The sequence below is a fragment of the Sphaerimonospora cavernae genome (genome assembly GCF_042435035.1).
Taxonomy (GTDB): domain Bacteria; phylum Actinomycetota; class Actinomycetes; order Streptosporangiales; family Streptosporangiaceae; genus Sphaerimonospora; species Sphaerimonospora cavernae.
Genome location: NZ_JBHMQT010000059.1, coordinates 57672 through 239512 on the forward strand (window position 1 = coordinate 57672; position 181841 = coordinate 239512).

The 181841-nt window shown below is 70.2% G+C and carries 146 protein-coding genes, 3 pseudogenes and 1 riboswitch (1 of these 150 only partly in view); of the genes and pseudogenes, 69 read left to right on the forward strand and 80 right to left on the reverse strand.

Annotated elements, in window-relative coordinates:
• Window positions 1-77 carry the final stretch of a 4'-phosphopantetheinyl transferase family protein gene (locus tag ACFHYQ_RS26460; RefSeq protein WP_394303852.1) on the forward strand. 601 nt of this gene lie to the left of the window's left edge, so the window shows 77 of its 678 coding nt (coding positions 602-678); its start codon lies off the left edge, out of view; its stop codon occupies window positions 75-77.
• Between the two features lie 101 nt (window positions 78-178).
• Here the strand turns inward: ACFHYQ_RS26460 and ACFHYQ_RS26465 are convergent, their stop codons facing one another.
• The gene (locus ACFHYQ_RS26465) at window positions 179-1873 is read right to left on the reverse strand and encodes a class I adenylate-forming enzyme family protein (protein ID WP_394303853.1); all 1695 of its coding nucleotides are present in this window, start codon (window positions 1871-1873) and stop codon (window positions 179-181) included.
• An 80-nt stretch (window positions 1874-1953) separates the two neighbouring features.
• Between ACFHYQ_RS26465 and ACFHYQ_RS26470 the strand changes: the two genes are divergently transcribed.
• The gene (locus ACFHYQ_RS26470; protein WP_394303854.1) at window positions 1954-2352 is read left to right on the forward strand and encodes a thioesterase family protein; all 399 of its coding nucleotides are present in this window, start codon (window positions 1954-1956) and stop codon (window positions 2350-2352) included.
• A 69-nt stretch (window positions 2353-2421) separates the two neighbouring features.
• On the opposite strand, the gene ACFHYQ_RS26475 is transcribed toward ACFHYQ_RS26470, so the two are convergent.
• The 9 genes from ACFHYQ_RS26475 to ACFHYQ_RS26515 all read right to left on the reverse strand — a co-directional run bounded on the left by ACFHYQ_RS26475 (window position 2422) and on the right by ACFHYQ_RS26515 (window position 12556).
• Entirely contained in the window at window positions 2422-4014 is a 1593-nt protein-coding gene (locus ACFHYQ_RS26475; RefSeq protein ID WP_394303855.1) for a class I adenylate-forming enzyme family protein, read from the reverse strand.
• Complete coding sequence (locus ACFHYQ_RS26480; RefSeq protein ID WP_394303856.1) at window positions 4007-4912, reverse strand: SDR family NAD(P)-dependent oxidoreductase; 906 nt, start codon at window positions 4910-4912, stop codon at window positions 4007-4009. Before ACFHYQ_RS26480 ends, ACFHYQ_RS26475 begins: the two co-directional genes overlap by 8 nt.
• Before the next feature lie 59 nt (window positions 4913-4971).
• Window positions 4972-5706: an ABC transporter ATP-binding protein gene (locus ACFHYQ_RS26485; RefSeq protein ID WP_394303857.1), complete on the reverse strand. Its 735-nt coding sequence runs from the start codon at window positions 5704-5706 to the stop codon at window positions 4972-4974.
• Window positions 5693-6529, reverse strand: coding sequence for an ABC transporter ATP-binding protein (locus ACFHYQ_RS26490; RefSeq protein ID WP_394303858.1), 837 nt, complete (start codon window positions 6527-6529; stop codon window positions 5693-5695). The genes ACFHYQ_RS26485 and ACFHYQ_RS26490 overlap by 14 nt, the downstream gene beginning before the upstream one ends.
• Complete coding sequence (locus ACFHYQ_RS26495; RefSeq protein ID WP_394303859.1) at window positions 6522-7538, reverse strand: branched-chain amino acid ABC transporter permease; 1017 nt, start codon at window positions 7536-7538, stop codon at window positions 6522-6524. Before ACFHYQ_RS26495 ends, ACFHYQ_RS26490 begins: the two co-directional genes overlap by 8 nt.
• Window positions 7535-8407 carry a branched-chain amino acid ABC transporter permease gene (locus ACFHYQ_RS26500; protein ID WP_394303860.1) on the reverse strand — a complete coding sequence of 291 codons (873 nt, stop codon included), beginning with the start codon at window positions 8405-8407 and terminating at the stop codon, window positions 7535-7537. The genes ACFHYQ_RS26495 and ACFHYQ_RS26500 overlap by 4 nt, the downstream gene beginning before the upstream one ends.
• 80 nt (window positions 8408-8487) lie before the next feature.
• Window positions 8488-9693 carry an ABC transporter substrate-binding protein gene (locus tag ACFHYQ_RS26505; RefSeq protein WP_394303861.1) on the reverse strand — a complete coding sequence of 402 codons (1206 nt, stop codon included), beginning with the start codon at window positions 9691-9693 and terminating at the stop codon, window positions 8488-8490.
• Window positions 9694-9929: 236 nt separating this feature from the next.
• The gene (locus tag ACFHYQ_RS26510; protein ID WP_394303862.1) at window positions 9930-11438 is read right to left on the reverse strand and encodes a class I adenylate-forming enzyme family protein; all 1509 of its coding nucleotides are present in this window, start codon (window positions 11436-11438) and stop codon (window positions 9930-9932) included.
• A complete protein-coding gene (locus tag ACFHYQ_RS26515) occupies window positions 11426-12556 on the reverse strand; it encodes a zinc-dependent alcohol dehydrogenase (protein WP_394303863.1) in 1131 nt (376 codons plus the stop codon). The genes ACFHYQ_RS26510 and ACFHYQ_RS26515 overlap by 13 nt, the downstream gene beginning before the upstream one ends.
• An 86-nt stretch (window positions 12557-12642) precedes the next feature.
• Between ACFHYQ_RS26515 and ACFHYQ_RS26520 the strand changes: the two genes are divergently transcribed.
• Genes ACFHYQ_RS26520 through ACFHYQ_RS26540 form a run of 5 tightly spaced genes read left to right on the forward strand, consistent with a single transcriptional unit; the run spans window position 12643 to window position 16058 of the window.
• Window positions 12643-13239 (forward strand): 2-oxoacid:ferredoxin oxidoreductase family protein, encoded by a 597-nt coding sequence (locus ACFHYQ_RS26520; protein ID WP_204009812.1) that lies wholly within the window; start codon window positions 12643-12645, stop codon window positions 13237-13239.
• A complete protein-coding gene (locus ACFHYQ_RS26525) occupies window positions 13236-14315 on the forward strand; it encodes a hypothetical protein (protein ID WP_394303864.1) in 1080 nt (359 codons plus the stop codon). The genes ACFHYQ_RS26520 and ACFHYQ_RS26525 overlap by 4 nt, the downstream gene beginning before the upstream one ends.
• Window positions 14312-15082 carry a thiamine pyrophosphate-dependent enzyme gene (locus ACFHYQ_RS26530; protein WP_204009807.1) on the forward strand — a complete coding sequence of 257 codons (771 nt, stop codon included), beginning with the start codon at window positions 14312-14314 and terminating at the stop codon, window positions 15080-15082. Before ACFHYQ_RS26525 ends, ACFHYQ_RS26530 begins: the two co-directional genes overlap by 4 nt.
• A complete protein-coding gene (locus ACFHYQ_RS26535) occupies window positions 15079-15810 on the forward strand; it encodes a GntR family transcriptional regulator (RefSeq protein ID WP_394303865.1) in 732 nt (243 codons plus the stop codon). The genes ACFHYQ_RS26530 and ACFHYQ_RS26535 overlap by 4 nt, the downstream gene beginning before the upstream one ends.
• The gene (locus ACFHYQ_RS26540; protein WP_394303866.1) at window positions 15807-16058 is read left to right on the forward strand and encodes a 4Fe-4S dicluster domain-containing protein; all 252 of its coding nucleotides are present in this window, start codon (window positions 15807-15809) and stop codon (window positions 16056-16058) included. Before ACFHYQ_RS26535 ends, ACFHYQ_RS26540 begins: the two co-directional genes overlap by 4 nt.
• Here the strand turns inward: ACFHYQ_RS26540 and ACFHYQ_RS26545 are convergent.
• The 7 genes from ACFHYQ_RS26545 to ACFHYQ_RS26575 all read right to left on the reverse strand — a co-directional run bounded on the left by ACFHYQ_RS26545 (window position 16031) and on the right by ACFHYQ_RS26575 (window position 27090).
• Window positions 16031-16642, reverse strand: coding sequence for a TetR/AcrR family transcriptional regulator (locus ACFHYQ_RS26545; protein WP_394303867.1), 612 nt, complete (start codon window positions 16640-16642; stop codon window positions 16031-16033). The genes ACFHYQ_RS26540 and ACFHYQ_RS26545 overlap by 28 nt on opposite strands.
• Before the next feature lie 244 nt (window positions 16643-16886).
• Entirely contained in the window at window positions 16887-17624 is a 738-nt protein-coding gene (locus ACFHYQ_RS26550; protein ID WP_394303868.1) for an ABC transporter ATP-binding protein, read from the reverse strand.
• Window positions 17621-18592, reverse strand: coding sequence for an ABC transporter ATP-binding protein (locus tag ACFHYQ_RS26555; RefSeq protein ID WP_394303869.1), 972 nt, complete (start codon window positions 18590-18592; stop codon window positions 17621-17623). Before ACFHYQ_RS26555 ends, ACFHYQ_RS26550 begins: the two co-directional genes overlap by 4 nt.
• A gap of 1 nt (window position 18593) precedes the next feature.
• The gene (locus ACFHYQ_RS26560) at window positions 18594-21413 is read right to left on the reverse strand and encodes a permease-like cell division protein FtsX (protein WP_394303870.1); all 2820 of its coding nucleotides are present in this window, start codon (window positions 21411-21413) and stop codon (window positions 18594-18596) included.
• Window positions 21410-24850, reverse strand: coding sequence for an ABC transporter permease (locus ACFHYQ_RS26565; protein ID WP_394303871.1), 3441 nt, complete (start codon window positions 24848-24850; stop codon window positions 21410-21412). The genes ACFHYQ_RS26560 and ACFHYQ_RS26565 overlap by 4 nt, the downstream gene beginning before the upstream one ends.
• A gap of 137 nt (window positions 24851-24987) precedes the next feature.
• A complete protein-coding gene (locus ACFHYQ_RS26570) occupies window positions 24988-26061 on the reverse strand; it encodes a glycosyltransferase (RefSeq protein WP_394303872.1) in 1074 nt (357 codons plus the stop codon).
• An 81-nt stretch (window positions 26062-26142) separates the two neighbouring features.
• Window positions 26143-27090 carry a sigma-70 family RNA polymerase sigma factor gene (locus tag ACFHYQ_RS26575; protein ID WP_394303873.1) on the reverse strand — a complete coding sequence of 316 codons (948 nt, stop codon included), beginning with the start codon at window positions 27088-27090 and terminating at the stop codon, window positions 26143-26145.
• A 145-nt stretch (window positions 27091-27235) separates the two neighbouring features.
• On the opposite strand from ACFHYQ_RS26575, the gene ACFHYQ_RS26580 reads away from it, so the two are divergent.
• Window positions 27236-27493, forward strand: a complete 258-nt coding sequence (locus tag ACFHYQ_RS26580) for a hypothetical protein (RefSeq protein ID WP_394303874.1) — start codon at window positions 27236-27238, stop codon at window positions 27491-27493.
• Between the two features lie 31 nt (window positions 27494-27524).
• Here the strand turns inward: ACFHYQ_RS26580 and ACFHYQ_RS26585 are convergent, their stop codons facing one another.
• From ACFHYQ_RS26585 to ACFHYQ_RS26595, 3 genes are all read right to left on the reverse strand, one after another.
• Window positions 27525-28337 carry an enoyl-CoA hydratase/isomerase family protein gene (locus ACFHYQ_RS26585; RefSeq protein WP_394303875.1) on the reverse strand — a complete coding sequence of 271 codons (813 nt, stop codon included), beginning with the start codon at window positions 28335-28337 and terminating at the stop codon, window positions 27525-27527.
• A gap of 580 nt (window positions 28338-28917) precedes the next feature.
• Window positions 28918-29319: a hypothetical protein gene (locus ACFHYQ_RS26590; RefSeq protein ID WP_394303876.1), complete on the reverse strand. Its 402-nt coding sequence runs from the start codon at window positions 29317-29319 to the stop codon at window positions 28918-28920.
• Window positions 29320-29445: 126 nt separating this feature from the next.
• Window positions 29446-30315: a metallophosphoesterase family protein gene (locus ACFHYQ_RS26595; protein ID WP_394303877.1), complete on the reverse strand. Its 870-nt coding sequence runs from the start codon at window positions 30313-30315 to the stop codon at window positions 29446-29448.
• Window positions 30316-30950: 635 nt separating this feature from the next.
• Between ACFHYQ_RS26595 and ACFHYQ_RS26600 the strand changes: the two genes are divergently transcribed.
• From ACFHYQ_RS26600 to egtD, 5 genes are all read left to right on the forward strand, one after another.
• Entirely contained in the window at window positions 30951-31472 is a 522-nt protein-coding gene (locus tag ACFHYQ_RS26600; RefSeq protein ID WP_394303878.1) for a hypothetical protein, read from the forward strand.
• A 244-nt stretch (window positions 31473-31716) separates the two neighbouring features.
• Window positions 31717-32982 carry an ergothioneine biosynthesis glutamate--cysteine ligase EgtA gene (gene egtA, locus ACFHYQ_RS26605; protein ID WP_394303879.1) on the forward strand — a complete coding sequence of 422 codons (1266 nt, stop codon included), beginning with the start codon at window positions 31717-31719 and terminating at the stop codon, window positions 32980-32982.
• Complete coding sequence (gene egtB / locus ACFHYQ_RS26610) at window positions 32979-34310, forward strand: ergothioneine biosynthesis protein EgtB (protein ID WP_394303880.1); 1332 nt, start codon at window positions 32979-32981, stop codon at window positions 34308-34310. The genes egtA and egtB overlap by 4 nt, the downstream gene beginning before the upstream one ends.
• Window positions 34310-35068: an ergothioneine biosynthesis protein EgtC gene (gene egtC, locus ACFHYQ_RS26615; protein WP_394303881.1), complete on the forward strand. Its 759-nt coding sequence runs from the start codon at window positions 34310-34312 to the stop codon at window positions 35066-35068. The genes egtB and egtC overlap by 1 nt, the downstream gene beginning before the upstream one ends.
• On the forward strand, window positions 35065-36030 hold the full coding sequence (gene egtD / locus ACFHYQ_RS26620; protein ID WP_394303882.1) for an L-histidine N(alpha)-methyltransferase: 966 nt from the start codon (window positions 35065-35067) through the stop codon (window positions 36028-36030). The genes egtC and egtD overlap by 4 nt, the downstream gene beginning before the upstream one ends.
• 91 nt (window positions 36031-36121) lie before the next feature.
• Here egtD and ACFHYQ_RS26625 read toward each other — a convergent pair whose 3' ends face one another.
• Both ACFHYQ_RS26625 and ACFHYQ_RS26630 read right to left on the reverse strand, forming a co-directional pair.
• Window positions 36122-37126, reverse strand: a complete 1005-nt coding sequence (locus ACFHYQ_RS26625) for a LuxR C-terminal-related transcriptional regulator (RefSeq protein WP_394303883.1) — start codon at window positions 37124-37126, stop codon at window positions 36122-36124.
• 171 nt (window positions 37127-37297) lie between these two features.
• Window positions 37298-38350 (reverse strand): DUF5685 family protein, encoded by a 1053-nt coding sequence (locus ACFHYQ_RS26630; RefSeq protein WP_394303884.1) that lies wholly within the window; start codon window positions 38348-38350, stop codon window positions 37298-37300.
• A gap of 261 nt (window positions 38351-38611) precedes the next feature.
• On the opposite strand from ACFHYQ_RS26630, the gene ACFHYQ_RS26635 reads away from it, so the two are divergent.
• A complete protein-coding gene (locus ACFHYQ_RS26635; protein WP_394303885.1) occupies window positions 38612-39592 on the forward strand; it encodes an AraC family transcriptional regulator in 981 nt (326 codons plus the stop codon).
• 348 nt (window positions 39593-39940) lie between these two features.
• Here the strand turns inward: ACFHYQ_RS26635 and ACFHYQ_RS26640 are convergent, their stop codons facing one another.
• Entirely contained in the window at window positions 39941-40708 is a 768-nt protein-coding gene (locus ACFHYQ_RS26640) for a hypothetical protein (protein ID WP_394303886.1), read from the reverse strand.
• Between the two features lie 533 nt (window positions 40709-41241).
• On the opposite strand from ACFHYQ_RS26640, the gene ACFHYQ_RS26645 reads away from it, so the two are divergent.
• Window positions 41242-42156 carry a hypothetical protein gene (locus ACFHYQ_RS26645; RefSeq protein WP_394303887.1) on the forward strand — a complete coding sequence of 305 codons (915 nt, stop codon included), beginning with the start codon at window positions 41242-41244 and terminating at the stop codon, window positions 42154-42156.
• A gap of 166 nt (window positions 42157-42322) precedes the next feature.
• Here the strand turns inward: ACFHYQ_RS26645 and ACFHYQ_RS26650 are convergent, their stop codons facing one another.
• The 3 genes from ACFHYQ_RS26650 to ACFHYQ_RS26660 all read right to left on the reverse strand — a co-directional run bounded on the left by ACFHYQ_RS26650 (window position 42323) and on the right by ACFHYQ_RS26660 (window position 43799).
• A complete protein-coding gene (locus ACFHYQ_RS26650) occupies window positions 42323-42673 on the reverse strand; it encodes a 4a-hydroxytetrahydrobiopterin dehydratase (RefSeq protein WP_394303888.1) in 351 nt (116 codons plus the stop codon).
• Window positions 42674-42801: 128 nt separating this feature from the next.
• Window positions 42802-43293, reverse strand: coding sequence for a DUF3995 domain-containing protein (locus tag ACFHYQ_RS26655; RefSeq protein WP_394303889.1), 492 nt, complete (start codon window positions 43291-43293; stop codon window positions 42802-42804).
• A gap of 20 nt (window positions 43294-43313) precedes the next feature.
• Complete coding sequence (locus ACFHYQ_RS26660; protein WP_394303890.1) at window positions 43314-43799, reverse strand: hypothetical protein; 486 nt, start codon at window positions 43797-43799, stop codon at window positions 43314-43316.
• Window positions 43800-44368: 569 nt separating this feature from the next.
• Here ACFHYQ_RS26660 and ACFHYQ_RS26665 point away from each other — a divergent pair.
• Window positions 44369-46216 carry a choice-of-anchor P domain-containing protein gene (locus ACFHYQ_RS26665; RefSeq protein ID WP_394303990.1) on the forward strand — a complete coding sequence of 616 codons (1848 nt, stop codon included), beginning with the start codon at window positions 44369-44371 and terminating at the stop codon, window positions 46214-46216.
• 527 nt (window positions 46217-46743) lie between these two features.
• On the opposite strand, the gene ACFHYQ_RS26670 is transcribed toward ACFHYQ_RS26665, so the two are convergent.
• The 3 genes from ACFHYQ_RS26670 to ACFHYQ_RS26680 all read right to left on the reverse strand — a co-directional run bounded on the left by ACFHYQ_RS26670 (window position 46744) and on the right by ACFHYQ_RS26680 (window position 53113).
• The gene (locus ACFHYQ_RS26670) at window positions 46744-51081 is read right to left on the reverse strand and encodes an nSTAND1 domain-containing NTPase (RefSeq protein WP_394303891.1); all 4338 of its coding nucleotides are present in this window, start codon (window positions 51079-51081) and stop codon (window positions 46744-46746) included.
• A gap of 47 nt (window positions 51082-51128) precedes the next feature.
• Window positions 51129-51488, reverse strand: coding sequence for a CU044_2847 family protein (locus ACFHYQ_RS26675; RefSeq protein WP_394303892.1), 360 nt, complete (start codon window positions 51486-51488; stop codon window positions 51129-51131).
• A 227-nt stretch (window positions 51489-51715) separates the two neighbouring features.
• Window positions 51716-53113, reverse strand: a complete 1398-nt coding sequence (locus ACFHYQ_RS26680) for a glycoside hydrolase family 18 protein (RefSeq protein WP_394303893.1) — start codon at window positions 53111-53113, stop codon at window positions 51716-51718.
• A 217-nt stretch (window positions 53114-53330) separates the two neighbouring features.
• On the opposite strand from ACFHYQ_RS26680, the gene ACFHYQ_RS26685 reads away from it, so the two are divergent.
• The 5 genes from ACFHYQ_RS26685 (at window position 53331) to ACFHYQ_RS26705 (ending at window position 57513) form a co-directional block, all read left to right on the forward strand.
• Window positions 53331-54197 carry an alpha/beta fold hydrolase gene (locus ACFHYQ_RS26685; protein ID WP_394303894.1) on the forward strand — a complete coding sequence of 289 codons (867 nt, stop codon included), beginning with the start codon at window positions 53331-53333 and terminating at the stop codon, window positions 54195-54197.
• Between the two features lie 102 nt (window positions 54198-54299).
• Complete coding sequence (locus tag ACFHYQ_RS26690) at window positions 54300-55235, forward strand: hypothetical protein (RefSeq protein ID WP_394303895.1); 936 nt, start codon at window positions 54300-54302, stop codon at window positions 55233-55235.
• Between the two features lie 274 nt (window positions 55236-55509).
• A complete protein-coding gene (locus tag ACFHYQ_RS26695) occupies window positions 55510-55881 on the forward strand; it encodes a hypothetical protein (protein WP_394303896.1) in 372 nt (123 codons plus the stop codon).
• A gap of 222 nt (window positions 55882-56103) precedes the next feature.
• On the forward strand, window positions 56104-57084 hold the full coding sequence (locus ACFHYQ_RS26700) for an AraC family transcriptional regulator (RefSeq protein ID WP_394303897.1): 981 nt from the start codon (window positions 56104-56106) through the stop codon (window positions 57082-57084).
• Between the two features lie 84 nt (window positions 57085-57168).
• A complete protein-coding gene (locus ACFHYQ_RS26705; protein ID WP_394303898.1) occupies window positions 57169-57513 on the forward strand; it encodes a cupin domain-containing protein in 345 nt (114 codons plus the stop codon).
• A 272-nt stretch (window positions 57514-57785) separates the two neighbouring features.
• On the opposite strand, the gene ACFHYQ_RS26710 is transcribed toward ACFHYQ_RS26705, so the two are convergent.
• The 3 genes from ACFHYQ_RS26710 to ACFHYQ_RS26720 all read right to left on the reverse strand — a co-directional run bounded on the left by ACFHYQ_RS26710 (window position 57786) and on the right by ACFHYQ_RS26720 (window position 60463).
• Window positions 57786-58523 (reverse strand): class III extradiol ring-cleavage dioxygenase family protein, encoded by a 738-nt coding sequence (locus ACFHYQ_RS26710; protein WP_394303899.1) that lies wholly within the window; start codon window positions 58521-58523, stop codon window positions 57786-57788.
• On the reverse strand, window positions 58520-59377 hold the full coding sequence (folP, locus tag ACFHYQ_RS26715; protein ID WP_394303900.1) for a dihydropteroate synthase: 858 nt from the start codon (window positions 59375-59377) through the stop codon (window positions 58520-58522). Before folP ends, ACFHYQ_RS26710 begins: the two co-directional genes overlap by 4 nt.
• Window positions 59378-59488: 111 nt before the next feature.
• Window positions 59489-60463: a glucosyl-3-phosphoglycerate synthase gene (locus ACFHYQ_RS26720; RefSeq protein ID WP_394303901.1), complete on the reverse strand. Its 975-nt coding sequence runs from the start codon at window positions 60461-60463 to the stop codon at window positions 59489-59491.
• A 254-nt stretch (window positions 60464-60717) separates the two neighbouring features.
• On the opposite strand from ACFHYQ_RS26720, the gene ACFHYQ_RS26725 reads away from it, so the two are divergent.
• Window positions 60718-64761 carry a HAMP domain-containing protein gene (locus ACFHYQ_RS26725; protein ID WP_446746311.1) on the forward strand — a complete coding sequence of 1348 codons (4044 nt, stop codon included), beginning with the start codon at window positions 60718-60720 and terminating at the stop codon, window positions 64759-64761.
• A gap of 150 nt (window positions 64762-64911) precedes the next feature.
• Here the strand turns inward: ACFHYQ_RS26725 and ACFHYQ_RS26730 are convergent, their stop codons facing one another.
• A complete protein-coding gene (locus tag ACFHYQ_RS26730; RefSeq protein ID WP_394303902.1) occupies window positions 64912-66369 on the reverse strand; it encodes an FG-GAP-like repeat-containing protein in 1458 nt (485 codons plus the stop codon).
• Window positions 66370-66683: 314 nt separating this feature from the next.
• Between ACFHYQ_RS26730 and ACFHYQ_RS26735 the strand changes: the two genes are divergently transcribed.
• The 6 genes from ACFHYQ_RS26735 (at window position 66684) to ACFHYQ_RS26760 (ending at window position 73540) form a co-directional block, all read left to right on the forward strand.
• A complete protein-coding gene (locus ACFHYQ_RS26735) occupies window positions 66684-67040 on the forward strand; it encodes a bifunctional 3-phenylpropionate/cinnamic acid dioxygenase ferredoxin subunit (protein ID WP_394303903.1) in 357 nt (118 codons plus the stop codon).
• The gene (locus ACFHYQ_RS26740) at window positions 67037-68251 is read left to right on the forward strand and encodes an NAD(P)/FAD-dependent oxidoreductase (RefSeq protein WP_394303904.1); all 1215 of its coding nucleotides are present in this window, start codon (window positions 67037-67039) and stop codon (window positions 68249-68251) included. Before ACFHYQ_RS26735 ends, ACFHYQ_RS26740 begins: the two co-directional genes overlap by 4 nt.
• A 90-nt stretch (window positions 68252-68341) precedes the next feature.
• Entirely contained in the window at window positions 68342-69427 is a 1086-nt protein-coding gene (locus ACFHYQ_RS26745; RefSeq protein ID WP_394303905.1) for an S-(hydroxymethyl)mycothiol dehydrogenase, read from the forward strand.
• Window positions 69424-70062, forward strand: coding sequence for an MBL fold metallo-hydrolase (locus ACFHYQ_RS26750; protein WP_394303906.1), 639 nt, complete (start codon window positions 69424-69426; stop codon window positions 70060-70062). Before ACFHYQ_RS26745 ends, ACFHYQ_RS26750 begins: the two co-directional genes overlap by 4 nt.
• 70 nt (window positions 70063-70132) lie before the next feature.
• Complete coding sequence (locus ACFHYQ_RS26755) at window positions 70133-71224, forward strand: aromatic ring-hydroxylating oxygenase subunit alpha (protein ID WP_394303992.1); 1092 nt, start codon at window positions 70133-70135, stop codon at window positions 71222-71224.
• A gap of 27 nt (window positions 71225-71251) precedes the next feature.
• Window positions 71252-73540, forward strand: a complete 2289-nt coding sequence (locus ACFHYQ_RS26760; protein WP_394303907.1) for an FdhF/YdeP family oxidoreductase — start codon at window positions 71252-71254, stop codon at window positions 73538-73540.
• A 54-nt stretch (window positions 73541-73594) separates the two neighbouring features.
• On the opposite strand, the gene ACFHYQ_RS26765 is transcribed toward ACFHYQ_RS26760, so the two are convergent.
• Window positions 73595-73951 carry a MerR family transcriptional regulator gene (locus ACFHYQ_RS26765; protein WP_394303908.1) on the reverse strand — a complete coding sequence of 119 codons (357 nt, stop codon included), beginning with the start codon at window positions 73949-73951 and terminating at the stop codon, window positions 73595-73597.
• Window positions 73952-74123: 172 nt separating this feature from the next.
• Here ACFHYQ_RS26765 and ACFHYQ_RS26770 point away from each other — a divergent pair, with 172 nt between their 5' ends.
• The 3 genes from ACFHYQ_RS26770 to ACFHYQ_RS26780 all read left to right on the forward strand — a co-directional run bounded on the left by ACFHYQ_RS26770 (window position 74124) and on the right by ACFHYQ_RS26780 (window position 77478).
• Entirely contained in the window at window positions 74124-75002 is an 879-nt protein-coding gene (locus tag ACFHYQ_RS26770; RefSeq protein ID WP_394303909.1) for an NADP-dependent oxidoreductase, read from the forward strand.
• A gap of 539 nt (window positions 75003-75541) precedes the next feature.
• A complete protein-coding gene (locus ACFHYQ_RS26775) occupies window positions 75542-76876 on the forward strand; it encodes a sulfotransferase family protein (RefSeq protein WP_394303910.1) in 1335 nt (444 codons plus the stop codon).
• Between the two features lie 131 nt (window positions 76877-77007).
• A complete protein-coding gene (locus ACFHYQ_RS26780; RefSeq protein WP_394303911.1) occupies window positions 77008-77478 on the forward strand; it encodes a MarR family winged helix-turn-helix transcriptional regulator in 471 nt (156 codons plus the stop codon).
• A 141-nt stretch (window positions 77479-77619) separates the two neighbouring features.
• Here the strand turns inward: ACFHYQ_RS26780 and ACFHYQ_RS26785 are convergent, their stop codons facing one another.
• From ACFHYQ_RS26785 to ACFHYQ_RS26825, 9 genes are all read right to left on the reverse strand, one after another.
• Window positions 77620-78045, reverse strand: coding sequence for a hypothetical protein (locus ACFHYQ_RS26785; RefSeq protein WP_394303912.1), 426 nt, complete (start codon window positions 78043-78045; stop codon window positions 77620-77622).
• A 241-nt stretch (window positions 78046-78286) separates the two neighbouring features.
• A complete protein-coding gene (locus ACFHYQ_RS26790; protein WP_394303913.1) occupies window positions 78287-79261 on the reverse strand; it encodes a ketoacyl-ACP synthase III family protein in 975 nt (324 codons plus the stop codon).
• A gap of 62 nt (window positions 79262-79323) precedes the next feature.
• Entirely contained in the window at window positions 79324-80394 is a 1071-nt protein-coding gene (locus tag ACFHYQ_RS26795) for a ketoacyl-ACP synthase III family protein (protein ID WP_394303914.1), read from the reverse strand.
• Between the two features lie 54 nt (window positions 80395-80448).
• Window positions 80449-81567 carry a VOC family protein gene (locus ACFHYQ_RS26800; protein WP_394303915.1) on the reverse strand — a complete coding sequence of 373 codons (1119 nt, stop codon included), beginning with the start codon at window positions 81565-81567 and terminating at the stop codon, window positions 80449-80451.
• 30 nt (window positions 81568-81597) lie between these two features.
• Entirely contained in the window at window positions 81598-82383 is a 786-nt protein-coding gene (locus tag ACFHYQ_RS26805; protein ID WP_394303916.1) for an SDR family oxidoreductase, read from the reverse strand.
• A 34-nt stretch (window positions 82384-82417) separates the two neighbouring features.
• Window positions 82418-83524: a zinc-dependent alcohol dehydrogenase gene (locus ACFHYQ_RS26810; RefSeq protein WP_394303917.1), complete on the reverse strand. Its 1107-nt coding sequence runs from the start codon at window positions 83522-83524 to the stop codon at window positions 82418-82420.
• Window positions 83525-83866, reverse strand: a complete 342-nt coding sequence (locus ACFHYQ_RS26815; RefSeq protein WP_394303918.1) for a cupin domain-containing protein — start codon at window positions 83864-83866, stop codon at window positions 83525-83527. It lies immediately after the preceding gene.
• A gap of 83 nt (window positions 83867-83949) precedes the next feature.
• Complete coding sequence (locus ACFHYQ_RS26820) at window positions 83950-84708, reverse strand: cupin domain-containing protein (RefSeq protein ID WP_394303919.1); 759 nt, start codon at window positions 84706-84708, stop codon at window positions 83950-83952.
• Window positions 84705-85946 (reverse strand): sedoheptulose 7-phosphate cyclase, encoded by a 1242-nt coding sequence (locus tag ACFHYQ_RS26825; RefSeq protein ID WP_394303920.1) that lies wholly within the window; start codon window positions 85944-85946, stop codon window positions 84705-84707. The genes ACFHYQ_RS26820 and ACFHYQ_RS26825 overlap by 4 nt, the downstream gene beginning before the upstream one ends.
• 195 nt (window positions 85947-86141) lie before the next feature.
• On the opposite strand from ACFHYQ_RS26825, the gene ACFHYQ_RS26830 reads away from it, so the two are divergent.
• Window positions 86142-87323 carry an MFS transporter gene (locus ACFHYQ_RS26830; RefSeq protein WP_394303993.1) on the forward strand — a complete coding sequence of 394 codons (1182 nt, stop codon included), beginning with the start codon at window positions 86142-86144 and terminating at the stop codon, window positions 87321-87323.
• Between the two features lie 81 nt (window positions 87324-87404).
• Window positions 87405-88703: an acyltransferase family protein gene (locus tag ACFHYQ_RS26835; RefSeq protein ID WP_394303921.1), complete on the forward strand. Its 1299-nt coding sequence runs from the start codon at window positions 87405-87407 to the stop codon at window positions 88701-88703.
• Between the two features lie 183 nt (window positions 88704-88886).
• On the opposite strand, the gene ACFHYQ_RS26840 is transcribed toward ACFHYQ_RS26835, so the two are convergent.
• Entirely contained in the window at window positions 88887-89675 is a 789-nt protein-coding gene (locus ACFHYQ_RS26840; protein WP_394303922.1) for an IclR family transcriptional regulator, read from the reverse strand.
• 140 nt (window positions 89676-89815) lie between these two features.
• On the opposite strand from ACFHYQ_RS26840, the gene betA reads away from it, so the two are divergent.
• From betA to ACFHYQ_RS26880, 8 genes are all read left to right on the forward strand, one after another.
• Window positions 89816-91471, forward strand: a complete 1656-nt coding sequence (betA, locus tag ACFHYQ_RS26845) for a choline dehydrogenase (protein ID WP_394303923.1) — start codon at window positions 89816-89818, stop codon at window positions 91469-91471.
• Window positions 91472-91493: 22 nt separating this feature from the next.
• Window positions 91494-92294, forward strand: coding sequence for an IclR family transcriptional regulator (locus ACFHYQ_RS26850; protein ID WP_394303924.1), 801 nt, complete (start codon window positions 91494-91496; stop codon window positions 92292-92294).
• A 129-nt stretch (window positions 92295-92423) separates the two neighbouring features.
• Entirely contained in the window at window positions 92424-93902 is a 1479-nt protein-coding gene (locus ACFHYQ_RS26855) for an aldehyde dehydrogenase family protein (protein ID WP_394303925.1), read from the forward strand.
• Window positions 93903-93915: 13 nt separating this feature from the next.
• A complete protein-coding gene (locus ACFHYQ_RS26860; RefSeq protein WP_394303926.1) occupies window positions 93916-95031 on the forward strand; it encodes a quaternary amine ABC transporter ATP-binding protein in 1116 nt (371 codons plus the stop codon).
• Window positions 95028-97073, forward strand: coding sequence for an ABC transporter permease subunit (locus ACFHYQ_RS26865; RefSeq protein ID WP_394303927.1), 2046 nt, complete (start codon window positions 95028-95030; stop codon window positions 97071-97073). The genes ACFHYQ_RS26860 and ACFHYQ_RS26865 overlap by 4 nt, the downstream gene beginning before the upstream one ends.
• 27 nt (window positions 97074-97100) lie before the next feature.
• Window positions 97101-98090: an ABC transporter substrate-binding protein gene (locus tag ACFHYQ_RS26870; protein ID WP_394303928.1), complete on the forward strand. Its 990-nt coding sequence runs from the start codon at window positions 97101-97103 to the stop codon at window positions 98088-98090.
• Window positions 98091-98607: 517 nt separating this feature from the next.
• On the forward strand, window positions 98608-102510 hold the full coding sequence (locus tag ACFHYQ_RS26875; protein WP_394303929.1) for a LamG-like jellyroll fold domain-containing protein: 3903 nt from the start codon (window positions 98608-98610) through the stop codon (window positions 102508-102510).
• Between the two features lie 64 nt (window positions 102511-102574).
• Window positions 102575-103045 (forward strand): hypothetical protein, encoded by a 471-nt coding sequence (locus tag ACFHYQ_RS26880; RefSeq protein WP_394303930.1) that lies wholly within the window; start codon window positions 102575-102577, stop codon window positions 103043-103045.
• A gap of 361 nt (window positions 103046-103406) precedes the next feature.
• On the opposite strand, the pseudogene ACFHYQ_RS26885 reads toward ACFHYQ_RS26880, so the two are convergent.
• Window positions 103407-104247 (reverse strand): annotated as a pseudogene (locus tag ACFHYQ_RS26885) (IS256 family transposase).
• Window positions 104248-104426: 179 nt separating this feature from the next.
• On the opposite strand from ACFHYQ_RS26885, the gene ACFHYQ_RS26890 reads away from it, so the two are divergent.
• The 7 genes from ACFHYQ_RS26890 (at window position 104427) to ACFHYQ_RS26920 (ending at window position 113438) form a co-directional block, all read left to right on the forward strand.
• Window positions 104427-104591 (forward strand): hypothetical protein, encoded by a 165-nt coding sequence (locus ACFHYQ_RS26890; RefSeq protein WP_394303931.1) that lies wholly within the window; start codon window positions 104427-104429, stop codon window positions 104589-104591.
• 143 nt (window positions 104592-104734) lie between these two features.
• Entirely contained in the window at window positions 104735-107167 is a 2433-nt protein-coding gene (locus tag ACFHYQ_RS26895) for a GcvT family protein (protein WP_394303932.1), read from the forward strand.
• Between the two features lie 54 nt (window positions 107168-107221).
• Window positions 107222-108490, forward strand: coding sequence for a serine hydroxymethyltransferase (glyA, locus tag ACFHYQ_RS26900; RefSeq protein WP_394303933.1), 1269 nt, complete (start codon window positions 107222-107224; stop codon window positions 108488-108490).
• A complete protein-coding gene (locus ACFHYQ_RS26905; RefSeq protein ID WP_394303934.1) occupies window positions 108490-109707 on the forward strand; it encodes a sarcosine oxidase subunit beta family protein in 1218 nt (405 codons plus the stop codon). Before glyA ends, ACFHYQ_RS26905 begins: the two co-directional genes overlap by 1 nt.
• A gap of 35 nt (window positions 109708-109742) precedes the next feature.
• On the forward strand, window positions 109743-110021 hold the full coding sequence (locus tag ACFHYQ_RS26910) for a sarcosine oxidase subunit delta (protein ID WP_394303935.1): 279 nt from the start codon (window positions 109743-109745) through the stop codon (window positions 110019-110021).
• Entirely contained in the window at window positions 110018-112834 is a 2817-nt protein-coding gene (locus ACFHYQ_RS26915; RefSeq protein WP_394303936.1) for a 2Fe-2S iron-sulfur cluster-binding protein, read from the forward strand. Before ACFHYQ_RS26910 ends, ACFHYQ_RS26915 begins: the two co-directional genes overlap by 4 nt.
• On the forward strand, window positions 112827-113438 hold the full coding sequence (locus ACFHYQ_RS26920; RefSeq protein WP_394303937.1) for a sarcosine oxidase subunit gamma: 612 nt from the start codon (window positions 112827-112829) through the stop codon (window positions 113436-113438). The genes ACFHYQ_RS26915 and ACFHYQ_RS26920 overlap by 8 nt, the downstream gene beginning before the upstream one ends.
• Window positions 113439-113539: 101 nt before the next feature.
• On the opposite strand, the gene ACFHYQ_RS26925 is transcribed toward ACFHYQ_RS26920, so the two are convergent.
• The 3 genes and pseudogenes from ACFHYQ_RS26925 to ACFHYQ_RS26935 all read right to left on the reverse strand — a co-directional run bounded on the left by ACFHYQ_RS26925 (window position 113540) and on the right by ACFHYQ_RS26935 (window position 116439).
• Window positions 113540-114460 carry a glycine betaine ABC transporter substrate-binding protein gene (locus ACFHYQ_RS26925; RefSeq protein ID WP_394303938.1) on the reverse strand — a complete coding sequence of 307 codons (921 nt, stop codon included), beginning with the start codon at window positions 114458-114460 and terminating at the stop codon, window positions 113540-113542.
• Window positions 114461-114527: 67 nt separating this feature from the next.
• Window positions 114528-115250 (reverse strand): annotated as a pseudogene (locus ACFHYQ_RS26930) (ABC transporter permease); the annotation flags it as partial.
• Window positions 115251-115392: 142 nt separating this feature from the next.
• Window positions 115393-116439: a quaternary amine ABC transporter ATP-binding protein gene (locus tag ACFHYQ_RS26935; protein WP_394303939.1), complete on the reverse strand. Its 1047-nt coding sequence runs from the start codon at window positions 116437-116439 to the stop codon at window positions 115393-115395.
• Window positions 116440-116791: 352 nt separating this feature from the next.
• On the opposite strand from ACFHYQ_RS26935, the gene ACFHYQ_RS26940 reads away from it, so the two are divergent.
• Window positions 116792-117961, forward strand: a complete 1170-nt coding sequence (locus tag ACFHYQ_RS26940; RefSeq protein ID WP_394303940.1) for a lactate 2-monooxygenase — start codon at window positions 116792-116794, stop codon at window positions 117959-117961.
• A gap of 3 nt (window positions 117962-117964) precedes the next feature.
• On the opposite strand, the gene ACFHYQ_RS26945 is transcribed toward ACFHYQ_RS26940, so the two are convergent.
• A complete protein-coding gene (locus ACFHYQ_RS26945) occupies window positions 117965-118321 on the reverse strand; it encodes an ArsC/Spx/MgsR family protein (protein ID WP_394303941.1) in 357 nt (118 codons plus the stop codon).
• A gap of 350 nt (window positions 118322-118671) precedes the next feature.
• Here ACFHYQ_RS26945 and ACFHYQ_RS26950 point away from each other — a divergent pair, with 350 nt between their 5' ends.
• On the forward strand, window positions 118672-119235 hold the full coding sequence (locus ACFHYQ_RS26950; RefSeq protein ID WP_394303942.1) for a YceI family protein: 564 nt from the start codon (window positions 118672-118674) through the stop codon (window positions 119233-119235).
• Here the strand turns inward: ACFHYQ_RS26950 and ACFHYQ_RS26955 are convergent.
• The 3 genes from ACFHYQ_RS26955 to ACFHYQ_RS26965 all read right to left on the reverse strand — a co-directional run bounded on the left by ACFHYQ_RS26955 (window position 119230) and on the right by ACFHYQ_RS26965 (window position 121702).
• The gene (locus ACFHYQ_RS26955; protein WP_394303943.1) at window positions 119230-120012 is read right to left on the reverse strand and encodes a glucose 1-dehydrogenase; all 783 of its coding nucleotides are present in this window, start codon (window positions 120010-120012) and stop codon (window positions 119230-119232) included. The two genes, ACFHYQ_RS26950 and ACFHYQ_RS26955, sit on opposite strands and share 6 nt — an antisense overlap.
• Window positions 120013-120092: 80 nt before the next feature.
• Window positions 120093-121202: an acyl-CoA dehydrogenase family protein gene (locus tag ACFHYQ_RS26960; protein ID WP_394303994.1), complete on the reverse strand. Its 1110-nt coding sequence runs from the start codon at window positions 121200-121202 to the stop codon at window positions 120093-120095.
• Between the two features lie 59 nt (window positions 121203-121261).
• Window positions 121262-121702: an SgcJ/EcaC family oxidoreductase gene (locus ACFHYQ_RS26965; protein WP_394303944.1), complete on the reverse strand. Its 441-nt coding sequence runs from the start codon at window positions 121700-121702 to the stop codon at window positions 121262-121264.
• A 118-nt stretch (window positions 121703-121820) separates the two neighbouring features.
• Here ACFHYQ_RS26965 and ACFHYQ_RS26970 point away from each other — a divergent pair, with 118 nt between their 5' ends.
• The 3 genes from ACFHYQ_RS26970 to ACFHYQ_RS26980 all read left to right on the forward strand — a co-directional run bounded on the left by ACFHYQ_RS26970 (window position 121821) and on the right by ACFHYQ_RS26980 (window position 125303).
• On the forward strand, window positions 121821-122999 hold the full coding sequence (locus ACFHYQ_RS26970; RefSeq protein ID WP_394303945.1) for an acyl-CoA dehydrogenase family protein: 1179 nt from the start codon (window positions 121821-121823) through the stop codon (window positions 122997-122999).
• 217 nt (window positions 123000-123216) lie between these two features.
• Window positions 123217-124383, forward strand: coding sequence for a 3-hydroxy-9,10-secoandrosta-1,3,5(10)-triene-9,17-dione monooxygenase oxygenase subunit (hsaA, locus tag ACFHYQ_RS26975; RefSeq protein WP_394303946.1), 1167 nt, complete (start codon window positions 123217-123219; stop codon window positions 124381-124383).
• A gap of 35 nt (window positions 124384-124418) precedes the next feature.
• Window positions 124419-125303: a VOC family protein gene (locus ACFHYQ_RS26980; RefSeq protein ID WP_394303947.1), complete on the forward strand. Its 885-nt coding sequence runs from the start codon at window positions 124419-124421 to the stop codon at window positions 125301-125303.
• Here the strand turns inward: ACFHYQ_RS26980 and cobC are convergent.
• From cobC to ACFHYQ_RS27075, 19 genes are all read right to left on the reverse strand, one after another.
• Window positions 125291-126367: an Rv2231c family histidinol phosphate aminotransferase CobC gene (gene cobC / locus ACFHYQ_RS26985; protein WP_394303948.1), complete on the reverse strand. Its 1077-nt coding sequence runs from the start codon at window positions 126365-126367 to the stop codon at window positions 125291-125293. The two genes, ACFHYQ_RS26980 and cobC, sit on opposite strands and share 13 nt — an antisense overlap.
• An 8-nt stretch (window positions 126368-126375) precedes the next feature.
• On the reverse strand, window positions 126376-127311 hold the full coding sequence (locus ACFHYQ_RS26990) for a sirohydrochlorin chelatase (RefSeq protein WP_394303949.1): 936 nt from the start codon (window positions 127309-127311) through the stop codon (window positions 126376-126378).
• Window positions 127308-127958, reverse strand: a complete 651-nt coding sequence (locus ACFHYQ_RS26995) for a precorrin-8X methylmutase (protein ID WP_394303950.1) — start codon at window positions 127956-127958, stop codon at window positions 127308-127310. Before ACFHYQ_RS26995 ends, ACFHYQ_RS26990 begins: the two co-directional genes overlap by 4 nt.
• Window positions 127913-128200 (reverse strand): ATP-binding protein, encoded by a 288-nt coding sequence (locus tag ACFHYQ_RS27000; protein WP_394303951.1) that lies wholly within the window; start codon window positions 128198-128200, stop codon window positions 127913-127915. The genes ACFHYQ_RS26995 and ACFHYQ_RS27000 overlap by 46 nt, the downstream gene beginning before the upstream one ends.
• Complete coding sequence (gene cobJ / locus ACFHYQ_RS27005; protein ID WP_394303952.1) at window positions 128188-129906, reverse strand: precorrin-3B C(17)-methyltransferase; 1719 nt, start codon at window positions 129904-129906, stop codon at window positions 128188-128190. Before cobJ ends, ACFHYQ_RS27000 begins: the two co-directional genes overlap by 13 nt.
• Window positions 129903-131114 (reverse strand): precorrin-6y C5,15-methyltransferase (decarboxylating) subunit CbiE, encoded by a 1212-nt coding sequence (gene cbiE / locus ACFHYQ_RS27010; protein ID WP_394303953.1) that lies wholly within the window; start codon window positions 131112-131114, stop codon window positions 129903-129905. The genes cobJ and cbiE overlap by 4 nt, the downstream gene beginning before the upstream one ends.
• On the reverse strand, window positions 131111-132250 hold the full coding sequence (locus ACFHYQ_RS27015; protein ID WP_394303954.1) for a cobalt-precorrin-5B (C(1))-methyltransferase: 1140 nt from the start codon (window positions 132248-132250) through the stop codon (window positions 131111-131113). Before ACFHYQ_RS27015 ends, cbiE begins: the two co-directional genes overlap by 4 nt.
• 3 nt (window positions 132251-132253) lie before the next feature.
• Window positions 132254-133096 carry a precorrin-4 C(11)-methyltransferase gene (gene cobM, locus ACFHYQ_RS27020; RefSeq protein ID WP_394303955.1) on the reverse strand — a complete coding sequence of 281 codons (843 nt, stop codon included), beginning with the start codon at window positions 133094-133096 and terminating at the stop codon, window positions 132254-132256.
• A complete protein-coding gene (cobI, locus tag ACFHYQ_RS27025; protein ID WP_394303956.1) occupies window positions 133093-133881 on the reverse strand; it encodes a precorrin-2 C(20)-methyltransferase in 789 nt (262 codons plus the stop codon). The genes cobM and cobI overlap by 4 nt, the downstream gene beginning before the upstream one ends.
• Window positions 133878-135275 carry a cobyrinic acid a,c-diamide synthase CobB gene (locus ACFHYQ_RS27030; protein ID WP_394303957.1) on the reverse strand — a complete coding sequence of 466 codons (1398 nt, stop codon included), beginning with the start codon at window positions 135273-135275 and terminating at the stop codon, window positions 133878-133880. Before ACFHYQ_RS27030 ends, cobI begins: the two co-directional genes overlap by 4 nt.
• Window positions 135269-135883 carry a cob(I)yrinic acid a,c-diamide adenosyltransferase gene (gene cobO, locus ACFHYQ_RS27035; RefSeq protein WP_394303958.1) on the reverse strand — a complete coding sequence of 205 codons (615 nt, stop codon included), beginning with the start codon at window positions 135881-135883 and terminating at the stop codon, window positions 135269-135271. Before cobO ends, ACFHYQ_RS27030 begins: the two co-directional genes overlap by 7 nt.
• Entirely contained in the window at window positions 135884-137923 is a 2040-nt protein-coding gene (locus ACFHYQ_RS27040; RefSeq protein ID WP_394303959.1) for a VWA domain-containing protein, read from the reverse strand.
• The gene (gene cobN / locus ACFHYQ_RS27045) at window positions 137920-141501 is read right to left on the reverse strand and encodes a cobaltochelatase subunit CobN (protein ID WP_394303960.1); all 3582 of its coding nucleotides are present in this window, start codon (window positions 141499-141501) and stop codon (window positions 137920-137922) included. Before cobN ends, ACFHYQ_RS27040 begins: the two co-directional genes overlap by 4 nt.
• Window positions 141498-143072, reverse strand: a complete 1575-nt coding sequence (locus tag ACFHYQ_RS27050) for a cobyric acid synthase (RefSeq protein WP_394303961.1) — start codon at window positions 143070-143072, stop codon at window positions 141498-141500. The genes cobN and ACFHYQ_RS27050 overlap by 4 nt, the downstream gene beginning before the upstream one ends.
• A gap of 111 nt (window positions 143073-143183) precedes the next feature.
• A riboswitch (cobalamin riboswitch) is annotated at window positions 143184-143307 on the reverse strand.
• Between the two features lie 142 nt (window positions 143308-143449).
• Complete coding sequence (locus ACFHYQ_RS27055; RefSeq protein ID WP_394303962.1) at window positions 143450-144001, reverse strand: hypothetical protein; 552 nt, start codon at window positions 143999-144001, stop codon at window positions 143450-143452.
• Window positions 144002-144184: 183 nt separating this feature from the next.
• Entirely contained in the window at window positions 144185-144535 is a 351-nt protein-coding gene (locus ACFHYQ_RS27060; protein WP_394303963.1) for a hypothetical protein, read from the reverse strand.
• Between the two features lie 223 nt (window positions 144536-144758).
• Complete coding sequence (locus tag ACFHYQ_RS27065; protein WP_394303964.1) at window positions 144759-145079, reverse strand: hypothetical protein; 321 nt, start codon at window positions 145077-145079, stop codon at window positions 144759-144761.
• Between the two features lie 393 nt (window positions 145080-145472).
• Window positions 145473-148439 (reverse strand): FAD-binding and (Fe-S)-binding domain-containing protein, encoded by a 2967-nt coding sequence (locus tag ACFHYQ_RS27070; protein WP_394303965.1) that lies wholly within the window; start codon window positions 148437-148439, stop codon window positions 145473-145475.
• A gap of 6 nt (window positions 148440-148445) precedes the next feature.
• Entirely contained in the window at window positions 148446-150212 is a 1767-nt protein-coding gene (locus tag ACFHYQ_RS27075) for a thiamine pyrophosphate-dependent enzyme (RefSeq protein ID WP_394303966.1), read from the reverse strand.
• Window positions 150213-150311: 99 nt separating this feature from the next.
• Here ACFHYQ_RS27075 and ACFHYQ_RS27080 point away from each other — a divergent pair, with 99 nt between their 5' ends.
• Entirely contained in the window at window positions 150312-151460 is a 1149-nt protein-coding gene (locus ACFHYQ_RS27080) for an enolase C-terminal domain-like protein (protein WP_394303967.1), read from the forward strand.
• On the opposite strand, the gene ACFHYQ_RS27085 is transcribed toward ACFHYQ_RS27080, so the two are convergent.
• Together ACFHYQ_RS27085 and ACFHYQ_RS27090 are read right to left on the reverse strand one after the other, a co-directional pair.
• Entirely contained in the window at window positions 151445-154555 is a 3111-nt protein-coding gene (locus ACFHYQ_RS27085; protein ID WP_394303968.1) for an AfsR/SARP family transcriptional regulator, read from the reverse strand. The genes ACFHYQ_RS27080 and ACFHYQ_RS27085 overlap by 16 nt on opposite strands.
• Before the next feature lie 247 nt (window positions 154556-154802).
• On the reverse strand, window positions 154803-154997 hold the full coding sequence (locus tag ACFHYQ_RS27090) for a hypothetical protein (protein WP_394303969.1): 195 nt from the start codon (window positions 154995-154997) through the stop codon (window positions 154803-154805).
• 253 nt (window positions 154998-155250) lie between these two features.
• Here ACFHYQ_RS27090 and ACFHYQ_RS27095 point away from each other — a divergent pair, with 253 nt between their 5' ends.
• The 11 genes from ACFHYQ_RS27095 to ACFHYQ_RS27145 all read left to right on the forward strand — a co-directional run bounded on the left by ACFHYQ_RS27095 (window position 155251) and on the right by ACFHYQ_RS27145 (window position 172586).
• Entirely contained in the window at window positions 155251-155589 is a 339-nt protein-coding gene (locus ACFHYQ_RS27095; protein WP_394303970.1) for a hydroxyisourate hydrolase, read from the forward strand.
• A gap of 19 nt (window positions 155590-155608) precedes the next feature.
• On the forward strand, window positions 155609-158185 hold the full coding sequence (locus ACFHYQ_RS27100; RefSeq protein ID WP_394303971.1) for an AAA family ATPase: 2577 nt from the start codon (window positions 155609-155611) through the stop codon (window positions 158183-158185).
• Between the two features lie 138 nt (window positions 158186-158323).
• The gene (locus ACFHYQ_RS27105) at window positions 158324-159298 is read left to right on the forward strand and encodes a hypothetical protein (protein ID WP_394303972.1); all 975 of its coding nucleotides are present in this window, start codon (window positions 158324-158326) and stop codon (window positions 159296-159298) included.
• 173 nt (window positions 159299-159471) lie between these two features.
• On the forward strand, window positions 159472-160470 hold the full coding sequence (locus ACFHYQ_RS27110; protein WP_394303973.1) for a DUF1702 family protein: 999 nt from the start codon (window positions 159472-159474) through the stop codon (window positions 160468-160470).
• 75 nt (window positions 160471-160545) lie between these two features.
• The gene (locus ACFHYQ_RS27115) at window positions 160546-161544 is read left to right on the forward strand and encodes a DUF1702 family protein (RefSeq protein ID WP_394303974.1); all 999 of its coding nucleotides are present in this window, start codon (window positions 160546-160548) and stop codon (window positions 161542-161544) included.
• A complete protein-coding gene (locus ACFHYQ_RS27120) occupies window positions 161541-163478 on the forward strand; it encodes a CRTAC1 family protein (protein ID WP_394303975.1) in 1938 nt (645 codons plus the stop codon). Before ACFHYQ_RS27115 ends, ACFHYQ_RS27120 begins: the two co-directional genes overlap by 4 nt.
• 5 nt (window positions 163479-163483) lie before the next feature.
• Entirely contained in the window at window positions 163484-164500 is a 1017-nt protein-coding gene (locus ACFHYQ_RS27125) for an enediyne biosynthesis protein (protein WP_394303976.1), read from the forward strand.
• On the forward strand, window positions 164497-170211 hold the full coding sequence (locus ACFHYQ_RS27130; RefSeq protein ID WP_394303977.1) for a type I polyketide synthase: 5715 nt from the start codon (window positions 164497-164499) through the stop codon (window positions 170209-170211). Before ACFHYQ_RS27125 ends, ACFHYQ_RS27130 begins: the two co-directional genes overlap by 4 nt.
• 3 nt (window positions 170212-170214) lie before the next feature.
• A complete protein-coding gene (locus ACFHYQ_RS27135) occupies window positions 170215-170658 on the forward strand; it encodes an acyl-CoA thioesterase (protein WP_394303978.1) in 444 nt (147 codons plus the stop codon).
• A 33-nt stretch (window positions 170659-170691) separates the two neighbouring features.
• Entirely contained in the window at window positions 170692-171219 is a 528-nt protein-coding gene (locus ACFHYQ_RS27140; RefSeq protein WP_394303979.1) for a flavin reductase family protein, read from the forward strand.
• On the forward strand, window positions 171216-172586 hold the full coding sequence (locus ACFHYQ_RS27145; RefSeq protein ID WP_394303980.1) for a cytochrome P450: 1371 nt from the start codon (window positions 171216-171218) through the stop codon (window positions 172584-172586). Before ACFHYQ_RS27140 ends, ACFHYQ_RS27145 begins: the two co-directional genes overlap by 4 nt.
• A gap of 53 nt (window positions 172587-172639) precedes the next feature.
• Here the strand turns inward: ACFHYQ_RS27145 and ACFHYQ_RS27150 are convergent, their stop codons facing one another.
• A complete protein-coding gene (locus ACFHYQ_RS27150) occupies window positions 172640-173392 on the reverse strand; it encodes a helix-turn-helix domain-containing protein (protein WP_394303981.1) in 753 nt (250 codons plus the stop codon).
• A gap of 439 nt (window positions 173393-173831) precedes the next feature.
• Here ACFHYQ_RS27150 and ACFHYQ_RS27155 point away from each other — a divergent pair, with 439 nt between their 5' ends.
• Genes ACFHYQ_RS27155 through ACFHYQ_RS27165 form a run of 3 tightly spaced genes read left to right on the forward strand, consistent with a single transcriptional unit; the run spans window position 173832 to window position 176625 of the window.
• On the forward strand, window positions 173832-174389 hold the full coding sequence (locus ACFHYQ_RS27155; RefSeq protein ID WP_394303982.1) for a SigE family RNA polymerase sigma factor: 558 nt from the start codon (window positions 173832-173834) through the stop codon (window positions 174387-174389).
• 17 nt (window positions 174390-174406) lie between these two features.
• Complete coding sequence (locus ACFHYQ_RS27160; protein WP_394303983.1) at window positions 174407-174973, forward strand: DUF5987 family protein; 567 nt, start codon at window positions 174407-174409, stop codon at window positions 174971-174973.
• Window positions 174970-176625: an FAD-dependent oxidoreductase gene (locus ACFHYQ_RS27165; protein WP_394303984.1), complete on the forward strand. Its 1656-nt coding sequence runs from the start codon at window positions 174970-174972 to the stop codon at window positions 176623-176625. Before ACFHYQ_RS27160 ends, ACFHYQ_RS27165 begins: the two co-directional genes overlap by 4 nt.
• Before the next feature lie 9 nt (window positions 176626-176634).
• Here the strand turns inward: ACFHYQ_RS27165 and ACFHYQ_RS27170 are convergent, their stop codons facing one another.
• The 6 genes and pseudogenes from ACFHYQ_RS27170 to ACFHYQ_RS27195 all read right to left on the reverse strand — a co-directional run bounded on the left by ACFHYQ_RS27170 (window position 176635) and on the right by ACFHYQ_RS27195 (window position 181393).
• On the reverse strand, window positions 176635-177768 hold the full coding sequence (locus tag ACFHYQ_RS27170; protein WP_394303985.1) for a 2Fe-2S iron-sulfur cluster-binding protein: 1134 nt from the start codon (window positions 177766-177768) through the stop codon (window positions 176635-176637).
• A complete protein-coding gene (gene paaD / locus ACFHYQ_RS27175; protein ID WP_394303986.1) occupies window positions 177768-178265 on the reverse strand; it encodes a 1,2-phenylacetyl-CoA epoxidase subunit PaaD in 498 nt (165 codons plus the stop codon). The genes ACFHYQ_RS27170 and paaD overlap by 1 nt, the downstream gene beginning before the upstream one ends.
• Window positions 178262-179020 carry a 1,2-phenylacetyl-CoA epoxidase subunit PaaC gene (gene paaC / locus ACFHYQ_RS27180; protein WP_394303987.1) on the reverse strand — a complete coding sequence of 253 codons (759 nt, stop codon included), beginning with the start codon at window positions 179018-179020 and terminating at the stop codon, window positions 178262-178264. The genes paaD and paaC overlap by 4 nt, the downstream gene beginning before the upstream one ends.
• Window positions 179017-179325, reverse strand: coding sequence for a 1,2-phenylacetyl-CoA epoxidase subunit PaaB (paaB, locus tag ACFHYQ_RS27185; RefSeq protein ID WP_394303995.1), 309 nt, complete (start codon window positions 179323-179325; stop codon window positions 179017-179019). Before paaB ends, paaC begins: the two co-directional genes overlap by 4 nt.
• Window positions 179326-179376: 51 nt before the next feature.
• Window positions 179377-180279, reverse strand: a pseudogene (gene paaA / locus ACFHYQ_RS27190) (1,2-phenylacetyl-CoA epoxidase subunit PaaA); the annotation flags it as partial.
• 304 nt (window positions 180280-180583) lie between these two features.
• A complete protein-coding gene (locus ACFHYQ_RS27195; RefSeq protein WP_394303988.1) occupies window positions 180584-181393 on the reverse strand; it encodes a tryptophan 2,3-dioxygenase in 810 nt (269 codons plus the stop codon).
• Window positions 181394-181642: 249 nt separating this feature from the next.
• On the opposite strand from ACFHYQ_RS27195, the gene ACFHYQ_RS27200 reads away from it, so the two are divergent.
• Window positions 181643-181841: hypothetical protein (locus tag ACFHYQ_RS27200; RefSeq protein ID WP_394303989.1), on the forward strand; the 199-nt coding region annotated here is incomplete at its 3' end.

Consider the following 181841-nt stretch of genomic DNA (forward strand, 5'->3'; position numbering starts at 1 on the left):
GCCGATGGCTCGCCGAGGACGGGTTGGTCCTCACGGCCATTGTGGTGCCTTCCCGGGAATCGAACGTGGTCCGCTGATCCGCCGCCGACCGCGGTCACTTGCCGAAGCCGGCGGTCAGGCCGCTGAGCAACTGGCGGCGGCCCACCGTGACTGAGCGGATCCGCACGGCGCCGAGGGATCAACCCGTGCGCAGGCGGGTGCGCAGTTCGGCCTTGGCGACCTTGCCGCCGGAGCCCCGGGGCAGCTCGTCGACGATCTCCAGTCGTTCCGGCCAGTTCTCCGGGGAGACCCCGCGCTCGGCGAGATGCGCCCGCAGGCCGTCCAGGTCGACGGCGGCGCCGGGGCGGAGGACCACGACGGCGCAGACCCGCTCGCCGTACGTGGGATCGGGGACGGCCACGGCGGCGACCATGGCGACCGCCGGGTGAGTGCCGACCTGCTCCTCCACGGCGGCGGCGCTGACGTTCTTGCCGCCGCGGATGATGAAGTCCGACTTGCGGTCCACCACGTGCAGGTAGCCGTCCTCGTCGACGGTGCAGATGTCCCCGGTGAGCATCCAGCCGTCCGGGGTGAACAGTCGCTCGTTGGCCTCGGGGTCGTCGAAATACCCCAGACAGGTGGCCGGTCCGGCGCACGCGGCCTGTCCGGGACCGCCGGTGGCGGTGACGTCGGCGCCGTCCTCGGCGAACAGCCGGACGTGCATCTCGTCGATGACGCGCCCCGCCGTGCGCAGGCGCCGCTCCACGGTGTCGGTGGTCCGGGTCCGCGAAAGCGCCCCCGTCTCGTTGGAGCCGAAGAACTGCAGCACCTGGGCGCCGGTGCGCCGCTCGAACTCGGCGGCCCGCTCGTAGGGCACCGCCTCGCCGCCGGTGAACATACAGCGCAGCGAGCTCAGGTCGTACCGGCCGGGATCGGAGTTGAGCATCATGATGAACTGCGTGCTCACACAGCACACCACGGTCACCCGCTCCCGCTCGATCAGCTCCAGCGCCCCGGCGGCGGAGAACCGCGGCATCACCACGGTGGGCGAGCCGAGCAGCGTGGGCGTGAAGTTCGCGGTCCACTGCGCGAAGCCGTACGGCGCCGGGATGAGGGTGAGGAAGACGTCGTCGGGGGTGAGCGCCCCCGCCTCGACGGCGAGCTCGTGGTAGTACATCCACCGGTTCTGGTTGTGCACCACGCATTTGGGCATGCCGGTGGTGCCCGAGGTGCCGTTCAGCAGATGGATCTCGCCGAGGCCGAGGGCGCGGGACTCGAGCAGCCGGCGATCGTCCCGCGTCGGCTCGGGCCAGTCCGTGTCCGCGAGCCGGTGGGGCAGCACCAGCCGCGACCGCAGCGGCAGCCCGTCGACGAGCTCGCCGACGGGCGTCCCGCGGTGTTCCGCGTGGCTGATCAGTGCCGTGGCGCCGCCGACGGTGAGCAGGTGCCGGAGCTCCTGGCGGCCGGCCCGCGGCCCGATGCCCACGACCACGACGCCGGCCTTCAGCGCCGCCAGATAGGCGACGTGTACGGCCACGCCGTCCGGGAGCAGCACTCCGACCCGCTCACCGCGCGCGAGGCCGCCACCGCCAGGGACTGCGGAGCGCAGCAGCAGCACGGCGAGGCGGTCGGACAGCTCGTCGTACTGTCTCCAGCTGATCAGGTCCCCGTCTTCTCCTGAGCCCTCTCCCGAAGTCTTCCCCGGAGCCGGGGCGGCGATGAAGGCGGGGCGGTCGGGGATGAGCGCGGCGTGCCGGCGCACCCGGTCGACGAGCGTGTCCGTGCCCCACCGCCCCACCTCGGCGAGCCGCTGCGCGACGTAACGCTCGTGCGCGCTGCCGGCGGCCGGCGCCGTACCGGGCGGAAACAGAGCGGCGACATCAGCGAATCCCACGGTACCCTGCCCTAATCTATCTAACAAATGCTTGGTTGTGTCATTCTGTGTGGATCCAAAAAGGACGTCAAGGAGGCGGAATGGACATCTGGCAGACCCCGGCCGCGGACCAGCTGCTGGCCGATCCGGTGCAAGCGGGCGATCAGATGGAGCGCTCCTTCGAGGTGACCGAGTCCATGGTCACCGGGCACGTGCCCGGGGCGCCCTCGGTGCTCACCACTCCGTCGCTGATCGCTTTCCTGGAGGACACCGCCGCCGACATCCTGCGCCCGCGTTTCGCGCCGGGCGCCGCCGCCGTCGGCACCTGGATCGGGGTGCGGCACCGGGCCCCCGCCCTGGCCGGCCAGCGCGTCGACGTGCGGGCGGTGGTGGCCGAAGTGCGCGGCCGCCACATCACCTTCGACGTGTCCGCGCGGGTGGCGGACACCACGATCGGCGACGGCCAGGTGACCCAGACCCTGATCCAGGGCCGCGACTGAGGCAGCCCGCAGCCCGCCAGCCGCCGCCACCGCAGCAGAGCGGGGCGGCGGCGGTGGCGGCGGCGGTGATCACACCAGCCCGCGCAGCGCCGGCTTGTCGACCTTGCCGCCCGCCCCCATCGGCAGGGCCGGCAGCCGGACCAGGCGCTCCGGCCAGTTCACCTTGGAGACGCCCGCGGCGTCCAGGTGCTCCCGCAGGTCGTCGAGGGTCAGTTCGCGGCCGTCGCGGGTGACCACGAACGCGCACACCCGCTCGCCCAGCACCTCGTCGGGCATTCCGATCACGGCCGTCTGGGCCACCCGGGGGTGACCGCCGACCGACTCCTCCACCACGAGCGCGCTGACGTTGTGCCCGCCCCTGATGATGAAGTCGGCGGTCCGTCCGGTCACCGACAGGTAACCGGCCTCGTCCACGCTCCCGATGTCCCCGGTGAGCAGCCGGCCGTCCGCCCGGAACAGAACGCGGTCGGCCGCCTCGTCCCGGAAGTAGCCGGGGCAGCAGCCCGGCCCGTCGACGGCGACCTGGCCGGGGCCGCTCTCATCCGTGGCCCCTTCGGGGGTGATGAACCGGACCCGCATCTCCGGGATCGGGCGGCCCGCCGTGCGCAGCCGCCGCTCCCGGTCGTCGGCGACCCTGGTGACCGAGATCGGTCCCGCCTCGTTGGATCCGTAGAACTGCAGCACGGCGCAGCCGGTGCGCTCCTCGAACTCGACGGCGCGGTGATAGGGCACCCGTTCCCCGCCGGTGAACAGCACACGCAGCGAGCTCAGGTCGTGCTCTGCGAACTCCGGCGCGTTCAGCAGCATGATGAACTGGCTGGTCACGGCCGCGAGCACGGTCACCCGGTGGCGCTCGATCAGCCGCAGGGTCTCGGCCGGGTCGAACTCGGCGGTGAGCACGGTGGGGAAGCGGTACTGCGCCGGCACCACGTGGGCGCTCCACAACCCGAAGCCGTACGGCGCGGGCAGCGCGCTCAGCACCACCTCGCCGGGGCCGAAGCCGGCCGCCTCCGCGGCGAGCGGTCCGAAGTACTTGCGGTTGTTCATGGTCGCCCGCACGCACTTGGGCCGCCCGGTCGTGCCGGAGGTGGAGTTGAGGAAGAACAGGTCGTCGGGGCCGAGCCCCCGGCCGGCCACCCGCGCCGCGGCCTGCTCCCACGGCGGGACCGGCAGCGGAACACCGTCGCCCGCCAGGGTGAGGTCCGGCCCGATCAGGTCCAGCACCAGATGCCGGCCGACGCCGGCGGCCCGGGCGATCTCGTGCCCCGGCCGGCCGCGATGCGACGCCCGGGTCGCCAGCGCTGCCGCGCCGGTGTGCCTCAGCAGGTGCGCGATCTCGGCGTCCCCGGCGCGCGGCGGCAGGCCGACGGTCACCAGCCCGGCCTTCTGCGCGGCCAGGTAGGCCACATGGGTGAGTGCGCCACCGGTGAGCAGGACCGCGAGCATGTCACCGGGCCGCAGGCCGTTGAGGGCGTAGGCGCCGGCCAGCCGGGTCGACAGCCGGTCGTACTCGCGCCACGTCAACGTGGCGTCGGAGGCGTGGAAGGCGACGGCGTCCGGCGCTTCGGCGGCGTTGCGAGCCACCAGATCGGCGATCGTGTCGCCGTTCCAGGCGCCGTCGGCGTAGTAGCGGTCGATCGTCGCCGCGGAGAATTCAGGCACCTGCGGCTCCATTCATGTCGACCCCATTCATGTCGATCCCACGGTGGACGCCCAGGGGCTGCTGCCGCCGGGCGAGTTCGTCGTCGAAGGCCGCGGCCACCGCCGCCACCGTCCACGCCGGCATTCTCACGGCCGGCATCGCCACACCGGGATGCGTCATCAGCGACAGCTCGTCGCCGTCCACCCGCACGACCTGGCCGTGGATGCCGGCTGCCGCGTCAGACAGCAGGTAGACCACGGCGGGCGCGTTCGTAGCCGGTGGTTTGCCCACGTTCTGCCCCCGTGCCCGTTCACCGAGGTAGCGCTCGAACGTGTCCGCCATCCGGGTGTGCGCGTTCGGCGACACGGCGTTCACCCGTACGGCGGTGCCGGCGAGGTCGGCCGCCCAGCAGTAGGTGAGGGAGGCGACCCCGCCCTTGCTCGCGCCGTACGCGCCCATGGCGGCGGAACCGGCCTGGGAGCCGGACGTCACGTTCACGACCGAGCCGCCGCCGGGCTGGTCGAGCATGGCCCGGATGGCGTGCAGGCCGCAGTAGGCGGTGCCGAGCAGGTTGACCTCGATCATCCTGCGGAACTCCGCGGGATCCTGCTCGCGTGGATGGGCGAGGTGGAAGATCCCGGCGTTGTTGACCAGGCCGTCGATCCTGCCGTACGCACTCCGGCAGGTCTCGATCAGCCGACCGGCCCCTTCCCAGGTCGCGATGTCGGAGTCGTCGCAGATCGCGCCGATCTCCGCGCCGATCGACGCGGCGGCCCCGCCGTCGACGTCGTTGACGATCACAGACGCGCCTTCGGCGGCGGCCAGGCGGGCGTACGCGGCGCCGAGACCGCGGCCCGCGCCGGTGACCACGATCGCCTTGCCGGTCAACCGGCCCCGCGGGGCCGTGTCGGCATTCATCACGAACTCCTCTCTACAGTTCCTGAAGGCGGCTCACGCCGCGGCCTTCGACGGTCCGGTCATCGGCCCGCCGGACGCAGGTCCTTGGGCTGCTCGATGCCGATCGCCGTGCTGTACGCCTCGTCCAGGGCGCTGCCGCCGTCGTCCACCTGCGCCACGACCTCGCCCCGCACCAGCACGTAGCCCCGGTCGACGACCCGCCGCAGGACGCCGAGAGCCGGCTCGGCCAGCAGCACCGCCACACCCTCGCGCGCCAGGGAGGTCACCGACCGGGCCAGCTCCTGAACGATGAGCGGGGCGAGGCCGGTCATCATCTCGTCCAGCAGCAGCACCTTGGGCGAGCTCATCAGCGCGCGTGAGACTACGAGCATCTGCTGCTCGCCGCCGGACAGCACGCCGGCCAGGCTGCGCACCCGCTTGCGCAGGATCGGGAAGCGATCGAGTGCGTCGTCCACGGCGGAGCCGGGCAGGCGGAGCAGTTCGGCCATCACCCGGAGGTTGTCCGCGACGTCCAGGTGCGGGAAGAGTTGCCGGCCCTGGGGCACGATCGAGATCCCCGCCCGGGCCCGGGCGACCGGGCGCAGCCGGGTGATGTCCGTGCCGTCGAGGTACACCGTTCCCGTCGCGGGCACCGAGCCGTACGCGGCGAGCAGCAGACTGCTCTTGCCGGCGCCGTTGGGGCCGACCAGCGCGGTGACCGTGCCGCCCCGCGCGGTGATCGTGACGTCGCTGAGGGCGCTGGCCTGCCCGTAGCGGACGCTCAGCCCTTCGACCTTCAGCTCATGACCGGACATCTTCCACCTCCGCCTGAGCCTCCGGGGAACCGTCACCGGAGTCGGTGTCGGTGTCGGCGTCCGATCCGAAGTAGACGCTCTGCATCTGCGGGCTGGCCAGGCACTCGCGCGGGCCGCCGTCGAAGACCGCCCGGCCCCGGTCCAGCAGCATGACCCTGTCCACCAGCCGCGCGACCAGGTCGACGTTGTGATCGACCAGGATGACCGCGTGCCCGCGCCGCTGCACGGTGTGGATGACCTCGGCGATGCCGGTGACGCCACGGGCGTCGGAGCCGGCGAACGGCTCGTCCAGCAGCAGCACCAGGGGGTCCTGCCCGAGTGCCCGGCCGACCTCGACGAGCCGCTGCTCGCCGAGCGTCAGATCGCCCGCGGCCCGGTCCAGGCCCTCGATGCCCAGCTCCTCGGCGAGCGTGCGCACGGCGGCCTCGTCGGCCGGTACGCGGGGCCGCAGCGCCCCGGCGGCCGCGCCGACGATCATCTGCCACAGCGAGGCGTGCCTGCGGGCGGCCCAGCCGAGCAGCAGGTTGTCCCGGACGCTCAGCTCCAGCGCGAGCTGCGGGTACTGGAAGGTCCGGGCGAGGCCGGCCCTGGCGCGGCGGGAGGCCGGCCCGGTCAGCTTCGACCCGCGCAGCACCAGCTCGCCGGCGGTGGCCGCCTGCGCCCCGGAGATCAGGTCGACGAGAGTGGTCTTGCCGGCGCCGTTCGGGCCGACCAGGCCGAGGATCTCCCCGGCCCGCAACTCGAAGTCGACCCCTTCCAGGGCGGTCACCCCGCCGTACCGCTTGGTCAGGCCGCGCCCGACCAGCAGGGTCTCCTCAGCCACGGTCCCGCTCCTTCCGCAGCAGCGCCCACAGGCGCGTGCGCAACTTGTCGGCGTAGCCCACCACGCCCTTCGGGGCGACCAGCATGATCACGAGCACGCCGACCGCGAGCAGCAGCGTGCCGCTGGTCTGGACGGCCGGGAAGTTCAGGGTCAGCTCGACCGCGATCACCGCGCCGGCGACCGCGCCCCACGGCGTGCCCGCCCCGCCGATCAGCGGCATGAAGATGGCGAGGAAGACGATGTTGAGGGTGAACGTGTCGGGCGTGATGCTGCCGGCCGCATAGGTGAACAGGCCACCGCCGACGGCCGCGATCATCGCCCCCAGCGCCAGCGCGACGATGTTCAGCACCGGGACGCGCACGCCGGCCGCCTCCACGGCGCGCGGCGCGTCACGCATGGTGCGCACGACCACGCCCCACGGCGAGAGCCGCAGCCGGTCCAGCAGGAACGCGATGACGCAGACGACGACCGCCGAGCCGACCACCACGTGGTAGTGGCTCGGCGTCCAGCCCAGCAGGTTGAGCGGCCGCAGGCTGCCCAGGCCTCCCGACCCCCCCGAGACGCTCTCGGCGTCGATGAGGAACGCGGTGAAGGCCATGCCGAACAGCAGGGTCACCGCCGCGAGGAAGAAGCCGGACAGCCGCCGGGTGACCACCCCCAGCACCACCGCGACGAGCGCCGCCACGATCGGGCCGGCGATCCACGCGACGACGAGCGGCAGACCCGTCCTGGCGGAGATCAGCCCGACCGCGTAACCGCCGATGCCCGCGTAGGCGCTGTAGGCCATGGAGAGAGAACCGGCCATCAGATAGGGGACGTACATCCCGAGCGCGATCAGCGCGTACGTGGCGGCGGAGATGACGAGGGTCTGCCGGTAACCGTCGGAACCGACCCAGGCGAGGATCAGCGCGGCGGCGGCGACGCCGAGAGCCAGACCGCCGCCGCCGGGAATCCGGCGCGGGTCCCACCGGTCGCTGGACACGGTGGGCCGGGAGATCGTGGTGGTCATGCGCGCACCTTCCGGACGAACAGGCCCTGCGGCTTGAAGGCGAAGAACAGCAGCGCGATGAGGAGCATGCCGTAGACATGCGACTGGCCGCCGAAGTAGTAGGGCAGGAACACCTCGACCAGCCCGAGCAGCATGCCGCCCAGGAGCGGCGCCCACACCGAGCCGGTGCCGCCGACCACGACGGCCAGGAAGCCCGACAGCGACCAGTGCAGGCCGGAAAGGGAGTTCACCCCCGCCTTCGGGGCGAACAGGAGGCCGGCCAGGGCGGCGACGAAACCGGCGACCACGAACGCGATGAGCCGGATCCGGTTGACGGGCAGGCCGAGCAGCGCGGCCGCCTGGTTGCTGTCACCGACCGCGCGCAGCAGCCGGCCGGTCCGGCTGAACCGGACCCAGGCGGCGGTCGCGACGAAGGTCAGCACGGCGACCACGATCAGCAGCAGTGAACTCGGCTGGACGGTGATGTCGCCGACCGGCACCGGAGCGAAGCTCGCCAGGCTCTGCCCGGGCAGGGTCGGATAGCCGAAGAGGTAACCGGCGAACTGCTGGATCGCGAAGAGCACGGCCGCGACCGCCACCAGCGCGGGCAGCTCCCCGCCCCCGCGCTTCTGAACCGGCCGCACGACTCCCAGCTCGGTGGCGGCGGCCAGCACGATCGTCGCCGCCACGCCGATGGCGGCGGCCGGCCACACGCCCAGGTCATAGGTGATGACCAGCCACGATGTGCACAGCCCGCCCATCATCGCGTACGGGCCGATGGCGAAGTTGAAGAAACCGGCGCCGACGTAGATCAGGTGGTAGGCGAGCGCCAGCATGCCGAAGAAACAGCCCATCTCCATAGCGGAGAGCCAGAGCTGGAGGTCCGTCATGGAAACTCCTCTTGCGCGGCGGAGTGAGGGCGGGACGGCCGGACACCGGCCGGACACCGCCCGCCCTCATCCGCACAGGATCAGCTTGAGCAGGGAGGCTGGAACGAGGCCCAGGGGCCCTTCGGCTTGTTGTCGGCGCCGAACTCGATCAGGGACAGCCCGCAGGGGCCGTCCGCGCCGAGGTGCTTGGTCGCGGAGAAGGACAGCGTGAAGTTGCCCTGACCGAAGCTGGACTCGTAGCCGCTGATGCTCTGGATCGCCTCGTTGAGCTTCTTCGGATCATCGGGGCCGCCGGCCTTCTCGATGGCCAGCTTGAGCAGCTGCACCGCGTCCCAGCCCTCCGCGTCGTAGGCGGTGACCTCGTAGTCGGGGCCGTTCGCCTTCTTGAGCAGCTCGGTCAGCGCCTTCGTGCGCGGGTTCTCATGGTTGATGGAACCCATGAAGATCAGCCCTTCCAGGGCGCCGGGGTTGGCCAGCTTCCAGGAGGAGGGCTGGTTGCCGATCGACGCCAGAGAGAAGCGGAGCTTGCCCTTGAGCTGGGCGGCCAGCGTGTTCTGGGCGAGCACCTCGAACGCGCCGCCCACGCTGGTCACCAGCACCGCGTCCGGGTTGGCGTCCTTGAGCCGCGCCACCTGGGCCGACAGGTCGGAGGCGTTGGCCGCGCCCTTCTCGGTGGCCGTGACCTTCACGCACGACATGCCGCCGAGCAGGGCCTTGTTCAGGGCGGCGATGGTGGTGGTGTCGTCGGTCAGGATGCCCAGCGTGTTGATGTTCGCGGCCTTGAACGCGCCGCAGTAGACCTCGGCCCAGTCCGTCGTCGTGTTGGCCAGCATGTAGATGAGCTCGTTGTCCGGCGGCTCGACCAGAGTCGCGGTGACCCCGGTGGGCGCGATCGCGGGCAGCCCGAGTTGGGTCAGCGTGGACTTGGCCTGCATGACGGCCGCGCTGCCGCTCTGCAGGAACAGTGCCTTGGCCCCCTGGCTGTGGAGCTTCTGCAGCACGGCGGGCACCTTGGTGGGGTCGCTCTCGTCGTTCTCGATCACCAGCCGCAGCGGCCGGCCGAGCACGCCGCCCTTGTCGTTGATGTCCTGGACGGCCAGCCGGATGGTTTTGCCGGCGATCGTGCTGTAGGAGGCGCCGGGGCCGGTGCTGTCCTCGTCCATCCCGATGATGATGGGTGCGCCCTTCGCGCTGCCGTCGGTCGGGCTGTCCGCGTCGTCGCCGGTGCCGCCGCAGGCGGTGACCGCGAGGGCGAGGGTGGCCATTCCCGCGACCCAACGCGCCATTTTTCCGCTAATTATGGTCAATTTTTACTCTACCTTTAACGTCTAATTGCATTTAGGTAACTTTGAGGTATCTTTCGCCGCGAACCGTGCGTTCGCCCGATGTCGATACCGTCGCGTCGACGCTGGTGGGTCGCCTATTCGAGGCCCGGGGTGAGCCAGATGGCCTATCAAACGCTTGGTGGCTATCCTGCTTTTCGGCCATGCATGTGTCAAGTGGACAAAAGTCCCTTTCTTCGTTAGCTCGTCGTTATCTCGGTCAGGGTGATCCGGATCCGGGAGCGCTGGATCTGGCCGGTCGCGGGAGTGCGGGGGATCGACGGCACCACCGCGACCCGGCGCGGCTGCTTGAAGCCGGCCAGCCGGCCCGCGACGTGTGCGCGGACCGCGGCGACCTCGGGCGGAGCCGTGCCCGGCGCCGGCACCACCACGGCGCACACCACCTCACCCCACCGTTCGTCGGGCACGCCGACCACGGCCACGTCGACGACGCCGGGCAGGTCCCGCAGCGCGCTCTCCACCTCGAAGGGCGAGACCGTCTCGCCGCCGGTGCGGATCACCTCGCGCTCGCGCCCGGTCAGGTGGAGGTAGCCCTCGTCGTCCAGGTAGCCCAGATCACCCGAGCGGTAGACGCCGTCGCGCAGGGCCGCCGCCGTCTCCGCGGCCAGATCGTGATATCCCGACATCAGCGCCGGACCGCTGACGCAGACCTCACCCACCTCGCCGGCCGCGGCGTCCACCCACAGCGCACCGGGGAAGGCGGGAAGACCGACGCTGCCCGGCTTCCTGAGCAGGTCCTCGTCGGGCAGGGCCGCCATCCTGCCCGCCTCGGTCGAGCCGTACAGGATCGTCGTCGTCGTCCCGGGCAGGCGCTCCTTGATGCGCATGACGAGGTCCGTCGCGACCCCCGAGGTGCCGGAGTCCGCGTGCAGCAGCGACGACAGGTCGGCATGCCGGTGTTCGCGATCGAGCAGCCGCTCCCACACCGCCGGAATGCAGTAGATCGCCGACGGGCGCTCCCGCCGCACGGCGTCGATGATCTGTACGGCGTCGGCGCGGCTCACGAGGTGCACGGCGGTCCGGTTCTGCCAGGCCTCCATCACGTAGTGCCAGCCTCCGTAGTGGTACAGCGGGAAGCTGCAGAGCACCCCGCCCGACCCGCGGAGACCGGTCGTGAACGTGCCGCCGCCGGGCGCTGCGCGAAGCCAGCTCGCCCGGTGGCTGACCAGCGCACCCTTGGGCCGGCCGGTGCTGCCGCTGGTCAGGTAGACGATGTGCGGGTCGCTGTCGGCGACGCGGTCGTGCCCGTCGGGCGGCGCGGCCGACGCCCCGGCCGCGAGCGCGCCGAGGTCCGCCCCCGGGCCCGGCCGGTCACCGACCCGGGCGACCGGCACGTCGCCGGGGAGGCCTCCGGGGACGTCGGCCCGGTCGGTGACCAGCAGGACGGGGTCCAGGTAGGAGAGCACCGAGTCGAGTTCGGCGGCGGACAGCGCCGGATTGATCGGCGCGAAGGCGGCGCCGAGCCGGGCGCAGCCGAGGAAGCCGTCCAGCGTGCGCAGCGTGGGCGCCGCACACCAGGCGACGCGGTCGCCGCGCCGTACACCCAGCCCTGCCAGGGCGTTGGCGGTGCGGTTCGCCCGCTCGTCCAGGTCCCCGAAACCGACCCGGTCCCCGGCCAGGGTCGCCGCGGTCGCCGCCGGCGCCATGCGGGCCGCCCGGCGCACGATATCGCCGATCAGGAGTTCCACGGCTGCTCCCATCCGCCGGTCAGGTCGACCTGGGCCGGGTTGATCGCACCGTGCGCGGTCTTGTTCCGGGTGATGTCCACCGCCTTCGGCACCTCCTCTATTCCGGACAACTGGTGCGTGATGAGCGATTCCACGTCGATGTCGCCGCGGGCGACCAACCGCAGCGCGTGGTCGAAGACGCCGCCGCCGGGGGAGTAGCCTCCGGCGCCGGAACGCGGGTGCAGCAGCGAGACGCTCCGCTCGCGCAGCAGGCCCAGCGGCGCCGGCACCCGGTCGGGGAGTACGGACACCATGACGACGCGGCCGCCGCGGCGCACGCAGCGCGCGGCCGCCTCGAACGTGGCGACGCCGGCGAGTCCGGCCTCGGGCGGACCTCCCGCGGTCTCGATCACCACGTCGACGCCGATGCCCCCGGTGGCCTCGCGTACGGCAGGCCACACGTCGTCGGCGGCGGCGTCCACGACCAGGTCGGCGCCGTACCGGGCGGCGAGGGCGAGCTTGGCCGGGCTGCGCCCGGTGATGACGACGAGGCCGGCGTTGCCGCGCCTGGCGACCTGCAGGGCGAGCAACCCCATCACACCGGCGCCGATGATCAGCATCGTCTCGCCGGGCTGGACGGCCGCGAGGGCGTGGGCGTGCAGGGCTCCGGCGAGCGGCTGGACCGCCGCGGCCGCGGCGGCCGACACGCCGGCCGGGACCGGCACGACGCAGGACGCGGGCACGACCACCTGCTCGGCGAACGCGCCCGGCCGGGTGAAGCCGATGAACTCGGGAGTCAGGCATGCGTCCGAGCGGCCGCGCAGGCAGGCCGGGCAGCGTCCGCACACGATGGTCTCGACCGCGGTGACCCGGTCGCCGACGGCGACGTCGCGCACCGCGGCGCCGACGGTGCGGACGACGCCGCAGAACTCGTGCCCGCCGAACCGGGCCGGGCCTGCGGCCAGAGCGTCGGCGAGACGCCCGTGCAGCGCCACCGGTTCACCGGCGATCAGCATGCACTCGGTGACGCTGGGCTGCACACGGGCGACGTCGATGACCACGTCGGTGGGGCCGGGCACGGGATCGGGCACCTCTTCGACGCGAAGATCGCCGAAGCCGTGCAGGACCGCTGCGCGCATCGTGTCACCTCCTGAGGACTTGACCGGGACCGATTAAATTTTGTATTCAATATCTAAGTCGAGTCAACCCTGGATCGGGAGGCCGCATGGAGCGGGAACTCGTGGTCACCGGAATCGGTGGCCAGGGCATCCAACTGCTCGCCAAGACCCTCGCCTCGGCGGCGACCCGGGAAGGGCGGCATGCGATGCTCAGCGCGGACTACGGCGGTGAGATGCGCGGTGGTCCGTCCAAGGCGAGCGTGGTGATCGGAGACGGCCCGCTGCGGGCCCTTCCGGTGCTCGCCTCCGCCTGGTCGGCGATCGTCGCTCATCACCGGTTCAGCGAGCCGGCCCTGGCGCGGCTACGCCCCGGCGGTCCCGCGATCGTCAACCTCCCGCTGGTCGACCCCGCGTCGCTGCCGGCCATGACCGTGTACGGCCTGGACGCCACCGCCGTCGCCAAGGACGCCGGAGCACCCCAGGCGATCGGCTTCGTGCTGCTCGGCGCCTACAACGCGGTCACCCGGCTCGTGGACCCGGCATCCCTGGCCGAGGCCATGGAAGAGCTGCTGCCGCCGTACCGCAAACAGCACGCGCAGGCCAACGCGCGGGCGCTGGCGGCGGGCGCGGCCGCGCTCGACGGCCCGCCGGCCCCCCTGAGCGTCCCCGCCGGCGCCGCAGACCTGGAGGAGGCCCCCCGATGACCCTCGAACTGCTCGAAGGCAGCACCGCCATCGCCCGGTCGGCGATCGCGGCGGGCTGCCGCTTCTTCGCCGGTTACCCCATGTCGCCCTTCACCGGGCTGCTCGAGAACATGTCCCAGCAGATGCCGGCGGCCGGCGGCGTCTGCCTCAACGCGGAGAGCGAGATCGAGGGCGTCAACATGACCCTCGGCGCCGCCGCGGCCGGAGCGCGCGCGGCCACCGGATCATGCGGGCAGGGGATCGCGCTGATGCAGGAGGCGATCGCCGAGGCGGCGCTGAACGAGACCCCGTTCGTGGTCTTCAACATGGCGCGGAACCAGCAGGACTACTTCCAGTCCACCCGCGGCGGCGGCTGGGGCGACTACCGGACGATCACGCTGGCGCCCAAGGACGTCCACGAGGCGGTCGAGCACACCCAGTTGCTGTTCCACCTCGCCGACAGGTACCGCGCGCCGGTGATCTTCTACGGTGATCCGCTGCTGGCCCAGACCCGGGTCGGGGTCTCGATCGAGGCCCTGGACTTCGGCCCGTTGCCGCCCAAGGACTGGGTGCTCGACGGGACGGGCGGCGGCACGGGCCGGTCGCGCCAGATCTGGACGTGGGCCATGGGCAAGGCGACCGACCCGGGGCCCGGACCGGACGGGCACTGGCGTGCGATCGCCGACAAGTTCGACGCCATCGACAAGGTGGAGTCGCGGTTCGAGCAGGCCCACGTCGACGACGCCGAGACGCTGGTGGTGGCGTTCGGCTCCGCCGCCAAGTTCGTGGAGTACGTCGTCGACGAGCTCCGGGCCGACGGGCACCGCATCGGCTGGTTCCGCCCGGTCACGCTCTGGCCGTTCCCCGGCGAGGCGCTCGCCGCGGCGACCGCTGGAGTGCGGCGGGTGCTGGTCTTCGAGCTCAACGCCGGGCAGATGCTCGACGATGTGCGCATTCACGCCGCCGACCGCTCGGCCGTGCGGTTCATCGGCGGGGTGAGCATCGCGGAGTCCGGGCTCGCGTACGGCGAACTGATGGACGCTCCGGTCATCCGTGACCGGATCCTGGCCGCTATCACCGGAGGTGCACGCCCGTGAGCGTCATCGACACGTCCCAGCCGCCCTCGCAGCCGGCCAAGAAGGTCGCCGAGTTCAGTTCCCCGCTGCTGCTCGGCGAGCACTCGCTCTGCCCGGGCTGCGGCGAACCGGTGGCGCTGCGGCTGCTGCTGGAGGTGCTGCAGGAACTCGACATCGTGCAGCGGACCATCGGCGTCGTCGGCCACGGCTGTTACGGCAGTTTCGTCCGGATCATGGACGTGGACGTGCTGCAGTGCCTGCACGGCCGGGCGCCATCCTGCGCCACCGGCATCAAGCGGGTCCGGCCGGACCGCGCGGTCTTCACGATGCAGGGCGACGGCGACATGGTCAACGAAGGACTGCAGGAGGTGCTGCACACCGCCGCCCGCGGTGAGAAGATCACCTGTGTGCTGCTCAACAACGGCGTCTTCGGCGACACCGGTGGTCAGCTGACCGCGACCACTGTGCTCGGCCAGCGCACCAAGACCAGTCTGGAAGGGCGCGACGCGGAGGCCCACGGCCACCCCATCCCGGTCGCCGATCTGGTCGCCGGGCTGCCCGGCACCGCCTACGTCGCCCGTGGCACGGTCGCCACCGCCGGCTCCGTGGCCCAGACCAAGCGGATGCTGCGCCGCGCCTTCGAGGCCCAGCTGTCGGGCGCCGGGTTCAGCCTGGTGGAGATCCTCACCATGTGCCCGACCGGCTGGTTCGTCCCGGCCCCCGACGGCCCCGGATACCTCGCCGACTCGATGGAGCAGGCCTATCCGCTCGGGGAGCTGACCACATGACCGCGCTGACACGGACCAAGACCGGGGCGGCCGTCGCCGAACACATCATGAAGCTGCTCTTCGACGGCACGCTGCGCGGCGGCGACCGGATCGATCTCGACGGCATCGCCGCGACGCTCGGCGTCAGCCGGGCGCCGGTCCGGGAGGCCGTCCTGCAGTTGGAGCGCGACGGCCTGGTCGACATGCCGCACTATCGCGGTGCGTTCGTCGCGGCTTTCGACGCGGCCACCGTCCACGAGGCGTTCGAGCTGTACGGCATGCTGAGCGCGCTCACCAACAGCCGTGCGGCGATGCGCGGGGACCCCGGACTCAGAGAGACGCTCGGCAAGCTCACCGAGGCCCTGGCCCACTGCGACCAGGTGGACGAGTTCGAACGGACCGCCCGGGAGTTCCGCAAGGCCGTGAACCTCGCCACCGCCGGTCCGCACCTGCGTGCGCTGCTGCGCAGTTTCAGCGGGCTGGTGCCGGTCGCCGCCCGTTTCTCCATCGAGGACGCGCTGGACGACGAGCGGGCCGCGCTGCGCCGGGAGTACGACGCGCTGGTCGCCGGCGACGCCGACGCCGCGGCCGCGGCGGCTCTCGATCACGTGCTGATGACGGCGGAGAACGCGGTACGCGCCCTGCGACGGCGGGGGATCTTCACATCGGACCCCGTCCCGGCCGAGACGGCCGATCCTTCCCCAATCCTTGACATCGTCCGTACGACGGCCGGAGGCGACAGGACATGAGCGAGCAGGACGGCGGCACGCCGAGGGAGAGCCGGGGGACGCTGGTCATCGCCGGGGACCGGTGCAAGGGTTGCGAGCTGTGCGTCGCGGCCTGCCCGCCCCAGGTCCTCACCATGTCGAGCGACGTCAACGAGATGGGCTACCGCTATCCGGAGCTCACCCCGGGCTGCACCGGCTGCACCGCCTGCCAGATGGTCTGCCCCGACTTCGTCTTCGAGGTCTACAGGTTCACCCCTGCCGCGCGCTGAGCCGTGGTGAGGCCGTCCAGGAACAGCGAGGTGCAGTCCTCGGCCAGCTTGGCGACCGGATAGCCCCTGCTCGGCTTGAACCAGCGTGCCGACAGCCACACGGCGTCGCGCATGAGCCGGTAGAGGGCCTTCGGGTTGAGATCGGAACGGAAGGCGCCCTCGGCGATGCCGTTCTCGATCACCTGGAGCCAGGTGTGCTGCACCTCGCGGCCGGCGTTGCGCAGGTAGCCGAACCGCTCGATCCTGAGCAGGTAGTTGACGTCGTTCTGGTAGATCTCGGCGGCGTGCGGATGAGCCGCCATCGCCTCCAGTGACGCCACGATCAGGTCGTGCAACCGCTCGCGGGCGCCGGCCTCCCGGGTCAGCACCTTCGCGTACCGCTCCCGCAGGTCCGCCAGGAACGACGAGATGATCTCGTCGACCATCGACTCCTTGGAGTCGAAGTGGTGGTAGAGGCTGCCGGAGAGAAGCCCCACCGCGTCGGCGATCTGGCGGACGGTGGTCGCCGCCACCCCTCGCTCCGCGAACAGGGCGGCGGCACTGCCGAGGATCGCCTCGCGCCGGTCTCCCAGCTCTCGCGCCATGCTTCCCCCAGGTCGTGTCCCGTAGAACGTCGTGGTCTACCGCGGTCGCCCAGATGAGGAGTGGCCGTAGCGCTCGCCGCGCGTGCCGACGTCCTGCAGTCGCGTGCCGCCGATGAATATCATCATGCCAGCAACAAGCATTTGCTCGCTAGGCGTCGGCGGTGTCGGACATCGCCGGTTGCCGGACCTGCCCGACGCCGCGGCCGACGCATCCCGTGACGTCCGGGCCGAGGCGCGGCGGTGATCAGGTCGTCGGCGCCGTGACGACGGGCTCGCCCGGTTCCGACGTCTCGGTGAGGGTGCCGTCGTGCAGTTCGAGGACCCGGTCGGCGATCGTCATGAGGGTGGGGTCGTGGGTGGCGACCAGCGCGGTGACGCCCTCGCTGTGTACGACGGCGCGCAGCAGCTGCATGATCTGCCGTCCGGTCTGCGAGTCGAGCTGACCGGTCGGCTCGTCGGCGATGAGCAGTTTCGGCCGGTTGGCGAGGGCGCGGGCCACCGCCACCCGCTGCCGCTGGCCGCCGGACAGTTCGTACGGCCGCTGGTTCATGTGCTTGTCCAGCCCGACCATCGACAGCAGCACGCGGGCGCGTTCCTCCCGTTCGGCGGCGGGCGTACGGCGCAGCCGCATCGGCACGCCGACGTTCTCCGCCGCCGACAGGACCGGGATCAGCCCGAACGACTGGAAGACGAACCCGATGACGTCGCGGCGCAGCTCCAGCAGGTCCGCCTCGGGTAGTTCGGTGACCACACGTCCGTCGACGGTCACCTGGCCGCTGTCGGGGCGGTCGAGTCCGCCGACCTGGTTGAGCAGCGTGGTCTTCCCCGATCCGGAACGGCCCCGCACGGCGATCAGCTCGCCGGGGTAGGCCTCGAACGACACCTCGCGCAGGGCGACCACGTCCTTGGGCCCTGTTCTCTTGGGTCCGGTCCGGTACACCTTGCTGACCCGCTCCACGACGACGAGGGGCTGGCTGCTCATCGTGTCTCCTCCGGCTGCGGCTGGTCCGGTTGGGGCGTGTCCGGTTGGGGTCGGTCCGGCCACACTCCGATGTGGTCGCGCTCGAGTTCGAGCCGGACCCGGCGCTCCATGTCGAGGGCGCCGATGAACTCCCTCGGCAGCTGGAGGCGGCCCACCCGGTCGAGCACGGCGTACTCCTCGGCGATCACGGCGCCGCCCTCGGCCGTCCGGCGCAGCGTCTCACTGCTGGTGCGCCCGTCCCGGATGCCGACGGTCCGGTCCACCTGCTCCGACACCGTCGCGTCGTGCGTGACGATCACGGTCGTGACGCCGAGCTCCCGGTTGGCACGGCGCAGCGCGGCGAACACCTGCTCGGAGTTCTCGCTGTCCAGCTCGCCGGTGGGCTCGTCGGCCAGGACGACCTGCGGGGAGTTGGCCAGGGCCACGGCGATGGCCACCCGCTGCTGCTCGCCGCCGGACATCTCGCCCGGCCGGCTGTCGGCGCGGTGCGCCACGCCGAGCAGGTCGAGCAGCTCGCCCGCCCGGTCCGTACGGCCCCGCCTACCGGCCAGGCGCATCGGCAGCCGGACGTTCTCACCTGCGGTGAGATACGGCAGCAGGTTGCGGGCCGTCTGCTGCCAGACGAACCCGACAACCTCACGGCGGTAGCGCAGCCGGTCCTTGGCGGTCATCGCGAGCAGGTCGGTCCCGGCGACCCGCGCGAGGCCCGCGGTCGGCACGTCGAGCCCGGACAGCACGTTGAGCAGGGTCGACTTTCCGGACCCCGAGGCGCCGACGACGGCGATCAGTTCGCCCTCGTCGACGAGCAGGTCGAGCCCCTGCAGTGCGACCACCTCGACGCCCTCGGTCTTGTAGATCCGCACGAGGTTGTCGCACAGGATGTGCGCGTGCTCCCCGAAGGCCGGCCGTACGTGCGCGGCCTGCCTCTCCAGCTGGGAGAGCGTCGGGGTGTCATCCGGTTCTTCCAACTCATTCACCCACTCGCAGGACGGAGCCGAGGGACCGGCGGCGGCCGGTCACGGCGTGGAGGAACGCGCCGGCGACGGCGACGACGGCGAGACCGGCGGCCAGCAGCGCCGGTGCGGCCAGGTCGAGTTCGTACGCCCGTACGGCGAGGTCGCCCGCGTAGACGCCGAGGTCGACGCCGGGTCCGAGGGCGGCGGGCAGGGCGAGACCGACCGCGAGGCCCGCGCCCGCGGTGAGCACGATCAGCGGGGCGATCTCCAGCACGGTGAGGGTCGCCGCCTGGCGGTGCGACAGGCCGAGGGTGCGCAGGTACGACAGGGCACGCGCCCGGTCGGCGGCCCCGACGACCAGTGCGATCACCACGGTGAGCAGCGCGTACCCGGCCAGGGCGACGGTGACGATGCGGAAACCGTCCTTGATCGTGGCGGCGAGCGGAGCCGCGGCTATCTTCCGGAGCGTCTCCTCGAAGGTCACCACCATGATGTCCGGCAGGTCGCCCACGGCGGCCCGCAACCGCCCGCCGTCGATGTCGTCGCCCCCGTTCCCGGCTCCCCGGATGAGCAGCATGGTGGCGTGCGACCGGGCGCCGGCCCGGGTGGCGGCGTCGTAGGGCACCACGATCAGGTTGTTCGTGACGCGGGTCAGGCCTGGCAGCCCGCCGGTGATGACGCCCCGGTTGACGAGCTTCATCCGGACGTGCCAGCCGATCTCGAAGGTGGTCAGGTGTGCCAGGTCGGGGGAGACCAGGGCGGGAATCTCCTGCGCCGAACCGTTCTGGGCGGCCGGGGTCGACGGCGCGGTCGACGTAGCGGCCGGTGGGGGGGTCGACGGTGCGGTCGACGGCGGGTCCGGTGGTGGGCCCGGCACCTTCAGCGGGGAGCCGGCGGCGACGCGGCGGTAGGCGTCGAGGTCCAGGGCGACGACGGTGGCGTTCCGCCCGCCGTACCCGACCTGCGCCGTCCCCTTCTGCGCGGGCAGGACCTCCCGCACCCCCGGGACCTGCCGGATCTTCTCGATCACGTCGGCCGGCAGCTCGGCCGCACGCTCGACCCGCGCGTCGGCGCCGGTCGTCTGCCAGGCGGCCAGGCGCTGGGTGGCCTCCAGCGTGCCGCTGGCCACCGCCCCGTACACCGAGACGGCGAGCGCGGGCAGCAGGATCAGCACGGGCAGCGCGCTGACCGACCTGGCCCGCGCCGCCAGGGTCAGCCCCACGAACGGCACGGCACCCCGGGCCCGCGCCGCGAACCGCACGAACAGCCGCAACGGGTACGGATAGCAGCGCAGCGTGACGAGTGCCGCGGCCACCGTGAGCATGACCGGGACGAGCATCAGGAAGGGATCGGCCTCCCGGGCGGCGCCGCCGGGGGCGAGATCGGTGGTGAGGCCGCGGGTGCGCAGCAGGTATGTCCCCGCCAGCGCCAGGACGACGACCAGCACCTCCAGCGCCGTACGCCTCGGCGAGCGGCGGCGGCCCACCACATCGTCACGCCGGCCCGGCAGCGGCGTGCGATGGGCGACCGCCAGGCGGGCCGCCGCGAAGCCCACCGCGGCGACGGCGAGCAGCGGCGGGACGGCGTGCACGACCGGCGTGACCGGCGTGACCGGCCCGGACAGCAGGGACGCCGACAGCGGGTACGACAGTCCGTACCCGGCCATGACCGCCGGGACGGCTGCCAGCGCGACCGCTCCCGTGCCCGCCGCGACGACCTGGCCGAGGGAGGCGCCCCGCGCCCGGGCGAGGGACAGGGCGTCGCGCATGCGCTCGGTCAGCAGCTGGACGGCGAGCGCGATGACGCCCCCGGCCACCGCCACCAGGCCGCCGAGGATCAGGAACATCAGCGCCCGGGCGGTCGCGAGCCGGGTCAGGAACTCGGCGAGCACCCGGTCGAGCGCGGTGTCCAGGAGAAGCTGCGCGGAGGCATCCGCTCGGTGGGCCGGCCCGCTCAGGGCGCGCCGGTAGTCGGCCATCCCCTCGACCACCGAGGCCGCGTTGCGCGCGGTGACGGCCGAGCGGTCCACCGTGATGACCCAGCCGTAGACCAGGTCGCGGCCTCCGAGGATCAGCTGGCGGAGGGAGCCCTCATGGGTGAGGGCGGTGATGCTCAGCTCGTCGCGGTCGGCCCCGGGGACGGCCCGTGTCGTGACCTCGGCGATGTCGCGGTTGTGCTGCCAGAAGCGGTCGTCCGGGACAGTGGGCGCGATCGGCTCGAACAGGCCGGTGACGCGGCCGAGCAGGGGCTGGCTGTTGCCCAGCACGAGCGTGGTGCCGACCTGGATGTCCATCTTCTCGGCCGCGCTCCGGGCCAGGGCGATGTCGAGCCGCCTGGCGTCACGCAACTCCGGGTGGCCCGGGACGCTCGCCGCCGGGTTCGGCGGTCCGGGCGGCGAGCCCCGCACGTAGCGGACGCGGCGGTCGGCGTCGGGCACCCAGCCCACGTTGACGTACTGGCCGCTCCGCGGTTTCGCTCCCAGCCGCACCGTGACCGGCGTGCCGAGGGTCTTGGCCACGAATCGGCTGTCGGCGCGCGGTCCGGTGTCGACGATCTGGGCGAGGGACGGCGGCAGCATGGCCCGCCACTCGCGGTCCCTCTCCCGGAACCCGTTCTCATCGGTGAGGTAATGCCCGGGCCGGTTCGGGCGCATCACGACGGTCAGGTCGGTCGCGTCGGCGCCGATCTCGCCGAGTGCGCTGCGCGCGGCCCGGTCGGAGGCGGCCTCGAACCACCGGGGCAGCCCGGCGACCAGCAGCGACGCGCTCAGCGCCAGCAGTGCGAGCACGGCCGCCGCGCCCCGGTGGACCCTGAGCAGGAGCAGCGGGTTCATCGGTCCTCCCCGGCGCGCAGGGCGCCGCCGAGGCCCTGGCGGCGCAGCGTACGGGCCAGGCCCGCGACGATCCAGAACAGTACGACGGCGAGGGCCGCCGGCATCGCGACGGTCGCAGCCCACGGCACCTGGAGCACCACCCCGGGGGTGGCCGAGGCCGCCTGGCCGGTCAGCACGATGTGCGGGACGACCAGCGCCGCGATCCCCAGCGCCAGCCCGGTCCCGGCGATGAGCGACAGCCCGATCAGGAACGCCTGCTCCACCGCCAGCAGCCCGAAGACCTGCCGGGAGCTCACCCCGAGGGCGCGCAGGATCGCGAACTCCGAGACCCGTTCTCGTGCAGTCACGGCCGCGTTGACCAGGAAGCCGAGCACCGCGAAGACCAGCGCGGCGGCGAAGCCCAGGACCAGCGCGCCCTGCAGACCGCCGGCCAGCGGGTCGTCCCTGAGGTGCTGGGTCAGCGAGCCGAGGTCGACGACGGTCTGCTCCCACTCCGGATGGCGGGCCAGCTCCGCCGCGGCCTGGGCCGTCTCACCGTTCTGGGTGGACATCCACCACTCGGCCGGGGCGCGCGGCTCCCGTGCGGCGGCCAGGTCGGCGGCGAGCAGCGTGGGGAGGTCGGCGAGGACGGCGGGCACCCCGGCGGGCGTCCCGGGCATCGCCCCGACGACGCCGGCGACGGTCACCTCGACCGGCTGCCCGTCCAGGGTCAGCGTGCCGGTACGGCCCTCGGCGAGCTTCTCACGGGCCGCGAGGTCCGCGGTGATCACCACCGGCATGGGGCCGGCCGGCGGGCCGCCCGTGGGAGCGGCGGCGGTCAGGCTGACGTATTCGGGCTCACCTGAATCACCGGGACCGGACTCTTCACCGGGACCGGGACCTTCACCGGGATCGGGCTTCTTCGGTGCGGGCACGGCGAGGGTGAAGACGCCCCCATCCGTCGTCACCCGTACTCCAGCGATTTCCCCGGCGTTTTCTCCGATTTCTCCGGCGATGCGGCCGTCACCGCGCACGCCGTGCTCCCACCGCAGGCCCTCGGCCGGGGTGACCGGGGCGCCGGCGTCGGTGGTGATCGAGTCCACCGCCAGGTTCACGCCACCGCCGCCACCACCGCCGGGCGCGCGGACCGGGATCCGCACGACGAAACCGCGGATGCCGAGCGGGTAGCTCAACTTGCCCGCCCGTCCGGCGAGCCCGCCGAGGTCGACGGTGAGCGGGTGCGGCTCGCCGTCGGCGGTGAGCGGCCCGACCGTCACCTGCTGGTGCACTCCGAGGGTGTCCACGACCACCATCCGGAGCTCCAGGCCTGAGTAGTCCCGGCTCGTGGGCGGCGGGTCGGGGCGGAGCCGTACGGACAGGGTCAGCTTCACCGGAGTGCCGGGAAGCGGGACGGCCGAGATCGCCGGGCGTCCCGCCACCAGGCGTGCGGCCAGGTCGCCGCTGCTGCCCAGGTCGGGACGGAGCATCAGCATCGGGCCGAGCTTGGCGGCGTCCGCGGCGACCAGGGTGCCGTTGCCCCCGGAGAAGCCCCCGGACAAGCCGCCGGAGGAGGCCCCGGAGAAGGTCAGCGCGCCCCGGTACACCGGCGTGAGCGCCGTCACGCCGGGCAACCCGGCGTAGACCGCGCCCCTGCCGATCCTGCCCAGCTCGCCGGACTCCGGTGCGGACGACACGCGCAGATCGGCGGCCGCCTGGTGCCGGGCCTGGTCCACCTGCGAGCCGCGCCAGGTCGCCGCCGTCGTCATCGACACCCCGCCGATGGCCACCGCCATCGTGAGCAGGAGGGCGGGACCGGAATACCGCGCCGGACGGCGGCTCACCTGCCATGTGCCCAGAGCGGGAGCCAGGCCCGGCCGCAGCGAGGTGAACCGCTCGGCGAGCCGTGAGACGCGCGGCACCAGCCGCAGGCTGAGCATCCCGCCGCAGAGCAATGCCAGGGCGGGCCCGGTCACGATCAGCGGGTCGATGCCGAGACCGCCGCCGGACGTCGCGGTCACCGGTGCGCCGTAGCGGCGAAGCTGCCAGATCGCCAGCGCGGCCACCGCCAGCAGCGCCACGTCGCCGCCCGCCCGCTGCAGCAGCCCCTGCCGGTCGCCGCGGCCGCGCGTCGCCTGTTCTTCGACATAGGTACGGCGGGCGCCGCGCAGGGCGGGCAGCGCGAGCAGCGCGGCGCAGGCGAGCGCCACGGCGGCCGCGACGCCGAACGTCGCGGCGCCCGGGTCCGGGGCGATGTGGACTCCGGAGGCGCGGATCCACGGGATCGCGTTGATCAGGCCGAGCAGCGGCGGGGCCAGGAACGGCGCCAGCACCGCGCACGGCACGGCCACCAGCAGGGCCTCCCCGGCGGCCAGTAGGGCCAGCCGCACGCTCCCCGCCCCGCGCGAGCGCAGCAGCGCCACCTCCATCCGCCGGTGCTCGGCGAGCAACCGCGCGGTCAGGACCAGCGCGTACGCCGCGAGCAGCAGCAACTGCAGGACGGGCACGAGCATCGTCGAGCGCGCGACCAGCGCCGCCCGGTCCAACTGGGTGAGCATCTCGGGCAGGCGGGTGATGGTCTCGCAGGCAGAGCAGTCGCCTTTCAGGGTCTCGCCCAGCCCGGCGACGGAGGCGGCGAAGGGCCGCAGCCGCTGCGGCGTGAGTCCGCCGAGGTCGGGCACGGCCGTCCAGGTCGCGGTGACGCTGGTGCCTCCGGTGAACCTGGCGAGGAAGGTCTCCCTGGGCACCATGAGCGGGCCGTAGGTGGTGTAGTCGCCGTGCTGTACGCCCCGGCGCAGCAGTTCGTCGCCGTCCCATCGCCCGGAGTAGGGGGCGTCGAGCTGGAAGACGCCGGTCAGCCTGGCATGCACGGCCGCGCCGTCGAGCCGGCCCACCATGCGGAGCTCGTCGCCCACGCCCAGGTTCATCGCCTGCGCGGTCGGCTGGGAGAGCGCGACCTCGACGACATCGACGACGCGGTCCTTGATGCCGCCGGAGCCGGAGCCGGCGTCGGCGGCGGCGGCGGGCCGAGGCCAGACTCCCTGGACGAGTCGCGCGTGCCGTTCCAGCTCTTCGTTGACGCCGAAGCGGGTCAGTTCGGGATGCTTGAGCCGTTCCTGCCCGGGGAGGGCGTAGGAGTCGGAGCGGGCGCGGAAGGCGACGTCGTACGGCACGCCGCCCCTCTCGCCTCCGTCGCCCGAAAGGGTCGCGAGATGGTCGCGGATGACGCGTTCCACCGCTGCGAAGGTGTCCTGCCGGATGGGAGCGTTGATCGTCGTCGCGACGGTCTCCGTCGGGGCGTTCTCCATCGCCCGCCGTACGCCGACGTCGGCGACCGAGGAGGCGTACATGGCGAGCGCCACCAGAGTCGTGGTCGCCAGCAGGATCGAGCCGAAGGCGGCCAGGAGGAGTAACGGCTCGCTGAGGGCACGCCGCACCACCAAAGGTGTCCGCACCCGCATCGACCGCCCCCTCCCGATCTGTCCCATTTCGACCACTCACCCTAACGGTCAAGCGCCGGGTGCAGTAGATCTCAGATGAGCCCGAGAAACGGCGAAGTACGCGCGTATTGTGGAGAGAGTCGGCCTTCCGGCCCTGATCAGCGCGACGCGACCGACCGTTCCCCAGGTCCCGGAGAAGGCCGGCGTGCAGCTGCCGTCCGTCTGAGGACGGCGAAGGTGTCGGCGGCCATCCGACGGGCGTCGAAGGCGGCGAGCGCCCGGGCCCGCGCCCGCCGTCCCAGTTCCAGCCGCGCCCCGGCATCGGCCACCAGGCGGCGCAGCGCGGCCGTCAGCGCGGCCGGATCCCCCGGCGGGACGACGAGAGCGTCGGACCCGACCTCGGCCGCGGTGTCCCCGACCGCGGTGCTGACACACGGCAGGCCGTGCCCCATCGCCTCCAGCAGGGTCAGCGACAGCGCCTCGTTCCGCGACGGCAGGCAGAACACGTCGACGTCACGCAGAAGCGCGCCGACATCCTGGATATGCCCGATGAAGGTCACCGGCAGGTCCTCCGCCGCGTGGGCCAGCACGTCCCGGTCCCGGCCCCGCCCGGCCACCACGATCCGGATCGGCAGCCCCTCCTGTGTCAGCTCGGCGGCCGCCTGGATCAGCAGATCGAAACCCTTCTGCGCGGTCAGGCGACCGACCCCGCCGATCACCACCGGACTCCGGTCGCGGAGACACACCCCTTCGGCGGGGAGATCCACTCCGCTGCGTACCCGGACGATCGGGGCACCCGGCGCCAGCCGCGCGAGTTGCGCCGCGGTCGCCGCGGAAGGAGCGGTGAAACAGCTCACCCGGCGGTAGGCTTCGGCCGGCCCCGGCCCGTCCGCACCGGTCAGATGAAGGGTGGCGACGGTGGGCGCCACGTCGGCGGCGGCCATGAGCGCCGCACGGTTGCTGCCGGGATCGACCAGATTGACATGCACCACGTCGGGAGCCAGCTCGACCAGCGTCCGCGACAGCCACGGAGCCACCGGGCGGTGCCGCGACGGCGGTACCACCACCACGTCGGCCGCCTCGCCGACCGCCGTGCACACCGGCCCGGCCAGCGGCTCGCTGACCACGACCGTACGGTGCATCCCGGCGGGCAGGTGACGGACGAGCAGCGTCGCGTACACCTCGGCACCTCCGAAAGCCTCACTGTCGATCACGAACGCGACATGGCGCACGCCCCCACCTCCTCCCGCGTGCCTTCCCACCCGGGAAGATCGCTATGAGGAGGGGGCGGAAATCTTGGGACGGGCCATACCTCAGCCGGCCCATGCCAGCAGCGGTTGGATCCGTTCGGGGCGGCGCAGCGTGCCCAGGGCCTGTCGTTCGAGCTGGCGCACCCGTTCCCGGGTCAGCCCGATCCGGTCGCCGATCTCCTGGAAAGTGTGCGTCTTGCCGTCGCTCAGCCCATAGCGGAGGCTGACGATCAGCGCTTCGCGTTCGGGCAGCCGGTCGACCAGGGCGCGGAGCTCCTCGGCCAGTGCCCGCTGCTCCAGCAGCTCCGAGGCGGGGGCGATCCGCGCGTCGGCGATCAGGTCGCCGACGCGGGTCTCCTCGTCGTCCAGGGGGGTGTCCAGGCTGACGATGTCGCGGCTGATGCGGCGCAGGTCGCAGAGCTCGGCCACGGTCAGGCCGGCGGCCTCGGCGAGTTCGGCGTCGGTGGGTTCGCGGCCCAGCCGGGCCTCCAGCTCGCGTTCCAGACGATTGACCTTCGTCACCTGGTCCACGACGTGGAGGGGCAGCCGTACCACCCGGCTCTTGTCGGCCAGGCCGCGATCGATCGCCTGCCGGATCCACCACATCGCGTACGTGGAGAACTTGTAGCCCTTGGCGTAGTCGAACTTCTCCACCGCGTGGATCAGGCCGAGGTTGCCCTCCTGGATGAGGTCCAGCATCGGCCAGCCACGGTGGTAGTACTTCTTGGCCGCCGCCACCACCAGTCGCAGGTTGGCCCGGAGCATGTGGTCCTTGGCCCGCTCGCCGTCCACGGCGGCCTCCTCCAGATCGGTACGCCGCTCCGCGTCGAGGCCGCCCCCGGCGGCGGCGTTCTCGTCGAGGAGATGGCGGGCGTACACACCGGCCTCTATCCGCTTGGCGAGGTCCACCTCCTGCCCGGCGGTGAGCAGCGGCGTCTGACCGATCTGCTGCAGATACTGCCCCAGCAGGTCAAGTTCGTCATAAGGCTCGTACGGCTCGGCCCTACCCATCACGGTCACCCCTGCGGTCCGCCGATTCCCGCGGTGCCAATGCCCCTCCCATGCCCAGCCCGTCGGCGTCGACACGTGGATCGGGCACGCGTACGGGTAGGGATTGCGAAACCGGAACCCGGATTGGTGGGAGGTGAGCCGCGACATGTCTGATCAGGTTTTCCTCGGGGAGATGCGGCAGGTCCTGGACGAGGTGTACCGCGATCGCGACAGCGCCGCGGTGCGGGACGTCTACGCCCGCGCGTCAGCCCATGTGCATCTGACCGCGGACAGGCTGGCGCTGCTGAACGAGATCCCGGAGGACGGCTACACCCGGGAGGAGATGGCCGAGGCGATCGACCAGGTGATCATGCGCCGGGGTGCTCAGGACACCCTCGGTCTGCTCCAGAGCCCGAATCCGTAAACAGCGACCGCCCGTATGAACGCCCCCGGCTTCAGCGGTCGCCGGGGAAGACGGGGGTGCGCTTCTCGAGGAAGGCGCGCACTCCTTCCTGCCCGTCGGGCCGCGCCGCGGCCTCGCGGATCGCCAGGGCCTCCCGCCGTAGCGCGGTCTCCGGCGCCGGGGTGGCCGCGCCGCGCAGCAGCCGCTTGACCGTGACCTGGGCGGCGTGGGACCCCGTGACCAACTGGGCCACGACCCGGTCCACCGCCGCGTCGAGTTCGTCGTCGTCGTGCACCTGCGCCACCAGCCCCGCCCGGTGCGCCTCCTCCGCGCTCAGGACGGGGTTGAGCAGGGCGAGGTGCAGGGCGTGATGCAGGCCGAGCGTCGCGGACAGCAGGCTGGTCCCGCCGTCGACGGTCAGCCCGACCTTGGTGTAGCCCAAGGTGAAGCGGGCGGATCTGGCGGCGAGCACCAGATCGGCCGCCGCCGCGAGCGGGAAGCCCGCGCCCGCCGCCGTACCGCGCACCACCGAGATCACGACGGCGTCCAGGCGCATCAACTCGCTGACGATGCGGTGCAGCGCGTCGGCGAGATCGTCGATGTACGCCGACACGTCGTCGGCGGCGGCGAAGGACGCGAGATCGCCGCCCACGCTGAAGAACCGTCCCTCGGCGGAGAGCACGACGACCGGCGCCCGGTCGGCCCTGGCCCGCTGGATCGCCCGCCACAGCGCGGCGGCGCCCACCTCGTTGAGCGCGTTGCCGTGCTCCGCGTCGGCGAGTGTGATCCAGGCCGCGCCGTCGCGGAACTCGTACGTCACCGGGTCCTTGGCGTCCTCGGTCATGTTCTCCCCTTCGCCGCCCATGCTTCAGGCTCCTGTCCTACCAGCCGACCCGGCGAACCATGCGAGCGGGGTGAACCATGCGAGCGGGTCACACCTGGAGCCACACTCGGAAGCCAGGTGACCCCCCAACCCCTCTCCCGTGATCTTGCGAATTCTCGCAGGAATGCTCGCTGAACTGCGCGGATCGATTTCGTGATCTCGCAAAAGCTTGCAGAGGAGCCCTCTGACCTGCGCTTATGCGCTCCGTGATCTTGCAGTTGGAAGTGCAAGATCACGGAGGGTGTTTGTGCTGGTCAAGGGGTGGGTTTGCGAGAAACTGCAAGATCACAAACGCGAAGTGCCTGGTCCTGGGGGTGCGTGCGAGGAATCGCAAGATCACGACCAGTGATTTGGGGAGGCTCAGGGCGGCGTTCGACGTCGGCGACCGTCTCCATGTCGCTCCGGCGGGCTACTGGGCGCTTGCCGAGGCTGTCCCCACCAGGCTGTCCCCACCAGGCTGTTTCGCCAGGTGTCCCGCTCTGGCATTGAGTAGAAATATGGATGAAAAGGACATTTCGGCCGCGAATAGGCCGTCATTGTTCTGTCGTGATATGGCAATACTTCACTCAATGCCCAATATGTCTGTTTTGTGGCTGGCGGGACAGGTAATCAATGCATTCCAGGAGATGGCGCTCAATCCGCCGTCAAATGGCATTTCCTCGGGATAGAGGAAATGAATCCGATTCAGGATGAATTCTGTACGGGGGAAACGCAGATGCTCGCATTCCGAGACATCATGGCCGGCCTGGCTCTCAGCACGGCGTTGGCCGGAGGGGCCGTCGGCCTGGGTGCGTTGATGGGCACCACCGCCGCCAGCGCCGCTGTCGTCCAGGAGGGCTACAGCTCCGCCTGGCCGCATGACTGCTGCCGCTGCGACGACTGCCGGTGCGACCGCTGCTGCCGGTACGACGACTGCCGGCGTCACGACTGCTGTCACTGTGACGGCTGCTGCCAATGCAGCCATTCCGGCTGCGATGGCGGTTACACGCGGTAGCGTGGACCTGAAGTCTCTTCGGAATAAAACAGAGCTCCGGTCGAGTCTCGGCTCGCCGGAGCTCTGGCCGATGCGTGGGGGTCGAGGCTGGCCGGGTCAGGTGGCGGGCAGGATCTGCCGCAGACGGCCGGGGGGCGTGTGACGCGGCTGCCATTCCCGGGGGTAACCCAGGGATACCTCCTCGAAGCGGACGCCGTCGTGCCAGGAGGTCCGGGGAATGTGCAGGTGGCCGTACACGATGGCGGCGGCCCGGAAGCGCAGGTGCCAGTCGGCGGTGTGCGTGGTGCCGCACCAGATGGCGAACTGGGGATAGCGCAGGACCTGCGTCGGATCGCGCACCAGGGGATAGTGGTTGACCAGCACCGTCGGCAGCCCGCCGGGGCGCTCTTCGAGGCGCCGCTCGGTCTCCTTCAGCCGGGCGGCGCACCACGCCTCACGCGATGGGTACGGATCGGGGTGCAGGAGCATCTCGTCGGTGCAGACCACCCCGGTCTCGTGGGCGAGCGCGAGCGCCGCCTCCACGGTCGTCACGCCCGGCATGCGGAAGGTGTAGTCGTACAGGAGGAACATCGGGGCCACGACGACGGGACCGCCGGGGCCCTCCCAGATCGGGTACGGATCCTCGGGGGTGGACACGCCGAGTGAGCGGCAGATCTCGACGAGGCGGCGGTAGCGGGCCTCGCCCCGGAGTTGGGACGGGTCGCGGGGATGGGTCCACAGTTCGTGGTTGCCCGGCGCCCACACGACCTTCGTGAACCGCTCGCTGAGCAGTCGCATCGTGCGTTCGAACTCGTCCAGGAACTCGCACACGTCACCGGCCACGATCAGCCAGTCACCGGGAGATCCCGGCCGTAGCGTGTCGACGATGGCCCGGTTCTCCTGGTAGCCGACGTGGAGGTCGCTGATGGCGACGAGTCGCTCACTCGGCAACGGTGGCCCACCTGAAACGTCGGCGCATCGGCACATCCTCATCGTCGTAACGGGTCCTCGTTCCGACGGTGCCACAGCAGGGCAGGGATGATCAACCGTTCCTGACTGAACGTATGCTGTTGATGCTCAGCCGTCTCGCCGAGACCCGCGTGCTTCTCGGCTCTCAGCTGGCGAAGAAATCATTCAGCGTGATGTCGTCGAGCCGCGGGCCCTCGCGGTTCATGAGGCGTTCCGCTGCGTCGATTCAATCGTCGGCTCGGGACCGGGTATACGGCTCAGGCAAGCCTCGCGGGCCGTCCGGATGTCAGCGCCGGCTCCGCGGGTGCGACGAAACTGCGACCGCTCGGCATTCCTGTGATCATGGACGGGTGTCATCGAGCGCGGGTCCGTAACGCACTGGAACCCGAGTGGGAGGCCCGGTTCGAACCCCGCTCCTACGGGTTTCGATCGGGGCGCGGCGCCAGGATGCGATCGGGCCGTTTACCAAGCGTGCAAGGGGTCGCTGGCGAAGCGGCTGTGGGTCTTGGGCGCGGATTTGGTTGTGCGTTGCGCTGCGTCGCTTGCCGCACGCTGTCTGTTGGATGGCCGATCGAACATTCTTGACAAATCGGGGTGAATAATATTTCAATCCAATAGTCAGGTCAGCATGTCTCACTCCAGCGGGGGATGAAGTGACGCTTGCGCCGCAGGTTGGGCTGGCCTCGGAGCCGGGCGACGCGCGTATGGGGTCGCTGGACGAGTGTGACGATCACCTGTTCGCCGTGAACGACCTGTTCGTGAATGTCCTCGGCCGGTACGGCAAGGGGCGCCCGCTCGCTCGTCAAGCTCTGCGGATCGCCGAGGAGGCGGCTGCGCTGTTGCCCGGTGATACCGCCCCGCCGAAGTTCGGCGGTGTTGAGCGCGTGGTGCCGACGCAGCCGACCGTAAGCGCGGCGGAGCGGCGCCTGACGAGGGTCTACCGCAACTTTCCGGCGACGCGCCGCATCGGGATCACATGCGAGCCGCACTCCGGCATGAGCGGTGTCGCCCGAGCGTGCCGGGCGGTCGCGCCGGCCGGACCTGCTCACGCCCCCCACCCACGAGGGGCGGCGACGGTGGTCGGCGGCAGGCGGTCCTCCACCCTCCGGCCGCCGCTGAACCAGGTCAGCCGTCACTCCGCGACCAGCTCTCCTGGCAGGAGGATGGCGCGCTGAGCAGGGAGGGACACGGCCTCCAAGACCACGCCCGTTCGATCATGCCACCTCGCGGGCGGGGGAGTCGCCTGCTCGCCGACGTCGTCGGCCACCGGAGGCCGGCCCTCATTCCAACGGGGCCGTGGCGCCTCGGCGACAGCCCGGTTCTCGGAGTGCGCGGCGTGCAGGTCGTTGACGGCGAGCGGGGAGAGCCCCTGTTCGACTCCTCTGCCAGGACCGTGGCAAAGAAAGAGAGGATCACCCGTTGCTGTTGGACGACATCAGCCGCCGACGCGCAGTCACCGAGCAGGAAGCGGAGGCCCGCTTGGCGGACATCTGCTTCAAGACCGGCACACCCCGAAGGATCGGGATCGAGGTCGAATGGCTTGTCCACGACCTGCTGGAGCCGCGTGACCCGGTCGCTCCTGCCCGGCTCACGCGGGCCCTGGCAGCCGTGGGCGGCTTGCCGTTACGGTCCGCACTCACCATCGAGCCCGGCGGCCAACTGGAGCTCAGCTCGCGGCCGGCGGTCTCACTCACCGCGTGCGCGAGTGAGACCGCCGCGGACCTGGAGCTGGTTCGGACCCGGCTGGCCTGCTTCGGGCTCGGCCTCGCCGGATACGGCCTCGACCCCTGGCATCCGCCCCGCCGGATCCTGGACCACCCGCGATACGTGGCGATGGAGCGCTACTTCGACCGGACCGGACCAGACGGCCGGGTGATGATGAGTGCCACCGCCTCGGTCCAAATCTGCCTTGACGCCGGCCAGGACGGCGCGGGGCCGTTCGGGATCGAACGGCGCTGGCGGCTTGCCCATCTGCTGGGCCCCGTGCTGGTCGCCGCCTTCGCCAACTCGCCGCTGCGGCAGGGCCGCCCGACCGGATGGAAGTCCACCCGTCAGGGCGTCTGGGCCTCGCTCGACCAGGTCCGGGGTCTGGCGCCGGGCCCCGGACCGAGCGCACGCGAAGCCTGGACCACGCATGCCCTCGACACACCGGTGTTGTGCGTCCGCACCCCGGAGGGCCCCTGGGAGACTCCGGCCGGGCTCACCCTCCGGGACTGGATCCGCGGCGGCGGCCCGAGGCCGGTCACCGTCGAGGACATCGATTATCACCTGACCACGCTCTTTCCCCCAGTGCGTCCGCGCGGCCACCTCGAGCTCCGGATGATTGACGCCCAGCCCGGCCCCGACGGCTGGGTGGTGCCGATGGCCGTCACCGCGGCGCTCTTCGACGACCTGGAGGCGGCTGAGTTCGCCCACCGGGTCGCCGACCGCCTCGCCGACCAGGTCGATCCCGGACCCCGCAACCTCCTCTGGCGGGAGGCGGCATGCCGAGGGCTGGAGCACCCCGGGCTGCATACGGCCGCTGTGGATTGTTTCGCGGCCGCGCGCCGGGCGCTGCCCCGGCTGGGAGCCTCCGCCGACGTACTGGCCGCGGTAGCCGACTTCACCGACCGCTACGTTACGCGGGGCCGATGTCCCGCGGACGACCTCCTTGACCGTATCAGCAGGAAGGAGAGCCAGACATGATCGCGCTCGAACTCGACCCCGAGGTGCTGCGGGAACGGACCGCAGCCGTGTTGCTGACTGCCCGAAGGCGCACTCAGGCACTTATCGACTGCGTGGACGATGGCGAACTCATGGCCCAGCACTCACCATTGATGTCGCCTCTGGTGTGGGACCTGGCGCACATCGGCAACCAGGAGGAGCAGTGGCTGCTGCGCGCCGTCGCCGGGCGAGAGGCGGTCCGCCCCGACCTGGACTCGATCTACGATGCCTTCGAACATCCGCGCGTCGAGCGGCCGCGGCTGCCCCTGCTGCCGCCCGCCGAGGCGCGCGGCTATGTGTCCGAGGTCCGCAGCCGGGTGCTCGACGTGCTGGAGGGCACACCACTCACCGGCTCGCCGCTGGTTGATGCGGGCTTCGCCTTCGGCATGGTCGCGCAGCACGAGCAGCAGCACGACGAGACCATGCTGATCACCCACCAGTTGCGCTCCGGGCCCGCGGTGCTGGCCGCCCCCGCGCCTCCGCCGGCCCCTGCCGACGCGGCCGGGCTGCCAAGCGAAGTCCTCATCGTCAGTGGTGAGTTCATCATGGGGACATCCACCGACGTGTGGGCGCTGGACAACGAGCGCCCCGCCCACCGGCGCTCCGTACCGGCTTTCCACCTCGACACCGTCCCGGTCTCCAACCGCGCGTATCTGGAGTTCATCGAGGACGGCGGCTACCGTGTCCAGCGCTGGTGGGCACCGGAGGGCTGGGCACAGGTCCGCGAACACGGTCTGGCGGCACCGCTGTTCTGGTTCCGTGAAGGCGGTGAGTGGCTGTGCCGGCGTTTCGGCAGGGTCGAGCCGGTGCCGCTGGATGAGCCGGTGCTCCACGTGAGCTGGTACGAGGCCGACGCGTACGCTCGCTGGGCTGGGCGGAGGCTGCCCACCGAGGCCGAGTGGGAGAAGGCGGCTCGCTACGATCCCGCCACCGGGCGCTCACTCCGCTATCCCTGGGGAGACGAGGATCCGACACGGGAGCACGCCAACCTTGGTCAGCGTCATCTTCGGCCTGGGCCGGTCGGAGGCTACCCGTCCGGCGAATCCCCAAGCGGCGTGCGGCAGTTGATCGGCGACGTATGGGAGTGGACGGCCAGCGACTTCCTGCCCTACCCGGGCTTCGCCGCCTTCCCCTACCGCGAGTATTCCGAGGTCTTCTTCGGCGGCCGGTACAAGGTGCTACGCGGAGGTTCGTTCGCCGTCGACCAGGTGGCCTGCCGCGGTACCTTCCGCAACTGGGACCTCCCGATCCGCCGGCAGATCTTCGCCGGCTTCCGGACCGCCCGCGACGCGGATCGGGGCGAGGGCTGATGTGCCGTCAGATCGCCTACCTGGGCGATGACGTCCTGATCGGATCGGTACTGTCCGAGCCGGTCCACGGGTTGCTTCGGCAGTCCTGGCGGCCGCGCCGGCAGCGGTACGGGACGGTCAACGCCGACGGCTTCGGCGTCGGCTGGTACGCACCCTGGGATCCAGTGCCTGCCCGCTACCGGCGGTCCGGGCCGATCTGGGCTGATCCGGTGTTCGCAGACCTCGCCCGGGTGATCCGCACCCGGGCGCTGCTCGCCGCCGTCCGCAGCGCCACCGAGGGCACCGACGGAGGAGAGTCCGCGGCCGCTCCCTTCGCCTCGGGGCGCTGGCTGTTCGGCCATAACGGCAAGGTGGAGGGCTGGCCGCACGCGGTTGCGAAGAACGCGGCCGGACTGCCCTCGGTGGCACTGCTCGAGCTGGAGGCGCGGTGCGACTCCGCGCTGGTCTGGGCGCTGGTGCTGCACCGGTTGGACGCCGGGGCGGCTCCCGGCCCCGCCCTGGCCGACACGGCGGCCGAACTGGCCGCCGCGGCTCCCGGATCCAGGCTCAACCTGCTGCTCACCGACGGCGACACGGTGGCGGCCACGGCCTGGGGCGACAGCCTCTACTACCTCGTCGAGCCCGAACGGGGTGCCGTCGTCGTCGCCTCGGAACCGTACGACGACGACCCCCGCTGGATCGAGGTCCCCGACCACACCTTGCTGACCGCCACCCGTACCGACGTCTGTCTGACGCCGCTCAAGGAGCCCCCGCTGTGACGACCGCACTCGCCGTCTCCCGCCTACTGCCCGCCGCTGACACCGCTGACGCTCTGCGGACCGACGTACTGGCCGGTTTGACCCGCCACTCCAAGCAGTTGCCTCCCAAGTGGTTCTACGACGCTCGGGGCAGCGAGCTGTTCGAGGAGATCACTCGGCTCGCCGAGTACTACCCGACCCGGGCCGAGCGGGAGATCCTGGTGGCGCGCGCCGGGGAGATCGCGGCGGCCACCAGGGCCCGCACGCTGGTAGAGCTCGGCTCCGGCTCCTCAGAGAAAACCCGCCACCTCATCGACGCCTTGGGTGGTCTGGAGAGCTACATCCCCGTCGATGTGAGCGAGAGCGCGCTGGTCCAGGCTGGGATGGCGCTGCTGGCCGAGTACCCCGGGCTGTCGGTTCACGCACTGATCGCCGACTTCCACCAGAGGCTGGCCCTTCCCGCCACCCCGGGACCACGCCTGGTGGCCTTCCTCGGTGGCACCATCGGGAACCTGCTGCCCGACGAGAGGGCCGCGTTCCTGCGGGACGTACGGGACCTCCTCGGCCCCGGGGACGCTTTGCTGCTGGGCACGGACCTGGTGAAGGACGTGGACGTCCTGATCGCGGCATACGACGACGCCAGCGGTGTCACCGCGGAGTTCAACAAGAACGTGCTGGAGGTGATCAACCGGGAGCTCGGCGCGGACTTCGACCCCGGGGCCTTCGACCACGTCGCCTGCTGGGACGCGGCGAACGAGTGGATGGAGATGCGGCTGCGGGCCCGTGCCGAGCTCACCGTCAAGATTCCGGAACTCGATCTGGTGGTGTCCTTCGACGCGGGAGAGGAGCTCCGTACGGAGATCTCCGTCAAGTTCCGGCAGGCCGGCGTGCGGGCCGAACTCGCGGCCGCGGGGCTGGAACAGCGCCACTGGTGGACCGATGCCGCGGGCCGCTACGCGGTGTCACTGGCGGTCCGGTCGTAGCTCGCGGTATATGAATGGGCCGCGCGGGGGATCCGGCGCGGCCCATCTTTCGTCGCGCTTGTGGATCAGGGATCAGGCGGACGGCGCTGCACTAGCCGACGCCGTCGGAGGCGCCGGGAGGCCAGATCCCGACGTGCAGGAGCTTGTGCGCGTAGAAATACGCCACGAGCTGGCTGCGGTTGCTGCAGGCGAACCGGTCGAGGAGCTTGCTTATCCGCTCCGCCACGGTGTATCTGCTGAGATGCATCTCATGGGCGATTCTCGTGGTCGTGTACCCCCTGGCCAGCATGACGATCAACCGTCTGTCGCGATCATTTATCAGACCGCCGGAAACAAGATCCATAAGAAATTTCGGGTCGGATTCCACGCATGCGTCCATGTTCGGTGCCGGGTCTTTCGCCTGGCACGCCCGGCCGGTGCCCAGCACGAGAAACCCGGCCAGATCGATCGTCGCAGGACCTTTCCGGGTCGCCTGGCGGTGGAGCGTCCGCACCAGGGAAAGCGCTGAGATGGAGACGTCGTCGACGCCGGCCTTCGATTCGAACCACCGCCAGTCGCCGTCGGGATTCACCTCGAGGAAGACCGGCCCATCCCCGGTCAGCAGGAAGTCGAAGGCGCCGTAGCGCAGCCCCCAGAGCCCGGCGAGCCTGTGCACCGCCTCGGCCACGGGCTCGGGGGCCGACGTCGGAGATACCGCGACCGACGCCGCGTCGCGCCAGATCGCCTCCGGTGAGGGTTTGCCGACGCGGAAGGCCCGGATCTCACCGTCCAGGTAGTAGACGCGGATTTCCGCCCAGTGATCGACGTACTCCTGGACGATCACCGGCGCGTCTCGTACGGCGAGGCTCCCGGCTCCGGCGCCATCGACGATTTCCGGAAAGATCCCCTCCATGGTGCCGGGTTCGGTCTCCACGAAATGCCGATCGAGGGCCTTGACGATGATTCGCTCGCTCGACAGTTTCGCGCTCGCCGCACCCGGGTCGGTCGTGACGATCGTCCGCGGGGTGCGGATCCCCGCCCGTCCCGCGCCGTCCAACTGGACCAGCCGCCCCGGATCGTAGCCGTCGGGCAACCGTACGGCTGACAGCGACGACACCTGGTCGACGAGGGCACCCCACGAGTCCGCCCGGAACAGGGAGAGCGCCGAGCCGTTTCCCGCGGGGAGCGCCCGCGGTGAGAAATGCCGTACCCAGGTGACCGTGGGGATGATGCGACGCCCAGGTGCTGGGCCGCCCGCTGGAACAGGGGCGCGGGTGAGCCCGGGCCGTCAGTCACAGGATTCGCAACATCGGCAGCAGTTGCAACATTCACAGCACTCGCAGCAGCTGCCGTCACCCAGGTAGCAGCGTTCCTCGGAGGGGCGGCCCCTGCGCCTGCTCCACCGGGGCCGCCACAGGCCACAGGTGAAGAAGGTCCCCACCCCGGCCGCCGACTTGCGTACCCAGCCGGGCCGATCGTACGAGGCTGCCGCGGCATGTTCGCCGAAGGCACGTTCGATCGCCCGGCGTACCTCGGTGTCGAGCAGCATGTCCACCAGGTGACGGTCGGCCAGTTCCAGCTCGCGCAGTGCCAGGGCGAGGCCGCGGGCCGCGTCGTCGCAGAGCCGCCGCGCTTCGGCGCGGGGGGTGGCGGTCGCGGTCAGCGGGTTGAAGGCCTCGCGGGCGGCGTCCTCCTCCTGGTCTTCGACGGCGTCCAGCAGGTGCGCGATCCGGCCGAAGAACCGGCCCGCCTCGGCCAGCGCGGCGGCGTTCCCCGGCCTTCCGGCGAGCGTCGCGGTATACGCGAACGCGGCCGCGACGGCCTCCTCGGTGGGGGCGGTGAGGTCGAGCAGGCCGGCCGTGCCGAGGGCGCCCTCCAGTTCGAACTGACGATCGACCGCGGCTGTCAGCACGGCCGCGTCGAATCCGACCGACGCGCCCATCCGGGCTCCGGCCGTCTCCCATCGGGACGCCAGCATCGTGCGGGCCGCTCGGGTGCCGGGAGCGCCGTCGCCGTCGGCCACGTGGTCGCGGAGCTTGCCTGCGGCCAGCACCAGCGAGACCGCGGCGGCCAGTTGTACGCCCCGGGCTCGGGCGTCGACCACCTCGGCCGATCGGAACCCGCGCAGTGCGCAGGGGCCCGCGATCCGATGGGGGGAGTCGTGCGGGCTCTGCGCCTCGGCCAGGACCGAGATGATCAAACCGTCGTAGTTTGTGGCCAGCCGCGCCCCCTGTCCTTGGCTGTCGCGCAGGGTCAGGCACAGCCCGCACAGGTGAGCCCGCCATGCCCGGAGCAGTGACGGGCACCCGTGCCTGCTGCATGGGCGAATGATTCCGAACACGAGGCCTCGCGAACTTCACAGCGTGCTATCCAGAAGGGCCCGAGGAATATTAGCGGCGTCTCATCTGATCGCGCCTCCGTCGCGCGGCGGATCGTTTCGCCGTGGCGCGCGAGGGCAGGGCGGGAGACCGTCATGCGGGTCGATGTCGACTTGCTCGCTCCTCATATCATGCGAGTTGAGCCACAGGTCCGGTGCGAACGCGCGGCCGCTGTCCGGCTGACGGGTGCCCGTCGGGGCCGCGCGACCTCCGAGGAGGTGGACATGCCCGCTCGATCGCTGCCGCTCGCCACGCATGAGCTGTTCCACACACGTGACATCGACGAAGCCCGGGCGAGGGTGGGCCATGCCTTGGCTCCCCACGAACTGCGCCTGGGGAAGCACGCGGCTGGGTTCCACACCCGGATGAACGGGACGACCTTCGACCGGACCGGTCTGTACTCGATCGACTACGGAGGAGAGGTGTCGATCACGGCCGACGCATGGGAGAGTTGCTTCCTCGTGTCGCTCCCGCTGGCCGGCGCCGTTGAGGTGTCCCTCGGCCGGGATCAGGTCCTGGCCACGCCTGGGTTCGGCTGCGTGGAGTCGCCGACGGAGTGCATGACCATGCGTTGGTTGACCGGGGCGTCGCATCTTGTCGCATCGTTCGACCGCTGGGAGCTGGAAGCCCACCTCGGCGGCCTGCTGGGGCGGGAGTTGCACAGGCCGCTCGTCTTCTCGCTGGGCATGGACCTGACCCGGCCCCTCGCCCGGTCCTGGCTGTCAATCGTCGACCTGCTCCGGCGGGAGGCGGAGACCGACGGTGACATCCTCACCCGGCCGCTGGCCCTCGAACAGCTGGAGGGGCTGCTCATGACACAGCTCCTGCTGACCCAGCCCAACAACTACACCCCGGCGCTGTCCGGGGAGCAGCCGTGCACGGCTCCGGCCGCGGTGAAGAGGGCCATGGAACTGTTCGAGGCGTGCGCTGCCGAACCCCTCACCGTGTCGGACATCGCCGAGGCCGTCGGCGTGGGCGTGCGAACCCTGCAGGAAGGGTTCCGCCGCCATCTGGAGACCACGCCCACGGCCTACCTGCGGGACGTACGGCTGGAACGCGCGCGTGCCGAGTTGACCGCCTGCGGCCCGGACACCGCGACCATCGCCGAAGTCGCCCGCCGCTGGGGGTTCGTCCACCTCGGCCAGTTCTCCCGCGTCTACCGGGAGCGTTTCGGGGAGACCCCCGCCGAGACACTGACCCGCTGACCCGGGGAGCCTCACACCCGCCGGCCCGGTCGTCGTGCGGACGGCGGAACCGCCAGGCGGAAGCCGTACAGAGCACCGAGGACGGCACGCCCTGACCCGAGCGGACACCCGGAACTTGATGAAAACCACTTGCGGAGTGTGATGATTCAGCTACTATTCGTGATGCATGGTCTGTTGGGGGTCATGAGCGAAGCCGGGTCAACCACCTTAGGCGGTGGCCCGGCTTTCGCGCCTCTATCGAACCTCTGATCCAGACTGAAGGCGCCGACCTCGGTGTGTCGAAGACATGGGCGCGGCCCTCCCGGATATCCGCCTCGGCACCGATCGCGTCAATGTGGCGTCGCCGCTTCAGGTAGTCGGTGTGCTCGACGTGTCCGTCCAGATATTCCGGCCGCCCGACCACAACTCACTGACGTTGCCGGAAAAGCGGTCATAAAGGCCATCGTTCTGAAGGCGCTTGAGATGCAGCATCGGCGAGTCATGGCCGACCAATCTGGCAAGGTGGGGGGTGACGAGCATTTCATCGTCGAACTGGAACACCGACAGCGCGATGTGTTCGTCACCGAAGCGCGCCTCGATGCCGGAGACCTCCCTCAACTGATCCAGTTCGGCCAGCGTGATCCGGATCCGGGTGGACACCGTCAGCGGTACGGCCTCAGCCTCCTCTCGTTGGCGGGTGACCTCATTGTCGGGATCGCCGAGCAGGAACCGGATGCGGCAGCCCTGCTCGGCCTTGCGCTTGAGTACCTTGGCCAGATTGGGGTGTTCCAGCCAGAGAAAGTAGTTCGTGTACCCGGCGAGGGTAATCTCCGACTTGGCGTTGGCGATCAGCGTGCGCCACACGCTCTTGGGGCAGGCGGATCGGTAGGGGTAGACCGCCAAGACCTCTCGGTCCGGCCCGGTCTTCACCACGTTGCGTATCGCCTCGGGCCACAGCACGGACTCATCCACCCCCAGCGCTTCGGCGGCCGCCCACCGGTGACGGGGATGCGGCATCCGCCCTTCGTCGGCCAGCCAGCGGGACACCGTTTTGACGTCCACCTCGCACCGCTCGGCGAGGTTCCTTTCGGTAAGTTTCGCATTTGCCATCGCGTGGCGCAGAGAGTCGTTCGGCATCGCTGGGCCTCGAATCGGGGACGTTGAGGACGTAACTCGACCGTAAAGCAGAACGTCCCACACGTCCCGGAAACACGGTGTAAACGATGTAGCACTCTGAGTGATGCTGTCGTCATGAAGGGCGTCGAGATCCAGCCACTCGTACGGGGTGCCCTTCAGCCATCCGTAATACAAGTTGAACCCGTCAATGTAGATGTTTGTGGGCAAAGGGTAATCGTAAAGACACAGCTGGTTAGATTTCCGGGGTTCGCTCGAACAGTCGTGCTGGACTCCAGGGCGGTGCAAGCCGTAGTCGTCAGTCGGCGGTCAGTGCGATCGAGGCCGAGGCCGAGGGTAAACGACAAACTCACCGAGCGTGAGTGGGCCAGTGTTGCGGCTGGACGGGTTCGTGGCGAGACATCGGCCGTGGAGTTCGAGGGAAATCGCATCCCGGGTCCAGGTCGGGCAGAGAGTCCCGCATGGAAGCGCACATCAAACTATAACAAATCGGCCACTTCGGCTATCTCCTCCTGGCGCTCGGACAAAATGGTACGGTGAGCCAGAAGAAACGTCCGCCAGAGTTGAAGGCTCGCCGCGCCCGTCAATTCATGCTGGCCGCTCTGGACTGTCCGTACGTGCGTCAGCAGCAGATGGACCTGGCCGCCACCAGCGGCCAAGCGCTGGCGAACGGCTTGGGCCTCGCCTTTTACCAGGGCCGTTGCGCCCACCAGTTGCATATCGCCGTCCATACCTTCGGCGGTCCTACCGCAACATTGGGCACATCGCGCCCCGCATGGGTAATTAGCGGCATCGTCACCGGATGGGGACGACTGCTGGCCACCTACCGGGGACCGAATATCTTCAGCGGCGACTGGCGATCTCGAGCCGCCAAGGGCCCCCTGCTCGCTGAGGAGCATTCGGACGAGCTTGAAGGTGCCGTCGGCTGGTGCTGTTCCGCCTGCAGAGGTGGGGAGTTGGTCATGGGCGAGCTCGCCGGAGTGCTCTGCATCGTCGACCGTACCCTCCTCGCCCAGGACACCCGACTCAGCGAGTTGCGGGCAGCCCGCAACTACGGCCGCGCCCGGGAAGTGGACCCCAACATCTACCACCCCCGCTACCTCGGCTTCTATCGGGACCGGTACGTCATGGAAGATCCGGAGAGCGTTGCCGACATCGACGAATACGACGATCGTGAACTCTGGCCCCTGGTCCGCCCCTACGCCGACGACGTTTTCGACTATGCGACCCACCCAATAGCGGACAACCAGGAACGGCAGGCCGTCCCCACCACGCCGGTCCCGGTCGAGACCGAACTGCGGGATAGCCGGTTCAATCTGATCCAGAGCGCATCCCTTCCAGAGGTTTGGGGCTACGACCCTGCTCAGGCCGACCTACTGTCGGAACATCTAACGGCGCAAGGCTGGCGCCTTATCCGCGATGACGCGCGGCTGCAGATCTACCTCCCTTGATCCTCGACCCAGCGGTCGACTGCACTCCTGGAAGACCAGCCACCCGGAGCACAACTGGTCGAATACGCACGCTCATCGATGCCGCTCGCGCACGACGCGCGCAAGCCGATGCTCGACCTGGAGTTGATCACTACCGGCATGACCGAGGGCACCTGGTGCCGTCTGGTCAAAGAGCGGAGGAAATTCCGGCGTCCGCCGAGGATCGGACGGAGTCGAGGCCGTCCTCGCGACCGGCGGCGATCGCGTCGATGTGGCGTGCGAGTTCGAAGTCCTTGGCCGTGAGACGGCTTCCGGCATCGTGTGTGGTGATCACGAAACGGATCCGCTGCCAGGTGATGTGGATGTCGGGATGGTGACCGATCTCCCGGGCCTTGGCGGCCACATACATCGTCAGGTGCACGCACTCGTGATAGGTGCGCTTGAACGTGCGGGCAATGGCCTCGCCCTGGCGTTCCCATCCCGGCAGGTCGGCCAGATGGGCGGCGATCTCCTCTTCGGACAGCGACTGAGGGAGCATCCGTATTCTCCATCCCGGTATTTCAGGCGAACTGAGAGATGATCTCGGCCAGTTCCCGGCCGGGTGCCGTACCCGCCCATGCGCTCGCGAGGTGCGGAAGAGGTCAACGAGCGCCGTCGATGCAGGCCTCAAGCCGTGGAGTATGACGTGCGCCCTTCTTGACGTGACAGCCACAGGTGGATCAGCAGAGCGGCACCCCAGAGGAGGAACAGCGGATCCCACAGCCAGGCGTGACCCGCCATTGCCGTCCGGTCGTAATCACCGGAACCCAGCAGGCCGATCAGTACCGCATTGCTGATCAGAGCATTCATGCCGCCGTATAGGGCTAAGCCCGCGCCTCCAACCCAGCTCAGCGCTCGCCACAATCGGGGCGGGGTGAGTCTGCCATAGGCCACCGTGACCGGCGCGACGGAAGCCGCCGCTTTCACCAGCGCGATGACGCCCAGACCCGCCGCTGCGGCAACCGGTGACGAGCGTCGAAGATCAACCGCCCATTCGCCCACCGTGTCCAGGAGCCACTCGCCACCGACCGCCCAGTAGACGCTGAATCCCGCATGCAGCAGTCCGACTGCCGCGGCGATCCACACCCAGCGTTGCGATTGGCGCGCGGCCACAGCCACGCGGTCGCTTCCAACACTCTCTACTTCCGGTCCGTTGTGCTGGTCGGAACCACTTTCCCCCATGTCAACAGCCTTTCACGGGTTCGCTGTGCCGGAATAAGAGCAGTTCCGTCCCCCACGAGAGCGCCGCGAAGCGGCGCATGAAATCTAAGACCTGTCTCCAGGATGCCGTGATGCTTCGGCCCGGCCTCGGTGGCACGAGCGGCTGACTCCAATGTACGGAGATCGTCGCCGTCCTTGGGAGTGTGGACCTCGACGGCTTCGCCGAACAGTGCTTCCTCGCCGATTCCAAGGGCTCGTGAGAGCAGCATCGGGTACGGGTCGCGCGGGTGATGCTTGCCCACCTCCCAGTTCTTGATCGAACGAATGAGCGATGCCCTCTCCGGTATGCGAACGTCGATCTGGCCGGCGACCTCCGCCGGTTTCCTGGCCAGACCCTTCTGTGACCAGCCGAGTGGGCGTCGCTCACGCTTGAGCCGTACGGCCCAGATCGGAGGGTCTTCCATCGCAGGCACCTCGGGGGTCGGGGGCACTTCCCCCAGTTTCCCCCATTACCATCTGGCGTCGATCTCTTACTAATCGTTGTGATGGATCTGTCACGCAGAAAGGCGGACCCGTCCGGCGATGGCAACGACCGGCCGGATCCTTGATCAGAATGGTGGTCCTGACCCAATGAGTAGCTGTCGACGACTCTGCGGCGATGCACATAGCCGCAATTCAGACGGCCCGGAGGATTGGAAAACGGCCGACCTTTTTGGGGCGGCAAACTGCGGATCATTCATTTCATCGGCGGGGAGTGGCCGACTGTGGCCAGTCGGGAACTTGCCGTAAGTGGCCTATTTACATCGATTCGCCGACCAGTCACCATATGACCGTGGCCACACCCCGTCTCGTTGATCAGCGGCTGGCGCTGAAAAGGTCACCGAGGCTGTCGACCAATGCGATTTGGCACCCGATCGCACCAACACATGAGGAGAGGGTGTCCAGGCTGGAGAAATCATAGGAATTCTGCACGGCCGGCTATCCCAAATTGGTTATGGCATAACGCCACACCAGAAGGAATGACACCGTGAGAATGATGCGAAGATTACAGGCCGCCGCGTGCGTGGTGGCGGCCGGTGCGATGCTGGTGGCCGGGGTGGGGACGGCGTCCGCCGCACCCGGAGTCACCCCGGCGGACGTGACGCTGAACCTGGCCCCCGGCGGATCGACGACGATCGCCAAGACCGTGTCCACTCCGGCGGTCCCGCCCAAGCCGGATATCGCGTTCCTGATCGACACAACAGGGAGCATGGGCGGGGTCATCTCGAACGTGCAGACCAATGCGAACACCATCTTGTCCGACGTCGCCTCGGCGCAGCCGGACGCGCAGTTCGCGGTCGCCGAGTACAGGGACGTGTCGGCGGACTCGACGTCCTTCCGGGTGGCTCAGAACCTCACCGCCAACCAGACCGACGTCACCAACGGCCTCAACTCACTGGTCGCGATGGGCGGCGGCGACTACCCCGAGGACGGCATCAACGGTCTGTTCCAGGTCGCGTCCGGGGAGGTCGACTTCCGGCCGAACAGTTCCCGGATCGTGTTGCTGATCGGGGACGCCCCCAGCCATGACCCCAGCAACGGCCATACGCTGGCCGATGCGATCAGTGCCCTGCAGGCGGCCCACATCACTGTGCTCGCGCTCGACCTGTCCGGGCTGGACTCGACCGGGCAGGCGACCGCGATCACCGACGCCACGGGCGGACGGCTGTTCTCCGGCCTCAACCCCTCGGAGGTCAGCGACACCATCCTGGCGGCCCTGCACAACCTCCCGGTCACGGTCACCCACCGGCTGCGTGACTGCGATCCGAACCTGTCGGTGTCCCTGACCCCGGGCAGTCGGACGGTGACCAGCGGCGATGACGCCACCTTCACGGAGACCGTCTCCGTCGGGGCCGGAGCCGTACCGGGAAGCACCGTTACCTGCAAGGCGGACTTCCTGATCAACGGCGTCCTGTCACCGGGCTTCACTGAAACGATCACCGAACACGTCCCGAAGGCGACCCCGTCGATCGTCACGACGCCATCGGGCCCGGTGCCCGCTGGCGGGGACGTCTCTGATACGGCGACCCTGTCCGGCGGGTCCCACCCCACGGGCACCGTCACGTTCAAGCTGTACGGCCCTGGCGACACGGACTGCGCGACGCCCATCGCGACTCGTACCGGGACGGTGTCGGGCAGCGGCGCCGCCGAGTCGGGCAAGGTGACCATCGGCGCGGCCGGCACCTACCGGTGGGCCGCCACCTACAGCGGCGACGCCGGCAACAACTCCGTCACCTCGCCGTGCAGCGCCGAACAAGTCACCGTCACGCCGCAGCGGCTGACCGGACGGGCCTACGGCCTGACCGCCGGCGCCGCCCTGGCCGGCATCCAACTGGTCAAGATCGCACCCACCCCCGACACCGGCGACATCTCCACCACCTCGACCAGCACCACCTCGGTGCCCTGCACCGCCACCCTCAGCGGACTGATCAGCGCGCACGCCCTGTGCGCCAAGGTCGCCACCACCGAATTCCCCGGCGAATCCGTGGCAACCGCCTCCATCGACGACACCACCATCGGGATCACCGGCATCCCGGTGATCAGCGTCAAGACCATCAATTCCAGCTCCACCACCACCTGTGCCGGATCCAGCGGAACCACCACGATCGCCTTCCTCAAGGTCGGCAACACGGTGGTCATCGCAGAACCCACCAACATCCAACCCAACACCACGGTCAACGTCGGCGTCGTCAAGCTCGTCCTCAACGAACAGACCCCCTTCACCACCCCCGACAAGGGCCTGACCGTCAACGCCGTCCACGTCACCGTCGACGCCCTCGGCCTGGCCAAGACCAACGTGGTCCTGGCCTCCTCCGAAAGCGATATCGGCAACTGCCCATAACCCAACCCACCTGAACCGATCAACCCCGAGGCCGGGCGGAACACCATAGCTCCGCCCGGCCTCGGCCAGGATGGGCCAGGCCATCGCCCGGCAGGAGACCATCGCCCGGCAGGAGACCATCGCCGAGCAAGCAGGCGGACCCAGAGCAGGAGAACGCCACCGGGCAATGCGTGAGCACGCCGAGGTCTTCAGGATCCGGACGGCGTTCGCGCTGTTCGCGGTGGTGGTGATGCTCCCGTTTCCCGTTTCTGCGGACCGTCACACCGGCAGAACTCACCAGATCAGCGGGGAATGTGACCTAGATCACAAAAATTCGCGCGAATGCCGTAAACCTCGCATGGAACACGGGCGTCTTCTCTAATAGACGCGATTGTTCTGCTTTGAGAGGGCTGGGGGGTGCTCTTGGAGCGGAACGATCCCGTCTTTGTTCTCTGTCACGCCTGCTCGGGCTAGCCCGAGCAGGCGCACCAGAGACCGAAGCCGACTCTCGGTGACGCGCTGCGGCTGATCGACGGTGAGGTTGTTCGTCAGAGTGGGCATATGACGTCCGGCAGCCCCCGTGGCAGGCCGCGGCGCTCGTCCTCGCTGAGGTCACGTCCGAGAACGCCGCACAGGTGGGATTTCCACAGCCCGGGATCGAGCCGGAACAGATCCGCACGCTCTCCGGCCGCACGTCCTCCAGTCGCGTGATCTCCGTTTATATGCTCTCCGGGCGCGTAGCTCCTCAGCAGGACCTTGCCATCGTCAGTCGATGCCCAGAATTTCTGCTTGCCGGAGAATTCGTAGGAGGTCACGTCGACATCACCGTCGGCCACTCTCATGAAGCGCACAGAGTGCCCATTGGCCAGGAAGAATCCAGGGTTCCCCGAGCCGTCGTCTTCCAAGATGCCCGCCTTCCACGTAGTTGATTCCAGGGGTCCGAGGGAACCCAATATCCTCCGCGTCCGCCGGCGGTCCGCTACCGACCACAACTCGATCACGCCCCCTCGGGTCAGCACCATGGCGTAGCGGCCGCTGTGCTCGACCACCACGTTGAGCGCATCGGCCCCCAGGTGGATCCGCAGGTTCGGATTGTCCGTGAGGGTCGTCAGATGAATGGCACGCAGGGTGTGGTCGTCCACGTCCATGAGCTGCACATATCCTGGCTGGTAATGCCGCTGGACATAGAACTCCGTGGGGTCGGCCCCGTCGCTGAAAAGATCGTGAATGTCGAGTGGATCGGCCAGGCGACGGCCGTCACGGGCGTTCCAGCGTTCGATCACGCCACCGGAGACCGTCACCAGTTCCTCGTCGGTGAGAAAGAAGGAGCGCACCCGTTCTCGTTGCCCGTTCTTGTCGAGCGGGGGCATGCGGGTGGTGAACTCGGCCACCTTACGCAGGCGCGGAAGCTCGTAGACCGTGATCTTGTTGTGGTCGGCCACATCAGCCACCAGTGTCTCGGCACGGTTGACGGTCAGCAGCAGATCCGGGTCCGGGGGTGTGGCGGCGATGCGAACCTCGGCGAGCGTTCTTTTCCGGCCTTCGGTCTCCATGACCGCCAGCCGGTCAGCGGCCTCGTCATCGTCTTTTCCGATGCGGGCCAGCATGGTGCGACCTCGGCCGAGCAGCACCGGCGGGCTGTACACCCCCAATCCACTGTCGGGGAACATCTGCCAGCCGGTCACGCTGGCTCGGTCACGGTAGACCACGATGGGGGCGCTCGGCGTACCGAGGAGAGGGCCGGCCACGCCGCTGTAGCTGAGAACAGGCCCAATGAACTGTCGCGGGGGAGTGCCCGGCCGGGTGCCGAGGAGCACCCACCGGCCGATTCCCTCATCGATCGCGACGAGTTCGCCTGTCTGGTCGACGATGGGGCGTTGACACGGGCGATAGTCCTTCAGGGAGGTGTAGCGTGTCAGCTCCCGCCCGTCGGACACGCGGATGACCCGGTAGACGGCCTTCTCCGCATGGGGAGGTTTCCGGCAGACGGCCAGGACACGCCCGTCAGCCGATACCTCGGCTTCCGCTGAATAATCCTGCGCCGACACGCTGCGGCGATCTTCCAGTTCCCGCACGGCGCCGGAGCGGAGGTCGAGGGAGACCAGGGAGCTCCCGCCGGACTGCCGCGCGGCCACGAGCGTGTTCTCATCCGAGCCGAACCACACCTGCCGCAGGCCGGGGAAGCGCCCCGGCAGTTCCTGAAGTCGCTGTGTCGCCAGGTCCCACACCCGCAGCCGTCCATCGAACGTCACCATGGCGATCCGGTCGGCATTCGGCGAGAAGGCGACCATGCTGTATCTGCCGCCCAGTTCTCCCACGGTGTGTTTCTGGGGGGCGCCGCGCAGCAGATGCGCCGGCCCCACGACGATGTCGTGCGCCGTGTAGCGCACATCGTGCCAGACCATCGAGTCGGTCCCGTCCACCGCGTAGGCGATGCGCCGGCCGTCCCTGCCGATCAGTGGGAGGACCGCGTTGCCGTCAATGCCGAGATGCTTGCGCAGGACCCTGCCGCCGGCTTGGCGGACGAACAGTGTCGCGCGACCTCCCGTGGAGGAGGCCAGCATCACCGTGCCGTCGGCGCTCATCGCGGCGTCCAGAAGCGGCCCCTGAAAACCCGTCAGCATCCAGACGGCGTCCTTGAACTGGTCGAACCGCTGCAACAGCGCGTTTCTGGCCTCCTGCGTCGGCGCGATCTTGTACGCGGCGATGGCCGCCAGGGCTGCCAGCCCCGGGTCTTCCTCGGCCATTTCCGCCGCCGAGCTCGCCAGCACACGTGACTTGTTCTCATCCGCCCGCTCCGCACTGACCAGCATCTGGTTGACGAGAAAGGTGGCCAGGGCCACGATCAGTGCGGACACCATGGCCAGCGCGGTCCGCACCGCACGGGCGCGCCGTCGCAGCATCCGGCTCCGCCGACGAGCCAGGGCCAGGAACTCACGTTGCTCTTCGGCCAGCTCGCCCTCACGTCCGCCCAGCCATCGGTCGATGGCCTGCAGTTCTTCCCCGTCCGGCAGCAGGCTCGCGGACTGTTCACCATGCCGCCAGCGCCGCAGGTCATGTACCAGCTCCGCCTGTCCGGCCAGGAACTTTCCGTCCGCCTCCACCTGGTGCCGCAGCGCGGGCCAGGCCGTGATCAGCGCCTCATGGGCCAGCTCCGCGCTCTCCGGTTCGCCCGCGCCGCCGTACAGCACCAGCAGCCGCCGCTCGGCGAAAGCTTCCGTGAGCTCCCACTGCGTCTCGTCCACCTCATCGCGGGTGACCCTGCGACGCAGCGTGATCTGGCTGCCGGGCAGCATCCGCACCAGTTTGGTGAGCAGCCGCCGCGCTGCCTCCTCCTTCTCCGGTTTGCCGTGAACCCGGTTCTTCCAGACCTCCTCGGCGTGCAGTCGCAGCGCGCCGGACACGCCCCGCATCTTCTCGTAGGCGGCGTTTCGCAGGTAGCCGCCGTCCTGCTGCTCCCACAACTGTTGGAGGACGAAACCCAGCAGCGGGAGGATTCCCGGCTCACCGCCCGCATCGCGCAGGATGCGCCGGGCCAGCCCCGGTTCGTACGCCACGGCAAGCAGCTCGACGGGCTTTGTGATCACCTCTTCCAGCTGCTCGGAGGACATGGGGGCGAGCGGCGACGTCGTTCCGCCGAGCAACGCGGGCCCCAGCCGAGGATGTTTCAGAACCGCGTCCATCAGATCGGAGCGCAACGTGACCAGGATCCGTACTCCGCCGATCGGACGGCGCCGCGGGAACAGCAGGTCGGCGAGTTCGTCGATCTCGGTCTGGGTGTGGTTCAGGAGCGCTTCGGCCTGATCGAGGACGAGGAGGAGATCGCCGGACACCGTACCCCGGACGCGGTGGAGCGTGTCCGCGAGCCCCTTACCCGCAAGCCAGTCCTCGACCTGGTCGGCGCCGTCCGCACGTGCGGGCCCGTACCGCCCGGCCCGGATGGCCTCATACAGCTCGGTGGCCAGCGCGGACCGCACAGAGGAGATCTCCCCGGCGTTGAACGCCAGCACCTCATATCCGTCCGCCCGCATCCGAGGCACCACACCGGCCAGAGCCAGCGAGGACTTGCCACAACCCGAGGGTCCGTACACCGTCACGGTGCGCGCCCCGTACAACGCTGTGACGACATTGCCGATGTCCTCCTCCCGGCCGAAGAAGAGGTCGGCGTCGCCTTCCTCGTAGGGCTTCAGGCCACGGAAAGGAGAGGGCGGGCGGATGACGGGGCCGAGTCCGGGAATCTCCCGCACGATGGTCCTCGTGCGCAGCGCGTAGGCCTGCTGGGCGTCGCCCGCCGGCTGCGCGGCCACCAGCAGGCCGACCGCCGCGCTCAGCGCGTTGTGCCAGACGGGACTGCCGCTGAAACCGGGCTTTACGTGGGCGGCCTGTCCGTTGGCTCTCGACAGCTGCATCCAGCCCTCACCTGTCGCACCACTGACCCTGCCCTCGAACCAGATCCCGCCCGGCGCGTCATGGGGGAAACCCACCGCACGCACCTCACCGCCCTGCACGCTGTCGGGGTCGGCCACGGGGAGCGGGCGGGTGCCGGGGACGGGCTCCGACAGCCGGAGGACGGCGATGTCGCCGGTCCGCTCGGCCCTGATCGGCACCCAGTTCTCGACCAGGGCCGGCCACATCGGGCGTCCGTCAGCGCCCGCCGGGGGCTCGCACAGCGGAAACTCCACCATGACCGGTGTTCCCTCGGCCACGGGCTCCTGCCGGGGCGTTTCCAGCGCGTCCGACACCACGTGGGCGCAGGTCAGCACCAGATCCGGGGCGACGAGAAAGCCCGCGCCCCCCAGCGCGCCGTGCTGCCCCCTGACCTGGACGATCGCCGCGGCCATGGCTTCGTCCGCGCTGCCCGACCAGGTCCGTGCCGTCTCCGACATCAGGTCCCCTCCACACCTCAGGCCGGACCGAATCAACCCCCCGCTGGTCAATCGCCGGTCGTGTCGGGCCTCTCGCCGCGTTTCCACGTCAAGCTCACCGAGAAGTTGGCCGCGGTCGCCGTGCTCGCGATGACGACGTCCGCTTCGGCCGACAGCGAGACTCCGAACTCCAGCACGATCTCGTCCGGCGCGTTGACGAGCCCCTGAAACCGCGTGACGAAGCTTTCCGCCACGGGGCGGACGGTCTCCAGCATCCGCCCGAGCGACTGTTCGGCCCGCGCTATGGTGCGGCCGCCTCTGCCCACCCGGACGAGTGTTTCGTCCACTTCGCGGATCTGGACCCGGACGATCTCGTCGCTGCCGTCGCCTACCGGCACTTCCACCGTATGCACAAGACGATCACTCACAGCATCCTCCAGATGTCATAGCTCGCGGGTAACGGGTAAGGAGCGATGCCGTCAGACGCCGGAATCATAAACACGGTCAAGGCGGTGAGTCACGTAGTTCGCCAAAACGCAACCAACCCCATGAGGCACACCGATGGCCGCATCGCGGCAGCCGAGAAAGCACTCCAACGACCGGCCGGGCACCCGCAGGGTGCCCGGCCGGATCGATGAGACGGCTGGGAACGGGTCTACCCGCGGTACCCCGCGAAGATCTTGCTGAACTCGTACGGCTGCTGCTGGATGTTGGTGCACTTGAACAGCGGGCCGGTGCAGGCGTTGCGGTCCCGGACCAGCTCCCAGAAGCTGAGCATGCCCAGGTGCTTGCTCTGCGCGAAGGCCACCAACTGGCGGGCGTCGGCCTGGTCGAAGATCCGCTGGTCGTCGTTGGCGCCGATCATCGGGGTGACCCCGACCATGCGCCACAGCTGCGCGTCGCTGTAACCGGGGTAGAGCGACTTGACCTGGTTGAAGGTGGACTGGGCGGCCTGTACGGCGAAGTCGCCGTAGTCACCGTTGCGGTAGTAGTCCATCGCCATGACGTTGACCATGTCGAGGGCCACGCCGGCGTCGCGCGCGGACTTCACGATGTAGACGCCGTCGGCGGTGAGACCCTCGGGCAGCACCGGGAGCGTGAGCGACACCCGCAGACCGGGGTTCGCCTTCTGCAACTGGGCGAGCGCCTGCGAGCGGCGGTCCACCGACGCCCTGTCGGCCGCGGCCGCACCCTCGATGTCGAGGTCGATGTACTTGAGGTCGTACGCCGTGACGACGGCCTGGTACTCGGCCACCAGGCTGGACAGGCTGCCGCACCCCTGGGCCAGCTCTACGCCGGACGCGCCGCCGAAGGAGACCTTCACGTCGCCGCCGGCCGCGCGGATCGCGTCCACCTGGTCCTTGGCCCAGCCGGTACGCGGGTCGTAGGCGCCGAACCAGGAAGCCTTGCACGCGGCGCCGGTGACGAAGGCCATGGTGAAGCTGGAGACGTTCCCGCCGGCCGCCATCTCCGTCAGCGACGGCGTGGGCCAGGCGCCCATGTCGACGTACGGGGCGACCGGCATGCCGGCCGGCTGCGGCGGCGCCGTCGGAGTGGCGGACGGGGAGGGGCTCGGCGACCGTGTCGGGGTCGCGGACGGGGACGGGGACGGGCTTGGAGACCGTGTCGGGGTCGCGGAGGGGGAGGGGCTCGGCGACGGCGAGGGGGTCGATCCTCCCCCGCAGGGCGCACCGTTGAGCTTGCAGTTCAGCGGCTTGAACCCGCCGGGCGCGCCCATCAGGCCGAAGCCGGCCGAGGCGCCGGCGGCCAGCGGCCCGGCCCAGGAGGGCTTGGTGAAGGTGTAGTGACTGCCGCTCCTGGTCATCGTGGCGTCCCAGGCGGAGCTGATCGTGATGCCGGCGGGCGCGTCGAACTCGACGGTCCAGCTCGGCAGCGCGGCGGACCCGGCCGTGATCGTGTACTTGCCCTGGAAGCCGGAGCCCCAGTCGGAGTCGGTCGAGTAGGCGGCGGTCGCCGAGGTGGCGGCGGAGGCGGTCCCGAGGGCGAGCGGCGCAAGTAACGCGGCGCCCGCGAGCAGGGACCCCAGAAGCATCTTTCGCAACAGTAGCTCCAGGTAGGGGGTGTCCCGAAACTCATAGGAAAGTTTCCTATCAATTCTCTCCGGAGCTTACGTATTTCGACCGCCGGTGGTCAACGTGCGGGGCGCTCGACCACGGTAGCCGGGGCCTGACGGTGCGCCGTGGAAATGTCACCCGTGGCGGCTAGGGTCGCTCTCGCAGGATGGTGATCAAAGGAAGTCGGAGGTTTCGATGAGCGAGCCCAAGACCCATACCCTCGAGGTGCCCGGCGGCATTCTCCACTACGACGTGCGGGAGGCCGAGGCGACCACCGCGCCGACACTGCTGATGATCGGATCGCCGATGGACGCCAGCGGGTTCACCGCCCTGGCCGGGCACTTCCGGGATCGTACGGTCGTGACCTACGACCCGCGCGGGATCGGGCGGAGCGAGCGGACCGACGGCGCCGCCGAGTCGACGCCCGAGCTGCACGCCGACGACCTGCATCGACTGATCACCGCGCTCGGCGGCGGGCCGGTGGACATCTTCGCCAGCAGCGGGGGCGCCGTCAACGGGCTGGCGCTGGTGGCCCGGCATCCGGAGCAGGTGCGCACGCTCGTGGCGCACGAGCCCCCGGCCGCCCAGGCCCTGCCCGACCGGGAGCAGGCGCTCGCCGCGGTGGTCGACATCCGCCGGACTTATGAGCGGGACGGTTTGGGGCCGGCGATGGTGAAATTCATCGCCGTCACCGGCCTGCGGGGCGAGATCCCGGCCGATTTCGCCGATCGGCCCGTGCAGAGCCCGGCCGATTTCGGGCTGCCGACGGAAGACGACGGTTCCCGTGACGATCCGATGTTCGCGCAGAACCTTATGACCTGTACGCACTATGAGCACGACTTCGACGCACTGCGCGCCGCGCCGACCCGCATCGTCATCGGCGTCGGAGCCGAGTCGGAGGGGGAGATGGCCCACCGGGCGGGCGTGGCGGTCGCCGAACGGCTCGGCACGAAGCCCGTGACCTTTCCCAGCCACCACGGCGGTTTTCTCGACGGCGAGTTCGGCATGAAGGGCGACCCGGACGCCTTCGCCGTTACGCTGCGCCAGCTCCTGATCGAGTAGGGCCCAGGCCGCAAGGCCCGTGCGTAACCATGCGGTGCCGCCGATTGGCGATGGTCCGCGTGATCGCGTCACCATTCATGTTCTGTGACATGATCGCGCCCCATGAGATGGCGAGTGATGATGGCAGGCGTGCTCGGGGTTGCGGTCACACCGGTGCCCGCCGCCCAGGCGGCACCGGTTAGCGCGGCGGCTCCGGTTGACGTGGTGGCAACTGTGCAGCGCCTCAAGGCACAGGGCAGCTCGGTGAAGGTTTTCCAGCACACATCGGTGGATTGGCCGCACGACCCGCGAGGTGAGGACATGCCGCGCGGCTATTGCAGGGGTGGTGGGACCGGTGACCCCTGGATGACGGGTACGGCCCGGCTGGGCCGGGGCGGGGTGGTGGCCGCCGATATGAAGCGGTCGATGCGGTTCGGCAAGTGCACGCTGCAATTCCTGAGAGAGGACGCCGCCGCCGGCGACCGGCGGGCGGGTGACCTCGTCAAGCTCGATTCGGCGATCCACCGGGTGCGCAGCGTCGGGGGCGTGCTCTACGGTGCCGGTCCGGCCTACGGCGGCGAGTCGTGGGTGAAGATCGGCAAGCACTCCGGCGGCGCGGCACTGTACGGCGACCAGATCATCGACGTCTTCGACCTCGGGACGCTCAAGGCCCTGGTCGCCTCCGCAACGCACAACAAGCCGGGATCGGCGGTCCACGACGCAGACGATCGGGCGATCAAAAAGACGTGGTCCTACCGCGGCACGACGACGTTCGGCAAGCTGTTCGAGATGTCCAAGCCGTTCCGGACCATGCTCGGCGGGCGGCTCGACCCCCGGTTCAGGGGGATCACCGTCTTATGGGGGATCGCCACCGACCTGACCGGAAAGCCGATCGTGGTGCAGGCGGACTGGCGGCCCCGCGAGGGCCACCCGGCGGATGCCGTGAGCATCGCCACCCGGTTCAGCTGGGATGTGAAGGCCTCCATCACGGCGCCGCGTACCAACAGGACTGGACGGGATCCCTACGGGGACGACGTCATCGACCTGTACCGTTCCTGAGATCGTTGGCCGAGGGGCCACGGGGAGGGCGAAGCGCCGGGTGACGGCCCGGAACGTCCCCTTACCATCGCCGTCCCGTCGTGACTACGGTGGGCACGTTCCATTGCGAAATAATGGCGTGTCCGCCACGGGCATCGGATGTCCCGACCGAGGCGGTTCCGCGCCAGCGTGGGCGCGGAGAAGAAGCGGGTGCGCGCGCTCATCACCGCCACCCGCGGCGAGGGGGACGGTCGCCGAGCGTTACCGGCTGACGAGGTTGATCGCGAGCGGCGGTATGGGCGTCGTCTGGGAGGGCTCCGACCTGCGGCTGAACCGTACCGTCGCGATCAAGCTGACCAAGCAGGACGAGCTGGCGGGATCCCGGCGGGAGGCGTTCGCCGCACGCGATCTGATGACGGAGATCGACCGCAGCCGTCGCGAGGACCCGCCCGCCCTGGAGCGGCCGGACGCCCCCGCGGAGTTGGAGGAGATGACGTTCCGGCTGCTCGCCAAGTCACCGGACCAGCGGCCCGCCAGTGCCTTCTCGGTCTTCGAGACCCTGATCGCGGTGGTACGGAAGGTCCCGCCGCTGCCCGGCCTGGTCGACGCCGATCTGTCCGCCGACCCCGTGCACATGTACGCCCGGGTTCTTTCCGCGAGCCGGTAAGTCGGTAAGTCGGTAAGCCCGGCAGCTGAATCTCACACCACGCGCACAGACATTCACGCCAAGGTCGGCTTGACTGCTCTCCTATCATGCGAGTTGAGGAAGGGACGCCTGGCATTGCGACCATCCCGGCCGCGCGGGACTTCGGCCGGCGAGATGTCTTCGTGGGCGGGACGAGAACGCGGCGAGGTGCCGTCGGGGCCGCGCGACCTCTGGGAGGCGGACATGCCCGCCCAACCGCTGCCGCTCGCCACGCATGAGCTGTTCCACACCGGTGACCTCGATGAAGCCCGCGCGCTGGTGGGAGATGCCTTCGCTCCCCACGAGCTGTGCCTTGGCAGGCATCAGACTCGGTTCGACGCCCGGATGAACGGGGCGGCCTTCGATCGGACCGGCCTGTACGCCGTCGACTACGGAGGGGAGGCACTGGTCACGGCACCCGCGTGGGAGAGCTGTTTCCTTGTGACGCTCCCGCTGACCGGAGCCGTTGAGGTGTCCCGTGGCCGGGAGCAGGTCATGACCACACCCGAGTTCGGCTCCGTGCTGACGCCGACGGAGCGTCTGTCGATGCGTTGGATGACCGGGGCGCCGCATCTCGTCGCGTTGTTCGACCGCTGGGCGCTCGAAGCCCACCTCGGCGGCATGCTGGGGCGTGAGCTGCACAGGCCGATCCGGTTCTCGCTGGGCATGGATCTGACCCGGCCCCTCGCCCGGTCCTGGCTGTCGATCATCGACCTGCTGCGGCGGGAGGCGGAAACCGATGGCGACCTGCTGAGCCGGCCGCTCGCCCTCGGACACCTGGAGGGGCTGCTCATGACGCAGTTGCTTCTGACCCAGCCCAGCAACTACACCCCGGCCCTGTCCGTGGAGCCGCCATGCGCGGCGCCGGTGGCCGTGAAGCGGGCCATGGAACTGATCGAGGCGCAGGCGGCCGAACCCCTCACCGTGACGGACATCGCCGAGACCGCCGGAGTGGGCGTACGGGCCCTGCAGGCAGGGTTCCGACGGCATGTGGAGAGCACGCCCACGGCCTACCTGCGGGACGTACGGCTGGAACGCGCGCGAGCCGAGTTGACCGGCCATGGCCCGGGCACCGCGACCATCGCCGATGTCGCCCGCCGCTGGGGGTTCGTCCACCTCGGCCAGTTCTCCCGCGCCTACCGGGAGCGTTTCGGAGAGGCCCCCTCGGAAACGCTGCGCCGCTGACCTCAGCCCGCATGCCGGCGTCCGCCTCCCGCTGAGCGGCGCCGGCCGGGTCCCGATGCCGCGACCACCGATAGGGTTCGGGTCGTGAACGCCACGGGAACCCAGATGAGCGGCGATCGGCTGCTCAACGTAGACCTCTTCGCCGGTCCGCTCCTGGATGACGAGCCGTCCGACGCGGAGCCGCGGACCGTCACCACTCCGATGACCGCGTTCAAGGACATCGAGGTCGGAGTCTGGGACATCGCCCGGGGGACCGCGACGGACACGGAGGTCGACGAGATCTTCCTGATCCTGGCGGGCGCCGGCCGGGTCACCTTCGAGGACGGTTCGTCCATCGACCTCCGCCCGGGAGTTCTCGTACAGCTCATGGCCGGAGACCGGACGACCTGGGTCATCGACGAACCCCTCCGCAAGCTCTACCTCGCCTGACGCCTGACGCCTGACGGAGTGCAGAGAATGGCCGTGATCTTGCGAATGCTACACGATCATGGCGGTCACCAGGGAAAACATCTTTCGTGATCTTGCAAAAACTCGCATGCATAGCCGCTGACCTGGGCGGATGGTGTTCGTGATCTTACACTACCCAGATACAAGATCATGAATGGTGTTTGTGCAGCTAGATGGGGTGGACTGCGAGTTTCTGCAAGATCATGAAAGGGGATTGCGTAGGTGGCGAGGGGTCTCTGCGAGAATTCGCAAGATCACGGCAATGGGTGGGGGGGTGGGTGGGGGAGCCAGGTCACCGACCAGTAGGCCACGCCGAAGGGGGCGTCGCCGTACAACGTGTGCGCCGTCCATGATGTGCCCTGTGTCTGTGACGTGCTCTCGGTGGCCGCCGCCATGACCTGCCAGACGGCCCGCCCCCGGATCAGCAGGTCGTCGCACAGGCCCGGGTCCAGGGCGGCCAGGGCGGGAAGATCGGCGGAGGCCAGCGCGTCGCCGATCGAGGCGTCGGCCTCCAGCGCGCGGGGGTCGACGTACCCGGGGGCCTTCTCCCCGCGACGGGCGCTGCCGTCGCCGACGACGACCAGCCCGATCCGGCCGGGCCGCGCCGCGATCTCATGGCCCAGCTCGCCACAGCTCCGGGGCGACGCGTGCTCGTCGACGCCCTGCAAGGTGAGGGGCACGGGGTGTCCGGCGAGAAGCGATCGGCCGACGGCCAGCGGCACCGGCAGCGATCCAGGCGCCGGCCGCCGTCCCGGGGCGGGGGCCAGCCGCCCGGCCGGCGTCGGCGCGTCCGCCGGGTACGACCCGGTCCGCGGCGCCCCGCCCACCACGACGATCTCGTCGGCGCCCCCGCCGACGAGGGTCTGGCCGACGACGGTCTTCACGGCGGCGAGGGCGGCCGTGCGCAGTTCCTCGACCTCGGCGACGGGTCCGCCGGTGAGGCCGGGCAGCAGCAGCGGAGTCTGCGGGACGCAGCAGGCGGCGACGATCATGCCAGGCTCCGAACGGTCCGCACGGGTTCCCGTACGCCCCGGGTCACCGCGACCATGTCCAGCACCTGCCGGGTCGGGGCGACGTTGTGGGCGCGGAAGACCCGCGCCCCCTGCCACGCGCACACCGCGCTGACCGCCAGGGTGCCGAACACCCGCTCGTCCACCGGCAGGCCCAGGGACTCGCCGACGAAGTCCTTGTTGGACAGTGACACCAGCACGGGCCAGCCGGTGGCCACCATCTCGTCCAGCCGGCGCGTCACCTCCAGGGAGTGCCAGGTGTTCTTGCCGAAGTCGTGGCCGGGATCGATCAGGATGCGTTCGGGGTCCACTCCGACGTCGACCGCGCGCCGGGCGAGTGCGGTGGTGCGGGCGATCACGTCGGCCATCACGTCGTCGTACTCGACGCGGTGCGGGCGGGTCCGCGGCGGCAGCCCTCCGGCGTGCGTGCAGACCAGGCCCACGCCGAACTCCGCGGCGACTTCGGCCAGCCCCGGGTCGGTGCCGCCCCAGGCGTCGTTGAGCAGGTCGGCGCCGGCCCGGCAGGCCTCGCGGCCCACCTCGCGTCGCCAGGTGTCGACGCTGATGATCATGTCGGGATGACGCTCGCGGATCTCGGCGACGAACGAGGCCGTGCGGTCGATCTCCTCCCGCACGTCGACCTCGGTTCCCGGGGCCGCCTTGACGCCGCCGATGTCGACGATGTCTGCGCCCTCGGCCACGACCTCGTCGACCCGGCGCAGCGCCTCCTCGCGTGCGAAGGTCGCGCCCCTGTCGTAGAAGGAGTCGGGGGTGCGGTTGACGATCGCCATGATCAGCAGGTCCTCGCCCACGTCACGTCGACCCAGCCTCAGCATGGACCCAGCCCCAGCATGCCGTGATCGCCCCTTCTGTTCACCGCCCGAAGGCCGCGTAAACCATATCAAGGCTCCTGTCGCCGGAATAGGCGATCTTGAGAAGGCGGATCTTCAGCGCAGGGCGCGGGAGGCGTACTGCGGGATCGTCGCCATCGCGGGCCGCTCCGCGACCGAGATCTCCCGCTCCACCGGCCGGTGACCGGCCGGCCCGCGCTCGAACTGGGTGAGCCGCAGCGAGGGCGCGCCCATTGGGATGATCTTGTTCTGGCGTTCCAGCCGGGACCAGGCCGTGTGCATGATCTGCCCGGCCATGCGGCCGAGAGCCTCGGTCGTCTGGTGCGAGTGCATCCGGCGTCCCAGGTCCACCTGGGCGAGCGCGTCGAGCCCGACGAGGTCGAGCAGGTCGATGAGCAGGGCCAGCTCCACGCCGTACCCGGTGACGAACGGCACCCGCTCCAGCACCTCACGCCGGCCCGCGTACTCGCCCGCCAGCGGCTGCACGAACCCGGCGAGCAGCGGCCAGTGCAGGTTGAGCAGCGGCCGCGCGACCAGTTCGGTCACCCGCCCGCCGGTGCGGGCCTCCTGTTCGTCCGGCCCGATGAACGGCCGGTCGTAGCAGCCCTTCACGTACGCCACCGAGGGGTCGGCCAGCAGCGGCCCCAGCAGCCCGGTCACGAACGAGGTCCGGAACTCCCGCAGATCGGCGTCGACGAAGACCAGGAGGTCGCCCGACGTCACGGCGAGCGACTTCCACAGCGCCTCGCCCTTTCCGTCGTAGGCCGGGCCGTCCAGCTCGGGGAGGATCTCGTCCTGCGCGATGACCTTGGCGCCGGCGCGTACGGCCTCGTCCGCCGTGTCGTCGGTGGATCGGGAGTCGATCACGATGAGCTCGTCCACGAGCGGGACGGCCTCGACGAGGTCGCGGCGGATGGCCGTCACGATCTCCCCGACGGTCCCGGCCTCGTCGCGGGCCGGGAGGACCACGCTGACCGTGGTGCTTCCCTTGGCTGCCATCAAGCTGCCCACCGGCCAGTCGGCCGCCGCCGACATATGGCCGGCCAGCCATGCCTCCACCTCAGGTAGCACGCAGCTCTCCCCATGTATCCGCGAAATCCGCCGACATCACCCTATGCACAGGGTAGGCCGTCGCCGCGCCGCCGAGCCGGCGAGGTGATCAGACGGATGAGCCGCGAGTTCCGGTGTTTCGTTCATGTATTGGTACGGCAACGGCTAAATGCGACGGAGTATCACGAAACTGTATATAGCATGAAATTTCGCGTTGTCAGGACGCCGGTCGGCGGCACGGAACGCAAGAGGTGGACATGGCTGGGGGCGCCGGAATGGCCGAGCGCGGCAGGACCGTGAGAGCCATGGGCAAGGACACCGACCTGGATCTACGGCAGTTGCTGGCCGGCCTGACGGCCGTACGCGACGGGGAGTTCCGCACCCGGCTGCCCGAAGGCGGCGGCGAGGACGGCCTGCTGAGCGAGATCGCGACGGTCTTCAACGGCATGGTGGATCAGCTGTCGCTGTTCACCTCCGAGGTGACGCGGGTGGCCCGTGAGGTGGGCACCGAGGGCGGGCTGGGCGGCCAGGCCGAGGTGCCGGGAGTGTCCGGCAGCTGGAAGGACCTGACCGACTCGGTGAACGCCATGGCCGGTAACCTCACCGACCAGGTCCGCGGCATCGCCGACGTGACCACCGCGGTGGCCAAGGGCGATCTGACCAAGAAGATCGACGTGGACGCGCGCGGGGAGATCCTGGAGCTGAAGACCACCGTCAACACGATGGTCGACCAGTTGTCCTCCTTCGCCGACGAGGTGACGCGGGTGGCCCGTGAGGTGGGCACCGAGGGCCGGTTGGGCGGCCAGGCCGACGTGAAGGGCGTGTCAGGCACCTGGCGTGACCTCACCGGCTCGGTGAACTTCATGGCGGGCAACCTCACCGACCAGGTCCGCGGCATCTCGCAGGTGGCCACCGCCGTGGCGCGCGGCGACCTGTCGCAGAAGATCACCGTGCCGGCGCGCGGAGAGATCCTGGAACTGAAGAACACCATCAACACGATGGTCGACCAGCTGTCCTCCTTCGCCGACGAGGTGACGCGGGTGGCGCGTGAGGTGGGCACCGAGGGCCGGTTGGGCGGCCAGGCCGACGTCAAGGGCGTCTCGGGCACCTGGCGGAGCCTCACCGAGTCGGTGAACGTGATGGCCTTCAACCTCACCGCTCAGGTGCGCGACATCGCCCGGGTCTCCACGGCGGTCGCCACGGGCGACCTGACCCAGAAGATCCGGGTGGACGCGCGCGGGGAGATCCTGGAGCTGAAGGAGACCATCAACACGATGGTCGACCAGTTGTCGGCGTTCGCCGACGAGGTGACGCGGGTGGCCCGCGAGGTGGGCACCGAGGGCAACCTGGGCGGTCAGGCGACGGTCCGTGGTGTGTCGGGCACCTGGAAGGACCTCACCGACAACGTCAACGTGATGGCCTCCAACCTGACCGACCAGGTGCGCGGCATCGCCCAGGTCTCCACCGCGGTGGCCACGGGCGACCTGACCAAGAAGATCGACGTCGTCGCCCGCGGGGAGATCCTGAAGCTGAAGACGACCATCAACACGATGGTCGACCAGCTGTCGGCGTTCGCCGCCGAGGTGACCAGGGTCGCCCGTGAGGTGGGCAGCGAGGGCCGGCTGGGCGGCCAGGCCGAGGTCGAGGGCGTGTCGGGCACCTGGAAGCGGCTGACCGAGAACGTCAACGAACTGGCCGGCAACCTCACCCGCCAGGTGCGGGCGATCGCCGAGGTCACCGGCGCGGTGACCACCGGAGACCTCACCCGCTCCATCACCGTCGACGCCGAGGGCGAGCTCGCCGACCTCAAGGACAACATCAACTCCATGGTGGAGTCCCTGCGGGAGACCACCCGTGCCGACCAGGAGCAGGACTGGCTCAAGACCAGCCTCGCCCGGATCTCCGGGCTCATGCAGGGGCACCGAGATCTGGCCGTCGTCGCCGAACTGGTGATGAACGAGCTGGCCCCGCTGGTCGGCGCGCAGTACGGAACGTTCCTGCTCGCCGAGGAGACCCCGGGCGGCGACGAGCTGCGCGTGGTCGGCACCTACGGCCACCGGGAGACCTCCCGCCGGTACGCCCTGGGGGAGTCGCTGGTGGGACAGGCCGCGCTGGCCAGGCACACCGTCGTTGTGGACGACGTCCCCGCCGGGTACGTCACGATCACCTCCAGCCTGGGCCAGGCCGGGCCGGTCAACCTGATCGTGCTGCCGATCGTGGTGGAGGACCAGGTGCTGGGCGTCATCGAGCTGGCCAGCCTGGGCCGCTTCACCGAGGTGCACCGTGACTTCCTCGAGCAGTTGGTGGAGACCATCGGCGTCAACGTCAACACGATCGTGGCCAACGCCCGTACCGACGCGCTGCTGGCCGAGTCCCAGCGCCTCGCCGGCGAGCTGCAGGCACGCCAGGAGGAGTTGCAGAGCTCCAACGCCGAGCTGGAGGACAAGGCCGAGTTGCTGGCCCGGCAGAACCGCGACATCGAGACCAAGAACAGCGAGATCGAGCAGGCGCGACAGGAACTGGAGGACCGCGCCCAGCAGCTCTCCCTGGCCTCCAAGTACAAGAGCGAGTTCCTGGCCAACATGAGCCATGAGCTGCGCACTCCGCTCAACTCGCTGCTCATCCTGGCCCAGATGCTCGCCCAGAACCCGTCGCGCAACCTGACGCCCAAGCAGGTGGAGTACGCCAACGTCATCCACTCGGCCGGCACCGACCTGCTGCAGCTCATCAACGACATCCTCGACCTGTCCAAGATCGAGGCCGGCAAGATGGACGTCTCACCCGAGCCAGTGGTCCTGCGGGGGCTGCTGGACTACGTGGACGCGACCTTCCGGCCGCTGACCGCGGCGAAGGGCCTGCGATTCGACGTCGTCGTCGCCCCCGGCGTGCCGCCCGAACTGCTGACCGACGAGCAGCGGCTGCGGCAGGTGCTGCGCAACCTGCTGTCCAACGCGGTGAAGTTCACCGGGGAGGGATCCGTCGGACTGCGCATCGAGCGCGCCACCGGACAGGTGCACCTGGCGGGCGCGGTCGGTCAGGAGATCATCGCCTTCCACGTCACCGACACCGGCATCGGGATCGCCCCGGAGAGCCTCCCGCACATCTTCGACGCGTTCCAGCAGGCCGACGGCACCACCAGCCGCAAGTACGGTGGCACCGGCCTGGGCCTGTCCATCTGCCGGGAGATCGCCGGCCTGCTCGGCGGGGAGATCACCGCCGCCAGCACTTTGGGCGAGGGCAGCACCTTCACCCTTTACCTGCCGGTGGCCCACCTGACCACGCCGCTCGGATCTCCGCTGCTCGGAACGCCGTCGCCCGGAACGCCGCCGCTCGGGCCGGCCGCCGCGCCGGCGCCGCCGTACGCTCCGGCACCCGAGAGGCACGCACCCGAGGTTCCGGTGCCTGAGCGGCCCGCGATCGAGGGGCCTTCGGCCGGGGAGCCGGCCGTTGAGCGGGCCGACGGGCAGGCCCGCCGTCTGCTCGTGCTGGAGCCACGGCCGAACGGCCTGCTGTCCATGCTGGCCCAGAGCGCCGCGGCGGATCTCGCCGACACCTGCGGGCCGGTCCAGGTGACCACGGCGAAAGATCCGGCCGATGCGCTGAGCGCGCTGCGGCGCGACCGCCACCACTGCGTCGTGCTCGATCTGGGGCTGCCGCACGACGCGGCCGCGGTGTTCCTCAGGCGGCTGGACGAGGAGCCGGCGCTGCGCACGCTGCCGGTGCTCGCCCACCACTCGCGCAGGCTGTCACGGCCGCAGGAGGACCTGCTGCGGGGCCGGGCCCGTACCCAGTCGCTGGAGCGGCTGCCCAGCCTGGACGAACTGCGCGAACGCATCACCCTGCATCTGTCGGCCGCGAGGCCCGGCGACGTTCCGCCGCTCGTCCAGCCCGGCACCTATTACGGCGCCGCGGTGACACAGGAGCGGGACACCAAACTCGCCGGCCGCAAGGTGCTGATCGTCGACGACGACGTGCGCAACGTCTTCGCGCTCACCACGATCCTGGAACTGCACGGCATGCAGGTGCTCTACGCCGAGAACGGCCGCAAGGGCATCGAGGTGCTGACGCGTAACGACGACATCGATCTGGTGCTGATGGACATCATGATGCCGGAGATGGACGGGTATGAGGCCACCGCCGCCATCCGGGCGATGCCGCGCTTCGACGATCTGCCGGTCATCGCGGTCACCGCGAAAGCCATGCGCGGCGACCGGGAGAAGACCCTGTCGGCCGGCGCCAGCGACTACGTGACCAAGCCGGTCGACGCCGGGGAACTGGTCGAGTGCATACAGCGCTGGCTGGGACTGCAGACCGAATAGCTCAGTTTCGGCGAGCCCGTGGTGAATGACCGTCATTTGGGGGTGATCGTGAGCGTGATCCGGCCGGAGGGTTTGGTCCTGACGGTCAGGATGCGCCTGGCCGGGTCCCAGGTGGCCTCGCCTTCGGAGGCTCCCGCGGGCTGAAGAAGATCACCGCAGGGTCTTGCCGAAATCCTCTTCCTGCCGCTCCGGCACGATCTGGATGGTTTGGCCTTTCCCGCTGGGCGAGAGCACGGTCACCTGTTCCGGGGACCGTGTGGAGATGACGAGCTCGTCCCTGCCGTCCCCGTCGAGATCGAGCAGGGCCACCGTCCTGCCGAACCCGGAGACGGAAGCGTCGGCGGACATGCCGGCGGATGTCGTGTCGAACACCTGGGAACCCTTCGCTGACAGGCCGTCCGGCCCGCCGTACAGGACGAAGACCGCGGCCAAGCCGCTGAATTCGTCTCTCCGTGCGACCACGGCGACGTCGGCGTAGCCGTCACCGTTGACGTCGCCCACCGCGATGGCACTGCCGAAGCCCTCCGTTCCCTCGGGCGCCCGGGGCAGCCCGGGAGACGTCATCGACCACGAGGTACGGGGGTCGATCAGACCGTTGGCCGATCCCCGCCGGACGGAGATCGCGCCCAGTTCGCGTTCACGTTCGTCGTACCAGTCGTACTCGTCGAAGGCGCTTTCGTTGACCAGATCGCCGTAGCCGTCACCGTCGAGGTCGCCGATCGCCAGGTGACGCACATCCCATCCGGGGAACGTCTCGCCCAACGGGCCCGTGAGCCCCTGGGGCGAGCCTCGGTACACCGCACCGCTGCCCTCATCGGCCGGGTCGTCCTCGGCGTAGAAGACGGCCAGGTCGGAATAGCCGTCCCCGGTGATGTCGCCGGCTGTGAGATCCGCTATGACGTCCACGTCCCGCAGGACGGCCTTCCAGCCCGCCTTTCCCGTCCGGATGTCGCGGCTGCCGGTGGTCACCCATACTGTGCCGGTGGTCTCCCATGTCGACTCGGCGGTGTCCCATGCGTAGTGGGTGGTGACGGCCAGATCGTCGAATCCGTCCCCGTCGAAGTCGCCAACGGCCAGACGGTCACCGAATCCTCTGGCCTTCCGCGGCTGCTCGAGCTCTACGAGCCCGCCGGAGAGCCCTTGCGCCGAACCGAAGACGATCACGACCGAGCTGGCCCGCTCGTCGTCCCCCGGGGCGGCGATCACGAGGTCGGCGTAGCCGTCGTGGTCTAAGTCGCCGGAGGCGAGCGCCTTGCCGAAGCCCTCCTCCTTGGCGGCCCGGCTCTCCCTGCTGATGATCTGCCGGGGTCCGGCGGTCACGCCGCTGGCCGAGCCGTACGCCACCTCGACGCGACCGGCCTGCGGCACGCCGTTCACCGTGGCCTGCGGTACGCCGATGACCAGATCCGCGTACCCGTCGCCGTTGAAGTCGTGGGCCTTCGTCCTTTCGCGCGCGCGTTCGCGGGCGGCCACCGCGCTCGCGGTCGCGGGGGCCGCGGTCGCGGCGGTAGCGGGGGCGTCGGCGGTCCGGTGCTCCGCGGTACAGGCCACCGCCGCCGTCGTGAGCAGGAGGTATGCCGTAAAGATTCCCAGAAGGGGTAGTCGCATCGGATTACGATAGATGATTGGAATTGTCGTCGCCTGCCGCTTCGTCAAGGTGGATCGGGCTGGTTGTCGCCGCGGTCGGGCGGACCGATATTGTCACGTTCCATCCAGATTGGACGGCTGTGAATGACCGTCATGGTGAGGTTCACCTGACGGGGCCGACCGGGGTGGTGGGAGCGGCTCGGACTCGTCGACTCTGACAAATGGAAACGTGCCTGAGTCAGGCATGGGGAAAGCTCTTGACAGGGGGGTTCGTGTGACCTCACGCTGTTGCGCATAGCGCTTCGCGTTTCTCTTTACACAACTGGGGATGGTTGATGATTCCTGCCTGCCCGCTTCGCTCGCTGCCCCGGGGCGAGGCGTTCCGGCTCGATGCCGAGCCGCCGATCGCGGTGTTCCACACCGAGGACGGGGAGATCTACGCGATCGACGACACCTGCACCCACCAGGACGCGTCACTCGCCGACGGGTGGCTGGAGGGCTGTGAGGTGGAGTGCCCCCTGCACGCCTCGAAATTCGACCTCAGGACCGGACAGGTGGACGCGCCCCCGGCGAAGCTCCCCGTGCGGACCCACCGGGTCGTGATCGAGGACGACACCATCTTCGTCGTCCCCTCGGACGCCCCCGCGAACCTGCCGCCCGGGGTCGCCGCACGTTGTCAGGGTGCCGCGTGAGAACCGTCGCGGTGGTGGGCGCCTCGCTGGCCGGCCTGTCCGCCGCGCGGGCGCTGCGCGATCAGGGGTACGACGGACGCCTGGTGCTGATCGGTGACGAGCCGCATCGCCCCTATGACCGCCCTCCGCTGTCGAAGGAGTTCCTCGCGGGCCGGATGAGCGAGGCCGACCTCGCGCTGGAGACCGAGACCGAGGACCTGGACGCCACCTGGGTCCTCGGGGCGGCGGCCGAAGCCCTCGACCCCGGCGAACGCGCCGTACGGCTCGGCGACGGAAGGTCGGTACCCGCCGACGCGGTGGTGATCGCCACGGGGGCGACCGCCCGAACCCTCCCCGGGACCGAGCGTCTTTCCGGGGTCCACACGCTGCGCACCCTGGACGACGCCAGGGCGCTGCGCGCGGACCTCGCCGGGGCCGGGCGGCTCGTCGTCATCGGCGCCGGCTTCATCGGGGCCGAGATCGCCTCCACCGCGCGGACCCTCGGGCTGCACGTCACCCTGGTCGAGCCGGCGTCCGCCCCGCTGGCCGCCGCCATCGGCGCCGAGATGGGCGCCGTGGTGGCCGGGCTCCAGGCCGGGCAGGGCGTCGAGGTGCTGTGCGGCACCGGCGTCCGGGAGGTGACCGGCACCGCCCGGGCCGCCGGTGCGCCCAGGGTCGACGGGGTGATCCTGACCGACGGACGGCGCGTCCCCGCCGACGTGGTCGTCGTCGGGATCGGCGCGCGCCCCAACATCGGCTGGCTGGCCGGATCGGGCGTCGGTGTCGGGGACGGCGTGCTGTGCGATGCGACCGGAGCCACCGACCTGCCCGGGGTGATCGCCGTCGGCGACTGCGCCGCCTGGTTCGACCCCGCCGCCGGGTCCCACCGCCGTGTCGAGCACTGGACCGGGGCCGTACGGCGCCCGGCCGTCGCCGTACGCGCGCTGCTGGCGGGCGCCTCCGCCGCGTCCGGGAACGACATCCGGCCGCCGGAGCCGCCGTACTTCTGGTCCGAACAGTGCGGGGTGCGGATCCAGTTCGCCGGGCACGCCCGACCGGGCGACGAGATCACCGTCGAGGACGGTAGCCTCGCCGACCGGAGCTTCGTGGCGGTCTACCGGCGCGGGGACCGTCCGGTCGCGGTGCTCGGGATCGACCTGCCGCGGCCGTTCACCCGCTGGCGTAAGCGGCTCGCGGCCGACGCGCTGCGGAGCCCGGCGCCCGCGGCCTGATGAGAGGCTGAGGAAGCAGGCCCGGACACGGCCCGCCCGACAACACCCGTCGATCCAGAAGTCGATCGAGAAATCGCGAAGGAGACAACCATGGCGCATGAGGTTCGCGGCGTCGTCGCGCTCGCCAAGGGGCAGCCGGTCAGCCTGGAGACCATCATCGTGCCCGACCCCGGCCCAGGCGAGGCCCTCGTCAAGATCCAGGCCTGCGGGGTGTGCCATACCGACCTGCACTACCGGGAGGGCGGCATCTCCGACGACTTCCCGTTCTTCCTGGGCCATGAGGCGGCCGGCGTCGTGGAGGCCGTCGGCGAAGGCGTGACCGACGTCGCCCCCGGCGACTTCGTCGTGCTCAACTGGCGGGCCGTCTGCGGGGCGTGCCGGGCCTGCCTGCGGGGCCGCCCGCAGTACTGCTTCGCCACCCACAACGCCAAGCAGAAGATGACCCTCGCCGACGGGACCGCGCTGTCGCCGGCGCTCGGCATCGGCGCGTTCGCCGAGAAGACGCTGGTGGCGGCCGGCCAGTGCACCAAGGTCGACCCGGGTGCCTCTCCGGCGGCCGTCGGCCTGCTCGGCTGCGGCGTCATGGCGGGCCTCGGCGCGGCCATGAACACCGGCGGCGTGACGCGCGGCGACTCGGTCGCCGTCATCGGCTGCGGCGGCGTCGGCGACGCCGCGATCGCGGGGGCGGGCCTCGCCGGCGCGACCACGATCATCGCGGTGGACGTCGACGACCGGAAGCTGGAGTGGGCCCGCCGCTTCGGCGCCACGCACACCGTGAACTCCCGCGAGACCGACGCGGTCGAGGCGATCCGGGATCTGACCGGCGGCTTCGGCGCCGATGTCGTCATCGACGCGGTGGGCCGGCCCGAGACGTACCGGCAGGCGTTCTACGCTCGCGATCTGGCCGGGACCGTCGTCCTGGTCGGCGTGCCCACCCCGGAGATGACGCTGGAGCTGCCCCTGCTCGACGTGTTCGGCCGCGGCGGCGCGCTCAAGTCCAGCTGGTACGGCGACTGCCTGCCCAGCCGCGACTTCCCCATGCTCGTCTCGCTCTACCAGCAGGGACGGCTCGACCTGGACGCCTTCGTCTCCGAGACGATCACGCTCGACGACGTCGAGAGCGCCTTCGACAAGATGCACCGCGGTGAGGTGCTCCGCTCGGTGGTGATCCTGTGACTCGGATCGAGAAGGTCGTCACCTCCGGGACGTTCAGCCTCGACGGCGGGACCTGGGAGGTCGACAACAACGTCTGGCTGCTCGGCGACGACGACGAGGTCCTGGTCGTCGACGCCGCCCACGACGCGGACGCCATCGCGGCGGCGGTGGGGGACCGGCGGGTGACCGCGATCGTCTGCACCCACGCCCACAACGACCACGTGAACGCTGCGCCCGCCCTCGCCGCGCGGACCGGCGCGCCGATCCTGCTCCACCCCGCCGACGAGGTGCTGTGGAACCTCGCCCACCCCGGGGCTCATGCGGAGGCCGAGCCGGACGGCCCACTCGCCGGCGGGGAGGTCCTGCGGGTCGCGGGCGTGGACGTGCGGGTGCTGCACACACCCGGTCACGCGCCCGGCGCGGTCTGCCTGCACGTCCCCGAGATGGCGGTGGTGTTCACCGGCGACACCCTCTTCCAGGGCGGGCCGGGCGCGACGGGCCGCTCCTACAGCGACTTCCCGACCATCGTCTCCTCCATCCGCGACGTGCTGCTGCCGCTGCCGCCGGAGACGGTGGTGCACACCGGGCACGGCTCCGACACCACCATCGGCGCCGAGGCCCCTCACCTCGACGAGTGGCTCCGCCGCGGCCACTGAGCCGTACCTCTCATCGCGCACGACCACCAGGAGCGAAACAGTGAGCACCACGAGCCTGCCTCCCAGCCTGATGTCCACTCTGCCCGGCGCTTACTACACGGACCCGGACGTCTTCGCCCTGGAGCAGCGCCGCATCTTCGAGTCGATGTGGTTCTGCGCCGTGCGCGCCGCCGACCTGCCCAAACCCGGGGCGTTCAAGACGGTGCAGGTCGGCGCGGAGAGCATCCTGGTCACGCGGGCGCGGGACGACTCGATCCGCGCCTTCCACAACGTCTGCCGACACCGGGGGGCGAGGATCCGCACCGAGGAGTCGGGGGAGGTCAAGCGTTCCTTCCAGTGCCCCTACCACGCCTGGACGTACGACCTGGAGGGCAGGCTGATCGCCGCGCCCAACCTCACCAAGATGCCCGACATCGACCGGGTGGCGTACGGCCTGGTGAACGTGGCCGTGCGGGAGTGGCTGGGATATGTGTGGGTCTGCCTCGCCGACGAGCCGCCCTCGTTCGAGGAGGACGTCATGGGGGCGGTGCGCACCCGGCTCGGCGACGTCGCCGACATCGACAACTATGACGTCGCGGGCCTCAAGGTGGGCAGGCGTATCGTCTATGACGTAAAGGCCAACTGGAAGCTGATCGTCGAGAACTTCATGGAGTGCTACCACTGCGCGACCATCCATCCGGAGCTCACCGAGGTGCTTCCGGAGTTCGCCGACGGTTACGCGGCGCAATATTACGTGGGTCACGGCGCGCTGTTCGGGGAGGAGATCCAGGGCTTCACCGTGGACGGCTCCGCCGGCCTCGACCGCATCCCGACGGTCAGCCAGGAGCAGGACCGGCGCTACTACGCGATCACGATCAAGCCGCAGGTCTTCGTCAACCTCGTGCCCGACCACGTGATCTGGCACCGGATGTTCCCGCTCGCCGCGGACCGTACCGTGGTGGAGTGCGACTGGCTGTACCTCCCCGAGGTCGTGGACGGCGGCGCGGACATCGACAGGTCCGTGGAGCTGTTCCACCGGGTCAACACCCAGGACTTCGACGCGTGCGAGCGGTGCCAGCCCGCGATGAGCTCGCGCACGTACGCCGACGGTGGTGTGCTGGTGCCCAGCGAGCAGCACATCGGCCTGTTCCACGACTGGGTCCGCGGCCGGCTGGCGGACTGATCGACGATACGAAAGGGCGTTCATCAGATGACGCGTAAGGCACCCCGTGACGACGTCGGCGACGAACGCCTGGAGATCCACCCGCCCAAGGACTGGGCGGGCGGGGTTCCCGCGGTCGGCCACGCGCTCGGTACGGCGTACCGCCAGATGGGCGCGGGCCGTACGGCGCTGACCCTGCTGCGGGTCAACCAGAAGCACGGGTTCGACTGCCCGGGCTGCGCGTGGCCGGAGGGGGACCACCGCAGCCCCGCCGAGTTCTGCGAGAACGGCGCGAAGGCGGTCGCCGAGGAGGCGACCGTGCGGCGGATCACCCCGGAGTTCTTCGCCGCGCACCCGGTGAGCGAGCTGGCCGGGCGCAGCGACTACTGGCTGGGACAGCAGGGCAGGCTGACCGAGCCGATGCACAAGCCGGCCGGCGCCGACCACTACGAGCCGGTGTCGTGGGAACGCGCCTTCGCGATCATCGCCCGTGAGCTGAAGGCGCTGGCGGGCGCCGACGAGGCCGTCTTCTACACCTCCGGCCGCACCTCCAACGAGGCAGCCTTCGCCTACCAGCTCTTCGTCCGCCGCTTCGGTACCAACAACCTGCCGGACTGCTCGAACATGTGTCACGAGTCGAGCGGCTCGGCGCTGACCGAGACGCTGGGCATCGGCAAGGGCACGGTCCTGCTCGACGACCTCTACCGGGCCGATCTCATCTTCGTCGTGGGCCAGAACCCCGGCACCAACCACCCGCGCATGCTCACCGCGCTGGAGAAGGCCAAGCGGAACGGCGCCCGCATCGTGGCGGTCAACCCGCTGCCCGAGGCGGGGCTGCTGCGATTCAAGAACCCGCAGCGGGCCTCTGGCGTAGCGGGCGGCGGCACCACGCTGTCCGACCGGTTCCTGCAGATCCGGCTCGGTGGCGACTGCGCGCTCTTCCAGGCGCTGTCGCTGCTGCTGCTCGAAGCCGAGGACGCCGCCCCCGGCACGGTGATCGACCGCGGGTTCATCGAGGAGCACACGCACGGGTTCGACGAGTGGGCGGCCCACGTGCGGGCCCTGGACTGGGCCGAGGTGCTGGAGGCCACCGGGCTGACCCGGGCGGAGATCGAGGAGACGGCCCGGGACGTGCTGGCCGCCCGCTCGGTCGTGGTGTGCTGGGCGATGGGGCTCACCCAGCACAAGAAGTCGGTCCCCACGATCAGAGAGATCGTCGACTTCCTGCTGCTGCGCGGCAACGTCGGCCGGCCGGGCGCCGGGGTCTGCCCGGTGCGGGGCCACTCCAACGTGCAGGGCGACCGGACGATGGGCATCTACGAGAAGCCGTCGGCGGCGTTTCTGGACGCGCTGCGCGACGAGTTCGGCTTCGAGCCGCCGCGCCGCCACGGCCTGGACACGGTGGAGGCGATCCGGGCCATGCGCGACGGCGCGGCCAAGGTGTTTTTCGCGATGGGCGGCAACTTCGTGGCCGCCACCCCCGACACCGCCGCCACCGAGGCGGCCATGCGGCGATGCCGGCTCACCGTCCAGGTGTCGACCAAGCTGAACCGGTCGCACGCGGTGTGCGGCGAGGAGGCGCTGATCCTGCCCACGCTGGGCCGTACGGAACGGGACGTGCAGCGCGGTGGCGATCAGTTCGTGACCGTCGAGGACTCGATGGGCATGGTGCACGCCTCCCGGGGCCGGCTGCGGCCCGCCTCCGATGCCCTGCTGTCCGAGGTCGCGATCGTGTCCCGGCTGGCCCGCGAGGTCTTCGGCGACGACGGCGTCCCGTGGGCGGACTTCGAGGCCGACTACGACACGATCCGGGACCGGATCGCCCGGGTGGTGCCCGGCTTCGCGGACTTCAACGCCAAGGCCCGCCGCCCCGGCGGCTTCACCCTGCCCAACGCGCCGCGCGACGAGCGCCGCTTCCCGACCGCGACCGGCAGGGCGAACTTCACGGTCAACCCGCTGGAGGTGCTGCGCGTCCCAGCCGGCCGGCTGCTGCTGCAGACCGTCCGCAGCCACGACCAGTACAACACGACGATCTACGGCCTGGACGACCGCTACCGCGGTGTCCGGAACGGCCGCCGGGTGGTGTTCGTCCACGCGGACGATCTCGCCGAGCGGGGACTCGCCGACGGCGACATGGTCGACCTGGTCAGCGAGTGGCCCGACGGGGAGCGGGTCGCCGAGGGGTTCCGCGCGGTCGCCTATCCGACGGCACGCGGCTGCTGCGCGGCCTACTTCCCCGAGACGAACGTGCTCGTGCCACTGGACTCGGTCGCCGAGACCTCCAACACCCCCACCTCGAAGAGCGTCATCGTGCAGTTGCGACCGGCGCGGACCTAGAGCACCTGGAGCGCCTAGAGCACCCGAAGTCGCCGGCGGGCAGCCCGCCCTGCTTCAACGGGTGGTTGTCTGGCTGATGGCTTGTTCAAGGAGTGCCCTGGACGTCTGGAGCTCTTCGATGGCGGCTGTGATGCGGTCGTGTTCGTGCCGGAGTCGGGCCAGGCTGTCATCGCAGAGGGGGACGAGCCGCGCGCCATCCTGACGCACGCAGGGCAGCACAAGGGCGATGGTGGCGGTGGAGAGACCGGCGGCGAGCAAGCTGCGGATGCGGTGGACGGTGTTCACGTCCGCGTCGCGGTAGACGCGGTAGCCGCCGGTGGTTCGTTCAGGGCTGATCAGCCCCTGCTCCTCGTAGTAGCGCAGCAGCCGTTCGCTTACCCCTGCCCGGCGTGACATTTCCCCAATGCGCACGATTCCTCCAGGAGGCTTGACTCTCACACTGGTGTCAGACTCTACCGTTCCGGTGTGAACAAGAGCCCAACCAGCCTCTTCGCTCTGCGTGTGAGCGTTTGCGTGGTAGGGCCTCGGACTACCTCACCACCCTCTCGCCTCCGTCCCGTCCTGCCCGAAGAAAGGAATCTCTGTGTTCGCAGTGCAGATCGACCGCCACGGTGGTCCTGAGCTCCTCACCGTGCGCGACGTGGCGCCTCCCACCCCAAAGCTTGGCGAGGTACTGGTACGGACAGTGGCCAGTACCCTCAACCCGGTGGACTGGAAGACCCGTGTGTGGGATGTCGGCCCCGCCTTTCCGATGACGCTCGGCTGGGACATTGCCGGCATCGTCATCGCCTCCAGGACACCGGACTTCGCCATTGGGGACCGGGTGGTCGCGATGTCCGCTCAGGTGGCGACCGGGCTCGGCACTTGGGCTGAGCTCGTCGCGCTGCCCGCCCGGTTGGTCAGCCATGCGCCCGTATCCGTCCCGCTGACCGAGGCCGCAGCGCTGCCGCTCGCCGGCGTCACCGCCTTCCAAGCGCTGGCTCGGCTGAACCTGGCCCAAGGAGAGCGCCTCCTGGTCACCGGTGCGGTTGGAGCCGTCGGACGCACCGCCGTGGCACTGGCCGCGCACGGCGGCGCGGTTGCGGACGGCCTCGTCTCCCGCGAGGAGCATCTGCAGCCTGCCCGCAGCCTCGGTCTCCAGCACGCGTCGGCGTCGATTGCGGACCTCAAGGGAGAGAGCTACGACGCCATCTTCGACACTGCAGGCGTCGACGTCTCCCATGCCCTTGCCTCCGGTGGCCGCTATGTCTCGGTGGCCGATGAACCGCTGCCCTCCATACCCGGCGCGCAGAAGAGCTACGTCCAGGAGAACCGGGAACACCTGGCTGAACTCGTCCGCCTGGTGGATGCCGACGTGCTGCGCCCGCACATTGCCCACTACTTCTCCGTGCACCAGGTGCGCGCCGCGCATGAACTGTTCGAGAAGGGCGGTCTGACGGGGAAGGTGGGGCTCTGCTTCTGAGTCGTCCGCCGGGTCCCTGGAGGGATCCGGGGCCCCAGGGCTGGCGAGCAAGCGGGGTCGGCATCCGCTGTGGTCACCTATGGTGCATGTTCTGGTGCTGTCGTACGGCACGCGCCGGATCCCGCGGGAGGGGCTCTCTCCAGTCGGCGGAATCGCTGTGCTGGCCGGTACCTTCCTCGTCTCCCTCGCCCTGGGTGCGCCGCTCCACTTCGCGGTCGAGATGCCCATGGTGAAGCGATTCAGCGTTCCCGGAGGCGGATCCCGTCTCACGTCTCGCCAGCTTCCGATCGGGTCTCGGCCTGATGCCATGGCTCGGTCCCCGGTGGCTCCCCAGATCGCCGGTGACCGGCTTCGAACGCGTCTTTCAGTAATGCTCGCTGCCCTGTATCGGTAGGCATATTGCAGCTGCATGTTTGACGATGTTGACAGGAGGTGATCAGGGACAGATATGGTGGCTGTGAGGTTCTTCCGGCAGATGGTCGGCTTTCTCGTCTTTCATGGGGAGTGGAGGGGGAGTCGCGGTAGTGCATCGTCCGGGGGTGACTTCGGAAGAAGTGCCGGTCGACCAGCCGGATCGACCGAAGATTTCTGTGCGGTCTCCCAGAAGCCTCTGGCTGGGCCGCGACGGCGAGGGGGCGGCGGTGAATGCGAATCACCGACCTGCGGAAGGCATTTCGCAGGCCATGAGTGCGAGCGTGACATATGAACGGATCGAATCCTGTGCCTGGACCAATGACCGACCAGTGTCCACGAGCGTCCCGACTGACGGCGCGCCGTTCGATCTCGGCGCAGTGCTGGCCCAAGGCCAGCTGCTCGCCGGCGCACCGGACAGTATGGGCCCATGCTTCGTCTCCGCCTATGAGCGCCTGACCGCTTCGCTGGCGGAGGAATCGCACCTCACTCCCCTGGGGACCGAGATGGCGCACCGCCGCCTCATCACTTCGATGGCCAACCAGCTGGCGGTGCGTCAGCTGGTTGAGAGCGGGGCGCTGGGATCGCAGTTCTACGGTGACAACGCGGTCTTCGTCACTGGGCTGCCTTTCTCCGGTGTGTCCCGGTTGCAACGGCTGTTGAACGAGCACCCCTTGTTCAACATACCGTCGATATGGGAGCAGATTAGGCCTGTTTCGAATGGTGTTGTAATAAACGTCAAGGAGGAGCTGGATCGGGTGGTTGACCTATTTCCTGGGCATTCGGGCCTCGGCTTCGGTGACCACCTTCTGCTGACCTACGCCTTCCATAGTCCGGGAGCGGCGCTGGAATACCGGGTCCCCGACTACAGCAAATGGCTGTGGTCACATGACTCCACCACTGCCTACGCTTTCCACCGTTTCGCCTTGGCGGTGATTCTCGAACGGATCGGTGGTGGAACCCCGGTCCTGGCCAGCCCGTTCCACGCCTGGCACTTGGACGGGCTGATCGCGGGCTATCCGACTGCCCGCGTCATCCGACTGCACGGTGACCCGATGCGTTCCTTGGCTGCGCTCTCGGCGCTGACTGTGGCACGCCGACGTGCTTGGTCGGAGGTGGTGCGGCCGCGCGACGTGATGTTCGAGTGGGCCAGCCAGTTGGGGGCTGTCCTCCTCGCTGAGGGGTGGCGTGCCGCATTCCCTGAAGGCGTGCAGGTCCTGGACCTCGACTACGCGGACTTGATGGAGACCCCGTTGCTGGTGGTCAGGCGAGTCTGCCGCTTCCTGGAGGTCCCGCTACCTGCCGGGATCGAGCGGCGGATACTGCAGGCCTGCGAGGATGCGGGGGCTGGCTCGCCACCGGCCTGGATCAGCGATTTCGGCGTCTCCATCGCTGATCTCCCGGAGGTTTTCCGCGAGGGTGTCGAGGTGGAGCGGCGTGGCCGGGCGCAGGTCCATGACTGAATCAGGATGTATCTTCGGTAAAGTTCTCGATTCAATGCTTGCGTCTGCACATAGACGTCGTACTGTTGTCATAGGGTTTACGGTCGCGCATAAAGGCGCGCGGCCGCCCGCTGGACTCGGAGGGCGAAAGCATGGAGGAGGTGTCCCGGCGGCAGGACGAAGATGTGCGCCTGTGGTTCCGGATTTCCCGGCTCTCCAATCACGTGTCGCAGATTCTGGAGCGTCGGCTCGTGCGTCAACTCGGTGTCAGTCTCACCGACTTCGTCGCCATCATGACTTTGGAGCAATCAGGGCTTGGCAGCATGCGGATGCAGGAGTTGTCCGAGGCGGTTGGGGTGGGCCAGTCGACGCTGAGCCGGGTCGCTCTGCGGCTCGAACACAGTGGACTCGTGACCCGCCGCACCAGCGAACATGATCGGCGCGGCACCCAGATCGAGCTCACCGACCAGGGCCGGGCAGTGGTCGCCGAAGGCAGCGCGGTCCTGGCGGACAGTCTTAACACCGCCTTCGAGCTTGCCGCACATCTGCCGGGTGTGGCGCCGCTGCTCGCGCTCATCCGGCCCACCGACGGCCTGCCGACCGAGAGTAATCCGTCGGCTTGACGAGCACAGGGTGCCGAAACCACCCCGCATGAATCGAAAGGAGCGGTGCCAGGCGCAGGCTGTTGGATTCGGAGGATGACGGTCTCGAAGCCACCCGGCCGCGAGAACGCTGGCAACGAGCTGTGGCGGGAACTGTACGGCCTAACGGCCTAAGTGACCCTCATCGTCGACCGTCGGCTGCTGCGCTCGTACGGCCTGACTCTCGCCGACTACAGCACCCTCCGTATGCTGTGGCAGGCCGATCCTGGGAAGGTGCACGTCCAGGACGCCATGGACCGGCAGTTGCCGGGAAGCGAGTTGCTGCAGCGCCTTCATCGTGCCGATGACCTGCCCCACCTCCCCGGCACCGCCGTCGAAGGCGCGGTGGAAGACGGGGACGGCACCATCGCCGGTCACCGCGATGCCGGCCTGGATCTGCTTCAGGTCCGGGCGGCGGTCCTTGGGATGGCCGAACTTCGGCGCCGGGAACCCTTCTTCAGCCTGCTCGTAATCCCCCTGCAGGGAGATGGAGTGAGGTCGGCCCGGAGCGCAGCCCCGAGCATCTTCTCCACGCTCGGAGCACCCCACTGCGCTCGCTGTCTCACGACCCCAGGAACTATCGGTTCCGGGCGGCTGCGATCAACCAGCCGCGCCGGGGATGCCCCAATCACCCCGATGTGCGGAAAACGGGCCTAGCCGGACGGACGCTCCGTTACGCCGGCACAGCCGGGCAGGCCGCCGCTGAGGATCAGGGCGGCCGCCGGACGATCTTCCTCATCGTAGTCGTCTGCCAGCATTATCCGGGCAGATCAGAACGCAGAATCCGGTGTCAGCCATCCGCCGACACCTCAAGTACGGCGCAGGTCCAACTGAAGCCCGCGCCAACACCGACCAGCAGCACGCGCTCGCCCCTCGCCAGACGCCCGGTTTCCAACAACCGGGACAGCCCCGCGAACTGGTCACCGGCACCGAGGTGCCCGGTGTCGAGCCCGTACTCCAGGAGGGTCTTGCCGGGATCGAGACCGAGCGGGCCCAGGCACTGCTTGTCTACCAGGTCCGCGCCGAAGAACGGGACGACGACCGCTGTCATGTGTTCCATGGTGTTCGCGGCGTTCGCCAGGCAGCGTCGCACAGCAGTGAGCATCCCGGCTGCGTTGAGTGCGATGACCTCGGCAAGGGGCATGCCGGCCATGAAGGCCTTCTTCCGGGCCTGCAGATCGATCGGCTCGTCAGGAGCCGGCGGCGCGTGCAGGTCTTCGCCGCGGTGAAGTCCCTCCAACCTCGGTTCCGAGTGGGTGGCAGTCGCCACCAGGCGCAGCAGGCCCCTGTCACGGCACAGGATCATCGCCGTGCCAGCATCGCCGAATACCAGGCCTTGGTCTGCGGACCATCGGGGGAAGCGCGGCTCGGCGAACCGGTCGCCGGTGGTCAGGAGTGCAGCGGAGAGTTCGGGCATGGCGGTGAGCTGCGCAGCGGCGACCTCGACCGAACACATGCCGCCGTTGGACATCTGCCGGATCTCGAAGGCCAGCGCGTCGCCATGCCCCAGAACCCCCTGCTGAATGTAGGCGGCGGCGTTCCAGAAGTGCACGCCCTGGTCAAAGCAGTTCGCGTGGATGAGCAACCCGATCTCGCGTGCGGGCCGGTTCGCACGTTTCAGCGCGAGGCGGCCCGCACGGACCGCCAAGTCAGGGGCGTTCATGGTGCTGACCGCAGCGGCCCGCTGCCTGCTGCGGACCGCTTCCTCGGGGCGATAGCTCCCTTCGCTCACCGCCCGGCCGGCTGTCACGGGGTCGCCGAGCACCGCGCAGACCGACTCAACATAGATATCCGTCCAACGCATGGGGAACGCTCCCTGAGTGCGGGTCAGCCTGCGGACAGGACATCCAACGTCCCTGCCCGGTCACCTGACCAGTCCGGCGTTTCTTCGATCTCGATCACAGCGGTCGTCCAGCTGAAACCGATGCCGACGCCGACCAGCAGCACCTGATCACGCGGCTGCAGCTGGCCTGATTCGAGGAGGTATGTCAGTCCGGCGAACTGGTCGCCGGCGCCGATGTGACTGGTGTGGCGGCCCCACTCCCAGACGGTCTTGTCGATGTTGATACCGAACGGTGTAAGGAACTCCCAGCCAAGCAGCTCGCGACCGACGTTCGGCACGACCACCCGGGAGACCCGAGAGATTGTGCTGCCGGCGGCGGAGAAGGTGCGCTCAACGTTGGCCAGCAGGCCCTCGGTGAGCCGGTCGACGACGAACTGGTGGCCGACCCGCTTCATATAGCGGCGTTTACGCTCGCGCAGGTCGAGGGGTCCGCCATTGGCATGCGGCGCCAGGGAGAACTCGCTCTCCGTGTTCCGGTAGGCCTCCTCCAACTCCGGGTCGGCAGATGAGTGGCTCGCAAGCAGGTGTCCGAAGCCCCGGCCACGGGACAGCACCAGGCCGGTGGCCCCGTCCGCGAACACCTGGCCACTGTCGCTGAACCAGCGATCGAAGCCAGGAAGCGCGTAGCGGTCACCGGTGGTGATGAGGGCTGTAGTGGCGTCCGGACGGGCGGCGAGCCAGGACGCCGCGAGTTCCAGCCCAGCCATCCCTCCATTGGAAGCGTGATCGATGCTGATGGCCGGAGCGGTGCCGCCGACTGTGTACCGCTGGACGTAGGACGCCGGCGTCCAGAAGTCCTCGCCCTGGTGGTACATGCTGCTGTGCAGCACCAGGGCGACGTCCTCCGCATTGACCCCGCTGCGTTCCAGCGCCTGTCGACCGGCTGCGACGGCCATGTCGACGGCACCCGGGCCGTCCGACTCCAACGCAGATATCAGCTGGTTCTTTTCGTGCTCGTCCGCAGGGTAGCGGCCGTCTGCGACTGCCTGCTTGGCGCTCGCCGCAGGGGGAAGGTAGGTCCCCATGCCTGCGATGCGGATGTCGTTCCAGCGCATGTCCAGGTCTTCCTTCGGTCGATGGCCCGGGCGCCGGGCCGATGCTGTCAGGGGTCAGCGCTGATCCCAGCTGTGGCTGGGGCCGTAGCGGCGAGCGTCAGTGTGCTGTTCGTACGGCATGCCGTCAGGCATGTTCAGCACCTCCAGCTGGAGCCCCCAAGGGGCACGGAAGTACAGCCAGCGGTCACCGTGGATCGGTCCGCCATCCGTGATCAACTGGGGCTCGCCGAGGACTTCGACGCCGGGCAGTGAGCGCAGGTAGGCCACGGCGATGTCGACGTCGTCGACGTAGAACGCAAGGTGGTGCCCGCCCACGTCGCTGTTGCGCGGCAGCTCGGTGCGTTGTTCCGTCACCGAATACTGGAAGAGCTCGACATTGGTCACAGGACCGAGGCGCACCATGGCGGCGTCAACCGCGATGTCTTGAGGCACCGACAGCTGGCGCTCGCAGTACTCGGCGTCGGCGGCGAGCTGTACCCGGTAGAGCAGCCTGCCGCCGAGATGGCCGGTGAAGAAGTCGAGCGCCTGGTCCAGATCGGGGACCGTGAAGCAGACGTGGTCCACTCCGAGGGCGGTTGGGATGCCACGTTCGGGTGCGGTGGAGGGCCGGTACAACCGGGCTTCGGTCTGTGACTCGTACGGCAGTTCGGTGGCCACCTGCTGAAGCTCCATCTGGAGACCCCATGGAGCCCGGAAGTAGATCCACCGGTTACCGGCGATCGGTCCGTCCGTGATGGTTTGCACTTCGCCCTGGACCACCACACCGGGCTGCTTGCGCAGGTACTCGACGGCCTCGTCGATGTCCTCGACGCCGATCGCCAGGTGGTGTCCGCCTGCGTCGTGGTTTCCGGGAGGATCGAGGCGCTGATCGGGAGCGGCGTACTCGAAGAGTTCGATGTTGGTATCGGACAGTCGAAGCATGACGATCTCGGCGCTTGCGCGGGGATCAACACCCAACTGCCGTGCCATCCAGTCGCCGTCGTCACGTACTGGGCCGAGCCGGTAGAGCCATTCCGCACCCAGGACCTCTTCGAAGAAACGCACCGCTTGGTCGAGATCCGGCACGGTGAACGCGTAATGGTCGACGTTACGCGCTCCCGGGATCCCGGCTGTGCGGGGTGCGATCGAGGAGGTCCGCCCGGTGTCGGGTGCGTCGGAAGTAGCGGAGGTCATGGTTCCTCCCGGGTTAGGGGTGTCATGCGGTCAGATCTGGCCTGCGAAGGCAGCGTTGGCTTCCGCTGCCATGAGGGCGAGCCCACCGTCGATGACGACGGAGGCGCCCGTGATGTACTGCGCCTGTGGCGAGGCGAGATGAGCGATCAGGGCGGCGACCTCTTGCGGACGGCCCGGCCGCCCGGTGGGGATGGCCGGGCGAGAAATGGCTGTGGCGTCCACTCCGTCCGGCACGCCGTTCATCGGAGTGGCGGTCTCGCCCGGAGCCACCGAGTTGACGGTGATGCCGTGTGAGGCAAGCTCCATGGCCATGACCTTGGTGAGCATGCCGAGGCCGCTCTTCGCGACACAGTAGGCGCTACCTCCCGTGATCGGTATGTGCTCGTGCACACTGGTCACGTTGATGATGCGACCGCCCCGGCCCTGGGCGATCATCAGCCGGGCGGCGGCTTGAGCCAGCAGGAACGGGCTGGTCAGGTTGATCGCCAGGACGTGCTCCCAGTGTGCGTGGTTCTCGTCGACTGCGGCGGAGCGACGGTTAATGCCGGCGTTGTTCACGAGCACGTCGATTCCGCCCGCGGCAGCTGCGGCACGCAGCAGCGAGGCCGCGGCGGCAGTCGGATCCGCCAAGTCGAGGGCGAGGACATCGGCAGCGGTGGCGTGATTCGCGGAGAGCTCGGCGGCGAGTTCCTTGGCGGCCGCCTCGTTGCGGCCGTATCCCAGGATCAGGCGGTGCCCGAGGGCGGCCAGAGCCCGTGCCGTGTCCGCGCCTATTCCGGAGCTGGCGCCGGTGATGAGGCTGATGGGTGGGGTCACGAGGAGTCCTCAGATCGGTTCGTCTGGGTGCCGGTCAGGCGCTTCGGAGGTCGAGTGCGACTTTGGGTGCTGTCCTGTCGCTGGCCAGCAGGAGGTCAAATGCCGCGGACACGTCCTCCATTGGGAAGGAACGAGCCACCATGCCGTCGGCGGTGAGCACCCCGTGCCGGAAGAGGTCGAGGACGCGGTCGTAGAGGTCGAGTCCGTGGCGGATGCCGTGGACGGTGATGCCACGCAGCACCAAGTCGCTCAGCGGGACTCCGTCCGCGTCCCGCGTCGGCACGCCGATCGCGGCTATCGAACCGCCCACGCCGACGACGCGCAACGCCTCGTGGAACGCCTCGATGGCGCCGGATGCCTCGACGACGAAGTCGTAGTGGTCAGCCTTCGCCTGGCCCGGGCGGAAGACCCGGTCGGCTCCGAATCGGCGCGCGGCCTCCAGCCCGGAGTCGTCCACGCCGATCACGTCCACCGTTCCGGCGAGCGCGGCCGCGAGCTGGACGGCAAGCAGTCCGATCGTACCGGTGCCTAGTACCAGGACGCGGTCGCCGGGTAGACAACGGGCCCGTTCGAAGGCGGCAAGCACTGTCACGGCCGGCTCAGTCAGCAATGCCGCCATGTCCGGGACGCCGTCGGGGACGATGGTCAGGGACCGGGCCGACATGCGGATGTACTCCGCAGCCGCGCCTTGCTGCCCGTAGAGTCCGACCTCGCGCAGGCGACCGCACTCGTTGCGGCGTCCTCGCCGGCAGGCGCGGCAGCTGCCGCATGGGATCATGGTTTGACCTACCACGCGGTCACCGACCGCGAGGCGGGGGCTCTGCGGGGTGCGGTCGGTGCCCTCGAAGAGCGCTGTAACGACGCCAGTCCACTCATGGCCGAAAACGTGCGGATACAGCGCGCGACCGTCCCGCACGTAGCTGGCGGTGCCGTGCAGCAGCTCGACGTCGGTACCGCAGAGCCCGACGAGCACGGGGGCGACCAGCACCTCCTCCGCTGCAGGTTCCGGTATCGGCAGCACCAGCACGCCGGTGCGGTGCGGGGACAGGATCGCCGCCGCCCGCATGGTGCCGGACGGCCAGGTCTGCTCGGCCGTCGCCGGCGCGGCGGCAGACGGGGCGCGGGTGGTGTAGTCGCCCATTCACCCCGCCTTTCTGTCAGCCGACCCGGGAACCCGGATGCTGCGCTCGCCGGGAGAAAGCTCGGGGATCCGGGGGGGAAGCACAGAGCGTGCCCTGGCCGACAGTGTCCGCAGGATCAGGAGCTCCAGGCCAGGGGGCCCGGCGGTGATGGTGGCAGTGGTACCGGCCGGCAGGAGCGCAGCCTGGCCGGGAGTCAGGGGGAGGCTGCCGTCTTCGGTGCGCAGCATGCCCTTGCCGGAGACGGCGTAGAGGATCTGCTCGATCCCGGGTGACGCGTGAAGGCTGTCGGCACCGGGCGGCAGGACCAGTTGCTCGAAGGACTCGCATTCGCTGTACAACATGCCTCGTCGGGCGAGACAGCGCCACGAGACCGGTTGGGCGTCCGCAGGCAGGGCATGGGTGGGCGTTCCCGGAGGGCTGACGATCAACGGTCCCCCATCCGGGCCGCCGGGACGGCGAGTTCGGCATGGAACAGCCGCATGCCCTCCGCGTCGGCGCCCAGTCGGGTGGAGGTTCCGTGTGGCAGGGTGAGGGCGACGCCGGGCCGCAGCGGGACATGTCCGGTCTGGACGACGGCCCAACCCGTACCGGACAGGACGAAGACGGTGTGCTCTGAGGTGGCTGCGTCCAGTTCCCAGGTGGAGTCTCCCCGCAGATCGACAGTTTCGAGGATCTCCAGCGGACCGGTCAGAAACGCCGTCGCATCGACGCGTCCCTGGTTCAGGTCGTAGACCTTGGCGTTCACATGGTCCTCCGTGGGTCGTGGTACCGCAGGCGGGGTGCTGCCAGTGTCACCGCGCAGGGCAGCGGAAGTGTGCGGGGAGCGGACCTCGATGACGAGCCAGTCCAGGTTGGTCGAGCCGGTGTTGACCAGTCCGTGCACGGTGTCCAGACCGGTCAGGATGAGTGAACCGGCGTGGACCGGTACGGGACTGCCATCCAGCGCCATGAGGCCTTCTCCGCGGATGACGAAGTAAGATTCCTCCGTACGGGTGTGCCGGTGCTCCCCACTGACCCCGCCCGGTGGGACACTCGCCCATTCGACGGCCTCGCACTCGGCAGCCAGGTCGCGTGCGCCGGCCAGACACTTCCACCAGGTAAGGCCGACCGCGCCGTGCACTCCGTGGATATCGGCGGGAGCCGTGGTGTCGGAGACGAGGACGGCGGGCTGACGGCCGGTCACCGCTTGCCGCCCACCAGCGCCAGTTCGGCCAACTCCTTGACCGAAGCTTCCAGTTCCTCTTCTTCGACGTCGTTGACGAAGATCGCGTCGCCGATTCCGACGGGCAGCGGCAGCCGCTGCTGTCCGTCACGGTGCCGCACCGCGTCACGTAGGGCCTCGCCCAATACCGGAGTAGCGAGTAGCGGGTCCCAGCAGGGCAAGCCGAGGGCGCTCATCAGGGCAAGGATGCGGTCACGATCGGCCCTGGTGACCAGTCCGCGCCGGGCAGCCAGGACGGTGGTGAGAGCCATGTCCACGCACACAGCCTCGCCGTGCAGGAGGGACGGCAGGGCCCGCATCTCGACCGTGGGACTGAAGGTGTGGCCGTAGTCGACGACCCGTTCGAGCTTGGCCTCCCAGAGGTTGGGCTGGAGCTCCTCCAGCATCCCGTGGATGGCCCGGCGGAGAACCTCGGTGGCCGCCAGTTCACCGGTGGAGGACAACCCCTGGCACTTCTCCTCCAGAAGCAGGTCACCGTGCCGCTCGAGCAGTGTGAAGAGTGCGGCGTCCTTGATCAGCGCGATCTTGAGGATCTCGGCCAGGCCGTTGCTGATGTGGCGGTGCTCCAACGTGCTGAGGAAGGACCGGTCCAGCAGGGTGAGTTCGGCTGGGAAGTAGGTGCCCAATCGGTTCTTGTGGCCGTTGAAGTTGATCCCGGTCTTCACACCGACACCGGCGTCGACCAAGCCGATGAGGGTGGTGGGCACCCGGATGAATGGTGTGCCACGGCGGTAAAGGCTGGTCACCAGGCCGACGATGTCCATCAGGACACCGCCGCCGATGACGATCACCGGCTCGTTGCGTCGATCGATACCGAACTCATCGATTTCTCGAACGATATGCGCGGCGGTCTGGAACTCCTTCACTGTTTCCTCGGCAGGCACTGAGTGAAGGTGGTAGTCGACCTCGTGATGGTCGAAATAGGCGCGGATACGGTTACCGTGCAGAGCATTGACCTTTGCGTCCACGACCAGGAAGCGGCGTAACGGGCCAGTGGTGCGCTCGCCGGCTTCCAGTAGGTCGCGCCGTTTGGGGTTGAAGAGATCGTCGGTGATCCTGATCTCGTAGCTGACTGGCTTCGTCGCTCTGATCACCCAAGACTCGACCTGCTGGCTGTAGGTGAACAGGCCGTTGCCGACGGGGCCACCGCTGGCGGTGCGGGTGGAGTCGGTGGGGAGATGACGGAGTGGCGTGGTCATGAACGCACCTCTTCTTATGAGGGGCCGGTGGACGTGCGGCACGAGGGCGGCACGCGAATCCACAATCCAACCAAGTTCAATCATCTGTCAAGTACTTTTATTTGCATGATTAAGCATGTATCTTGGTTGTCTGTACTACTCCCACACCCACGTCACATCGAAGGACAGAACATGCCGGTCCCTCTCATAGCACTCATGCTGTGCGTCTTCGGAGTTGGAACCTCCGAGTTCGTGATCGCTGGAATCCTGCCCGGTCTGGCCGGTGATCTGGGTGTGGACATCCCCACCGCAGGTCTGCTCGTCACTGCCTATGCCCTCGGCGTCGTCATCGGCGGCCCGGTCGTCACGATCGCCACTGGCCGCATCTCCCGCAAGACGCTGCTGCTCGCCCTGATGGCCGTCTTTATCGCGGGCAACATCCTCGCCGCCCTCTCGCCGAACTTTGGCATCCTGATGATCACGCGGGTCTTGGCGGCGCTCACTCACAGCACCTTCGTCGCCGTGGGCATTGTGCTCGCGGTCGGCATGGCTGCCCCCGGCAAGGAGGCGTCAGCCGTGGCGAAGGTCTCCCTCGGTCTCAACCTGGCCACCGTGCTGGGTGTCCCGCTCGGTACCCTGATCGGCGAACGCTACGACTGGCGCGCCACCTTCTGGGCAGTCGCCGCAATCACACTGCTCGCCACGATCCTTGTCGCCGCTGTCGTCTCCGGCGCCGACGCCCCCGGCGGCACCGCTGGCTCGGAGCTCAAGGTGCTGGGCAACCGCCAAGTTCAACTCGCCATCGCCATGACCGTGCTGGGCAGCGCGGGCTTCGGTACTGTCTTCACCTATATCTCGCCGCTGCTCACCGACGTCACAGGCTTCTCCGTTGATGCCGTCGCTGTGCTGCTGGTCCTTTTCGGGGTCGGCTCCGCGCTCGGCAGCCTCCTGGGTGGAAAGCTCGCGGATCGGGCCCTGATGCCCGCCATCACCGGGCTCCTGCTTGCCTTGACGCTGGTCTTGGTCCTGATCGGGATCGCTGCCCCGTTCCAGGTGGTCACCGCAGTACTGGTCTTCGTCTTCGGCGTGATGTCCTTCGCCATCATCCCCGGCCTTCAGACCCGTATCTTCAACGCAGCCGTCGGGGCGCCCACGCTCGCGCTCGCCGTCAACATCTCGGCTTTCCAACTCGCCAACGCGGCCGGTTCCTGGCTGGGCGGCCGGGTGGTCGACTCCTCGTTCGGTCTGCGCTGGACGGCTGCGGCCGGAGCCCTTGTCACCGTGCTCGGCCTTGCTCTTGGCGTCATCGAACTCCTCCGCGACCGGCGCAGGTCAAGTGATTCCGAGCAGCCCTCCGGCGCCGCCGTCCTCAACGCGGACGCAGCCGTCTCCCAGTGAGCCAGGGGCCGCCTGAGACAGGCCAGGCCGCAGGCCGCCGCAGGTCGCCCCTTAAACCCTCCCGTCAAGAGGCCACCCCAGATGACGTCGACAACAGGTGAAATCGGGCGGACGTCCCGACTGGACTCCATCGTCGGCCTGCGGTTTCTCGCGGCCTTCGCCGTCTTCCTCTTCCACCTCTCTATCCTGAGACTCTTCGCGGACACCACACTGACCGACGGCTTCTTCCACACCTTCAGCAAGGCCGGATGGGTCGGCGTCTCCTTCTTCTTCACCTTGAGCGGGTTCATCCTGACCTGGTCCGCCCGCACCGAGGACACCGCGCTGAGGTTCTGGCGCCGCCGCTTCGTCAAGGTCTACCCCAATCATTTGGTGACCTACGTGCTGGCTCTGCTGCTCATCGCCGGCTCGACTGGCGCGGGCGCCTCGGTCGTCAATCTCTTCCTGCTTCAGTCCTGGATCCCCGACGAGAGCGTCTATTTCAGCGTCAACAATCCGAGCTGGTCGCTTGCCTGTGAGATCTTCTTCTATATCCTCTTTCCGTTCCTTCACCGGGGACTGCGCCGGATCCGTCCGGAGCGCCTGTGGTGGTGGGCCGGGAGCGTCACCACGATCATCCTGGCGCTCCCCGCCGTGGCCCTCGCGCTACTGCCGTCCACCCCGGTCATGATGGTTCCCGACAAACCCGCCCCGGCCTACGCCTTCTGGTTCCTCTACATCCTGCCGTGCACCCGAGTGCTCGACTTCTTTCTCGGCATGCTCCTCGCGCGGATCCTCCTGACCGGCCTGTGGATCGGCATCGGCCTGGCACCACTGCTGGCCCTGCTCGTCGGTTGCTACGCGATCTCGCTGTGGCTGCCCGCCGTGTACGCGCTGGTCGCCGCGACCGTTGTCCCACTGGGTCTCGTCATCGTCGCCACAGCCGCGCTCGACGTCCGGGGCCGCCGGACCTTCCTGCACCACCGGTCAATGCGGTGGCTGGGCGAGGTGTCCTTCGCCTTCTACCTCGTCCAGTGGCCTGTCTTAATCTATGGCCATCGGTTACTTGGAGAGCAGCGCACTCACTCCACGCCTGCCGCGCTGGGCATCATGATCGCTATGTTCGTCATCAGCATGGTGCTTGCCTGGTCGCTGTACACGTTCGTCGAACGCCCGCTAGTGAAACGCTGGTCGGTGTCCCGACGGCGCCGTGGAAAGAAGTCGACTGAGCCCGCAGCTGACGGCACCGTTCAGCAAGCCTCACCGGTACACGCTGCCGGGAGCCGACAGCAGCGATCTGCCCCATCTCCTGCTCCCACCGTGACCGAGCCGGAGAGACAGCATGCCCGACATTCGCCAGCCCGCCCCGCGCCTGGGGGTGCAGACCGCCAACTCGGGTAGTAAGGCGCTGGAGTTGGGAATTACCGCCATGGCCGTACACGCTGAACAAGCCGGCGCGGACGGCATTTGGGTGAGCGACCACCTGCTCACGGTCGCCTCCGGCCGCGGACACGCCGCTGCCGCTGCCGCAGGTGGCACCTACGTTGTCAGCAGCGTCACTCGATGAAACTCTCCGGGTACCCGTCAGCCGCCGAGGCGGTGGCTGATCTCGTGGGCGCCGGCGACGAGAACGGGGACCAACTCGTGCATGCGCTCCTCGCTGAAGCGGTAGGCCGGACCGGAGGCGCTCACCGCGGCGACGACCTCCCCCTGGAAGGATCGGATGGGGGCGGCCATCGCGTTCAGGCCGATCTCGAGTTCCTCCATCGCGATGGCGTACCCGCGCTCCCGCACCGCGGTCAGTTCGCGCTCCAGGGCCTCGCCGGAGGTGACGGTGTTCGGAGTGAAGGACTCCAGGCCGGCCGTTCCCAGCAGTTCGGCCCGCCGCGCCGCGTCGAGGTGGGCCAGCAGCACCTTCCCGCTCGACGTCGCGTGCACCGGGGTGAGCCGGCCCACCCAGTTGTGCGCGGCCACGGCGGAGGTGCCGCGCACCTGATCCAGGTTGACGGCGTAGTGCGAACGCAGGACGGCGATGTTGACCGTCTCCTCGATCTCCTCGGCGAGCCGTCGGCAGATCGGCATGCTCTGCTGGGTGACGTCCATCCGGCCGGCGACGCTGCCGGCGAGGCGTACGACGGCGAAGCCGAGGCGGTACTTGCCGCGTTCCTCCGTCTGCTCGACCAGGCCGCGCGCCTCCAGCGCGCCCAGCAGCCGGAACGCCGTCGACTTGTGGACGTCGATCTCTGTGGCGAGCTCGGTGACACCCGCCTCCCCACGCCGGCTGAGGATCTCCATGATGCTGATGGCGCGGTCGACCGACTGCACGCCACCCCCGTTGACGTCGCTTCTGCCTGACGCGGCCTCGTTGCTCACCGTAAGACAGTAGGACGGTGGCGCAAGGCCGGTCCACTTGATCCAGTCAACCCGCCGAGAATCTCTGTTGCGGGTAGTGCAACGAAATGCGTCATTCGATACGATTTTCGGCCAAGCATCACGAGCGAGACGAGGGCAGATTGAGCGCACAGCAGTACGACTTCGTCATCGTCGGTGGTGGTTCGGCGGGAAGCGCTCTCGCCAACCGGCTGTCGGCGGACCCCTCCACCAGGGTGCTGGTGCTGGAGGCCGGCCGGTCCGACTTCCGCTGGGACGTCTTCATCCACATGCCGGCCGCGCTGACGTTCCCCATCGGCAGCCGGTTCTACGACTGGCAGTACGAATCGGAGCCGGAGCCGCACATGAACGGCCGCCGGATCTACCACGCCCGCGGCAAGGTCCTCGGCGGTTCCAGCAGCATCAACGGCATGATCTTCCAGCGCGGCAACCCCATGGACTACGAGCGCTGGGCCGCCGATCCCGGGATGAAGGACTGGGACTATGCGCACTGCCTGCCGTACTTCCGGCGCATGGAGAACTGCCTGGCCGCCGACGGCGACGACGTCTGGCGAGGTCACGACGGTCCGCTCGCACTCGAACGTGGCCCGGCCTCCAGCCCGCTCTTTGCGGCGTTCTTCCAGGCGGTGCGGCAGGCGGGCTATCCGCTGACCGACGACGTCAACGGCTATCGTCAGGAGGGCTTCGCCCCGTTCGACCGCAACGTCCGCCGTGGTCGGCGGCTGTCGGCCGCCCGCGCCTACCTGCATCCGGTGATGAACCGGCCCAACCTCAGGGTCGTGACCCGCGCGTTCGTGACGAGGGTCGTGTTCGACGGCGAACGGGCCGTCGGCGTCGAGTTCTCCCACCGCGGCGGTGCGACACGCCGGGTGCGGGCCGGTGAGGTCATCCTGTGCGGTGGCGCCATCAACACGCCCCAGCTCCTCCAGCTGTCCGGCCTGGGCGACGCCGCCGAGCTGGAGGCCCTCGGCGTCGACGTGGTGCACCACCTGCCGGGAGTGGGGGAGAACCTCCAGGACCACCTCGAGGTCTACATCCAGTACGGCTCCAAGCAGCCGGTGTCCATGCAGCCCTACCTCAAGTGGCGGCACCGCCCGTGGATCGGGGCGCAGTGGCTGTTCCTGCGCGGCGGTCCCGCGGCGACCAACCACTTCGAGGCCGGCGGTTTCGCACGGAGCAACGACGACGTCGACTACCCGAACCTGATGTTCCACTTCCTGCCGATCGCGGTGCGGTACGACGGCTCGTCCCCGTCGGGCGGCCACGGTTACCAGGTGCACGTCGGGCCGATGTACTCCGACGCGCGGGGCACGGTGAAGATCAAGAGCCGGGACCCCCGGGTGCATCCGGCACTGCGCTTCAACTACCTGTCCACCGAGCAGGACCGGCGGGAGTGGGTGGAGGCCGTCCGCGTCTCCCGCGACATCCTGACCCAGCCCGCCTTCGACGAGTTCAACGCCGGCGAGCTGTCCCCGGGGCTGTCCGTGCGGACCGACCAGGAGATCCTCGACTGGGTGGCCAGGGACGGTGAGACCGCGCTGCATCCCTCCTGTACGGCGAAGATGGGCGTGGACGACATGTCGGTCGTCGACCCGGACAGCATGCGGGTGCACGGCGTCGAGGGGCTGCGGGTCGTCGACGCGTCGGTCATGCCGTACGTGACCAACGGCAACATCTACGCGCCGGTGATGATGGTGGCGGAGAAGGCGGCCGACCTGATCCTCGGCCAGACCCCGCTGCCGCCCATCGAGGCGGAGTTCTACCGGCACCGCAAGTGATCAGCGCGAATGATCACCGCGAATGAGTAGCGGAACGGGAGAGAGCGCGGTCCAGTCGGTGGACCGTGCGCTCACCATTCTCAAGCTACTCGCCCGCGACGGCGAGCTGGGGATCAGCGAGCTCGCCGTCGAGCTGGGCGTCCACCGCTCCACCGCCTTCCGTCTGGTGGCGACGCTGGAGAGCCACGACCTGGTCGAGCAGGACAGCGAGCGCGGCAGGTACCGCCTCGGCGTGGGCGTGGTACGGCTCGCCGGGGCGACCAGCGCCCGGCTGGATCTGGTCAGGGAGAGCCGCTTCGTCACGCCCCGGCTGGCCGCGGACGTCGGTGAGACCGTCAACGTGGCCGTCCTCGTCGGGCGCGAGGCGCTGTACGTCGACCAGACGGCCGGGCCGTCGGCGCTCCAGTCGCACAACTGGGTGGGGCAGCTGATCCCCCTGCACGCCACGTCCAACGGCAAGGTGCTGCTCGCGCACGCCCCCGGCGGGCTGGCCGAGGAGGTGGCGGCCGGGCCGCTGAGCGCCTTCACCGCCGGCACCATCACCGATCGCGTACGGCTCCTCGCCGCACTCGAGGAGGTCCGCGAGCGCGGCTACGCCATCGCCGTCGACGAACTGGAGGACGGCCTCACCGCGGTCGCGGCGCCCGTCAGAGGCGCGGACGGCACGGTGATCGCCTCGGTGAGCGCCTCCGGGCCGACGTTCCGGCTGGCCGAAACGGGCCTGGTCGGCGTGGCTGAGCAGGTCATCGCCGCAGCTCAGGAGCTATCTCAACGTATGGGATGCTACTCCAACATGTCCGTAAAAAAGCAGACATCGACTTGACTAATGCCGATAAGAGGTCAATTCTGTTTCTCCATAAGCAAACAGGTGCGTAATGCGCAACTAGCGTCGACAGCGTCGACGACGCTGAGCGTGCCTGCTTTCTGATGGCGACCGGAAGGCACACTGCCCGTGGCAGACCTCTTCATCGGTGGTGCCTGGACAGATGCTGTCGAGGGCGGCCGCCGTACGATCCACTGCCCCGCTGACGGGTCCACCGTCGCGACGGTCTCAGAGGGCACCCGGGCGGACGCCGAGGCCGCGGTCGCGGCGGCGCGCCGGGCTTTCGACGAGGGCACCTGGCCGCTGACCCCGGCCGGCGAACGCGGGTCGCTGCTGCTCCGGGTCGCCGACCTGCTGGCCAGGGACAAGAAGGAGTTCGCCAGGGCCGAGTCGCTCGACACGGGCAAGCGGCTCGTCGAGAGCGAGTACGACATCGACGACGTCATCGCCTGCTTCCGCTACTTCGGCGGGATCGCCGGCACCGCCGCGGGACGGGTCGTCGAAACCGGCCGCGACGACGCCGTCAGTCAGGTCGTCTACGAGCCGATCGGCGTGTGCGGTCTCATCACCCCCTGGAACTACCCGCTGCTGCAGACCTCGTGGAAGGTCGCCCCCGCGCTCGCGGCGGGCAACACGTTCGTGCTCAAGCCGAGCGAGCTCACCCCGAGCACCGCGATCCTGCTGATGCGGACGCTGGAGGAGGCGGGGCTGCCCGCCGGGGTCGCCAACCTGGTGCTCGGCCCCGGCCCGGAGGCCGGGGCGCCACTCGCCGAGCATCCCGCCGTGGACATGGTGTCGTTCACCGGCGGCCTGGCGACCGGGCGGCGCGTCATGGCCGCCGCGGCGGCCACGGTGAAGCGGGTCGCGCTCGAACTCGGCGGCAAGAACCCCAACATCGTCTTCGCCGACGCCGACGTCGAGACCGCGGTCGACTTCGCGCTCACCGCGGTCTTCCTGCACTCCGGCCAGGTCTGCTCGGCCGGCGCGCGGCTGCTCGTCGAGGACTCCCTGCACGACGCCTTCGTCGACGAGGTGGTGCGGCGGGCCGAGCTGATCCGGCTCGGCGGCCCGTTCGACCCCGAGGCCCAGACCGGGCCGCTGATCTCCGCCGCGCACCTGGCCAAGGTCGAGGAGTACGTCGCCGCCGGCCTCGCCGAAGGCGCGGTGCTGCGCTGCGGCGGCGGCCGGCCGGACGAGCCGGGCCTGGCCGGCGGCTTCTACTACCGGCCGACCGTGCTGGACGAGTGCCGCCGCGACATGCGGGTGGTCCGGGAGGAGTCCTTCGGGCCGGTCCTGACCGTCGAGCGCTTCAGCGGCGAGGACGAGGCGGTCGCGCTGGGCAACGACACCGACTACGGCCTGGCCGGCGCGGTGTGGACCACCGACGCGGGCAGGGCCCGGCGGGTCGCCGCCAGGCTCAGGCACGGCACGGTCTGGATCAACGACTACCACCCGTACGTCCCGCGGGCGGAGTGGGGCGGATTCAAGCAGTCGGGCATCGGCCGCGAGCTCGGGCCCACCGGCCTCGACGAGTACCGAGAGATCAAGCACATCTGGCAGAACATCCGCCCCCGGCCCCAGCGGTGGTTCCCGGATTCCCCTCACTAGACGAAAGGTGGCCATGGCCGTACCGTCACTGACCGAGAAGTCCACCCCGCCGGCCGCCGCGGCCGGCGCCGACGACCACCCGATCCTCGACGTTCGCGGCCTGTGGAAGATCTTCGGCCCGCGTGCCGACCGCGTCGTCGGCACGCCACTGGCCGAGCTGTCCCGCGCGGAGCTCAAGCATCGGACGGGATGCGTGGCCGCGGTCCGCGACGTCTCCTTCTCGGTACGGCGCGGCGAGGTGTTCGTCGTCATGGGCCTGTCCGGCTCGGGCAAGTCGACGCTGGTGCGCTGCCTCACCCGGCTGGTCGAGCCGACCGTCGGCGAGGTGCGACTCGACGGCGAGGACGTGCTCGCCTGCGGGGAGCGCAGGCTCCGCGAGCTGCGCCGGCACCGCTTCGGCATGGTGTTCCAGCACTTCGGCCTGCTGCCGCATCGGCGGGTCCTGGACAACGTCGCCTACGGCCTGGAGATCCGCGGCACGAAGAAGGACGGTCGCTACGAGCGGGCCCGGGAGGTCCTGGAGCTGGTGGGGCTCGCCGGCTTCGAGGGGTCCTACCCCGACCAGCTGTCCGGCGGCATGCAGCAGCGGGTCGGCCTGGCCCGGGCGCTCGCCGTCGACCCCGAGGTGCTCTTCTTCGACGAGCCGTTCTCCGCGCTCGATCCGCTGATCCGCCGCGAGATGCAGAACGAGGTCATCCGCCTGCACCGCGAGGTCGGCAAGACGATGATCTTCATCACGCACGACCTGAGCGAGGCGCTCAAGCTGGGCGACCGCATCCTCATCATGCGGGACGGAGCGCTCGTCCAGATGGGCACCCCGGACCAGGTGGTCGGCGCGCCGGCCGACGACTACGTGCGCGACTTCGTCAGCGACGTGCCCAGATCCGACGTGCTGACGCTGTCCTGGATCATGCGCGACGCCCGTCCCGGCGAGCCGCTCGACGGGCCGGAACTCGCCCCGGACACCGTGATCCGCGACGCGGCCAGGACCGTCCTGTCCGCCGGCCGCCCGGTCAAGGTCGTCTCCGGCCGATCCCTTCTCGGCGTGGTCACCACCGCGGAGATCCTCGAGGTGATCGCCGGCCCGGACCCGGGCAATCCGGATGGCCCGGGTGGGGAGTCCAGATGACGGCAGTGCCCACCACGCCCACCACGCCCACCACCACCGCTGCGACCGCGGGCGCCGCGGCGCCTGGCGGTGCCGGCCGCGCCGGCGGCCGGCGGCGCCTGCGCGGGCGCTACCTGGCCGTGCTCATCCTCGCCGCCTGGGTGCTGCTGTCGGTCGTGCTGAAGGGCCGCGACACGCTCGCGCTCGGCGGCGCCGAGCTGACGCCGCTGCACACCGGGCTCAACGAAGGTATGGACGCGATCGACGCCGGTCGCAACAGCAACCCGCTGTTCCTGTACTTCATCAACTACATCCGGCTGTTCCTCGACGAGTCGGTCACCTTCGTACAGGCACTGATCAGCCAGCCGTCGTTCGGGCGGCCGGTCCCGGTCGTCGGCTGGCTCGGCGTGACCGGCGTCGCCACCGCCGTCGCGCTGCTGTACGGCAACCGCAAGGTGGCCGCGCTCACCGCCGCCGGGTTCACGGCGTTCGGGCTGCTCGGCCTGTGGGAGGAGAGCATGGACACGCTCGCCCTCACGCTGACCGCCGTCGTGCTGTCCCTCGCCGTCGGCATCCCCCTCGGGATCTGGGCCGGCCTCAGCGACCGGGTCAACCGGCTCGTCACCCCGGTGCTGGACGTCATGCAGACGATGCCGACCTTCGTCTACCTGGCCCCGCTCACGCTGTTCTTCCTGATCGGACCGGCCAGCGCCACCGTCGCGACGATGGTCTACGCGACCCCGCCGGTGATCCGCATCACCGCGCACGGCATCCGGGAGATCCCGGTCAACACGCTGGAGGCGAGCACCTCGCTCGGCTCGACCCCCGCGCAGGCGCTGCGCAAGGTACGGCTCCCGCTGGCGAAGCGGACGATCATCGTCGGGGCCAACCAGACCATCATGGCCGCCCTGTCCATGGCCACGATCGCCGCCCTGATCGACGCCCCGGGCCTGGGCAAGACCGTGCTGAAGGCGCTGCAGACCCTCGATGTGGGCACCGCGTTCAACGCCGGGCTGGCCATCGTGATCATGGCGATCGTGCTCGACCGCGTCACCTCCGCCGCGGGCCGGCGAGTCGAGGCCGAGCGCCGGACGGGCAGGGCGAAAGGCCCGCGCGCCCGGCGGATCGAGGCGGGCCTGGTCCTCGCCGCGGCCGCGGTGCTGGTCTACCTCTCCCACGTCTACGTCTGGGCCGCGAAGTTTCCCGGCGAGGCCCGCCTGGGCTCGTACGTGAAGCAGGGCGCGGGGGCGGCGAGCGAGTGGGTGCAGGACACGCTCGTCACGTACACGGACGCGTTGAAGAACCTCGTCACCTACGGGCTGCTCAACCCGTTCCAGTCGCTGCTGGCCGGCTCGCCCTGGTGGCTGGTCGCCCTGGTCGTGGTCGCCCTCGCGCTGCTGCTGGCGGGCCGCCGGGCCGCGATCATCGCGGGCGTGTCGCTCGTGCTGCTGGTGCTGCTCGGCCTGTGGCACGACAGCATGGTGACGCTGGCCACCACGCTGGTGGCCACCCTGATCGTGATGGTCCTCGGCATCGTGGCCGGGGTGTGGATGGGGCGCAGCGGCCGGGTGGACCAGGTGCTGCGCCCGGTCCTGGACGCGGGCCAGACCATGCCGGCGTTCGTCTACCTCGTCCCGATCCTGGGGCTGTTCGGCGCGACCCGGTTCACCGCCATCATCGCCGCCGTGGCGTTCGCCGCGCCGGTGTCGATCAAGCTGGTGGCCGAGGCCGTACGAGGGGTGTCGCCGACGGCGGTGGAGGCGGCGACCGCGGGCGGGTCCAGCACCTGGCAGCTCATCTCCAAGGTCCAGCTTCCCATGGCCCGGGCCGGCATCACTCTCGCGGCCAGCCAGGGCCTGATCTACGTGCTGTCGATGGTCGTCATCGGCGGTCTCGTCGGAGCCGGCGCGCTGGGATACGACGTGGTGGCGGGGTTCTCGCAGTACCCGCTGCGGGGCAAGGGCCTGGCGGCCGGGCTGGCGATCGTCGTGCTCGGCATCATGCTCGACCGGATCATGCGAGCCGCCGCACAACGCGCGGCCGCACGTCCGGCATCTCAATGAATGAAATCAACGGGTCTGGAGGACCTAATGGCAGTTTCCAGGATGGCCGGGCTGCGCGTGAGCGCGCTCGTGGCCGGCGCCGGTCTCCTGCTCTCCGCGTGCGGGGGAGCGAAGGTCGGCGAGACCACCGACGCCCAGGCATCGGGCGGCGGGCAGTCCGGATGCGGCACGTTCAACCTGGCGGTCAACCCGTGGGTCGGCTATGAGGCGAACGCCGCGGTGATCGCCCACGTGGCCGAGAAGGAACTGGGATGCAAGGTCGTCAAGAAGGACCTCAAGGAGGAGGTGGCCTGGCAGGGGTTCGGCACCGGTGAGGTGGACGCGATCGTCGAGAACTGGGGCCACGAGGACCTGAAGAAGAAGTACATCGAGGAGCAGCAGGTCGCCGTCGAGCTGGGGGAGACCGGCAACAAGGGCGTCATCGGCTGGTTCGTGCCGCCGTGGATGGCCGAGAAGTACCCCGACATCACCGACTGGAAGAACCTCAACAAGTACGCCGACCTGTTCAAGACGTCGGAGTCGGGCGGCAAGGGCCAGTTGCTGGACGGCGACCCCTCGTTCGTGACCAACGACGAGGCACTGGTGAAGAACCTGAAGCTGGACTTCAAGGTGGTCTACGCCGGCAGCGAGGCCGCCCTGATCACGGCGTTCCGCCAGGCGGAGAAGCAGAAGACCCCGCTCATCGGGTACTTCTACGACCCGCAGTGGTTCATGTCCGAGGTGAAGCTGGTGAAGGTCGACCTGCCCGAGTGGACCGAGGGCTGTGACGCCGACGCCGCCAAGGTGAACTGCGACTACCCGGTCTACGACCTCGACAAGATCGCGAGCAAGAAGTTCGCCGACTCGGGCAGCCCGGCCTATGAGCTGGTCAAGAACTTCACCTGGACCAACGACGACCAGAACACCGTGTCCAAGTACATCTCCGAGGACAAGATGACGGCCGAGCAAGCGGCCGAGAAGTGGGTGAACGACAACCCCGACAAGGTCAAGGCCTGGCTGCCCGCGGCGGCCGGCTGATCTCGAGCCGTACTCCCTCCACGGCTCGATGTGCCCGGGGCCGGTCGCGTCGCCGACCGGCCCCGGGCATCGCCGTCCTATGCAAGATCGCCTACCTCACGCGGCCCGCTGCTGGAGGCCACCCCTCTGAATCGCGAGCAGAGCCTCGATCATGCCTCGGCAGGTCATCCGGGTTTCTCGACGTAGGAAACGGTCAGCGATCTGGTCCTTCGGCCCTCTGAGCAGGTTCGGCCGCCGCTAGCGTGCACTTTCGCGCCGTGCACCACCATCGAGATCTAGTCTGCTGTCTAAATTGATCATGATCTCGGGGTCGCCTCTATGCCGCCTCGCTTCCCTGCCGCTCACTTCTCAAAGATCACGGCCTGCCGTCGTCGTAACGGAGCCGAGCTGTCCCGTTACTGAAAACGATCTTTACTTGTAATGCTGTCTTATCTCATGATCACTCCGGTTTTGTTCGCATATGTTCGAAAGGCTGTGAGTGAACCCACGACGATCAGCGTCCGGCTTATCCGTCCGGATGCGCCAACGTGCTGCCCTGATCACGGCCCTGATGCTGCCGCTCTCGCTCGTGAGCGCGCCCGCGATCGCCCAGGGCCCCACACCACCCCCGACCCCGGCCACCGCCGCATCGGCAACACAGCCGGACGCCACCTCGGATCCGGCCCTCAAGACCGCCTGGGAGAAAGCGGCCACGTCCGGCAAGCCCGTGGAGGTGCCCGCCCGGTCCACCGAGAGGATGAAGGTCTGGGCGAACCCCGACGGCAAGCATCTGCGAGCCGAGCTGCACACCCGGCCTGTCCAACTGAAGAACCCGGCCAGCGGCGCATGGGAACCCATCGACACCCGCATCGTGACCCGCGACGGCAAGCTGCAGGCCGCGCGGGTCAAATCGCCGCTGACCTTCGGCGGGCGCGGGACCAAGCACCTGGTATCGGCGAAGGGAGAACAGGGCACGAGCGGCCTGGGGGTGACCCGGGCGCTGCCGGAACCGAAGATCTCCGGCAACACGGTCACCTACCCCGACGCCGTAGCGCCGGGGGCGGATCTCGTGGTGATCGCCCAGGCCGACGGCTTCGTCTCCCAGGTGATCTTCCGGCAGCGGCCCACCGGCCCGGTGACCGTACGCCTGCCGCTCACCCTGCCCAAGGGCACCAAATTCGGTAAGACACCCCAGGGGCTGCCGCAACTGAAGGACGCCGAAGGCAAAGCGGCGGCGGCTCCGATCGTGCTCACGGCGATGGACGCCAAGGTGGAAGCCGGCCCCGATCAGGGCAGGACCTCCTCCGTCCAGGCGCACGTGGAGACCTCCGGCACGACATCGGAGCTGGTGTTCACCCCGGACGCCACGTTCCTGACCGACCCGGCGGTGACCTACCCGGTGACCATCGCCGCCGCCTCCGAATGGTTCGGCGGCGGACGACCCGACGACGCCTGGGTCAACAAGAACGACCCCTCCAGCAACCACGCCGCGGACGGATGGCTACGCGCGGGCACCACCTCCACCAGCCGGGACATCGCCCGGGTGTACCTGTGGTACGACCTTGACGCCCCGGAACTGGAGGGCGCCACCGTCGTCGATGCCGACCTGATCATCTGGAACTACAAGTCCGGCGGCCCCAACGGGGCCCTGTGCGGAAAAACCCTGGGGTCAGGCATCGTCGCCCAGCGGGTCACCTCCTACTGGGACACCGGGACTCTGGACTGGAACCACCAGCCGACTAGAGCCAGCGGCACCGAAGGGCTCAACGAGGCCGGTTACAACTACGACGCCACCGGCGGCACCTGGTGCGCCAAGGACGAAGCCCTGTGGCATCAGGTCAAAACCATGGCCCGCGCCTGGATCGAACAGGACGTGCCCAACGAAGGGATGGTGCTGCGAGCCGCCAGCGAAACCGCGGCGATCAACTGGCGCCAGTACTACTCCAGCGAATACAGCGGTGGTGCACCGTACCCGGGTTACCGCCACCCTCCCACACTGATGATCGAGTACGAGCCGGCCCAGCGGGTGCGGGCTTTCTGGTTCCGTGATGACGACGGGACCGAGCCCACGCTGCAAGAAGTGCTTGCCCATGTGAACGATGCCAGTCCCATCCCGGGCCCAGACCCAGATCCCGTGACGGCGGAGCAGGCGTTTGAGGAGGGCGAAGCTGAAACCGATACAACCGTGGCAGCAAGTATCGCGGACGCCGCGCCTCCCTCATGGGCGACACAAGAAGAGATAGATGAAGCGGTAGCAGATGTAGCCCCTCCAGAGGATGGACCAGATGGCTGCCTTCTAGCTCGCTGGAAGTTCGACGAAGGGGAAGGAGTTGAGGCGGAGGATTCGTCGGGTTACGGGTGGATTGCGACATTACGAGACGGCGCCAGTTGGACTACAGGTCATTCTGGTCAAGCGCTTTCGACAACCGGTAATTCCGATGGCGCCCAATCTGACGAACCGGTGATTAAGACCGACAGCAGCTACACGATCACTGCTTGGGTTCGTCTCAAAGACTCTTCCAACGCATATCAAATAATTCGACAGAAGGGCCTCAACCAGTCAGCGTTCTACTTCGGAACAGACTCTAGTAACCGGCCAACTTTCAAGGCATTCCCCGCGGACGCCACTGATGCCGTGCCTGTCGGAGTAACCTCCGAGACAACGGCTCCTGTGGAGGAATGGTTCCACCTTGCCGGTGTTTACAACCAAGATGCGGCTCAGCTCTCTCTGTACATGAACGGCCAACTGCTTGGCGCCACCTCAGTTCCGCCAGCCTGGTCAGCCCAAGGTCCGTTCAGCATGGGAGCGAAACTCAACGGCGATCTGGATGATGTGCGCCTTTACGAGAAGGCCCTCACCAACAGTGATATCACCGCAGTACAAAACGATGAACCCGTCCATGCCTGCGCAATAGAGGACCCGAGCCCGAGCCCGAGCCCGAGCCCGAGCCCGAGCCCCAGCCCCAGCCCGAGCCCCAGCCCGAGCCCCAGCCCGAGCCCCAGCCCCAGCCCGAGCCCCAGCCCGAGCCCCAGCCCCAGCCCCAGCCCCAGCCCCAGCCCCAGCCCCAGCCCGAGTGTGACTCCATGCACCGCTCCCACCTGGAAGACGGGTAGTTTTTACGTCCAAGGCGATAAAGTCACTTGGAAGGGCCATCAATGGGTAGTCGCCGGTTTGTTTGCCGCCGGGGAACCTGGAAATGATACTGCATGGAGGGATAACGGGGCGTGTGGTGTTCCTGCCCCTTCACTGCCTCAAGCACAACAAGGTAAGAGCGACACACTGTCGACGTCCCCTTATGCGTCTGCCGCCGCTACCAAGAAAGAGGGGCCGAAGCGATGGGATCTGGATGACTGCCGCAAAGCGGATTTCGTTCCAGGCGGTTGGCTGATGAGTAGGTTCTCTCTCTGCTATAACCTGCAGACTTCCAAGAAGACGTGGGCTGAGGAGTGGGTCGTCAGCAGTCGGGGAGCCCGCAGGATTGGCCGAGTGACAATGACAATGGCCATCCTTGAAGACACTTATCAGAATGAGCGAACAGTCGACGAACTGGTCGATGTAAAAATTACAAAGGCGACGGGCACTCTAGCCAATACCTCTATCGTAGTCACGAACAGCACCAAGGGATGGCCCTTGCCCGTAGGGCACTGCGACCCCGATCTGAGCCCAGAGTACGGATATGGCCGACCGATACGAACTAAGTCCGTAACCGAGTGGAAACTATCACCAACGACGAAGTTCAGATATTATTCCCCTGCGGCGGGCGCAAACGGCGATGAGAAAATAAGCACATGTTCCATCAGGCCGCGCCTTGGCGTCGCATGGGATCCCCGAAGCGCCTCTTTTCTGTACACCGGCCAAGTAGAAAATGGCAAAGCTATAAAGGCCAACATCCGCTGCGACTCCGCAAGTTACATCAGATGGTACAAAGTTGGCGGGTGCGTCTTCTATCGAGCCACGCCGGTGCTCTGGATGAACGACGTAGACCCCGAGACGGGGAACGGCTGGCCCGAACAAGCCAAGCATGACTACGACGCCCTGTACCACCCCGAGATCACGTATCCATATCCAGACGACGGTGGCCAGAAGAACATGGCCGGCAAAATCAAGGGGAAGAAACTTCACTACGCAGCCGACGGAGAATCGAAGAAAAAGAATTATAGCAAATCCTACAGAACCTGCTTGAAGCAGAGGGGTGGCAAAGGATGGAACTCGGCCCACAACAAGGACCCCAACACTAAGGCGGTCCAGTGCGACGAGTTCCCTTTTGCATCTACAAAAGAGGGATCTACCAAGGCAGATCCGCACTACAACTACTCGGTAAGACTTATCAATGCCTATCAAAACTGGCTATTTGGTCTAAGGCTAGGCTACTGGTACTATAACAACCGGATGTTACGCCGGGATGGCTTCTGGCTGGGCTTCGAGCCTCAAGCCGATTAAAGTGCATGTCTCCCTCCGCGACGCGGAGGGAGACATGCACCATTTGCTTACGGGAGGACCCACTATGGGGGAATCGCACTCATCAACCCGCCTCACCGTATTTATTGAAAACGGCGAATTCGTCCTAATGGATGTAGAGGGGGATGCTGGTCTGCCTCCAGGCGCTCCAGACCCTAGAACACTGTCTGTAATGTCCACTACATGGCTGACTGCTGGAGTTAATGCCGCTGTCATCTCTAGCAACTTCGACGTGCATACAGCAGATGTCGTAGTCGAGGTGTGGAGCGGCGAACCCCCCGTCGATCCCATACCTCAGTCGGACCTATCAGAGGCAATCTTCACGTCAAGTTCCGGCACGATCACTTTCGATGAAATAACAGGTACCGATGAAGATTATCCAGAGATCAATCTGGGCCTTCCTGGGGACTACCGTATTCGTGTGATTCGGCGGTGCCTGCGGAGTGAGGATCCGACAACGCTCGTCGCCGAATTCGACGGACTGGAATCTTTATGTATTCAGCTTTGGCGATTATAGGGGTTGGAAGTCCAGGCAGGCCCTGGTAAGAAGCGAGAGAGCTGGAAGGAGCCCATCCTCTACGGGCGCAGTCGCAGCCGGTGGTGTATGAGTAGATCCTCCGAGAGGGGATTTTGTGATCGCTCACCTCGGCTACGGCAGAGGGCCGGAGGGTGCCGAAGTACCCGCCGACCACCTTCCACGTGTACTTTCAGCGCGGCACGTTCTCGACCGACTCCCGGCAGGTACCTGTCCACATGGTCGCCGGGATCGACCTGCGGCAGACGATGACCCAAATGGCCAACGGGGCTTCGCCCCAGCCGTCTGGGAGCTTGTCACTTCAACTGTGTAAAGATCGCTCGTTGTAGATGGAGAGTCTTGTTTACCTGATCCTCCATGGGTAAGCGGTATCGAGTTCAGTGAGGGCTTCGCGCCATCCCATGGTGCGTTGTCCCTCGATGAGGCGTACGGGCTGATCGGAGCGCTTGCCGGTCTTCTCTCTGCGTGCGGCGCGTTCGCGGGCGCGCTTGTCCTCGATGGTGATGATGGCCAGCCAGAGCAGTTTGACCACGGCGTCATCGCCGGGGAAGTGACCCCGCGCCTTGGTGACTTTGCGCAGATGGTAGTTCAACGACTCGATCCCGTTCGTGGTGTACAGCAGTTTGCGCACCGGCGGGCTGAAGGCGAAGAACGGTGTGAAGCGGTCCCAGGCGCTCTCGAAGACGCGGACGGCCTGGGGGTACTTACAACCCCACGGGCTGGCGGCGAACTCGGCCAGCGCGTCGAAGGCCGCGTCCGGCGTGGCCGCGGTGTAGATCTTCCTGAGATCCGCGGCCACGGGCGAGGCATCGCGGCGGGCCACCGGGCGCAGCGCGTTGCGGATCAGATGGACCACGCAGGTCTGCACGGTGGTGTTCGGGAACGCGGTGTGGATGGCCTCTTCGAATCCGGCCAGGCCGTCGCAGCATGCGATGAGGATGTCGCGCACGCCCCGGTTCTTCAGGTCGGTGATGACCGACGCCCAAAATCGGGCGCCTTCGCCGGCGGTGGCGCAGGTGGCGGATGTTGCGGACGGTCATGCCGTGGGCCCGCTCCAGCACCGCCTTGACCAGCTCGCCGAGCATCGAGTCCTCGCCGGTCAGGCGCAGCCCGCCGCGGCCGTCGCTCGAGCGCTCCAGCAGCGCGTCCAGGATGTCGTCGCCGAGCAGGTCGCGCAGCGGGATCTCACCCGCCGCACCGGGAGGGGGATTTTCCCCGCCGTGATGAGCAGCAGTGGTCGAAAGCCGTGGCGTGTCCCGATCCGGCCTGGTCGCCGCGAGAGCGGCCTTTCTGCGTGTTGCGGACATTGGTCGCACTCTCCCCCGAGATAGTGCATGAGTTCTAGCCGAGCAATCTACAGTGCGTGACCGCTTACACACTTGATGCGATACCCCCGTTGCGGCTGCCGATCCGGGTCCCCGGCAAGGTCGGCAAGGCCTACCGATCGGGGGCCAACCTCACCCTGGGCGCACCCACCGGCAGCGACACCTGGGAGCGGTTCCTGACCGACCGGACCACCGGCGCGTGAAGCGCGACCGGTCGAGCCGGAGCCGCCCCTGAGGTGGAAATCTGGGGAAACGTCGACCTTGACACTCGGCGGACTGCGCGTCACGCTTGTTGCGTTAAGCGCATGATGTTGCATTATGCGCAACATCTCGTCTGGAGGTGGGAATGACGGGCCCCCGCGTCGTCATCATCGGAGCCGGCGTCGTCGGGGCGGCACTCGCCGACGAGCTGTCCGCCCGTGGCTGGTCCGACATCACCGTCGTAGACCAGGGCCCGGTGCCCGCGACCGGGGGATCCTCGTCCCACGCCCCCGGGCTGGTCTTCCAGATCAACGGGTCGAAGACCATGTCCGAGCTCGCCCGGTACACGGTGGAGAAGTTCAGCGCGCTCGACCTGGACGGCGAGCCCTGCTTCCTCCAGGTCGGCGGGCTGGAGGTGGCGACCACCCCCGAGCGGCTCGCCGAGCTGCACCGCCGCCACGGCTGGGCCACGGCATGGGGGATCGAGACCCGGCTGCTGACCCCGGAGGAGTGCGCCGAGCGCCACCCGCTCGTCGACCCCGACGTCGTGCTGGGCGGCCTGCTCATCCCCACCGACGGCCTGGCCAGGGCCGTACACGCGGTCGAGGCGCAGCTGCGGGCGGCCCGCTCCCGGGGGGTGCGGGTCCTGGAACGGCACGAGGTGCTGGACGTCCGGACGGAGGACGGCCGTGTCACCGGGGTGGTGACCGACCAAGGTGAGATCGCCGCCGACATCGTGGTCTGCTGCGCCGGCATCTGGGGTCCGCGGATCGCCCGCATGGTCGGGCTGCCCCTCCCGCTCACCCCGCTCGCGCACCAACTCGCCTGGACCGGCCCGGTGCCGGCCCTGGCCGGGCGTACGGACGAGGCGACGCTGCCGATCCTGCGCCACCAGGACGCCGACCTCTACTACCGGCAGCGTTTCGGCGAGATCGGCATCGGCTACTACGGGCACCGGCCCATGCCGGTCGACGCCGACGACATCGCGTCCGTCGACGAGGCCGAGGTGATGCCGTCGGTGCTCACCTTCACCCCCGACGACTTCGCCGACGCCTGGACCGAGACGCGCCGGCTGCTGCCCGCCACCCGCGAGGCCGAGATCGCCGAGGGCATCAACGGGCTGTTCTCCTTCACGACCGACCACCTGCCTCTGCTGGGGGAGTCCCCGGACGTCAGGGGTTTCTGGGTCGCCGAGGCGGTGTGGGTGACCCACTCGGCCGGCGTCGGCCGGGCGATGGCCGAGTGGTTGGTCGACGGCCACTGCTCATCCTTCGACCTGCACGACTGCGACCTGGGCCGCTTCGAGCCCCACCAGCTCGCGCCCGACTACGTGCTGGCCCGCGACTGCCAGAACTACGTCGAGGTCTACGACATCCTCCACCCGCTCCAGCCGATGGAGGATCCCCGGCCGCTGCGCACCAGCCCGTTCTACCCGCGCCAGCGTGAGCTGGACGCCTTCTTCCTGGAGGCCGCCGGCTGGGAACGCCCGCAGTGGTACGGCGCCAACGCCCACCTGCTCGACGGCCGGGATGTCCCCGTGCCGAACGACTGGGCCGCGCGCTACTGGTCGCCGATCGTGGCCGCCGAGGCCCAGGTCTCCCGCGAGTCCGTGGCCCTCTACGACATGACCGCGCTGAAGCGGATCGAGGTCTCCGGACCCGGCGCGGTGGCCCTCCTCCAGCGCCTGACCACTGGTGACATGGACAAGTCCGTCGGCTCGGTGACGTACTGCCTGCTGCTCGACGTCGACGGAGGCATCCGCAGCGACATCACGGTGGCCCGGCTCGGCCGCGACCTGTTCCAGGTCGGCGCCAACGGCAACCTCGACCTCGACTGGCTGCGCCGCCACGCCGACGACACGGTCATGATCCGCGACGTCACGGCGGGCACCTGCTGCGTCGGCGTGTGGGGCCCGCTCGCCCGCGACCTCGTGCAGCCGCTCGCCGACGCGGACTTCTCCAACGAGGCCTTCCGCTACTTCCGGGCGAGGCGCGCCCACATCGGCAACGTCCCGGTCACCGCGCTGCGGCTGTCGTACATCGGCGAGCTCGGCTGGGAGCTCTACACCACGGCCGACATGGGCGCCAAGCTGTGGGACACGCTCTGGGCGGCCGGTCGGCCGTACGGGATCATCGCGGGCGGCCGGGGCGCGTTCACCAGCCTGCGCCTGGAGAAGGGGTACCGTGCCTTCGGCACCGACATGACCTTCGAGCATGATCCGTACGAGGCCGGGCTCGGCTTCGCCGTCAAGATGGACAAGGGCGACTTCATCGGCCGCGCCGCGCTGGAGGAGCGTGCCGCCTCCGTCCGCCGCAGGCTCGCCTGCCTGACCATCGACGACCCCGCCGACGTCGTGATGGGGAAGGAGCCGGTGTACGACGGCGCGACCCGCGTCGGCTACGTCACCAGCGCGGCGTACGGATACACGATCGGCAAGGGCATCGCCTACGCCTGGCTGCCCGCCGAGCTCGCGACCCCGGGCAGGTCACTGGACATCGGCTACTTCGATCGAAGGGTGGCCGCCGTCGTCGCCGAGGAGCCTCTGTACGATCCGGCGATGAAGCGCCTCCGTGCATAGGGGCTCCGTGCATGCGGGCCTCCGTGCGTCACATGCGACGAAAGGCTGGAAACGGTGAACGAACCGTTGATCGACACCCCGCTCGCCGAGGTCGACCCCGCGATCGCCGCCGCGATCGGCGACGAGCTGCGCCGTCAGCGCGGCACGCTGGAGATGATCGCCTCGGAGAACTTCGCCCCCGTCTCGGTCATGGCGGCGCAGGGCTCGGTGCTCACCAACAAGTACGCCGAGGGCTACCCGGGCAGGCGCTACTACGGCGGCTGCGAGCACGTCGACGTGGTCGAGGCGCTCGCGATCGACCGGGTCAAGGAGCTCTTCGGCGCGCAGGCCGCCAACGTGCAGCCGCACTCGGGCGCGCAGGCCAACGCCGCGGTGATGGCCGCGCTGCTGGAGCCGGGGGACACGATCCTCGGGCTCGACCTGGCCCACGGCGGCCACCTCACGCACGGCATGCGGATCAACTTCTCCGGCAGGCTGTACAACGTGGTCGCCTACCACGTCCGGCAGGAGGACAACCTCGTCGACATGGACGAGGTGGCCCGCCTGGCCCACGAGCACCGGCCCAAGATGATCATCGCGGGCTGGTCGGCCTACCCCCGTCACCTGGACTTCGCGGCCTTCCGGCGGATCGCCGACGAGGTCGGGGCGTACCTCATGGTCGACATGGCGCACTTCGCCGGCCTGGTCGCCGCCGGGCTGCACCCCTCGCCCGTGCCGCACGCCCACGTGGTGACCACCACCACGCACAAGACACTCGGCGGGCCGCGCGGCGGGGTGATCCTGTCGACCGAGGACCTGGCCAAGAAGATCAACTCTGCGGTGTTCCCCGGTCAGCAGGGCGGGCCGCTCGAACATGTGATCGCGGCCAAGGCCGTCTCCTTCAAGATCGCGGCGAGTGAGTGGTTCCGCGACCGTCAGCGGCGCACGCTGGAGGGCGCGCGGGTCCTCGCCGACCGGCTGCTCGTCGCCGACGTCGCCGAGGCGGGCGTACGCGTGCTGACCGGCGGGACCGACGTCCACCTCGTGCTGGTCGACCTGCGCGAGTCCGAGCTGGACGGCAGGCAGGCCGAGGACCGGCTGCACGAGGCCGGCATCACGGTCAACCGCAACGCCGTGCCGTTCGACCCGCGGCCGCCGATGGTCACCTCCGGTCTGCGGATCGGCACGCCGGCCCTGGCCACCCGCGGGTTCGCCCGGCCCGAGTTCGAGGAGGTCTCCGACGTGATCGCGCAGGTGCTGCGGCCGGGCGCCGACCTGGCGGCGCTGCGCGAGCGGGTCGGCGCCCTCGCCGCGAAGCATCCCCTCTACCCGGAACTGACCTGATGACAGAGAATCTCCCGGATCATCCGGACTGGCTGTGGGCCGCCGCCGAGCCGAAGCGCTCGTACGACGTAGTGATCGTCGGCGGCGGCGGCCACGGCCTCGCCACCGCCTACTATCTGGCGAAAAATCACGGCATCACGAACGTCGCGGTGCTGGAACGCGGCTGGCTCGCCGGCGGCAACATGGCGCGCAACACGACGATCATCCGGTCCAACTACCTGTGGGACGAGAGCGCGGGCATCTACGAGCACGCGCTCAAGCTCTGGGAGGGATTGGAGGACGATCTCGGCTACCCGCTGCTGTTCAGCCAGCGCGGCGTGCTCAACCTCGCCCACAGCCTGCAGGACGTGCGTGACAGCGTCCGGCGCGTCCACGCCAACCGCCTGAACGGCGTGGACGCCGAGTGGCTCGAACCGGAGCAGGTCAAGGAGGTCTGCCCCATCGTCGAGATCTCCCCGGACGTGCGCTATCCCGTGCTCGGCGCGACCTATCAGCCGCGGGCCGGCATCGCCAAGCACGATTACGTGGCGTGGGGGTTCGCCCGCGCCGCGGCGGCGTACGGCGTGGACCTGATCGAGAACTGCGAGGTCACCGGGCTGGACGTGCGCGACGGCCGGGTGACCGGGGTGCGGACCACCCGGGGCCCGATCGCGGCGGGCAAGGTCGCGCTGTGCGCGGCCGGCCACTCATCGGTGGTCGCCGCGATGGCCGGGGTGGCGCTGCCGCTGCAGAGCCACCCGCTGCAGGCGCTGGTGTCGGAGCTGCTGGAGCCGGTGCACCCGACCGTGGTCATGTCCAACGCGGTGCACGTCTACGTCAGCCAGGCCCACAAGGGGGAGCTGGTCATGGGGGCGGGCATCGACGCGGCCAACTCCTACCGCCGGCGGGGAGCGTTCCACATCATCGAACGCCAGATGGCCGCCGCGCTGGAACTGTTCCCGGTGTTCGCCCGCGCTCACGTGCTGCGGACGTGGGGCGGGGTCGTCGACGTCACCCCCGACGCCTCGCCGATCGTCGGGCTCACGCCGGTCGACGACCTGTACGTCAACTGCGGCTGGGGCACCGGCGGCTTCAAGGCCACCCCCGGGGTCGGCTGGTGCTACGCGCACACGGTCGCGCACGGCGAGCCGCATCCGCTCAACGCACCCTTCTCCCTCGACCGATTCACCACCGGGGCGCTCGTCGACGAGCACGGCGCCGCCGCGGTCGCCCACTGATTCCGCTTGCCGCGTCGCTACAGGAGCCCGTACGAATGCTGCTGATCCCCTGCCCCTGGTGCGGGCCGCGTGACGAGATCGAGTTCCACTACGGCGGTCAGGCGCACGTGGCCTATCCGGAGGACCCGGCCGCCCTCTCCGATGAGGAGTGGGCACGCTACCTGTTCTTCCGGGACAACCCCAAGGGCCGCCTCGCCGAGCGCTGGAGCCACTCGGCGGGCTGCCGCCGCTGGTTCAACGTCGTACGGGACACCGCGACCAACGAGATCCACGCCGTCTACCGGATCGGCGAGCCCCGGCCGGTGATCGCATGACATCGCGCCCGGGTGAGGTGGTGCGGTTCCGCTTCGACGGCCGCGACTACGAGGGCCGCAGGGGAGACACGCTGGCGGCCGCATTGTTGGCCAACGGCGTCCGGCGGGTGGCCACCAGCGTGAAGCTCGGCCGGCCCAGGGGGATCTTCTCGGCGGGCGGTGAGGAGCCGAACGCGCTCGTCCAGATCGAGACGCCCTTCCCCGAGCCGATGCTGCCCGCCACGACCGTCGAGATCTATGACGGCCTGGTCGCCACCGGCCTGCCCGGAAAGGGCCGGCTCGCCGACCGGCCGGACCCGGCGCGGTACGACACCGTGCACGCCCACTGCGACGTGCTCGTGGTCGGGGCGGGACCGGCCGGGCTGATGGCCGCCGCCGAGGCCGCCCGCGGCGGCGCCAGGGTGATCCTCGCCGACGAGCGGCCCGAGCCCGGCGGCAGCCTGCTCGGCACCGCCGAGACCGTCGACGGCCTGCCCGGCCGTCGCTGGGCCGCCGAGCGCGTCGCCGAGTTGGACGGCCTCGCCGATGCGCGGGTGCTGTGCCGCACCACCGTCTTCGGCCACTACGACGACAACTACCTGGTCGCGGTCGAGCGGCGGACGAACCATCTGGGCGCCGCCGCGCCCGCCGCGACGGCGCGTGAGCGGATCTGGCGGATCCGGGCCCGGCGGGTGGTGCACGCGACCGGAGCCCACGAGCGGTTCCCGGCCTTCGCCGGGAACGACCTGCCCGGTGTCATGCTCGCCGGAGCGGCCCGCACCTACGTCAACCAGTACGGCGTGCGGCCCGGGCGGCGCGCGGTCGTCTTCACCACCAACGACAGCGCCTATCCCGCCGCGCTCGATCTGGCCGCGGCCGGGATCGAGATCGCCGCGATCGTCGACGTGCGGCGGGCGCCGGGCGAGGAGTGGGTGCGCCGGTGCGCCGAGCGCGGCATCGACGTGCTCACCGGGCATGTGGTGACGGCCGCTCGGGGAGAGGGTGAGCTCTCCTCCGTCGTGATCGCCCCGGAGGAGGGTGGGCAGGCCCGGGACGTGCCCGCCGACCTGCTGCTCGTCTCCGGCGGCTGGACTCCGGTCGTCCACCTGTTCAGCCAGGCGGGCGGCACGCTGCGGTTCGACGAGGAGATCGGCGCGTTCGTGCCCGGTGACACTCAGGCTCGCGACATCCACCAGGCGGTGGAGGTCGCCGGGTCGGCCCGGGGCGTACCGACCCTGTCCGGCTGCCTGCGCGACGGCGCCGAGGCCGGTCGGCGGGCGATCGCCGCGGCGGGCTTCGCCGTACCGGACCAGGCTCCGCCGCCGGCGGTCGAGAACGAGCCCGCGGCGGCGCCCGCGCGGCACCTGTGGCTGGTGCCCGCCGCCGACGGTGACGGGGGCGACTACCGCGAGCACTTCGTCGACCTGCAGCGGGACGTGACCGTCGCCGACGTGCTGCGCGCGACCGGGGCCGGGCTGCGCTCGGTCGAGCACGTCAAGCGGTACACCACCGCCGGGACGGCCCACGACCAGGGCCGGACCTCCGGACTGCTGACCAGCGCGATCACCGCGCACGCCCTGGGCCTCGACGTGGCCGACCTCGGCGTGACGACCTTCCGCGCGCCCTACGCGCCGGTCTCCTTCGCGGCGCTGGCCGGGCGCGACCGGGGGCACCTGCACGACCCGGTGCGTGTCACCGCCATGCACGACTGGCACGTGGCCCGCGGCGCGCCGCTGGAGAACGTCGGGCAGTGGAAGCGGCCGTGGTACTACCCGTTGGACGGGGAGGACATGACGGCCGCGGTGCTGCGCGAGTGCCGGGCGGCCCGCGAGGACGTGGCGATGATGGACGCCTCGACGCTCGGCAAGATCGACGTGATCGGGCCGGACGCCGCCGAGTTCCTCGACCGGCTCTACACGAACATGATGAGCACGCTGCCCGTCGGCTCGATCCGGTACGGCGTGATGTGCCGCCCCGACGGCATGGTCTTCGACGACGGCACGGTCATCCGCCTGGCCGAGGACCATTTCCTCGCCACCACGACCACCGGCAACGCGGCGGCCGTGCTCGACTGGATGGAGGAGTGGCTGCAGACCGAGTGGCCCTCGCTGCGGGTGCACTGCACGTCGGTCACCGAGCAGTGGGCGACGGTGGCGCTCGTCGGGCCGCGCTCGCGCGAGGTCCTCGCCGGTCTCGCTCCGGGCCTCGACGTGGACAACGCGAGCTTCCCGTTCATGACCTGGCGGGACGCCGAGGTCGCCGGCATCCCCGCGCGGGTGTGCCGGATCAGCTTCTCCGGCGAGCTCGCCTACGAGATCAACGTGCGCTCCTGGTACGGCCTCGCGCTCTGGGAGGCGGTCAACGCCGCGGGCGTCACGCCGTACGGGACGGAGACCATGCACGTCCTGCGTGCGGAGAAGGGATATCCCATCATCGGGCAGGACACCGACGGCACCGTCACCCCGCAGGACCTCGGCATGGCCTGGGTGGTGTCGAAGAAGAAGGCCGACTTCATCGGCAAGCGTTCCTTCGGCCGGGCCGACACCGCGCGGCCGGATCGCAAGCAGTTCGTCGGGCTGCTGCCGGAGGACACCGGGTGGCTGCCGCCCGAGGGCGTTCACCTGGTGGAGCCGGGCGGCTCCCGGGCGCTCGGCCACGTCACCTCCAGCTACCGGAGCGCCGCCCTCGGACGGACCTTCGCGCTCGCGCTGATCAGCGGCGGGCGCGAGCGCGTCGGCGAGCGGCTGCATGCGGTGATGGGGGAGGAGATGATCCCGGTGACGGTCACCCATCATGTTCTGTACGACCCGGAAGGAGCACGCCGCGATGGCTGAGCCCAGGAGTGCTGAGCGCAGGAGTCCGCTGGCCGGGTTCGCGGCCGGGTTCGAGGCGGCGAGCGCGGGCGGGGCGCTGCGCCTGGCCGAGATCCCCTTCCTGACGCAGCTCAACCTCCGGGTGGATCCCAAGAGCCCCGCGGCCGAGCGGATCGGCCGCGCGCTCGGCACCGCACTGCCCGTTGAGCCGGGCAGTGCCGTACGGTCCGGGGACCTGACCGTGCTGTGGCTCGGCCCCGACGAGTGGCTCGTCCTCGGGCCGGACGACGGCGAGAGCGGGGCCGGCGGCGTGGGGCCGCATGATCGGTTGGTGGAGGCGGCGGGATCGGCGGACGGTCACGTCTCCGTCGTGGACGTCTCGGCACAGCGGACGACGCTGGTGCTCGCAGGCGCGCGGGCACGTGACGTGCTGGCCCACGGCTGCGCGCTCGACCTGCATCCCCGGGTCTTCGGCCCCGGCCGGTGCGCGCAGACGCTGCTGGCGCGTGCCCAGGTCGTGCTCGTCGCCCGGGAGACAGACGAGTTCTGGGTGCTGTGCCGCTCGTCCTTCGCCGGCTACGTCGCCGAATGGCTCCTCGACGCCGCCGCCGAACACGTCACCTGACACGAAGCCGGCGATCCATCGTCACGGCAAGCGGGTGATCACCGCCGAAGGCCGCCCGTCCCGGTCGCTTTCGGGGCCGGGACGGACGGAGAAACGGCAGATCAGCCGGTGATCGAGGTGATGAAGTCCGGGTTGGCGCTCAGCCACTCGTCCACGGCCTTCTCCTCCTCGCCCTCCTTGTGGGTGTTGAGGACCAGGTCCTCCAGGGAACCGAGCTGCTCGTCGGTCATGGTGAACTTCTTCAGCCAGCCGGCGACCTCGGGCAAGTCGGCGGCGAAGCCCTTGCGGCCGATCGCGTGGATCTCCTCGGCCGCACCGAGCAGGCCCTTGGGGTCTTCGAGGTCCCGGACCGGGAACTTGGCGTAGGCCCAGTGGGGGCGCCACAGGGTGACCGCGATCGGCTTCTCGGCCTCGACGGCCTTCTTCAGCTCGGCCAGCATGGCCGCGGTGGACGACTTCAGCAGCTTGTAGTCGCCGTCCAGGCCGTAGCCGGGCATGACCTCCTGCTCGGTGACCCGGGTCAGACCGGCGCCGGGCTCGATGCCCACGATCTTCCCGCCCAGGTCACCGGCCTTGGCCTTGAGGTCCTCGACGGTCTTGACGTCCGTCATGTAGTCCGGCACCGCCAGGGTGAGCTTGGCGTTGTCGTACCAGACCTGCAGGTCCTCCAGCTTGTCGCCGTACTGCTTCCAGTAGTCGGCGTGCGTGATGGGCTGCCAGGAGTCGAAGAACAGGTCGATGTCGCCCTTGGCCAGGCCGGCGTAGAGCGGGGCCACGTCGGGGTTGAGCAGCTTGACCTCGTAGCCCTTGGTCTCGAGGATCTTCTTCCACAGGTGGGTGACGACGATGTCCTCGTCCCAGGGGATCCACCCGATCGTGACGGCCTTCTTGGGGGTGTCGGCGCCCGCCGTGGCGGTGGTGGCCGACTCGTCGCCGGTGCCGCAGCCCACGGCGAGCACAGCGAGGGTGGTGACAGCAGCGATTATGGTCAGGAGGCGGCGAGGGCCTCTGACGGTGCGCACGGTTGAGATCCTTCCTTACAGGGGGTACTGCTCTTGCTTGCGGCGGTTCGTCTTGCCCGTGGCGCGTTCATGCGTACTGGGCGGTCCTTTCCGCGCGCGCGACGGCGGAGCGGGCGCCCAGCGCGGCGGTCACACGGTCGAGGTAGATGGCGAGGATCACCACGGCCAGGCCGCCCTCGAAGCCCTTGGCGATCTGCAGCCGGGTGATGCCCTCCAGCACGACTTCGCCGAGCCCGCCCGCGCCGACCATTCCGGAGATGACCACCATGGACAGGGCGAGCATGATGACCTGGTTGACCCCGGCCATGATGGACGGCAACGCGAGAGGAATCTGCACCCGGCTCAGGATCTGCGCGGGTGGCGTGCCGAATGCCTCGCCGGCCTCCACCATCTCGGGGTTCACCTGCCGGATGCCGAGTTCGGTGAGGCGTACCCCGGGCGGCATGGCGAAGATGATCGTGGCGACGATGCCGGGTACGACCCCGATGCTGAACAGCATCACGGCGGGGATCAGGTAGACGAAAGCCGGCATCGTCTGCATGAAGTCGAGCACCGGCCGGATCGCCTTGCTGAAGGCGTCGTTCCGGGCGGCCAGCACGCCGAGGGGGAATGCGGCCGCCCCGGCCACCAGACTGGCCACCAGGACCAGCGCCAGGCTGGTCATCGCGGCCTCCCACTGGCCCAAGGCGTCGATCAGCGCCACCATGGCCAGCGAGATCAGGCCGAACCGCCAGCCGCGCAGCCACCAGCCGAGGCAGGCCAGCAGGGCGATCGTGACGAGTGTGGGCGGGGCGAGGAGTGCCGATACCAGGGTCGAGACCGCGCCGTCGAGGACTGCCTCCACCAAGGTGAACACCGGCGCGAGGTTGGCGGTCAGCCAGTCCACGCCGCTCTCGAACACCTCACCCACCGGGATACGGGGCAGTTGGCCGTCAGCCAAGGGGCACCTTCCGCTCTTCGGTCTGGCTGGTCGCGAGTGCGTTGAGCAGGGTCTCCCGGGGGATCACGCCGAGCAGCCCGCCGGCGTCGTCCACGACGGCGAGGGGCGCCGGGCTCTGCGCGGCGGGGACGAGCAGCTCCGCGAGTGGGGCCCGGGCGGATACGGTGATCCCCTTGTCCAGGGTCAGTGCCTCGCCGGGCGGCAGCATGATGGCCTGCGCGGTGAGGACCGCACTTCGGTCGACGTCCTGAACGAACCGGGCGACATAGTCGTCGGCGGGGTCGGTGAGGATCTCCTGTGGGGTGCCGATCTGCACGATCCGGCCCTCCCGCATCATGGCGATGCGATCGCCGATGCGCATGGCCTCCGCCAGGTCGTGGGTGATGAACACGATGGTCTTGTCCAGACTCCGCTGAAGGCTCAGCAGCTGGTCCTGCATATCGCGGCGGATCAGCGGATCCAGGGCGCTGAAGGCCTCGTCCATCAGCAGGATGTCGGTCTCGGCGGCCAGCGCGCGGGCCAGGCCGACCCGCTGGCGCATCCCGCCGGACAGCTCGCCCGGCAGCCGGTCCGCCCAGTCCGTCAGGCCGACCAGGCCGAGAAACTCACGGGCCTTGGCCAGCCGCTCCGCCTTCGGGACTCCGCGCGCCTCCAGGGCGTAGGCCGCGTTCTCCACCACGCTGCGGTGGGGGAACAGGGCGAAGTTCTGGAAGACCATGCTCACCGCGCGCTGCCGGAGGTTTCGCAGCTTCTTCGCTCCCAGTGAGGTGATCTCTTCCCCGGAGACATGGACGCGGCCCGATGAGGGAGTGCACAGGCCGTTTAACATCCGGAGCAGAGTGGACTTTCCAGACCCGGAAAGCCCCATGATTACGAATATCTCTCCTGGTTGCACATCGAACGTGGCATCGAGCACGGCGGGTGTGGCTCCGGCGGCTCGGATGTCCTCGGCGGAAGCCCCTGTGGAGATCAGGCGAGCGACCTGCCCGGGTTTCCTCGAGAAAATCTTGTTGACTCCCTCGGCGCGTATTTCTGGCACGTGGTTGTTGCGCCTTGCGGCGTGTCCTCCCCTGAGTGAAATCGGTTCGGGCCGAGATTTCGAGGATAGTCAGAGGAGCTTCACATGCCAGGGGCCTCCAGGAGCCGGGGGTCACGAGACGGTGGCGGGGAGGCAAAGACCGCCGTGACCTGGAGGTGATAGGTGCGTCGGGCCAGAGCTCGCTCCAGTGTGTGACTCATATCACAGAAATTTATTCTACGTTGATTTTTCGCTGACTTTGTGCATGCGTCATGTCGTGGATCTGGAGGGGTCCGCCCGCGGGACCACACGCCCATGCTCTGCCCGGATTCGCCCGAGTCATCTCAGCTGGCGTATGGGGAATGAACTGGAGATGGGTTCGCCTGCTGGCTTTCAGAACGAGATCTACCTGAACGGGTTGGGCGACGTGCGACCGGAGTTGCCCGCCGACCTCACCGTGCTGGAGCGGCTCGCGGGGGAGCGGCTCGCCCCGGCCGCGTACGGCTATGTGGCGGGGGCGGCGGGCACCGAGTCGACGGCCCGCGCGAACCGGGAGGCGTTCGAGCGCAGGCGGCTCGTGCCGCGCATGCTGCGCGACGTCGCCGTACGGGACCTGTCGGTACGGCTTCTCGGGCAGACGCTGCCGGTCCCGTTGCTACTCGCGCCGATCGGCGTCCTGGCGATCATGCATCCCGACGGGGACCTCGCCGTGGCGCGTGCCGCCGCGGACCTGGGCGTGCCGCTCGTGGTGAGCACGGCGGCCTCCCACTCCATGGAGCAGGCCGCCGAGGCGAACGCCGGCGGCCTTCGGTGGTTCCAGCTCTACTGGTCGAGTGATCGGGACGTGGTGGTGAGCTTCCTGACGCGGGCGTCCGCCGCCGGATATACGACGCTCGTCGTCACGCTGGACACGCACACTCTCGGCTGGCGGCCACGCGACCTCGATCTGGCGTACCTGCCGTTCCTGCGCGGCATCGGCGTGACCAACTACTTCACCGACCCGGCGTTCCAGCGGGCCGTCGGCGGCCCGTTCGATGGCGACGGAGCCGACCGGGAGGCCGCCATCATGCGCTGGGCCGGCACGTTCGGCGATCCCTCGCTCACCTGGGACGACCTGGCTTTCCTGCGTGAGCACTGGGACGGGCCGATCATGCTCAAGGGCATCCAGCATCCGGACGACGCGCGGCGGGCCGTGGACGCGGGCATGGACGGCGTCGTCGTGTCCAACCACGGCGGCAGGCAGGTCGACGGCGCGATCGGCTCGCTCGACGCGCTGCCCGGGGTGGCCGCCGCCGTCGGAGACCAGATCACCGTGCTGTTCGACAGCGGCATACGTACGGGCTCCGACGTGATCAAGGCGCTTGCTCTGGGGGCGAAGGCCGTCATGCTGGGCCGTCCGTACGCCTACGGCCTCGGCCTGGCGGGAGAGGCCGGGGTGCGGCACGTGATCCGCTGCCTGCTGGCCGAACTGGAGATCGCCATGGCACTGGTCGGCGTCACCTGCCCGGCCGAGATCACCCCAGAGTTGCTCACTTCGACCTGAGCGCTACGGGAGAACGGACCGTACCGCCTCGGGCGAGCGGCCGACCACCGCCGTTCCGTCGTCGGCCGTGATGATCGGCCGTTGGATCAGGGAGGGGTGCGCGGCCAGGGTCTCGATCCACCGCGCACGATCCGCCTGCTCCCGCGGCCACGACGCCATGCCGAGATCGATCGCGGGTGGCTCGCCGAGGCGGGTGACGTCCCAGGGCTCCAGCTTGAGCCGGTCCAGCACGTCCTCGATCTCCTGGGTGCTTGGCGGCTCCTCCAGGTAGTACCGAACGATGTACTCCGCGCCCTCGGCGTCCAGGAGCGACAGCGCGGACCGGCACTTCGAGCAGGCCGGATTGATCCAGATCTCCATACGCCCATTGTCTCCGCAGCCGCCGCCCCCGAGGCCCAGGGGCGGAGACCAACACGGTCAACACGAACACCACAGCCGCCCTGAACACTCCCGTGATCTTGCAGATACTCGCAGGCAGGCCTCCTGACGTGCCCTTATGCATTACGTGATCTTGCGGTTGGTCGCGAAATGCAAGATCACGAACGATGTTTTCGCTGATGGGAGGGAGGGGTTGCGAGAAACTGCAAGATCATCAAATGTGAAGTGCCTGCTCTCGGCACCTACATGCGAGTATTCGCAAGATCACGGGGGGTGGGGGGTAGGGGTCGGTCCCGCTAAGTGAGGCGTGAGGGCGGGGTTAGCCTGGGGATATGGATGTCGCCGACGGGAAATATCACCTGGGGACGCAGTCTGGCCGGTTCCTCGTCAGGACGAGCCGGACGGGGCTGGGCGCCAAGGCCGGCCACGACCTCGTCATCGAGGTCACGCGCTGGGACGGGGAGGCCGTGGTCGACACCGGCGACCCGGCGGCCTCCTCGCTGACCGTGCAGGCCGAGGCAGGCTCGCTCGAGGTCCGGGAGGGCACCGGGGGCGTGAAACCGCTCACCGTCTCCGATCGCCGGGAGATCGAGAAGAACATCCGGGAGAAGGTCCTCCATACCGGGGAGCACCCGACGATCGCCTTCCGATCGACCCGCGTCGACGGTGCTCCGGAGTCGTTCCGGGTGGAAGGCGATCTCACGATGGTCGGGGTGACCCGTCCGGTGACCCTGGACTGCCGGTTCGCCGACGGCCGGGTGCAGGGGACGGCGACGGTCACCCAGAGCCGATGGGGGATCAAGCCCTATTCGGCGTTCTTCGGCGCGCTCAAGCTCAGTGACGACGTCGAGGTGCGGTTCGACGTCGGACTGGCCGCCGCGCCCTCGACGTCATGAGGACCGGGCCTCGGCGGTCTGGGCTTCGACCTGGGCCAGCATGACGTTCTCTCCTGTCGTCCAGCCGCCGTCGACGGCCAGTTCCGCGCCGGTCACGTACGACGAGTCGGCGGAGACGAGGAAGGAGATAGCCTCGCCGATCTCCTCCGGCACGCCGACGCGGCCGAGGGCGGCGAGAGGGAACAGGCCCTCTCCCAGCTGGGTGACCTCGGCGGTCATCGGCGTGTAGGTCATGCCGGGATGAATCGAGTTGACCCGGATGCGGTAGCGACCGAGCTCGACGGATGCGATCTTCGTGAGGCCGCGCACGCCCCATTTGGAGGCCCCGTAAGCGGACGTGAACGGCAGGGCGGTCAGGCCCGCCGCCGACGAGATGTTGACGATCGAGCCGCCGCCGGCCGCCTTCATCGGCTCGATGACGGCCTTGATCCCGAGGAAGACGCCGGTCAGGTTGATCTTGAGCACCTGTTCGAAGTATTCGAGGCTCTCGTTCTCGATCAGGCTGTTGCAGGCGACCCCGGCATTGTTGACCAGGCCGTCGATCCTGCCGTAGGCGCCTGTCACGGTCTCGACGACCGAGGCCCAGCCGGCCTCGCTGGTCACGTCGTGCTGGACGAACAGCCCGCCGAGAGCGTCGGCGGTCTTACGGCCGTCCTCCTCCAGCAGATCAGCGATCACCACCTTCGCGCCGTCTTGGGCCATGCGGGCGGCCGCCGCGGCTCCGATGCCGCGTGCGCCGCCGGTCACGATGACTACCTTGTCCTGCAGACCGGACATCTTGCTTCCCTGACTGTTCGATTGCCTATGATTGGAACCCGCCCGGCTGACGCCTCAGCGCGATGCCTCGAAACGACGCGTCAAGCCGACGCCCCCGCCGGTACGGAGCCCAGCACGGCCGGGGCGAGGCGGGCGCGCTGCCAGGCGGCGTCGCCGAACAGCTGGGCCGCGGAGTGGGCGCGCTTGAAATACAGGTGGGCGTCGTGCTCCCAGGTGAATCCGATGCCGCCGTGGAGCTGGATGGTCTCGGCCGCCACGGTCGAGAACGCCTCCGCGCAGTACGCCTGCGCGGTCGTGGCGCGTACGCCGGCGTCGGGCGCGTCCTCGGCGAGCGCGTGTGCGGCGTCGTAGCTGAGCGACCGGGCGGATTCCACCAGCACGTAGAGGTCCGCCAGCCGGTGCTTGATCGCCTGGAACGAGCCGATCGGCCTGCCGAACTGCTCCCGCGTCTTGACGTAGTCGAGCGTCATCTCCAGGCAGCGCTGCGCGCCGCCGAGCTGCTCGGCGCTGAGCGCGGTGGCGGCCACCGCGAGCAGCCGGTCCAGGACGCGGTCCCCGTCGGCGGACAGCAGCCGCGCGGGGGCGGCTTCGAAAGTCACCCGGGCCTGGGGGCGGGTCCGGTCGAGCGTGGTCAGCGGCTCCACCCGTACGCCCGCCGAGGACGGCTCGACAGCGTAGACGGCGAGATCGCCGTCCTCCGTCCGGGCGGGCACGATGAACAGATCGGCGCGGGCACCGTCGAGCACGTGCTCCTTCACCCCGGTGAGGGTGACACCGGTGGGTCCGCCGGCTTCGGCGCGGGTGCTGATCGCGGCCGGATCCCAGGGTCCGGAAGCTCCGTTCTCGGCCCAGGCCAGCGCACCGACGCGGCTGCCGTCGGCGAGGTCGGGCAGCGCCTCGACAGCCCCGCACGCGAGCAGCGCCTGGGTGGCCAGGACCGCCGAGCCCAGATAGGGCACGGCGGCGAGGGACCGGCCCAGCTCCTCGCACACCACGTGGGTCTCGGCCAGGGTGCAGCCCGCTCCGCCGTGCTCCTCCGGTACGGCGAGGCCGGCGGCGCCCACCTGCTCGGCGAGCAGCGTCCATGCGGCTTCGTCGTAGCCGGGCTCGGCGTCCGGCGCCGGCCGCGCCGGAGGGTTGCGCTCGAGCAGGGCGCGCACCGTACGGCGCAGTTCCTCCTGCTCGTCCATGCTGATCAAATCAGTCTCCTCGGTCGGGGGTTCGACTCGCTCGCGACGTGCGGCTACGACTACTCCATGTCGTCGGGGCCCCAGTGGGCCTCCATGCGGGAGATCTTGCCGTGCTCGTCGAAGGTCATGACGTCGATCACCCGGATGCGCTTGGCCGCGCCCTCCAAGGCGAGCTCGACGGTGAACGCCATCGCGGCGCGGTCGCCGTGCGAACCCCGGATCGGGGTGTCCAGGCTGAGCTTGGCACCGGTCTTGACGCCCCCCTCGTAGAACGCGCGGATCGCGTCCCGGCCCTCGTGCGGGGGCGTGCCGTAGGGGTCGACGATGACGGCGTCGTCGGCGAAGAGCGCGATGATCGCCTCGGCGTCACCGGCGTTCCAGGCGTCGATGTAACCCTGGAGCGCTTCCTTGGGAGTGGGCATGTCGGGTTCCTCCTTGGTCTTCACAGGGCCGGCCCGCTGCCGATGGGATGCACTCGCGGTGCGAGTACGGCTGCCCATCAGGCCGAGGTTAGGGCCGGACCACGCGGGGTGGATCGCACGTCCCGGTCATCGGGAGGACTCCCGGGGGGTGGGACACCCCGATAGTTTCTAACAATCGTTTGGTAGAGTAAACCCTGTGAATCAGGACGAGACGTTCAGGGCCGAGGGGTTCAGAGCCGAGGTGCGCGCCTGGCTGGAGGACAACCTCTCGGGTGAGTTCGCGCACGCCCGCGGGCTGGGCGGCCCCGGCCGTGAGCACGAGGCGTTCGACATCCGGCTCGCCTGGGAGCGGCACATGGCCGCCGCGGGCTGGACCTGCGTCGGCTGGCCCAAGGAGCATGGCGGGCGCGGCGCGAGCGTCGAGCAGCAGGTCATCTTCCACGAAGAGTACGCCCTCGCCGACGCGCCGGCGCGGGTGAACCATATCGGGGAGAACCTGCTCGGCCCGACGCTCATCGCGTTCGGCACCGACGAGCAGCGCGCACGTTTCCTGCCGCCGATCGTGGCGGTCGAGGAGCTGTGGTGCCAGGGCTACTCGGAGCCCAACGCCGGCTCCGACCTGGCCAACGTGCAGACCCGAGCCGAGCTCGACGGCGACCGATGGCGGATCACCGGGCAGAAGGTGTGGACCTCCCTCGCGCTCGAGTCCGACTGGAGCTTCGTGGTGTGCCGCACCGAGCCCGGGTCCGCCCGTCACCGCGGGCTGTCCTACCTGCTCGTGCCGATGCGGCAGGACGGGGTGGAGATCCGCCCGATCGTGCAGATGACCGGCACGAGCGAGTTCAACGAGGTCTTCTTCGACGACGCGGTCACCGACGCGGGCGACATCGTGGGCGCACCGGGCGACGGCTGGAAGATCGCCATGGCCACCCTCGGGTTCGAACGCGGCGTGGCCACCCTCGGCCAGCAGGTCGGCTTCCGCCGCGAGCTCGAGGGGGTCATCGATCTCGCCCGCCGGACCGGCGCGATCGACGACCCGCTGCTGCGCGACCGGCTGGTCCGGTCCTGGATCGGGCTGGAGGCCATGCGGTCGAACGCGGTCCGTTCCATGGCGGGCATCGCGGCGGGGGCCCCGGGCCCCGAGTCGTCGATCTCCAAGCTCGTCTGGGGCATCTGGCATCGGGAGCTGGGCGAGCTGGCGATGGACGTGCTCGGCGCGGCCGGCATGATCGCCGACGGCGGGCCGTACGACCTGAACGACTGGCAGCGGCTCTATCTGTTCACCCGCTCCGACACGATCTACGCGGGCTCCAACGAGATCCAGCGCAACATCATCTCCGAGCGGGTGCTGGGCCTGCCCCGCGAGGCCCGCTGACCCGGATCACGGCACATATCGGACCCGGAATCGAAGGGCCGGCCCCAGGCGGGGCCGGCCCTTCGTGCCATCCGCGCCCGGCGGGTTCCCAGGCGGCCGGTTCCCGCTCACCGGGAAACCCCTTATTTCGAATCGGGACATTTCGCCTAGCGTACTGACGACCGACCCGTGCGCTAGGGACACGACCTAGAGGCGTAGCAGCGAGGAGCGAACGAACATGACCGAGCAGGAGGTCCTCGAGGCCGTGCGCGGCCTCATTCCCGCGATCAGGGAGCGGGCCGCCGAGGCCGAGGAGGCCCGCCGGATCCCGGACTCCACCGTGAAGGAGCTGGCCGAGGCCGGGTTCTTCCGGCTGCTGCAGCCCAAGCGCTACGGCGGCGTCGAGGCCGACCCCGTGACGTTCTACACGGCGGTCAAGGAGATCGCCGCCGCCTGCGGATCCACCGGCTGGATCGCCTCGGTCCTCGGCGTGCACCCGTGGCAGCTGGGGCTGTTCCCGGTTCAGGCGCAGGAGGACGTCTGGGGGGAGACCCCGAACGCGCGGATCTCGTCCTCCTACGCGCCCACCGGAAAGATCACTCCTGTGGAGGGCGGCTTCCGGGTCAGCGGGCGCTGGAGCTTCTCCTCCGGCTGCGACCACGCCGACTGGGTGTTCCTCGGCGGCCTGATCACCGGGCCGGACGGCGCCCCGGTCGACATGCGGACCTTCCTGCTGCCGCGCTCGGACTACCGGATCGACGACGTGTGGAACGTCATCGGCCTGAGCGGCACCGGCAGCAACGACATCGTGGTCGAGGACGCCTTCGTGCCGGAGCACCGCACGCTGAGCTTCTCCCTCACCTCCGCGTGCGACTGCCCCGGCAACGAGGTCAACACCGCCGCGCTGTACCGGCTGCCGTTCGCCGCCGTGTTCAGCACCACGATCAGCACGCCGATCGTCGGCATGGCCCAGGGCGCGCTGGACGCGTACGTGAAGCACACCAAGCAGCGCATCAGCGTCTCGTACGGGAACAAGGTGGCGGAGGACCCGCACGCCCAGGTCCGCATCGCCACCGCGTCGAGTGAGATCGACGCCGCCTGGGCGCTGATGGAGCGCAACATCAGCGAGCTGCTGCGGCACGCCGAGGCCGGGCAGGAGCTCCCGTTCGAACTGCGGCTGCGCACCCGCCGTGACCAGGTCCTCGCCACCCAGCGGTGCATCAAGGCCGTCGACATGCTGTTCGAGAGCGCCGGCGGCCGCGCCCTCGCGCACGGCAACGCCATCCAGCGCGGCTGGCGGGACGCGCACGCGGGCCGGGTCCACGCCGTCAACGACCCGGAGCGCGCGCTGACCATGTACGGCAAGGGCCTTCTCGGCTTCCCGGTCGCCGACAACATGATCTGACGCCCTGTCCGAGATCCCCACCAGGAGTAACTGCCATGATTCACTCTCTCGGTTACCTGCGGTTCGAGACCGCGAAGCTCGACGAGTGGCGCGCCTTCGCCACCGAGGTGCTCGGCCTGGTCGCCACCACCGGTCCACGCGAGGACGCGCTGTACCTGCGGATGGACGAGCACGCCTCCCGGTTCACGTTCCTGCCCGGCGAGACCGACCGGCTGCTCGCGACCGGCTGGGAGGCGCCCAACCGGGCCGCCTTCCGCGAGGTCGTCGCGCGCCTCGAGGCCGCCGGCCACGAGGTCACGCCCGGCACGGCCGAGGAGGCCGTGGACCGCCGGGTCGAGGAGCTGGCCCACGTGGACGACCCGAACGGCAACCACCTGGAGATCTACTACAACCCGGTGCTGGACCACAGCCCCGTGATCACCACGCACGGCCAGAGGTTCATCACCGATGACCTGGGGCTCGGCCACGTGGTTGTCTCGGCGTCGGACATCGAGGCGTCCTTCACCTTCTACACCGAGGTCCTCGGCTTCCGGCACCGCGACTCGATGCGGTTCCCCGCGGCGACGTTCGGCGGACCCGAAGGCACGATGAACTGGGTGCGCTTCCTCGGCTGCAACCCCCGCCACCACAGCCTGGGGCTGTGCGAGGTTCCGATGCCCGCCGCGATCTTCCACTTCATGCTGGAGATGGAGGAGCTCGACGACGTGGGCCGCGGCCTGGACCGGTTCACCGCGCGGAAGATCCCGGTGCTGCAGTCGCTGGGCCGGCACACCAACGACAAGATGGTCTCCTTCTACGCCGCCACTCCCGGCGGGTTCCAGGTGGAGTACGGCACCGGCGCGATCCGGGTCGACGACGCCACCTGGTCGGTCAAGGAGATCACCGAGGACGCCTACTGGGGTCACGCCTACAACGCGTGATCGACGGCCCGGCTCAGCTCGGTGAGCAGTCCGTCGGTCTGGGCCTGCGGCCGTACGGCGATCCGCAGGTGGTCGGGGCCCAGACCGGGGAAGGTGTCGGCCCGGCGGACCGCGATCCCGGCCGCGCGCAGCCGCTCGCGGACCTTCAGCCCGCCGGGCAGGCGGACGAGCACGAACGAGGCCGACGACGGCGCGGCGACCTCGATCCCGAGGTCGGCGAGACCGGCCAGCAGATGGGCGCGCTGCTCGCCGAGCAGCACCGCCGCCCGCTCGGCCTCGGCCAGCGCGGCGGGTGAGCAGCAGGCGACCAGCGCGGCCAGCGCCGGACTGGACACCGACCACAGCGGCTGCGCCCGCGCCAGCGTGCGGACCATCGCCGGTTCCGCCAGCAGGTAGCCCACGCGCAGCCCGGCCAGCCCCCACGTCTTGGTCAGGCTGCGGAGCACGACGAGGCCGGGGAGGTCCCGTCGCCCCGCGAGGCTGCCACGCTCGCCCAGGACGGTGTCGATGAACGCCTCGTCCACGACGAGGGTCCGGCCCGGCCGGGCCAGCCGCACCAGATCGGCGGGATCGTGCAGCACACCCGTGGGGTTGGTCGGATTGCCGAGCACGACCAGGTCGGCGTCGGAGGGGATCAGGTTGGGCCGAAGGCCGTACGGCTCCGGCAGCACCACCCGCTCGACGTCGTGCCCGGCCGTGCGCAGCGCCGCCTCGGGCTCGGTGAACGACGGATGCACGCACACCGCGCGGCGTGGCCGCAGCGCCCGGGCGAGCAGCACGAACGCCTCGGCCGCGCCCGCGACGGGCAGGACCTCCTCGGCGGGCCGGCCGTGCCGGGCGGCCACCGCGGCGGTCGCGGTGGCCGGGTCCGGGTAGCGGCCGAGCGTGCCGAGTGCGTCCACGAGCACGGCGCGCAGCCACTCCGGCGGCGCGGCCAGGCGCACGTTGACGGCGAAGTCGAGCATTCCCGGCGCGGCCTCGGCGTCGCCGTGGTGCCGCAGGTCGTAGTCGTTCACGGGGTCGTTCACGGGGTCGTTCACGGGGTTGTTCACGGGGTCGTTCACGGGTGCAATCATGCGTGAGCGTGCACGTGGGCCGGGTCGTCGGGGTGGTGGTGCGGGTGATGGTTCGGGTCGTCGGGGTGGTGGTGCGGGTGCTGCGCGGCGCCGACGCGGTGTTCGTGGCCCGGCATCGCGATCCGGTAGACGCACGTGTCGCAGTTCATCCTGATGTCGCCGCTCCGGGCCTCCATGAACCGCTCGAGCACGAGGTCGGCGAGCCCGGCAACCGGCCCGATGACGCCGGCGCAGCGGACCTCGACCTCGGGGCGATCGGCGGCCCAGGCCCGCGCCTGCTCCGCCGTACGGGCGGGCAGCACGCCGTTGAACAGGAAGTACGGCAGGACGACGACGCGTCGCGCGCCGAGCAGGCGGGCCCGTTCCAGCGCGGCGGGCACGCCGGGGGCGGCGAGGCTGATGAATGCGGGCTCCACCCCGGCCAGGCCCCGGCCCTCCCACAGCAGCCGGGCCACCTTGGCGTGCTCGGCGTTGGCGTCCGGGTCGGTCGAGCCCCGGCCGACCAGGATCACCGTCGTGTCCGCCCGCTCGGCCACGTCCAGTACGGCGCCCAGCCGCTCGTCCAGCAGGTCGAGCAGGGTGGGGTGCGGCCCGAGCGGCCGACCGTACGCGTAGCCGAGCCGGGGATGGCGGGCGACCTCCCGATGGAGCGCGGCCGGGATGTCGCCCTTGGCGTGACCGGCCGCGGCCAGGACGAGCGGGACGACGCCGAGCCGGTCGTGCCCGTTGCCGACCAGTTCGGCGACCGCGTCCTTCAACGGCGGCGGCGACAGTTCGATGAACCCACCCGCGACGGGCACCGGCGCCCGCCGCGCCACGAGTTCGACGAGCTGGTGGAAATCGCGTACCCCGGCGGTGTCCCGGGTGCCGTGCCCCACCATCAGCAGGCCGTTCGGCGTGCTGTTGTTCAGACCGTTCCGCTGGCCGTTCAAGAATCCTCCGCGTAGAGCAGTGCGTTGACGGCGGCGGCGGCGACCGCCGAGCCGCCCTTCTCGCTGACGTTGCTGACGGCGGGCAGCCCCGACTCCCGGAGCGCCTGCTTGGACTCGACCGCGCCGACGAACCCGACCGGCAGCCCGACGACGAGTGCGGGCCGGGCGTCCAGGCGCAGCAGTTGCTCCAGCGCGGTCGGCGCGTTGCCGACGGCCCACACCGCGCCCGGCCCGACCTCGTCGTACGCCAGCCGGATGGCGGCCGCGCTGCGGGTCAGCCCACCGTGACCGGCGGCGTGCGCGGCGGCGTGCGGGGCGGCGTGCGGGGCGACATGGCGTACCCGGCAGATCGGGGTCACGGACGTGATGCCCGCCGCGACCATCTCCGCGTCGGTGACGACCGGGGCTCCGGCGCGCAGCGCGGCCGCGGCGGCGCGCAGATGCTCCTCGGCCGACACCACCAGATCGTCGAGGTAGCCGACGTCGGCGCTGGAGTGGATGACCCGCTCGACGACCGCCCGGGTCAGCGGCGGCAGATGCGCGGTGTCCACCCGCGAACGGAGGATTTCGTACGACAGCGCCTCGATGGGATGCACCACCCTCATCGCCGCACCTCCGTCGGCGTCGGCGTCCGCATCGGCGTCCATGTCGGTGTCCGCCCCTCGGTTCCCGTCTCGGTTATGGCGTCGACGGGGCAGACCTCGACGCACTCGCCGCACCCGCTGCACCGGTCAGCGAGCACGACCAGCGTCCCGTCGTCCGCTCCCGGCCGGATCGCGTGCTCGGGGCAGGTGAGCAGACAGGCGCCGCAGCCCTGACAGGCGGCGGTGACCGCGAACGGCGCGGCGGCGACCTCGTACGGCGGATGGGCGGATGTCAGCGTTGCCATGAGTACCCCCTTGGAGTGACGAAGCGGCCGGCGACGACGTGGCTGTGCGTCGAGCCGACGATCACGATGCTGCGCATGCCGACCGGTTCGACGTCGAAGCCGCCGAGCGTGGACAGTGTGACGGTCTGCCCGGGACGGGCGGCGTCGGTCACCACGCCGACGGGCGTGGCGGGGGAGCGCCGCTCGGCGAGGATGCCCAGTGCTCTGGAAAGGTGCCGGTCGCGCCCCCGCGAGCGGGGGTTGTAGAAAGCGACGACCAGGTCGGCGTCGGCGGCGGCGCGCACCCGCCGTTCGATCGCCTCCCACGGCGTGTGCAGGTCCGACAGGCTGATCGCGCAGTGGTCGTGGCCGAGTGGCGCGCCGAGCAGCGCGGCCCCGGCCAGCATGGCGGTCACCCCCGGCACCCCGGCCACGTCGAACGTGTCGTCCGCGAACTCCAGCGCCGGGGCGGCCATCGCGTACACACCGGCGTCGCCGCTGCCGACCAGCGCGACCGCGTGCCCCTCGCGGGCCAGCCGTACGGCCGTGCGCGCCCGCTCCTCCTCGGCGCCGAGCCCGCTCTCGATCACTTGGGTGCCGGGCCGCAGCAGGTCCCGGATCTGCGCGACGTACTGGTCCAGCCCCACGACGTGGCCGCTTCGGCGCAGTTCGGCGACCGCGCGCGGGGTGAGCAGGTCGCGGGCGCCGGGACCGAGGCCGACGATCGCCAGCCTGCCGCGGGGCCGCAGGCGGGCGACGGCCACCGTCGCCATCGCCGACTTGCGTTTCGGCGCGACCAGTTCGCCGCCCGCACCGGCCTCGGCGAGCGCCGCCGCCTCCGCGACGCTGGGGGTGCCGACCGCGTTCCGCACGACCTCGCTCGGGTTCGGCACGTGGATCCGGGCGAGCCGGTCGGCGGGATGGGTGATGAGCGGCACGCCGAGCGTGCGGGCCGCCTCGACGATGCCCGGTTCGCCGGCCTTCACGTCGACTGTGGCGAGCCGGGCGACCGAGCCCGGCGCGAGACCGGCGTCGCCGAGCGCGCGCGAGACGAGCGTGAGGATCTCCTCGGCCGGGGCGCCGCCGCTGGCGCCCACGCCGATCACGAGGCTCGGCGGGCGGACCACGACCGCCGGCCGCGTCCGCCCCGCGCCGATCCGATCGCTGACGACGACCCGGGGAGCGGGTGAAACGCTCTCCTCGACGGGGGTGGTCTCGATGGTGACCGGCAGGGGCGGCAGCGGCCAGGTGGCGTCGGCCGCCAGCGTGACCTCCTCTCCGTCGAGCATGGCGCGGGTCACGGCGGCCACGTCTCCCTCGACCGGCCAGCCGATTTCGTCGAGCGGCCCGGTGCCGGACGCGTCGGTCGCGGTGGTGATCACGGGTGTCGCGCCGAGCGCGTCGGCGACGCGGCGCGCGAGCCGGTTGGCGCCTCCGGCGTGCCCGCCCACGAGCGCGACCGCGAACCGGTTCGCCTCGTCGACGCAGACCACGCCGGGGTCGGTGTGCTTGTCGCCCAGCAGCGGGGCGAGCAGCCGTACCGTGGCGCCCACCGCCAGGAAGCAGACGATCTCATCGCATTCGCGCCACGCCTGGGCGAGGTCCGTCACCGCGTAGACGCGCACGTCCCGTTCCGCGGTGACCGCCGCCAGGCGCCCGGCGGCGGTACGGCCCGCCCTGGTGGCGGTGACCAGGCCCAATGTCGTCGTCGCGTCAGAAGTCGTCAACGATGCCCCCACACGAGGAAGACGGGATTGACGGCGGCCAGCCTGGTGGCGCCGCCGGGAAGGTCGGCGAACCTGCCCGCGTTGATCGCGACCCCGCCGACGTCGTACGACGCGGCGCGCAGCGCGTCACGCGCGGCCGCGACCCGGTCGAGCGCGGCCAGCGCGACCACCACCGACCGCGCCCCGCGCCCGGCCGCGGCGGCGACCGTCTCCGGGCCGCCGCCGCCCACGAAGACGGCGTCGGGGTCGGGCAGGGCGGCCAGGCACGCGGGGGCCGCCGCCCGGACGACGGAGATCTCCACGCCGTGCGCCGCCGCGTTGCGGCCCGCCCGCTCGCACTGGTCCGCGTCGTGGTCGGCGGCGATCACGGCCGCGCCGAACCGGGCGCACTCGACGGCGACCGAACCGCTGCCGCAGCCGACGTCCCAGACCAGGTCGCCGACGCCGGGGGCCAGATGGGCGAGGGCGAGCGCACGCACCTCCGCCTTGCTGATCATGCCGTCGCGGTGTTCGAACGACGTCTCGGGCAGTGCCCACCGGTACGGCACCCGCCGCCGGGGCCAGGACCATCCGCGTGCCGCGGTGACCTCGGTGGCCAGCACCAGCACGACGTTGGGGTCGGCCCACTCCCGGGTGGCCGCCTGCTCCGGCGTGCACTCGGTGACGCGCTCCTCGGGGGTCCCCAGCAGCTCGGCGACGACCATCCGCCGGGAAACGCCCGGGGACGCGGCGGCCAATCCGGCGCCGATCTCGGCGGGCCCGGCGCCGGGCGCCGTCAGCACGGCCACCTTGGGCAGGGCGCGGCAGGCGTTCACGGCCCGGCGCAACTCCCGCCCGTGCGCGCTGACCACGGCCGCGTCGTCCCAGCTCAGCCCGATCGACGCGAACGCCGCGGCCACCGACGACACCGCCGGCGCGACCTCGACGGCGAGGCCCCGCTCGCGCAGCAGGCGCACGATCCCGAAGAACCCGGGATCGCCGGAGGCCAGCACGACGGCCGGCCCGGCGTGTTCGCGCACGGCCGCGACGCCCGCGCCGACGTCGCCGAGCATGTGCCGGGCGGCATGCGGCGGGACCGGCACGGCGGCCAGGTGCCGGGCGGCGCCCACCACCAGCGTCGCTTCGGCGAGCCGCCGCGCCGCCCACGGGAGCGGCGGCCGCCCGTCGGCGTCGACGCCGATGACGGTCACCGGGGGCGCCCCCGTCATGGGGCGGCCACTTCGCTCGATGCGACGGCGGCCCGGCCGTCGGGGTCGACCATGACGACCGACGCGGTGATCACGCCGTCGGTGAACGCCTCGAGCACGCCTTTGACTCGGCGGCACAGCACCCGCCCGGCCGGTTCGAGCAGGCCAGCCGCCTCCCACAGCTCGTACGCGTGCCGGGCCGTGTTGGCGCCGGCCGCGGCTTCGACCAGCCCGGCGTCGCCGCCGACCTCCCGCGTGATGCCCGCGAGCAACCCGCGATCGATCTTCGACCGGGTGTAGTGCGTCATGAGAACGCCGGCCGCGAGCTTGGTCAGCTTGCCGGCCATGCCGACGAACAGGACCTCGCGCAGGCCCTCGTCGACGGCCCGGCGCAGCGCCGCCCCGGTGAAGTCGCCGACCTCGACGAAGCACACCTCGGGCAGGTCCGGCCGCAGCCGCATCGCGGCGTTCTCGGTGCGACCGCCGGTGGACAGCACGAGCGTCCGCTCGCCCTGTGCGGCCATCACGCTGATCGCCTGCACCACCGACGAGCGCCACGACTCGGTCGAGAAGGGGCGGACGACGCCGGTGGTGCCGAGGATCGAGATCCCGCCGAGGATTCCCAGCCGGGCGTTGGTGGTCTTGCGGGCCATCCGCTCGCCCTCGGGTACGCTGATGACCACGCGGACGCCGCGTTCGGCGAGGTCGACGACCTCCGCGACGGCCTGGGTGATCTGCGCGCGCGGCACCGGGTTGATGGCCGGGCCGCCGACCTCCAGTCCGAGGCCGGGCTTGGTGACCACGCCGACGCCGATGCCGCCGTCCAGCTCGATGCCCGTCCGGTCCCGCCAGGACACGGTCGCCGTCAGGTGCGCGCCGTCGGTGGCGTCGGGATCGTCGCCCGCGTCCTTGACGACGACGGCGATCGCCCGGTCGGCGCGGATCTCGTACGACTCGACCGGCAGTGTCACGCGGTCGCCCGTCGGCAGCGGCGTGTCCACGTCCGCCGGGGTCCGGCCCGAGGTGAGCGCGATGCTCGCGGCCTTGGCCGCCGCCGCGCCACAGGTGCCCGTGGTCCATCCGGTGCGCAGCGCCCGCTTGCGCACCCGCATCGTGCGCGGCAGGTCCGGCTCGCGCAGCTCCGGTAGCTCGCTCACCGCTCAACGCTCGCCTTCGCGCCGCGTGCCGCGCAGCGCCCGCCGGGCGGCGCGGTCGGGCCGGCGGTGCCCGTGGAAGTGCCCGGGATGGTAGAGGTGCGAGCGGGTGCCGGACGCGCCGAGGGCGGGCCCCACGAGCACCAGCGTCTGCTTCCACAGTCTGCTCGCCCGCATGGTCGACGCCAGTTCGTCGAGCCGGCAGCGCAGGACCAGTTCGTCCTCCCAGGTGACCCGGTGGCCCACGACGCACGGCGTCTCCGGCGGATAGCCGCCGGCCAGCAGCTCCTGCTGGAGCCGTACGGCACGGGCCGCCGACAGGAACAGCGCCATCGTCGTGCCGTGCGCGGCGAACCCCCGGACGGTCTCCCCGGGCGGCATCGGCGTCTTGCCGCCCTCCAGCCGGGTGAGCACCACCGACTGCGCGACCTCGGGAATCGTGAGCTCGCGCCGGACGGCGGCGGCGACCGCGGTGAAGCTGGACACCCCGGGCACGATCTCGGTCGCCAGGCCCAGCGCGGCGCACCGGTCGAGCTGCTCCTGGACCGCGCCCCACAGGGCGGGGTCGCCGGAGTGCACCCGGGCCACCCGCAGCCCGTCCCTGGCGGCCTCCTCGTACAACGCGACGACGTCCTCCAGCGGCACCGCCGCCGAGTCGACGACGCGGGCGCCGGGACGGGCGTGGTCCAGCACGCCGGGATGCACGAGGCTGGAGGCCCACACGACCACGTCGGCCCGGCCGATGGCGGCCGCCCCGCGCAGCGTGAGCAGGTCGGCGGCGCCGGGCCCGGCCCCAACGAAGATCACTTCGCCGGTCGCAGCCGGGCCGTCCTCCCGTTCGCCGGTCACAGCCTGCCTCCCCGTCCCGTCCTGCGCCGGGTCACCAGCAGCGAGGACAGGTACGGCCCGGCCGCCGAGGGGTCGAGACCGGCGGCGGGCCGCACCTCCTCGCCCGGCAGACCGAGCGCGGCGCCGTAGACGGCGTCGGCGAGCCGCCCGGCGTCGCCGACGGCGGCCAGCACCTCGGGCAGCATGCGTCCTCCCTTGTAGGCGACGACCGTGTCGTGGGTGTCGAGGGCGTGGCGCAGCGGCTCGACCCCCGCGGTCAGCGGCATGAGGGCGAGCGACTCACGGCCCTCGACGAGGACCGTGCCGCTCGTCGCCGCCAGCGCCTGCATGGCGGTGATCCCGGGCACGGTCTCGACGCGCAGCCCGGGCACCAGCCCCCGGACCGTCTCGGCGAGGTAGGTGAACGTGCTGTAGACGTTGGGGTCGCCGATGGTCGCGAACGCCACCGTGCGGGCGCCGTTCACGAAGGCCTCGGCGGTGGCGGCCCCGGCCGCGTCCCAGGCCGCGTCGCGCCGGGCCTCCTCGGTGAGCGCGAACACGAGCCGCCGCACCCTGCCACCCGAACCTTCGGGGCCCCCTGAACCTTCGCGGCCGCCCGAGCCTTCGGAAAGGTGCGCGCGGACCACGCGTTCGGCGCGGCCCTCCTCGCCCTCCTTTATGGGGACCATCACGACGTCGGCCGTACGCAGCACCCGCACCGCCTTCACCGTGACCAGGTCGGGATCGCCGGGGCCGACGCCCACGCCGATCAGCACCGGACCCCCACTGACCACCGGGCCGCTCACGCCGCCGCCTTCACCAGATCGCGGGCCAGGTGCGGCGCACCGGCCCAGTGCTGATGCAGACAGGAGGCGTGCACCCGGTCCTGGACGAACCCCTCCCGGCGGCCGCCCGCCAGCGTGTACGCCGCGTTCCTTCCGGCGGCGGGGGAGCAGACCGTGCGGTGGAACTCATGCGCCCGCGCCGGCGTGCCGGTGGTCGTGCCGCCGGCCGGGCCGCCGGTCGTGCCGTCCAATGGGCCGTCCGATGGGCCGTCCGGGCGGGTGCCGTGCCGTACGGCCTCGCGGTAGCCGATCGTCAATCGTTCGGTCATCCGGGCCTCCACCGGTAGCACCCCGCACATGGGCAGCCCGTCCAGAACGCGGGCCAGATAGAGCAGGCCACCGCACTCGGCGATCACCGGCAGGCCGTCCGCCGCCCGCCGCGCCACCTCGTCGCGCAGTGCGCGGTTCGCCGACAGTTCGGCCGCGTGGACCTCCGGGAACCCCCCGCCGAGCACCAGCGCGCGGGTGCCGTCCGGCAGCCTCTCGTCGCGCAGCGGGTCCACGGTCGCGACCCGCGCTCCCGCCGCCTCCAGCAACTCGACCGTCTCGGGATAGCGGAACGTGAACGCCGCCCCGGCGGACACCGCCACGACGGGGCCCGGCGAGACGGGCCGGCCGACCGCGTCGGCAGGGGACCACGGGCGGGCCGCGAGCCGCGGCGCCGCCGACGCCACCCGCATGATCGCCTCGACGTCGCAGTGCCGCTCCACCAGCGCGCCCAGCGCGTCGACGGCGGCACGCGACGCCGGACCCCGCTCCTGCGCGGGAACCAGGCCGAGATGCCGCGACGGCACGCCCGCACCGGGATCGCGCGGCAACGCCCCGAGTACCGGCACCGGTGCCGGGGACGAGGCCAGCGCCTCGCGCAGGATCGACTCGTGACGCGGCGACGCCACGCGGTTGAGCACCACCCCGGTGAGTCGTACGGACCGGTCGTAGGTCGCGAACCCGTGTACGAGCGCGGCCACCGACGACGACTGCGCCGACGCGTCGACGACCAGCAGCACCGGCGCGTCCAGCAGCCGCGCGACGTGCGCGGTCGAGCCCTCGCCGGTCGCGCCGCGGCCGTCGAACAGCCCCATCACGCCCTCCACGACGGCGACGTCCGCGCCGAGAGCTCCGTACGCGAACAGCGGGGCCACCAGATCAGCCCCGACGAGGAACGCGTCGAGGTTGCGACCGGGCCGGCCGGTCGCCGCGGCGTGGTAGCCGGGGTCGATGTAGTCGGGGCCGACCTTGTGCGGCGACACGGTCAGCCCGCGCCCCGTCAGCGCGGCCATCAGCCCGGTGGCGAACGTCGTCTTGCCGGCTCCCGACGACGGTGCGGCCACGACGACGCGGGGCATCGTCACCATTCGATCCCTCGCTGACCCTTCTGACCCGCGTCCATCGGGTGCTTGACCTTGGTCATCTCCACCACCAGGTCGGCGGCCTCGACGAGCAGCGGGTCGGCGTCGCGGCCGGTGATGACCACGTGCTGGTGACCCGGGCGGTCGCGCAGTGTCGCCACGACGTCGCCGACGTCGACCCAGCCCCACTTGATCGGATAGGTGAACTCGTCCAGGACGTACAGCGTGTGGGTCTGGGCGGCCAGGTCCCGCCTGACCTGCTCCCAGCCCTCCCGTGCGTCGGCCGCGTGATCGGCCTCGGTGCCCGGCCGCTGGATCCACGACCAGCCCTCGCCCATCTTGTGCCAGGTCACCGGGCCGCCCTCGCCGGTCTGCTCGTGCAGCCGGCCGAGCGCGCGCAGCGCCGACTCCTCGCCGACCCGCCACTTGGCGCTCTTGACGAACTGGAACACTCCGATCGGCCAGCCCTGGTTCCACGCGCGCAGCGCGAGACCGAAGGCCGCGGTCGACTTCCCCTTCATCTCACCGGTGTGCACGATGACGAGCGGCCGGTTGCGCCGTTGCCGTGTCGTCAGCCCGTCGTCGGGCACCCTGGCCGGCCTACCCTGCGGCATCTACGCCACCATCCTCACGTCACGCACGATTTCGGCCAGCCCGTCTGCCGCCAGTTCGTCCAGCCGCAGGGCGACGCCACCCAGCGCGGCGCCGATCCGGCCGGCCAGGCCGAGCCGTACCGGGCCCTGCTCGCAGTCGACCACCACACCCGCCACGCCGTCGGCGGCGAGCCGCCGGGCGGTCACCGCCGGGTCGGGACCGGCGGTGTGCCGGCCGTCGGTGACGACGACCAGCAGCGCGCGGCGCAGCGGATCACGCAGCCGCTCGGCCGCGAGCAGCCGCGCGGCGCACGCCAGCCCGGCGGCGATCGGGGTGCGCCCGCCGGTCGCGAGCCGCTCCAGCCGGGCGGAGGCCAGTTCGACGCTCGAGGTGGGCGGCAGCGCCACGGTCGCGCCCTCGCCGCGGAAGGTCACCAGCCCGACCTTGTCGCGCCGCTGGTAGGCGTCGAGCAACAGCGAGAGCACCGCCCCCTTGACCGCGCCCATCCGCGCCCGCGCCGCCATCGATCCGCTCGCGTCCACGCAGAACAGCACGAGGTTCGACTCGCGCCCCTCCCGGATCGCCACCCTGAGGTCGGCGCGGCGCAGCACCAGCGGTCCACCGCGGCCGCGGCCCCGGTCCCGCTGGTACGGCGCGGCCGCGGTGAGCGTCGCCACGAGATGCAGTGGTACGGCACGGCCGTTCGACACCGGCCGTGCGCCGACCGCCCGGCCCGCTGACCCGCCGGCCGTGCGTCCGCGTCTGCCCGCCGGGCCGCCCCTGCCCACGGTCGGCGGGGTCAGCAGCCGCGTCCGGTACGGCTGTCCGGCCGGGGCCGGGGGCCGTTCCGAGGAGTGGGCGGGCCGGTCTCCCGGGCCCTCGCCTCCCGGGAGGCCGCCCGGACCGTCATCACCGGGCCCACCGCCCGGACCGTCATCGTCCGGATCATCGTTATCCGGGCCTTCCTTATTTGGGCCGTCGCCGTCCGGCCTGCCCGCTTCGGAGCCGTCGCCCTCACCGGCTGTGTCACCGGCTGTGTCACCGGCTGTGTCACCGGCCGCGTCGGCGAGTGCGCGCTCCAGCCGTTCCTCGTCCAGGCCCGGCTCGCCGAACGGGTCCCGGCGGCGTCGGTGCGGCAGCGCCAGCCGCGCCGCCGTGGCCACGTCGTCACCGGTGACCTCGTCGCGGCCCTCCCACGCGGCGAGCGCGATCGCGGTCCGCGCCATGACCAGGTCCGCACGCAGCCCGTCCACGTCGAAGGCCGCGCACACCGCGGTCACCTGACGCAGCGCCGGGTCGGGGAGCACCACCCGGGGGAGCAGGGCACGGGCGGACGCGATCCGCTCGGCGAGCGCCCGATCGCCGGTTTCGTACGCGGCTCCGAAAGCGGCCGGGTCGGCATCGAACGCGAGCCGGCGGCGCACCACCTCGGCGCGCTCGGCCGGCTCACGCGAGGCGCGCACGTCAACGGCGAGGCCGAAGCGGTCGAGCAGTTGCGGGCGAAGCTCGCCCTCCTCCGGGTTCATCGTGCCGACCAGGAGGAACCGCGCGGCGTGCCGGACCGACACGCCCTCGCGCTCGACGTACGAGATGCCCATCGCGGCCGCGTCGAGCAGCAGGTCCACCAGGTGGTCGTGCAGCAGGTTGACCTCGTCGACGTAGAGCACGCCCCGGTGCGCGGCGGCCAGCAGCCCGGGCTCGAACGCCTTGACGCCCTCGGTCAGCGCCCGTTCCAGGTCGAGCGATCCGGTCACCCGGTCCTCCCCGGCGCCGATCGGCAGCTCGACCAGCCGGGCCGGTCGTTCGGTGGCGGGGCCGTCTTCCTCATGGGGGCCGTCGGGGCAGTGCGGGTCCGGCGCGCCGGGGCCGCAGGAGAACCGGCAGCCGGCCACCACCCGCACCGGCGGCAGCAGCGCGGCCAGCGACCGCACGACCGTGGACTTGGCCGCGCCCTTCTCGCCGCGCACGAGCACGCCGCCGATGGACGGTGACACCGCGTTGAGCAGCAGCGCGAGCTTGAGGTCGGCGAGCCCGACGACCGCGCTGAACGGATATATCACTGGCCCGCCTCCAAGTCGCCTTCCATTTCCAGATATGTCGCCCGCAGTTGGTCGAGGGTCCGTTCTTCCGGCTGTGCCCACAGCCCCCGGTCGGCCGCTTCGATCAGCCGCTCGGCGATGCCGCGCAGCGCCCACGGGTTCGACCTGCGCATGAAATCCCGCACCTCGGGGTCGAAGACGTACGACTGGGCGAGCGTCTCGTACATCCAGTCGTCCACCACCCCGGCGGTCGCGTCGAAGCCGAACAGGTAGTCGACGGTCGCCGCCATCTCGAACGCGCCCTTGTAGCCGTGCCGCCGCATCGCGGCGATCCACCGGGGGTTCACCACCCGGGAGCGGAACACCCGGCGGGTCTCCTCGCCCAGCGTGCGGGTGCGCACGGCGTCCGGGACGTGCGAATCGCCGACGTAGGCCAGCGGCGAGGTCCCGGTCAGGTGGCGCACCATCGCCACCATGCCGCCGTGGTACTGGAAGTAGTCGTCGGAGTCGGCGATGTCGTGCTCGCGGTTGTCCTGGTTCTTCGCCGCCACCTCGATGCGCCGGAACGCCGTCTCCATGTCCGTCCTGGCCTCACGGCCGTCCAGCCCCTGCCCATAGGCGTAACCGCCCCAGACCGCGTAGACCTCCGCGAGGTCACCGTCGTCGCGCCAGTCACGCGAGTCGATCAGCGGCAGCAGGCCCGCGCCGTACGCCCCGGGCTTGGAGCCGAAGACGCGGCTGGTGGCGCGACGCCGGTCGCCGTGCCCGGCCAGGTCCGCCTCGACGTGCGCACGCAACGGGTTGACCTCGGCCGGCTCGTCCAGGGCGGCCACCGTGCGCACGGCCTCGTCGAGCAGCGACACCACGTGCGGGAACGCGTCGCGGAAGAACCCGCTGATCCGTACGACCACGTCGACGCGGGGCCGGCCCAGCTCGGCGACGTCCAGCACCTCGAACCCGGTCACCCGGCGGGAGGCGTCGTCCCACCTCGGGCGTACCCCGAGCAGTGCCATGATCTCGGCGATGTCGTCGCCCTGGGTGCGCATGGCGCTGGTGCCCCACACGGTCAGGCCGACCGTGCGGGGCCAGCGGCCGGTGTCGGCGAGGTGGCGCTCGGCCAGCGACGCCGCGAGCGCGGCCCCGGTCTCCCAGGCCAGCCGGGACGGGATCGCCTTGGGATCGACCGAGTAGAAGTTGCGCCCGGTGGGCAGCACGTTGACCAGCCCGCGGGTCGGCGAACCCGACGGCCCGGCCGGGACGTGCCCGCCGCCGAGCGCGTGCAGCACCCCCGACACCTCGTCGGTCGTGCGCTCCAGCCGGGGCACCACCTCGGTGGCGGCGAAACGCAGCACCCGCTCGACCTCCGGCAGGTCGGCGACCTCCGCGGCCGCCTCCGGATCCCAGCCGCGGTCCTCCATCGCCTGGACGAGCTCCCGCGCCCGCGCCTCCAGCCGGTCGACCTCCCCGCGCGACTCTTCCTTTCCTTCGGTCAGCCCCAGCGCCTCCCGCAGACCCGGCAGCGCCGCTGTTGTGCCGCCCCACACCTGCCGGGCGCGCAGCACCGCGAGAACCAGGTTGACCCGGGCCTCGCCGTACGGAGCCTGGCCGAGGATGTGCAGGCCGTCGCGGATCTGCACGTCCTTGATCTCGCACAGGTAGCCGTCGACGTGCAGCAGGAAGTCGTCGAACTCGGTGTCGCCGGGGCGCTCGGCGACGTCCAGATCGTGGTGCAGCCGGGCCGCCTGGATGAGCGTCCAGATCCGCGCCCGTACGGCCGGTAGCTTGGCCGGGTCGAGGGCGGCGACGGTGGCGTGCTCGTCGAGCAGCTGCTCCAGCCGGGCCAGGTCGCCGTACGACTCCGCCCGCGCCATCGGCGGGATCAGGTGATCGACCACGGTCGCGTGCGCCCGCCGCTTTGCCTGGGTGCCCTCGCCGGGGTCGTTGACGATGAACGGGTAGACCAGCGGCAGATCGCCCAGCGTGGCGTCGGGAGCGCACGACCCGGACAGGCCGAGGCCCTTGCCGGGCAGCCACTCCAGCGTGCCATGCTTGCCCAGATGCACCACGGCGTGCGAACCGAAGTCGCGGGCCAGCCAGTGATAGGCGGCGAGGTAGTGGTGGCTCGGCGCCAGATCCGGGTCGTGGTAGATCGCCACCGGGTTCTCGCCGAAGCCGCGCGGCGGCTGGATCATCAGGAACACGTTGCCGAACCGCAGCCCGGCGAGCACGATGTCGTCCCCGTCGACGTACAGCTCCCCGGGCGGCGGTCCCCAGTGCCCGGCGACGGCCTCGCGCAGGTCGGCCGGCAGCGCCTCGAACCACGACCGGTACGCCGCGAGCGGGACGCGGGCGGGTGCCGCGCGCAACTGGTCCTCGGTCAGCCACTCCACGTCGTGGCCGCCCGCCGCGATCAGCCTGTGGATCAGCTCGTCGCCGCTGTCGTACGGCTCGTCCCCGACGTCATAGCCGGCCTCGCGCAGCGCCCGCAGCAGCACGACAGCCGAGGCGGGGGTGTCGAGGCCGACCGCGTTGCCGACCCGCGAGTGCTTGGTCGGGTAGGAGGACAGCACGATCGCGACCCGCCTGGCGGCGTTCGGCACGTGCCGCAGCCGGGCGTGCGCGACGGCCAACCCGGCGATCCGGGCGCAGCGTTCGGGATCGGCCGCGTAAACCGGCACGCCGTCCGGCCCGTCCTCCTTGAACGAGAACGGCACGGTGATCAGACGGCCGTCGAACTCGGGCACCGCCACCTGCATCGCCGCGTCGAGGGGGGACAGCCCGGCATCCGACTCCGACCAGGTCGCCCGGGACGTGGTGAGGCACAGCGCCTGCAGCACGGACACGTCGAGCGTGGCGAGCGCGCCCACGTCCCACGCGTCGTCGTCGCCCCCGGCCGAGGCGCTCGCCGGGGCGGCCCCGCCCGCCGCGAGCACGGTGACCACCAGCGCGTCGGCCGGCCGCAGCAGGTCGGCCACCTCGGGACCGGCGCCGCGCAGCGATCCGCAGAACACCGGAAGAACGTCGCCGCCGGCCGCCTCGATCGCGTCGCACAGGTCGTCGACGAACGCCGTGTTGCCCGACAGCTCGTGCGCCCGGTAGTAGACCACGCCCACCAGCGGCCGGTCGCTGTGCCGTTCGCGGGGGCGCACGCCGTACTCAGGGGTGGTGCGCGGCGGTGCGAAGCCCTCTCCGGTCATCAGCAGCGTGTCGGACAGGAACCTGCGCAGCTCGCGGAGATTGTCCGGGCCGCCCTCCGTCAGGTACGCGAGCGCCTGCGCGGCCACGCCGTGCGGCACCGTGGACAGCGTCATCAGCGCGGCGTCGGGCTCGGCCTCGCCGCCGAGCACCACCACCGGACGGCCGCAGGCGAGCACCGCGTCGAGGCCCTCCGGCCAGGAGCGGCGCCCGCCGAGCAGCCGGACCACGACGGCATCCACGGCGTCCGTCCCGTCCGCTCCGTTCACCAGGGCCGGGACGTCCTCGGCCGATATCCGCGCGGGGTTGGCGACCCGCCAGCCGGCCCCGCTTCGCGGATCGTCCCCGCTCCGCAGCGCGGCGAGCAGCTCGGTGTCGGCCGTCGACAGCAGCAGCATGGTCATGACCGGGCGGCCTCCCCATCGGTGTGCGGTGTCAAAATCACGGGAGCCGGGCCCGTACGGGCCCGATCAACGGGAGCGAGGCCGACGGCGGGCAGGCCGGCGGGGACGCCGCGCTCGATCAGCCGCCACACCGCGTCGGTGTCCAGGTGCTCCTCGACCAGGTCGCCGAGGGCGTCGAGGCGGGCCTCGCGGCGCTCGGCGAACGAGCCTGTGCCGGGCCGCCAGTCGCGTCCCGCGGCAGCGGCCACCTCGGCCAGGAACGCCCGCCGGAACCCGTCGCGCTCGAAGATCCCGTGCCAGGTCGTCCCCCACACCTGCCCGCTGCGGCAGCCGTCGAGGAACGGCTCACCGCCGTCGACGATGACCCGGCCGTGATGGATCTGATAGCCCGACACCTCGTGACCGCGCCACCGGCCGACCGGTGACGCCAGCACCTTGGCCGGGCTGTAGTCGGTGCGCACCGGCAGCAGCCCGAGGCCGGGCGCGTGGCCCTCCCGGCTCTCCACGCCGTCGTCGTCGTGGATCGCGGCGCCGAGCATCTGCAGCCCGCCGCACACGCCGAGCACCGGCCGGCCGGCCGCGGCCCGGCGCCGCAGCTCCGCGTCGATGCCGCGTTCACGCAGCCAGGCCAGATCGGACAGGGTCGAGCGGGTGCCGGGCACGATGACGAGGTCGGCTTCGGCCATCTCGGCGGGCGTGGCGACCAGGCGCACGCCGACGCCGGGCTCGGCGGCCAGCGCGTCGGCGTCGGTGACGTTCGACATACGCGGGAGCCGTACGAGCGCGACCCGCAGGATGTCCCGGCCGACGGGAGGAGTCAGCAGTCCGGGTCTGCCGTCGAGATCGAGGGAGTCCTCCACGTCGAGCCAGAGCCCGGACCGCCAGGGCAGCACGCCGAGGCAGGCCCGCCCGGTGGTCTCGCGCAGCCAGTCCAGGCCGGGCCGCAGCAGCGCCGGGTCGCCGCGGAACTTGTTGACCACGAAACCCGCGATGTGCCGCTGGTCTTCCGGGTCCAGGACCGCCAGGGTGCCGGCGAAGTGCGCGAGCACCCCGCCGCGGTCGATGTCTCCGACGACCAGGACGGGCAGGTTCGCGGCGCGGGCCAGCCCCATGTTCGCGATGTCGCGGTCGCGCAGGTTGACCTCGGCCGGGCTGCCCGCGCCTTCGCAGATCACCACGTCGAACCGGCGGCGCAGGCCGTCCAGCGCGCCGACGGCGACGTCGAGCAGGGCGGGCTTGTGCCCTCGATAGGAGAGCGCGTCGACGTCCGCGTGCGGACGGCCGAGCACCACGACGTGGGAGTGCCGTTCCCCGGCCGGTTTGAGCAGCACGGGGTTCATCGCCGCCTCCGGCTCGACCCGGGCGGCGGCGGCCTGCATCGCCTGCGCCCGGCCGATTTCACCGCCGTCGGCGGTGACCACCGAGTTCAGCGACATGTTCTGCGCCTTGAACGGCGCGACCCGGACGCCTCGGCGGGCCAGCCACCGGCACAGCCCCGCGGTCAGGATGCTCTTGCCCGCGTCAGAGGTGGTGCCGGCGACGAGCAGCGAGCCGCCGCCGTGCCGCGGCACGTCAGGGGACGGGGCGCGAGACCGGCAGTGAGGTGCCTGCGCGCAGGCCTCGGCACGCCATGGCGTGTCCTCCCTGGGGGTCCGCGCCCCCGGTCGAAGGTCCGACGGCCGGAGTATCCTGGCTCCCGGATCGACGCTCTCCCCGGCCTTCCCGCCCGTGAGGGCAGTGGCCGCAGTTGAGGATCGCTCCCCGGTGACAGTGGCGGGACCGCGCCGGATTCACACCGGCTTCCTCCACGTCCGTCGCTTGCGGCTCGGAGCCTACACCACATGATCTCCGCCGCGCACCGGGAGGTAAGGAGATTGGAACCTGAAGGTGGGGGCGGGACCGTTCACGCAGGCCCGTGACCGGGCCGAGCGTGCCGACGGTGCGCCGGTCAGCCCATGTCCGGTGCTGCCGGGCCGGGTCCGGCCGGTTGCGGCGGCTGAGCAGGCTGTGGCGGTGCGGCCGCCAGCGCCTCGCCGAGCTGGGGCGGAAGCTTGGGCAGGTGCGGGAGCCGTGTTTTCCGCGATTTCCTCCGCTGTGCCTTCTTCGCGTACCGTAGGAATTTCTTGAGGTCCCGCGGCATGATGAAGACGATCCGCTGGATCACGTTGCAGATCTTGGCGCCCTTGCACTCGGCGGTCTGCGTGGTGGCCACCGGGACCTTCGGAGCGGCTGATTTTTTCTGCTTTTTCTGCTTTTTCTGCTTTTCTTCCTTATGTGATGACGCCTTCGAGGGGCGCCGATCGGATTCGCCGCCACGGCCGTCTTCGACGTTCCTCGGCGTGGGTCTCGGCGTATTCGTCGTCTGATGATGGTCGGGGTTCACGCCGGCGGAGACCGGGAGCGTGCTTCCGCCGACAAGTACGGCAGAAACGGACGCCCCGATCACGAGTAGCGTGGCGAGCGCTTTTCTGGGTGCTTTGCCGTACTGCTGACGCATCATTCGTTTTCGCCCCTGCGGGTTGGACGAGACCGGTAAGGCGCCCGGAGGTCCGGACGCCTTCGTCAGCGTACTTTGCGACGTGCCCCTGAGCCCGTTCGCGGTGATCCAGGGTCAGGTCATCGGTGTGTCATTTCCGTGGAAGTCGGCGTCGGGGTCCGTGGAGCGTCCAGAGAGCGTCCGTGGTCACCATTGGACCCAGAGCCGCTGGTTGACGTTGCACGTCTGCATCCGCTGGTTGCAGACGGCCGCCTGAAAGCTGGCAAGCCCGTTCACAGTGATCGCCGCCTGTTGGGCCGGTGATCCGCCGCTGGTGTTGGTGGCGCTGCCGGTGCCGACGCCGGTGCCAGAGCCGGCGCCACCTGCTCCGTTGCCCGAGACGGCGCCGGGAGCGGCGGGGTGCAGCACCATCGCGTTCGCGGCGACCGGCGAGGATGCCAGCGCTCCAGCAGCCGCGACCGCGAGCGTTGCGAGCGTGAGCCACCGCATGCCGAACCGCCCTCCGGCGAGCGGGACTCCCGCACTGTGACGAACCATTTCCTTCGTGCCCCTATCTGGTCATGAGGTGAGTGGGAACTCCCCGTTTGTATGGACATAACCGGCGTGATATTGACTACCCCCGGCGGGGTGCCCGTCCCCATTTCAGATGATCTACGCTCCAGATCATTACCCGTCCTTTTCTCCCGGCCCCGGCCGTGGTCTCGCAAGGGCATTCCTGATTCGTCTGATCTGTCGGATCGGTTCCACAGCGGTCGTTCGTTCACGGCCAGTACCGGACCCCGGCCGCCTGCTGAAAGTTGCAGGCGTCGAACCCCTGATCGCAGGCGGCGGCCTGAAAGGTGTGATGCCCGTTGATCCCGAAAGTGACCTGCTGGGCGGGGGACCCGGTGCTTGAGTTGATGGGGCTCCCGCTGCCCCTGCCGTTGCCGCCCCCGCCTCCCGGGCCGGTCGACGTGGTAGTGGGAACATCGGGCCGCAGTGCCGCCGCGTTCGCGGCGATCGGCGGGGAGGCGAGAGCTCCCGCGATCACGAGTGCGGCCAGCGCGGACCACCGCATGCCGAGCGCCCTGGCGCGCGTCACCCCCGTACTGTGGCGAAGCATTCTCTTCACGCCCCTATTCGTGCTGTTCATGAGGTGAGCAGAAACTCTCCGGTTTGCCGGGACATAACCGGTGAGAGGGTGCCTACCCGTCGCCGAGGCGTGTGCGACCGCCCAGATGATCTCCGTTCCAGATCATTACCGCTCTTTTTTCCTCCCCTCCCCATCCCTCTCCGCGTGATCTTGCAGTTTCTGTCAAGAGGGCCCGCTCACCAGGGGATTCACACTTCATGATCTTGCACTGCAAGATCATGAAGGGCGTTTCTGCAAGTCGGTGGCCCGAGAGAAAGTTTCTGCAAGATCACGGATGGAATAAGGGCAGGTCAGTGGGTATCGCTGCGAGTATTCGCAAGATCACGCGGGGAGGGGAGGGGGTTAGGTGCTGATGAGGCGTTCTGGGTGGTCGCCCATCGGCGTGCCGCGCTGGGCGGCGGCCAGGATCTCGGCGAGGTGCAGGCCCCGGCGGTCGGAGCCGGAGTGCTCGATCTGCGTGCGGCAGCTGAACCCGTCGGCCAGCACCAGCGTGCCGGGGTCGGCGGCGCGGATCGCGGGCAGCAGCTCGTGCTCGGCGCAGGCCATCGAAACCTCCAGGTGGCCCGCCTCGAACCCGAAGTTCCCGGCCAGGCCGCAGCAGCCGCCGACCGCGTCGAGCCGTACGCCCGCCTCCTCCAGCAGCGCGCGGTCGGCGTCGTAGCCGAACACGGAGTGCTGGTGGCAGTGCGGCTGGGCGACCGCCGCCCGGTCGATCCGCGGCGGGTGCCATCCGTCGGTCCCGGTGAGCAGCTCGGCGAGCGTCCGGGTCTGCTCCCGCAGCCGGGAGACGTCCCGGTCGTGCGGGAACAGGTCGACGGCGTCGGCGCGGAACACCGCCGTGCAGCTCGGCTCCAGGCCGACGATGGGGATCCCTCGGCGCAGCGCGGGCGCGAGGGTCCGCAGTGTACGGCGCAGCACCCGCTTGGCCATGCCGAGCTGACCGGTGGAGATCCAGGTCAGCCCGCAGCACAGGGTGCGCGGCGGCAGGAGGACCCGGTAGCCCGCCTCCTCCAGCACGTCGACGGCGGCCTGCCCGACGTGCGGGGTGAGGTTGTCGGTGAAGGTGTCCGGCCACAGCACCACCGGCCCCCGCCGGCCGTCGCCGCGCGGCCCGCGTCTGCGGTACCAGTCGCGGAAACGCTCCCCGGCGAAGTACGGCACGGGCCGGGCGGGCTCGACCCCGGCCAGCCGCTTGCCGAGCCGGCCCAGCACCGGGGCGTGCGCGAGGGCGTTGACCGTACGCGGGGCCAGCGCGGCGAGCCGCGCCCACAGCGGCAGCCAGCCCATCGAGTAGTGGGCGGCGGGACGGAGCCTGCCGGCGTAGTGATGGGACAGGAACTCGGCCTTGTACGTCGCCATGTCGACCTCCATCGGGCAGTCATGGCGGCATCCCTTGCAGGCCAGGCAGAGGTCGAGCGCGTCGCGCACCGCCTCCGAGCGCCAGCCGTCCTTGACCGCGGAGTCGGCGTGGCCGTTCAGCATCTCGAACAGCAGCCGGGCCCGGCCGCGGGTGGAGTGCTCCTCCTCACCGGTGGCCCGATAGGACGGGCACATCACTCCGCCGCCGTGCTGGCGGCACTTGCCGACGCCGACGCAGCGCATGACCGCCCGCTGGAAGCTGCCCTCGTCCTCGGGATAGCCGAAATGGCGGGCCGGGTCGGCGGGGGTCCACTCCGGGCCCAGCCGCAGGTTCTCGTCCACCCGGTATGGTGCGACGATCTTGCCGGGATTCATTCGGTTGCCCGGGTCGAAAACCGCCTTGACCTGCTCGAAAGCCCTGATCATCACTGGCCCGAACATCTTGGGCAGCAGCTGTCCGCGCGACTGGCCGTCGCCGTGCTCCCCGGACAGCGACCCGCCGTACGACACGACGAGGTCGGCGGCCCGGTCGAGGAAGGCCCGGAACTCGGCCACACCGTCGGCGGTGACCAGATCGAACGGGATGCGGGTGTGTACGCAGCCTTGTCCGAAATGTCCGTACAGTGAGGCCTCGTCGTAGCCGAACTCCCGGAACAGCTCGCGCAGGTCGTTCAGATAGCCGGCGAGCCGCTCCGGTGGGACGGCCGAGTCCTCCCAGCCCTCCCATGTCTCACGCATGCCGGGGACACGGGCGGTGGCGCCCAGGCCGGACTCGCGGACCTCCCACAGCTCCTTTTCCACCTGCTTCTCGTCGGTGAAGTCGATGTGCGGGGCGTGCTCGGTGCGGCGCAGCGCCTCGATCAGGGCGCGGGCCCGGCCGTCGGCGTCCTCACGGGAGTCGCCGCCGAAGGAGACCATGAGCCAGCCGCCGCCCTCGGGCAGCCGGGTCAGGGCGTCGGGATGCATGTGCTTGCGGCGTTCGTAGTCCACGAGCCGGTCGTCCACGCCCTCCAGTTGGAGCGGGTCATACGCGGCGATGTGCGGCACGGCGCGGGCGGCCGCGACGATGTCGTGGTAGCCGAGCAGGACCAGGGCCTCCGCCTTGGGCGCCGGCACCAGGCACAGCTCGGCCCGCAGCACGGTGACCAGCGTGCCCTCCGAGCCGACCAGCGCCTGGGCCAGGTGGAAGTCGCCCTCCGGCAGCAGCCGCTCGAGGTTGTAGCCCGACACCCGCCGGGGGATGTCGGGGAACCGGCGGCGGATCTCGGCGGCGTGCGCGTCGACGATCGAGCGCAGCTCCCGGTAGATCTCCGCACGACGGCCGCCCTCGGAGAGGATCCGCCGGAACTCCCGCTCGTCGGTGGGCCCCACCCACATACGCAGCCCGTCGTAGGTGACGATCTCCAGCCTGGCGATGTTCTCGGCGGTCTTGCCGTACGCCTGGGCGGTGGAACCGCAGGAGTTGTTGCCGATCATCCCGCCGAGCGTGCACTGGCCGTGGGTGGACGGGCGAGGCCCGAACATCAGCCCCGTGCCGGCCAGTTCCCGGTTGAGCACGTCGAGCACGACGCCGGGCTCGACGACGCAGGTCCTCGCCTCGGTGTCCACCGACACCAGGCGGTGGCAGTACTTCGACCAGTCGATGATGACGGCGGTGTTGCAGGTCTGCCCGGCGAGGCTGGTCCCGCCGCCGCGCGAGGTGATCGGCGCGTGGTGCTCGCGGCACACGGCGATCGCCTCCACCGCCGCGTCCACCGTGCGCGGCACCACCACGCCCAGCGGGACCTGACGGTAATTAGACCCGTCGGTCGAGTACGCGCCGCGGGTGCCGGGGTCGAACCGCACCTCGCCGTCGACCCGTTCGGCGAGGTCGCGCTCCAGGTCGCGGAGCCGCACGTACGGCTCGCCGCCGCGGGCGCGGACCGGTGGGGGAAGCATGACGTCGGTCATCGTTGATCACCTGCTCAGCTGGGAGATCTTGTCCTTGAAGAGCGTGGTGGCGATGGACGCCTTGTGCGGCTGCCCCTTCAGGAACGCCTTGGCGAACTTGACCGCCTGGTCGTAGCCGACCTTGCCGGGCATCGGCGGCTCGTCGGGGTTGACGTTCACGTCGACCAGGGCGGGTCCGTCGTGTGCCAGGGCCTGCCGGACGGCCTCGTCGACATCCGCCGGGTCGGTGACCTTGCGGCCGTAACCGCCGCAGGAGCGGGCCCAGGCGGAGAAGTCCGAGGCCGGCCGGCCGAACCGGACACCGTGCTCGGGGAAGCCGAGCACCATCTGCTCCCACAGGATCTGGCCGAGCGAGTCGTTGTTGTTGACGACGACCGTGATCGGGAGGTTCAGGTGGGCGGCGGTGAGGAACTCGGCCATCAGCATGGCGAAGCCGCCGTCCCCGATGAACGCGATCACCTGCCGTCCGGGGAAGGCGAGCTGCGTCGCGATCGCGTACGGCAGGCCGGGCGCCATCGTGGCGAGGTTGCCGGACAGGTAGAACTGCCGGTTCCCTCTGATCGTCCAGTGCCGGGCCGCCCAGGTGGCGATCGTGCCGGAGTCGCAGGTGAGGATGGCGTCGTCGGAGGCCGCCCGGTCGATGCAGCCCATCAGGTACTGCGGGGCGATCGGGTCGCGCTCGGGCGACTGCAGGGCGGTCATGTCGTCGCGCCACCGGTCCATCGCCCGCTGGTACTTCTCCAGGTGGGCGCGGTCGGAGCGGGGCTTCAGCAGCGGCAGCAGGCCGGCCAGCCCCTCCCTGGCGTCCCCGATCATCGGCACCTCGGTGGGCAGGCGCACCCCGGCGCGGATCGGGTCGGCCTCGATCTGCACGACCCGGGTCTTGCCCGGCTCGGGCAGGTGCTTGGTGTAGGGGAAGTTGGTGCCCACCATCAGCAGCGTGTCGCAGTCTTCGATCAGTTCCTCGCCCGGCCGGGTGCCCAGCAGGCCGATCCCGCCCACGGCGTACGGAGAGTCGTCGGGGATGACGGCCTTGCCCGGCAGCGTCTTGATCACCGGTGCGCCCAGCACCTCGGCGACCGCGAGCACCTCCTCGCGGGCGTGCAGCGCGCCGGCCCCGGCGAGGATGGCCGGTCTCTCGCTCGCGTTCAGCACGTCGGCCGCCGCCTCCAGGTCCTCGGTGCGCGGCATTCCCGGCGGGGACAGGTAGATCGGCGCGGTCGCCGGCGGCGTGGCCGGGGCCACGTGCTGGTACGGGTCCTGGGTGGCGGGTGCCACCTGGACGTCGTTGGGGAGGCTGAGATGGGCCACGCCGCGGCGGGCGTAGGCGGTGCGGACCGCGATGTCGACCACACCGGGGAGCTGTGTCGGGTTGTCGACGATCAGGTTGTACTCGGCGACGTCGGCGTAGAGGTGGTCGAGGTGGACCTCCTGCTGATAGCCGGTCCCCAGCACGCTGGTCTCCTGCATGCCGGTGATCGCCAGCACGGGCTGATGGTCCAGCTTGGCGTCGTAGAGCCCGTTGAGGAGGTGGATGCCGCCGGGTCCCGAGGTGGCCAGGCACACGCCGAGGCGGCCGGTCGCCTTGGCGTGCGCGGTCGCCATGAATGCGGCCGCCTCCTCGTGGTGGACGAGGACGAACCGGACCCGGTCGGACTGGCGGCGCAGCCCTTCCATTATTCCGTTGATGCCGTCGCCGGGGATGCCGAAGATCGTGTCGACACCCCAGTCGGCCAGCCGTTCGATGAGTACTTCAGCGGCGATATCGGTCATACTCTGCCGCCTTGCCGCGATGTGATGCAGCAAACCACCGCTTTCCGGAAAATCCGGAAAAGCCGGAAGATTGCGAAATGTGACGGGTAGGGGGATGAGGTGACGACGAACCCCGAGACGACGAGCCCCGAGACGACCGATGAAGTGATCGGCGCCGTGATTGATGACGTGCGCGCGGCGGCCTACCGGGTGCCGACCGACCGGCCCGAGGCCGATGGGACCTTCGCCTGGGACGCCACGACGATGGTGGTGGCCGAGATCCGCACCGGGGAGGTCACGGGCACGGGCTGGACCTACGCGCCGGCGGCCGCCGCACCGTTCGTCGCCGAGATGCTGGCCCCGGTGGTGACCGGCGCGGCTGCGCTGGACATCCCCGGCATCTGGCAGGCGATGGCGGGCCGGGTGCGCAACGCCGGTCGACCCGGGCTCGCCTTCTACGCGATCTCCGCCGTCGACGTCGCCCTGTGGGACCTCAAGGCGCGGCTGCTGGGCGTTCCGCTGGTGAGCCTGTTCGGCGCCGCCCGCGACCGGGTCCCGGTGTACGGCTCGGGCGGCTTCACCACCTATGACGATGACGCGACGGCCGCCCACTTGCGGCACTGGGTGCACGAGCGGGGCATCCCACGCGTGAAGATCAAGATCGGTGAGTCGTGGGGCACGGCTCCCGCCCGCGATCTGCACCGCGTCGCCCTCGCCCGTGAGGTCATCGGCCCGGACGCCGAGTTGTACGTCGACGCCAACGGCGGCTACCCGGCCAAGCAGGCCGTCCGCATGGAGCGCCGGATGCGCGACCACGACGTGCGCTGGTTCGAGGAGCCGGTGTCGTCCGACGACCTGGCCGGCCTGCGGCTCGTGCGCGAACGGGCCGACGCCGACGTCGCGGCCGGCGAGTACGGCGGGGACCAGGACTACTTCACCCGGATGTGCGAGGCGGACGCGGTCGACTGCCTGCAGATCGACGCCACCCGCTGCGGTGGCTTCACCGGCTGGTTCGGCGCGGCGGCGGTCGCGGCGGGACACAACCTCCAGGTGTCGGCGCACTGCGCGCCGAACCTGCACGTTCCGGCGGCGGCGGCGACGCCCAACCTGCGTCACGTGGAGTGGTTCCACGATCACGTGCGGATCGAGAGCGAGCTGTTCGACGGGGCGGCCGACCCGGCCGGCGGCGCCGTGCGCGTGGGCGCTGACAGACCCGGTCTCGGCCTGACGCTACGGCACGGCGCCGCCGAGCGCTATCGCGTCGCCTGACCGCGTCCCCTGACCGCGCCCCCGGGTCCTCTGACCGCGCCCCCGGCTTCGGGGCGGGCCCGGCGGATGTTGCGGGCGGCTCTCGGGTCGATCCGCTCGGTGAGCGTCAGCGCCCGGTGCAGGGACGCGTCGGCCGCCGCGTCCTCGCCCAGTGCCAGCAGCACCTCGCTGAGCATGACCAGTGTCCGGGCCTCTTCGAGCGGGGCCTGCATCTTGCGGAAGAGCGTGACGGCTCGCTGGAAGTGGGCGGCGGCCAGCGACAGGTCGCTCTCGGCCTGTGCCAGCTCGCCGAGCCCGACCAGTACCCGGGCCTCGGCGATGTGTTGCTGGGAGGTGACGGCCAGATCCAGGGCGCCGCGCAGGGCGGCGTCGGCCTCGGCGAACTGGTGCTGTCGTAGATAGGCGATGCCCAGGCCGTGCAGCGCGTACGCCTCGCCGGTGGGGTCGCCGGTGTCGCGCACGATCGACAGTGCCTCGTCGAACGCCTGAACGGCGAGGGGCACCTCCTCCGACTGCAGGTGGCCGTGCCCCATGCGGTGCAGGACCTGGGCGCTCACCCTCCTGCTTCCCCCGGATCTGCTGAGCGTCAGCGCCTCCGACAGCAACGGCATGGCCCCGTCGAGGTCGTCGCACTCCAGCCTGAGCTGGGCGAGGTTGTGCAGGGTGTACGCCGCGCCGACCTCGTCGCCGGACTCGCGGAAGATCTCCAGGGACAGCTCGTAGTGCCGTACCGCTTCGTCGAGACGGCCGTTCATCCGGTGGAGGAACCCGAGGTTGCGCGTGGCGACCGCCATGCCCTGGTCGTCGCCGATCTCCTGGAACAGCTCGGCCGCGGCCTCGAAATGCCGCTGCGCGTCGACGAACCGCTGCTCGTTGACGCACAGCGTGCCCATCCAGTGGAGCACGGTGGCCTGGCCGCGGTCATCGCCTGCCTGCCTGGTCACATCCAGCGCGATCTCATGGGTCTCCCGCCAGTCGTCGAGATAGACCCGGGACTCGAAGAACGGCACGGCGTTGACCGCCAGGCTCCAGCACAGATCGGTGAAGCCCGCCTGGGCCGCCTGGCGGATGCCGGAGACGATGACCAGCCGCTCTCGCTCGAACCACGCCAGCGGCGCGGCGACGATCTGGTCGACCAGATGCGACGGCAGCGACCAGCGGGCGGCGCCGCTCTGGATGAGTACGTCCGTGCCGTACTCGCGGTGCCGCGCGGCGTCGGCGAGGAAGAGCAGTCCGCCGAGCACCCTGGCCAACGCCGCGTTGCGCTCGGCCGGGGGCTCCTCCGCGGCCAGGCGCTCACGGGCGAACACGCGGATGAGGTCGTGGAATCGGTAGCGCGCGTGCACCCCGCGCCCGACGCCGGTCGTCTCCACGAGCTGGGCGTCGGCGAGGTCGTCCAGCAGGTCCTGGGAGTCGGTGAGCGGCCGGTCGAGGAGCGCCGCGCTCGTCCAGGCGGAGAAGACGTGCGTGTCGAGGATGGCCAGCCGCCGGAACAGCCGACGAGCCTCCTCGCTCACGGCCTCATAGGTCAGCGAGATGCTGGCCCTGATCCCCATCTCGCCATGTTCGAGCTCATCGAGCCTGCGGGTCTCGTCCTTGAGCCGATCCACGAGTTGCCCGATGCTCCAATGCGGACGCGCCGACAGCCGGGCGCCGGCGATGCGCAGGGCCAGGGGCAGCCGGCCGCACAGCTCGGCGAGCGCGGCGGCGTCCTGTGACTCAGCCTGCACACGCTCGCCGCCGGCGATTCGCGACAGCAGGTCGATCGACTGCGCGGGGTCGAAGACGTCCACGTCGACATGCACGACGCCGGCCAGTCCGGCGAGGCGGCTGCGGCTCGTGACGATGACGGCCGAGGCCGGATTGCCGGGCAGCAGCGGCAGGACCTGGCTCTCGCTGCCCACGTCGTCGAGCACGATGAGCATCCTGCGGTCGGCCAGCAGCGCCCGGTACATCTCGGCGCGTTCTTCCACACCGTCGGGCAGCGCGGTCCCGGGCACGCCGAGCACGCGTAGGAACCGTTCGAGCACCTGCATCGGGCTGACGGGGCGGCTCACCCCGCCGTGCAGGTCGGCGAAGAGCTGGCCGTCGGGGAAGTGCCCGACGACGCTGTGGGCGGCGTGTACCGCGATCGTGGTCTTGCCGATCCCCGCCTTGCCGACCACGGTCACGACGGGTACGGCCAGGCGCGCCGACCCGTTGGGCTCGTTCGTCAGCCGTTCGTGGATCTCGCGGACCTGCTTGACGCGTCCGGTGAAGTCCGCGATGTCGGTCGGGAGCATGCCGGGCACGCTCGGTACGCTGACCGGGGGTTCGATGCCGGCCTCGACGGGCGGCTCGGACAGCTTGAGGCTCTCGTCGGAGGTGAGGATCGCGTACTCGAGCTGCTGCAGCCGCTCGTTGGGCTCGATGCCCAGCTCCTCGATCATGGTATGGCGCGCGCGCCGATAGACCTCGAGCGCCTCGACCTGGCGGCCGGAACGGTACAGGGCCGTCATGAGCTGGCCGCGGAGCCGTTCGCGCAGCGGGTGCTCTTCGGCGAGCCGAGTGAGCTCGCCGACCAGCTCGTGGTGCCTGCCGAGCTCGAGTTCGAGCTCGATGCAGTCCTCGTTGGCGGTGATCCGATGCTCGTCTAGCCGACCGGCCGCGGCCTGCACCAGCGGGCTGTCGATGCTCTCCAGGGCCGGTCCGCGCCACAGCCGCAGCGCCTCCCGATAGTGCTTGACCGCCATGTCGTAGGCGCGGCCGTCGCGGGCCCGGCGGGCCTGGAGGATGAGGCGCTCGAATCGGTTGGCGTCGAGCACGTCGTCCTCGACCGTGATCGCGTATCCCTGCCCCCGCGTGGAGATCACTCCGGGCGGTCCGCCCGCGCCGGAGAGGAGACGGCGCAGGGCGGAGATGCAGATCTGCACCTGAGCCCGCGAGGTGCTGGGGGGATCGTCGCCGTAGATGGCCTCCATCAGACGTGAGGTGGTGACCGGTCGGCCGGCGTCCAGGAGTAGGACCGCGAGAACCGTCTGTTGTCGCACGCCACCGAGATCTACCCGGTGACCGCGCACTTCAGCTTCGAGATCCCCCAGAATGCGAAACTCCACTCGCATCTCCTGACAAAACCGCGGCACTTATCGGACGAAACTCGTACGATATAATATCCGCCGCGGCTCGTTAATCGTCGGAACGATTCCCGGTGCCTACGGCGGTCCTATGTGTAGTATGTCGCGTTCGTGCGATAGTACCCCCAATGCTCGGATCGGGCTAGACGGAGGCCCATCTGGCAATGAATCTTTCCGAAAGAACGCGAAAGGCCGGGGACACCAGGTCCCCGGCCGCCGGCAGACGTGATCAGCCCCACGGCGTCCCGGGCTGGACGGTGGGAGTGGGGGTGGGGGCGGCCGTGCCGGCCGGGGCGGGCAGCGGGGGAACGTCGCCGGCCGCCGCGGCGGGAGCGCCCAGCGCCGCAAGGCCGGCCGCCGTGACGGTGACGGCGAAAATGGCGGAGGAGGCGAGTCGGGCGACGCGTCGAGTGGTGTCGTTCATTTCTGAGCTACCTCGGCTTCCTGGCACGGTCTGCGTGAGTTCGCGAGCGATCAGTCGATCTGCTCTCACCGTGACAGCGGCGGCCATCCGCTCATTATCGCGCCGCTTCCGGACCGCCATCGTCGTCCGATATCGAGAGAAATAGACGACCAATAGCGCGGCGATGCCGTACCGATAGCGGTGCTCGGGAGGCTTGACCCAGACTCGCCGGCGTGGGTTCCGGCTGAGCAGGTGCAAGGTGGGTGACCATCACATGGGTATCGTGGTGCAGGCGCAGGATGGCGTCTACGGCCGGTCGGCCGCCGGTGTCCTTGCCCGTCTCGAACAGGCGGAGAACGGCCACTGGAAGGGCGTGGCCGAGGCCGAGACCGATCCGGAGGGGCGCGTCAGGGGATGGCGCGGCCGCAAGTTCGACCGGGGGCTCTACCGCCTCGTGCTCGACAGCGGCCGCTACTTCGTCGGCCTCGGACTCAGTGCGGCCTATCCGGAGATAGCCCTCCAGTTCCGGCTGCAGGACGAGACGGACTCCTGTCAGATCCACATCCTGATCTCGCCGTGTTCCTACTCCGCGTATTTCGGCGCGCTGAGCTGACTCGCAGGAGGCAGCGATCATGAGCTTGGCTGAACGAGACGAGGAGATGACCCGCCTGACGGGCCTGCTCGCCGGCGCGGTCGCGGGAAAGGGCAGGATCGTGCTGGTCAACGGCGCCGTCGCGGTCGGCAAGAGCGAGCTGCTGCACGCCTTCGCCGAGCGGTGCCTGGACCTGGGGGCGCTGCCGGTCGTGGCGACCGCCTCGCGGATGGAGCGGAGCCTGCCGCTCGGCGTGCTGGGCCAGCTCATCCAGGACGCGCCGCTGGTCGCGCAGGAGCGTGAACGAGCGGTCGCCCTGCTGAATGAGGGCGCGAGCGGGGTGCTCCCGAGCGTGATCTCCTGGGGACTCCGGCTCGACGTCCTCCAGCAGGTGGACGCCCAGATCGTCCACGGGCTGTGCACGATCCTGCTGGAGCTGTCCGAGCGCTATCCGCTGGTGATCGTCGTCGACGACGCGCACCACGCCGACCGCGCCTCGCTGCTCTGTCTGGCCTATCTGGCGAGGCGGGTGCGGGCCGCCAGAATCATGATGGTGCTCGGGCGGTGCGACCACGGACCGCACGACGCGCTGTTCGACACCGAGCTGCTGCGCCAACCGCACTGCCACCGGATCCGGCTCGCCCCGCTGTCGCGGTCGGGCATCGTCTCCGTGGTCGCCGATCGGCTCGGCCGGGCGACGGCCGAGCTGTCGGCCGACGACTGGTACGCGCTCAGCGGCGGCAATCCGCTGCTGGCCGCCGCGCTGGCCGACGACTACCAGGACGCCGCACGCCTGGGTGAACCGCCGGCCGGGGTCGTGGTGGGCGACCGGTACGGCCAGGCCGTACTGTCGTGCCTGCACCGCGCCGGCCCGCGGACGCTCAAGGCGGCCCGGGGACTGGCGGTTCTCGGCATCTCCAATGACGCAGGCCACTCCGGAAATCTCCGCCGGCCTGCACATCTCCGCCACCCTGCACATCTCCGCCACCCTGCACATCTCGGCCACCCTGCACATCTCGGCGACCCTGCACATCTCGGCCATCTCGCCGAGCTGCTCGGTCTCGGCAGCGCCGACGTCGAGCGGGAGCTGGCCGCTCTCGCCGCCGACGGCCTGATCAGCCAGGGTGGTTTCCGGCACGAGGTGGCTCGCGTCGCCGTACTGACCGAGATGGACTGCGGGCAGCGGATGGGCCTGCACGCCCATGCCGCCGAGCTGCTCCACGCCGCCGGGGCGGCTCCGCCCGCGGTCGCCCAGCACCTGATCGAGGCGGGTCCGGTGGACGCGCCCTGGGTCGTCCCGGTTCTGGAGGAGGCGGCCAGGGCCGCGCTGCGGGCCGGACACGTGCGGCCGGCCATCGCCTATCTCCGCCTCGCGGGGCGTGAATGCGCCGACGAGGACCGACGGGCGAGGATCACCATGATGCTGGTGCGGGCCGAGTGGCGGATCGACCCCGGCACGCCCGCCCCCCACTTCGCGGCACTGGTCGACGCGGTGCGGCGGGGCAGCCTGCGGGGAGAGGACGTCGTGGTGCTGGGGCGGGCGCTGCTGTGGCACGGCCGGTTCGACGACGCCCGCGATGTGCTGGAGCACATGAACCGGATCGGCGAGGTGGCCGATCCGGAGACGCGCATCGAGCTGATGGTCACCCGGCTGTGGCTGCGCGCCACGATTCCGCCGCTCCAGGTCCACCTGGGCCACCCGGCGGGGGAGCGGGGCATCGAAGCCGCCGTCTCACCGGAGGCGAACCGGCGGCTGGAGTCGGCCGTCGTCCTCGCCGAGGTCCTCTCCAGGGGGCCACGCGAGGAGGACCTGGATGCCGTCGAGCGGATCCTGCACGCCTGCCACCGCGACGGGACCTCGACCGACACCCTGGAGAACGGTCTCCTGGCTCTCGCCTACGCCGGCCGCTGCGAGCGCGCCGCCTCGTGGTGTGAGCTTTTCGGCCTGCAGGCCTCGTCCGGGCACATGCCCAGCCGGCGGGCCAGGATCGCCGCCGTCCGCGCCGAGATCGCCGTCCGCCAGGGCGACATGCGGTGTGCGGAGCACCAGGCCCGCCTCGCCCTCGACATCGTCCCACCGAGCAGTTGGGGGGTCGCCGTCGGCGGTCCCTTGTCCAGCCTCGTGCTCGCGCTGACGGCGACGGGCAGGCACGAGGAGGCCGGGGATCACCTCGACAGGCCGGTTTCCGAGGCGATGTTCCAGACGCGGTACGGTCTGCACTACCTGTACGCACGGGGACGTCACCGCATGGCGACCGGGCATACGGCGGCGGCGCTTCGGGACTTCCAACTCTGCGGCGAACTCATGACCGCGTGGGACCTCGACGTGCCCGAACTCGTCTCCTGGCGCGCCGGCTCCGCGGAGGCCCGCCTGCGGACCGGGCGGACGGCGGCCCCTGAGCCGGCCGACCTGCTGAGCGGCGCCGAGCGCCGGGTCGCCGGCCTGGCGGCGGCCGGACACACCAACCGGGAGATCGCGGAGAAGCTCTACATCACGGTCAGCACGGTCGAGCAGCACCTGACGCGCACCTACCGAAAACTGAAGATCACCCGAAGGGCCGATCTGCCGTCGATCCTGCAGGCCCCGGCGGAGTCCGGCGAGCACGCCGTCGTCTGAGCTTCTCGGGTCCCGCCGGCCGCGCCTCAGGGGAGCGAGCATCCTGGAGGTAGCCCCGTCTCGATCACGGGCGGATTCTGGGGAGAAAGGGTAACCGCGGATCCGGCGTCGCCGGCCCCGTCCCCGGAGGAGTTCGAGATGGCAACTCACCATTCCGTCCTGGAGCCGCCGACGGTCGCCCCGGTGGCGACATCGGTGTTCGTCAACGGGCACTTCCCCCGCAGGCGAGGGCTGATCGTCCTGCTCGCGAGCCTGGTCGGATTCCTGCTCACGGTGGTCTGGTCGGCCGAGTTCGTCGACCAGACGATCGGCGACAACGTCGCCAACACCTTGCTCGGGCACGACGCGAAGGCGACGCCGATCGCCGGTGTCGCCGCCGGCGTCGTCTTCGCGTTCGTCTCGGGGCTGGCGGGAACGTTCACCGCCTGCAACATCGCGGCGTTCGGCGTGGTGGCTCCGATGATGGGCACGGCGGGCCGGCGCTGGGCGAGGCTGGCCCACGCGCTGAGACCCCTCGGCTGGATGTCGGCCGGCATGGTCACGGTGTCCGCCGTCTACGGCGCGGTCGTCGGTCTCGTGGGCACGCGCATGCCGCAGTTCTCCACGGCGCCGGTCGCCCCCGGCGCGATGCCGCCGCGTCTGATCCAGTCGCTGGTCGTGTTCGGCGTCATCGGGCTGGTGATGCTCTACCTCGGCCTGTCCGCGCTCGGCCTCGTACCGGATCCGTTCGCGCGGATCGCGCGGCGGTTCCCGAACGCGCCGATGGTGTTCATGGGCGCGCTGATCGGCGGCTTCCTGATCGGCCGCCCGTTCCCGCTGTTCCGGCAGATGTTCCGGAGCGCGGCGGAAAGCGGTAATCCGCTGTACGGCGCGGCCGCCTTCGCCCTGCAGTCCCTCGGCAACATCGTCGTCATGGCGGTGCTGTTCCTCGCCCTCACCCATCTGGCCGGCGGCAGGCTCCGGAACTGGCTGGCCGCCAGGCCGGCCCGGATCGCGGTCCTGACCGCGACCGCGCTGATCGTCGCCGGCGTCTTCACCTTCCTCTACTGGGACGTGCGCCTGCTCGCCCGCCGGGAGATCCTTCCCTGGTATCCGACCGCGCCCTGGGTGTGACCGCCATATCGTCAGTGCCTGCCGCGAGCCCCCGCCCGAAGCGGGGGCTCGCGCATTTTCACATCAAATACCAGTGGTGATTAATCACCTGGAGTGTCGCAATCCGGGAGATGTGTCAAAGTATCCCGCATATGACCATGGAATGGTGCAGCCGTAGGTGAGGAGAACCATTCATGGCAAAGCTGATCGGTTCGGTGCGCAGACTTCTGCTGGCCCCGTCATTGGCTGATGTGACCTTCGACGCGCGGGGTTTTCCCGGTCCTGCCACGGAGGCCACCCGCCGATTGGAAGCGATTCCTCAGGCGGTGGTGTGCGGATTCGAGTGGGGGATCGACGCCGCGGATCAGTGGGAGATCGAGCGCAGGCTGAGCATGGTCGATCAGGAGCTGCGCGGCTTCGCCTACGAGGGCGCGACGATGGCCTTCACCATCCTCGACGCGATGGGCGGCGGACGAGGGCGGCGTACCCGCGACCTGTTGCTCGGGCCGGGGCGGCCGCACATCTTTCTCACCTACATCGGCATCGGGTTCGCCATGGCCCGGCTGCCCCGGCCGCTGTGGCGCAAGGTGATGCCCGACCTGAGCGGCTCGGCCTACCACCCCACGATGAGCTGGCTGGCGGTCGACGGGTACGGCTTCGACCGCGCCTACTTCGACACCCGGCGATGGGTCGACGAGCAGCGGGTGCCCGAGCCGTACCCGTGGGAGGGCTCGCCCGGGTACTTCACCCGGGCCGTGGACCAGGGCATCGGCCGGGCGCTGTGGTTCATCCACGGCGCGCGGGCGGCCGACGTCGCCACCGCGGTGGGGCGCTTCGCGAGCCATCGGCAGGCGGACCTGTGGAGCGGGGTGGGCCTGGCCGCCGTCTTCGCCGGCGGGTGCGGAGCCGACGCGCTCGCGACGCTGCGCCGTACGGCCGGGGAGCATCACGCCGAACTGGCCCAGGGGGCGGTGTTCGCCGCCAAGGCCAGGGACTACGCCGGCTTCGTGCCGCCCCACACCGAGGTCGCCGCCTCCGCCCTGGCGGGCCTTTCCGTACGCGACGCCGTCGCGCTCGCCGACGACACCGCCGTTGAGCCCACCGCGCCCGGCCCGGTTCCCCCATACGAACTGTGGCGGACCCGGGTGCGCGCCCGTTTCGAATTGGCGAATCAAATCGGCCGCCCCGGATGACATTCCTATGTTTGTGATCGGTGATATCTACGCTATTTCCGAGAAAAGTGCCGATCGGAAGGACGGTAGAGGTAGTTGACGAGTTTTCTTCGGACGCTGAGACGCAGGATCCTGACGCCCGACATTTCGGAGACGAAGCTCGCGACCCGCGGTTTCCATGTGAAGAGCCCGGAGGCCAGAGATCTGCTGGAGACGGTCGGCGCCACTTTTCTCACCGGGTACGGCCATGCCGTACAGGCGCGGACCCCGGCCGAGGCGGAGGAGCACCTGGAGCGGGTCCCGCGCCGCTTCCGGGGCTTCGCCTACGAGGGCGCCGGCATGGCGCTGGCCGTCCTCGACGCGCTGCCGCTGCCGGGCGGGCGCAGGGTCGACGACTTCCTCGCCGGCCGCGGTGACCGGCACATCTACATGGTCTATGTCGGCATCGGCTGGGCGATGGCCCGGCTGCCGAGATTCCGATGGCCCCGGGCCGATGCCCTCGACCCGCTGCTGCGGTGGCTGGTGCTGGACGGTTACGGATTCCATCAGGCCTACTTCCGGACCGAGCAGTACGTGCACCGCCAGTACCGGGACCCGGCCTTCCCGTGGCCGTCCGGCGGCGCCGCATCCCCGGCCGACCGGGCCTACGCCGGCCGGGCGATCGACCAGGGCATCGGGCGGGCCCTGTGGTTCGTCGCCGGCACCGACGCGGACCGGGCGGCGTCCCTGATCGCGGCCTTCCCCGAGCACCGGCACCCGGACCTGTACGCGGGCGCCGGGCTGGCGGCGACCTACGCGGGCGGCGCCGACGAGGCCGAACTGCGGAGGTTCTGGGAGAACGCCGGCGCCCACCGGTCCCAGATCGCGCAGGGTTGCGCGTTCGGAGCGGAGGCCAGAGTGCGGGCGGGACTGCTCGTCCCGCACACCACGCTGGCCGCCGAGATCTTCTGCGGCATGACGGCCGAGCAGGCGGCCGGGGTCACCCAGCAGGTCCGCCCGCGGGAGCCGGTCCAGGGCGGGGAGCTCCCCGCCTATGAGGTCTGGCGGCAGCACGTCGCCGACGAGTTCGTATCCCTTGGAGGTGTTACCCGGTGACCGCGATACTTGGCCGGCTGCGCAGGCAGCTGGCGGGCGTCGTCGCCCTCGTGCTGGTCGCGAGCGTCTTCCTGGTCGCTCGCCTGCCGTCGTACTCCGCCGCCGAGACGGCGGAGACGGCGGGTAAGTACTCGTTCAAGCCGACGTCCATCGCCCTGCCCGGCGGTTACGCCCAGCAGTCGATCCGCGAGGTCAACAAGGACTACTCGCACATCGACGCCTGGATCTCCTCGGTCGGCGCGGCGATCGCGATGAACGACCTCGACGGCGACGGGCTCGCCAACGACCTGTGCCTCGTCGACACCCGCATCGACCAGGTCGTCGTCACGCCGGTCCCCGACGCGCGCTCCGGCCGGTACCAGCCGTTCGCGCTGAACCCGGGCACGCTGCCGATGAACGACCACATGGCCCCCATGGGCTGCGTCCCCGGCGACTTCAACGAGGACGGCCGGCTCGACCTGCTCGTCTACATGTGGGGGCGTACCCCGATCGTCTACCTGGCCAAGCCCGGGGTGCCCAAGCTGAGCGCCGAGGCCTACCAGCCGGTCGAACTGGTGCCCGGGCCGAACTCCACCGACGGCGTCTACACCGGCCCGCAGTGGAACACCAACGCCGCGACCGTGGCCGACTTCGACGGCGACGGGCACGACGACATCTTCATCGGCAACTACTTCCCCGACGGCCCGGTGCTCGATCCCACCGTCAGCGGCGGCGTGCAGATGAACGACTCCATGTCCACCGCCTTCAACGGCGGCGAGGACTATTTCTTCCGCTGGACCGGGGCCACCGCCGGTGACACGCCCTCGGTCTCCTTCCAGCGGCACGATGACGTCCTGCCCGAGGACGTGTCGAGGGGCTGGGAGCTCGGCGCCGCCGCGCTCGACCTGGACGGCGACCAACTCCCCGAGCTGTACCTGGCCAACGACTTCGGCCCGGACCGGCTGCTCTACAACCGCTCCAGCCCCGGTCACATCAAGTTCTCGCTCGTCGAGGGCGTGCGCACCCCACTGATCCCCAAGTCGAAGTCGCTCGGCCACGACTCCTTCAAGGGCATGGGCGTCGACTTCGGCGACCTGAACCACGACGGCCTGTACGACCTGTTCGTCAGCAACATCACCACGTCGTGGGGCATCGAGGAGAGCAACTTCCACTTCGTCTCGACAGCGAGGGACCAGGCCGACCTGCGGGCCAGGCTGCGCGCCGGCGAGGCGCCGTGGCGGGACGAGAGCGGACCGGCCGGTACGGCATGGTCGGGCTGGGGCTGGGACGTCAAGATCGACGACTTCGACAACAGCGGTGAGCCCGCCATCGTCCAGGCCACCGGCTTCGTGAAGGGTCAGACCGACCGCTGGCCGCAGCTCCAGGAGCTGGCCACGGCCAACGACGGCCTGCTACGGCACCCGACCGCGTGGCCGAACGTCCGGGCCGGCGACGACATCGCGGGCCACCAGACCCTGCACTTCTTCGCCAAGGGACCAGCCGGACGCTACGTGGACCTGGCTCCCGAGCTCGGCCTGGCCGTACCGGTGCCGACCCGCGGCATCGCGACCGGGGACGCCGACGGCGACGGCCGGCTGGACTTCGTGGTCGCCAGGCAGTGGGACGACCCGGTCTTCTACCACAACGAGAGCCCGTCTCCCGGGTCCTACCTGTCGCTGCGGCTGCTCCGGGAGAGCGGCTCGCCGGCCACCGGGGCGCAGGTGATCGTGACGACCGCCGACGGCCGCACGCTGATCGGCCGGGTCGACGGGAGCAGCGGCCACTCCGGCCGGCGCAGCACCGACGTGCACATCGGGCTCGGAGCCGGCGTCGTCGAGCCGGTGCAGGCGCACCTGCGCTGGCGTGACCGCACCGGTGAGGTGCGTGACCAGGACCTCCTTCTGACTCCGGGCCGGCACACCATCACGCTCGGCAACCAGGCCAAGGAGAAGTGATCGACATGTCTGAGAACAAGCCCAGCGCGCCGCCGCGCGACCCCAAAGTGGTGATCGCACTACGCAACTTCGCGATCTCGATCTCGGTCTTCAACATCGTCGGCTATGTGTTCCTCGGTTTCGAGCAGCCCTGGCTGTGGCCCCTCATCGCCCTCGCCGTCGGCTACACCACCGAGATCGGCCTGGAGCACATCGGGGCCAGGGCGGAGGGCCGGGCACCTCGTTACCTCGGCAACGGGCCGCGCGGACTGGTGGAGTTCCTCTATCCGGCGCACATCACCAGCCTCGCCATGAACATGCTGATCTACGTCAACGACCAGATCCTCGTGCTCGTCTTCGGGGTCGTCGTCGCGGTCGGCGCCAAGTGGGTGCTGCGCGCGCCGGTCAAGGGCAGGCTGCGCCACTTCATGAACCCGTCGAACTTCGGCATCGCGGTCGTCCTGCTGCTCTTCCCGTGGGCCAGCATCGCCCCGCCGTACCACTTCACCGAGTACGTGAACGGCTGGGTGGACTGGCTGATCCCCGCGCTCATCATCCTCGGCGGGAGCATGCTGAACGGCAAGCTCACCGGCCGGATGCCGCTGATCGCGGCCTGGGTCGGCGTCTTCGCCCTGCAGGCGATCGTGCGCGGTGTCTTCTTCGACACGTCGATCCCCGCGGCCCTCGGCATGATGACCGGCGTCGCCTTCGTGCTGTTCACCAACTACATGATCACCGACCCGGGGACGAGCCCGTCCCGGACATCCTCCCAGATCGCGTTCGGCGGCGGGGTCGCGCTCGTGTACGGCCTGCTCACCGCGTTGCACATCGCGTACGCGATCTTCTTCGCCACCGCGGCCGTCTGCGCGGTGCGCGGCGCCTTCTTCTGGGCGCTGCACTTCGTCAACAAGGCCCGTGAGCAGCGGGAGGCGGCCGCCCGCGCCGCGGCCCAGGCGGCCGCGGAAGCGGCGGTCACGGCTCCGGTCGCCGTCGCCGCGGCCGAACACGTCCCGGTCATGGAGAAAGAGGTCGCTTCCGTATGAGCAGGATCGCGATCGTCGGCATGGCGTGCGTCTACCCGGACGCCGCCTCGCCGAGAGAGCTGTGGGAGAACGCTCTCGCCGGGCGTCGCGCCTTCCGTCGTCTGCCGGACGTACGGATGCGCCTGGAGGACTACTGGGACCCCGATCCGTCGATACCGGACCGCTTCTACTCCCGCACCGCCGCGGTGATCGAGGGCTACGAGTTCGACCGGATCGGTTACAAGATCGCAGGGAGCACCTATCGCTCGACCGATCTGACCCACTGGCTGGCGCTGGACGTCGCCGGCCGGGCGCTGGCTGACGCGGGTTTTCCGCAGGGGGAGGGGCTGCCCCGGGAGCGTACCGGTGTCGTCGTCGGCAACACTCTCACCGGTGAGTTCACCAGGGCCAACGTGATGCGGCTGCGCTGGCCGTACGTCCGGCGCACCGTGGCGTCCTCGCTCAAGGAACACGGCTGGGACGACGAGCGGCTGGCCGCTTTCCTCGACGACCTCGAGACGACCTACAAGAGTCCCTTCCCGCCCGTCGACGAGGACACCCTCGCCGGCGGCCTGTCCAACACCATCGCAGGGCGGATCTGCAACCACTTCGATTTCAACGGCGGCGGTTTCACGGTCGACGGAGCCTGCTCCTCGTCGCTGCTGTCGGTCACCAACGCATGCAAGGCCATCCTCGACGGCGACCTCGACGTCGCCGTCGCCGGCGGTGTCGACCTGTCGATCGACCCGTTCGAGATCATCGGGTTCGCCAAGACCGGCGCGCTGGCCAAGAGCGAGATGCGCCTCTACGACCGGCACTCCAACGGCTTCTGGCCGGGGGAGGGGTGCGGGATGGTCGTGCTCATGCGTGAGCGGGAGGCCATCGAGACCGGCCGCCGGGTCTATGCCACCATCCCCGGCTGGGGCATCTCCTCCGACGGCCGGGGCGGCATGACCAGGCCCGAGGTCAACGGCTACCGACTCGCGCTGCGGCGGGCCTACGAGCGGGCCGGGTTCGGCATCGAGACCGTGGGCCTGTTCGAGGGGCATGGCACGGGCACGGCGGTCGGCGACACCACCGAGCTCACCGCGCTGTCGCAGTCCAGGGCCGCGGCCGATCCCGAGGCGCGGCCCGCCGCCGTCACTTCGATCAAAGGCATGATCGGGCACGCCAAGGCGGCCGCCGGGGTGGCCGGTCTGATCAAGGCGGCGATGGCCGTGCACGAGCAGGTGCTCCCGCCGGCCATCGGCTGCGTCGACCCGCACCAGGTGCTGACCGCCGCGGAAGCGCCGCTGCGCGCACTGCGCAAGGCCGAGCCGTGGCCGGACGGGCCGGTACGCGCCGGCGTCACGGCCATGGGCTTCGGCGGCATCAACACCCATGTGGTGCTGGAGCGCAGCGGGCCGCGGCGCCGCGCGCAGCCGCCGTCCCGGACCAGGATGCTGGCCTCCTCGCTGCAGGACGTGGAGCTGCTGCTGGTCGACGCCGCCTCGCCGGAGGCACTGCACGCGCGGCTCGCCGAGATCGCCGAGTTCGCGCCGCGGTTGTCGTACGCCCAGCTCGCCGACCTGGCGGCCGTTCTGCAGCGCGACCTACGCGACCAGCCGTACCGCGCGGCCGTCGTCGTGTCCTCTCCCGAGGACGCGGAGCGGCAACTCCAGCGGGTGCTGAACGCCATCGAAAGCGGCGAGACGAGCCTGTTCTCCCCCGACGGCCGGGCGTTCTTCGGCCGTGCCGAGGAGCAGGGCCGGATCTGCTACCTCTTCCCCGGCCAGGGCTCCGGCCGCGGCACCGGGGGTGGCGCGCTGCGACGGCGCTTCACCGAAGTGGAGGAGATCTACGCCGGGGCGGCGCTGCCCACGTCCGGCGACATGGTGGCCACGCAGGTCGCTCAGCCCCGCATCGTCACGGGGGCGCTGGCGGGTCTGCGCGCGCTGTCGCTGCTCGGCGTGGAGGCCGACGCCGCCGTGGGCCACAGCCTGGGCGAGCTGTCGGCCCTGCACTGGGCCGGTGTGTTCGAAGAGGAGGCGGTGCTGCGCCTGGCGTCCGAGCGCGGCCGCGCCATGGCCGAGCTCAGCGCCTCCGGCACCATGGCCGGCGTCAGGGCGGCGCCGGACGCGGTGGCCGAGCTGCTGACCGGCCTACCCGTGGTGATCGCCGGCTACAACGGTCCCGACCAGACCGTCGTGTCCGGGCCGGTCGACGCGGTCGAGGCGGTCGGCCACAGGGCGGTCGACGCCGGGCTGACCTGGACCCCGCTGGCGGTGTCCCACGCCTTCCACTCCCCGCTGGTCGCCCCGGCGGCCGAGGCCTTCGGCGCGCGGCTCGACGGCGAGTCTCTCGCTCCGATGGAGCGCCGGGTCATCTCCACCGTGACCGGCGCGGAACTGGACCGGGACACCGACGTCCCGGCCCTGCTGCGCCGCCAGATCACCGATCCGGTGCGGTTCACCCAGGCGGTCGCGCTGGCGGCCAAGGACACCGACCTGTTCGTCGAGGTCGGCCCGGGCCGGGTGCTCAGCGGCCTGGCCGCGGCGGCCACCGAGGTGCCCGCCGTCGCACTGAACACCGACGACGAGTCACTGGCCGGGGCGCTGGGGGTGGTCGGCGCCGCCTACGTGATCGGCGTCCCGATCCTCCACGATGAGCTCTTCCACGGCCGCCTCGTGCGGCCGATCGAGATCGGCGCCGAGTTCGAGTTCTTCGCCAGCCCCGCCGAGCAGGCGCCGCAGGTGCGGATCTCCGGCGCCGCCCGGCGGCCCGCCGCGATGGTGGCGGGGGACGCGGAGACGCCCGTCGAGGAACCGCCGGTGGACGGGCAGGCGTCCAGCCTCGACCTGCTGCGACGCCTCGCCGCCGAACGCGCCGAGCTGCCGCTGGAGATGGTCGGCCCGGACAGCCGCCCACTCGACGAGCTGCATCTGAGCTCGGTCACGGTCATGCACCTCATCGATCAGGCGACCCAGCGCCTCGGGGTGCCCCCCGGTCAGGCCCCGACCAACCTCGCCACCGCCAGCCTGCGCGAACTGGCCGAGGCGCTCGACGAGCTGATCGAAGACGGCGGCGGCCCGGCCTCCGCCGCCGCGTCGGCGGTGGCCGGAGCCGGCTCCTGGGCCCGGCCGTTCTCCGTGGACCTCGACGAGCTGCCGAGGCCGGCCAGGGCCGTACCCGAGACGGACGGGACCTGGCAGGTGCACGCTCCCGGGGGATCGGCCCTCGCCGAGCCGCTGCGCCTGGCACTGGAACGCGGGAAGACGGGCTCCGGTGTCCTGGTGTGCCTTCCGCCGGACTGCCGGGAGGAACACCTGGAGCAGACGCTGGCCGGGGCGAAGGCGGCCCTGGCCGGTCCGCCCGGCACCCGCTTCGTCCTGGTCCAGCACGGCCGGGGCGCGGCCGGGCTGGCCAAGACCCTCCACCTGGAGGCGCCGCACGTGCGCACCACCGTCGTCCACGTGCCCGACCCGCCTGCCCTTCCCGAGGCCGAGCGGGCGGCCGCGTGGGTGGCGGCGGAGGTGGCCGCGACAACCGGCTTCAGCGAGGTGCACTACGACGTGGCCGGGCTGCGGCGGGTGCCGACGCTCCGGGCGATGCCGGTGCGGCCCGCCCGCACCCGGTCGCCGCTCGGCACGTCCGACGTGCTGTTGGTGACCGGCGGAGGTAAGGGGATCACCGCCGAGTGCGCGCTCGCGGTGGCCGTCGACACCGGCGCCCGGCTGGCCGTGCTCGGCCGTTCCGACCCCGCCCAGGACGCCGAGTTGGCGGCCAACCTCCGCCGGATGGCGGACGCCGGGGTGGCCGTGCACTACGCCCGCGCCGACGTCACCGACGGCGGTCAGGTGCGGCGGGCGGTCGCCACGGCCGAGGCGGCGCTCGGGCCGGTCACCGCGGTGCTCCACGGCGCCGGTCGCAACGAGCCCGGCGGGCTGGCGGTCCTCGACCCGGCGGCCTTCCGGCGGACCTTCGCCCCCAAGATCGACGGTCTGCGCAACGTGCTCGACGCCGTCGAACCCGGCGGGCTGCGTCTTCTGGTGACCTTCGGCAGCATCATCGGCCGGGCGGGGCTGCACGGCGAGGCGCACTACGCCACGGCGAACGAGTGGCTGGCCGACCTCACGAGCGAATTCGCCGCACGGCACCCCGACTGCCGCACCCTCTGCATGGAGTGGTCGGTCTGGTCCGATGTCGGGATGGGCGAGCGGCTGTCGGTCGTGGACGGTCTGGCCCGGCAGGGTGTGGCGCCGATCTCCCCCGAGCAGGGCGTGGAGATCATGCGGCGGCTGGTCGCCGACCCCGACGCCCCGGCCGTCGTGGTGATCAGCGGACGGACCGAGGGCATCGGCACCGTACGGCGCGACCTGCCCGCGCTCCCAATGCGGCGGTTCGTCGGCAAGCCGCTGATCCACTACCACGGCGTCGAGCTCGTCACCGAGGTCGAGATGAACGCCGGCACCGACCTCTATCTCGCCGACCACCTCCTCGACGGCAACCTGCTCTTCCCCGCCGTGTTCGGGATGGAGGCGATGGCGCAGGTGGCCGCCGCCGCGGCCGGGCGGGACGACGTGACGGTGATCGAGGAAGCCGAGTTCCTGCGGCCGATCATCGTGCCGCCGGGCGGCAGCACGATCATCCGGGTGGCCGCGACCGTCACCGGCGACGAGGTCGCGCACGTCGCCATCCGCAGCGCGGAGACCGGTTTCGGGGTGGAGCACTTCCGGGCACGGGTACGGTTCGGCGCCGAACCGGTGCCGGACGGGCCGCCGGACCAGATCGGCCCGGGGCTGCCGCCGGTGCCGCTCGACCCGGCCGCCGAGCTGTACGGCGACGTGCTGTTCCAGGGCGAGCGCTTCCACCGCCTGCGCCGCTATCACCGGGCCGCGGCCCGCCACGTCGACGTGGACGTGGCCGTCGCGGAACCCGCGAACTGGTTCGCCCCGTTCCTCCCCGGCGAACTGATGCTCGGCGACCCGGGCATGCGGGACGCGCTGATGCACGGCAACCAGGTCTGTGTGCCCGACGCCACGCTGCTGCCCACCAGGATCGACCGCCTGCACCAGGTCCCGGCGCACCCCGGTCTACGCCAGGACGGGGAGCTGCGCTACTGCGCCGCGGAACGCTCACGCGACGGCGACACCTACGTCTACGACATCGCGGTGCGCGACCATGACGGACAGGTCGTGGAGCGGTGGGAGGGCCTGCACCTGCAGGCCGTGCGCAAGAAGGACGGCGGCGGACCTTGGGCGGCTCCGCTGCTCGGCCCCTACATCGAGCGGACGCTGGAGGACCTCGTGGGCGCCCGGGTGGCGGTCGCGGTCGAGCCGGCGGCCGGGCAGGACGAGCCCACTGCGGAGCAGGAGGGGACGGCGGTGGCGGTGGCCCGGGCACTGGGCTATTCGACACCGGGCTACTCGACACCGGGCGGTCCCTCCGGCGGCGACAAGACGCTCTCGGTAAGCCACGGAGCGGGGGTCACCCTGTGCGTCGCCGGCTCCCTGGGCTGTGCGGTCGTCCCGGCGGAAGGACGCCCGGCCGAGGAAGCCAGGCTGTCGGCCGTGGCCGAGTGCCTGCGAGCGGCCGGCCTTTCTCCGGAGTCCCCCCTCACCTCGCCGGTCCGGCAGCGGGAGGCATGGGCGGTGTTCGAGTCCGGCGATCTGCGAATAGCGACACTCGTCACGACGCTACGTGGCGTCACCGATTCGGTGGTGTTCGCGGTCCTGACGGAAGGGCGGCGGTAACGGATGGCGGATTACTTCGAATACCTGCACACGGTGGGCTTCGAGGAGACCAACCTCGTCGGCAACGTGTACTACGTCAACTATCTGCGGTGGCAGGGACGCTGCCGGGAGATGTTCCTCAAACAGCGGGCGCCGGAGGTGCTGGCGGAGCTGCAGGACGACCTGAAGCTGTTCACGCTGAAGGTCGACTGCGAGTTCTTCGCCGAGATCACCGCCTTCGACGAGCTGTCGATCCGGATGCGCCTGGTCGATCTCACTCAGACCCAGCTCGAGTTCAGATTCGACTACGTGCGGATCGACCGGGCCGACGGCGAAGGCAGCGCGACCGAGACCCTCGTCGCCCGCGGCAGGCAGCGGGTGGCGTGCATGCGGGGGCCGAACACCCGTACGGCTCCCGCCATGGTTCCGGAATCGCTGGTGAAGGCGCTCGAACCGTACGCGCTGTAGGCGCGGATCCAGACAGTGAGCCAGGAGGTCAGCGTGAACGTACCCGACTCCATCCCCTTGGACCCGAAGTCCCTGCGCCGGGCGTTCGGGGCGTTCGCTACCGGCGTCACCGTGGTGACGACGGGCGGCACCGTCCCGCATGCCATGACGGCGAACTCCTTCACCTCGGTCTCCCTCGATCCGGCGCTCGTGCTGGTCTGTGTCGCCCGTTGCGCGGTCATGCACAGCTGCCTGACCGTCACCAACTGTTTCGGGGTGAATGTGCTGGCCTCCGACCAGGAGACCGAGGCCAGGCATTTCGCGGACCGGTCGCGGACGCTGGGCGCCGCCCAGTTCGATCACCTCGACTGGCTGCCGGGCCCGCTGACCGACGCCCCGCTGCTGAGCGGGGCGCTGGCCCACTTCGAGTGTGAACTGTGGCGCACCTACGACGGGGGCGACCACACGATCTTCCTCGGCAAGGTGCTCAGCTTCGATCATCGGCCGGACCGCGACGCGCTGCTGGTCTTCCAGAGCAGGTTCCGCCAGATCACCCCCGACCGGATCGAGGTGACGGCGTGAGCGCCCGGCGGGCCGTCCCGAACCTCCGGGTGCCCCCGGGCCCGCCGCGCTCGGCCGGCCCCGCACTCTACCGCATGCTGGTGCGGGACCGGCTGGGGCTGATGTCGCTGGCCGCGACGTACGGCGACGCGGTCCGGCTGTCCATCGGCCCCAAGACCCTCTACTTCTTCAACCATCCCGAGCACGCCAAGCACGTGCTGGCCGACAACAGCGCCAACTACCACAAGGGCATCGGCCTGGTCCAGGCGCGGCGCGCCATCGGGGACGGGCTGCTGACCAGCGAGGGCGAGCTGTGGCGCAAGCAGCGGCGGATGATCCAGCCGGTCTTCCAGAACAAGCGGATCGCCCGCCAGGACACCGTCATCGCCGAGGAGGCGGCCAAGCTCGTGGACCGTCTGCGTGCACGGGTCGGAGCCGCGCCGGTCGACGTGGCCAGGGAGATGACGGGGCTCAGCCTCGGCGTGCTCGGCCGTACCCTCCTCGACGCCGACCTCGGGGCCTTCGGCTCGATCGGCCACTCCTTCGAGGCGGTCCAGGATCAGGCCATGTTCGAGATGGTGACGCTCGGCATGGTGCCGATGTGGGTTCCGCTGCGCAGGCAGCTCAGGTTCCGCCGGGCCCGCGGATACCTGCAGCACGTCGTCGACCATCTGATGGCCGACCGGCTGCGCAGGGGTGAGGGCGACGACGTCGTGTCCCGCCTGATCGCCTCGACCCGGCAGGAGGCCGACCCCGGAGTCGGCCGGCGGCGGATGCGCGACGAACTGGTCACGCTGCTGCTTGCCGGGCACGAGACGACGGCGAGCACGCTGTCGTGGACCTTCCATCTGGTGGACCGGCACCCGGAGGTGCGGGAGCGGCTGCACGCCGAGGCCGTCGAGGTGCTCGGCGACAGGCTGCCCGCCTATGAGGACCTTCCCCGGCTGCGCTACACGGCCATGGTCATCGAGGAGGCCATGCGCCTCTACCCGCCCGTGTGGATGCTGCCCCGGCGGGCACTGCGCGATGACGAGGTGGGCGGTTACCATGTTCCCGCCGGCTCCGACGTCCTCATCAGCCCATATACGCTGCACCGGCACCCGGTGTTCTGGGACGATCCCGACCGGTTCGCCCCAGAACGGTTCGACCCAGATGCGCCGGCGGGCCGCCCCCGGTACGCGTACATCCCGTTCGGCGCCGGCCCCCGATTCTGCGTAGGCAGCCATCTGGGGATGATGGAGGCCGCGTTCGTGACCGCGATGGTCGCCCGGGATCTGCGGCTCGCCGGGGTGCCCGGCCACGTGCCGGTCCCGGAGGCGATGCTGTCGCTCCGGGTGCGCGGAGGACTGCCGATGACCGTGCACGCGGCCCGGAGCGTCGTCGTGTGATCTGGTAGGGGCCGGCCGGCGCGGGTCGGCGCCGGTCCGGGAAGGGGGGAGTGTCAGACGCGGGCCAGCTCGGCCGCCACCACCTCGCGCAGCGCGAGCAGCACCGGCGGGTCGAGCACGCTCATCGGTCTGAGCTCGAGGTCGGTGACAGCGGTCCGGCCGGCCCCCGGCTGGACCGTTATCGGCCCGTGCCGCCCGATGCACAGGCTTTCGTCGCCGCGGGCCGGGAGGTCGATGGCGTCCTCGAGACCCGCTGCGGCGGACTGCGCGATCAGGTGCCACCTGCCCTCCGGCACGTCCTCCAGTACGTACGGCCCGGGCCGGGGGATGACGGTGTATCTGACCGGCCAGCCCTCCAGGATGCTGTCGGGGAACAGGCCCGCGAAGACGGGCCGGTCGGCGAGCGGTGAGGAGATGTGCCCGCGCACGATCGTCGCGGCGGCCGCCGGAGCACCGGTGCGGTCCGGCGGGGTGAGGCTGTCCAACCGGCGGTATCTGCTGGGGGAAAGGCCGACGCTGCCGGTGAACCGGGAGCTGAAGGTGCCGACGCTGGAGTAGCCGACCCGGTGGCTGATGTCGGTGACGGTCAGCGTGGTCGAGGTCAGCAGGCGCTTGGCCTCGCGCAGCCGTACGGCCGACAGGAACCGGCCGGGGGACAGCCCGGTGACCCGCTGGAAGACCCGGGAGAAATGAAACTTGCTGAACATCGCGGTACGGGCCATGTCATCGATGGTAAGCGGCTCCCCGAAGTTCTCCTGCATGCTCTCGACGACCCGCAGAACCGCTGCGGTGATGACATCGTCCATTACTCCTCCCGTTCTCCGGAAGTGCCATGTCAATTCACGCTCGATCAGCTTCTGAATATGAAGTCGCCGGATGGTTGCCGTGCGTGTTTCCCCTCGTGTGCGGCGGCGGCCGGTGACGCCGACGCCGTCATAATTCCGCGGAGCCGACCGGCCGGCCTTTTCCGCTATTTACACGTTCCGAGTCGGCCGGAACGCTGCACGGGTGGCGCGAATTTCTCCGGAAATATTTCGGAAGCCGTCGGGTCACGCCGGGAGCATCCGCCTGAGCAGAAGGCCGCCAGGAGGATCGTAGGTGCGCCGAATGCGCGGGGGGCACCCCTGACTTGGGATAAGGGCTGTCTGTAGGGGTTGTGACTCCAGATGGGCTGAACCAATTCTGAATGTGTTGACAACACGGTCAAGTGCCCGAGGTTCCCTGGACTTTGGAGTGTGAGCGGAGATGGCCGAGGCTCGCGAAGACGAGTTCTCGCGCTATGTGCGGGAGGTCCGGCCGGCACTGCGACGGGCCGCCTTCCGGCTTTCCGACGACTGGCACGAGGCCGAGGACCTCGTGCAGCGGACGCTGATCGCGATCCACCGGCACTGGGACACGCTGGAACGGCGCGATCGAATAGCCGGTTACGCCCGGACCATCCTGGTCCGGCTGATCAGCAGTGATCGAAGGTCGCACCGGTGGTCGCGCGAGGTCCTCCACGAGCGGCCGCCCGAGCCGGGGCCCTCGCCGGACCCGTACGCCCGCGTGGTCGACCGGATGCTCCTGATGAACGCGCTGGCCGCACTCGGGCCGCGGCAGCGGGCCGCCGTCGTCCTCCGCTACCTGGAGGACCGCAGCGTCGAGGAGACGGCGGGCGCGATGGGGAGCGAGGGTTCGACCGTACGCAGCCAGACCGTCCGCGCACTGGCCGCGCTCCGCTCGGCCCTCGCCGACGACGGCAACCCGAAAGATGCGTCGGGCGCGAGGGCGCACCGACTATGTAGTGGATCTGAGCCGAACTGAGACACGAGGGGACACCCATGCAGCGAAGCTCGGCCGAAGAGCAGATCAGGACGATGACGCTGGAGGCGTTCGCGGACACGATCGTCCCCGGCGAGAAGCGGTTCCCCGGCGATCGGGCGATCGCCGGTGCCGCTCCGGGCGGCGGTGCGGTGGCGGCCGGCGCGATCGAACTGCTGGAGTGGGACGCCACCGGGGTGACCGGGGGACTGGACGACTACGCGCGCCTGCTGAACGACCACGCCGAGTCGTACGCCGGCGAGCACGGCCTGGCGCTCGACGCGGCGGTGCCGCCGTTCGTCGCACTCTCCTTCGAGGACCGGACCGCCCTGGTGCGCAGGCTCGTCTCACCCGATCACCCGGAGAAGGAGTTCTGGGTCCTGCTCACCCTGTTCAGCAACATGGCCTTCGACTCCGCCGCCCACATGCACACCTCGGACGCGATCGCGGCCGGGCATCCCGGCCTGACGGCGATGGGCATCACCAGGCCCGGACCGGACGGTCTATGGCGCTTCCCCGCGTTCTCGTACGGCCGGCCGCTGGCCCGTACGCACCCCGACACGACCCCCTCAGGGAGCCCCGCATGAGCAGCACGGAACGTACGGACGTCCTCGTGGTCGGAAGCGGTTTCGGCGGCTCGATCACCGCCTACCACCTCGCCGCCGGCGGGGCCCGGGTCGTCGTGCTCGAACGCGGGCCGTGGCTGAAGAACGAGGAGTTCGAGCACGACTTCAAGCTCGGATCGTCGTACACCAGGATCTTCGACTTCGTGGCCGGCGACGGCATGAGCGTGCTCGGCGGCAACTGCGTGGGCGGGGGCAGCGTCGTCTACTTCGCCGCGATGCCCCGCGCGCCCCGCTTCGTGTTCGAGCGCCGTGGCGGCATCGGCCGGCGGATGTGGCCGGTCTCCCTCAGCCGTGACACGCTCGAACCCTGGTACGACCGGGTCGCGGAGACCATAGACATCACCAAGCAGGACTGGGGCGACGTCACCTACGCCGGCGGGCTGTGGGCCGCCGCCTGCCATCACGCCGGTCGTACGGCCAACCCGGTCCCGGCGGCCATCGACCGCGGCAGGTGCACGAACTGCAACTGGATGATGGCCGGATGCCGCTTCGACGCCAAGCAGTCGCTGCTGCTCAACTACCTGCCCGGGGCCCTCGCCCACGGTGCCCAGATCCGGCCGCTGCACGAGGTGCAGCGCATCTCCAGGAATGACGACGGCTCCTACCGCGTGCACTACGACCTCATCGATGCCGAGGACTACCGGATCCGTGCCGGGAGCGGGACGATCGACGCCAAGATCGTCATTCTCTCGGCGGGCGCGGGCGCCACGCCGGTCATCCTGCAGCGCAGCGAGGCGGAGCTGGGCCCGATGCCGCACGCCGTCGGCCGCTACTTCTCCGGCAACGGGGAGCGGCTCAACACCGCGGTCCTCAACGAGGACCGGGTGCGCGAGGTGCTCGGCCTGACCCGTGAGGACGGCCTGGCCTACGCCGCCAACCAGATCGGCAAGGGCCCCACGGTGGCGAACTGGGACCGGCTCGACGGCTCACTGCCCGAGTACACCCGCTACTCGCTGGAGCAGCTCTACTTCCCGCCCGGCCTCGGCACCATCCTCGCCCAGGTCGCGGACACGGCCGGCCCGACCTGGTTCGGCGTGAAGAAGAAGGAGATGCTCGAGCGCTGGCAGTCGTGGCTCATCATCTTCCAGATGATCGAGGACGACAACGAGGGCGTCTTCGGCCCGCCCCCCGCGGCCGGCAACGCGGACCGGATCTCGCAGCAGATGCTCGGCGTCGGCCGCCTCAGGTACCGGCCGACGGAGAACACGCTGCGCGCCTGGGCGATGGCCGACGCCGACGTGAAGGACATCCTGGAGCGCGACGGACTGGCCACGGTGACGGCCTGGACCAATGATGTGGTCGGGGCGTACACGGTGCACCCGCTGGCCTCCTGCCGCATCGGCGACGACCCGGCGACGTCGGCCCTCGACGACCGGCACGAACTGCGCGGCCATCCCGGCATCTTCGTCACCGACGGCTCCGCCGTACCGGGGGCGCTGACCGTCAACCCCGCGATGACCATCGCCGCGCTCGCCGAGCGCGCGGTCCCCGGCATCGTGCGTGCCGCGCGCGAGCGTGGCGTCGAGGTCACCTACGGCGCGCCCGCCCCGGACGGCGCCACCGGCGGCAGGCGCGGCGTCGCCGACCTGGTGCCGACCCTGCTGGGCGACTGACCCGCCCCCTCAGAGGGCGTCGAAGTCGACCGTCACACACTCACCGGCGGGGACGGAACGGCAGGTGAGCACGTAGCCGGAGGCCAGCTCCTCCGCGGACAGCGCCCAGCCGCCCGACATGCTCACCTGGCCGTCCACCACCCGGGCACGGCACGTCCCGCACACGCCGTTCCTGCAGGAATAGGGCAGCTCGGGCCGGACCGTCAAGGCGGCGTCGAGGATCGTCCGGTCGTCCCGCACCCGCACCACGGTGGTGCGGCCGTCCAGGAGAACCCGCAGACGCCGGGCCTCGCCCTCGGGAACGGGGGACGGGCCGCCGCCGAGGGAGACCCGTTCGCCGGGATCGCCGTCACCGGCGCCGAAGAGCTCGACGCGCACGGCCGAGTCGGCGACGCCGTGCGCGACGAGGGCCAGCCGTGAGTCGCGCACCAGCCCGGCCGGTCCGCAGAGGAACCACTCGTCCATCGGCGCCGGTGCCAGGACACGTGCGAGGACGTCCGCCAGAGTGGCCCGGTCGAGCCGCCCCCCGGCCAGGCCCAGCCGGGGATTCTCCCGGGAGAAGGCGTACAACAGGTGCAGGCGCCGCGGATGGCGGTCCTTGAGGTCGGCGAGTTCCTCGGCGAACATCGTCGACTCCACCGTGCGGTTGCCGTACAGGAGGGTGAACGTGCTGGCGCGCTCGATGGACAGGGCCGCCCGGGCGAGGGACAGGACGGGAGTGATGCCGGAGCCCGCGGCGATCGCACCGTACCGGCGGCTGCGCGACGGGTCGAAGCGGGTGCCGAAGCTCCCCACGGGAGGCAGCACGTCGAGCGTGTCGCCGGCGGTGAGGGCGCCGCAGGCGTAGGCGGAGAACACGCCGCCGGGCACGGCCCGGATCCCGATCCGCAGTGTGCCGCCGCGTTCCAGCTCCTCCGGGGAGGAGCACAGCGAGTAGGAACGCCGGACGGCGGACCCGTCCACGCTCGCCCGCACGGTGACGTGCTGGCCGGGAGCGAAGGCGAACTCGGCGCGCAGCGCGTCCGGGACCCGGAAGGTCACGGCCACCGCGCTGCCGTCCGCCGCCAAGGGCTCGACGGCGGCGACGGTCAGGGGGTGGAAACGCAGCCGTGCCCGGGGCCGGACGCTGGTCGTGAGCGACATCAGTGTTCCTTCATGAGGTCGAAGGGCTGCCGGCACGCGTCGCAGCGCCACAGTGCCTTGCAGGCGGTCGAGCCGGCTCGGGCGATCTCGGTCGTGTCGGCGGAGCCGCAGCGCGGGCACCGGCGGGGACCGGGCGAGAGCGGGATCAGAGGCAGCGTCCGCCCGGAGGGCGGTGTGCCGACCGGCCCCGGCGGGGCCATACCGGCGGCGGCCAGCTTCGCCCGTGCCGTCTCGCTCAGCCAGTCCGTGGTCCAGGGCGGCGTCAGGCAGGTGACGATCTCGATCTCGGTGCAGCCCGCCGCCCGCGCGGCGGCCTCGATCTCGGCACGGATGACGTCCATCGCCGGGCAGCCGAGATAGGTGGGGGTGACGGTGACGACGACACGGCCGTCGTCACCCGCCCGGACCTCGCGCAGGATCCCGAGTTCCTGGATGGACAGCACGCGGATCTCGGGATCGCGCACCTCGGAGACGGCGGCTCGCACTCGCTCGATCACCAGCGGGCTCCCGGGTGCGCCCGGTAGAGGTACTGCATCTCGGCGAGCAGGCGGCCGAACGCCTCGGTGTGCAGGCCGCGGCGTCCGCCCGTCGGCCTCCAGTCGTCGTCGGGCCGGCGCAGCGTCGCCCGGGCGAGCACCTGTTCGATCAGGCGGGTCCAGGGCGCGCGCAGCACGCCCGGGTCGACGCCGACGGAGACCGGGCCGGCCGGTTCGAACAGCTCGTGGGTGAAGGGCCACACCTGTTCGACGGCGGTCCGCATGCGGCGGTGGGACTCGGCGGTGCCGTCGCCCAGCCGCAGCGTCCACGTGACGGCGTGATCGACGTGGTAGGCCGTCTCCTTGGCCGCCTTGGCGGCGATCCCGGCCAGCCTCCGGTCGTCGGCCTCGGACAGCGCGGAGTACAGCAGGCGCTGATAGACGCCGAAGAACAGCATCTTGGCGATGGCCGTCGCGAAGTCCCCGTCGGGCAGCTCGACGAGCTGGACGTTGCGGAACTCGTGCTCGTCGCGGCCGAAGGCCAGCGCGTCCTCGTCCCTGCCGCGGCCCTCCACCTCGCCCGCGTACGACAGCAGCTCACGGGCCTGGCCGAGCAGGTCCAGCGCGATGTTCGCCAGCGCGACGTCCTCCTCGATCTGCGGTGCTCTTGCACACCACTCCGCGGTCCGCTGGGCGGCGATGAGGGCGTCGTCACCAAGCCCGAGCAGGTAATCGAAACGGCTGTCCGCCCGTTCCGCCGTGTCGTGAACCTTCACAGGTGCTCGACCCCCTCGGGCAGCTCGAAGAACGACGGATGCCGGTAGATCTTGCCGATGGCCGGGTCGAAGAAGGCGTCCTTCTCGTCGGGACTCGACGCGGTTATCCCGGCAGCCGGTGTGACCCAGATGGAGACTCCCTCGCCGCGGCGGGTGTAGAGGTCACGGGCGTTGCGCAGCGCCATCGCGGCGTCCGGCGCGTGCAGGCTGCCCGCGTGCGTGTGGCCGAACCCTCGGCGTGGCCGTACGAACACCTCCCACAGCGGCCAGTCCGGCCGCCCGTCCATCCGGCCGGGTTCCCGCATCTCCCCGGGTTCCTGTGTTTCCTGTGTTTCCTGGGGCTCCTGTGTCGCTCCGGCGTGCTTCGCGGCGTAGGCGGCGGCGGCCGCCCGCACCCAGCCGCCCTCGCGGTGGGCGCGGCGGCGGTGGGCCAGGCGCTGGCGGTTGCACGCGCCGTATCCGGCGACCACCCGTTCCAGCTCGGCGAAGTCGGGAGGAGTGAAGTCGTAGTGCCCTCGCTCGTCGTTCCAGCGCAGCGCGGGATCCGGCAGCGCGACCTTGAGAATCTCGGCCTGGGGCACGCAGATGTCGACGAATCTCTGGCGTAGCTCGTCGTTGGTGGCTCGCTTGATCCGCCACGCCAGCGACTGGCCGGAGTGGGTGGACCTGTCGTTCGGCGGGCCGAACATGGCCAGCGCCGGGTACCACCAGCGGCCGACCGCGTCCTGCAGCATCGACCGCTGGGCCGGGGTGCCCCGGGACAGGGTGTACAGCAGGTCGAAGCCCTGCCGGTGATGGAAGGACTCCTCCCTGCAGATGCGCACCAGCGCCCGGGCGTAGGGGCCGTAGGAGGTGCGGCAGAGCGACACCTGGTTGACGACGGCGGCGCCGTCGGTCAGCCACGCGATCGCCCCGACGTCCGCCCAGGTGACCGCCGGATAGTTGATGAAGGACAGGTACTTCTGGCGCCCGGCGTGCAGCTCGTCGAGCAGCGACTCGCGCTCCGCGCCCAGGCTCTCCGCCGTGGAGTAGAGGTACAGGCCGTGCCCGGCCTCGTCCTGGACCTTCGCGATCAGGACGGCCTTGCGGTGAAGGCTCGGCGCCCGGCTGATCCAGCCGGCCTCCGGCTGCATGCCCATGATCTCGGAGTGGGCGTGCTGCGCGATCTGCCGGACCAAGGCGCGGCGGTAGGCGTCCGGCATGCGGTCCCTCGGCTCGATCTTGCCGTCCGCGGTGATCAGCGCCTCGAAGCGGGCCATCCCCTCGTCGTCGCCGGGCCCGTCGCCGCCGGGCACGGGACGATCCACCCCCGGCGGCCGGTCACCCCGCGTGAGTTCCCGCTCGGCCGCGTCGATCTCCGCGAGAAGCTCCCCGGTGCCGAGGGCCGGCGGTCCCTGGCCTATCTCCACCTCTGACCTCCATCGTGAGTCCCCGCGATCCCGTCCGTCCGGCCGGCCTGCGCCGACCACATCAGGCTCACCCCGGCGTTCGCGCGCCGCATCTCGCGAATTGCTGGGGTACGGCATCGGCGCGGCACCCGCGCGGCGGCGGTCAGGACGCCTGTCACGGAAGCCGCCACGCCGCCCACAGATCGGGGAACATCGGAGCGGAGATCGTGCGGTAGAGGTAGCTCGCGCCGGAAGAGCCCCCCGTGCCGATCTTGGCGCCGATGATCCGCTCAACCATCTTGATGTGCCGGTAGCGCCAGTCCTGCAGCGCCTTGTCCAGGGCCAGCAGGCGCTCGCAGACGCGTGCGGCGAAACCATCGTCGCTCCGGGCCAGCAGCAGCGCGGTCCGCAGTTCCTCCGACGGCTCGGCCGGCTCGGTGACGTCCCGGTAGAGCAGGTCGCGCGGGACGGGATAGCCCTTCGCCGACAGGTAGCGCAGGAGTGAGTCGAAGACGGAGGGCCGTTTCATCGCCGCCTCGATCGGGCCGCGCTCGCGGTCGCTCCTGAAGACCCGCAGGATCCCGCTGTCCCGTCGGCCCAGCACCGCCTCGATCTCCCGGAACTGGGCGGACTGGAAGCCGCTCGCGTTGCCCAGCCGGGCACGGAAACCGGAGAACTGGTAGGGGGTCATGGTCTCGATCACGTCGATCTCGGCCGAGATGACCTCGAGAACGGTCAGGCACCGGTGGAGCGTGCGCAGCGCGGGGACCGACTCTCCGCCGCACAGCTCGCGCTGCAGCTTGGCCAGCTCGTGCAGCAGCTCCTTGAACCAGAGCTCGTGTACCTGATGCACGACGATGAACAGCAGCTCGTCGTCCTCCGCGGATCTCGGTCTCTGCGCAGCCAGGATCTCGTCCAGAGCGAGATAGGAGGAGTACGTCAACGTGGTCGACGGGTCAGCGGTCGTCGACGGGTCCGTGGTCAAAGCTCGGTCACCTCATCGAGAAAAGCCGCCCCTGCGGTTCGGGTCGGACATCTCTTTCGATCAAGCTAATGGCGCGGACGGATCCCCGACAAGCGACCGCGCGCCACCGGTTCGAATACGGCAACCCAGAAGAATCAGAACTCGAGAGGGCGACGTGAACCGGGTAGGAAACAGCATTTTCTGAGATGCACGGCGGGAACCGCCGGACCAGAATGCACTAAATCAGGCGCGTCGTTTCGAGGAGGGATCGTGAGCCGCTACGGAGTGCAGACTGGTCGGGGACTGCCCGAGGAGAGGCCGGCGGCCGGGACCGACGCGAACCCGATGCGCCCCTGCGACCTACCCGGCGACTTCAACATCGCTTCCTATTTCCTGGACCGCAACGCCGACGACCGCACCGCGCTGATCACGCCCACCGGTCGCGCCACCTACGGCGAGCTGAAGTCGC

What these genes read in the sequence shown, in the direction of transcription:
- ACFHYQ_RS26470 (WP_394303854.1), top strand. Translation starts at nt 1,954, where the DNA reads ATGGACATCTGGCAGACCCCGGCCGCGGACCAGCTGCTGGCCGATCCG.
- ACFHYQ_RS26480 (WP_394303856.1), bottom strand. Translation starts at nt 4,912, where the DNA reads ATGAATGCCGACACGGCCCCGCGGGGCCGGTTGACCGGCAAGGCGATC.
- ACFHYQ_RS26485 (WP_394303857.1), bottom strand. Translation starts at nt 5,706, where the DNA reads ATGTCCGGTCATGAGCTGAAGGTCGAAGGGCTGAGCGTCCGCTACGGG.
- ACFHYQ_RS26495 (WP_394303859.1), bottom strand. Translation starts at nt 7,538, where the DNA reads ATGACCACCACGATCTCCCGGCCCACCGTGTCCAGCGACCGGTGGGAC.
- ACFHYQ_RS26500 (WP_394303860.1), bottom strand. Translation starts at nt 8,407, where the DNA reads ATGACGGACCTCCAGCTCTGGCTCTCCGCTATGGAGATGGGCTGTTTC.
- ACFHYQ_RS26505 (WP_394303861.1), bottom strand. Translation starts at nt 9,693, where the DNA reads ATGGCGCGTTGGGTCGCGGGAATGGCCACCCTCGCCCTCGCGGTCACC.
- ACFHYQ_RS26515 (WP_394303863.1), bottom strand. Translation starts at nt 12,556, where the DNA reads ATGCGCGCAGCGGTCCTGCACGGCTTCGGCGATCTTCGCGTCGAAGAG.
- ACFHYQ_RS26520 (WP_204009812.1), top strand. Translation starts at nt 12,643, where the DNA reads ATGGAGCGGGAACTCGTGGTCACCGGAATCGGTGGCCAGGGCATCCAA.
- ACFHYQ_RS26525 (WP_394303864.1), top strand. Translation starts at nt 13,236, where the DNA reads ATGACCCTCGAACTGCTCGAAGGCAGCACCGCCATCGCCCGGTCGGCG.
- ACFHYQ_RS26535 (WP_394303865.1), top strand. Translation starts at nt 15,079, where the DNA reads ATGACCGCGCTGACACGGACCAAGACCGGGGCGGCCGTCGCCGAACAC.
- ACFHYQ_RS26540 (WP_394303866.1), top strand. Translation starts at nt 15,807, where the DNA reads ATGAGCGAGCAGGACGGCGGCACGCCGAGGGAGAGCCGGGGGACGCTG.
- ACFHYQ_RS26545 (WP_394303867.1), bottom strand. Translation starts at nt 16,642, where the DNA reads ATGGCGCGAGAGCTGGGAGACCGGCGCGAGGCGATCCTCGGCAGTGCC.
- ACFHYQ_RS26550 (WP_394303868.1), bottom strand. Translation starts at nt 17,624, where the DNA reads ATGAGCAGCCAGCCCCTCGTCGTCGTGGAGCGGGTCAGCAAGGTGTAC.
- ACFHYQ_RS26560 (WP_394303870.1), bottom strand. Translation starts at nt 21,413, where the DNA reads ATGAACCCGCTGCTCCTGCTCAGGGTCCACCGGGGCGCGGCGGCCGTG.
- ACFHYQ_RS26565 (WP_394303871.1), bottom strand. Translation starts at nt 24,850, where the DNA reads ATGCGGGTGCGGACACCTTTGGTGGTGCGGCGTGCCCTCAGCGAGCCG.
- ACFHYQ_RS26575 (WP_394303873.1), bottom strand. Translation starts at nt 27,090, where the DNA reads ATGGGTAGGGCCGAGCCGTACGAGCCTTATGACGAACTTGACCTGCTG.
- ACFHYQ_RS26580 (WP_394303874.1), top strand. Translation starts at nt 27,236, where the DNA reads ATGTCTGATCAGGTTTTCCTCGGGGAGATGCGGCAGGTCCTGGACGAG.
- ACFHYQ_RS26585 (WP_394303875.1), bottom strand. Translation starts at nt 28,337, where the DNA reads ATGGGCGGCGAAGGGGAGAACATGACCGAGGACGCCAAGGACCCGGTG.
- ACFHYQ_RS26590 (WP_394303876.1), bottom strand. Translation starts at nt 29,319, where the DNA reads ATGGCTGCATTGGCAGCAGCCGTCACAGTGACAGCAGTCGTGACGCCG.
- ACFHYQ_RS26595 (WP_394303877.1), bottom strand. Translation starts at nt 30,315, where the DNA reads ATGTGCCGATGCGCCGACGTTTCAGGTGGGCCACCGTTGCCGAGTGAG.
- egtB (WP_394303880.1), top strand. Translation starts at nt 32,979, where the DNA reads ATGATCGCGCTCGAACTCGACCCCGAGGTGCTGCGGGAACGGACCGCA.
- egtC (WP_394303881.1), top strand. Translation starts at nt 34,310, where the DNA reads ATGTGCCGTCAGATCGCCTACCTGGGCGATGACGTCCTGATCGGATCG.
- ACFHYQ_RS26635 (WP_394303885.1), top strand. Translation starts at nt 38,612, where the DNA reads ATGCCCGCTCGATCGCTGCCGCTCGCCACGCATGAGCTGTTCCACACA.
- ACFHYQ_RS26640 (WP_394303886.1), bottom strand. Translation starts at nt 40,708, where the DNA reads ATGCCGAACGACTCTCTGCGCCACGCGATGGCAAATGCGAAACTTACC.
- ACFHYQ_RS26650 (WP_394303888.1), bottom strand. Translation starts at nt 42,673, where the DNA reads ATGCTCCCTCAGTCGCTGTCCGAAGAGGAGATCGCCGCCCATCTGGCC.
- ACFHYQ_RS26660 (WP_394303890.1), bottom strand. Translation starts at nt 43,799, where the DNA reads ATGGAAGACCCTCCGATCTGGGCCGTACGGCTCAAGCGTGAGCGACGC.
- ACFHYQ_RS26665 (WP_394303990.1), top strand. Translation starts at nt 44,369, where the DNA reads ATGATGCGAAGATTACAGGCCGCCGCGTGCGTGGTGGCGGCCGGTGCG.
- ACFHYQ_RS26670 (WP_394303891.1), bottom strand. Translation starts at nt 51,081, where the DNA reads ATGTCGGAGACGGCACGGACCTGGTCGGGCAGCGCGGACGAAGCCATG.
- ACFHYQ_RS26680 (WP_394303893.1), bottom strand. Translation starts at nt 53,113, where the DNA reads ATGCTTCTGGGGTCCCTGCTCGCGGGCGCCGCGTTACTTGCGCCGCTC.
- ACFHYQ_RS26685 (WP_394303894.1), top strand. Translation starts at nt 53,331, where the DNA reads ATGAGCGAGCCCAAGACCCATACCCTCGAGGTGCCCGGCGGCATTCTC.
- ACFHYQ_RS26690 (WP_394303895.1), top strand. Translation starts at nt 54,300, where the DNA reads ATGAGATGGCGAGTGATGATGGCAGGCGTGCTCGGGGTTGCGGTCACA.
- ACFHYQ_RS26695 (WP_394303896.1), top strand. Translation starts at nt 55,510, where the DNA reads ATGGGCGTCGTCTGGGAGGGCTCCGACCTGCGGCTGAACCGTACCGTC.
- ACFHYQ_RS26700 (WP_394303897.1), top strand. Translation starts at nt 56,104, where the DNA reads ATGCCCGCCCAACCGCTGCCGCTCGCCACGCATGAGCTGTTCCACACC.
- ACFHYQ_RS26710 (WP_394303899.1), bottom strand. Translation starts at nt 58,523, where the DNA reads ATGATCGTCGCCGCCTGCTGCGTCCCGCAGACTCCGCTGCTGCTGCCC.
- folP (WP_394303900.1), bottom strand. Translation starts at nt 59,377, where the DNA reads ATGCTGAGGCTGGGTCGACGTGACGTGGGCGAGGACCTGCTGATCATG.
- ACFHYQ_RS26725 (WP_446746311.1), top strand. Translation starts at nt 60,718, where the DNA reads ATGGCCGAGCGCGGCAGGACCGTGAGAGCCATGGGCAAGGACACCGAC.
- ACFHYQ_RS26730 (WP_394303902.1), bottom strand. Translation starts at nt 66,369, where the DNA reads ATGCGACTACCCCTTCTGGGAATCTTTACGGCATACCTCCTGCTCACG.
- ACFHYQ_RS26735 (WP_394303903.1), top strand. Translation starts at nt 66,684, where the DNA reads ATGATTCCTGCCTGCCCGCTTCGCTCGCTGCCCCGGGGCGAGGCGTTC.
- ACFHYQ_RS26745 (WP_394303905.1), top strand. Translation starts at nt 68,342, where the DNA reads ATGGCGCATGAGGTTCGCGGCGTCGTCGCGCTCGCCAAGGGGCAGCCG.
- ACFHYQ_RS26755 (WP_394303992.1), top strand. Translation starts at nt 70,133, where the DNA reads ATGTCCACTCTGCCCGGCGCTTACTACACGGACCCGGACGTCTTCGCC.
- ACFHYQ_RS26760 (WP_394303907.1), top strand. Translation starts at nt 71,252, where the DNA reads ATGACGCGTAAGGCACCCCGTGACGACGTCGGCGACGAACGCCTGGAG.
- ACFHYQ_RS26780 (WP_394303911.1), top strand. Translation starts at nt 77,008, where the DNA reads ATGGAGGAGGTGTCCCGGCGGCAGGACGAAGATGTGCGCCTGTGGTTC.
- ACFHYQ_RS26795 (WP_394303914.1), bottom strand. Translation starts at nt 80,394, where the DNA reads ATGCGCTGGAACGACATCCGCATCGCAGGCATGGGGACCTACCTTCCC.
- ACFHYQ_RS26800 (WP_394303915.1), bottom strand. Translation starts at nt 81,567, where the DNA reads ATGACCTCCGCTACTTCCGACGCACCCGACACCGGGCGGACCTCCTCG.
- ACFHYQ_RS26810 (WP_394303917.1), bottom strand. Translation starts at nt 83,524, where the DNA reads ATGGGCGACTACACCACCCGCGCCCCGTCTGCCGCCGCGCCGGCGACG.
- ACFHYQ_RS26815 (WP_394303918.1), bottom strand. Translation starts at nt 83,866, where the DNA reads ATGTTGTACAGCGAATGCGAGTCCTTCGAGCAACTGGTCCTGCCGCCC.
- ACFHYQ_RS26825 (WP_394303920.1), bottom strand. Translation starts at nt 85,946, where the DNA reads ATGACCACGCCACTCCGTCATCTCCCCACCGACTCCACCCGCACCGCC.
- ACFHYQ_RS26830 (WP_394303993.1), top strand. Translation starts at nt 86,142, where the DNA reads ATGCTGTGCGTCTTCGGAGTTGGAACCTCCGAGTTCGTGATCGCTGGA.
- ACFHYQ_RS26835 (WP_394303921.1), top strand. Translation starts at nt 87,405, where the DNA reads ATGACGTCGACAACAGGTGAAATCGGGCGGACGTCCCGACTGGACTCC.
- ACFHYQ_RS26850 (WP_394303924.1), top strand. Translation starts at nt 91,494, where the DNA reads ATGAGTAGCGGAACGGGAGAGAGCGCGGTCCAGTCGGTGGACCGTGCG.
- ACFHYQ_RS26860 (WP_394303926.1), top strand. Translation starts at nt 93,916, where the DNA reads ATGGCCGTACCGTCACTGACCGAGAAGTCCACCCCGCCGGCCGCCGCG.
- ACFHYQ_RS26865 (WP_394303927.1), top strand. Translation starts at nt 95,028, where the DNA reads ATGACGGCAGTGCCCACCACGCCCACCACGCCCACCACCACCGCTGCG.
- ACFHYQ_RS26870 (WP_394303928.1), top strand. Translation starts at nt 97,101, where the DNA reads ATGGCAGTTTCCAGGATGGCCGGGCTGCGCGTGAGCGCGCTCGTGGCC.
- ACFHYQ_RS26875 (WP_394303929.1), top strand. Translation starts at nt 98,608, where the DNA reads ATGCGCCAACGTGCTGCCCTGATCACGGCCCTGATGCTGCCGCTCTCG.
- ACFHYQ_RS26880 (WP_394303930.1), top strand. Translation starts at nt 102,575, where the DNA reads ATGGGGGAATCGCACTCATCAACCCGCCTCACCGTATTTATTGAAAAC.
- ACFHYQ_RS26895 (WP_394303932.1), top strand. Translation starts at nt 104,735, where the DNA reads ATGACGGGCCCCCGCGTCGTCATCATCGGAGCCGGCGTCGTCGGGGCG.
- ACFHYQ_RS26905 (WP_394303934.1), top strand. Translation starts at nt 108,490, where the DNA reads ATGACAGAGAATCTCCCGGATCATCCGGACTGGCTGTGGGCCGCCGCC.
- ACFHYQ_RS26910 (WP_394303935.1), top strand. Translation starts at nt 109,743, where the DNA reads ATGCTGCTGATCCCCTGCCCCTGGTGCGGGCCGCGTGACGAGATCGAG.
- ACFHYQ_RS26915 (WP_394303936.1), top strand. Translation starts at nt 110,018, where the DNA reads ATGACATCGCGCCCGGGTGAGGTGGTGCGGTTCCGCTTCGACGGCCGC.
- ACFHYQ_RS26920 (WP_394303937.1), top strand. Translation starts at nt 112,827, where the DNA reads ATGGCTGAGCCCAGGAGTGCTGAGCGCAGGAGTCCGCTGGCCGGGTTC.
- ACFHYQ_RS26940 (WP_394303940.1), top strand. Translation starts at nt 116,792, where the DNA reads ATGGGTTCGCCTGCTGGCTTTCAGAACGAGATCTACCTGAACGGGTTG.
- ACFHYQ_RS26945 (WP_394303941.1), bottom strand. Translation starts at nt 118,321, where the DNA reads ATGGAGATCTGGATCAATCCGGCCTGCTCGAAGTGCCGGTCCGCGCTG.
- ACFHYQ_RS26950 (WP_394303942.1), top strand. Translation starts at nt 118,672, where the DNA reads ATGGATGTCGCCGACGGGAAATATCACCTGGGGACGCAGTCTGGCCGG.
- ACFHYQ_RS26955 (WP_394303943.1), bottom strand. Translation starts at nt 120,012, where the DNA reads ATGTCCGGTCTGCAGGACAAGGTAGTCATCGTGACCGGCGGCGCACGC.
- ACFHYQ_RS26960 (WP_394303994.1), bottom strand. Translation starts at nt 121,202, where the DNA reads ATGGACGAGCAGGAGGAACTGCGCCGTACGGTGCGCGCCCTGCTCGAG.
- ACFHYQ_RS26965 (WP_394303944.1), bottom strand. Translation starts at nt 121,702, where the DNA reads ATGGGCAGCCGTACTCGCACCGCGAGTGCATCCCATCGGCAGCGGGCC.
- hsaA (WP_394303946.1), top strand. Translation starts at nt 123,217, where the DNA reads ATGACCGAGCAGGAGGTCCTCGAGGCCGTGCGCGGCCTCATTCCCGCG.
- ACFHYQ_RS26980 (WP_394303947.1), top strand. Translation starts at nt 124,419, where the DNA reads ATGATTCACTCTCTCGGTTACCTGCGGTTCGAGACCGCGAAGCTCGAC.
- ACFHYQ_RS26995 (WP_394303950.1), bottom strand. Translation starts at nt 127,958, where the DNA reads ATGGACGCCGATGCGGACGCCGACGCCGACGGAGGTGCGGCGATGAGG.
- ACFHYQ_RS27000 (WP_394303951.1), bottom strand. Translation starts at nt 128,200, where the DNA reads ATGGCAACGCTGACATCCGCCCATCCGCCGTACGAGGTCGCCGCCGCG.
- cbiE (WP_394303953.1), bottom strand. Translation starts at nt 131,114, where the DNA reads ATGACGGGGGCGCCCCCGGTGACCGTCATCGGCGTCGACGCCGACGGG.
- ACFHYQ_RS27030 (WP_394303957.1), bottom strand. Translation starts at nt 135,275, where the DNA reads ATGGTGACGATGCCCCGCGTCGTCGTGGCCGCACCGTCGTCGGGAGCC.
- cobO (WP_394303958.1), bottom strand. Translation starts at nt 135,883, where the DNA reads ATGCCGCAGGGTAGGCCGGCCAGGGTGCCCGACGACGGGCTGACGACA.
- cobN (WP_394303960.1), bottom strand. Translation starts at nt 141,501, where the DNA reads ATGACCATGCTGCTGCTGTCGACGGCCGACACCGAGCTGCTCGCCGCG.
- ACFHYQ_RS27055 (WP_394303962.1), bottom strand. Translation starts at nt 144,001, where the DNA reads ATGATGCGTCAGCAGTACGGCAAAGCACCCAGAAAAGCGCTCGCCACG.
- ACFHYQ_RS27060 (WP_394303963.1), bottom strand. Translation starts at nt 144,535, where the DNA reads ATGGTTCGTCACAGTGCGGGAGTCCCGCTCGCCGGAGGGCGGTTCGGC.
- ACFHYQ_RS27070 (WP_394303965.1), bottom strand. Translation starts at nt 148,439, where the DNA reads ATGACCGACGTCATGCTTCCCCCACCGGTCCGCGCCCGCGGCGGCGAG.
- ACFHYQ_RS27075 (WP_394303966.1), bottom strand. Translation starts at nt 150,212, where the DNA reads ATGACCGATATCGCCGCTGAAGTACTCATCGAACGGCTGGCCGACTGG.
- ACFHYQ_RS27090 (WP_394303969.1), bottom strand. Translation starts at nt 154,997, where the DNA reads ATGAACGACACCACTCGACGCGTCGCCCGACTCGCCTCCTCCGCCATT.
- ACFHYQ_RS27095 (WP_394303970.1), top strand. Translation starts at nt 155,251, where the DNA reads ATGGGTATCGTGGTGCAGGCGCAGGATGGCGTCTACGGCCGGTCGGCC.
- ACFHYQ_RS27100 (WP_394303971.1), top strand. Translation starts at nt 155,609, where the DNA reads ATGAGCTTGGCTGAACGAGACGAGGAGATGACCCGCCTGACGGGCCTG.
- ACFHYQ_RS27105 (WP_394303972.1), top strand. Translation starts at nt 158,324, where the DNA reads ATGGCAACTCACCATTCCGTCCTGGAGCCGCCGACGGTCGCCCCGGTG.
- ACFHYQ_RS27110 (WP_394303973.1), top strand. Translation starts at nt 159,472, where the DNA reads ATGGCAAAGCTGATCGGTTCGGTGCGCAGACTTCTGCTGGCCCCGTCA.
- ACFHYQ_RS27125 (WP_394303976.1), top strand. Translation starts at nt 163,484, where the DNA reads ATGTCTGAGAACAAGCCCAGCGCGCCGCCGCGCGACCCCAAAGTGGTG.
- ACFHYQ_RS27130 (WP_394303977.1), top strand. Translation starts at nt 164,497, where the DNA reads ATGAGCAGGATCGCGATCGTCGGCATGGCGTGCGTCTACCCGGACGCC.
- ACFHYQ_RS27135 (WP_394303978.1), top strand. Translation starts at nt 170,215, where the DNA reads ATGGCGGATTACTTCGAATACCTGCACACGGTGGGCTTCGAGGAGACC.
- ACFHYQ_RS27150 (WP_394303981.1), bottom strand. Translation starts at nt 173,392, where the DNA reads ATGGACGATGTCATCACCGCAGCGGTTCTGCGGGTCGTCGAGAGCATG.
- ACFHYQ_RS27155 (WP_394303982.1), top strand. Translation starts at nt 173,832, where the DNA reads ATGGCCGAGGCTCGCGAAGACGAGTTCTCGCGCTATGTGCGGGAGGTC.
- ACFHYQ_RS27160 (WP_394303983.1), top strand. Translation starts at nt 174,407, where the DNA reads ATGCAGCGAAGCTCGGCCGAAGAGCAGATCAGGACGATGACGCTGGAG.
- ACFHYQ_RS27165 (WP_394303984.1), top strand. Translation starts at nt 174,970, where the DNA reads ATGAGCAGCACGGAACGTACGGACGTCCTCGTGGTCGGAAGCGGTTTC.
- ACFHYQ_RS27170 (WP_394303985.1), bottom strand. Translation starts at nt 177,768, where the DNA reads ATGTCGCTCACGACCAGCGTCCGGCCCCGGGCACGGCTGCGTTTCCAC.
- paaB (WP_394303995.1), bottom strand. Translation starts at nt 179,325, where the DNA reads ATGCGGGAACCCGGCCGGATGGACGGGCGGCCGGACTGGCCGCTGTGG.